General features: G+C 71.6%; 156 protein-coding genes, 1 rRNA gene and 3 pseudogenes (1 of these 160 only partly in view). 59 read left to right on the forward strand and 101 right to left on the reverse strand.

The genetic code is table 11. The features are described from left to right. On the reverse strand, positions 1 to 542 hold the 5' portion of the coding sequence (locus tag FHS23_RS18725; protein ID WP_183657635.1) for a helix-turn-helix transcriptional regulator. The gene continues 439 nt to the left of window position 1, outside the view; 542 of the gene's 981 nt are visible here — the first part of the coding sequence; it begins with the start codon at positions 540 to 542; its stop codon lies off the left edge, out of view. Positions 543 to 604: 62 nt separating this feature from the next. Here FHS23_RS18725 and FHS23_RS18730 point away from each other — a divergent pair, with 62 nt between their 5' ends. Next, the gene (locus FHS23_RS18730; RefSeq protein WP_183657639.1) at positions 605 to 1,003 is read left to right on the forward strand and encodes a DUF3224 domain-containing protein; all 399 of its coding nucleotides are present in this window, start codon (positions 605 to 607) and stop codon (positions 1,001 to 1,003) included. Positions 1,004 to 1,267: 264 nt separating this feature from the next. On the opposite strand, the gene FHS23_RS18735 is transcribed toward FHS23_RS18730, so the two are convergent. The 11 genes from FHS23_RS18735 to FHS23_RS18785 form a co-directional block, all read right to left on the reverse strand. Continuing rightward, complete coding sequence (locus FHS23_RS18735; protein ID WP_183657642.1) at positions 1,268 to 2,011, reverse strand: CbiX/SirB N-terminal domain-containing protein; 744 nt, start codon at positions 2,009 to 2,011, stop codon at positions 1,268 to 1,270. Then, a complete protein-coding gene (locus tag FHS23_RS18740; protein WP_183657645.1) occupies positions 2,008 to 3,123 on the reverse strand; it encodes a uroporphyrinogen-III synthase in 1,116 nt (371 codons plus the stop codon). The genes FHS23_RS18735 and FHS23_RS18740 overlap by 4 nt, the downstream gene beginning before the upstream one ends. Further along, positions 3,120 to 3,482 (reverse strand): nitrite reductase small subunit NirD, encoded by a 363-nt coding sequence (gene nirD, locus FHS23_RS18745; RefSeq protein WP_183657648.1) that lies wholly within the window; start codon positions 3,480 to 3,482, stop codon positions 3,120 to 3,122. The genes FHS23_RS18740 and nirD overlap by 4 nt, the downstream gene beginning before the upstream one ends. After that, on the reverse strand, positions 3,479 to 6,001 hold the full coding sequence (nirB, locus tag FHS23_RS18750; protein WP_183657651.1) for a nitrite reductase large subunit NirB: 2,523 nt from the start codon (positions 5,999 to 6,001) through the stop codon (positions 3,479 to 3,481). Before nirB ends, nirD begins: the two co-directional genes overlap by 4 nt. Before the next feature lie 171 nt (positions 6,002 to 6,172). Beyond that, positions 6,173 to 7,561 carry an MFS transporter gene (locus tag FHS23_RS18755; RefSeq protein WP_183657653.1) on the reverse strand — a complete coding sequence of 463 codons (1,389 nt, stop codon included), beginning with the start codon at positions 7,559 to 7,561 and terminating at the stop codon, positions 6,173 to 6,175. A gap of 223 nt (positions 7,562 to 7,784) precedes the next feature. Further along, positions 7,785 to 9,236, reverse strand: a complete 1,452-nt coding sequence (locus tag FHS23_RS18760) for an FAD-dependent oxidoreductase (RefSeq protein WP_183657656.1) — start codon at positions 9,234 to 9,236, stop codon at positions 7,785 to 7,787. Continuing rightward, positions 9,233 to 11,452: a molybdopterin oxidoreductase family protein gene (locus FHS23_RS18765; RefSeq protein WP_281372551.1), complete on the reverse strand. Its 2,220-nt coding sequence runs from the start codon at positions 11,450 to 11,452 to the stop codon at positions 9,233 to 9,235. Before FHS23_RS18765 ends, FHS23_RS18760 begins: the two co-directional genes overlap by 4 nt. A 147-nt stretch (positions 11,453 to 11,599) precedes the next feature. Further along, entirely contained in the window at positions 11,600 to 12,403 is an 804-nt protein-coding gene (locus FHS23_RS18770; protein ID WP_183657659.1) for a TIGR02569 family protein, read from the reverse strand. A gap of 260 nt (positions 12,404 to 12,663) precedes the next feature. Continuing rightward, positions 12,664 to 13,842 carry an adenylyltransferase/sulfurtransferase MoeZ gene (gene moeZ, locus FHS23_RS18775; protein ID WP_183657662.1) on the reverse strand — a complete coding sequence of 393 codons (1,179 nt, stop codon included), beginning with the start codon at positions 13,840 to 13,842 and terminating at the stop codon, positions 12,664 to 12,666. A 105-nt stretch (positions 13,843 to 13,947) separates the two neighbouring features. Beyond that, positions 13,948 to 15,102 carry a DUF3152 domain-containing protein gene (locus tag FHS23_RS18780; protein ID WP_183657665.1) on the reverse strand — a complete coding sequence of 385 codons (1,155 nt, stop codon included), beginning with the start codon at positions 15,100 to 15,102 and terminating at the stop codon, positions 13,948 to 13,950. 51 nt (positions 15,103 to 15,153) lie between these two features. After that, positions 15,154 to 16,257, reverse strand: coding sequence for an alpha/beta fold hydrolase (locus tag FHS23_RS18785; protein WP_425501146.1), 1,104 nt, complete (start codon positions 16,255 to 16,257; stop codon positions 15,154 to 15,156). Between the two features lie 86 nt (positions 16,258 to 16,343). On the opposite strand from FHS23_RS18785, the gene FHS23_RS18790 reads away from it, so the two are divergent. Further along, positions 16,344 to 16,967 carry a TetR/AcrR family transcriptional regulator gene (locus FHS23_RS18790; protein ID WP_183657667.1) on the forward strand — a complete coding sequence of 208 codons (624 nt, stop codon included), beginning with the start codon at positions 16,344 to 16,346 and terminating at the stop codon, positions 16,965 to 16,967. A gap of 148 nt (positions 16,968 to 17,115) precedes the next feature. Here the strand turns inward: FHS23_RS18790 and FHS23_RS18795 are convergent. Both FHS23_RS18795 and FHS23_RS18800 read right to left on the reverse strand, forming a co-directional pair. Then, positions 17,116 to 17,994, reverse strand: a pseudogene (locus FHS23_RS18795) (alpha/beta fold hydrolase); the annotation flags it as partial. A gap of 8 nt (positions 17,995 to 18,002) precedes the next feature. Beyond that, positions 18,003 to 18,908: an AurF N-oxygenase family protein gene (locus FHS23_RS18800; protein WP_183657671.1), complete on the reverse strand. Its 906-nt coding sequence runs from the start codon at positions 18,906 to 18,908 to the stop codon at positions 18,003 to 18,005. Positions 18,909 to 18,988: 80 nt separating this feature from the next. Between FHS23_RS18800 and FHS23_RS18805 the strand changes: the two genes are divergently transcribed. Continuing rightward, entirely contained in the window at positions 18,989 to 19,804 is an 816-nt protein-coding gene (locus FHS23_RS18805) for a TetR/AcrR family transcriptional regulator (RefSeq protein ID WP_425501147.1), read from the forward strand. Further along, positions 19,801 to 20,127 carry a DUF4873 domain-containing protein gene (locus FHS23_RS18810; protein ID WP_183657675.1) on the forward strand — a complete coding sequence of 109 codons (327 nt, stop codon included), beginning with the start codon at positions 19,801 to 19,803 and terminating at the stop codon, positions 20,125 to 20,127. The genes FHS23_RS18805 and FHS23_RS18810 overlap by 4 nt, the downstream gene beginning before the upstream one ends. Before the next feature lie 160 nt (positions 20,128 to 20,287). Here FHS23_RS18810 and FHS23_RS18815 read toward each other — a convergent pair whose 3' ends face one another. Both FHS23_RS18815 and FHS23_RS18820 read right to left on the reverse strand, forming a co-directional pair. Next, positions 20,288 to 20,518: a DUF3107 family protein gene (locus tag FHS23_RS18815; RefSeq protein ID WP_183657677.1), complete on the reverse strand. Its 231-nt coding sequence runs from the start codon at positions 20,516 to 20,518 to the stop codon at positions 20,288 to 20,290. 98 nt (positions 20,519 to 20,616) lie between these two features. Further along, positions 20,617 to 21,273 (reverse strand): ferritin-like fold-containing protein, encoded by a 657-nt coding sequence (locus FHS23_RS18820; protein WP_183657680.1) that lies wholly within the window; start codon positions 21,271 to 21,273, stop codon positions 20,617 to 20,619. Positions 21,274 to 21,718: 445 nt separating this feature from the next. Here FHS23_RS18820 and FHS23_RS18825 point away from each other — a divergent pair, with 445 nt between their 5' ends. From FHS23_RS18825 to FHS23_RS18835, 3 genes are read left to right on the forward strand one after another with little or no spacing between them, the layout of a single operon-like run. Further along, positions 21,719 to 23,350, forward strand: a complete 1,632-nt coding sequence (locus tag FHS23_RS18825; protein WP_221219820.1) for a DEAD/DEAH box helicase — start codon at positions 21,719 to 21,721, stop codon at positions 23,348 to 23,350. 5 nt (positions 23,351 to 23,355) lie between these two features. Continuing rightward, a complete protein-coding gene (locus FHS23_RS18830) occupies positions 23,356 to 24,657 on the forward strand; it encodes an Rv3212 family protein (RefSeq protein ID WP_343054084.1) in 1,302 nt (433 codons plus the stop codon). Further along, positions 24,654 to 25,502 carry an alpha/beta fold hydrolase gene (locus FHS23_RS18835; protein WP_183657683.1) on the forward strand — a complete coding sequence of 283 codons (849 nt, stop codon included), beginning with the start codon at positions 24,654 to 24,656 and terminating at the stop codon, positions 25,500 to 25,502. Before FHS23_RS18830 ends, FHS23_RS18835 begins: the two co-directional genes overlap by 4 nt. Before the next feature lie 143 nt (positions 25,503 to 25,645). Here FHS23_RS18835 and FHS23_RS18840 read toward each other — a convergent pair whose 3' ends face one another. The 7 genes from FHS23_RS18840 to FHS23_RS18875 form a co-directional block, all read right to left on the reverse strand. Then, on the reverse strand, positions 25,646 to 26,440 hold the full coding sequence (locus tag FHS23_RS18840; RefSeq protein WP_183657686.1) for a LysR family transcriptional regulator: 795 nt from the start codon (positions 26,438 to 26,440) through the stop codon (positions 25,646 to 25,648). A gap of 216 nt (positions 26,441 to 26,656) precedes the next feature. Next, entirely contained in the window at positions 26,657 to 26,944 is a 288-nt protein-coding gene (locus FHS23_RS18850; protein ID WP_343054085.1) for a hypothetical protein, read from the reverse strand. A gap of 65 nt (positions 26,945 to 27,009) precedes the next feature. After that, on the reverse strand, positions 27,010 to 27,993 hold the full coding sequence (locus FHS23_RS18855) for a RecB family exonuclease (RefSeq protein ID WP_183657689.1): 984 nt from the start codon (positions 27,991 to 27,993) through the stop codon (positions 27,010 to 27,012). A gap of 31 nt (positions 27,994 to 28,024) precedes the next feature. After that, on the reverse strand, positions 28,025 to 28,642 hold the full coding sequence (locus FHS23_RS18860) for a MarC family protein (RefSeq protein WP_221219797.1): 618 nt from the start codon (positions 28,640 to 28,642) through the stop codon (positions 28,025 to 28,027). Beyond that, the gene (locus FHS23_RS18865; protein WP_183657695.1) at positions 28,642 to 29,526 is read right to left on the reverse strand and encodes a PHP domain-containing protein; all 885 of its coding nucleotides are present in this window, start codon (positions 29,524 to 29,526) and stop codon (positions 28,642 to 28,644) included. Before FHS23_RS18865 ends, FHS23_RS18860 begins: the two co-directional genes overlap by 1 nt. Positions 29,527 to 29,611: 85 nt before the next feature. Continuing rightward, positions 29,612 to 30,172 carry a PH domain-containing protein gene (locus tag FHS23_RS18870; protein WP_183657698.1) on the reverse strand — a complete coding sequence of 187 codons (561 nt, stop codon included), beginning with the start codon at positions 30,170 to 30,172 and terminating at the stop codon, positions 29,612 to 29,614. Between the two features lie 19 nt (positions 30,173 to 30,191). Further along, positions 30,192 to 30,353, reverse strand: coding sequence for a hypothetical protein (locus FHS23_RS18875; protein ID WP_183657701.1), 162 nt, complete (start codon positions 30,351 to 30,353; stop codon positions 30,192 to 30,194). Positions 30,354 to 30,619: 266 nt separating this feature from the next. On the opposite strand from FHS23_RS18875, the gene FHS23_RS18880 reads away from it, so the two are divergent. Continuing rightward, on the forward strand, positions 30,620 to 31,024 hold the full coding sequence (locus tag FHS23_RS18880; protein ID WP_183657704.1) for an NUDIX hydrolase: 405 nt from the start codon (positions 30,620 to 30,622) through the stop codon (positions 31,022 to 31,024). A gap of 56 nt (positions 31,025 to 31,080) precedes the next feature. Here FHS23_RS18880 and FHS23_RS18885 read toward each other — a convergent pair whose 3' ends face one another. Further along, positions 31,081 to 32,190, reverse strand: a complete 1,110-nt coding sequence (locus tag FHS23_RS18885) for a DUF2332 domain-containing protein (protein ID WP_183657707.1) — start codon at positions 32,188 to 32,190, stop codon at positions 31,081 to 31,083. 497 nt (positions 32,191 to 32,687) lie between these two features. Here FHS23_RS18885 and corA point away from each other — a divergent pair, with 497 nt between their 5' ends. From corA to FHS23_RS18900, 3 genes are all read left to right on the forward strand, one after another. After that, positions 32,688 to 33,791 carry a magnesium/cobalt transporter CorA gene (corA, locus tag FHS23_RS18890; RefSeq protein ID WP_183657711.1) on the forward strand — a complete coding sequence of 368 codons (1,104 nt, stop codon included), beginning with the start codon at positions 32,688 to 32,690 and terminating at the stop codon, positions 33,789 to 33,791. 328 nt (positions 33,792 to 34,119) lie between these two features. After that, the gene (locus tag FHS23_RS18895) at positions 34,120 to 34,770 is read left to right on the forward strand and encodes a metallophosphoesterase family protein (RefSeq protein WP_183657714.1); all 651 of its coding nucleotides are present in this window, start codon (positions 34,120 to 34,122) and stop codon (positions 34,768 to 34,770) included. Further along, complete coding sequence (locus FHS23_RS18900; RefSeq protein ID WP_183657717.1) at positions 34,767 to 35,609, forward strand: ParB N-terminal domain-containing protein; 843 nt, start codon at positions 34,767 to 34,769, stop codon at positions 35,607 to 35,609. Before FHS23_RS18895 ends, FHS23_RS18900 begins: the two co-directional genes overlap by 4 nt. A 99-nt stretch (positions 35,610 to 35,708) precedes the next feature. Here the strand turns inward: FHS23_RS18900 and FHS23_RS18905 are convergent, their stop codons facing one another. The 5 genes from FHS23_RS18905 to FHS23_RS18925 all read right to left on the reverse strand — a co-directional run bounded on the left by FHS23_RS18905 (position 35,709) and on the right by FHS23_RS18925 (position 40,788). Then, entirely contained in the window at positions 35,709 to 36,890 is a 1,182-nt protein-coding gene (locus FHS23_RS18905; RefSeq protein WP_183657720.1) for an ABC transporter ATP-binding protein, read from the reverse strand. 4 nt (positions 36,891 to 36,894) lie between these two features. Further along, positions 36,895 to 37,734: a carbohydrate ABC transporter permease gene (locus tag FHS23_RS18910; protein ID WP_183657723.1), complete on the reverse strand. Its 840-nt coding sequence runs from the start codon at positions 37,732 to 37,734 to the stop codon at positions 36,895 to 36,897. Then, positions 37,734 to 38,690 (reverse strand): carbohydrate ABC transporter permease, encoded by a 957-nt coding sequence (locus tag FHS23_RS18915; protein ID WP_183657726.1) that lies wholly within the window; start codon positions 38,688 to 38,690, stop codon positions 37,734 to 37,736. The genes FHS23_RS18910 and FHS23_RS18915 overlap by 1 nt, the downstream gene beginning before the upstream one ends. Beyond that, complete coding sequence (locus FHS23_RS18920) at positions 38,687 to 40,012, reverse strand: ABC transporter substrate-binding protein (RefSeq protein WP_183657728.1); 1,326 nt, start codon at positions 40,010 to 40,012, stop codon at positions 38,687 to 38,689. The genes FHS23_RS18915 and FHS23_RS18920 overlap by 4 nt, the downstream gene beginning before the upstream one ends. Before the next feature lie 251 nt (positions 40,013 to 40,263). Next, complete coding sequence (locus FHS23_RS18925; RefSeq protein WP_183658047.1) at positions 40,264 to 40,788, reverse strand: general stress protein; 525 nt, start codon at positions 40,786 to 40,788, stop codon at positions 40,264 to 40,266. Positions 40,789 to 41,056: 268 nt separating this feature from the next. Between FHS23_RS18925 and FHS23_RS18930 the strand changes: the two genes are divergently transcribed. From FHS23_RS18930 to FHS23_RS18940, 3 genes are read left to right on the forward strand one after another with little or no spacing between them, the layout of a single operon-like run. Beyond that, the gene (locus tag FHS23_RS18930) at positions 41,057 to 42,391 is read left to right on the forward strand and encodes a magnesium transporter MgtE N-terminal domain-containing protein (RefSeq protein WP_183657732.1); all 1,335 of its coding nucleotides are present in this window, start codon (positions 41,057 to 41,059) and stop codon (positions 42,389 to 42,391) included. Then, entirely contained in the window at positions 42,384 to 42,923 is a 540-nt protein-coding gene (locus FHS23_RS18935) for a DUF1003 domain-containing protein (RefSeq protein WP_183657735.1), read from the forward strand. Before FHS23_RS18930 ends, FHS23_RS18935 begins: the two co-directional genes overlap by 8 nt. After that, positions 42,920 to 44,065 carry a P-loop NTPase gene (locus FHS23_RS18940; RefSeq protein ID WP_183657738.1) on the forward strand — a complete coding sequence of 382 codons (1,146 nt, stop codon included), beginning with the start codon at positions 42,920 to 42,922 and terminating at the stop codon, positions 44,063 to 44,065. Before FHS23_RS18935 ends, FHS23_RS18940 begins: the two co-directional genes overlap by 4 nt. Positions 44,066 to 44,573: 508 nt before the next feature. On the opposite strand, the gene tatB is transcribed toward FHS23_RS18940, so the two are convergent. The 4 genes from tatB to sigE form a co-directional block, all read right to left on the reverse strand. Beyond that, positions 44,574 to 45,065 carry a Sec-independent protein translocase protein TatB gene (gene tatB, locus FHS23_RS18945; protein WP_183657741.1) on the reverse strand — a complete coding sequence of 164 codons (492 nt, stop codon included), beginning with the start codon at positions 45,063 to 45,065 and terminating at the stop codon, positions 44,574 to 44,576. Positions 45,066 to 45,111: 46 nt separating this feature from the next. After that, complete coding sequence (locus FHS23_RS18950; protein ID WP_183657744.1) at positions 45,112 to 46,662, reverse strand: S1C family serine protease; 1,551 nt, start codon at positions 46,660 to 46,662, stop codon at positions 45,112 to 45,114. A gap of 177 nt (positions 46,663 to 46,839) precedes the next feature. Next, positions 46,840 to 47,583 (reverse strand): zf-HC2 domain-containing protein, encoded by a 744-nt coding sequence (locus FHS23_RS18955; protein ID WP_183657747.1) that lies wholly within the window; start codon positions 47,581 to 47,583, stop codon positions 46,840 to 46,842. After that, complete coding sequence (sigE, locus tag FHS23_RS18960) at positions 47,580 to 48,119, reverse strand: RNA polymerase sigma factor SigE (RefSeq protein ID WP_183658050.1); 540 nt, start codon at positions 48,117 to 48,119, stop codon at positions 47,580 to 47,582. The genes FHS23_RS18955 and sigE overlap by 4 nt, the downstream gene beginning before the upstream one ends. A gap of 624 nt (positions 48,120 to 48,743) precedes the next feature. On the opposite strand from sigE, the gene FHS23_RS18965 reads away from it, so the two are divergent. Beyond that, the gene (locus FHS23_RS18965) at positions 48,744 to 49,406 is read left to right on the forward strand and encodes a class I SAM-dependent methyltransferase (RefSeq protein ID WP_183657750.1); all 663 of its coding nucleotides are present in this window, start codon (positions 48,744 to 48,746) and stop codon (positions 49,404 to 49,406) included. 114 nt (positions 49,407 to 49,520) lie between these two features. Here FHS23_RS18965 and FHS23_RS18970 read toward each other — a convergent pair whose 3' ends face one another. Then, positions 49,521 to 50,654 carry an MFS transporter gene (locus FHS23_RS18970; protein ID WP_343054113.1) on the reverse strand — a complete coding sequence of 378 codons (1,134 nt, stop codon included), beginning with the start codon at positions 50,652 to 50,654 and terminating at the stop codon, positions 49,521 to 49,523. A gap of 166 nt (positions 50,655 to 50,820) precedes the next feature. On the opposite strand from FHS23_RS18970, the gene FHS23_RS18975 reads away from it, so the two are divergent. Next, positions 50,821 to 51,762 (forward strand): LysR family transcriptional regulator, encoded by a 942-nt coding sequence (locus FHS23_RS18975; RefSeq protein ID WP_183657756.1) that lies wholly within the window; start codon positions 50,821 to 50,823, stop codon positions 51,760 to 51,762. A gap of 22 nt (positions 51,763 to 51,784) precedes the next feature. On the opposite strand, the gene FHS23_RS18980 is transcribed toward FHS23_RS18975, so the two are convergent. Together FHS23_RS18980 and FHS23_RS18985 are read right to left on the reverse strand one after the other, a co-directional pair. Then, positions 51,785 to 53,305 carry a leucyl aminopeptidase family protein gene (locus FHS23_RS18980; protein WP_183657759.1) on the reverse strand — a complete coding sequence of 507 codons (1,521 nt, stop codon included), beginning with the start codon at positions 53,303 to 53,305 and terminating at the stop codon, positions 51,785 to 51,787. 84 nt (positions 53,306 to 53,389) lie between these two features. Next, on the reverse strand, positions 53,390 to 53,557 hold the full coding sequence (locus FHS23_RS18985; protein ID WP_048807468.1) for a DUF3117 domain-containing protein: 168 nt from the start codon (positions 53,555 to 53,557) through the stop codon (positions 53,390 to 53,392). Between the two features lie 200 nt (positions 53,558 to 53,757). Here FHS23_RS18985 and FHS23_RS18990 point away from each other — a divergent pair, with 200 nt between their 5' ends. Next, positions 53,758 to 54,561, forward strand: coding sequence for an enoyl-CoA hydratase-related protein (locus FHS23_RS18990; RefSeq protein WP_183657762.1), 804 nt, complete (start codon positions 53,758 to 53,760; stop codon positions 54,559 to 54,561). 130 nt (positions 54,562 to 54,691) lie between these two features. Here the strand turns inward: FHS23_RS18990 and FHS23_RS18995 are convergent, their stop codons facing one another. Together FHS23_RS18995 and FHS23_RS23345 are read right to left on the reverse strand one after the other, a co-directional pair. After that, the gene (locus FHS23_RS18995; RefSeq protein ID WP_343054088.1) at positions 54,692 to 55,291 is read right to left on the reverse strand and encodes a DNA-3-methyladenine glycosylase I; all 600 of its coding nucleotides are present in this window, start codon (positions 55,289 to 55,291) and stop codon (positions 54,692 to 54,694) included. 197 nt (positions 55,292 to 55,488) lie between these two features. Beyond that, positions 55,489 to 55,800: pseudogene (locus tag FHS23_RS23345) on the reverse strand (DivIVA domain-containing protein); the annotation flags it as partial. A 76-nt stretch (positions 55,801 to 55,876) separates the two neighbouring features. Here FHS23_RS23345 and FHS23_RS19005 point away from each other — a divergent pair. Then, positions 55,877 to 56,551 carry a 1-acyl-sn-glycerol-3-phosphate acyltransferase gene (locus FHS23_RS19005; RefSeq protein WP_183657765.1) on the forward strand — a complete coding sequence of 225 codons (675 nt, stop codon included), beginning with the start codon at positions 55,877 to 55,879 and terminating at the stop codon, positions 56,549 to 56,551. A gap of 255 nt (positions 56,552 to 56,806) precedes the next feature. Here the strand turns inward: FHS23_RS19005 and FHS23_RS19010 are convergent, their stop codons facing one another. Genes FHS23_RS19010 through dapE form a run of 3 tightly spaced genes read right to left on the reverse strand, consistent with a single transcriptional unit; the run spans position 56,807 to position 59,297 of the window. Next, entirely contained in the window at positions 56,807 to 57,376 is a 570-nt protein-coding gene (locus tag FHS23_RS19010; RefSeq protein ID WP_183658056.1) for an LOG family protein, read from the reverse strand. Between the two features lie 2 nt (positions 57,377 to 57,378). Then, entirely contained in the window at positions 57,379 to 58,170 is a 792-nt protein-coding gene (locus FHS23_RS19015; protein WP_183657767.1) for an LOG family protein, read from the reverse strand. 53 nt (positions 58,171 to 58,223) lie between these two features. Continuing rightward, positions 58,224 to 59,297, reverse strand: a complete 1,074-nt coding sequence (dapE, locus tag FHS23_RS19020) for a succinyl-diaminopimelate desuccinylase (protein WP_183657769.1) — start codon at positions 59,295 to 59,297, stop codon at positions 58,224 to 58,226. 70 nt (positions 59,298 to 59,367) lie between these two features. Between dapE and FHS23_RS19025 the strand changes: the two genes are divergently transcribed. Both FHS23_RS19025 and dapD read left to right on the forward strand, forming a co-directional pair. Beyond that, the gene (locus FHS23_RS19025; protein ID WP_183657771.1) at positions 59,368 to 59,841 is read left to right on the forward strand and encodes a hypothetical protein; all 474 of its coding nucleotides are present in this window, start codon (positions 59,368 to 59,370) and stop codon (positions 59,839 to 59,841) included. Between the two features lie 21 nt (positions 59,842 to 59,862). After that, on the forward strand, positions 59,863 to 60,849 hold the full coding sequence (gene dapD, locus FHS23_RS19030) for a 2,3,4,5-tetrahydropyridine-2,6-dicarboxylate N-succinyltransferase (protein ID WP_183657773.1): 987 nt from the start codon (positions 59,863 to 59,865) through the stop codon (positions 60,847 to 60,849). 125 nt (positions 60,850 to 60,974) lie between these two features. Here dapD and dapC read toward each other — a convergent pair whose 3' ends face one another. From dapC to FHS23_RS19045, 3 genes are all read right to left on the reverse strand, one after another. Beyond that, positions 60,975 to 62,066 (reverse strand): succinyldiaminopimelate transaminase, encoded by a 1,092-nt coding sequence (gene dapC, locus FHS23_RS19035; protein ID WP_183657775.1) that lies wholly within the window; start codon positions 62,064 to 62,066, stop codon positions 60,975 to 60,977. Next, positions 62,063 to 62,383 carry a ferredoxin gene (gene fdxA / locus FHS23_RS19040; RefSeq protein ID WP_183657778.1) on the reverse strand — a complete coding sequence of 107 codons (321 nt, stop codon included), beginning with the start codon at positions 62,381 to 62,383 and terminating at the stop codon, positions 62,063 to 62,065. The genes dapC and fdxA overlap by 4 nt, the downstream gene beginning before the upstream one ends. Positions 62,384 to 62,535: 152 nt before the next feature. Further along, on the reverse strand, positions 62,536 to 62,754 hold the full coding sequence (locus FHS23_RS19045; RefSeq protein WP_183657780.1) for a hypothetical protein: 219 nt from the start codon (positions 62,752 to 62,754) through the stop codon (positions 62,536 to 62,538). A gap of 37 nt (positions 62,755 to 62,791) precedes the next feature. On the opposite strand from FHS23_RS19045, the gene FHS23_RS19050 reads away from it, so the two are divergent. From FHS23_RS19050 to FHS23_RS19070, 5 genes are read left to right on the forward strand one after another with little or no spacing between them, the layout of a single operon-like run. After that, entirely contained in the window at positions 62,792 to 63,613 is an 822-nt protein-coding gene (locus FHS23_RS19050; protein ID WP_183657782.1) for a GNAT family N-acetyltransferase, read from the forward strand. A gap of 32 nt (positions 63,614 to 63,645) precedes the next feature. Next, positions 63,646 to 64,647 carry a 2-phospho-L-lactate transferase gene (gene cofD, locus FHS23_RS19055; protein ID WP_183657784.1) on the forward strand — a complete coding sequence of 334 codons (1,002 nt, stop codon included), beginning with the start codon at positions 63,646 to 63,648 and terminating at the stop codon, positions 64,645 to 64,647. After that, positions 64,640 to 65,977: a coenzyme F420-0:L-glutamate ligase gene (locus FHS23_RS19060; RefSeq protein WP_183657786.1), complete on the forward strand. Its 1,338-nt coding sequence runs from the start codon at positions 64,640 to 64,642 to the stop codon at positions 65,975 to 65,977. Before cofD ends, FHS23_RS19060 begins: the two co-directional genes overlap by 8 nt. Continuing rightward, positions 65,978 to 66,517, forward strand: a complete 540-nt coding sequence (locus FHS23_RS19065; RefSeq protein ID WP_183657789.1) for an NUDIX hydrolase — start codon at positions 65,978 to 65,980, stop codon at positions 66,515 to 66,517. Between the two features lie 43 nt (positions 66,518 to 66,560). Next, positions 66,561 to 66,935 (forward strand): GntR family transcriptional regulator, encoded by a 375-nt coding sequence (locus FHS23_RS19070; RefSeq protein WP_183657793.1) that lies wholly within the window; start codon positions 66,561 to 66,563, stop codon positions 66,933 to 66,935. 119 nt (positions 66,936 to 67,054) lie between these two features. On the opposite strand, the gene FHS23_RS19075 is transcribed toward FHS23_RS19070, so the two are convergent. Genes FHS23_RS19075 through FHS23_RS19090 form a run of 4 tightly spaced genes read right to left on the reverse strand, consistent with a single transcriptional unit; the run spans position 67,055 to position 70,734 of the window. Beyond that, the gene (locus FHS23_RS19075) at positions 67,055 to 67,846 is read right to left on the reverse strand and encodes a putative hydro-lyase (RefSeq protein ID WP_183657795.1); all 792 of its coding nucleotides are present in this window, start codon (positions 67,844 to 67,846) and stop codon (positions 67,055 to 67,057) included. After that, positions 67,843 to 68,745, reverse strand: a complete 903-nt coding sequence (locus FHS23_RS19080; RefSeq protein WP_183657797.1) for a 5-oxoprolinase/urea amidolyase family protein — start codon at positions 68,743 to 68,745, stop codon at positions 67,843 to 67,845. Before FHS23_RS19080 ends, FHS23_RS19075 begins: the two co-directional genes overlap by 4 nt. Continuing rightward, positions 68,742 to 69,398, reverse strand: coding sequence for a 5-oxoprolinase subunit PxpB (gene pxpB, locus FHS23_RS19085; protein WP_183658059.1), 657 nt, complete (start codon positions 69,396 to 69,398; stop codon positions 68,742 to 68,744). The genes FHS23_RS19080 and pxpB overlap by 4 nt, the downstream gene beginning before the upstream one ends. A 40-nt stretch (positions 69,399 to 69,438) precedes the next feature. Then, positions 69,439 to 70,734, reverse strand: coding sequence for an NRAMP family divalent metal transporter (locus tag FHS23_RS19090; protein WP_183657799.1), 1,296 nt, complete (start codon positions 70,732 to 70,734; stop codon positions 69,439 to 69,441). A gap of 120 nt (positions 70,735 to 70,854) precedes the next feature. Between FHS23_RS19090 and FHS23_RS19095 the strand changes: the two genes are divergently transcribed. Then, the gene (locus tag FHS23_RS19095) at positions 70,855 to 71,568 is read left to right on the forward strand and encodes a GntR family transcriptional regulator (RefSeq protein ID WP_183657801.1); all 714 of its coding nucleotides are present in this window, start codon (positions 70,855 to 70,857) and stop codon (positions 71,566 to 71,568) included. A 423-nt stretch (positions 71,569 to 71,991) separates the two neighbouring features. On the opposite strand, the gene FHS23_RS19100 is transcribed toward FHS23_RS19095, so the two are convergent. Beyond that, on the reverse strand, positions 71,992 to 72,888 hold the full coding sequence (locus tag FHS23_RS19100) for a DNA-3-methyladenine glycosylase family protein (RefSeq protein ID WP_183657804.1): 897 nt from the start codon (positions 72,886 to 72,888) through the stop codon (positions 71,992 to 71,994). Then, positions 72,881 to 73,969: a mannose-1-phosphate guanylyltransferase gene (gene manB / locus FHS23_RS19105; protein WP_183657806.1), complete on the reverse strand. Its 1,089-nt coding sequence runs from the start codon at positions 73,967 to 73,969 to the stop codon at positions 72,881 to 72,883. Before manB ends, FHS23_RS19100 begins: the two co-directional genes overlap by 8 nt. Before the next feature lie 149 nt (positions 73,970 to 74,118). Here manB and FHS23_RS23820 point away from each other — a divergent pair, with 149 nt between their 5' ends. Further along, complete coding sequence (locus FHS23_RS23820) at positions 74,119 to 74,733, forward strand: hypothetical protein (RefSeq protein WP_343054092.1); 615 nt, start codon at positions 74,119 to 74,121, stop codon at positions 74,731 to 74,733. 6 nt (positions 74,734 to 74,739) lie between these two features. Here FHS23_RS23820 and FHS23_RS19115 read toward each other — a convergent pair whose 3' ends face one another. Beyond that, positions 74,740 to 75,402, reverse strand: coding sequence for a response regulator (locus FHS23_RS19115; RefSeq protein ID WP_183657809.1), 663 nt, complete (start codon positions 75,400 to 75,402; stop codon positions 74,740 to 74,742). Beyond that, positions 75,399 to 76,556 (reverse strand): sensor histidine kinase, encoded by a 1,158-nt coding sequence (locus FHS23_RS23350; protein WP_183657812.1) that lies wholly within the window; start codon positions 76,554 to 76,556, stop codon positions 75,399 to 75,401. The genes FHS23_RS19115 and FHS23_RS23350 overlap by 4 nt, the downstream gene beginning before the upstream one ends. A gap of 159 nt (positions 76,557 to 76,715) precedes the next feature. Here FHS23_RS23350 and FHS23_RS19125 point away from each other — a divergent pair, with 159 nt between their 5' ends. Together FHS23_RS19125 and FHS23_RS19130 are read left to right on the forward strand one after the other, a co-directional pair. Further along, complete coding sequence (locus FHS23_RS19125; protein ID WP_183657815.1) at positions 76,716 to 77,528, forward strand: ABC transporter ATP-binding protein; 813 nt, start codon at positions 76,716 to 76,718, stop codon at positions 77,526 to 77,528. Continuing rightward, positions 77,525 to 78,298 (forward strand): ABC transporter permease, encoded by a 774-nt coding sequence (locus FHS23_RS19130; protein WP_183657818.1) that lies wholly within the window; start codon positions 77,525 to 77,527, stop codon positions 78,296 to 78,298. Before FHS23_RS19125 ends, FHS23_RS19130 begins: the two co-directional genes overlap by 4 nt. On the opposite strand, the gene FHS23_RS19135 is transcribed toward FHS23_RS19130, so the two are convergent. From FHS23_RS19135 to FHS23_RS19145, 3 genes are all read right to left on the reverse strand, one after another. Then, positions 78,299 to 79,162, reverse strand: a complete 864-nt coding sequence (locus FHS23_RS19135) for a glycosyltransferase family 2 protein (RefSeq protein WP_343054096.1) — start codon at positions 79,160 to 79,162, stop codon at positions 78,299 to 78,301. Positions 79,163 to 79,396: 234 nt separating this feature from the next. Further along, positions 79,397 to 80,527: a glycosyltransferase gene (locus FHS23_RS19140; protein WP_183658062.1), complete on the reverse strand. Its 1,131-nt coding sequence runs from the start codon at positions 80,525 to 80,527 to the stop codon at positions 79,397 to 79,399. Positions 80,528 to 80,675: 148 nt separating this feature from the next. Further along, complete coding sequence (locus tag FHS23_RS19145; RefSeq protein WP_183657824.1) at positions 80,676 to 81,767, reverse strand: glycosyltransferase; 1,092 nt, start codon at positions 81,765 to 81,767, stop codon at positions 80,676 to 80,678. 224 nt (positions 81,768 to 81,991) lie between these two features. Between FHS23_RS19145 and FHS23_RS19150 the strand changes: the two genes are divergently transcribed. The 4 genes and pseudogenes from FHS23_RS19150 to FHS23_RS23355 all read left to right on the forward strand — a co-directional run. Further along, the gene (locus FHS23_RS19150; RefSeq protein ID WP_183657827.1) at positions 81,992 to 82,906 is read left to right on the forward strand and encodes a glycosyltransferase family 2 protein; all 915 of its coding nucleotides are present in this window, start codon (positions 81,992 to 81,994) and stop codon (positions 82,904 to 82,906) included. 29 nt (positions 82,907 to 82,935) lie between these two features. Then, positions 82,936 to 85,449, forward strand: coding sequence for a glycosyltransferase (locus FHS23_RS19155; protein ID WP_183657830.1), 2,514 nt, complete (start codon positions 82,936 to 82,938; stop codon positions 85,447 to 85,449). Then, the gene (locus FHS23_RS19160; protein WP_343054097.1) at positions 85,442 to 86,542 is read left to right on the forward strand and encodes a glycosyltransferase family 4 protein; all 1,101 of its coding nucleotides are present in this window, start codon (positions 85,442 to 85,444) and stop codon (positions 86,540 to 86,542) included. The genes FHS23_RS19155 and FHS23_RS19160 overlap by 8 nt, the downstream gene beginning before the upstream one ends. Positions 86,543 to 86,670: 128 nt before the next feature. Then, positions 86,671 to 86,895 (forward strand): annotated as a pseudogene (locus FHS23_RS23355) (SDR family NAD(P)-dependent oxidoreductase); the annotation flags it as partial. 135 nt (positions 86,896 to 87,030) lie between these two features. On the opposite strand, the gene rfbD reads toward FHS23_RS23355, so the two are convergent. Together rfbD and rfbB are read right to left on the reverse strand one after the other, a co-directional pair. Beyond that, entirely contained in the window at positions 87,031 to 87,945 is a 915-nt protein-coding gene (gene rfbD / locus FHS23_RS19165; RefSeq protein ID WP_183657832.1) for a dTDP-4-dehydrorhamnose reductase, read from the reverse strand. 41 nt (positions 87,946 to 87,986) lie between these two features. Further along, positions 87,987 to 88,961: a dTDP-glucose 4,6-dehydratase gene (rfbB, locus tag FHS23_RS19170; protein WP_183657836.1), complete on the reverse strand. Its 975-nt coding sequence runs from the start codon at positions 88,959 to 88,961 to the stop codon at positions 87,987 to 87,989. A 196-nt stretch (positions 88,962 to 89,157) separates the two neighbouring features. Between rfbB and FHS23_RS19175 the strand changes: the two genes are divergently transcribed. Genes FHS23_RS19175 through FHS23_RS19185 form a run of 3 tightly spaced genes read left to right on the forward strand, consistent with a single transcriptional unit; the run spans position 89,158 to position 93,336 of the window. Continuing rightward, a complete protein-coding gene (locus FHS23_RS19175) occupies positions 89,158 to 90,843 on the forward strand; it encodes an LCP family protein (RefSeq protein ID WP_343054099.1) in 1,686 nt (561 codons plus the stop codon). Positions 90,844 to 90,889: 46 nt separating this feature from the next. Next, positions 90,890 to 92,608: an LCP family protein gene (locus FHS23_RS23825; protein WP_343054101.1), complete on the forward strand. Its 1,719-nt coding sequence runs from the start codon at positions 90,890 to 90,892 to the stop codon at positions 92,606 to 92,608. Between the two features lie 26 nt (positions 92,609 to 92,634). Next, positions 92,635 to 93,336 carry a TIGR03089 family protein gene (locus FHS23_RS19185; RefSeq protein WP_183657838.1) on the forward strand — a complete coding sequence of 234 codons (702 nt, stop codon included), beginning with the start codon at positions 92,635 to 92,637 and terminating at the stop codon, positions 93,334 to 93,336. On the opposite strand, the gene FHS23_RS19190 is transcribed toward FHS23_RS19185, so the two are convergent. From FHS23_RS19190 to FHS23_RS19205, 4 genes are all read right to left on the reverse strand, one after another. Continuing rightward, positions 93,329 to 93,757: a DoxX family protein gene (locus FHS23_RS19190; protein WP_183657841.1), complete on the reverse strand. Its 429-nt coding sequence runs from the start codon at positions 93,755 to 93,757 to the stop codon at positions 93,329 to 93,331. The genes FHS23_RS19185 and FHS23_RS19190 overlap by 8 nt on opposite strands. 370 nt (positions 93,758 to 94,127) lie before the next feature. Beyond that, on the reverse strand, positions 94,128 to 94,649 hold the full coding sequence (locus FHS23_RS19195; protein WP_183657845.1) for a GNAT family N-acetyltransferase: 522 nt from the start codon (positions 94,647 to 94,649) through the stop codon (positions 94,128 to 94,130). Between the two features lie 118 nt (positions 94,650 to 94,767). Further along, the gene (locus FHS23_RS19200; RefSeq protein ID WP_183657848.1) at positions 94,768 to 95,331 is read right to left on the reverse strand and encodes a hypothetical protein; all 564 of its coding nucleotides are present in this window, start codon (positions 95,329 to 95,331) and stop codon (positions 94,768 to 94,770) included. Between the two features lie 353 nt (positions 95,332 to 95,684). Further along, positions 95,685 to 96,854 carry an acyl-CoA dehydrogenase family protein gene (locus tag FHS23_RS19205; RefSeq protein ID WP_183657850.1) on the reverse strand — a complete coding sequence of 390 codons (1,170 nt, stop codon included), beginning with the start codon at positions 96,852 to 96,854 and terminating at the stop codon, positions 95,685 to 95,687. A 239-nt stretch (positions 96,855 to 97,093) separates the two neighbouring features. On the opposite strand from FHS23_RS19205, the gene FHS23_RS19210 reads away from it, so the two are divergent. Further along, positions 97,094 to 97,975: a LysR family transcriptional regulator gene (locus tag FHS23_RS19210; RefSeq protein WP_183657853.1), complete on the forward strand. Its 882-nt coding sequence runs from the start codon at positions 97,094 to 97,096 to the stop codon at positions 97,973 to 97,975. A 138-nt stretch (positions 97,976 to 98,113) separates the two neighbouring features. Here the strand turns inward: FHS23_RS19210 and purE are convergent, their stop codons facing one another. The 6 genes from purE to FHS23_RS19240 form a co-directional block, all read right to left on the reverse strand. Beyond that, on the reverse strand, positions 98,114 to 98,614 hold the full coding sequence (purE, locus tag FHS23_RS19215; RefSeq protein WP_183657857.1) for a 5-(carboxyamino)imidazole ribonucleotide mutase: 501 nt from the start codon (positions 98,612 to 98,614) through the stop codon (positions 98,114 to 98,116). Between the two features lie 51 nt (positions 98,615 to 98,665). Next, a complete protein-coding gene (locus tag FHS23_RS19220) occupies positions 98,666 to 99,850 on the reverse strand; it encodes a 5-(carboxyamino)imidazole ribonucleotide synthase (protein WP_183657860.1) in 1,185 nt (394 codons plus the stop codon). A 36-nt stretch (positions 99,851 to 99,886) separates the two neighbouring features. After that, the gene (locus tag FHS23_RS19225; protein WP_183657874.1) at positions 99,887 to 100,315 is read right to left on the reverse strand and encodes a TA system VapC family ribonuclease toxin; all 429 of its coding nucleotides are present in this window, start codon (positions 100,313 to 100,315) and stop codon (positions 99,887 to 99,889) included. After that, positions 100,316 to 100,573, reverse strand: a complete 258-nt coding sequence (locus FHS23_RS19230) for a hypothetical protein (protein ID WP_183657877.1) — start codon at positions 100,571 to 100,573, stop codon at positions 100,316 to 100,318. A gap of 84 nt (positions 100,574 to 100,657) precedes the next feature. Continuing rightward, entirely contained in the window at positions 100,658 to 102,181 is a 1,524-nt protein-coding gene (locus FHS23_RS19235) for a glycosyltransferase 87 family protein (protein ID WP_425501149.1), read from the reverse strand. A gap of 145 nt (positions 102,182 to 102,326) precedes the next feature. Continuing rightward, complete coding sequence (locus tag FHS23_RS19240; protein ID WP_343054102.1) at positions 102,327 to 103,262, reverse strand: GGDEF domain-containing protein; 936 nt, start codon at positions 103,260 to 103,262, stop codon at positions 102,327 to 102,329. 214 nt (positions 103,263 to 103,476) lie between these two features. Here FHS23_RS19240 and FHS23_RS19245 point away from each other — a divergent pair, with 214 nt between their 5' ends. Beyond that, positions 103,477 to 106,110 carry a sigma-70 family RNA polymerase sigma factor gene (locus FHS23_RS19245; RefSeq protein WP_183657880.1) on the forward strand — a complete coding sequence of 878 codons (2,634 nt, stop codon included), beginning with the start codon at positions 103,477 to 103,479 and terminating at the stop codon, positions 106,108 to 106,110. 117 nt (positions 106,111 to 106,227) lie between these two features. Next, on the forward strand, positions 106,228 to 106,749 hold the full coding sequence (locus FHS23_RS19250; RefSeq protein WP_183657883.1) for a GtrA family protein: 522 nt from the start codon (positions 106,228 to 106,230) through the stop codon (positions 106,747 to 106,749). Between the two features lie 93 nt (positions 106,750 to 106,842). On the opposite strand, the gene FHS23_RS19255 is transcribed toward FHS23_RS19250, so the two are convergent. Beyond that, the gene (locus FHS23_RS19255) at positions 106,843 to 108,123 is read right to left on the reverse strand and encodes an ATP-binding protein (RefSeq protein ID WP_183657886.1); all 1,281 of its coding nucleotides are present in this window, start codon (positions 108,121 to 108,123) and stop codon (positions 106,843 to 106,845) included. Positions 108,124 to 108,188: 65 nt separating this feature from the next. Further along, positions 108,189 to 108,878 carry a response regulator transcription factor gene (locus FHS23_RS19260; protein WP_183658080.1) on the reverse strand — a complete coding sequence of 230 codons (690 nt, stop codon included), beginning with the start codon at positions 108,876 to 108,878 and terminating at the stop codon, positions 108,189 to 108,191. A gap of 47 nt (positions 108,879 to 108,925) precedes the next feature. On the opposite strand from FHS23_RS19260, the gene hisN reads away from it, so the two are divergent. Further along, positions 108,926 to 109,711, forward strand: coding sequence for a histidinol-phosphatase (gene hisN, locus FHS23_RS19265; protein WP_183657888.1), 786 nt, complete (start codon positions 108,926 to 108,928; stop codon positions 109,709 to 109,711). 69 nt (positions 109,712 to 109,780) lie between these two features. Here the strand turns inward: hisN and FHS23_RS19270 are convergent, their stop codons facing one another. From FHS23_RS19270 to FHS23_RS19300, 7 genes are all read right to left on the reverse strand, one after another. Further along, positions 109,781 to 110,053: a hypothetical protein gene (locus FHS23_RS19270; protein WP_183657890.1), complete on the reverse strand. Its 273-nt coding sequence runs from the start codon at positions 110,051 to 110,053 to the stop codon at positions 109,781 to 109,783. Beyond that, positions 110,050 to 113,067, reverse strand: a complete 3,018-nt coding sequence (locus tag FHS23_RS23365; RefSeq protein WP_246382450.1) for a TNT domain-containing protein — start codon at positions 113,065 to 113,067, stop codon at positions 110,050 to 110,052. Before FHS23_RS23365 ends, FHS23_RS19270 begins: the two co-directional genes overlap by 4 nt. A gap of 9 nt (positions 113,068 to 113,076) precedes the next feature. Further along, positions 113,077 to 113,421, reverse strand: a complete 345-nt coding sequence (locus tag FHS23_RS19280) for a hypothetical protein (protein ID WP_183657892.1) — start codon at positions 113,419 to 113,421, stop codon at positions 113,077 to 113,079. Beyond that, complete coding sequence (locus FHS23_RS19285) at positions 113,403 to 113,867, reverse strand: YbaB/EbfC family nucleoid-associated protein (RefSeq protein ID WP_183657894.1); 465 nt, start codon at positions 113,865 to 113,867, stop codon at positions 113,403 to 113,405. The genes FHS23_RS19280 and FHS23_RS19285 overlap by 19 nt, the downstream gene beginning before the upstream one ends. A gap of 106 nt (positions 113,868 to 113,973) precedes the next feature. Continuing rightward, complete coding sequence (locus FHS23_RS19290; protein ID WP_183657896.1) at positions 113,974 to 114,918, reverse strand: hydroxymethylglutaryl-CoA lyase; 945 nt, start codon at positions 114,916 to 114,918, stop codon at positions 113,974 to 113,976. Between the two features lie 2 nt (positions 114,919 to 114,920). After that, positions 114,921 to 115,553, reverse strand: a complete 633-nt coding sequence (locus tag FHS23_RS19295; protein WP_183657908.1) for a PH domain-containing protein — start codon at positions 115,551 to 115,553, stop codon at positions 114,921 to 114,923. A gap of 65 nt (positions 115,554 to 115,618) precedes the next feature. Then, positions 115,619 to 116,440 carry a biotin--[acetyl-CoA-carboxylase] ligase gene (locus FHS23_RS19300; RefSeq protein ID WP_343054104.1) on the reverse strand — a complete coding sequence of 274 codons (822 nt, stop codon included), beginning with the start codon at positions 116,438 to 116,440 and terminating at the stop codon, positions 115,619 to 115,621. A 271-nt stretch (positions 116,441 to 116,711) separates the two neighbouring features. Here FHS23_RS19300 and FHS23_RS19305 point away from each other — a divergent pair, with 271 nt between their 5' ends. Together FHS23_RS19305 and FHS23_RS19310 are read left to right on the forward strand one after the other, a co-directional pair. Next, a complete protein-coding gene (locus FHS23_RS19305) occupies positions 116,712 to 118,361 on the forward strand; it encodes an acyl-CoA carboxylase subunit beta (protein ID WP_183657914.1) in 1,650 nt (549 codons plus the stop codon). Beyond that, on the forward strand, positions 118,358 to 118,657 hold the full coding sequence (locus FHS23_RS19310) for an acyl-CoA carboxylase subunit epsilon (protein WP_425501150.1): 300 nt from the start codon (positions 118,358 to 118,360) through the stop codon (positions 118,655 to 118,657). Before FHS23_RS19305 ends, FHS23_RS19310 begins: the two co-directional genes overlap by 4 nt. A gap of 38 nt (positions 118,658 to 118,695) precedes the next feature. Here the strand turns inward: FHS23_RS19310 and FHS23_RS19315 are convergent, their stop codons facing one another. Beyond that, positions 118,696 to 120,147, reverse strand: a complete 1,452-nt coding sequence (locus tag FHS23_RS19315; RefSeq protein ID WP_343054105.1) for an MFS transporter — start codon at positions 120,145 to 120,147, stop codon at positions 118,696 to 118,698. A gap of 93 nt (positions 120,148 to 120,240) precedes the next feature. Between FHS23_RS19315 and FHS23_RS19320 the strand changes: the two genes are divergently transcribed. The 4 genes from FHS23_RS19320 (at position 120,241) to FHS23_RS19335 (ending at position 123,327) form a co-directional block, all read left to right on the forward strand. Further along, positions 120,241 to 120,966: a GntR family transcriptional regulator gene (locus tag FHS23_RS19320; protein ID WP_183657917.1), complete on the forward strand. Its 726-nt coding sequence runs from the start codon at positions 120,241 to 120,243 to the stop codon at positions 120,964 to 120,966. A gap of 116 nt (positions 120,967 to 121,082) precedes the next feature. Beyond that, complete coding sequence (locus FHS23_RS19325) at positions 121,083 to 121,700, forward strand: Maf family nucleotide pyrophosphatase (protein ID WP_183657920.1); 618 nt, start codon at positions 121,083 to 121,085, stop codon at positions 121,698 to 121,700. A 409-nt stretch (positions 121,701 to 122,109) separates the two neighbouring features. Next, positions 122,110 to 122,346 (forward strand): hypothetical protein, encoded by a 237-nt coding sequence (locus FHS23_RS19330; RefSeq protein WP_183657923.1) that lies wholly within the window; start codon positions 122,110 to 122,112, stop codon positions 122,344 to 122,346. A gap of 210 nt (positions 122,347 to 122,556) precedes the next feature. Continuing rightward, positions 122,557 to 123,327: a 2,3-dihydro-2,3-dihydroxybenzoate dehydrogenase gene (locus FHS23_RS19335; protein ID WP_183657926.1), complete on the forward strand. Its 771-nt coding sequence runs from the start codon at positions 122,557 to 122,559 to the stop codon at positions 123,325 to 123,327. A gap of 3 nt (positions 123,328 to 123,330) precedes the next feature. Here the strand turns inward: FHS23_RS19335 and FHS23_RS19340 are convergent, their stop codons facing one another. From FHS23_RS19340 to FHS23_RS19395, 12 genes are all read right to left on the reverse strand, one after another. Continuing rightward, entirely contained in the window at positions 123,331 to 124,677 is a 1,347-nt protein-coding gene (locus tag FHS23_RS19340; RefSeq protein WP_183658091.1) for a DHA2 family efflux MFS transporter permease subunit, read from the reverse strand. Positions 124,678 to 124,745: 68 nt separating this feature from the next. Then, positions 124,746 to 135,365 (reverse strand): amino acid adenylation domain-containing protein, encoded by a 10,620-nt coding sequence (locus tag FHS23_RS19345; RefSeq protein WP_425501151.1) that lies wholly within the window; start codon positions 135,363 to 135,365, stop codon positions 124,746 to 124,748. Positions 135,366 to 135,436: 71 nt separating this feature from the next. Then, complete coding sequence (locus FHS23_RS19350; protein WP_183657932.1) at positions 135,437 to 136,210, reverse strand: ABC transporter ATP-binding protein; 774 nt, start codon at positions 136,208 to 136,210, stop codon at positions 135,437 to 135,439. Beyond that, positions 136,207 to 137,136 (reverse strand): FecCD family ABC transporter permease, encoded by a 930-nt coding sequence (locus FHS23_RS19355; protein WP_183658093.1) that lies wholly within the window; start codon positions 137,134 to 137,136, stop codon positions 136,207 to 136,209. The genes FHS23_RS19350 and FHS23_RS19355 overlap by 4 nt, the downstream gene beginning before the upstream one ends. Before the next feature lie 128 nt (positions 137,137 to 137,264). Next, positions 137,265 to 138,281, reverse strand: coding sequence for a FecCD family ABC transporter permease (locus FHS23_RS19360; protein ID WP_425501152.1), 1,017 nt, complete (start codon positions 138,279 to 138,281; stop codon positions 137,265 to 137,267). A 10-nt stretch (positions 138,282 to 138,291) separates the two neighbouring features. Then, positions 138,292 to 139,293, reverse strand: coding sequence for an ABC transporter substrate-binding protein (locus tag FHS23_RS19365; protein ID WP_183657935.1), 1,002 nt, complete (start codon positions 139,291 to 139,293; stop codon positions 138,292 to 138,294). Between the two features lie 57 nt (positions 139,294 to 139,350). After that, entirely contained in the window at positions 139,351 to 140,214 is an 864-nt protein-coding gene (locus FHS23_RS19370; protein ID WP_183657938.1) for a siderophore-interacting protein, read from the reverse strand. A gap of 189 nt (positions 140,215 to 140,403) precedes the next feature. Then, positions 140,404 to 140,658, reverse strand: a complete 255-nt coding sequence (locus FHS23_RS19375) for a phosphopantetheine-binding protein (protein WP_183657941.1) — start codon at positions 140,656 to 140,658, stop codon at positions 140,404 to 140,406. A 115-nt stretch (positions 140,659 to 140,773) separates the two neighbouring features. Next, positions 140,774 to 141,490 carry an isochorismatase family protein gene (locus FHS23_RS19380; RefSeq protein ID WP_183657944.1) on the reverse strand — a complete coding sequence of 239 codons (717 nt, stop codon included), beginning with the start codon at positions 141,488 to 141,490 and terminating at the stop codon, positions 140,774 to 140,776. Further along, complete coding sequence (locus tag FHS23_RS19385; RefSeq protein WP_221219849.1) at positions 141,490 to 143,076, reverse strand: (2,3-dihydroxybenzoyl)adenylate synthase; 1,587 nt, start codon at positions 143,074 to 143,076, stop codon at positions 141,490 to 141,492. The genes FHS23_RS19380 and FHS23_RS19385 overlap by 1 nt, the downstream gene beginning before the upstream one ends. Before the next feature lie 107 nt (positions 143,077 to 143,183). Beyond that, a complete protein-coding gene (locus tag FHS23_RS19390; RefSeq protein WP_183657950.1) occupies positions 143,184 to 144,392 on the reverse strand; it encodes an isochorismate synthase in 1,209 nt (402 codons plus the stop codon). 261 nt (positions 144,393 to 144,653) lie between these two features. Continuing rightward, the gene (locus tag FHS23_RS19395; protein ID WP_343054107.1) at positions 144,654 to 145,412 is read right to left on the reverse strand and encodes a hypothetical protein; all 759 of its coding nucleotides are present in this window, start codon (positions 145,410 to 145,412) and stop codon (positions 144,654 to 144,656) included. A 106-nt stretch (positions 145,413 to 145,518) separates the two neighbouring features. Here FHS23_RS19395 and FHS23_RS19400 point away from each other — a divergent pair, with 106 nt between their 5' ends. From FHS23_RS19400 to FHS23_RS19410, 3 genes are all read left to right on the forward strand, one after another. Beyond that, positions 145,519 to 145,797 carry an SAV_915 family protein gene (locus tag FHS23_RS19400; protein WP_183657953.1) on the forward strand — a complete coding sequence of 93 codons (279 nt, stop codon included), beginning with the start codon at positions 145,519 to 145,521 and terminating at the stop codon, positions 145,795 to 145,797. A gap of 97 nt (positions 145,798 to 145,894) precedes the next feature. Then, positions 145,895 to 147,691, forward strand: coding sequence for an acetyl/propionyl/methylcrotonyl-CoA carboxylase subunit alpha (locus tag FHS23_RS19405; RefSeq protein ID WP_425501153.1), 1,797 nt, complete (start codon positions 145,895 to 145,897; stop codon positions 147,689 to 147,691). Positions 147,692 to 147,812: 121 nt separating this feature from the next. Continuing rightward, positions 147,813 to 148,229 carry a DUF1707 domain-containing protein gene (locus FHS23_RS19410; RefSeq protein ID WP_183657959.1) on the forward strand — a complete coding sequence of 139 codons (417 nt, stop codon included), beginning with the start codon at positions 147,813 to 147,815 and terminating at the stop codon, positions 148,227 to 148,229. A gap of 72 nt (positions 148,230 to 148,301) precedes the next feature. Here FHS23_RS19410 and FHS23_RS19415 read toward each other — a convergent pair whose 3' ends face one another. Next, positions 148,302 to 148,883, reverse strand: a complete 582-nt coding sequence (locus FHS23_RS19415; protein WP_183658099.1) for a GNAT family N-acetyltransferase — start codon at positions 148,881 to 148,883, stop codon at positions 148,302 to 148,304. Between the two features lie 203 nt (positions 148,884 to 149,086). Next, positions 149,087 to 150,844 carry a glycerol-3-phosphate dehydrogenase/oxidase gene (locus FHS23_RS19420; RefSeq protein ID WP_343054109.1) on the reverse strand — a complete coding sequence of 586 codons (1,758 nt, stop codon included), beginning with the start codon at positions 150,842 to 150,844 and terminating at the stop codon, positions 149,087 to 149,089. Between the two features lie 258 nt (positions 150,845 to 151,102). Between FHS23_RS19420 and FHS23_RS19425 the strand changes: the two genes are divergently transcribed. Beyond that, complete coding sequence (locus tag FHS23_RS19425; RefSeq protein ID WP_183657961.1) at positions 151,103 to 151,852, forward strand: MIP/aquaporin family protein; 750 nt, start codon at positions 151,103 to 151,105, stop codon at positions 151,850 to 151,852. Between the two features lie 13 nt (positions 151,853 to 151,865). After that, on the forward strand, positions 151,866 to 153,371 hold the full coding sequence (gene glpK / locus FHS23_RS19430) for a glycerol kinase GlpK (RefSeq protein WP_183657964.1): 1,506 nt from the start codon (positions 151,866 to 151,868) through the stop codon (positions 153,369 to 153,371). Between the two features lie 40 nt (positions 153,372 to 153,411). On the opposite strand, the gene FHS23_RS19435 is transcribed toward glpK, so the two are convergent. Beyond that, positions 153,412 to 154,197, reverse strand: coding sequence for a VOC family protein (locus FHS23_RS19435; RefSeq protein ID WP_183657967.1), 786 nt, complete (start codon positions 154,195 to 154,197; stop codon positions 153,412 to 153,414). A gap of 70 nt (positions 154,198 to 154,267) precedes the next feature. After that, positions 154,268 to 155,668: an NAD(P)H-quinone dehydrogenase gene (locus tag FHS23_RS19440; protein WP_183657970.1), complete on the reverse strand. Its 1,401-nt coding sequence runs from the start codon at positions 155,666 to 155,668 to the stop codon at positions 154,268 to 154,270. A gap of 84 nt (positions 155,669 to 155,752) precedes the next feature. On the opposite strand from FHS23_RS19440, the gene FHS23_RS19445 reads away from it, so the two are divergent. After that, on the forward strand, positions 155,753 to 156,205 hold the full coding sequence (locus tag FHS23_RS19445; protein ID WP_183657972.1) for a gamma-glutamylcyclotransferase: 453 nt from the start codon (positions 155,753 to 155,755) through the stop codon (positions 156,203 to 156,205). 234 nt (positions 156,206 to 156,439) lie between these two features. On the opposite strand, the gene FHS23_RS19450 is transcribed toward FHS23_RS19445, so the two are convergent. From FHS23_RS19450 to FHS23_RS19475, 6 genes are all read right to left on the reverse strand, one after another. Beyond that, complete coding sequence (locus FHS23_RS19450) at positions 156,440 to 157,270, reverse strand: DUF559 domain-containing protein (protein WP_343054110.1); 831 nt, start codon at positions 157,268 to 157,270, stop codon at positions 156,440 to 156,442. Between the two features lie 428 nt (positions 157,271 to 157,698). Next, positions 157,699 to 158,982, reverse strand: coding sequence for an amidohydrolase (locus tag FHS23_RS19455; RefSeq protein ID WP_183657976.1), 1,284 nt, complete (start codon positions 158,980 to 158,982; stop codon positions 157,699 to 157,701). 324 nt (positions 158,983 to 159,306) lie between these two features. After that, on the reverse strand, positions 159,307 to 159,780 hold the full coding sequence (locus tag FHS23_RS19460; protein ID WP_183657978.1) for a hypothetical protein: 474 nt from the start codon (positions 159,778 to 159,780) through the stop codon (positions 159,307 to 159,309). A 126-nt stretch (positions 159,781 to 159,906) separates the two neighbouring features. Then, positions 159,907 to 160,923, reverse strand: a complete 1,017-nt coding sequence (gene meaB / locus FHS23_RS19465; RefSeq protein WP_183657980.1) for a methylmalonyl Co-A mutase-associated GTPase MeaB — start codon at positions 160,921 to 160,923, stop codon at positions 159,907 to 159,909. Further along, positions 160,923 to 163,142 carry a methylmalonyl-CoA mutase gene (gene scpA, locus FHS23_RS19470; protein ID WP_183657982.1) on the reverse strand — a complete coding sequence of 740 codons (2,220 nt, stop codon included), beginning with the start codon at positions 163,140 to 163,142 and terminating at the stop codon, positions 160,923 to 160,925. Before scpA ends, meaB begins: the two co-directional genes overlap by 1 nt. Next, complete coding sequence (locus FHS23_RS19475; protein WP_183657984.1) at positions 163,139 to 165,115, reverse strand: methylmalonyl-CoA mutase family protein; 1,977 nt, start codon at positions 165,113 to 165,115, stop codon at positions 163,139 to 163,141. The genes scpA and FHS23_RS19475 overlap by 4 nt, the downstream gene beginning before the upstream one ends. A gap of 186 nt (positions 165,116 to 165,301) precedes the next feature. Here FHS23_RS19475 and FHS23_RS19480 point away from each other — a divergent pair, with 186 nt between their 5' ends. Together FHS23_RS19480 and FHS23_RS19485 are read left to right on the forward strand one after the other, a co-directional pair. Further along, positions 165,302 to 167,002, forward strand: coding sequence for a protein kinase domain-containing protein (locus tag FHS23_RS19480; RefSeq protein WP_183658104.1), 1,701 nt, complete (start codon positions 165,302 to 165,304; stop codon positions 167,000 to 167,002). Between the two features lie 104 nt (positions 167,003 to 167,106). After that, positions 167,107 to 167,901 (forward strand): purine-nucleoside phosphorylase, encoded by a 795-nt coding sequence (locus tag FHS23_RS19485; RefSeq protein ID WP_183658107.1) that lies wholly within the window; start codon positions 167,107 to 167,109, stop codon positions 167,899 to 167,901. 448 nt (positions 167,902 to 168,349) lie between these two features. Here FHS23_RS19485 and FHS23_RS19490 read toward each other — a convergent pair whose 3' ends face one another. Continuing rightward, positions 168,350 to 169,612 carry a PucR-like N-terminal domain-containing protein gene (locus FHS23_RS19490; RefSeq protein ID WP_183657987.1) on the reverse strand — a complete coding sequence of 421 codons (1,263 nt, stop codon included), beginning with the start codon at positions 169,610 to 169,612 and terminating at the stop codon, positions 168,350 to 168,352. A 103-nt stretch (positions 169,613 to 169,715) separates the two neighbouring features. Here FHS23_RS19490 and FHS23_RS19495 point away from each other — a divergent pair, with 103 nt between their 5' ends. The 5 genes from FHS23_RS19495 (at position 169,716) to hisS (ending at position 175,593) form a co-directional block, all read left to right on the forward strand. Continuing rightward, positions 169,716 to 171,422 (forward strand): phospho-sugar mutase, encoded by a 1,707-nt coding sequence (locus FHS23_RS19495; protein ID WP_183658110.1) that lies wholly within the window; start codon positions 169,716 to 169,718, stop codon positions 171,420 to 171,422. A 6-nt stretch (positions 171,423 to 171,428) separates the two neighbouring features. Further along, the gene (locus FHS23_RS19500) at positions 171,429 to 171,881 is read left to right on the forward strand and encodes an NAD(P)H-dependent oxidoreductase (protein WP_183657989.1); all 453 of its coding nucleotides are present in this window, start codon (positions 171,429 to 171,431) and stop codon (positions 171,879 to 171,881) included. Positions 171,882 to 172,008: 127 nt separating this feature from the next. Next, complete coding sequence (locus FHS23_RS19505; protein ID WP_183658003.1) at positions 172,009 to 172,683, forward strand: LppX_LprAFG lipoprotein; 675 nt, start codon at positions 172,009 to 172,011, stop codon at positions 172,681 to 172,683. After that, a complete protein-coding gene (locus FHS23_RS19510; protein ID WP_425501154.1) occupies positions 172,680 to 174,269 on the forward strand; it encodes an MFS transporter in 1,590 nt (529 codons plus the stop codon). Before FHS23_RS19505 ends, FHS23_RS19510 begins: the two co-directional genes overlap by 4 nt. A 46-nt stretch (positions 174,270 to 174,315) precedes the next feature. Beyond that, entirely contained in the window at positions 174,316 to 175,593 is a 1,278-nt protein-coding gene (gene hisS / locus FHS23_RS19515) for a histidine--tRNA ligase (protein WP_183658006.1), read from the forward strand. A gap of 381 nt (positions 175,594 to 175,974) precedes the next feature. Here the strand turns inward: hisS and rrf are convergent. Then, positions 175,975 to 176,066: ribosomal RNA gene (rrf, locus tag FHS23_RS19520) — 5S ribosomal RNA — on the reverse strand; the annotation flags it as partial.

Below are 176,066 nucleotides of genomic sequence, written 5' to 3' on the forward strand. Positions count from 1 at the left end.
ACGCCCGCCTTCAGCACGAGGCCGAGCGGTTCGAGGGCGCGGGACACGGCGGAGCCGTCCCACCGCCGGTAGTCGACCCGCAGCCGTCGCGCCCGCCACACCGCGTCGGCGACGTCGGCCAGGTGCGCCAGCCGTTCGACCTCGCGATGCCAGCCGGGGACGTCGAGGTAGAACCGCTCCGCGACCCGGCCCGCACCGGAACGCAGCTCCTCCGGCAGGGCCGCGTACAACTTCAGCTGCGCCGCCCCGAGCACCGTGCCGAGCCCCAGTTCGGCCGCCGCATCGGGCAGACCTGCCAGCGCCAGCGACCGCGCCTCGTCCTCGCTCAACCCGGTCAGCCGGGTGCGATACCCGCCGACCAGCTGGAATCCGCCCGCCCGGCCACGGTCGGCGTACACCGGCACGCCGGCCTCGGACAACGCGTCGACGTCGCGGTAGACGGTGCGGACGGACACCTCCAGCTCAGCGGCCAACTCGCCCGCCGTCATCCGACCGCGGTTCTGCAGCAACAACAGGATCGACAGCAACCGGCCCGCCCGCATGCACCCAGTCTGCCCGGAAAACCTGACACAAGACGTCAGGAAAGCCCGCGAGAGTGGTCGGCATGAACACGGGAACCTTCACCACACTCAGCTGGACCGAACACGTCGCCTCCTGTGCCGAGGGCGCGCCGCGCTACGCCCACGCCCGGGCCACCTTCGCCTACACCGGCGTCATCGACGGCACGTCGACCTGCGACTACCTGCTCTACTACCCGGGCGAGGGCTTCACCGACGGCGGGCAGGCCTCCCCCGGCCTCGAACGCATCGAGGCCACCGTCGCGGGCCGCGCGGGCAGCTTCGTCGTCCGCCACGACGTCCGCTACGGCCCGGGCGGCATCGACGACACGTGGTCGGTCGTCCCCGGATCGGGCACCGGCGAACTCGCAGGGCTCACGGGACACGGCACGTCGAAGGGCGACAGCGACACCATCGGGTACACGTTCGACTACCGGTTCGACTGAGCCGCCCGCCGGCCGCACGACCGCACGGTCGCAGGCGCAGGCGCAGGCGCAGGCGCAGGCGCAGGCGCAGGAACCACTCGACCACAGGAGTGCCAGGCGGACGCTCGGCAATCCCGGCGTCGTGCTCGCAGGCGGTGACCTCGCGGGCACCTGGCGGGCGCAGGCGCGTGGGACACGCCTCGAATTCACGGTGACACCGTTCGCCTCGCCGTCGCGGCACGTGCGCGGCGAGGCCGAGGCGAGGCGCGTCGCGGCCGTCCGCGGCTACGCCGACAGCCGCACCGTCTGGTCCTGACCCGCGTGCCGGTCCGGGTGCGCCCCGCGACCCGTGCGGCCGTCCCGTGCCTCGGCGCAGCGGCGCAGCACCAGGTCGGCCACCGCGGGATGGGCGCCGAGCGGGGCCGACACCGCGTCGGCTCCCGCCTCCTCGAGTCGTCGCTGGAACAGCCCGGGGGCCAGCAGCCTCGACGCGACGACCACGCGGCGTCCCGTGCGGCGCGCCCCGGCCACCGCGTCGGCGACACTCGGTGCCGCGGTGGCGGCGTAGCCGATCCGCACCGGCGCGCCCAGTCGCGTGCCCAGCGCCCGCGCCGCCGTCGACACCTCGTCGAGCGCCCGCGGGTCGCTCGAGCCCGCGGCGGCCAGCACCACGGCATCGCCCGCGCGGAACCCGGCCTGCCGCACACGGTCGACCAGTACGTCGACCAGTTCCGGTGCCGGGCCGAACGCCTCGGCGACCCGGGCGCGCGGCACGGCACTGGCGGCGATCTGCGCCGGGATGTCGGTGCGAACGTGGTACCCGGCGGCCAGGAACGCGGGCACCACGACGGCCTCGCCGGCGCCGGCCTCCGGGTGCAGTCCGTCGAGGACGGTCGTGACGTCGGGGTCGCGGACGTCGGCGTAGGCGACCGTCACCGGCTCGCCCCGCGCCCGCACCCGCTCGGCGAGCTCGTCGATCACCTTCGGCCCCGCGGGATCCCGCGTCCCGTGCGCGGTCAGCACGATCACGACTCGTCCTCCACCGCCACGGCCAGCCGGTAACCACGTTTGACGACCGTCTGCACCAGTTTTCCCTCCCCGAGCGAGGTGCGGAGCCTGCCGACGGCCGTCTCGACGGCGTGTTCCTCGCCGCCGCCGGGCAGCGCCGCCGTCAGCTCCCGTCGCGACACGACGTGTCCCGGCCGGTGGGCCAGCGCGCGCAGCACCGCCATCGGCGCGGGCGCCACCTCGCGCAGCTCACCGTCCACGAGCGCGGCCTGACCGCGCAGTTCGATCTCCCTTCCCGCCGCGGCGAGCCTCGGCGACCGCGCCACGAGCGTGTCGGCCACCTCGCGCGCCAGCGCGCCGATCCGCGCCCGCCTCGGCTGCACGGTCGGAATCCCCACGGCCGCGAGCGGACCGGCCGTGATCGGGCCGACGCAGGCCACCAGTACCCGTCTGCTCAGTGCGTCCACCAGGCCCGCGTGACGTCCCGTGCGGGAGGCCATCGCGAGCATGCTCGCCGCTGCGGGCGCGCTGGTGAACGGCATCGCGTCGATCGAACCGTCCAGCACCGAGTCGATCAGCCGGTCCAGCGGTCCCGGATCGGCGGGTCCGACCCAGCGGTAGACCGGGACCTCCACGACGTCGGCGCCCGCCGCGCGCAGCGAGTCCACGAAGTACGGCAACGGCTCGCCGTGCAGCTGCACCGCGACACGCTGCCCTTCGACCCCGGAGTCGAGCAGATACTGCAGCAGTTCGGCGTTGCTCTCCGACGCGGGCGAGTACGCCTCGGACAGTCCCGCAGCCCGCACCGCGCCCTTCGCCTTCGGCCCGCGGGTGAGCACGTGCGCGCCGCCGAGCCGGTCGATCAGCTCGTCACCGATCCCCCAGCCCTCGGCGGCCTCCGTCCAGCCGCGGAACCCGATGCCCGTGGTCGCGACGACGACGTCCACCGGCTCGTCGAGCAGCAGCCGGGTGGCCGCGTACAGCTCCGAGTCGTCGGCGAGCGGGACGATCCGGATCGCCGGTCCGCAGCGCACCGCGGCCCCTTTGCGCACCAGGAGCGCGCCGAGCTCGTCCGCCCGGCGCGCCGCGGTGATACCGATCGCGTACCCGGCAAGCGGCAGGGCGTCCGTCATCGCACTCCCACGTGGACCGTGCCGTCGACGACCCGAATCGGGTAGGTCGCGATCCGGACGTCGGGGTCGTCAAGACACCGCCCGGTCCGCAGGTCGAAGTTCTGCTTGTAGATCGGCGAGGCCACGACGGGCACGCCCCCGATGTCGCCGACGATGCCGCGCGCGAGCACGGCCGCTCCGGAGAACGGGTCGATGTTGGACAGTCCGTGGAACTCGCCGTCGTCGGTGCGCAGCACCGCGACCTGGACTCCGCCGTCGAGCAGCGCCGCGACGCCCGCGGCGAGCGGCACCTGGTCGACCCGGCACACCGGTGTCCACGTCTCGGCCCCGGCGGACTGTTCGTCCGACAGCACGGTCATCGGCTCACCACCTCCGGCACGCCCAGCATCACGGGCACGGGCTGGTCACGTTCGGTCTCGAAGGCGATCGTCGGGTCCGGCGCGCCGGGTGCGTTCACGAACGACGTGAACCGCGCCAGCTTCTCCGGATCCTCCAGCACGCCCTTCCACTCGTCCTCGTAGTTCGCGACGTGCTCGGCCATCGCGGCCTCCAGCTCGTCGCAGATCCCGAGGCTGTCCTCGACGACCACCGCGTACAGGTGGTCGAGTCCGCCATCCAGTTCGTCGAGCCACGCCGCCGTGCGCTGCAGCCGATCCGCGGTGCGCACGTAGAACATGAGGAACCGGTCGATGATCCGGACCAGCTCGTCGGTGTCCACACCGGACACGAGCAGGTCGGCGTGCCGCGGCACCGCACCGCCGTTGCCGCCGACGTACAGGTTCCAGCCGTGCTCGGTCGCGATGATGCCGAAGTCCTTGCTGCGAGCCTCGGCGCATTCCCGCTGGCACCCCGAGACACCGGACTTGAGTTTGTGCGGCGACCGCAGCCCGCGGTAGCGCAGCTCCAGCTCGACCGCGAGGCCGACGCTGTCCTGCTGGCCGTACCGGCACCACGTCGTACCGACGCACGACTTGACGGTGCGCAACGCCTTTCCGTAGGCGTGGCCGGATTCGAACCCGGCGTCGACGAGCCGCCGCCAGATCTGCGGCAGCTGGTCGACGGTCGCGCCGAACAGGTCGACCCGCTGCCCACCGGTGATCTTGGTGTAGAGGCCGAACTCCTTCGCCACCTGACCGAGCACGATCAGCTTGTCCGGCATGATCTCCCCGCCCGGAACCCGCGGCACCACCGAGTACGTGCCGTTGCGCTGCATGTTCGCCAGGAAGCGGTCGTTGGTGTCCTGCAGGCTCGCCTGCTCCCCGCCGAGGACGTGGCCGTTGCCGAGCGTGGCCAGGATCGATGCCACTGCGGGTTTGCAGACGGCACAGCCCTTACCGGTGCCGTGCTTGGCGATCAGCTCGCTGAAGGTCGTGATCCGCGTGGCACGGACGATCTCGAACAGCTCGGCGCGCGACTGCGTGAAGTGCTCGCACAGCGCCGTCGACTGCTCGACACCGCACGCCGACAACAGTTTCCCGAGCATCGGAACGCACGATCCGCACGAGGTGCCCGCCCTGGTGCAGCTCTTGATCGCCCCGACGCCGTCGCAGCCGTCGTCGTGGATCGCCGCGTTGATCGCACCCTTCGTCACCGCGTTGCACGAGCAGATCTGGGCGTCGTCGGGCAGCGCCTCGACACCGACCGCGTCCCCGCCGCCACCACCGGCGGGCCCGATCAGTGCCGCGGGGTCGACGGGAAGTTCGCCGCCGACCAACGGCCGCAGCAGGTTGTACTCGCTCGCGTCACCGACCAGGACACCACCGAGCAGCGTCGTCGCGTCGTCGGACACCACGAGTTTCTTGTACGAACCGTTCACGGCGTCGTTGAACACGACCTCGAGCGACCCCTCCGTCGCCGCGTGCGCGTCGCCGAAACTGGCGACGTCGACGCCCATGAGCTTGAGCTTCGTGGACGTGTCCGCGCCGGGGAACGAGGCCTCCCTGCCCAGCAGCGTCGCCGCGGCGACCTCGGCCATCGAGTAGCCCGGCGCGACGAGGCCGTACACCCGGCCCGCCACCGAGGCGCACTCCCCGACGGCGAAGATGTGCGGGTCGCTGGTGCGGCACGTCTCGTCGGTCAGTACGCCGCCGCGCTCGCCGAGCTCCAGTCCCGCCTCGCGGCCGAGGTCGTCCCGCGGCCGCACCCCGGCGGAGAACACGAGCAGGTCGATGTCGAGTTCGGTGCCGTTGCCGAGACTCGCCCGGAGCCGGTCGCCGTCCTGCGCGATCGCGGACGTCGACGTTCCGGTGTGGACGGTTACGTCGAGGTCGGTGACCAGCCGGTTCAGCAGCCCGCCTCCGCCGTCGTCGACCTGCAGGGGCATCAGCCGCGGGGCCATCTCGACCACGTGCGGCGACAAGCCCATGTCGCGCAGCGCCTTCGCCGCCTCCAGTCCGAGCAGGCCGCCGCCGACCACCGCCGCGGCGGGCCTGCCACGGCGCTGCCGGGCACGTTCCACCGCCGCGCGGATGTCGTCGAGGTCCTCGATGGTGCGGTACACGAACACGCCCGGCAGGTCCTTGCCCTCGACGGGCGGCACGAACGGCCGCGAGCCCGTGGCCAGCACCAGCGCGTCGTAGTCCTGCACGCGGCCGCTTCGGGTCGTGACCCGCTTGGCGCCCCGGTCGATCGACTCGACCGGATCGCCGAGCACCAGCTCCACCAGCTCGTCGCCGCGGTACTCGGCGCCCGGCAGCGCCAGCACATCCGGGTTCCAGGTATCCACATAGGACGTCAGCGCCACCCGGTCGTAGGCAGGACGGGTCTCCTCGCCGAACACGACGACCCGCCACGTCCCGTCGACGTCGTCACTGCGCAACGCCTCCACCAGGCGGTGGGCCACCATGCCGTGCCCGGCGACCACCAACGTTCGACTCATGACTCGCACCTCCGCCGATGACTGCGTTCCATGCTCACCAGTGGTCGTATCCGGACCACTTCCGCCGTGTTTCCGCGGCGTTACCAACAGTTCCCTTTCCCGCTCAGGGGCTGTGACACCCGGTGCGGGCACGCGGCGACACCCGATGCAGGGCCCGCGCGCTCGCGGTGCTCACACGCGCGCGTACGCGAGACTCGGCGCGCGCTCCACCGCGAAGCTCGTGCGGAGGTAGAACCACCAGGTCGTGGCCATGCACCCGCCGTAGAAGACGAGGATCGCGACGAGCGCGGGCGTCAGCGTGCCGCCGCCTTCGAGGGAGAATTTGAAGACGAGGTTCACCAGCACGCCGCCGAACGCGCCGAGCGCGCCCGCGACGCCGACGACCGCGCCCGCCTGCCGCTTGGCCGACTTGGCGACCGCGTCGGGGTCCGCGTCGACCCCGGCGTTCCGCTTCGCCTCCTCGGCGAAGATCATCGGGATCATCCGGTACGTCGAGCCGTTGCCGATCCCGGTCAGCACGAACAGCAGGATGAACGAACCGAAGAACAGCGCGAAGCTCTGCTGCGCGACGCTGACCATCACCCCGACGGTGCCGATCGCCAGCCCCGCGAAGTTCCACTGGGTGATGCGCCCGCCGCCGAACCGGTCCGCGAGCCACCCGCCGAACGGCCGCGTGGCCGACCCGATGAGTGCGCCGAGGAACGCCAGCCCGACGAAGGCGGTGTACTCCGAGAACGTGAGCTGGATCAGCGACGGGAAGGCGAACGAGAAGCCGATGAACGACCCGAACGTTCCGATGTAGAGGAAGGACATGACCCACGTGTGCTTGTTGCGCAGCGCGATGCGGTACGAGCTGCCGTCCGGCCTGGCGGAGGTGATGGAGTCCATCAGCGTCCACGAGCACACAGCCGCGACGACGATCAGCGGCATCCACATCAGTGCCGCGTAGGCGAGGTTGACGCCGGTGCCGATGCTGATGACCAGTGGCACGAACAGCTGCGTGACGGCGACGCCCAGGTTGCCGCCCGCCGCGTTGAGGCCCAGCGCAAAGCCCTTCTTGCCCCCGGGGAAGAAGAACGAGATGTTGCTCATCGACGACGAGAAGTTGCCGCCGCCGAAGCCCATCGCGGCCGCGGTGAGCAGGAAGAACCAGAACGGTGCCTGGGTGGTCACCGCGACGACCAACATGACGCACGGGATCAGCAGCAGCGACGCGCTGACCGTCGTCCACGCGCGCCCGCCGAACCTCGGGATCGCGAACGTGTACGGCACCCGGAGCAAGGACCCGACCAGGTTCGGGACGATGATGAGCCAGAACGTCTGCCCGACTCCGAAGTGCACCCCGGCGTCGGGCAGGTTCACCACGACGATGCTCATCAGGATCCACACGTTGAAGCCGAGGTGCTCGGCCAGGATCGAGAAGCCGAGGTTGCGCCAGGCGACCTTCTTGCCGACGGCGTTCCAGAACCCCGGGTCCTCGGGTTCCCAGTTGTCGATCCACCGTCCTCGTCGCCGGGCGAGCGTGTGCTCGTCGGCCGGTTTCTCTGGTGCGAGCGTCATGGAAGTCTCCTTCGGCGTGACGGGCATCGTGGGGCGGGCGTCGCAGGGTCGCCGCACCCGACGTGACGTGCGATCACGGTAGGAATCGGCTGTTTCCGGAGGCAGCGCGCGCGATTCCGGCCGTGCTACCTGGTACTCACCGCGGGCGGCGGTGGCTGTGAGGTCGCGGCCGGGATTCCGCCACACTGCGGAACGTCCCGCGGGTGGGAGCCGCGCACCGGGCCTAGTCGGTACTGGTGAGCCAGTCGGCGATGCCGCACACCGCGTCCCGGCAACTGCCGCACCCGGTGCTCGCACGGGTCCGCTGCGCGATCTCATCCACTGTGGACGCTCCGCCACGGTAGGCCTCGATGATCTTGGCCTTGCTGACGGAGTTGCACCGGCAGACGATGGCCGAACCGGGCAGGTCGGCCGGACTGGCCGCCGCGGGTGCCGCCGACGGCAGGGCCCGGCCGAGCAGCAGCGCGAGCCGGTCCTCGGGAATTCGCATCCCGCGGTCGTAGAGCTGGGTGATCGTCGCCGCCGCATCGGGCACACCGAGCACGATGGCGCCCGCCACCTTCTCGTCGCGCACCACCAGCTTGGCGTAGCGGCCACGCGTCGGATCGTCGAGGCACACGACCTCGGTATCGTCGTCGGCCGTGTCCGCGGTGACCGCCGTGTCGCCGAGCGCCGCGACGTCGATGCCCTTCGCCTTGAGCCGCGTGACGACGGACGTCCCGCTGTAGCGCGACGCGGTATCGGCGCCGGTGAGCAGGTCGGCCAGCACCCCCGCCTGTTCCCACGCGGGCTGGACGAGCCCGGGCGGCGCCGCGGGGTGCCTGCAGCAGTCGCCGAGGGCGTGGATCCGGCCGTCACTGGTGCGCAGGGCGTCGTCGACGACCACGCCCCGGTCGACGTCGAGTCCCGCGTCGGCGGCGAGGCCGGTCTCGGCGCGGACCCCGGTCGACACGACCAGCAGGTCCGCCTCGACGTGGCTGCCGTCGTCGAGCTTCAACCCGTCCCCGGGAAGGTATTTCGCCGCGCCCCTGCCGAGGCGGAAGTCGATGCCGAACCCTTCGAGCGTGCGGGCGAGCACGCGGCCCGACCCCGGGTCGAGCTGGCGCTCCATCGGATACGGCGCGGGGTGGACGACCGTCACGCGATTACCCCGGCCGGCGAGGCCGCGTGCGGCTTCCAGGCCGAGCAGCCCGCCGCCGAGCACGGCGACCGGAGCGCCCACCTTCGCCGCGTCGAGGATCCGGTCGCAGTCGTCGAGGTTGCGGAACGCCAGGGCGCCCTCGGCGAGCTCGCCGTCGTCGCCGACGAGGCCGTCCACGGGCGGCACCCACGGCCTGCTTCCCGTCGCCAGCACGAGCGAGTCGTACGCCACGGCGGTGCCGTCGTCCAGCTCGACCGTCCGGTTGCGACGGTCGATGCGCCGCGCCGCCACGTTCAGCCGGAGATCGACGTGGTTGCGCTCGGCCCAGCCGTCGTCGTGCAGGCGCACGCTCCCCGGCTGCATGGTCCCCGCCACCACTGCCGACAGCAGCACCCGGTTGTAGGCGGGGTGCGGCTCGGCGCCGACGACCGTCAACGCGACCCGCTCCCCCTCCGGGTCCCGGTTGCGGATCTCGTCGGCGAGCCGCGCGCCCGCCATGCCGTAGCCGAGGACGACCACTCTGCGCGCGGTCACAGCGCCTCACCCGGTTCCTGCTGCCCCGGCTCTCTCTCCACGTGTTCCCGAGCACCGGCCGGCACCAGCCGGGCCGCGCACACCTTGAACTCGGGCATCCGGCTGGTCGGGTCGAGCACGGGGTTCGTGATGAGGTTGGCCCGCTGCCCACCCGGGAAGTGGAACGGCACGAACACGACGTCCGGCCGCATCGACGGCACGCACCGCACCGGCGCGGTCACGGCGCCGCGGCGGGATTCGACGGTGGCGACCTCACCGGCGTCGAGCCCGGCCCGGGCGGCGGTGTCCGGATGCACCTCGATGTGGGCCTCCGGTACCGCGTCCGCCAGCTCCGGAACGGCCCGCGTCTGCGCGCCCGACTGGTAGTGCTGCAACACCCGCCCGGTCGTGGCCTGCAGCGGATACTCCGCGTCCGGCGGCTCGGCGGGTCCGGTGTGGTCGACGGCCACGAAGCGCGCGCGGCCGTCGGGGTGGGCGAACCCGTCGAGGAACATGCGGGGCGTGCCCGGGTGATCCGCCTCCGGCACCGGCCAGTGCAGCGCCTCGCCGGCGCGCAACCGCTCGTAGGTCACACCCGCGTAGTCGGCGGGACCTCCCGCCGACGCGGCCCGCAGTTCGGTGAAGACCTCCTCGGCGTCGGCGGGGAACCGGCCGGAAGGCTGGCCGAGGCGGTCGGCGAGCCCGGCGAGGACGTCGAGGTCGCTGCGCACGCCGTCCGGCGGGTCGATCGCCTTGCGGCGCAGCAGCACCCGGCCTTCGAGGTTGGTCATCGTGCCGTCCTCCTCGGCCCACTGGGTCACGGGCAGCACGACGTCGGCCATCGCGGCGGTCTCGGACAGCACGACGTCGGCGGTGACGAGGAGGTCCAGCGCACCCAACCGGTCGGCCACCCGCTGCGAACGCGGCGCCGACACGACGACGTTGCTGCCGAACACGAGCAGCGCCCTCGGCCCGTCCGGCTCACCGAGCGCGTCGAGCAGCTCGTACGCCGACCGGCCGGGCGCGGGCAGCGAATCCGCGTCCACGCCCCACACGCGCGCCACGTGCTCCCGCGCGGCCGGGTCGGCGAGCGTGCGGTAACCGGGCAGCTGGTCGGCCTTCTGGCCGTGCTCCCGTCCGCCCTGGCCGTTGCCCTGGCCGGTCAGGCAGCCGTAACCGGAGCCGCGGCGGCCCGGCAGGCCGTGCGCCAGTGCCACGTCGATCCAGGCACTCACGGTGTCGACGCCGGTGGCGTGCTGTTCCGCGCCGCGCGCGGTGAGCACGTACGCGTTGCGTGCCGCCGCGAGCCTGTGGGCGAGCGCGCGCTGGTCGGCGGCGCTGACGCCGGTGATGCGTTCCACGTGCTCGGGCCAGTACCGGGCGACGGTCCGCCACAGGTCGTCGAACCCGGCGGTGCGTTCGGCCACGTACGCCTCGTCGAGCAGCCCCTCGGCGACGGTCGCGTGCAGCACGCCGAGCGCCAGCGCCAGGTCGGTGCCGGGCGCGGGCGCGAGGTGCACGTCGGCCTGCTCGGCGGTGGGCGTGCGCCGCGGGTCGACGACGACCAGTCCACCCTTGGCGGCCGCACCCTGCAGGTGCTGCAGGAACGGCGGCATCGTCTCCGCCGGATTCGAGCCGACCAGCACGATCAGGTCGGCGCCCGCCAGGTCCGTCATCGGGAACGGCATGCCCCGGTCGAGGCCGAACGCCCTGATGCCCGCCGCGGCGGCCGAGGACATGCAGAACCGGCCGTTGTAGTCGATCTGCGACGTCCCGAGCGCCACCCGCGCGAACTTGCCCAGCAGGTAGCTTTTCTCGTTGGTCAGCCCACCGCCGCCGAAGATCGCCACGGCGTCGCGCCCGTGTTCGGCCTGCAGCTCGGTGAGCCGGGCCGCGACGAGGTCCAGCGCCTCGTCCCAGCTCGCGGGGCGCAGCTCGCCGCCGGTGCGGACGAGCGGGGTCGTCAGCCGCGCCGGGGAGTCGAGCAGCGAGGCCGACGTCCAGCCCTTCTGGCACAGCCCGCCGCGGTTGGCGGGGAACTCCCGCGGGGCGACCTCGACTGTCGGTGCGACGTCGGCGGTCGCCGTGAGGGACATGCCGCACTGCAGCGCGCAGTACGGGCAGTGCGTGTCGGTCCGCGCCCCGTTCGTGTCCGATGTGGCGGGCCGCTCGTCCGTGCCGTGCCGGGACGGACGAGCCGCGTCCGCCCCGGACGGGGTGTCGGCTGTCAGCGTCAACGGGCACCTCCTGCTGGTCGCCGGCGTTCAGGCGACGGTAGGAAGCGCGTGTTACCCGAAAGTGCGCTGATGTTTCAGGCGTTTGACGTTGCTCCGCGACCTCGGCGAGGACGCGGTGAGCACGCGGTGAGCACGCGGGCCCTGCGCCTACAGGAGTTCGCTGACCTCCGCGGCTGCGGCGCGCAGGCGGGTGGCCTCGACGTCGGCCGAGCCGGGGTGACGTGCGTGATACGCGAGCCGGAACAGAGTCGCCCGCAGCAGCAGCTGTGACCAGTCCGGCAGGTACGACCAGCGGTGCAGCAGCGTCATGTCGGCCCCGCCCCACGCGACCGCGTCGATCGCCGCGACGGCGGCTCCCCACTCCGCGGGCCGGAAATGCGGCACCAGGTCGACGATGCCGGGCGGGGCGTCACCGTCGAACAGGACGGTGCCGAACAGCTCGCCGTGCACCAGCTGCGGCCGGGAGGACAACGGTTTGCGGGCGGGCGCGAGGATCTCGAACCAGCGGCCACCCTTGGCTTCGTCGAGTTCGACGTCGACCTCGCCCCAGGCCACGCGTTCGGCGTCCGCCGCGATCCCCTGCCTGCCCGCGAGGAAGTCGGGCTCGGACAGGTCGGCCATGGCTCGGTGCAACTTGATCGCCGTGAGCACGGTGTCGTCGGGGCGGTTCTCGGGCCTGCCGGACACGAACCGGGCCGCGGCCCAGCCACCCATGACCCAACGGCCGTCCGTGGTGTTCAACGGCCGCGCGATGCGCAGGCCGGGGGCGTCGAGCGCGGCGAGCGTGCGTGCCAGCCACACGGCGTGCGCCCGGTCCGAGACCTTCCGCAGGACGACGTCGCCGTAGCGCCACACGGTCGCGGCCAGCTGCTCGCCGTCGTCGTCGGAGGCCGCGGTCAGGCCGAAAGCCGCGCGCACGTGCGCAGGCGGACGTTCGGCTGCATACCCCACGCCGACCGACGTTACCGCCGACACCACACGGGCGGGTGAGCGACCCCACGACCGACACCGGCCTGTGACCCGAGGACGCCGTGCCCGACGTCCGCCCGACTCGAGAGGCAGGCCTCGAGGACGACCCCGAGAAAGACGAAGGCCCCGGCGCTGGGGTCTCCAGCTCCGGGGCCTCCGCCGCACCCTGCAACCGGCCAGATGGCCTGAGCAAGTCTCAGCCGGCAGCACAAGACGACGCCTTCAGCAGGCGCTGCCACCTATCAGTATGTAGGCAAGCTCGTGTCGATCTGCTTCGCCCATGCCAAAACGCCTCCGCCGAGGTGCGATGCGCTCGAAAAACCGGCCTTGTGCAGGGCGGCGAGCGCCTCGGCGCTGCGCTGACCCGACTTGCAGTGCAGCACGACCGGCTTGTCCTGCGGCAGCTCCGCCAGCGCCTCACCCGACAGGATCCGATCCTTCGGGATCAGCTTCGCGCCCTTGATGTTGACGATCTCGTACTCGTGCGGCTCGCGGACGTCGATGAGCTCGAAGTTCTCACCGGCGTCGAACTTGGCCTTCAGCTCGGCCGGCGTGATCGTGCTGCCGGAGGCGGCCTGCTGCGCGTCGTCGGAGACGACACCGCAGAACGACTCGTAGTCGATCAGCTCGGTGATCTTCGGGGTCTCCGGGTCCTTCCGGATCTTGACCTCGCGGTACTTCATCTCCAGCGCGTCGTAGCTGATCAGCCGGCCGAGCAGCGGCTCACCGATGCCGGTGATGAGCTTGACCGCCTCGGTCACCATGATCGAACCGATCGAGGCGCACAGCACGCCCAGCACGCCGCCCTCGGCGCACGACGGAACCATGCCGGGAGGCGGCGGCTCCGGGTAGAGGTCGCGGTAGTTCAGGCCACGACCGTTCGGCGCGTCCTCCCAGAACACGCTGACCTGGCCCTCGAACCGGAAGATCGAGCCCCACACGTACGGCTTGCCGAGGATCACCGCGGCGTCGTTGACCAGGTACCGCGTGGCGAAGTTGTCCGTGCCATCGAGGATCAGGTCGTAGTCGCGGAAGACGTCGAGGGCGTTGTCGTTGGTCAGCTGCTCCTGGTGGAGCACCACGTCGACGTTCGGGTTGACCTCGGCGACCGACTCCTGGGCCGAGACGGCCTTCGGCTTGTCGATGTCCGACTGACCGTGGATCACCTGCCTCTGCAGGTTCGACTCGTCCACGACGTCGAAGTCGATCACGCCGAGCGTGCCCACTCCCGCCGCGGCGAGGTACAGCAGCGCGGGGCTGCCGAGCCCGCCCGCGCCGATCACGAGCACCTTGGCGTTCTTCAGCCGCTTCTGCCCGTCCATTCCGACATCCGGGATGATCAGGTGCCTGCTGTACCGGGCGACCTCATCCTTGGTCAGCTCGGCAGCCGGCTCGACGAGCGGCGGCAGCGCAGTCGACATCACGTCCTCCATCTCGCGCTTGTCGCAGTCCATCCATTCATAACCGCTCCGAGCCCCGGAACCTTCCCGGTGTCCACATCCTGGACAGATTTCCCGAGATCCGGCTCACTGGGCCTGGGGGTTCGGGAACGCGTTCGGACGGCAGGTCTTGCCATCGGCAGGCACACTGCCCGCGTCGCCGCCCTGCGTGTCGTTGAGCTTCGCGACGTAGTCGTTGGCGACGCCGAACGTCTGCTGCATCATCACCGGCGCCAACGCGCCCTCCTTGGCGCACCCCACGTGACCATTGCCGAGAGCGTGACCGACCTCGTGGTTGACGGCGTACTGACGGTACGCCGTCAGGTCGCTGCTGAACGCCTTCGCGCCCCGGACCCACCGGGCGAGGTTGATCACGACCTCGCCATTGACGTGACACGACGCCGGGTACGGAATCGCGTCGCCGCAGACGTCTTTCGCCGTCTCGGGAGTGGTGAGCCTCACGTAGAAGTCGGGCTCGGGTCCACTGTCGTCGACGCGCTGCAGCCGCACGTCGCCACTGCTGACCCAGCCGCGCTCGTCGTCCGAGAGGATGCCCTCCACCGCGGCCGCGTAGCTGTCCTCGCCCGCGATGTCGGCGGGGGCGATACCGTCCTCGACCTCGACCGTGTAGTGCAGCAGCCTGCCGCCCTTGCCGACCGGGTCACTACCGCCCGGCACCACGTGCCACGTGCCCTGCCCACTGCGCGTGAACTCGCTTCCGTCGGGCAGTTCCGCGGTGGGGATGTTCAGGTTCTGCTTCTCAGCCGGAATCTCCTCGACCCCGCCCGCGCCGCCCCCGGACTCCTTCGTACCGACCGCGGCCGACGTACCGCTCGCCTCGGCGCCCGGCTGGTCGGGATCGGTCTTGGTGGTGTCCACGACGACGAGCGCGGTGACCACGAGCAGCACCGGGATCGCATACACCCGCCAGCCGTAGGTGGCGACGACCCTGCGGAAGCCGGACTTCGACTTCCGGGTGCGTACCGGGTCGGCGTCCGCCGCCTCCTCGTCCGGGTCGACGGCCACATCCCGGCGCCCTTCGAGCGGCTCCGCGTCCGGGTCCTCGTCGTGGGGCCGCCAGGACGCCCGCAGCGGCTCACCCGGCCTGCGGACCCCGGGCCCGTAGCGTTCGTCCAACGGCCGCGCGCCGGGCGTGCGTTGGTGCCGCACACGCCCGGGGCCGCGGCCGGAATACCCGGACCGCTCGCCGTCCCGCCGTGCTTCGTGCGACACCCTGTCCACACCGCCCAGCCTGCCACACCGTCCGAGCCCGGCACGGTGTCACCCGATGGGCTACCAGCGCCCGTCGGCGACGTGTTCCCACATGCCGAGGACGGCTCGCGCCACGGTCACAGGGCGTTCCATCTGGGCGACGTGCCCCGTACGGGGCAGCACCAACAGCCGAGCCGACGGGATCGCAAGCGCCGTCGGCCGGGCGCGTCGCACCGAGATCACCCGGTCCTCGGTGCCCCACACCACGAGCGTCGGCACCCGCACCCGCGGCGCGGCCGACCACAGCGAACCCGCCCCGGGCGTGAACCACGAGCGGAAGATCTCCAGGGTGCTGCGTGCCAGCGCAGCACCCGCCCACGCGTACGTCGAACGCGCCGCGAACTCCTCGGCCTGCTCGGTCAGCCGGTGGCGCGGGAACCGGTCGGCGTCGGCGTAGACGAGACGGATCGTCTGCAGCGCGCGCTCCTCGGGCGTCAGCCGCGCCAGCCGCCTGCGGGCGGGCGTCCCGATCACCGGCAGCATCGCCAGCGCCATCCGGGGGTCGGACAGCCTGCGCGGGTCGGGCCTGCGGTCGGGCATCGCGGGCGAGACGAGCGTGAGCGTGCGCACGAGTTCCGGCCTGCGCGCCGCCACCAGGAGCGAGACCGCCCCGCCCATCGAGTTGCCCACCAGGTGCACCGGACGTCCCAGCCACTCCAGGTAGCGGGCGACGACGTCGGCGTGCGCGTCGAGGCTGTAGCGGAACCCGGCCGGCGGCTGGGAGAAGCCGAATCCCGGCAGGTCGAGCGCGATCCCCTCGGCGTGCGGCGCCAGCTGCGCCGCCAGGTCCGTCCAGTTGGTCGACGACCCGCCGAGACCGTGGACGTAGACGGCCGTCTCGTCGGCACAGCCCGGGGTGCGGCGCACGTGGAGCCGCACGCCACCTGCCTCGTCGCCCACCTCGCCGTCACCGTGCCCGCCGTTACCGTGCCCGCCGTCACCCGGCGCGGCGGCGGCTTCCCACGAGCCCTCCCACGGGGGCAACATCGGGTCGTGGGCGGGCAGCGCCGCCCGGGACAGCGGCACGTGCGTCAACGGCCCTCGGGTCGTCCCCACGGGCGGGACGGCCGGGCGCTGCCGGTCCTGCGGAATCGGGGCACTCGTCGTCGATGCGGTCTCGGACACGACGTCCAGGATGCCGTATGAACTCGATGTTTGGCGTTACTTACATACCGCCGAGTAATGTGCCCGGGGAAGTCTGGAGGCGAAAGATGACCGACACGGCGCACGGCAAGGGCGTGCGACTGCCCCGCACGCAGCGACGTGCCCAACTGCTGGCCGCGGCACAGCAGGTGTTCGCTGCCAACGGCTACCACTCGGCGGCGATGGACGACATCGCCGAGCAGGCGGGTGTCAGCAAACCGGTGCTCTACCAGCACTTCCCCGGCAAGCTCGACCTCTACATCGCGCTGCTCGAGAGCCACGTCGACGACCTGGTGCGGGCCGTCGAGGGCGCGCTCGCCTCCACCACGGACAACAAACAGCGTGTGCAGAACGCCGTCGGCGCGTTCTTCGACTTCGTCAACGGTGACGTCGGCGCGTTCCGCATGGTCTTCGAATCCGACCTCCGCGGCGAGCCCGACGTGCAGCAGGCCGTCGACAGGGCGACGACCGCCACGGTGGACGCGATCGCGAAGACGATCATGTCCGACGCCGGGCTCGACGCGGAGCGTGCACGGCTGCTGGCCGTCGGCCTCGTGGGCATGAGCCAGGTCAGCGCGCGCTACTGGCTGGACCAGGACAGCGACATCAGCCGGGATGACGCCGTACGGCTCACCTCGACGCTGGCGTGGCGCGGGATCGGTGCGGGCTTCCCGCTGCACCATCCGCTGTAGCGCCACCGTCCCCGGTGCCGCCGCTCCCGGTGCCGCCGCTCCCGGTGCCGCCGTCCGCGACGACTCCGTCCCCAGCGGCCCCGTCCCCGGCGGCACCACCACCCGCTGCGGCATCCACGGCAGCGGCGCTGGTGCTGTGGGAGCTGTGGGCGTCGGCGACGAGCCCGCCGATGGCCTCGGCGACCGAGGTGTGCCGTTCCTGCGTGATCATGTGCCCCGCACCGGGCAGCAGCACGAACCGCGCGTCCGGCAGTTCGTCGGCGATGGCCTCCGCGTGCTCGACCGGCGTGAGCCGATCCCGGTCGCCGACCATCACCACCGTGGGCACGGTCCGCAGCGCCGCCAGCGCGGTGCGGCGGTCGTGCAGCGAGATCGCGTTCTGGAACCCGCCGACACTACGCGGGTGCGCCTTGCGCAGCTGGTCCGCGACCGAACGGACGTCGGCCTTCCGCGGCCGCTTGCCGAACACGAGCAGCCTGCCGCCGACCGTCGCGAGCGGACCGCCCACCGGCAGCCGCTCCGTCCGGTACGCCAGCAGCAGTTTCGCGAGCCGACGTTCCAGCCGCGCTGCACCCCTGCCCAGCGCGCCCGGGAAGCCGAGCGTGACGCGGTCCATGTTCCCCGACGACGTCGCCACGAACGCCGCACCCGCGACGCGACGTGCCACCAGGTCCGGGTACCGGTCCGCCAGCGCCATGATCGTCATGCCGCCCATCGAGTGCCCCGCCAGCACGACCGGCCCCGCGGGCGCCTGCGTGGCGATGACCTCGGCGAGGTCGTCGGCCAGCCGGTCGATCGTCGCCGAGTCCGGTCCCGCCGGGTCGGACTCGCCGTGCCCGCGCAGGTCGTACCGCACGATGCGCGCCGACGAGGCGAGCTCGCCCACCACGCGGTCCCACGTACGCCGGTCCTGGGTCCACCCGTGCACCAGCACGAGCGTCACCCCGGAACCCGCGTCCCCGACGGGATCGCAGGTCTCGACCGCGAGTCGGGTTCCGTCCGACGAGGTGACAGTGGTCGTCGCCATACCTGCCCTCACTTGTTCGGCAGCAGGCCCGCGCCGCGCCACAGCCTCATGCCGGGAGCGCCGACCAGGCCCGCCTCGTCGAGGAACGGCATGATCTTCTCGCCGGAGAACAGCAGCGTCGCCCGCCAGTGCGGGTTCTTCAGCGCCGCCTCGTAGCCGTCCCTCGGGCGGATGCCCACGGCCTTGTAGACGTACGGGTTCACCAGGCTGCGGGTGATGTGCCAGGACACGAACGCGATGAGCCAGCGCTGGTAGGCCAGCTCGACCTTGCCCATGCCCTTGATCCGACGCGTGACCTCTTCGCGCGCGAACGTGACGTGCCGGGCCTCCTCCAGCACGTGGATGCGGTTGACCATGCGCACCAGCGGCTGGATCTCCGGGTCGTTCATCTGCTCACGCTGGAGCCGGTCGAGGATCTCCTCGGCGATCAGGATCGAGCCGTACAGCGCGGGGCCGTAGCCGATGATCGGCAGGATCTTGGCGAGCTTGTGGCGCCACTTCACCGGACCGTAGTGCGGGCAGCCGAACGTGTTCGACATGCGCGCGAACATCGTGGAGTGCCGGCACTCGTCGGCGATCTCCGTCAGCGCGTACTGCGCGTGGCTCGTGGTCGGGTCGCCGTTGTCGACCTCCTTGAGCAGCAGCTGCATGAGGATGACCTCGAACCAGATGCCGTTGGTGGCGATGCTGGCCATCTCGTGCTTGCCGAGCTCGATCCGCTGCTCGGGCGTGAGGGTCTCCCAGAGGTCGGTGCCGTAGATGCTCGACCGCTCCTCGGGAATGAACCGCTTGCCCTCCACGAGGGGCGCGTCCCAGTCGATGTCGACCTCGGGGTCGTAGAACTTGTTCGCCGACGACTTCAAAAGACGCTCGGCCGTCTTCTCGCGCCCGGCATCGCCCAGGGTCCGCGTCATCGCGGGCCACCACCTTTCACGGCTCTGTGAGGACTGCTCCGTGGTTAATGTAACTTCCGGTAACAGTTACTTCTGGTAGCATGCGAGGCATGCCGGACCCTGTCAAGTCGAGCAAGAAGAAGTCGTCCGACAAGGCCACGCCCGGAAGCGGTGATGCCAGGAAGGACCGCTGGCGCAAGCACCGCATCGCGCGCCGGGCCGAGTTCGTCGACGCCGCACTGGCCGCGCTGGAGGAACAGGGTCCCGACCTGGGCATGGAACACGTCGCGGCGGCGGCGGGCGTGACCAAGCCGGTGCTGTACCGCCACTTCGAGGACAAGGCCGACCTCTACCTCGCGCTCGGCGACCGCGGCACCGAGATCCTGTTCGAACGCCTCATGCCGGCGATCAACGCCGAACTCGCCCCGGTTCCCCGCATCCGCATGGCGCTCGACGCGTTCTTCACCGTCCTCGAGGAGCACCCCAACCTGTACCGGCTGCTCGCACGCAGACGGTTCGCCGACCGCCCGCTGGACTCGGACGTCACCGACGTCGTCGCCGAGGACAAGGCGCTCATCGCCAACGCGCTGACCGCACTGCTCGGCGACTACCTGCGCATGTTCAGCGTGGATTCGGGCGCGGCCGAGCCGTGGGCGCACGGCGTGGTCGGGCTCGTGCACAACACCGGCGAATGGTGGCTGGCCAAGCGCAGCATGAGCCGCGACGCCGTCGTCGAGTACCTGACCCAGATCATCTGGGCCGCCATCGACGGACTCGCCCGGCAGCACGGCATCGAGATCGACCCCGACCGACCGGTCGACACCAACAAGGTCGTCCAGTTCAACCGCGACGACGACACCGCAGACCCCGCCGACGGAACCGCAGGCCCCACCGACGAAGCTGGAGCAGCACGATGAGCGAACACGACGAGGACGGCTACACCGGCACGGCCACCCTGCTGGTCAACGAGACCGAGTTGACGGTCGAGGTCGAATTGCGCGGCCACTTCCAGCCGATCGACGGCTACTACCACTGGTACGGCCGGATCAAGCGCCACGACGAGCTCATGGCCCTGACCGGGGGCAAGAAGCGCAAGGTACGGATCTCCACGCCGGAGGCCGCCGCCGACGGCGAGATCTCCGACCCCGACCCGTGGGACCGGTACCGGATCATGGGCACGAGCACCCCGCCGTTCGCGGTGCCGACCACGCTCGACGAGGTCGAGGCCACCGCCCACTGAACGGACCACGTCCACGGGCACGTCCGAACGGTCCACGCCGGCCCACGGGCCGCGTCGACCGACGCGGCCGCACACGACGAACGCCGCGCCTTCCCCTCGGAAGGCGCGGCGTTCGGATGTTCGGGTGTTCGGATGCGGCCGGCTGTCGGCCGCCCGCGGGTCAGCCGCCGACCGCGAAGCCGACGCGACGAGCGTCCGACGGCGCGATCTCGACGTACGCGATCCGGTCGGACGGGACCAGGTACTTGCGGCCCTTGTCGTCGGTCAGGCTGAACAGGCCGTCTTCGGCACCCAGTGCGTCGGCAACCAGCTTCTCGACCTCGTCGGCCGTCTGGCCGCTGGACACCACCAGCTCCCGCGGGGCGTCCTTGATGCCGATCTTGACCTCCACGTGCAACCTCCGCTGCGAAAAATTGAGCCCGTTCGTTCCCCACCCAGGCTAGCGCGCCGCACCAAGGAAAGCGCCCGAGGTGGCCAGGCGCGCCGTAGTCAGCCCAGGCCGAGGACCTGCATGCGCTTGGCGTGTCCCTGCTGGAGCTTGCGGAACAGCGCCGCGATCCCGGACAGATCGACCGACCCCGCCACGATGAGCTCGGCGAGGCCGTCCCGTTCGGCGACGATGTACTGCGCCTGTGTCAGCGCCTCGCCCAGGAGCCGGCGCGACCACAGCGACAGCCGGTCGCGCTGGGTGCTGTCGGCCTCGATGGCGGCCGCCACCTCCCGTTCGGCGAACGCCGAGTGCCCGGTGTCGTCGAGCACGGTGAGCACGAGACGGCGCACCTCGTCGTCGAGCACGGTCGAGAGCTCCCGGTACAGGTCGGCGGCGAGATTGTCGACGACGTAGGCCTTGACCAGGGACTCCAGCCAGGTACGCGGCGCCGTCGACTCCTGGAACGCATCGACGTGCTTGCGGAACGGCTGCATCGCCTCCTCGACCGACGCGCCGTGTGCGTGCAGATGGTTGGCGAGCATCTCGTAGTGGCCGATCTCCGCACCGGCCATGGCCGCCAACGCGGCGCGCCCGGCCAGTGTCGGAGCCGATCGCGCGTCCTCGGCGAGCCGGTCGAACGCCGACAACTCCCCGTAAGCCAGGACCCCGAGCAGGTCGACCACGCCGTCACTGATTTCCGCACGCGCCTCCGTCACGACGTTCACCGTAGTCGAGAGCGCAAACCGGCCCGCAGTTACCAACGACACGTGATCAATTGCGGCGGGCGTCACGATATGTCGGCGTGTTCGCTGTACACTCGGAGCCGAGAGCGATTTTCACCACTCGTGGACCGCCGCGAAAGACATATTCGTGGCAGGTGAACACGCAAGGTGAGAAGCAATGTGCGTGCACGCCTCGGCGATGTTCCCACACCGTATTTCTTCGCTGGTCACGAACGCGAAAACACGGATGTGAGTGTGGTCGAGCCATCGCGGTATATGCCTGGCTTGCGCGCCGGTATGAGAGAGGCGATTTCCCATCATCCAGGACCAGAACCAGACCGCAGGCGCCGATAGCGCAGGCGGTCCCGCAACCGATGTCGCACCCGACGTCTCCCGCCCCGCCGAGGAAGCCGACACTCCGGCCTTCGCCGAGTTCGGCCTGAAGCCCGAGATCATCTCGGCGCTCGAGGCGTCGGGCAAACACCGCACCTTCGCCATCCAGGCGCTGACCCTGCCGCTCGCCCTCAAGGGCGACGACGTGATCGGGCAGGCTCGGACCGGCATGGGCAAGACCCTCGGGTTCGGCGTGCCGCTGCTGCAGCGGCTCGAGACCCCCGGCGACGGCACGCCGCAGGCGCTGGTCGTCGTCCCCACCCGCGAGCTGTGCGTCCAGGTCACCAAGGACCTGGCCGAGGCGGGCGCGAACCTCGGCATCACCGTCGAGTCGATCTACGGCGGCAGGCCGTACGAACCGCAGATCGAGGCACTGCAGCGCGGCGTGGACATCGTCGTCGGCACGCCCGGCAGGCTGCTCGACCTCGCCGAACAGCGCCACCTGGTGCTCGGCAAAGTGCGCTCGCTGGTGCTCGACGAGGCCGACGAGATGCTCGACCTGGGCTTCCTGCCCGACATCGAGCGCATCCTGCGGATGGTGCCGGACGAGCGGCAGACGATGCTGTTCTCGGCCACCATGCCCGGGCCGATCATCAACCTGGCCAGGACGTTTCTCACCCAGCCGACGCACATCCGCGCCGAGGAGAACGACGCGGGCGCCATCCACGAGCGCACGACGCAGTTCGTCTACCGCGCGCACTCGCTGGACAAGCCCGAGCTGGTCGCGAAGGTGCTGCAGGCCTCGGGCCGCGGCCTGACGATGATCTTCACGCGCACCAAGCGCACCGCGCAGAAGGTGGCAGACGAACTCACCGACCGCGGGTTCGCCGCGGCCGCCGTGCACGGTGACCTCGGCCAGGGCGCGAGGGAGCAGGCGCTGCGCGCCTTCCGTTCCTCGAAGGTCGACGTCCTCGTCGCCACCGATGTCGCGGCGCGCGGCATCGACGTCGACGACGTGACCCACGTCATCAACTATCAGATGCCCGAGGACGAGAAGACCTACGTCCACCGCATCGGCCGCACCGGCCGCGCGGGCAAGACGGGCGTCGCGGTGACCCTCGTCGACTGGGACGAGATCCCCCGGTGGAAGCTCATCTCCGACGAGCTCGGACTGGACCAGCCGGAGCCGGTGGAGACGTACTCGACGTCGAAGCACCTCTTCTCCGACCTCGACATCCCCGCGGACGCGACGGGCCGCCTGCCGCTGAGCAAGCGCACCCGTGAGGGACTGGCCGCTGAGGACGCCGAGGACCTGGGTGACAAGCGGCGTGAGCGGGGCGGATCCCGCGACAGCGGCGCATCCCGCTCGCGCAACCGCAAGCCCCGCAGGCGCACGCGCGGCGGCCTGTCCGAGGACGGCGGTTCGGCCGAGTCCGCGGGCGGCGAGTCGCAGTCCGACGGCGAGACCGCGCCCGCGGGCTCATCCGGTTCCGGCCGGTCGCGCTCGCGCCGCCGCACCCGCGGCGGCGGCAGCGGATCGAAGCCCGCCACCGAGAGCCACGCCTCGGCCGACGGCGCCACCAGCGGTGGCGACGCCCAGGCCGACGGCGGCCAGCGGCCCGCGCGCAGGCGGCGCCGCCGTGGCGGGCGCGGCCGGGGCGGTTCCGGCTCCGAGGCCCCGCAGGACAACACGCCGCAGACCGCCAACACGAGCGAAACGTCGGCCGCGGCAGACTGACGTCCGTGAGCTCCACCGGATCACCAGAGCCGGACCCGGACACCACGACCGGCGACACGACCCACGACGGCGGCTCCGCACTCACCACGGTGCGGAGCCGCCGCTCGCCGTGGAACCGCAGGCGTGACCGCGTCGCCGCCGCGCTGCTCGGCGTGGCGGTCGTCGTGACGGGCCTCGTCGTCTGGGCGGGCAGCGACAGTCGGGCCACGATCAGTGAGACCGGGCCCGCGCCCGGACGCGTGCCTGCGCAACCGGCCTCCGTGCCCCCGGACCTTCGCGAGGCTTGGCGGGCGCCGAGCTCCGCGACCCCGGTGCCCGTCGCGACGGCGGGCACCGTGATCACCGGCCACGACGGTGAGGTCACCGGCCGCGACCCCGACACCGGCGAGGTCCGCTGGCGCTACGCCCGCGACCTGCCGTTGTGCACCGTCGGCGCCGAATGGGAACGCGCACTGGCCGTGTACCGCACGGACGCGGGCTGCAGCGAGGTCACCCAGCTCGACGCCGGCACGGGTCAGCGCACCGCCCAGCGCAACGGCGATGCCGAACACGGCACGCGGCTCGTCGGCGACGGCGGGTACGTCACCACCACCGGCGACCGGGTGCTCAACACCTGGCGCGACGACCTGGTCAAGAGCATGGAGTTCGGGCGCGTGTATGCCCAGGTCAACGCGGGTTATCAGCCGCGGCCGAACTGCACCTACGGCACCGTCGCCGCGGCGTCGGGCCGCGTCGGCGTGATCGAACGCTGCCCCGGCCGCGACGGCGCGCTGCTGACGGTGCTCAAGGCCGCGCCGGAGGAGTCCGACCAACCGGAGCAGGAGTTCTCCCAGACGCTTCCCGAGCGGGGCGCCAAGCTCGTCGCGATGGTGCCCGGCGGTTCGGCGGTACTGCTGCCCGAGGCGAGGGAACTCGTGCTGTACGACGCGAAGGGCCGCGAAAGGACCCGCTACCCGCTCGACCTTCCTCAGTCCGATCTGGACCGCGAACCGCGCGACGGCGTGATGCCCACCGCCCGCGGCCCGAAGAACGTCTACTGGTTCACGGGGTCCCGCACGATGGCGCTGTCCACGGCGGACCTGACTCCGCAGTGGACCGTGCACAACACGCGCGGGCCGGGCACGGCGTACGCCGGCCGGTACCTCGCCCCGGTCGGTGGCGGGCTGGCCGTGCTCGACGCCGCGAGTGGCGACACCGTCCGCACGATCGCCGTCGACCGCGGCGGTTACCGAGGCCCGATCCACATGGCGACCGCGGGCCCCGTGGTGCTCGAACGCCGCGGCGACGAGGTGGTGGCACTGCGATGACCGGGGACCCCCGCACGACCGCGTTCTCCCAGCTGTCGCCGCACGGCGGCACGCGGATCGACCTGCCGGGCGGCATCGCCGCGCTGTCCGGCCCCGAACCCGCCGACGTCGCGGGCACCGCACTGCTCGTACCCGGCTACACCGGGTCCAAAGAGGACTTCGCGCCACTGCTCGACGGCATCGCCGACGGCGGACTGCACCCGTTGGCGATCGACCTGCCCGGCCAGTACGAGTCCCCCGGCCCCGACGACGAAACCGCGTACCTGCCGGACCGGCTCGGCGAGGTCGTCGCCGAGCTGATCACCGCACTCGACGGCCCCGTCCTGCTGCTCGGCCACTCCTACGGCGGACTGGTCTCGCGTGGCGCCGTGCTCGCGGGCGCCCCGGTGGCCGGCCTCACCCTGCTCGACAGCGGCCCCTCCCGGCTGCCGCACGGCCTGCGCACCCAGGCGCTCGAAGCGGGCGAGCCGCTGCTGCGCACCCAGGGTGTCGAAGCCGTGTACGCGATTCGCGAGCAACTCGGTGGCCTGCCCGCCGCCGAACTGCGCGAGTTCCTGCGCAGGCGGTTCGTCAACTCGGCCGCCGCGGGACTGCTGGGCATGGCACGAGGCCTGCGCAGCGAACCGGACCGCACCGAGGAACTCGCCGCCGCACTCGGCGATCGCCCCGCACTCGTCGTCACCGGCGAACGCGACGACGCCTGGCCCGTCGACCTGCAGAAAGACATGGCCCGCAGGCTCGCCGCGACGTTCACCGTGGTCCCCCGCGCCGCCCACTCCCCGAACACCGAGAACCCGCACTTCCTTCTCGACGTCCTCCTCACCGAGTGGCACACCTGGCTCTAACGGTTGTCGACGCCGTCGACCGCCCGCGTGTTGCGCCTTCCGGGGCCCGTGTTGCGCCTTCCGGGGCCCGTGTTGCGCCTTCCGGGGCGCGTGTTGCGCCTTGCGGGACCCGTGTTGCGGTTTCGGGGGCGGGTGTTGCGTATTCAGGAAACCGCCAGGTCCGGTGTCCATGCATCGTCCGGGGTTCGCGGCCGTGTGATGCGCAGATGATCGCGTAGTGCGGCCAGCAGTGGGTGCCGGTCTCCGCTGCGGAACAGCAGAGTGTGCGGGTAGACGGGTGTGGGTGCGCGCAACGGGATGCGTCTCAGGTCGTGACTCCCGGGCCACAGGTACCGGTCCCCACAGCCGACGAGAGTGCCCAGCGAGGCCGACTCGGCCAGCGCGTCCATCAGTGCCTCGTCACCGAAGTGGGGCCCCAATGCGTCGATGCTCAGCCCGAAGGCCTCGGATAGCACCCGGTAGTACTCCTCCCACTCCGACCCCGGTCTGATCCCGGGGATCCAGATGCGGTGGCCGACCAGGTCCGCGGGTTTGGCCCACGACTCGTTCGCCAGCGGGTGGCCGGGCCCGACCAGGAGCTCCAGCGGCACGTCCAGGAGTCGTTCGGCTTTGATGCCCGCCGGCAGCGGGGATGCCGGCAGGGCGCGGAACGATGCGTCGACCGTTCCGTCGAGCACGGCCTGAGCGGCCTGGGCGGCGTTGTCCCCGCTCAGCGTGACCGCGTCCAGGTTCATCTCCTGCTGGGAACGGTAGAACCGGTATACGGCCTGGGCAGGAGCGATACGCCGGTTGAGGACATCGACGCGCAACGGCCTGCTGCCGGGACGCACGGCCTGCTCGGCCTGATCGAGAGCCTTGAGGACGTTCTTTGCGTGCGGCAGGAGAATCCGTCCGTCCAGAGTCGTCCGAGAGCCGCGGGAGGTCCGCACCAGGAGCATGACCTCGAGGTGTCTCTGTGACCATCGGGGCCGGTGCGGTGGTCGCCGCAGGCGCCGTCGTCACCCGGGATGTCCCTGCCGGCACCGTGGCCGCAGGAGTCCCCGCCCGGGCCATCAAAACCATCGACTGAACCAGCCGGTCCGCGCTCCCGAGCGGCCCTTGTCACCCCTCGGAATTCCAGCGCCCTCGCCGAGCAGGCCGACAGTTACTCAGCCTCAAGCCCACCAGCAGATCCAGAGCACGACACCGGCGATGCCGACCACGCCGACACCTGCCAGGCCGGCGACCGCTCCCCGTGCCCGGTCAACCACCACGGACTGGATCGCGATCGCCGCCACCGCACCGAGCACGTGCCACACGACCACGTCGGTCCCGGGCCCGCTGTCGGTCGCGAACGCGACCACGAGCACGACGACGGCCAGCAACGCGAATCCCGCGGCGACCGAGCCCGTCAGGCCCCGCCACACGCGCCCGCCCGTCCCCGGTCTGTCCGGCTCGCTCACGGGCGTCTCCAGTGGTTCGGTGCGGTCGTTGGCTGTGGTCGTCCTCGTCCAGCCCGGAGCCCGGGTCACGACACCCCCCCTGATGATCGGTCCACCCCGGCCGCGGCGCGCTCCGGAGTGCCACCCTCGCCGCGTTCACCGCCGGCCGAGCCACCGTCCCCGTCGGCGCCGTCGGCGTCACCGGGGTCGTCTCGGAGTGGGGCGAGCAGGTCCCACGACCGCGCGGCCGGTGCCGCTTGTTGCCCGGCGGAGCAGCTCGGGCGGAAGTCACACCACGAACACCGCCGTCCGGTTCGTGCGGGGAACAGCTCGTCGGGATCGCCGCCGTCGGCCAGCTTATCGGTGGCCTGTTGCAGGTCGCCCGCCGTCTCCTCGGCGCGGGTCAGCTGCCTGCGCAGGCTGTCGGCGGTGTGCTCGGCCGCCACGACCGTGCCACTCGGCAGATGGTGCAGCTCGACGCGCCGACAAGGTGTGTGCAGGGTCCGTTCTGCGGCGACGGCGTACAACGCAAGCGCTTGCGACGAGCGTGCCTCCGGCTCGTCGGGTGCGCGCCTGCCGGTCTTGTAGTCGACGACCACGAGCTCGCCGTCACGCTCGTCGATTCGGTCGGCGCGGCCTTCCACGATCATCGACGGTGGACCGTCGCCGCCCGCCGCGGGCGCCGACACCCACCGCTCGACCCCGCGGGGCTCGTCACTCACGTCGTGCTCGGACACGTATCGGGCGGCCCAGTCCTTGGCGAGTCGCCGGTACTCGGCGGCCTGGTCGGAGTCGGCGAACCCGGCGCCGGTCCAGTGCCGTCCCACGAGCGCGGCGGCGCGGCCCGGAGTGCGCTCGGCGGCGGGCAGGTCGAACAGGGCGCGCAGGGCGTTGTGCACGACCGCGCCGAGCGTGCTGTGCGCCCACGCCCCCGTGCGCTGCGGCGTCGGCCGGTCGACGTACGCCAGGCGGTACCGGCGCGGACAGTCTTCGAACGTCGACAGCCGCGCCGGCGTCACCTTCATCAGGCGCCGCGGCATCACACCGAAGTCGAACCCCAGTTGCTCCATCCCGCGCACCGTACCGACAGTCCCCGACACCTCACGCGCCGGCGATGAAGCCGCGCACCGAATCCGCCACCAGCTGTACCGCGATCGCCGCCAGCAGCAGACCCGCGATCTTCGCCAGCAGCGTGATACCGCTCTCCCGCAGCACCTTGATGAGCACGCCGGAGTAACGCATGCACACCCAGATGATCAGGTGCACGGCCACGATGGCACTCGCCAGCGCGATGTACCCGGCGGGATCGCCGTCGGCCTCACGGACGAACACGATCGTCGCCGCGATGGCACCCGGCCCGGCCAGCAGCGGAGTCCCCAGCGGCACGAGCGCGACGTTCACGTCGTCGGCCACCTCGGGTTCGCTGCCGCCCTTGCTCGTGAGCAGGTCCAGCGCGACCAGCAGCAGAAGCAACCCACCGGCGCCCTGCAGCGCCGGGATGCCGATGCCCAGATACGCGAGGATCGCCTGTCCCGCGACCGCGAACAGCGCGACCACCAGGAACGACACCAGCACCGCCTGCAACGCCGCCCGCGCCCGCGCCGACGGCTGTTTGCGGCCCACGAGACTCAGGAACACCGGCACCGTGCCGGGCGGGTCCATGATGACGACGAGAGTGATGAGGGCCTCGGTGAACAGCGTCAGGTTGAAGTAGTCCATCACCGCCGCCTCGGGCCGCCGACCACGACGTCGGTGCCCGTGGCCTGGGCGATCAGGGCGTCGAACTCCTCCGGGGCCGTGACCTCCTGGCCGATCGCGATCGACTTGTTCGTGCCGTGGTAGTCGCTCGACCCGGTGCGCACGAGGCCGAGGTCCTTCGCGAGTGCACGCAGTTCGTCCCGGGTGCGGCCGTCGTGGTTGGGATGGTCCACTTCGACGCCGGTGAGCCCGCGGCGCGCCAACGACTCGATGACCTCGGCCGACACGGTCGGCCCGCGCTGGAACGCGAACGGATGCGCGAGCACCGTCACGCCGCCTGCCTCGGCGATCATGTCGATGGCGCGTTCGACGGGCGTGTCCCTGCGCGCCACCGAATACCCGCGACCGCCCGCCAGGTAGCTTCCGAACGCCTCGTCGACCGTCTCGCACAGCCCGGCACGCACCAGTGCCTGCGCCAGGTGCGGCCGACCCGCCGGGGCGTCCGGTCCGAGCCGAGCCAGGATCTCGTCGGCGTCCACCGGCAGCCCGTCGGCCGCCATCCGCCCGGCGATCGTCCGCAGCCGTGACCGTCGCTGTTCCCGCAGCCTGCGCTGCTCGGCCACGATGGCCGGGGCCGCGGGGTCGAACAGGTAGGCCAGCAGGTGCACACTCACCCGACCGCCCCGGCCGTCGTCGGATTCGCACGACAGTTCCGCGCCCGGCACGAGCCGCATGCCCCGCGGCAGCGCATCGGCGGCGGACTGCCAGCCCGCGGTCGTGTCGTGGTCGGTCAGTGCCACCACACCGAGCCCGGCGGCGGCCGCCACGGCGACGAGGTCGGCCGGGCCGTCCGTGCCGTCCGAGACGGTCGAATGGGTATGCAGGTCGATGCGCACGACGACCATTGTCCAACACGCAGGCCCGGTGACCCCACGGCAGGCGCCGCGGCGGCCCGCGAAGCGCGACCGTGTGCTGCGACGACCGTCCGGGTCAGCCCCGGACCTTCTTGCCGCGCGCGGCGCGCTGGGCCTTGATCATGGAGAACCGCTCGGCCTGCTTCTGCTTGTCGCCGAACACGAGCTCCGAGATGGTGTCGTAGAAGTTCTCGGGCTCCGGCAGGTACCGGATCTTGTTCAGCGCCTGGATCTGACCGGCGGATTCGATGACCGTCGTGCCGTAACCGAAGATGCGCCCACCGAACGTCCGCTCGTAGGTGAGGTCGGTGACCTTGGTGATCGGCATCATCAGCACCTGCGTGGTCCAGACACCGGTGGTCATGATGAACCGCTTGTCGGTCACGACGAGCCGTTCGACCCACCATTCGATGACCTTGTACGCGAACCAGAGCACGACGCCCAGGGCGGCGTACCAGAGCAGGTTCTGTACGACCCACATCGACGGCGGGAGGATGTACGAGATCATCACGCAGATCGCGATCATGGCGATGGCCTCGAACACGTTCCACCCCAGACACGCCCAATGGCGTCGGATGCGAATCACCCGGCGCTCGGTGTCGAGGAGGTACTCGTCTGGATCGCGTGGAGCGAACATGGACCGAGGGTAACGCGTGTCAGGTGAAGATGTTGCTGACGAACGTGATCACGGCTTCGGCGGCGTCGCGCAGGAAGCCGATGATGTTGTTGACAAAACCCGCAGCTTGACCTGGCTGCGCGATCACGAAGAACAGAACCAACGCGACAGCGGCAATTCCTGCGAGCTTCTTCGCGTTCACGGCGATCAATCCCGTCTCTCGAGTGCAGACCAGTTGCTTGGACCTGTTGGGTGAGGTGCCACTAAGTTTGTACCGCACTACCTGTCGCTACGGGAGGTAAGTCCTGCGCTTGGGGCAGTACGCGCGGCGATCGTAGCGTGATCGCTACGCATCGTGACCGGAGGGGCGACCGTCGCGGCGACACGCGGCGCCGCCCCGGCCCGTCCCGCGGCCCGGCGACACGGAGACGACGGCTCGCCGACCGCGGCGGAGGGACAGAGGACGGCATGGACCACATCCGTTGTGTCGGCGGCATCGTGCACGACACCGACGGCAGGCTGCTGCTCATCCGGCGGGCCAACGAACCTGCGCGGGGCCGCTGGTCACTGCCGGGAGGACGGGTCGAGCCGGGCGAGACGGACCGCGACGCGGTCGTGCGGGAACTTGCCGAGGAGACCGGGCTGACCGTCGAGGCGGGCGCACTCGTGGGCCGTGTGACGCGCGAGCCCTACCTGATCCACGACTACCGCTGCGTCGTCCGTGGGGGGCGGTTGACCGCAGGAGACGACGCCTCCGACGCCCGGTGGGTCGACCGTGCCGAGCTCACTCGGATGGAGTACCACGACGAGCTGACAGACAACCTCGTGAGCACATTGCGTGCATGGGGAATGCTGCCTCACGACTCTCCGTGAGGACCCGCGCGGGCTGTCGTGGCGAACGCCACCGGCGCCCGGGGTGGGGCGGCACCTCACCCGCCGAGCCAGGTCATCCGCTGCCCGTGCGGGTCGGCCAGCGCGAGCGCCTGCCCGCTCGGCGTGCCGTTCTTCCAGGACACAAGGCCTACGGCCGGCCGAGCCGTCGACGCGTAGGCGAGGTCCTCGCGGTGCGGCAGCACGAGACCGAGCCCGTACTCGTACGGCTCGAGAGACGCCCACCACACCGGCCTCCGCCCGGCGAGTTCACCCAGTGCAGTGACGAACTCGTCGCGGTGCTCCGGCTCCATGTACATCAGCACGTGACTCGTGAAGACGACGAGGGGCATGCCCTCCGGCACGCGGTCGGCCGCCGTGGACAGGCCACCCGCCGCATCGCCCGCGACGAGCTCCGGCACGTCCTTGGCCTGCGCATCCGCGGCCGTGCGCAGCATGCGGATCCGATCCGGCTGGTCGGCCCACACGCACGCCTCGAGCCAGGCGAGCTCGTCGTCGTCCTGCGCGTCGACCGGGTTGCGGTCGAGGCCGACCTTCGCGCCGACGTTCAGCTTGGTCGGCACCGTCGGCGGCTGGGCCCCGTCGGCGAGCTCGACCGCACAGTGCAGGCCCACCGGCGTCTTCTTCGGCCCCGCGGCGAGCTGCTCACCACCCGGCAGCCGGTACTGGTAGGCGAACCGGTCCATGCCCAGCAGCAGTCCGGCGCTGCAGCCGGCCTCGACCAGGCCAACCTTGCCCTTCGCCTCCTTCGCGGCACGCGCCACGGCGGGGTAGAGCACAGCGGCGCGGTTGACCTCGTTGGTCTGTGTGAAGCGGGTCCGCAGGAGTTCCTTCACCCGGTCACTGCGCTCGAGCAGGAACGTGCGGAACTCGGGCCACGTCGCGCCGTCCACGCCGTCCATCCCGCCGAGCGACGGGTAGTACCGCGACAGCGGATGGATCGGCTCGGCCTGGATCAGCCGGTGCGCCACCGCCAGCAGCAGATTCGGGTGCGCGTCACCGCCGGTGCCCGCCTCCAGCAGCAGTGCGGCGACGTCGTCGTCCTCGGCGGCGTGACCCGCGAGGTGCGAGTACAGCGGGGAGATCCCGGCCGCCTCGTGGTCGGCGAACCGGCGCAGCCGCTCCTTCGCCGTGCCGACGTCAGCCATGCCGCCGCTCCGTCTCGACGACTACCCATGATCCGAACCGCACGTCAGAGCCCTCCTCGAAGATCCCCCAGCGATGATGCGAGACAACCCTAGAGGTACCCTTGACCATCGGCGCGCAACGCGTCAACGCGAGCAACACCACGTCGCGTGCAGACCGGCCGGAGGAGGTGAGGAATGCAGATGAGCAGTGACGACAGTCCGCCCAGTACGTCGAATCCGCTCAGTACCCCGAGCCCGCTCAGTACGGGCACCGCTTCCTCACGCCGGTCCGAATCGGCCTGACTCCCGGCGAGCAGCGCTTCCGACGGTGTCGGAAACCGCACCTCCCTTGCCGTGAGGCATGCGCCACGGGTCGCAGAGGCGAGTCCCTCGCCTACCGCGGCCCTCACTTCGCTCCAGCGCGGAAGCGGTCCTGAGCACCCGCCCGCGTCGCTGGTCGAGCACCGGCCCTGCGTGGCACCTCAGTGAGATCCGGCGACACCCAGCCTGGAGAAGCCATGCCTGCGATTCCTTCCTTCGGCAACCTGCGGGGCCGCGGCGGCAGGGGCGTCCGCGGACGCCGCTCCCCCGTGCAGGCCCCGCAGCGCCGGCCGCAGCCGCTGTCGGCGTCCGTCGTCGACTGCGGCGTCTACGTCGGCGGCGAGCGCAGGCCCGGGACCTGGACGCACGAAGAGGCGGTCCGGGAGGTCCGCGACCGCGACGACGGCTTCGTGTGGATCGGCCTCCACGAGCCGACCGAGCTCCAGATCCAGGGCATCGCGGAGACGTTCGGGCTGCACGAGCTCGCCGTCGAGGACGCCGTGCACGCGCACCAGCGCCCGAAGCTCGAACGTTACGACGAGACGCTGTTCATGGTGTTCCGGACGGTGCGCTACATCGAGCACGAGTCGCCGACGACCGCCAACGAGATCGTCGAGTCCGGCGAGCTGATGGCGTTCCTCGGCAAGGACTTCATCATCACGGTGCGGCACGGGAACCACACGGGGCTGGCGCGGTTGCGGCGCGAGCTGGACGCCGATCCGGAACGGCTGCAGAACGGGCCGGCCGACGTCCTGCACGCGATCGCCGACCACGTCGTCGACCACTTCCTCGACGTCACCGACAAGATCGAGGACGACATCGACGAGATGGAAGCCGAGGTGTTCGCCCCGCGCACCCGCGTCACGTCGGAGCAGATCTATCTGTTCAAACGTGAGGTGCTGGAGCTGCGGCGGGCGGTCTCGCCGCTGGCGACGCCACTGCGCAGGCTCTCCGAGGGCTACACCCGGCTCGTACCCGAGGACGTGCGCTCGTACTTCCGCAATGTGCACGACCACGTCACGACCGTCGCCGAACGCGTCGAGGCGTTCGACGAACTGCTGACGACCCTGGTGGACGCCACGCTGGGGAAGATCACGCTGCAACTGAACTCGGACATGCGCAAGATCACCGCGTGGGCGGCGATCATCGCCGTGCCGACCGCCATCGCGGGCATCTACGGCATGAACTTCGAGTACATGCCGGAGCTGAACTTCAAGTTCGGCTATCCGCTCGTGCTCGCGATCATTCTCGGACTCTGTCTGCTGCTCTATCGAATATTCCGGAAGAACCGCTGGCTCTGAGCACCCGCTCGGGCCCGCGCTGAGGGGCACATCCGGTTTCGATCGATCACTCGTGGGGAGTTGTCATGATCCGCAAGCTCATGGACCTGAAGTTCTGGGGTGTCATGCTGGGCATCGCCTGGCTCGTCATGGTCGTCGCCCTCATCGCGGTCAACCCCGAGGCCGCAGCGGTGGCCCACTGACGCTGCCGACCCACTGCCGGCAACGCGCGTGTCCTGCGCTCAGACACGCGTGACCTGCAGCCGGACGCGCGTGTCCTGCATTCGGGATCATCGCCAGGCCCGATTTCGCACGTGTCCCGCGCCCGTGCGAGTCGTATCCTGTCGCCATGGTGCGAGCGCTGGTGGTCGCCGACGAGGTCGACGAGTCGCTGTGGTGCGGCCGTCAGGTCGACCTGGCCGTCGACGTCGTGCTCGGCGCGGGCGACCTGCCGTTCGGCTACCTGGAGCACCTCGCCGACCTGGTGGACGTACCGGTGGTGTTCGTGCCGGGCAACCACGACCCGGACCTGACCGGGTTCACGCGCCACCGCGGACTGTCGCTGCGCGGTGGAATCCCGACGTCGTGGCCCGGCCCCGCGGGCGGGATCGACGCGGACGGCCGCGTGGTCACGGTCGCGGGACTGCGGATCGCGGGGCTCGGCGGGTCGGTGTGTTACAACGGCGGGCCGAACCAGTGGACGCAACGGGCGCAGGCGCGTCGCTCGCGGAGGCTGGTGCGACGCGCCCGCGGCCGGCCGGTGGACGTCCTGCTGACCCACTCGCCGCCGCGCGGGGTCGGCGACCGCGAGGACCCGCCCCACCACGGCTTCGACTGTCTACACGAGACGGTCCACCGGCTGCGCCCGCGGTGGCTGCTGCACGGGCACATCCACCCTCACGGCGAGGCCGTGGCCGACCGCAGGCTCGACGGCACGACGGTGCGCAACGTCGTGGGCAGCCACGTGCTCGAACTCGGGTCGCTGGTGCAGCCGGCATGAGCCGCGACACCGGATTCCCCCGCGCCGACGCGGAACACGACTTCCTGCGCGCCCGCAGACGGCAGGTGCTGTCGCGGCTCTCGACGTGGCTGCGCCGTGAACCCGACGACGTCAACATCACGCTGCCGTTCGACGAGGTCGTCGCCGCGCTCGGCTGGGAGGGCCAGCGGCGCCTGGGGCTGCGGGTGATCACGCTGGACAGCATCGTCGGCAGCGTGGACCGCGACTCCGACTTCGACCGCCGGTTCCGGCCGACGTCGGGCAAGGTGCGGCAGCGCTGGGAGCGGCTCGCGCTGGCCAGCCGCCGCGGGGAGTCGATACCGCCGGTCGAGGTGTACCGGGTGGGCGAGCTGCACTTCGTCATCGACGGCCACCACCGCGTGTCCGTGGCGCACGCGCTGGGGCTCGGCACGATCGACGCGTTCGTCACCGAGGTCCGCACGAAACTCGACCCCGCGGGCATCCGCTACCGGGGCGATCTGATCGTCAAGGACTACCGGCGGCTGTTCCTGGCGCGTGTGCCGCTGACCGGCGAGGCTCGCGCTTCGGTCATCGTCACCGACCCGTGGGACTACGCCGAGCTCGGCGAACACGTCGAGGCATGGGGGTTCCGGCTGATGCAGGACTCGGGCACGTTCCTCGACCGGGCCACGATCGCCGCGCGGTGGTACGCCGACGAGTACCAGCCGGTGGTGCGGATGCTGCGGCAGGCCGATCTCGTCGGGACCCGGACCGAGGCCGAGGCGTACCTGTGGGTCGCGGGCGAACGCTACCGCCTCATCCGGACCCACAGCTGGGATGACGACCTCTTCGAGGCACTGCGCGCCCGGCGGCGCTGACCGCACGTCGGGCCCCGAACCGCTGGCCCGGATCACCGCCGAACCGGCGAAGGTGCGCTCGCGGACGTGCCGGAGCGCACCTTCGCCGCGCGGACCTGCTCAGCCGTCGAACGTCAGGTTCCTGCCCGACGTCGGGTCGAACAGCTGGAGACGGTCCGGGTCGAACCACACCTCCAGCGCCCCACCCTCGGCGGCGGCCGACGCCGCGTCGAGCCGGGTCACGATCGTCGATCCGCTGCCGGGCACGTCCGCCGAGCCGGCGTCGGCGGCGAGCTCCGCCAGCTCCTCGTTGACGGCCGTCTGCTCCTCGAGGGAGAAGTACGCGTACTTCTCGGCGCCCATCGACTCGAGGACGTCCACGGTGGAACGGAACGTCGCACCGGACTCGCGGTGTTTGTCGTCCACGAGCGAGACGTCCTCGAAATGCTCGGGGCGGATACCCGCGATGACCTCGCGTGGCCCGCCCGCCGCCTCGACGAGGCTCCGCACCCGGTCGGTGAGCGGCACCGTGCCGAGGGGGCTCTTGATCGCCCCGTCCTCCAGCGCGGCCGGAACGAAGTTCATCGACGGAGAGCCGATGAAGCCGGCGACGAACAGGTTGGCAGGCTGGTCGTAGAGGAACTGCGGCGAGCCGATCTGCTGTACGTGGCCGCCGCGCAGTACGACGACACGGTCGCCGAGCGTCATCGCCTCGGTCTGGTCGTGCGTGACGTACACGGTCGTCGTACCGAGCTGCTTCTGCAGTTTCGACACCGACGTGCGCATCTGCCCGCGCAGCTTGGCGTCCAGGTTGGACAGCGGTTCGTCCATGAGGAACGCCTTCGGGCTGCGCACGATCGCGCGACCCATCGCGACCCGCTGGCGCTGCCCACCGGACAGGTTCGCGGGCCTGCGGTCGAGGTGCTGTTGCAGGTCGAGGATCCGTGCCGCCTCCTCGACCTTCTCGTTGACGGTCGCGTCGTCGACCTTCGCCAGCCGCAGCGGGAACGCCATGTTCTCCCGCACGCTCATGTGCGGGTACAGCGCGTACGACTGGAACACCATCGCGATGTCGCGGTCCTTCGGCGACTTCTCGTTGGCACGCGCTCCGTCGATCCGCAGTTCGCCGCCCGAGATGTCCTCGAGGCCCGCGATCATGTTCAGGGCGGTCGATTTACCGCACCCCGACGGGCCGACCAGGATGATGAACTCACCGTCGGCGATCTCGATGTTCATCTCGGACACGGCGCGCGCCCCGTCGGGGTAACGCTTGGTCACCTTGTCGAGCACGATGTCTGCCATTGCCTTACCCCTTCACGGCACCGGACGTCAGCCCCGCGACGATGCGGCGCTGGAAGAACAACACGAACAGAATGATCGGAATGGTGATCACCACGGCGGCTGCGGAGATCGTTCCCGTCGGGTCGTCGAACTGCGAGGTCCCGGTGAAGAACGACAGGGCCGCGGGAACGGTTCGCGATGCCTCGGTCGAGGTCAGCGAGATCGCGAACAGGAAGTCGTTCCAGCAGAGGATGAACACCAGGATCGCCGTGGTGAACACACCCGGTGCCGCCAGCGGGGCGATCACCCTCCGGAAGGCCTGAGCCGGTGTGGCGCCGTCCATCTTGGCCGCCTTCTCCAGCTCCCACGGGATCTCGCGGAAGAACGACGAGAGCGTGTAGATCGCCAGCGGCAGCGCGAACGTGATGTACGGCAGGATCAGGCCGGGCCACGTGTCGAAGAGGCCCAGTTGCCGCTCGATGTTGAACAGCGGCGTGACCAGCGAGATCTGCGGGAACATCGCGATCAGCAGCGACACCCCGACGAGCAGTTTCTTGCCGGGGAAGTCGAGCCGGGCGATCGCGTACGCCGCCATCATGCCGAGCACGACCGCGATGAACGTGGCGATGAGCGCGATGCCGATCGAGTTGAACAACGGCCGGATGAACTCGGTCGTCGCGAAGATGTCCCTGTAGTTCTGCAGCGTCCATTCCCGCGGGATGAAGTTCCCGTCGGCGATCGTGTCCTTGGTCTTGAGCGACAACGACGCGATCCACAGCACCGGGACGAGCGCGTACACCACGACGATGATGTCGAGCAGCGCCCAGCGCGCCTTGCGGCCTGCAGTGGCCGTCTGCATTGCCATCAGCGCTTACCTCCGTCGTCGCTGCCCGGCGCGGCCGTGCCGAAGCCCTTGACGAACAGGAACGCGATCAGCGCCACCGTCAGGAAGATCAGCACCGCCATGGCGGATCCGATACCGAGATTCAGCCCCTTGATGAGGTTGTTGTAGGTCTGCATCGACACCGACGACGTGTCGTTCGAGCCGCCCGTGAGCACGAAGATGTTGTCGAAGATCCGGAACGCGTCGAGTGTGCGGAACAGCAACGCCACCAGGATCGCCGGCTTCATCACCGGCAGCATCACCTTGGTGAACCGCTGCCAGGCGTTCGCCCCGTCCATCGAGGCGGCACGCATCAGGTCGTCGGGTACGAGCGCCAGGCCCGCCATCAGCAGCAGCGCCATGAACGGCGTCGTCTTCCACACCTCGGCCAGCGCGATGATCAGCAACGACGGCCCGTACTCGGTGAGCGGGGCGCCGCCCTCGGCGAGGAGGTTGGCGAGATACCCCGTTTCGGGTGTCCAGGCGTAGTACCACGAGAACGCGGCCGCCACGGTGACGATGCCGTACGGGATCAGCGCGACCGTCCGGACCAGCCCGCGCCCGACGAGGGTGCGGTGCATGACCAGCGCCAGCGCCATGCCGAGCACGAACTCGATGGCGACGGTGACCACCGTGATCAGCATCGTCGTGCCGAAGGCGGTCCACCAGTAGGGGTTCGACAGCACCGCGATGTAGTTGTCGAGCCCGACGAACTCCTGCTCGCCGGGGAACCGCAGGTCGTAGCGCTGCAGCGACAGCCAGATCGAATAGACGATCGGATACCCGGTGACGGCGAGCATGACGATCGCCGCGGGTGCGCACAGCAGCCAGCCGAGCCTGCGTTCGGCCTTCCGGCCTTCGCTGAGCCTGGCCTTCTTCGGTGTCCCCGTCGACGCCGCAGGCTCCCCGCCCGATGCGTCGGTGACCGCGTGGCTCATGGGATCACGCCCTTCGAGTCGAGCGCGGCGGTGAGTTCCTCACGGAGCCGCTCCGCCGTGCGCTGAGGGTCGATTTCGGACGGTGGCGACAGCACCTTGGCCATCACCGTGGACAGATTCTGGTACGCGGGCGTCAGCGGCCGGACCGCCGAGTTCTGCAGCGCCTCCTTGATCGTCCCGCGCATCGGGTACTCCGTCGCCATGCTCGGGTTGTCCTCGGGGTCGGCGGGCTTCGACGGATCGAGCGGCTCGGTGTCGTCGTAGACCGTCTCGATACTCGGCGGCACGCCGTCCTTCAGCGCCGAGTACTTCTGGTGCTCGGCGCTGCGCAGGCACAACGCGGCCTCGAACGCCGCGGGCTTGTTCGTCGACGCCGACGAGACGGCCAGGTCGTAGCCGCCGATGGTGCTGCGGCCCGGTTCGCCCTGCTGGACGCTCGGGTACGGCGCCCACTTGAAGTGCTGCAGCGTGTCCGGCTTCTCCGCGGCGTACGAGGCGTAGACGAACGGCCAGTTGATCTCGAACGCGCCGCGGCCCTGCTGCATCGCCAGGCGAACCTCGTCCTCCTGCTGGTTCGTCAACGACGGGTCCGTCAGCCCGGAGGTTGTGATCTCCTTGAGGATCCGCAACGCCTCGACGGCGCCCTCGTCGATGATCACGCGTTCGCCGTCGTCGGAGAGAATGCGCCCGCCCGCCGACGCGACGAGGGAGTTGTAGAACACGACGAGGCCCTCGTACTGGGCGCCGGTGAACAGGATCTGGTGCGGTTCGCCCTCACGCTTGAGCCGTTTCGAATCCCGGATCATCTCGTCCCATGTGGATGGCGGTTCCGGCGTGAGGCGGTCGTCGTACCACAGCAACTGGACGTTCGTGTTCTTCGGCGCGGCCCAGAGTCTGTCGTCCCACTGCGCGGTCGCCAGCGGACCCGGCAGCACGTCGCGCTCCGCCTCGGCCTTGCGGTCGCCGGTCCACTCCTCGATCCAGCCCGCCTCGGCGAACTCCGGCACCCACGTGACGTCGAGCCCCAGCACGTCCATCGTCTCGTCACCCGCCGCGAGCCTGCGGACCATCTGCTCCCGCTGACCGTCGGCGTCACGGGGCAGCTTGTGATAGACGATCCGGTACCGGCCGTCGGCCTGCTCGTTGCAGTCGTCGACGACCGTCTGGAAGTTGTCCTCCGGGGCGTAGTAGACGTCGATCGTCCGGTTGTCGTCGGTGCCGCATGCGGTGACCAGGCCGGCCCCGGTGACCAGTGCGCAGGCCAGCACCGCCGCCCGTGCGGGTGGTCGGTGCCTGCGCGGCCGCGTCGGCGGTAGCGCCATCTCCTCCTCCTCCACGTAGTACACGCGGGACCGGAGGAATCGGCCTCCGCACCCCGTCGTGCGTGAGAATCCAGAATCGCGATCGTTGGACCGCTCGAGTGATCGCCGGAAAGGTATTCCCAACGATCACGGACGGCAAGCGCGGACTGTAACGATTCGGTCGGAGACGGGCCGAGACCCGACGAAAGAACTACTCCAGGACGGCGGTGCCCGCGGCGCCCGGGATCAGGTGATGATCACTCGGGGTGGCGTCAGCCGTGGGTGCCCATGTTCAGCTTGGCGAGCAGGTCGCGGCCCTGCTCCGCGTTCCGCGGCTGGCACAGCACGTCGTAGCGGCCCGCCACCAGCTGACTCGACGACGAGAAGTCCCGCCTGCCGCGGGTCGACGCGTAACTCACCGCCGCGAACGCCACGCCGAAGCCGATACCGACGACGAGTCCGATGAGGATCGGCGCCAGGGCCATGCCCTCGGCGTTGTTGCTGAACATGCTCAGCAGCAGGCCGACGAACAGACCGAACCACGCACCGGACGCCGCGCCGGTGCCGAGCACGCGACCCCACGACAGCCGTCCGATGACGCGTTCGACCAGCATCAGGTCGACACCGACGATCGTCACGTCGCGCACGGCGAAGTCGTTGTCGGCGAGGTAGTCGACAGCCCGCTGTGCTTCCTCGTAGGTGTTGTACGAACCGATCGGCCATCCGGTCGGCGGTGTGGGCAGCTTCGGCTGCCCGGGCGCCTGGCGGCCTGACGACAGTGGACCGGTCACGATCATCACCTGTGCTTTCGACTGCTCCGCGTTGTCAGCACTGTAGGCAGCGACCCACGTGGCTGGGTACCCGCAGTGGTGCTCGTTCATACGTGCTCGCCCACCGGGGAGCACCCCGGCGAAACGGCGAATCCTCCACAACAATACGTACTTTCGCGTCGGGATGATCACCGGACACGGCGCGAGATCGGCGCGGCACGTGAGGCCGGGGCCCGCCACGCCGTGTGGTGATCACCGCTGGGCAGGTCGGCCGCGGCACGCCTACGCTTGGCCCATGGCCGCCGTCAACCGGGTTTTCGCAGCTCAGCTGGCAGGACTACCGGTCTTCGGACCCGACGGCGAGTCGATCGGCAAGGTGCGTGACCTGGTCGCCGGGCTCCGGCTGGATCACCAGCCGCCGCGAGTGCTGGGCCTCGTCGTGGAGGTCTCGACCCGGCGCCGCGTGTTCGTCCCGATGTTGCGGGTCACCGCGATCGAGTCGAACGCCGTCACCCTCGCCACGGGGTCGGTGAACATGCGGCGGTTCCACCAGCGTCCCAACGAGGTCCTCGTGCTCGGCCAGCTCCTGGACGCCCGCGCCCACCTGCCACCGGAAGGCACCCGGCTCACGGTCGTCGACGCGGCCATGGAACCGACACGCACGCGCGACTGGGTGCTCGCCAAGCTGGCGGTCCGGCAGCGCACCGGTCCGTTGAAGCTCACCGGCCGCAGGGGCGGACTGCAGGTGCTGAGCTGGGAGGACGTGTCCGGCCTGGGCCTGGCCGACCTCGGCACCCAGCCTCAGGGCGCCGGCCAGCTGCTGATGCTGTTCGACACGATGCGCGCGGTCGACGTCGCCGCGACCCTGCGCGACCTGCCGCTCAAGCGCAGGCACGAGGTCGCCGACGCGATGGACGACGAGAAGCTCGCCGACGTTCTCGAAGAACTGCCGGAGGACGATCAGAAGGAGCTCGTCGACTACCTCGCCGACGAACGGGCGGCCGACGTGCTCGAGGCGATGAGCCCCGACGACGCCGCCGACCTGCTCGGCGAACTCGGCCCCACCGAACAGACCCGGCTGCTCGAACTGATGCATCCCGACGAGTCCGGTCCGGTCCGCAGACTGCTCGCCTACTCGTCCGACACCGCGGGCGGACTGATGACCCCGGAACCCGTCGTGCTCGCCCCGGACGCCACCGTCGCCGAGGCGCTCGCCCACATCCGCAACCCCGACCTGACGTCGGCACTCGCGAGCATGGTCTTCGTGTGCCGTCCGCCACAGGCCACGCCGACGGGCCGTTACATCGGGTGCGTCCACTTCCAGCGGCTGTTGCGCCGACCGCCGGCCGAACTCGTCGCCTCCGTCGCCGACACCGACCTGCCCCCGCTGCCGCCCACCGCCCCACTCGCGGAGCTGACCCGGTACTTCGCCGCCTACAACCTCACGTGCGCACCCGTCGTCGACACCCGGGACCACCTGCTCGGCGCCGTCACCGTCGACGACGTGCTCGACCATCTGCTGCCCGACGGCTGGCGCGAGACCGGCCTGCGCGATCTCGACCCCGGAACCCCGGCCGGCGACGGCACCCCACCGCCCGCCGGCACACCAGCGGAGAACGACCATGCCTGAACCGACCGGCCGCAGACGGCTCGACCAGCCCCGGCACTCCCACCGGCTCGGGCGGTTGACCCCGAACCTGGACTCCGAGGCGTTCGGCAACACGGCCGAACGCCTCGCGCGTTTCCTCGGCACCGGGCGCTACCTGTTCTGGCAGACGCTTCTGGTCATCGTCTGGGTCGCACTCAACCTCACCGCCGTCACGCTGCGCTGGGACCCGTATCCGTTCATCCTGCTCAACCTGGCCTTCTCGACCCAGGCGGCGTACGCGGCGCCGCTGATCCTCCTGGCACAGAACCGGCAGGACGACCGGGACCGCGTCTCGCTCGAGGAGGACCGCGCCCGCGCCGCGCAGACCAAGGCCGACACCGAATTCCTGGCGCGCGAGCTGGCGGCACTGCGGTTGGCGGTCGGCGAGGTCGCGACCCGGGACTACCTGCGCAGCGAGCTGGACAAGTTACGCGAAGACCTCGATGGGCAGCCACGTAGCATGGGGAGACAACAGCAGGCCGCCAGCGACAGAAGGTCGGTGCCCGAGCAGTGACCACCACGCAAGAACAGCCCAGTGTCGAGACCGTCCGCACCGCGTTGGACTCGGTACAGGATCCGGAGATCCACAAGCCGATCACCGAGCTCGGCATGGTCAAGGACATCACCGTCGGCGACGGCGGGGTCGTCACCGTCGAGGTGTATCTCACGGTGGCCGGGTGCCCGATGAAGGACACGATCACCAAGGACACCAAGGCCGCCGTGAGCGAACTGCCCGGCGTCAGCGAGGTGCGCGTCGAGCTCGACGTCATGAGCGACGAGCAGCGCACGGAACTGCGCAAGCAGCTTCGCGGTGACGCCGAGGAGCCGGTTATCCCGTTCGCCCAGCCCGGCTCGATGACGCGCGTGTACTGCGTCGCGTCCGGCAAGGGCGGTGTCGGCAAGTCCAGTGTCACCGTCAACCTGGCCGCGTCCATGGCCGAACGCGGGCTCAAGGTCGGTGTCGTCGACGCCGACATCTACGGCCACTCGGTGCCCCGGATGCTGGGCGCCGACGAGAAGCCCACCAAGGTCGAGTCGATGATCATGCCGCCGCAGGCGCACGGCGTGAAGGTCATCTCCATCGGCATGTTCACCCCCGGCAACACTCCTGTGGTGTGGCGCGGGCCGATGCTGCACCGCGCACTGCAGCAGTTCCTCGCGGACGTCTTCTGGGGCGACCTCGACATCCTGCTGCTCGACCTGCCCCCGGGCACGGGCGACATCGCGATCTCCACTGCGCAGCTCATCCCGAACGCCGAGATCCTGGTCGTCACCACGCCGCAGCAGGCCGCGGCCGAGGTCGCCGAACGTGCCGGTGCGATCGCGCTGCAGACACGTCAGCGCGTGGCGGGCGTGATCGAGAACATGTCGTGGTTCGAGGCCCCCGACGGGTCGAGGATGGAGATCTTCGGCTCCGGCGGCGGGCAGACGGTCGCCGACTCGCTGTCGAAGTCCGTCGGCGCCGAGGTGCCGCTGCTCGGCCAGGTGCCGCTCGACCCGCGACTGCGCGAACAGGGCGACGCGGGCACGCCGCTCGTGCTGTCCGCACCCGACGCCGCCGCCTCCGAGGTCATGCGTGCGGCCGCCGAGAAGCTGTCGGTCCGGGCACGCGGCCTGGCCGGGATGATGCTGAACGTCTCTCCCGCGGGCAGCTGACGGCCGACGCCGTCACCACGTGTCCTGCGCTCGGACCGCGTGTCCTGCACGCGCTCGTGCAGCCGGTGGAACACCCGCGCTCGGCACGGCCCTGGCAGGACTGCGGCGGTGACCACGGCGTGAGCGGTGGTCCCGAGGCCTCCACCCCCAGTGCGAGGGATGCCTCGGGACCACCCGCGCGCGTGCACGATCCGCGCATGCGCTCCCCTGCCGAGGCACCGGCCGTCGTCACTGCGCGCACTCCGCGACCGGTGTCACTCGCCTGCCGGCAGGGCCTGCCGGCGTCCGGGCACGCAGCCCTCGGACACGAGGTACACGCGCCGGCGCCGACGAAGGTTGCCGAACCGGCGCAGGACCCGACGAAAGTAGGGGTGCAGCGCGACGCGCGGATTCCCGTACTCGGACACAGTCGCGCGTCAGCGTGAGTGGCCACGGCCGGGCGCACACGGGCCCGAGTGCAGAACACGCCTGGCTGAGTGGAGAAACACGCGAGGCGGGCGCCGGAGGGTCAGGTGGCGTCCGGGTCGACCGGGGGCTTCTCACCGGACGTGAGCGGCTCCTGGGCGGGTTTCGCGGTGGAGGGCGCAGCTCCGGCGCCGCCCGCGCCGATACCGCCGACGCCGGCACCGCCCGTGCTGTCGGCTCGCATGTCGCCTGCGTACGGCGTGGTCTGTGCGCCGTCGCCGCCGATGGGGCGGGTGCCGTTGAGGCTGTTCAGCCCCGCGGGATCGGCGTCGCCGTCGAAGAGGTGCTGGGTCACGGCGCGCTTGGGGTCGAAGTTGCGCAGGCCACGCAGGTCCTCGATGGGCTTGCGGAACTCCTCGTACTCGGGGCCCATCTCGTCCTTGAGCTGCTGCCGGGCGCCGGTGGCGAAGTCGCGGACCTTGCGTACCGACCGGCCCATCCACGCCGCCGCCTCCGGCAGTCGCTCGGGGCCCAGGATGAACAGGGCAGCCACGAGCAGCACGAGGATCTCGGACCAGCCAACGCTCTCGAACACCTGGGAACCTCCGCCTCGATCGGCCGCTCCGGCCAAGCCTACAAGGTCAGTCTGAACCCAGGGTGACATCGACGGTAAGGGCTCGTCCCCCACGAACGAGACGTACCGGCACGGTCTCACCGACGTCGTGTTCGCGGACCGCGACGGTGAGCTCGGCGGCGTTGCGCACCTGCCGATGGCCCACCTTCGTGATCACGTCGCCTTCCTTGATGCCGGACTTCGCGGCGGGCCCCTGGCCCCGCACGTTCTGCACCTGAGCGCCCTCGGAGCTGTTGGCCGACACCGACGCGGCGTTGACGCCGATGTCGGCGTGCTGCACCTTGCCGTCTCTGATCAGGTCGTCGGCGATGCGCATGGCCTGGTCGACGGGAATCGCGAAGCCGAGGCCGATGCTGCCGCCCTCGCCTTCGCCCACGGTGCGGATCATCGAGTTGATCCCGACGAGCGCGCCGCGGGAGTCGACGAGTGCGCCGCCCGAGTTGCCCGGGTTGATCGCGGCGTCGGTCTGGATGGCGTCGTAGGTGACGTTCGTGTCGCCGTTCTGTCCGGGGGCGGTGACGGGCCGGTCGACGGCGCTGACGATGCCTTCCGTGACGGTGTTCTCGAGACCGAACGGCGATCCGACGGCCACGACACTGTCGCCCGGGGCGATGTCGGCGGACTTGCCGACCTCGATCACCACCGGGTTGGAGACGTTCACCTTGATGACCGCCAGGTCCGTCTTCGGGTCGGTGCCGACGACCTCGGCGCCGGCGCGGGTGCCGTCGGTGAACACCGCCGTGATCTCGGCGTCCTCGGACTCGGCGGCCTGCGAGACGACGTGATGGTTGGTGAGCACGTAGCCGTCGGAGTCGATCATCACGCCGGAACCGACGCCGCCGTCCTGACCGGACGTGACCTCCAGGGACACGACGGCAGGCGCCACCCGCTTCGCGATCCCGGCGATCGAGCCCGCTGGGCGCTCCTTCGCGGCTTCGGCCTCGGCCACGTTGAGTTCACCGGTGAGCTCGTCGCCGGTACTGGCCACTCCCCAGCCGACGAGGCCGCCCGCCGCGCCGAGCAGCAGCGCGATCACCGCCAGCAGGCCCAGTGCGACGGGCTTGACGCGCCTGCCGAACAGCACCTCGGGCAGGCTCAGCTGCGCGCCCTGGGGTTTCGCGGACTCCTCGTCGGTCTCGTCATCGCCGACGGCGGGCCTGCCGAGCACGGCGGCCGCGCCCGGGTCCCGCCACGGGTCCTCCTCCGAGGCCCACAACGGGTCCTCGTCGCCGCTGTTCGCGGTGGTGTTCACGGCGGTGCCGTCGCTGCCGTCGGGCCGCTGCAACACGACGTCGCGTCCCCCGGAAGGGCGGCCGAACGCCTGCGCCAGCGACTCGGGTGTGGGTGGTGCGAGGACGGGCCCGCCCGCACCGCCGGTCCGATCGCCGTTGCCGGTGACGGCCCCGGGACGGGACAACGCGTCGAAAGAACCCTCCACGCCGCGCGGCCTGCCGAACGCCGACGCGGCCGCCGGGTCCACCGACGGGCGCGCGATGGGGCGCGGGCGGAGCCGCTGCTCGTCGTCGCCCTCGTGAGACGGGTTCGGTGGCTGGCTCATCTTCCCCCGGCATCCGGTTCGTCGCGTGCTCGTGCCTCGCACGGAGAGTACGCGTGCGCGGTGCGTCGGGACGACGCACCATGGGACATCACGACGTGATCCTGCCGCTCCACCGGTGAAGTGGGCGTGGGCCGGTCCCAGGGCCGGGCCGTGATCGGGCCACGGCCACGGGAGGGGTCAGCGGCCGCTGGAGACCGTCGTGAGCGGCGCGCTCGACGCCGCGGGGCCGGTGGCGTCCGCAGGCGCGGTGGAGCGGGCCGCCGTCGGCGTCGACGTGGCCGTGCGTGGCCCCGCCGACCCCTCGCCGCCGAACTGCGCCCGCAGGACGTTCGTGTTCACGTCGCCTCCGCCGGGACGGGGCCGTTCCGGGTCTGCGGCCGTGCCGCCACCGGTCGTCGTCACGAGCGCGAGCGCGCTGAGCACGAGCCCGGACACGACGACGCCCGCACCCTGGGCGGCGCGGCGCCTGCCGTTGCCGGATCCTCCGCCGAGGACGTTGCCGGACTGCCCCAACGGCGTCGAACCGCCGAGCGGAGCGGACGCGCCCAGCGCCTCGGAACCGCCGACGGAACGTCCGCGAAGGCCTGCCACGCGGTCGGGCCGCTGGACGGCGACGAGCTGACCGTCCTCGGTGACCGCGAGATTGTCCGGGGTCTGGTCGAGTTCGGTGTCCTGGGGAATCGAGCGCAGGCTCGCGAGGAAGCCCGCCGACATCGACGGTTCGCTCGCATCGCGCACGGCCGACCGCACCTGCCGCTGCGCATCGACCTCCGCCGCGCACCACGGGCAGTGCGCGAGGTGCTCGGCGGCGCGTTCGGTCGCCCCGGTGGACAGTTCGTTGTCGACGAACGCCACGACCGCGTCCGGCAGCAGGTGCGACTCAGGAAGAGCGAACCCGCCGGACCCGTGGTGACGGCTCATCCCAGCGCCTCCCGCTCACGTGTTGCGGCCGCGCGTTCCAGCGACGCCTTCAGCGCCTGACGGCCACGGTGGATCCTGCTGCGCACGGTCCCGAGCTTAACGCCGAGGGTCGCGCCGATCTCCTCGTACGACAGTCCTTCGACGTCGCACAGCACGACGGCGGCGCGGAACTCCGGCGGCAACTCGGCCAGCGCGGTCTGCAGATCGGGGTCGAGGTGGGTCTCGGAGAAGACCTGCTCGGGGCTCGGATCGTCGCCCACGATGCGGTCCGTGTCCTCGGGGAGGCCCTCCATGCGCACGCGCGAGCGTCGGCGGGCCATGTCGAGGAACAGGTTCGTGGTGATGCGGTGCAGCCAGCCCTCGAACGTGCCGGGCTTGTACGACGCGAGGGAGCGGAACACGCGGATGAACGTCTCCTGCGTGAGGTCCTCGGCGTCGTGGGCGTTGCCCGACAGGCGGTATGCCAGCCGGTACACCCGGTCGGCGTGTTCGCGGACGACCTCGTCCCACGTGGGCGGGGTCCAGGTCGCCGCCACGTCGTCACCGGGCGACGCGGGGTCGCCGGCTGCCGCAGTGTCGCCGGGCGACGGCGTGGATCCGCCTGCCGACACGGTGGAGTCCGGTGACGCGGTGAGCGTGGACCTCGCGTTCACGGACCTGTCCGGGCCCGCAGTGGACACGGCGGACACGGAACGGTCGGCGACCGCCACACTCGCCTGCTCGGCTGCGGGTTGCGTCGTGCTGCTCTGTGACAGCTGAGGCACCTCCATCGACCTGATCCCCTTCGTTAGCCGTTCAACGTCCGGCGCGATCCCCGTGTTCCCGCCGGACCCGTATTTCCCTCGTGAGGGCCGCCCGCCGTCCGGAGGCGGGCTGTCGCTCGTGGCTGACACTTCCTGTGGATGAGACGCAGTCTCGTCGCTCTCCTTACGGATTCGATGAGGTGCGGCTGAGAATGGCCTGAGAACCTGGGCGGGCCCACTCGCGCCCCTCGCGACGCCGCGGCGCCGTGTGGGCGTGACGGGGCCGTGCGGGCGTGACGGCGCCGTGGCCCAGTGGCGGCGTGGCGGAGTGGCGGCGTGGCGCAATGGCACAGCGGCGGCGTGGCTGCCGGGCCGTGGTCGTCCGACCTGCTCGTGCCGCGCGCTAACCTTTCGCGCGTGACCTCGGAAACCGATCCCACTGCGGCGCTCGCCGACGCCGTCAGCGGGTTCGTCGACGGCTTCGCGGCCGAAGACGACGTGATCACCGCGGCTCGCGGGCGCGCCCGCGAGCTCGACTGCCCGGCGGTGTCACCCGGCACGGGCGCCGCGCTGGGGTTCCTGGCCACGACGGTGCAGGCCAGGTCCGTCGTCGAGATCGGGACCGGTACCGGGGTCAGCGGGCTGCACCTGCTGCGGGGCATGGCGCCCGACGGGGTGCTGACCACCATCGACTGGGAGCCCGAGTTCCACCGGGCCGCACGCCGCGTGTTCACGTCCGCCGGATACCCGTCGGGCCGGGTGCGCCCCATCACGGGCAGGGCTCTCGACGTGCTGTCCCGGCTGACCTCGGGGGGCTACGACCTCGTGTTCGCCGACGCCACGCTCGTCGAGTACCCGGGTTACTTCGACCAGGGCGTGCAGCTGCTGCGGCCCGGCGGGGTGATCGTCCTCCACAACGTCCTCGCGGACCTGCACATCGGCGACCACGGCAGGCGCAGTCCGGAGCTGCTCGCGCTCCGCGACGTCGCCAGGGCGATGCGCGACGACGACCGGCTCCGCCCCGCCGTACTGCCCCTCGGCGGGGGCCTGCTGGCGGCCGCCGTCGTCAGCCCCACCTGACCGGCGTCACGGCACCATGGGCTGTGTCCGTTGCCCACAGGCACCCTGGGGACAACGGACACAGTCACGCGTCTGCGTGCCCCGGGGGCATCGGTCCGGCACGTACGCGGCCGGTCAGGCGCGGCGGGCCGACAGGATCGCCAGGATGCCGACCGCGAGGGCGCCCGCCACGGCGACCACGAGCCAGGCCCAGCCCGCGTGGCCGTACAGCACCGCGCCGGCCGCCCCTCCGATGCTGCTGCCGAGGTAGTAGCAGGCGTTGTAGAGCCCGCCCGCCTGTCCGCGCCCCGCGGGCGGGGCCTCGGCGGCGGCCCAGCCGCTGGCGACCGAGTGCGCGGTGAAGAACCCCAGGGTGAGCACGAGGAAGCCCGCCGCGACGAGCGGGACGGAATCCGGCAAGGTCAGCACCGCACCGGCGATCGTCAGCGCGAGGCCGGTGCACGCCGTGCGCACGCGCCCGAATCGCGCGACCAGCCGTCCCGCCCTGCTCGAGGCGACCGCACCGCCCGCGTAAGCGACGAACACCAGCGACGCGGTCGCCGGGTGCAGGCCGAGATCACCGGTGAGGCGGAACCCGGCGACGTTGTACAGCGCGACGAACGACCCCATCGCGACCATCGCCACGACGTACTGCGCGAGCAGGACACGGTCCGATGCCGCGGCGAGGAGTCCGCGGCCGACGTCGCGGAGCTTCGGCCTCGTGGCACGTTTCGGCAGGCCGGGCAGGAACGCCGCCGTGACCAGGGCGCACACCAGGCCGATCCCGCCGACGACGGCGAGTGCGCCGTGCCAGCCGAATGCGTCGGTGGTGAATCCCGCGCTGAGTCGTCCGGACAGTCCGCCGAGCGTGTTGCCCGCGACCATCGCCCCGACGGCGCCCGCCACGCCCGCGGCACCGAGACGTTCGGCCAGGTATGCGGCCGCCACCCCGGGGAATCCGGCGATGGCCACGCCCTGCAGCACCCGCATCACCAGCAACGCGTCGAAGGTCGGCGCGAGCGGCAGCAGCAGTCCCAGCACGGCCGAGACCAGCACCGACGCGACGATGACGGGTTTGCGCCCGACGATCTCCGACAGCACCGCGAGTGGCAGCACGGCCACGGCCAGCGACCCCGTGGCCACACTGATCGCCAGCGAGGCGCGGCCGGGGTCGAGCGCGAACTCCTCGGCGAGCTGCGGCAGCAGCGGCTGCGGCGCGTAGAGCAGCGCGAACGAGCACAGCCCCGCCGCGGTCACCGCCAGCGTCACCCGCCGCGCCGGCACCGCGGCCGGGGCTGTGGGTGATGCCGCGGGAGTCGCGGTGGCCCCGGGGCGGGAGCCGGCGGGTGCCGACGAACGAACGGACATGGTTTCCGACGCTAAGCACCCCGGACCGATACGTCTAATGCACACATGACGCACAATCGATTCTGTGATGCATGAATCCGAGGATGCGCGGGTCACGGCCGAGCTGGCACCGCACGTGGCGCTGCTGCGGGTGCTGAAGGTCACCGGGAACCTCACCCGCGCGGCCGCCGAGCTGGGCGTACCGCAGCCCACGGCGAGCAGACGACTGGCGGCGCTGAGCGACCTGCTGGGCACTCCCGTGGCCGAACCCGACGGCCGCGGCATCCGACTCACCCGCGCGGGCACGCTGCTCGCCGACGCCGCCGGACGCGCCCAGGACGAACTGGCCCACGGCGTCCGCAGGCTGCGTGAGGAGGTCGATCCCGAACGCGGGCACGTCACACTCGGCTTCCTGCACCTGCTCGGCCGTTCCCTCGTGCCGGGCCTGGTGAGCGAGTTCCGCAGGCTGCGCCCGCACACCCGGTTCACGCTGGTCCAGGGGTCACGGCAGGACATCGTCGGCAGGCTCGCCTCGGGCGAGCTGGACCTCGCACTGGTCGCGCCACCCGCCGACGGCCCCGGACTCGACTCGCTGCCGCTGACCGAGCAGGAGCTGTTCGTCGCCGTACCGCAGGGACACCGCCTCGCGGGCAGGCCGCACGTCCACCTCGCCGAGCTCGAACGCGAGGTCTTCGTGATGCTCGAACACGGGTACGGCCTCCGGCAGATCACCGACGACCTGTGCGCGCGGGAGGGATTCGAACCGGTCGTGGCCTTCGAAGGCCAGGAGTCGGAGACCGTGCGCGGACTCGTCGCGTCGGGACTCGGCGTGACCCTGCTGCCGAAATTCGAACCGGGCACCCCGGCAGGAGTCGTCGAGGTGCCGTTACGGCCGCGGGTGACCAGGACCGTCGGACTGTCGTGGCACGGCGACCGCCCGCTGCCACCGGTAGTGGCGGCCTTCCGGGACCACGTGCGCGGACGCGCCCCACTGCCGCCCGCCGCCCAGGGCGGGCACGCTCACGGCTAGGACGGTCCGGGAGTAGGACGGTTCAGGAGTAGGACGCGGCGAGTTCGACGAGTGTGCGGGCCCCGAAACCGGTGCCGCCGGGCACGATCTCGTCGTAGGTCTTCTCCGCCCGCGCAGGCCCCGCGATGTCCAGGTGCGCCCACGGCAGCCCGCCCGCGAACTCGCGCAGGAACAGCGCCGCCGTGACCGCGCCCGGGCCGGGCGCCGCCTGCTTGACGTCGGCGATCTCGCTGCGCACGTCGCCCATGTGGTCCTCGAGCAGCGGCATCCGCCACCACTGTTCCCCCGCCCGGTCACCGGCCGCGCACACGCTCTCGGCCAGCGCGTCGTCGGTGGCGAACACGCCGCCGGTGCGCAGGCCCAACGCGACCTTCATGGCACCGGTGAGCGTCGCGACGTCGACGACCGCGTCGGGGCGGAAGCGCTGGATGCCGTAGCCGAGCGCGTCGGCGAGCACCATGCGGCCCTCGGCATCGGTGTTGCCGACCTCGCTGGTGCGGCCGCCGTAGTGGCGCACGATGTCACCGGGCCGGTAGGCCGAGCCCGACACGTGGTTCTCGGCCGACGGCACGAGCGCGGTGACCTTCACGGGCAGGCGCAGCGCGGCGATGGCGCGCATGGCGGCGATGACGGCGCCACCCGCCGCCATGTCGGTGCGCATCAGATGCATGCCCGCGGCGGGTTTGATCGAGATCCCGCCGGTGTCGAACGTGATGCCCTTGCCGACCAGCAACAGGTGCGACGTCGCACCGCGCGGCCGGTAGGCGAGCTCGATGAGCCGCGGCGGGCTGACCGAGCCGCCGCCCACGGCGAGCATCCCGCCGAAGTTCTGCTCGGCGAGCCACGTCTCGTCGCGGACGGTCGCGGTGAGGCCGCGGGTCTGTTCGGCGACGCTGGCGGCCACGTCCGCCAGCCACGCCGGGTTCTTGACGTTCGACGGCGCGTTGGCCAGGTCGCGTGCCAGCGCCGATGCCGCGGCCACCTCACGGGCGCGGGCGACGGCGGCGGCCACCTCCTCGTCCGGCTCACCGTCGAAGCGCACCGCGGTGACGGCCGGCTTCGGCTTCTCCCCCGTCACGCGGAAGCGGTAGGCGCCCAGCACGACACCCGTCGTGAACGCGGCGGCCTGCTCGGCGTCGACCCCGGCCGGCAGCCGCACCGCCACGTGGGTCGGCGCGCGCCTGCCCGCGTCGGACTCGGCCTCGGCCAGCCCGCAGGCGGACCTCACCAGCGCCGCACCCGCCGACCGGTACTGCGCGGGTTCGCCGTCGCCGACGCCGACGAACCACGTCGGCACCGCACCGTCGCCGGTGGTCTCGGCACCCGGAGTCCCGCCGAGAGCCTTCACCGGGACGTCGACGACCTCGCCCGCTTTGCCCGTGATCTGCAGGTCCGCGGCCGTCCCGGCGTGCGGTGACCCGGCCTCGGACAGGGCGTCGGGACCGGCGTGGACGACGGCGAGCCGCTCGCCTCGCCGGGCGGCACCGCCTGCCTCCACCTCGACGATCGGACTCGGTACGGGCGGCAGGACGGCACGCGCCATGTGAGACCCTCCAGGCACAAGAAGATCAGCCGGTCGGGCTCGGGCAACCGCCCGACCGGCGGTGGGGACAACGGGAACGGCGGACTAGCTCGTGGCCTCCTGAAGGGCCGCGCCGAGGTCCTTGGCCTCCTCGGCCGTCAGCTCGACGACGAGGCGCCCGCCGCCTTCCAGCGGTACACGCATCACGAGGCCCCGTCCCTCCTTAGCAACCTCGAGGGGACCATCTCCGGTCCGGGGCTTCATGGCCGCCATAGCGTGCTCCCTCCATCTTCAGCCAGCACCCGGCTCGCGTTCGCGTCATGCTCCGGGTCAAGCACCTCACCCACCATTGTCCCCCATAGACAGTTTGCGGCGAACGGCGGACCGATCTTAACGCCGGAGCATAGGCGCTGGTATGCGCTTCACAGGACTGACAGACTCGCGGCCGACACGACGATTCGGAGGGCTTTCCCGTGACGACAGACGACGTTCTGCAGGTGACCGACAGTGGCGAGGGCGCCGGGGTGCGGACGCTGACACTCAACCGTCCGCAGGCGTACAACGCTTTGACGGTCGAGCTGAAGGAGCGCCTGCTAACCGCGCTGCGTGAGGCTGCCGGCGACGACGGCGTGCGCGCGGTCGTGCTCACCGGCGCGGGCAAGGCGTTCTGCGCGGGCCAGGACCTGAAGGAACACGTCGGCCTGCTGCAGTCCGGCGACGACGCCCCGCTGCGCACGGTCGCCGACCACTACAACCCGCTCATCGAGACGATCACCGGCATGGCCAAGCCCGTGATCGCCGGAGTGAACGGACCGGCGGCGGGCGCGGGCGCGGCGCTGGCGTACGCCTCCGATCTGCGGATCGCGGCCGGGTCGGCGAACTTCCTCATGGCGTTCGCGAACGTCGGGCTCGGGCCGGACAGCGGCGCGTCGTGGACATTGCAGCGTCTCGTCGGCCACGGCCGCGCACAGGAACTGATGATGCTCGCCCGCACGGTCGACTCCACGGAGGCGTTGCGTATCGGGCTGGTCGGCGAGGTCGTCGCCGACGACGAACTGGCGGGCCGGGTCCACGAGGTCGCCCTGAAGCTGGCCGCGGGCCCCACGGTCGCCTACGCCAAGATCAAGTCCACGCTCGCGACGGCTGCCGAAAGCACCCTCTCGGAGGCGCTCGCCGCCGAGGACGCGGCGCAGACCGAGCTCGGCGGCACCGCCGACCACGCCGAGGCCGTCGACGCCTTCGTCAACAAGCGCAAGCCCGTCTTCACCGGCAAGTAGCGCCTCCCGACCCGTGACGCGCCGTGTTGCAGGTTCCGGGGCCCGTGTTGCGCATCCCGGGGCCGGCAACCTCGTCGACACGTCGGGGCGGGACCGCGCCGCTCACGGGCGTCACGGGTCGGACCGCCGGTCACACCGCGCGGTGGCAGCCCGCGACATGGTCGTCGACCATGCCCGTGGCCTGCATCATCGCGTAGCAGGTCGTCGGCCCGACGAACGTGAACCCGCGCTTCTTCAACGTCCTGGCCATCGCGGTCGACTCGGGCGTCACCGCGGGCACGTCGGCCATCGTCACCGGACGCTCCCGGGGGTCCGGGGCGAACGACCACAACAGGTCGTCCAGCGGGGTCTCCAGCTCGGCGATCGCGCGCGCGTTGCCGATCGTGGCGTGGATTTTCGCGCGGTTGCGGACGATGCGCGCGTCGTCGAGCAGCCGGGCGACGTCGTCGCCGGTGAACGTCGCGACGGCGTTCGGGGCGAACCCGGCGAACGCATCGCGGAACGCCTCCCGCTTGCGCAGGATCGTCAGCCACGACAGGCCGGACTGGAACGCCTCGAGCGACAGCCGTTCGAACAGCGCCGTCTCCCCGCGCAGCGGGACGCCCCACTCGATGTCGTGGTATTCCGCGTAGTCGGGGGCGGTGTTGCCCCACGAACAGCGGGTCACTCCGTCGGGGCCGGTCAGCTCGTTGCCGCCGGTCAGGGCTCGTTCGCTCTCGCCCGTCGTCACCGCTGCGCCCTGTTCACGCCCTGCGCCCTGTTCATGCCCTGTGCCCTGTTCACGCCCTGTGCCCCGTTCCTGCCCGCGGCGCCGCTGCCGTCCGGCGCACCGCCTTCCACAGCACCGCCTTCCACAGCGCCACCGTCCACAGCGCCGCCGTCCTGTGCCGCGTCGCCGTCTCGCTCGCCGGGGTACTCACCGCCCCGTTCGGCACGGGCTGCGCGCGCGTCGAGTTCGGTCTCCAGGTCGGCGATCCGCCCGCGCAGGCTGTCGATCTCACCACCGAGCCGGGCGATCACCCAGTCCACCTCGGACATCTTGTAGCCGCGGGCGGTGAGCTGGAACTTCACCGCCGCCACATCGTCGCCCGTGATGTCCTCGGCGGGCAGTCTCGTCGGCGACGCACCCTGCGCGAGCGGCGCGAGCTGCTCACCGCGGCCGAACACGAGCGCGGCGAGCAGGAACACGACCGCCGCCACGAGCAGCATGACGAGCAGGTAGATGAGCGCGGTGGTCACACGCCGATCGTGGCACAGGCCCACATCGCTCGCGCGGACGTCACACCGGTTTGCCGGGCCGTGAGATGCTGGAGGGGTGCTGCACCTGTTGATCCGCCGCGGAGTCGCCCCTCTGGCCAGGATGTTGTGGCGGCCGGACGTCCGCGGCGCCGAGAACGTGCCGTCCGACGGCCCCGTGATCTTCGCGTCGAACCACCGCTCGGCCATCGACACGGCCGTGATCCCGTTCGTCGCGCCGCGCCCCGTGGCGTTCCTCGGCAAGGCCGAGTACTTCCAGGGCACGAGCCCGAAGGACCGGCTGCGGGCGGCGTTCCTGTCGGCGCTGGGTTACGTACCGGTGGAGCGCGGCAACGCCGCGGCCGGACTCGCCGCGCTCGGTGCCGCGCAGAAGGTGCTCGGCTCCGGCGGCGCGTTCGGCATCTACCCCGAGGGCACGCGTTCCCTGGACGGCAAACTGCACCGCGGGCACACCGGCGTCGCGGCGCTCGCGCTCGCGACGCGCGCACCGGTCGTACCGGTCGCCCTGTCCGGCACCGAGGACCTGCTTCCCGTCGGGAAGAAACTCCCGCGGCCCGCAAAAGTCACGGTACGGTTCGGCGAACCGCTCGACTTCTCCCGCTACGACGGGCTGGCCGCCTCGCCGCCGATCCGCCGTGCAGTCACCGACGAGGTCATGTACTCGATCCTCGAACTGTCCGGCCAGGAGTACGTCGACGCGTATCACAAGCGCCCCGAAGGCGACGCCGCCTGACCCACATCAGGTGTCCTGCGTTCCGCACCGCGTGTCCTGGACTCGTGCATCGCCCGGCCACCGCCCGCGAGACGACGCACCTGCCCGCACGCCCGCCGAAACGGCCACGGAAAGAACCACCGAACAACCACAATGGACACTGCGGAAACACAGGGACATTGCGGAAACACGTCGCGCCGGAGTCGATTCGCGACCCGGGTCGCGCCGCACGCACGCGACCCGGCCCACCCCGCACGGCGTCGCGGGCGGAGAGGGTCAGACGTCCCACTTGTCGACGCTGATCCCGGTGTGCCGGGAGAACACCTCGAGCAGGTTCTCCGGGTCGGCGTCGAGCTGCACCAATTCGCGACTCGGCGTGTTGAGGAAGCCGGAATCCACCATGTGGTCGAGGAACTCGCCGAGTTTGCGGTAGTACCCGGCCACATCGACGATGCCGACCGGTTTCGCGTGCAGCCCGAGCTGGGCCCACGTCCAGATCTCGAACAGTTCCTCGAGCGTGCCGATGCCGCCGGGCAGCGCGAGGAACGCGTCCGACAGCGACGCCATCGTGGCCTTCCGCTCGTGCATGTCCTCGACGATCCTCAGTTCGGTGACGCCGTGGTGCGCGACCTCGGCGCGCACGAGGTGCTCGGGGATCACGCCGATCACCTCGCCGCCCGCATCGAGGGCGGCGTCGGCCACCGTGCCCATCAGTCCGACGTCGCCGCCGCCGTAGACGAGACCGATCCCCCGGCCGGCCAGCAGCTTGCCGACCGCCGACGCGACCTCGGTGTACACGGGGTCGCCGCCCGCCGACGAGCCGCAGAATACGCAGATCCGCCGCAGCACTAGTGCGTGTCCTCCCAAGCCTGGTACGAGTCCTGCACGACCTTCACCGCGTCGTCGACGTCGTCGGTGAGGTAGAGCAGGTCGGCGTCGTGTTCGCCGATCTTCCCGCTGCCGAGCACGGTGTCGCGGATCCAGTTGTACAGCCCGCCCCAGTAGTCGCTGCCGAACAGCACCACGGGGAACTTCGTGACCTTCTTCGTCTGCACCAGCGTCAGCGCCTCGAACAGTTCGTCCAGGGTGCCGAACCCGCCGGGCAGGCAGATGAACGCCTGCGAATACTTGATGAACATCGTCTTGCGGGCGAAGAAGTACCGGAAGTTCACGCCCAGGTCGACCCACGGGTTCAGGCCCTGCTCGAACGGCAACTCGATGCCCAGGCCGATCGACAGCCCACCCGCCTCGGACGCGCCACGGTTGACGGCTTCCATCGCCCCGGGGCCGCCGCCGGTGATCGCGGCGAAACCGGACCGCGCCAGTTGCGCGCCGATCTCCACGCCCACGGCGTACTCCGGCGACCCACGGTCCGTACGCGCGGAGCCGAACACGGTCACGGCGCGCGGCACCTCGGCGAGCGCGCCGAAGCCCTCGACGAACTCCGCCTGGATCCGCAGCACGCGCCACGGGTCGGTATGCACCCAGTCACTCGGCCCGCGCGAGTCGAGCAGGCGCTGATCCGTGGTCGAACCGGGGCCGGTCTTCTGTTCGCGCCGCAGCACGATGGGCCCGCGGAACGCTTCGGAGGGGTGTTCGTTCTCGCCCGAGTCACCGGGGTTGTTCACGACGTCGCTCACACGTCAAAGCGTACGAGGCGTCACGTGTGCGCTCCGTTCGGGCGATCCGTCCGTCAGCCGCCGGTGAGGAACCGTCGCAGCACGTCTGCGTGCCGCGTGATGTCGGCGACCGCGACCTGTTCGGCCTGCGTGTGCGCGAACGTCGGGTCGCCCGGGCCGAAGTTGACCGCGGGCATGCCGAGCGCCGAGAAGCGGGCGACGTCGGTCCAACCGAGCTTCGCGGTCGCCGTGCCGCCCGCAGCCGCGACGAGCTCCTTCGCGGCCGGTTCCGACAGGCCGGGCCGAGCGCTCGGCGAGACGTCGACGACCGTCACCTCGTAGCCGTCGAACACCTCGCGCAGGTGCGCTTCGGCCTCCTCGGCGGTGCGGTCCGGGGCGAACCGGTGGTTGACGCCGAGCACCGCGGAGTCCGGGACCACGTTGCCCGCCACACCGCCGCCGATGCGCACGGCCTGCAACCCTTCGCGGTAGGTCAGCCCGTCGATGTCGACCACGCGCGGTTCGTACGCCTCGAGCCTGCGCAGCGGTTCGCCGAGCGCGTGCACGGCATTGACGCCCATCCACGCGCGTGCGGTGTGCGCCCGTGCTCCCTCGGTCGTCACCTCGATGCGCATCGTGCCCTGGCATCCCGCCTCGATCGACGCGTTCGACGGCTCCCCCACGATCGCCAGGTCGCCCCGCAGCCACTCGGGCACCTCCCGCTCGATGCGGCCGAGGCCGTTGCGGCTGGCGTCGATCTCCTCGCAGTCGTAGAACACGAACGTGACGTCGCGCTCCGGCTCGGGGACGGTCGCGGCGAGATGCAGGAACACCGCGTCGCCGCCCTTCATGTCGACGGTGCCCAGCCCGTACATCGTCGCGCCGTCGGCACTGCGGCTGCTGGGCATGTTCGCGTTCTCCGGAACCGTGTCGAGGTGCCCGGCGAGCACGACCCGCGACGGCCTGCCGAGGTCGGTCCTGGCCAGCACGGCGTCGCCGTTGCGGACGACCTCGAGGTGCGGCGCCTGACTGCGCAGCGCGGCCTCGACCGTGTCGGCGATCGCCCGCTCATGGGTCGACTCGGACGGGATGTCCACCAGCGCGGCGGTCAGGTCGACGGGATCGGCGTGCAGATCGAGCGTGGCCATGGAGACCACACTAGCCGCGCGCCGGTGCTCCGACGGTGGGCGGTCGGCACGCACCCGATACGGTGAGGACGTGCGTATCCGGACATTGCTCGTGGCCGTGGCAGGCGTGCTCGTGCTGCTGACGTCGGCGTGTTCGCGCGAGGCCGGTCCGATGCCGACCGGGGGCGGCGGCGACGATCCCGGACCCGCGGCCTTGGCGACGAAACTGCGGGCGCTGACCCAGGACGTCTGCTACCGCTCGCCCGGCGACATCGACCCGCCCGCGTGCGAGAAGTACGTCACCCAGCTGGGCAGCGTGCCCGGCTCGGCACGCGACTTCGCCCGGGGCGAGTACGGGCGCGACGACCACCCTGGCCTGCTCAAGGCGGCGAACACCCTCGGCAAGGGCCTGAAGACGTACAACAACGCCCAGTGCGGGCGCAGTGCGGGCGGCAGCCGCGACGACGAGGCGTGCACGCAGACACTGCAGGACGTCGCGGACGCGCTCGACGACGTGCAGGCCGGGGTGCAGGAGCTGCCGCAGGTGTCCGGGCAGGGCGGCTGACGTGCGGGTTACCGTTACGGCGTGAGTGAGCAGACCCCTGATCCCGAAACGACCGGCGCGAGCGGCGTCGGCCTGGCCACCGTCACGGCGTCCGGCACCGTGCTGGACACCTGGTTCCCGCACCCGCGGCTGACCGAGCCCGCCGCGGAATCCGGCACTGTGCGACTGTCGGCCGAGGAGGCCGCGGAATCGCTCGGCGCCGAGGTCACCTCGCTGCTGGGCACGGACGACGCCCGGGGCGTCGAGGTCGTGGCCGTGCGCACCACCGCGGCGACCCTCGCGACGGCCCCCGCCGACGGACACGACGTCTACCTGCGCCTGCACCTGCTGTCCCACCGGCTCGTGCGGCCGCACGGGGTGAGCCTGGACGGGCAGTTCGGCTTCCTGTCCAACGTCGTGTGGACCAACCACGGGCCGTGCCCTGTGGAGGGTTTCGAGGCGACGCGGATGCGCCTGCGCGCGCGTGGCCCGGTGACCGTGTACAGCGTCGACAAGTTCCCGCGCATGGTCGACTACGTGACGCCCAGCGGGGTACGCATCGGTGACGCCGATCGCGTCCGGCTCGGCGCGCACCTGGCCAGCGGCACGACCGTGATGCACGAGGGCTTCGTGAACTTCAACGCCGGCACGCTCGGCGCGTCGATGGTCGAGGGCCGCATCTCGGCGGGCGTCGTCGTGGGCGACGGCTCCGACGTCGGCGGCGGTGCGTCGATCATGGGCACGCTGTCGGGCGGCGGCAAGGAGGTCATCTCCATCGGCGAGCGCTGCCTGCTGGGCGCGAACGGCGGCGTGGGCATCTCGCTGGGCGACGACTCGGTCGTCGAGGCGGGCCTGTACGTCACGGCGGGCACGAAGGTGCTGGTCGACGGCAAGGCGGTGAAGGCGGGAGAGCTGTCGGGCATCTCGAACGCGCTGTTCCGGCGCAACTCCGCCACCGGCACCGTCGAGGCCGTCCCGCGGAAGGGCACGGGCATCGAGCTCAACGAGGCCCTGCACGCCAACGACTGACCGGTTTCACGGACGGGGACGCCGCCGGGCTCGCGAGCCCGGCGGCGTCTTCGTGCTCGCGTCCTGCACTCGGACACGCGTGTCCGGGGCCGAGTGCCTGCGTGCCGGACGCGCGGTGCGGCGGGCTACTCCGAGAGGCGTTTCGCGGCGGTGGCGACGCGTTCGTCGGTCGCGGTCAGGGCGACGCGCACGTGGGAACCGCCCCCGGGGCCGTAGAACGTGCCGGGGGCGACGAGGATGCCGCGTTCGGCGAGCCACGCGACCGTGTCGTCGGTCGGTTCGTCGCGCGTGGCCCAGAGGTACAGGCCCGCTTCGGAGTGGTCGATGCGGAAGCCCGCGCCGGTCAGTGCTTCGCGCAGCAGCTCGCGGCGGGCGGTGTAGAGCTCGCGCTGCCGATCCAGCAGCGCGTCGTCGGCGAGGGCGACGCGCATGGCCTCCTGCACCGGCCTCGGCACGATCATGCCTGCGTGTTTGCGGACGGCCAGCAGGTCGGCGACCAGCGCGGGGTCGCCGGTGACGAAGCCTGCTCGGTAGCTCGCGAGGTTGGCGGACTTCGACAGCGAGTGCACGGCGAGCAGGCCCTCGTGGCTGCCGCCGCACACGTCGGGGTGCAGGATCGACACCGGCTCGGCGTCCCAGCCGAGTGCGAGGTAACACTCGTCGGACACGACCGTCACGCCGCGCCCGCGGGCCCAGTCGACGACCTTGCGCAGGTGGTCGACGCCGAGCACGCGGCCGGTCGGGTTCGACGGGGAGTTGAGCCAGACCATCGCGGGCGTCTCGGGCCCGAGCGCGGTCAGGCTGTCGGCGCGGCGGGGCGTCGCCCCAGCGATCAGCGCCCCGACCTCGTACGTCGGGTACGCCAGTTCGGGGATGACGACGGCGTCGCCCGCACCCGCTCCCAACAGCATCGGCAACCACGCGACCAGTTCCTTCGAACCGATCGTGGGCAGCACGGCGTCGGGTTCGACGCCCGTGACGCCGTGCCTGCGGCTCAGCGCGCCGACGGCGGCCTCCCGCAGCTCCGGCGTCCCGTGCGTGGTCGGATAGCCGGGGACGTCCGACACGGACGCCAGCGCGTCGCGGACGGCCTCGGGCACCGGATCCACCGGTGTGCCGACCGACAGGTCGACGATCCCGTCCGGGTGCGCCTTCGCCCGTGCGGTGTGTCCGGCCAGCGAGTCCCAGGGGAAGCCGGGCAGCTGGAGCCGGGTCATTCGCCCTGCGGGGGCAGGTCCTTGATCCACTGCGGGTCGTGGGCGGTCTTGCCGACCTTCGACGCCCCGCCCGGCGAGCCGAGCTCGTCGAAGAAGTCCACGTTCGCCTTGGTGTAGCTGGCCCACTCGTCCGGGACGTCGTCCTCGTAGTAGATCGCTTCCACCGGGCACACCGGCTCGCAGGCACCGCAATCGACGCACTCGTCGGGGTGGATGTAGAGCATCCGGTCGCCCTCGTAGATGCAGTCGACGGGGCATTCGTCGATGCATGCCTTGTCGAGCAAGTCGACGCACGGCTCGGCGATAACGTAGGTCACTGCGCTCTCCTGCTGTTGCTGTGTTCCTCTAGCAGCCTCGGCCGGTCCGCATCCATGGCGGACACCTTCGGACATTACGTGGTGCCGCAAGGCATCCTAAGACCAGGCCACCCTTATCCGGCCCATCACGACGACGTGACGAACAACGCTCATCAGCGTCGCTTACGTCCGGTATCGCGACGGTCACCGGTGATCACGAAGCGTGGTGACTGCTGGTCCTGGGCGTCGCTGCCGTCACCCTCCGTGTCGTCCGGGTCCTTGCCGGTGCCGGGGTCGTCGGTCTTCCGCTGCCCGATGGCGCGGTTGAAGCTGTCGGAGATCTCCTTCGCGAGGTCGGCGTTGTGACGGTCGTCCCTGCGCGAGATATTCATGCCTCTCCTCTCGCCCGCGTGCGGTACCTATGTCCGCGTGATCAGTGCGCCGCGCATCGAACGGGCCTGTGCCGACGCGTGGCCCGCCCAGGTCGACGAGCCACTCGGCGGGTGGCGACTGCGGGCCGCCGGCGGCTTCACCGGCCGTGCCAACAGCGCCCTCGCCGTCGACGATCCCGGCCTGCCCCTGTCCGACGCACTGGCCGCGGTCTGTGACTTCGCCCACCAGCATGCCATCTCCCCGATGCTGCAGGCCGTCCAGAATTCGCCCGTGGAGCGCGACCTGCCGCGGCTCGGGTGGCGACCGTGCGACGGCCACGCCGCGGGCAACGACGTCGCGGTGCTGCTGGGGCCGGCCGTTCCGCCGGACGCGGCGGTCCCACCCGCCGTCGACCCCCGGGACATCGGGCGACCGCCGACCGACGAGACCGTGCCGGACGCGGACCCCGCAGGCCACCGCGTCGAGGTACTCGAGGAGCCGACGGCAGGCTGGTGGGAGCTGACGGTCGGCGCGCCCGAGCCCACCGACGCCGCACGAGCCGTCCTCACCGGCGGCGGGCCGGTGGGATACGGCGTGGTGACCGGCCCCGGCGGGACCCGCGCCGCGGTGCGCGGAGCCGTCGCGGACGGCCTGCTGCTCGTCGCGCGCCTCGCCGTGCACCCTGAGCACCGCAGACAGGGTCTGGCGCGGGCGCTGATGGCCGCGATCGGCACCTGGGGCGTGCGCCACGGCGCCGAGACGTGCGTGCTCCAGGTCGCCGCCGACAACACCGCCGCGCTCGCCCTCTACGAAGGGCTCGGTTTCCGCGAACACCACCGGTATCGCTATTGGACGCCGTGCGAGGATCGAACGCTGTAAGGACGGGCGAGAACGACGAAAGAGGCAGGGTCGTGAAGGTCGTGGTCGTGGTCGGCGGAGTGGGCGGGGCCCGCTTCCTGCTGGGGGTCAAAGCCGCGCTGGGGCTGCCGCCGACGGGCGCACCGGACAGCGGATCGGAACACGAGGTCACGGCGCTGGTCAACACCGGCGACGACGTGTGGATGCACGGCTTGCGCATCTGCCCCGACCTCGACACCTGCATGTACACACTGGGCGGCGGGGTCGATCCGGAACGCGGCTGGGGTCACGCCGACGAGACGTGGTCGGTGAAGGCCGAGCTAGAGGCCTACAACGCCGACCCGACGTGGTTCTCGCTCGGCGACAAGGACATCGCCACGCACCTGGTGCGCTCGCGGATGATCCGTGCGGGCTATCCGCTGTCTGCGGTCACCGAGGCGCTGTGCAACCGGTGGCAGCCCGGCGTGCGGCTGCTGCCGATGTCGGACGACCGGGTCGAGACGCACGTGGTCATCGACGACCCGGAGGACGCGACGAAGCGGAAGGCCATCCACTTCCAGGAGTGGTGGGTACGGCACCGGGCCGAGCCGCAGGCGCATTCGATCGTGCCGGTCGGCGCGGAGGAGGCGGCTCCGGCGCCGGGCACGCTGGAGGCGATCGCCGAAGCGGACGCGGTGCTGTTCGCGCCGTCCAACCCCGTGGTGTCGATCGGGTCGGTGCTGGCGGTGCCCGGCGTTCGGGAGGCACTGCGCAAGACCGAGGCCGGCGTCGTCGGCGTGTCGCCGATCATCGGGGGCAAGGTACTGCGCGGCATGGGCGACGCGTGCCTGTCGGCGATCGGCGTGGAGACGTCCGCCGAGGCGGTGGGCACGTACTACGGCTCGCGGCAGACCTCCGACGAAGGACTCCTCGACGGCTGGCTGGTGCACTCCGGCGAACGCGTCGACGTGCCGGGCGTGGCGGTGCGTGCGGTGCCGATCATGATGTCCGATGTGGACACCACGGCGCAGATGGCGCGGGACGCCCTCGACCTGGCCGGGGTGCGCGTTGACTGACCACTCGGGCGAACGCGTCGAGATCCTGCCGGTCGCAGGACTGCCGGAGTTCCGGCCGGGCGACGACCTCACCGGCGCCATCGCCGCGGCCGCGCCGTGGCTGCGCTCGGGCGACGTCGTGGTGGTCACGAGCAAGATCGTGTCCAAGGCCGAGGGCAGGCTCGTCCGCGTGCCGTCGGACCCGGACGAGCGGGACGCCGCCCGGCGCAGGCTGATCGACGAGGAGTCCGAACGCGTCCTGGCGCGCATCGGGCGGACCCTCATCACGCAGAACCGCAACGGGATCGTGCAGGCCGCCGCGGGCGTCGACGCGTCCAACGTCGACCTCGACGAGATCGCGCTGCTCCCCTACGACCCCGACGCATCGGCCCTGGCGCTGCGACACGGTCTGCGCGAACGCCTCGGCGTCGAGATCGCGGTGCTGATCACCGACACGATGGGCCGCGCCTGGCGCAACGGCCAGACCGACGAGACGATCGGTGCATCCGGTCTGCGCGTCTTGCACGCCTACGAGGGCGAGGTCGACGACCACGGCAACGAGCTGGCGGTCACCGAGATCGCCGTGGCCGACGAGATCGCCTCGGCCGCCGACCTGGTCAAGGGCAAGCTCGGCGGGCTGCCGGTCGCGGTGGTGCGCGGGCTGGAGGTCGGCGACGAGCGGTCGACGGCACGGGACCTGGTGCGTCCCGCCGACTACGACCTGTTCCGCCTCGGCACGAACGAGGCCATCGCCCAGGGCAGGCGAGAGGCCGTGCTGACGCGGCGGTCCGTGCGCGAGTTCACCGACGACGCCGTGGATCCCGAACCGCTGCGCCGGGCCGTCGGTGCGGCACTGACGGCGCCCGCACCGCACCACACCCGCCCGATCCGGTTCGTGCGGCTGCGCGAACCCGGCACGCGGACGAAGCTGCTCGAGGCGATGCGCGAGGCGTGGCGGGGCGACCTGACCGCCGACGGCTTCACCGACGAGCAGATCGAGAAACGCCTGCGCCGCGGCGACATCCTCTTCGACGCGCCCGAGGTGATCGTCCCGTTCCTGGTGCCGGACGGGGTCCACACCTATCCCGACGAGCGGCGGAGCGCCTGCGAGAACACGATGTTCACCGTCGCGGGCGGCGCGGCCGTGCAGGCTCTGCTGGTCGCGCTGGCCGCAGAAGGGCTCGGCTCGTGCTGGATCGGGTCGACGATCTTCGCCGCCGACGTCGTGCACTCGAGCCTCGGCATCGACCCCTCGTGGCGACCGCTGGGCGCCGTCGCCGTCGGCCATCCGGCCGAGCCGCTCGCGCCGCGTCCGCCCCGCGACCTCGACGACGGATTCCTGGAGCTGTAGATGACCGCCCTGCACCCGGCCGCCACGTCCACTCTGGACAGCTGGAAACCGGACACGCCCGCGCAGGAATCGCTCCGGCAGGCCTATCTCGGATTCCTCGCGGCACGCCGGGACGCCTGCGCGCGTTCGTGCGAGGCCGGCCACCTCACGGCGTCGGCGATCGTGTTGGACGCCGCGGCCGAGCACGTGCTGCTGACGCTGCACCCGCGGGTCGGCCGATGGCTGCAGCTCGGCGGGCACTGCGAACCCGAGGACACGTCGCTCACCGCGGCCGCGCTGCGCGAAGCCACCGAGGAGTCGGGCATCTCCGGCCTGACGATCGAGGACGACCCGCTGCGGCTCGACGTCCACCCGATCACGTGCTCGCTCGGCGTGCCCACGCGGCATTTCGACGTCCAGTTCCTCGTACGCGCGCCGGCCGGCGCTGAGCCGGTGGCCAGCGACGAGTCCGACGACCTGCGCTGGTGGCCGGTGCACGCACTGCCGCCCGACACCGAGGACCTCACCGAACTGGTGGCGGCCGCACTCGACAGGACATGACGCGGTTGCCCACCTCGGCGCGGGAATGCGAGGGTTACCTGCGATGACCGAGACGGGACCGCCGGTCGACGTCGACCCGGAGTCGAAGGTGCCGCCGTACGAGCAGATCCGCTCCGGGCTGGCCGAGCGGATCAACGACGGCGCACTGGCCGTCGGCACGAAGCTGCCGACCGTGCGCAAACTCGCCGCGGACCTCGGCATCGCACCCAACACGATCGCCCGCGCCTACCGCGAACTCGAAGAGGCCGGACTGATCGAGACGAAGGGCCGTTCGGGCACGTTCGTCGCGGCCACCGGCGATCGCACGAGAATCAGGGCCCGCGACGCCGCCCGCCGCTACGCCGACACGGCACACAAGCTCGGCCTGAGCGAGGACGAGGCCGTCGCCATCGTCACCGCCGCCATTCGCGCCGACTGACGCCGGACGCCAACCGCCGTGTTGCGGATTCCGGAGCCCGTGTTGCGGATTCCGGGGGCCGTGTTGCAGATACTCGGGGAGCATGGTGCGGCCGGAGCGCAGTAGCCGGGTCCGGCGTGTCAGCGGTCGAGAAGGTAGTCGGTGTCACGGGCGTCGGTGATCGCCATGTGCCCGGGTGCGTGGCCGATCGCCAGCGGCGGCTTCGAGCGCATCACGGCGGCCTGCGGCGTCACCCCGCACGCCCAGAACACGGGAACCTCGCCGGGCTCGATACGCACCGGGTCGCCGAAATCGGGCCGGTCGAGGTCCTCGATCCCGAGGAGCCCGGGTTGTCCGATGTGAACCGGCGCGCCGTGCACCCGCGGATAACGGGCCGTCACCCGGATCGCGTCCTCCACGCGGTCGGCCGGGATCGGGCGCATGGACACCACGAGCGGTCCCGCCATACGCCCTGCCGGGCGGCACGCCACCGAGGTCGTGTACATCGGCACGTTGCCGCCGTCCTCGATGTGCCGCACCGGCACGTCCGCCGCCAGCAACGCCGTTTCGAACGTGAAGCTGCAGCCGATGAGGAACGTCACGAGGTCGCCGCGCCACAGGTCGACGACGTCGGTGCGCTCTCCGGCGAGTTCGCCGCGCTCGTAGACCCGGTAGGCGGGCAGGTCGCGGCGCAGATCGCCGTCGAAGATCGGCAGCGACACGGCACCCGGTTCGGTGAGGCCCAGCACCGGGCAGGCCTGCGGGTTGCGCTGTGCGAACCGGAGGAAGTCCTCGGCGAAATCGGCGGGCAGCGAGATCAGGTTGGCCTGCGTCCACCCCGGACAGTGCCCCGCGGTGGGCGTGCGCAGACCCGCCCGGTAGGCGACTCGGGCCTCGCGGGGCTCGGCGAACGGTGTGCTCGATCCGGTCATGACGACCTCCCGGAACTCGGCGCCCCTGATCGTGACGACGTGCGCGGCGGGGCGAATCGCACGCGCGTGCCAGGTCGCAGCTGGGCCGCGTCGTCCACATCGGAGGCGACGACCACGGCGATCACGGGATAACCACCGGTGACGGGATGGTCGGCGAGGAACAGGGTCGGCTTTCCCGACGGCGGCACCTGCAGCGCACCCGGCACCATGCCTTCGCTCGGCAGTTCGCCCACACCCGCACGGGACAGTTCCGGACCGTCGAGCCGCACACCGACCCGGTCGCATTGCGACGTCACGGCGTAGGGCTCGCGCAACAGTGTCTCCAGGGCGCGGGTGGTGAACCAGTCGTCACGCGGGCCGGGGAGGACGCGCAGGGTCACCTCGTCGCCGGCGATCGGCCGCCCCGGCGCGCCGTCGACGACGGGGAACCGCGCGGGCGCCGGCCCGACGGGCAGGACGTCACCGTCGCGCAGCAGCTGTGGGCCGAGGCCCGACAGCAGGTCCGTCGACCGGGATCCGAGCACGGCGGGCACGGTCAGCCCACCCCGCACGGCGACGTAACTGCGCAGGCCACGGGAGGGCGCGCCGAGGCGGAGGTCGGCGCCGGCGGGGATCCGCAGCACACTGTCCGCCGCCGCACCACGGCCGGCCACGGTGACAGGGCACGGCGCCCCGGTCACGGCGATCGTCAGCGGCGCCCGTGCGCGGGCGGTGAACCCACCGAAGGTGACCTCGACACCCGCCGCGTCCTCGTCGTTGCCGACGAGCCGATTCGCCAGCCGTAGCGATCCGCGGTCAGCCGCACCCGAGGCTCCCACGCCGATGCCCGCGTGCCCCGGCCTGCCCAGATCCTGCACCGTCGCCAGCGGGCCGGGGGTGAGCACCTCGAGACCCGTCACGCGGCACCTCCGGTGGACGCCGAGCCGCCGGAGTCCGCCGACGCCGTGGTCTCGACGAAACGCACGCGCACGCCCGGGCGCAACAACGCGGGCGGGTCGCGGTCGACGTCCCAGGTCACGAGGTCGGTGCGGCCGATGAGCTGCCAACCACCCGGCGACGAACGGGGATAGACGCCGCTGAACGTGCCTGCCAGCGCGACCGACCCGGTCGGTACCCGCGTCCGCGACTCGGGGCGACGCGGCACCTCCAGGCGCGGCGACCCGCCCGTCAGATATCCGAAGCCGGGGGCGAATCCGCCGAACGCGACCGTCCACTCGCCCCCGGTGTGCTCGGCGATCACGTCGCGTTCGGACAGTCCGGTGTGGTGGGCGACGTCGGCGAGATCGGGCCCGTCGTAGACGACCGGTATCTCCACCAACTCCCCGCCGGATCGGGTGACGTCCCTGGGGCACGCCTCGCGGACGGCCCGTTCCACGGCGGCGACGTCGGTGCGGTCCGGGTCGAACCGCAGCAGCAGCGTACGGGCGGCGGGGACGAGGTCGACGACGCCGGCAGGCCGGTCGGCATCGAGCGCCGCGTGCAGCGCCAGGACGTCGTCGAGTCCGGCCGACTCGACGAGCAGCGCCGTGTCGCCGCACGGCAGCACCCGCAACGTGGTCGTCTCCATCGGCTCCTCCCCTCGCCTCGCGCCGTCAGCTCCACAGGTCCGCGATGCCACTGAGGGAATTCCACCCGAGGTAGAGCGTCAACAGCCAGGCTGCCACGCCGATGACGAGCAGCCAACGCGGATAGCGGTAGCCGCCGAGCAGGTCGCTGCGCCGCGCCGCGACCCACATCAGCACGCCGAATCCGACGGGCAGGATCAGCCCGTTGAGCGCACCCGCGAGGATCAGCAGCGTCGTCGGCGCCTGGTCGAGCAACACGAAACCCACGGCCGAGACGACGATGAACCCGGCGACGAGCAGGTTCTGCCGCTGTTTCAACACGGGTGAGAACGACACGAGGAACGACACCGATGTGTAGGACGCCCCGATCACCGAGGTGATGCCCGCCGCCCACAGCACCATGCCGAACAGGCGCATGCCGACCTCACCCGCCGCGTGGCCGAACGCCTCCGCGGTCGGGTTCCCGCCGGTCAGCGCCGCTCCGCCTGCGACGACGCCGAGGATCGCCAGGAAGAGCACGACGCGCATGACCCCCGTGACCAGCAGTGCCGTCACCGAGCTACGGGACACGCGCACGACCTCGTCGGGGCCGCTGACGCCGGAGTCGATGAGCCGGTGCGCGCCCGCGTAGGTGATGTAGCCGCCGACGGTCCCGCCGATCAGCGTGGTGATCACCAGCACGTCGATCGTGTCGGGCACGACCGCCTGCCTCATGGCCTCGCCCACCGGCGGGGACGACACGACCGCGACGTACGTCGTCAGCGCGATCATCACGAAGCCCAGCACGACGACGAGCCGGTCCATCGCGACACCGGCCCGTTTGCTCACGAAGATGGCGATCGCGATGGCCGCGGAGATCGTGCCGCCGATCTTCACGTCGAGGCCGAACAGCGCGTCCAGACCGAGCGAGGTTCCCGCCACGTTGCCGATGTTGAACACGAGGCCGCCGACCACGACGAGCGCCGCCATCAGGTAGCCGACGCCGGGCAGCACCCGGTTGCCGAGCTCTTGCGCACGCAGTCCCGAGATTCCGATGACGCGCCAGACGTTCAGCTGCACAGCGATGTCGACGACGATCGAGAGGACGATCGCGAACGCGAACGCCGCGCCGAGCTGTGCGGTGAACTCGGTGGTCTGGGTGATGAAGCCGGGCCCGATGGCACTCGTGGCCATCAGGAAGATCGCACCGGCGAGCGCGCCGCGCTTGGTGGCGCCCGCGAGCGCGCCCGTGTCGGCCTTCCCGCCATCGGAGTCGCTTCCGTTGTCGGGTCCGCCGCCTGCAGTGCCGTTGCCACTGTCGCGACTGCCCACGTGGTCGGCCATGTCGGTCTCCCGGGGTCGATGGTTTCGCCAGACGGTAGCTAGTTGTTCAACAATCCGACAAGGGGGCAATCTTCTTGTTACACTTCCCGGACCCCACGACACGGAGGTCGACACCCGCCGATGGCCAGTCCCAGCGCCCGCGACCAGGCCGACTGGTCCGACCTGCTCGCGGGTGACCGCACGCTGCTCGATCGAACCAGCACCGCGGAACGGGTCGCCGACGCGCTGCGGCAGTGGATCATCGACGGACGGCTCCGGCCGGGTACGCAGCTGTCGGAGCACAGCGCGGGCAAGGCGCTCGGGGTGTCACGGAACACGCTGCGCGAGGCGTTCCGCCTCCTGGTCCACGAACGACTGCTCGTGCACGAGTTCCACCGCGGCGTGTTCGTCCGGGTACTGGCCGCCGACGACGTGACCGACCTGTACCGCACACGGCGCCTGCTGGAGACGAGTGCGATCCGGGCGGCCTCCGACGTGCCCCCGGACCTGCTGGCGGAGCGATTGTCGGCCATCGACGCGGCGATCACGGCCGCCGAGGACGCGGCCTTCGAGGAGCACTGGCTGGACGTCGGCACCGCCAACATGCGGTTCCACCAGGCGATCACGGCGCTCGCGGGCAGCCCGCGGGTCGACGAGATCATGCAGCAGCTCACGGCGGAATTGCGACTGGCGTTCCACGCGACGTCGGCCCTGCGCCGGTTCCACGAGCCCTACATCGAGCTCAACCGCGGCATCGCCCGCCTACTGGCCGACGGCGAGTTCGGCGCCGCCGCCCGAGCCCTCGACGAGTACCTCACCACGGCGCAGCGCCAACTCCTCGACGCCTTCGCCTGACCGACCGCCGTGTTGCGCATCCCGGGGGCCGTGTTGCAGATCCCGGGGACCGTGTTGCAGATCCGGGAGCGCGTGTTGCGCATCCCGGAGCGTGTGTTCTGCATTCGGACGCACGTCGGGTGCGCTCCACCGCGCGTGGATGCCACGCACTCGGCTCACGCTGTGAGTGCCGTGACAACGCGGCCTCGTGCTGCTCCGGAAGCCACGCCACGGCGTCGCCGAAGCGCACCGGCCGATGTCCGGGCGGACTCATGTCGTCGAGGATGCCCTCGGCGACGTCGCTCGCATCCGGTTGGGCGGCAGTAGACGACGTGCGGGAGCAACACGATCCCCCGAAGCCACAACACGCGCCCCGGAAACCGCAACACGGCCCCCGGAAGCCGCAACACGGCGGCCTGAGCGTCGGACACGCGCCGGGGCGGGTCAGATGGCGCGGTAGTCGCGGACGGGGTAGCGGGGGCCGTAACGGGGGCGGGTGTGCCCCATTGCCTCGAGGTAGCGCACGACGCGGTGGCGCTGCGGCGCGTACGGGGCGAGAACCTCGTGCATTCCGGCGTCGTCGAGTTCGTGGCCGAGGAGGGCGTGGCCGACGACAGCGGGGATGTGGAAGTCGCCGAAGCTGACCGCGTCCGCATCGCCCCACGCGCGCTGGGCCACCTCGGCGGCGGTCCACACGCCGATGCCCGGCACGGTCCGCAGCAACCGCCTGCCCTCGGCTCCGCCCAGCGACACGGCACGTTCCAGTTTGCCCGCCACCGTCGCCGCAGCCCGCAACGCCCGCCTGCGCGAGAGGTCCACCCCGGCTCTGTGCCAGTTCCAGTCCACAATGGACAAAATGGCGTCGGGGGTCGGCGGGACGTGCATCCCCTCCGGCGCCGGACCGGGTGCAGGCTCGCCGAATCGGCGGCACAGTTCCCGCCACGACCGGCGCGCCTCGTACCCTGTGACCTTCTGCTCCAGCACCGCGGGCACGAGCACGTCCCACACCCGTCCCGTCGCGCCCAGCCGCAACGCCGGAAGCGTCCGCCGCGCCCGCGCGACCGCGTCGTGGTGCGCGACGAAACCGGAATCGTCGTCGTCGGCGCCCAGCAGCGCGGGCAGGCCGTCGAGGATCACGTCGGCGCCGTCGCCCCACGCGGCGCCGACGACGTCCACATCGGACTGTGACAGCCGGAGTGTGGCCGGCCCGTACGAGGTGTTCGCCGTCAGCCAGATGCCCCCGTCACGCCGGAAACACGGATCGGCGTGGCCGCGCCGCAAGGGTGCCAGCATGGCGTCGAGGTCGACGGCGAAGCCGGGCCGCCACCGCCGTTCACGCATCGCTGGAGAACCGGATCGCACCGCGGGGCAACTCCACCTTCGGCCACACACGCGCCCCGTCGAGGAGTTCGCAGTCCTCGCCGACGATCGCGCCGTCACCGAGTGCGACACCGCGCAGCACCGCGCCCTCGCCCACGCGGGAACCGGCGCCCAGCACGGAACGTTCCACCACGGCTCCGGCCTCGACCACGGCGCCGTCGAACAGAACCGACGACTCGACCCGCGCGCCGGTGCCGACGACGGAGTCCGCCCCGAGCGTCGACCCGCCCGTGACCTCGGCGTCGGCCGCCACGGTCGCCCCGGACAAGTGCAGCGCCTCGCCCCTCGGCCCCGACAGCGCCGCCGTCGGCGCCACGCCGCGCACCAGGTCGGTGCTCCCCTGCACGAACGTCTCGGGGGTACCGACGTCGAGCCAGTACGAGTCGTCGACGAAACCGTGCACGTGGGCGCCGGCCTCGAGCAGGCCCGGGAACGTCTCACGTTCGACCGACACACGCCTGCCCGCGGGGATCGCGCCGACGACCCCGCGCCGGAACACGTAACACCCGGCGTTGACCTGGTCGGTCGGCGGATTCTGGGTCTTCTCGAGGAACGCCGTCACGCGGCCGTCGGCGTCGGTGGGCACGGAGCCGAACCGGCTCGGGTCGGCCACACGCTGCAGGTGCAGGGTGACGTCGGCGCCCGAGCAGCGGTGCGTGTCGACGAGCGAGCCGATGTCCGTTCCGGACAGGATGTCGCCGTTGAAGATCACGACGTCGTCGCCGCGGAGGCGGTCGTACACGTTGCGGATCGCCCCGCCGGTGTCGAGCGGCTCGTCCTCGACGACGTACTCGAGTTCGAGGCCGAGCGCGCTGCCGTCACCGAAGTGCTCCTCGAACACCTCGGCCTGGTACGACGTGCCGAGCACCACATGTGTGATCCCCGCCGCGCGGATCCGGGACAGCAGGTGCGACAGGAACGGCACGCCCGCCGTGGGCAACATCGGCTTCGGCGCGGAGAGGGTCAGCGGGCGCAACCTGGTGCCTTTACCGCCGACGAGCACCACGGCGTCGACCGCACCGCCTCCGGACGAGGACCCCATTCGAGCCTGCACCTACCCTTTCTCGTGGCCCTCCGGCGACAAACCGGGGGAAACGCTGACGGTACCGAACCGGAGGGCCTACCCTAGTGGCAGAATCCGGCGGCCCTTCCACCGAGAGGGCCTGGTCGAGCATCGGGGAGGGCGAGGGCATGGACCCCCGCGATCGAGCGGACGCCGTACTGGCTCGCGCGCAGCGGCGCTCGGGCGTGGTGACGCCGGACAACATGCAGTCACCGATGGACTCGGACGACACCCAGGTCATCCCGTCCTCGATCGTCCGCAACGCCGACCAGGACCCCGACGCCACCGCCAAGGTGCCCGCGTCGGTGATCGAGCGCAACGACGAGAGCCACCTCTCGCAGCCGTCACCGACCGTACCGCTGAACCAGCGCGAGGCCGCCGCACGCGCCGCCGCCGGACACGCCGCGTCCTCGCAGGACACCACTCCCCAGCAGACCTCGCCCCGGGACGCTGCGCCTGCGTTCGCGGAGAACGCGCGCACCCAGCCGCTGGCGACCCAGGGCGCCCAGCCGGTGGACACGGCGAACGCGCCGCCGGACATGACCTTCACCGGAGCGCCGGTCACGCCCGGCGCACAGAACGCCGGGGCCCAGAATCCGGCGGTTCAGAACACGGCGCAGCCCGCCACGGGCGACGACAACGGCCGTGCCGACGAGGCCTCGGGCGGCGGGTTCGTGCCGACGACGAAGGTCGAGCCGGGCAGCGGTACCTCCGAGCTGGCCCGCCGTCTCGAAGGCCTGTGACGCCGGTCAGCCGTCGCCGTCGGTGAGCAGCCCCAGCTCGAGCGCACGGAGCACGGCACGGGTGCGGTCGCGGACGTAGAGCTTCATCAGCACGTTCGACACATGGTTCTTCACGGTCCCCTCGGCGAGACCGGCGGCATCGGCGATCTCCCGGTTGTTGAAACCACCGGCCAGCAGTCGCAGGATCTCGAGTTCCCGGTCGGTCAGCGACTCCGGGACGGGCAGATCGGTGAACTCGGGAAACTCGCCCGACGCCTCCGTGGCACGGACGAGCCGTTCGGTGAGCGCGGGCTGCACCAGTGAACCGCCCCGGGCCAGCGTGCGGATGGCGTGCACGAGCCGGTCGAGTGTGACGTCCTTGAGCAGGTAGCCGCGCGCCCCGGCGCGGAGCGCCTTCAACACGAGCTCGTCGTCGTCGAAGGTCGTCAGCACCAGCGCGGGCACGTCGAACCCGCGGTCGCGCATCGCCTCGAGCGTGGCGATTCCGTCGCGTCGCGGCATGCGCAGGTCGAGCAGCAGCACGTCGGGGGGATCGCGGGTGAGCACCTCGAGGGCCTCGTCGCCGTCGCGGGCCTCGGCCACGATCGTGACGTCGTCGGCGAGCCCGAGCAGGCTGAGGATGCCCTGCCGGACGAGCGTCTGGTCGTCGACGACTCCGACGCGGATCACGGTGCGGCCACCGGAATCGCCGCGGGCGGTAGTTCCAGTTCGACGACGAATCCCTCGCGGCCGTCGAACGTGACCGAACCGCCGAGCTGTTCGGCGCGTTCGGTCAGCCCGGTGAGCCCGTGGCCGAGCCGCAACACCGACGCGCCGCGCCCGTCGTCGCGGGCACGCAGCACGACGCCGCCGTCGGCCCGGGAACGCACGTCGAGCCAGAGGTTGTCCGCGTCGGCATGGCGGATCGCGTTGGTGACGACCTCCTGCGCGCAGCGGACGAGCGCGGTGATCCGCTGTTCGTCGACCTCGACGTCGTCGGCGACCGTCAGGTGTCCGCGTGGGCGTGGCAGGTCGCGCACCACCGTCTCCAGTGCGGCGCGCAGTTCCGGCGGGCGTGACCGCAGCTCCCCCACCGTCGACCGGACGTCGCTGAGCAGTTCCTTGGCCAGCAGCCGCGCCCGTTCGACGTCGGCGCCCGCGGCGCCGCTCACCCGGTGCGACGCCGTCTCCAGTTGCAGTGCCAGCGCGGACAGCTTGTGCCCCAGCACGTCGTGCAGCTCCCGGGCGATGCGGAGGCGTTCCTGGGCCTGGCTCGACTCGGCGAGCAGCGCGGTGGCACTGCGCAGTTCGGTGTGGGCGACGGCGAGGCGTTCGTTGGCCTCCTGCTCGCGCTGTCCCGCCCAGGTCGTGAACAGGTAGAGCACCTGCAGCACGGCGTACAGGAACGTGCTCAGCAGCAGGTCGAGCGGACCGACCCCGTGCCACAGGCCCGCCGCGGCCACGACCACGGTGTTGCCCGCGACGATCCCCACGGCCAGCCGCGCCGACGCGTACTGCGCCGCGATCGCGGCCGCGAACACCAGCAGGATCGGCGTCACCCCGCGGTTGCCGGACAGCAGTACGATCCCGGCTCCGCAGGCCGTCGTGAGCAGCGCGCAGCTCACCACCCCGGCGCGGTGTCCCCGTGTGCCCGCGACCGCCGTCGCCACGAACGCCACGAGGAATCCGGCGTAGCACACCAGCCACAACCAGAACGGGCCGCGCGTGACCGGTTCCACGGCGGCGTCGCCGGAGAGCTCGACGACGACGATCGGCATCCCGACGATGAGGTAGATCGCCAGCCCCGCCGTCGCTGCCGCCACTTCGAGGCGTTCCTTGCCCATCCGCCGAGTCTAGAAGTGCGCCCCGGCGCGGGCACCTGCCGGAAGTCATGCCCGCGAGACGTGACCTTCGGCAGACGACAGCGCGCCCGCCGACTGCCTAATTTCACCGGTGACAGCAGGGCCGACCGGGCGAACCCGGCCTCACGGAAAGCGGGCGACATGGCCGTCATCGAGGTCAGAGACATCCACAAGCGCTACGGCGACACGGTCGCGGTCGACGGCGTCTGCTTCGACGTCGAAGCAGGCGAGATCTTCGGCGTGCTCGGCAGGAACGGGGCGGGCAAGACGACCACCGTCGAGATCATCGAAGGACTGCGCACCCCCGACTCCGGCCTGGTGCGGGTCCTCGGGCTCGACCCGGTGCGGGATCACAGGGCGCTGCGAACGGTGCTCGGGGTGCAGCTCCAGGAGGGGGCGCTGCCGGACAAGGCGACAGCGGGCGAGATGGTGCGGCTGTACCGGTCGTTCTACGCCGACGGCGCCGACCCGGACCGGCTGCTCGGCGAACTCGGGCTCGACGACAAGCGCGACACGTTCGTCGACGAGCTCTCCGGCGGGCAGCTGCAGCGGCTGTCGATCGCGTTGGCGCTCGTCGGCAAGCCACGCGTCGCGGTTCTCGACGAGCTCACCAGCGGGCTCGACCCGCGGGCCTGCCGCGACACGTGGGAGTTGATCGAGCAGGTGCGGGCCGCGGGCGTGACGATTCTGCTGGTCACGCACTTCATGGACGAGGCGCAACGGCTGTGCGACCGCATCGCCGTGTTCGACCGTGGGCGGATCGCCGCGCTGGACACACCCGACGGGCTCGTCGCGCGCACCCACGGTCGCGGCGGCGCGTCCCTCGACGAGGCGTTCCTCGCGATGACCGGCGCCGACGACGAGGGCGACGGACTCGACGACGTCCTCGGCGGTGCCGGGCTCGACGAGGCCGACCGTGCCCGCGGCGATGCGGACGGGCAGGTGTGGTCATGACGGACACCGTGACGCCTCCGCGAGGGCCGGGGCTGCGGGCGTGGCGAGCGCTCGTCGCGCACGAGGGACGCATGGTCCGCCGGGACACCGCGGGGCTGGTCATCCCGCTGGGCCTGCCGCTGCTGCTCCTGGTTATGAACGGCAGTGGCGACTCCCCTCCCGTGCCCGGCCTCGACGGCATGTCGCAGCAGCTCGCCTACGTGCTGCCCATGGTGATCGTGCTGACCATCGCCACCGTCGGCGTGATCAACATGCCGTCGTTCCTGGCGACCTACCGCCGCTACAAGATCCTCCGGCGGCTGGCCGTCACGCCGGCGCGGCCCTCGATGGTGCTGGTGGCGCAGGCCGTGGTCGGGCTGGCACAGGCGTTCGCCGGGATCGTGCTCGTCGTCGTGGCCGCGGCGGTGCTGTTCGGACTGTCCGCACCCGCGGACCCGCTCGGCCTCGTAGTCGCACTCGCGCTGACGACGACGGCGATGTTCGCGCTGGGCATGTTGGTCGCGGCGGTGTCCCCGACGCCGAACGCCGCGCTGGCGATCGGGCTCGTGTCGTTCTTCGTCCTGATGGCGCTGGGCGGCGGGTTCGGCCCCCGCGGCAATCTGCCCGACGGCGTCGCGGCCGTAGGCGCGTACCTGCCGTTCGGCGCCGGACTCGACACCCTGATGGCCGCGTGGACTGGCGGGCCACTCGACGTCGTCCAGCTCGGTGCGCTCGCCGGCGTCACCGTGGTCGCCGCGGCGGTGTCGGCGCGGCTGTTCCGCTGGGAGTGATCAGGCCCGGCGGGTCTCCAGCTTCAGCCGCAACTGCAGGCCGAGCTTCACGGCGGCGAGGAACGGCTTCCACCGGAGCCCGCGGTGCCGGTCGGCCAGGTAGCGGTACGCGCTGTCGTGGTGCACGGCGAGCATCGTCGCCGAGGCCTTCGACGTCGACTCCCCGCCGATGTGCATCACGGCCGCCGACGGTGCGTAGACGTTCAGCCACCCGGCCCTGGCGATGCGGTCCCCGAGGTCGACGTCCTCGAAGTACATGAAGTAGCGCGGGTCGAACCCGTCGACCGAGTCGAACGCCTCCCGGCGGATCAACTGGCACGACCCGGACAGCCAGCCCGCGGTGCGTTCGGTGGGCTCGCCGCTCTCCTGACGGTAGGCGCGGGTCCACGGGTTCGACGGCCAGATCTTGCCGAACACGGCGTGACCGATACCGCGCCCCGGCGACGGCAGCAGCCGCGCCGACGGGTACACCGACCCGTCGGGTTCGCGGATCAACGGACCGAACGCACCGCCGCGGGGCCACCGTGCGGTGACGGCGAGCAGCGCGTCCAACGAACCGGCGTCCCATTCGAGGTCCGGGTTGGCGACGACGACCCAGCCGACGTCGTCGCCGAGTTCGGCGACCCCGCGGTTGGCGGCGGCGCCGTAGCCGAGGTTCTGGCCCATGGGTACGAGCCGCACGTTCGCCCGCTCGGCCGCCTTCTCGGGCGCACCGTCGACGGACCCGTTGTCGGCGAGCACGACCTGCACGTCGCGGTCGGTCGCCGAGGCGAGGGTGTCGAGGAACCGTTCGAGGGTCGCGCCCGGGGAGTACGTCACGGTCACCACCGCGACGCCGTCACCGTAGGTCTTCGGCTCGGTCACGCGGACATTCTGCACCCGCCGCACCGGCGCACCCCGGATGCCCCCAAGGGCGGCATGGTGGCGTTCAGCGCGGCGGATCCCTGCCCTTGCGTCCACAACCACGCGGCACGTGTCCGATGTCGGGCGGGAGTGGGCGATCGGCCGGCGCGGCATGCCGAGCGCAGAGCACGCGTGTCGAGTGCAGGACACGCGGGCAGGGCCGGGTCGGGCGGGGTCGGGTCGGGCGGGGTCGGGTCAGTGCGGGAGGCGCGCGGCGTGGACGGCCCTGTCGTAGGCCTCACGGTGACGTTCGGCGGTGGAGCACCACGAGAAGTCCTTCGCCCTGCGTTGCGCGGCCGAGGCCAGGCGGGAGCGGCGCGCCGGGTCGTCGAGCAGGTCCCGCACCGCGGCCGCGACGTCGCCCGCACCGACCCCGCAGTAGGCCACGGCGTCGCCGCCCACCTCGGGCAGCGCCAGCCGCCGCGTCGTCAGCACACAGGCGCCCGACGCCATCGCCTCGAGCACCGGCAGCCCGAAGCCCTCGCCGAGACTCGGATACGCGACGAGCTCGCTGCCGCCCAGGAATCCGGCCAACGTGTCGAACGGCAGGTAACCGGCGCGGATGACGCGCAGCCGGTGCGGCACGGAGTCGAGCGCGGACTCGACCTGCCGGTCCCATCCGGGCTGGCCGGCGAGCACGAGTGCGGGCGGTTCCGGCATGTCCTCGACGGCGTGGGCGAACCCTCGTACGAGGGCGGGCACGTTCTTGCGCGGTTCGAGCGCGCCGAGGAACGCGACGTACGGCGTGGTGCCGAGGCCGACGGCGTCACGCGCGGCCTGCCGCTCCTCGGGCGACGGCACGTGGAACCGCTCCTCGTCGACGCCGTGGTGGATGACCTCGACGCGCGCGCCGGAGGCCGGGGCGACACGGGAGAGTTCCTCGGCGGTGGCGTCACTGGGTACGACGCACACGTCCGCTCGCCGCAGGGCGGTGGACGTCCACGCGCGGAAGAAGCGCGCCTTGACCGACGAGTGCAGCACCGGGTCGGTGAAGAACGTCGCGTCGTGCAGCGTCACCACCGATGCGGCGCGGCTGGCGAGCGGCATCGTGTAGTGCGGCGAGTGGACGACCTCGGCGCCGAGCCGTCCCACGAGCCGTGGCAGGGTGGCCTGCTCCCAGGTCAGGCGGGCCGTGCGGGTGGCGGTCGACTCGGCGGCGGGCACGATCTCCGCGTGCGGGGCGAGGCCTGCGTACAGCTCGGTGTCGCGCGGCTGGCACACCACGGAAATCGCCGCCCCGTCGGTGTCGAGGGCGGCGACCAGTGAGTCGACATATCTGCCGACGCCACCGCGGTCGGCAGGCACAGCGGTGGCGTCGATCAACACTCTGGGATCGGCCACCCGAGCAGGGTACGACTCCGGAAGTGACGTTTGTCGGGTGTTCGCCAAAATCACGGCGAGGTCACGGGGGCATCACGGCCGGTCAGCGGACTGTGGACCACTCCACTGCGGCCACCGGCCGTCGCAGGCTCACTCAGTCCCGGGACGACGTGTGCAGGCGCCAGATCGTCTCGGCGGCCGCACGCCACGTGAACGCCCGCGCACGCCCGCGCCCGGCACGTCCGAGTGCTGCCGCGAGGTCGCGGTCGGTCAGGACCTCCCGCAACGCCGCCGCGAGCGCGTCCTCGTCACCACGCGGTACGCACCGGCCCGCACCACCGGCGACCTCCACGAGCGCCGGCGCGTCCGAATGCACCACGGGCACCCCCTCGGCCATCGCCTCCAGCACGGGCAGGCCGAAGCCCTCGGCGAGGCTCGGCACTGCCAGCACGCTCGCCCCGCGCAGCACGGAGACGAGCGCTGCATCGGGAAGTGCGCCGAGCACGCGGAGCCGCTCGGGCGGCAGTCCTGCGTCGGCGGCGATGCGCCGCGGGTCCAGGCCACCCCAGCCGGGCTGCCCAGCCAGCACGAGCGCCGCGCCGTCGACGGCGGCCGTCGCCCGGATCAGCGCGTCGATGCCCTTGCGTGGTTCGACGGTGCCGATGGCGAGCACGTACCGCTCCGGAAGGTCCGGACGTGCGGCGCGGGCCGGGTCGGGTTCGGGCCACGTCGTCGTGCCGTGACCGACGACCCGCACCGGGGCGGGGCCGCTGACGTGGCGCGCGAGGTCGTCGGCCACGGTACGGGTGGGGACGACGACGGCGTCCGCGCGGTGCAGCGCGGTCGTGATCGCCGCGCGGTGCCAGGCGACGCCGCGCGGGGTGAGCGTGTCCGGGTGGGTCCACGGGACGGTGTCGTGCACGGTGACCGACAGCGTGCGGCCGCGCGGTGCGCGCGGCGGCGCCAGAGGTGTCGGTGCGTGGACCGCGTCGCCACCGGGCCACCAGGGCAGACCCCGCCGCCACAGTTCGGTCAGCACCCGGCGCGGCACCGGCAGTGTCCGCGGTCCCGCGACGCCGGGGATCCGCGCGGCCCCGACGTCCGCGTGCCGCGCGACGACCCCGCCCACCCGCCAGCCGTCCGGCGCTGTCTCCGCCAGCGCGCGCAGCAGCTCCGCCGTGTACCGGCCCGTCCCGCCCGGCACCGGTGCCAGCACCTGCTCGGCAACGACCGTCAACTCCCGCACGCGGCCATTCTGCCCCCGAGGGCACCGTGGGGCGTTGAGCGCAGTCACGCATCTGCGTACCCCTCGAAGGGCGGTGGCCGGGCCGGCGGGCGGGAGCCCCGAATGCTCCCCTCCTCATGGTCGGCGTCAGGCCAGGTCCAGCACCAGGATCGGCACCGGCCCCGACCCGGTTCACGCTCCGTCCCGCCTGCCGCCCGGCCGCGGCGCTCGCTACTGTGCTGTCCATGCCCGCCACCACCGTCGTCGTCGTGACGTGGCGCGGTGCGGCCCACCTCGGCGACTGCCTCGACGGGCTCGCCGCGCAGACACGTCCACACCGGACACTCGTGGTCGACAACGCCGCCGACGAGGCGACCCGGCGGGTCCTCGCCGAGCACCCGAGCGCACCCGAGGTGCTGCGGCTCGGCACCAACACGGGCTACGCGGGCGGCATCGCGGCGGCACTCGACGACGTCGAAACCGAGTTCGTGGCGTGGCTGAACGACGACGCGGTGCCCTCCCCCGGCTGGCTCGCCGACCTCGAAGCCGCCGCGGGCCCGGCCGTCGGTGCCGTCACCTCGCGGCTCGTCCGCCCCGACGGCACGGTGCAGTCCACCGGCGTCGGCCTCACCGCCGACGGCCACGGCCACGACCTCGCCGAGACCTCCGCACCCGCACCGTTCGGGTTCTGCGGCGGCGCCGCGCTCGTGCGCACGCGGGCGCTCCGCGACGTCGGCGGGGTCCCCGCCGAGTTCTTCTGCTACTACGAGGACACCGACACCTCCTGGCGGCTGCGCCTGGCCGGCTGGGCCGTCGCGGCCGTCCCGACCGGTGTCCACCACCGGCACGGCGCCAGCACCCGGCCCGGCTCCGCCGCCTTCCACCGGTGGAACGAGCGCAACCGCCTGCTGACACTGCTGCGCTGTGCTCCCGCGGGCGTCGCGCTGCGCGAACTCGCCCGGTTCGCCGCCCTGACGGCGCTTCTGCCGTTCCGCGGTCGCGCCGCTGCCGAAGCGGCCAACTTCGACCCGCGCCTGCGCCTGCGCGTACTGGCCGACATCGCCCTCCGGACACACTGGCTGTGGCGGACGCGGCGGGACGTCACGCGCCGTTCGACGGTCGGCCGAGGCTCCGTCTGGCGGCACTGGGCAGGCGGATAAGCTGGGGCGACTGAGGGGAAGGAGCGCCCGTGCCGCAGCAGGACCCGGCATCACCGCTGGTCTCGGTCGTCGTCGTGAACTACCGCGGCGCCGACGACACGATCACGTGCCTGCGCGCACTCGCCGAGCACGACTACCCGAACCTCGAGGTCATCTGCGTCGACAACGCCTCCGGTGGCGACGACGTGGCACGCATCCGCGAGGCGGCGCCGGACGTCCGGCTCGTCACGTCGTCCGCGAACCGTGGCTTCGCGGGCGGCTGCAACCTCGGCGCCCGCGAGGCGAACGGCACCGTGCTGGCCCTGCTCAACAACGACGCCCGGCCCGCACCCGGCTGGGTCGACGCCGCCGTGACGACACTGCGCGCCGAACCGACCGTGGGCGCGGTCGCGAGCAAGGTGCTCGACTGGGAAGGCACGGGCACCGACTTCGTCGACGCGGGGCTCACCTGGTTCGGCATGGGCTACAAGCGCCACGCGGGTGGGCCGATCGCCGACGTACCGCGCGGTGAACACGAGGTCGCCAAGGATGTGCTGTTCGCGACCGGGTCGGCGATGTTCGTGCGCTCGTCGGTGTTCGCCGAGCTCGGCGGATTCGACGAGCGCTTCTTCATGTTCTACGAGGACGTCGACCTCGGCTGGCGGCTGAACCTGCGCGGCTGGCGTGTGCGCTACGTGCCGGAATCGCTGACCTACCACCGACACCACGCCACCATGTCCGAAGTGGACTCGCCGGACAGCGGCAGGGAGACGTTCCTGCTGGAACGCAACGCCCTGGCCGCGCTGTACAAGAACGCCTCGGACGAGACCCTCGCCCGCGCGCTGCCCGCGGCGCTGGCGCTGACCGTGCGCAGGGCCACCGCACGCGGCGAGCTGGACCCGGCGAAGCTGGACCTCGAACACGGCACCGGCCCCGCCGAGACGGCGGCCGTGCCGGTGCCGCGCAGCACCCTCGCCGGAGTCCTGGCGATCGACCGGTTCGTCGAACAGCTGCCCTCGCTGGCCGAGTCGCGCGCCACCGAACAGGCCGCGCGCGTCCGCACCGACGCCGACCTGCTTCCGTTGCTGCGCAACGCGCTCGAACCCGCCTACCCACTCCCCGACTACCTCGCCGCCCACGACATCCTCGTCGAGGCGTTCGGCATCGAGCGGGCGTTCGGCACCCGCCGGAAGGTGCTGGTACTCACCGGCGACGCGATCACCGAGCGCATGGCGGGCCCGGCGATCCGCGCCTGGAACATCGCCGAGGTCCTCTCCGGCGAACACGACGTCCGGCTCGTCACGGTCAACCCGCTCGCCGAACCGCCACCCGCCCCGTTCCCCGTGAGCGCCGCCCGCAGGCGTGACCTGCGCGAGCCGATCGGCTGGGCCGACGTCGTCATCCTGCAGGGCCATGTACTCGAAATGGCCCCAGCGCTGCAGTCCGAGTACGCGCACAAGGTCGTCGTGTGCGACCTGTACGACCCGATGCATCTCGAACTGCTCGAACAGACCAAGGACGTTCCCGACGACCGCCGCGCCGCCGACCTGGAAGGCGTCACGCGCGTGCTGGACGCCCAGCTGCAGCGCGGTGACTTCTTCCTGTGCGCATCGGAGCGCCAGCGGCACCTGTGGCTCGGCCACCTCGCCGCCACCGGCAGGCTCACCCCACGGCTCTACGACGCCGACCCGACGACGCAGTCGCTGCTGTCGGTCGTCCCGTTCGGGCTGTCGGCCCGCCCCCCGGAACGCACCGGCGCGGGCCTGCGTTCGTCGCTCGGACTGTCCGAGAGCGACCGTGTCGTGCTGTGGGCCGGCGGCGTGTACAGCTGGTTCGACCCGCTGACGCTCGTGCGAGCCGTGGAACGTCTCAGCACACGGCACGACGACGCACGCCTCGTCTTCCTCGGTATGAAGCACCCGAACCCCGAGGTGACCGACATGGACATCGGCGCGCAGACCATGCGCCTGTCCGATTCCCTCGGTCTCACCGACAAGCACGTGTTCTTCAACGAACAGTGGGTGCCCTACGACGACCGGCAGAACTGGCTCCTCGACGCCCACTGCGGCGTCACGACGCATTTCGAGCACATCGAGACGACGTTCGCGTTCCGCACCCGCGTGCTGGACTACCTCTGGGCCGGCCTGCCGATCATCACGACCGACGGCGACGCGTTCGCCGATCTCGTGCGGCGCGAACGGCTCGGTGTCGTCGTCCCGGCCGAGGACACCGACGCGCTCGCCGACGCGCTGGAGAAGTGCCTGTACGACACGGAGTTCGCCGACGGCTGCCGCGAACGCATCGCCGCGGTCGCCGAGCGGTACACGTGGCCGAACGTGCTCGACCCGCTCGTGCGGTTCGTCCGTGACCCGCGTCCCGCCGCCGATCGACTGGCCGGCGCCGCCGACCTCACGGCGGAACCACCGCTGAACCGGGCCCAGAAGTTGCGGCGCGACGCGGCACTGGTCAAGGAGTACCTCGCCGACGGTGGGCCGACGGAACTGGCCCGCAGGGCGGCGGGGCGCGTACGCAAGGTCGTCCGGACGAGGACGGGTCGTGACTGAGCGCGGCGGCGGACCGTTGCGGGTGCTGCTCGACGGCACCCCGCTGCTGGGTGACCGGACGGGTATCGGCCGGTACACCGCGTCGCTGTCCGAGGAACTCGCCTCCCTCACCGATGACGTCGACCTGCGCGCCGTCGCGTTCACGCTGCGAGGCTGGCGGAAACTGCGCACGGTCCTGCCGCACGACGTCGCCGCGCGTGGCATGCCCGTCCCCGCACGGATCCTGCGGAAGATGTGGGTGCGCTCGTCGTTCCCGCCCGTGAGCCTGTTCGCGGGTCGCTACGACGTCGTGCACGGCACGAACTTCGTACTGCCGGGCAGTGTGCGCGGCGCGGGCGTGCTGACGATCCACGATCTGGCGTTCCTCGACACCCCGGAGGCACTGCCGCCCAGCGACGCGGAACTGCCCGAACTGGTCCGCCGCGGTGCCCGGCGGGCGCACGTGATCTGCACCCCGACGACCGCCATCGCCGACGCCGTCGCGGAGCGCCTCGACGTCGACCGCGGCAAGATCGTCGTCACGCCGCTCGGCGTCGACGCGGGCTGGTTCACCGGACGGCCGCCGAGCCCGCGAACCCGCCAGCGACTCGGCCTGCCGTCGCGGTACCTGTTGTTCGCGGGTGCACCGGGACCCCGCAAAGGCCTCGACTGGCTGCTCAAGGCACACGCCGCCGACCCGTCGCTGCCGCCGTTGGTGTTCGCGGGTCCCGGCCGGTTTCCGCACGGCGAGCGGCGTCACCAGGTCGGCTATCTGTCCGATGTAGACCTGCAAGGTGTGGTGGCGGGCGCGTCGGCGCTGGTGCTGCCGTCACGGGACGAAGGATTCGGACTGCCGGTTCTCGAAGCCATGGCATGCGACACCCCCGTGGTGTGCTCCGACGTGCCCGCGCTCCGCGAGGTGTCGGCCGGCCTGGCGCATCTCGCGCCCTACGGCGACGTCGACGCGCTCGCCGCCGAACTACGCGCCGCTGTCGACGAACCCAACGCCGCGTCGACCGCCGCCACGCGCCGCGCCCACGCGGGCAACTTCACGTGGCTCCGTTGCGCCGAAACCACCCTGAGCGCCTACCGCAAGGCGACCGGCACCCCCTGACCCCCCGTGTTGCGGATTCCGGGGCCCGTGTTGCGGATTCCGGGGACCGTGTTCTGCACTCATGACGGCGCCCGCCGCCGGAGCGCGGTCTCCCGCCCGCAGCGAATCCCGTCCAGCACGACGTCCACGTAGCCGACGGCATCGCGGCCGCCCTCTCCGGTGTTCCGCCAGCAGGGCCGCGGCCATCTCGCCACCACCGGGTCGACGGCGGGCCTTCGGATCGTTCCCGGGCAAGGGGTGTATGCCGGCACCGAGAACGCCGCTCGGATCCTGCTCGAAGCACTGCGCCAGGAATCGACGGACGGCGCACTACGGACAACTCCGTGTCGCCGGGATACGTCGACACCGAACTGGCCGGCACGCAGCCACCTCACGGTCCTCGAACCCGCAACACGGGCCCCGGAGAACGCAACACGGCTCCCGGAATCCGCAACACGGGCCCCGGAAAGGGCAACACGCGGGCCTGAGTGCAGGACACACGAGGAGGGTTACTGGTCGACGAGGGCGCTGCGGTGGTCGGCGGCGAAGGCGGACAGTGCCTCCCGCCAGGGGCGCAACGGTGTCAGGCCCGCCTCGCGCCATGCGGCGTTCGACAGCACCGAGTACGCAGGCCGCGGCGCCGGCCGGGGGTGGTCGGCCGTCGTGCACGGTGACACGCGGTCGGGGTCCGCACCGACCTCCTCGAACACGGCGCGCGCGAACTCGTACCACGTGGTGTCGCCGCCGCCGGTGCAGTGCAGCACCCGCCGCTCCGGCGCATTGCCGCCGGTCACGGCGGAAGCCAGCTCCAGCAATCCCGACGCGAGGTCGGCCGTCCACGTGGGACTACCTCGCTGGTCGTCCACAACGGACGGATCGATGCCCTCGGAGGCGAGTCGTGCCATCGTCTTGACGAAGTTTCCGCCGCCCGCGCCGTACACCCAGGCGGTGCGCACGATCCACGCCCGCGCGCCGGAGCCGAGCACGGCGTCCTCGCCCGCTGCCTTGGTACGCCCGTAGGCGCTGCGCGGCCCGAGCGGCGCATCCGGCTCGTACGGGGTGTCGGCGTCGCCGCTGAACACGTAGTCCGTCGACACATGCAGCAACGGCACCCGCCTCGACGCGCACACGGCGGCCAGCACGCGCGGCCCGTCGACGTTCACGGCGAACGCGCGCTGCTCGTCGTCCTCGGCGGCGTCGACGGCCGTGTACGCCGCCGCGTTGATCACCACCGGTGCCCGGCCCTCGCCGCGAGCCTCGTCCACCAGCCGTGACACGCCCTCGAGCACGGCGCCGGGCCTGGTGACGTCCAGCTCCGCCGAGCCGGGGGCTCGGACGACGGCGCCGCGCTCCTCGCCGACGGCCGACAGGTCCTTCCCGAGCTGGCCCGATCCTCCGGGCACCAGCACCGCGAGGCGGCTCATCCGATCACCTCAAACAACGACAGCGGCAGGCGACGCGTGCGTCACCGGTTCTTCAACGGCTCCCACCACGCACGGTTCTCGGCATACCACCGCACCGTGTCGGCGAGTCCGGTCTCGAAATCGATGCGGGGACGATAACCCAGTTCGGTACCGATCTTGGTGATGTCGACCGAATAACGGCGATCGTGACCCTTGCGGTCCTCGACGGGCCGCACCATCTCCCAACCGGCTCCGACGGCCCTGAGCAGGCGTTCGGTGAGCTCACGATTGGTCAGCTCCGTGCCGCCGCCGATGTTGTAGATCTCGCCGGCCCTGCCCGATGCGGCCACGAGGGCGATACCCCGACAGTGGTCGTCGATGTGCAGCCAGTCGCGCACGTTGAGCCCGTCGCCGTACAGCGGCACCTGTTCACCGTCGAGCAGGTTCGTCACGAACAGCGGGACGACCTTCTCCGGGAACTGATACGGACCGTAGTTGTTCGAGCACCGTGTGATGCACACGTCGAGGCCGTACGTGCGGTGGAAGGAGCGGGCGAGCAGGTCGGACGAGGCCTTGGACGCCGAGTACGGCGAGTTCGGCAGCAGCGGGTGGTCCTCCGGCCACGAGCCCTCCTCGATCGAGCCGTACACCTCGTCGGTGGACACGTGGACGAAGCGGCCCACACGGGCCTCGAGCGCCGCCTGCAGCAGCGTCTGCGTGCCCGCCACGTTGGTGATCACGAAGTCCGCGGACCCGGCGATCGAGCGGTCCACATGCGACTCGGCGGCGAAGTGCACCACGAGGTCCACACCACGCATGACCTCGGTGACGACGCCGGCGTCGCAGATGTCGCCGCGCACGAACCGCAGTCGCGGGTTGTCGGCGACCGGGTCCAGATTGGCCTCGTTGCCTGCGTACGTCAGTTTGTCCAGCACGACGACCTCGGCGTCGGCCAGCTCCGGGTAGGCCCCGCCTAGCGTCTGCCGGACGAAGTGCGACCCGATGAACCCGGCGCCGCCCGTGACGAGCACCCGCATGTGTCCTCCCATACCTCTGACCGGCGTGAACGTTCCCGCCCACGCCCGCCGCCTCGCCGTACACCGCAACCTGCCGGTTGAACCCTCCGGAAGGAGGGAAATCGACAACAAGGTCACAACGGCTTCGCGGCCGAACAAGCGTTACACACGGCGATCAGTAGTGTGAGAAGTGGCAGCCATCCGGGGAGGAGCTACAGTGACCGACTGGCCGGGGACAGCGGTCGTGGCCGGCTCCCGCCGACAGCGCAGCAGGTGGCGGAAGCGCAATCGGTGGAGACAACGCCGCCGGCAGGACGGCGGTCGCGGCGACGCGAGCGCGTCGGGTGACGGCGGGACCGGACGACGGCGCGGCGCGGCCACGTGGGCGCGGCGGGGCGGCAAGACCGTCGTCGCGCTGGTCTCGACGGTCGTCATGGTCGTGTCCTGGTACGGGTGGCAGTTCATCGGCGACGTCAACTCCGGCCTGTCGACCACCGACGTCTTCGGCGACGACCGGGTGGCGGCGGCCCCGATGGACGGCGCCATCGACATCCTCCTCGTCGGCCAGGACAGCCGCACCGACGCGCACGGCGACCCGCTGCCCCGCGACGTCCTCGACAAGCTCCACGCGGGCGACGCGGACGGCGAACGCCAGACCGACACGATGATCCTGGTGCACATCCCGCAGGACGGGCGCGGCGCCGTGGCCATCTCGTTCCCCCGTGACGCGTGGGTCGACCTCGCCAACGAGTACGGCACGCACAAGCTCAACAGCGCGTTCGGCCGCGCCTACACCTACACGTCGAAACAGCTGCACAACGAGGGCGAACTCGACGACGACGAGATCGCGGACCGCGCCCGGGTCGCGGGTCGTAAGAACCTCATCGCCTCGATCGAGAAGCTCATCGATCGACCGGGCATGATCGACCGCTACGCCGAGGTCAACCTCGCCAGCTTCTACGAGATCACCAAGACGCTCGGCGGCGTGGACGTATGCCTGAAGAACGACGTCCACGAGGAGCGCTCGGGCGTCGATCTCAGTGCGGGCGAGCACTCGCTGAAAGGTGTCGAGGCGCTCGCGTTCGTGCGGCAGCGCTACGGCCTGCCGAACGGTGATCTCGACCGGATCGCGCGGCAGCAGGCGTTCCTGTCCGGCCTGGTGCGGAAGATGCTCTCGTCGGACGTGCTGTTCGACCCGGCCAAGATCAGCGAGGTCGTGGAGGCGGTGCAGTCGTCGGTGGTGCTCTCCGAGGACTGGGACCTCATGCAGTTCGCCGCCCAGATGCGGAACCTGTCGAGCGGCAACATCGAGTTCCGGACGATCCCGGTGGAGGGCAACGCGCGGTTCGGCGACACCTCGGCCTTGGAGCTCGACGTCGACGCGGTGCGTTCGTTCGTCGACGAGGTCGTCGGTGAGCAGGAACAGGACGAGACCGCCGCGCCCGATGTGGACACGGGGAAGTACACGGTGGACGTCTACAGCGGGTCGTCCGCTCCCGAGCACGGCGAGTCCGTACGGTCACTGTTGCGTGAGCACGGCTTCCAGGGCGAAGGTTCGGCCTATGTGGACGGTGTGACCGAACCGCTGGTCCGGCACGCTCCCGGAGAGTCCGACGCCGCGGAGGCCGCCGCGGAACTGCTCGGACCCGACGTCACGGTCGAGGAGGATCCGGCGCTTCCCGAGGGCGAACTCGAAGTGCACGTCGACGCCGGCTTCGGCCCCGGGAAGGCCGAGAGCGGCACCGCCCCGAGCGGCCGGGTGGCCCCGGCGTCGCTGTCGGATCCGGCCGCGGCGAGCGCCGGGCCGAGGCACGGGCCGCTACAGCCCGCGCCGGCGCAATCGGATGAATCCGATGAGCCGACCGAACCCATCACCGCCGGTGACGTCCCCTGCGTGAACTAGGCTTACGCCAGGCCTGAGCAGCACACGCCGGATGGGGAGGGGCCGCGTGAACGAGCGCGAGGAGTGGGACGCCGAGCGCCGGGGCTCCGAGGACGGGAACGACTCCGCGGACAGGGGTGACACACCGCGGACAGGACCCGGCGTCGGCACCGGGGCACGCGACGTCGAGGGGGACGAACGCGCCGGGGTCGACAGCGCCGCGGACGATAGCGCCGCGGACGGGGGCGCCGGCGGCGCGGACGGAGGCGCCGCGGACGGGGGCGCCGGAGACGCGGACATCGAAGGTGCGGACAGCCGAACCCAGGACGCCGGAACCGCCGGAACCGCCGGTTCGGCGGGTGCCGGAGCACCCGGTGGACGGCCGCGGCCCACACCGCATCGCCGCAGCCCGGTGACGAGCGCCGCAGCGGGCACGGCAGCCGCCACGACCACGACCACCACCGCCGCACAGCCCCGCGGCGGCGGGCTCCGCCGCACGGGCCGCGTCGCGGGGCGCACGTTCGTGACGCTGCTGTCGGTGATCGCACTCGGCGTCACCGGCTACGCATACGCCCGGCTCGACCAGCTCCACGACGCCATCGAGACCACGGACGCCCTCGACGACTGGCACTACGAGTCGAGCGGCGACGAGCAGGCCCCGCCACCGCCCCCGAAGGACGACGGTGCGACCGACATCCTGCTGGTGGGCGCCGACTCCCGTACGGACATGCAGGGCAATCCGCTACCACTGTCGGTGCTCAAGGCGTTGCGCACGGAGAGCACCAACGGCATCAAGACCGACACGATGATCATCCTGCGGATCCCGAAGGACGGCGGCGACCCGGTCGGCGTGTCCGTCCCCCGCGACACGTGGGTCGACGTGCCGCACGGCGGCAAGGACAAGGTCAACTCGGCGTACGGCGCGGCGAAGAGCGACGAATGGCAACGGCTGCAGGCCGAGGGGGTCGCCGACAGAGCGCAGCTCGAACGGGACTCCAACCAGGCGGGCAGGCGCGCACTGGTGCGCACGTTGCAGGACTTCACGCAGATCCACATCGACCACTACGCCGAGATCAACCTGCTCGGGTTCTACCTGCTCACCGAGTCGATCGGCGGCGTCGAGGTGTGCCTGAACGCGCCGACGAAGGACAAGGATTCGGGCGCGGACTTCGAGGCCGGCGTACAGACGGTGACCGGCGGCGAGGCGCTGTCGTTCGTCCGGCAGCGCAAGAACCTCCCCAACGGCGACCTCGACCGCATCGTGCGACAGCACACGTTCCTGTCGTCGGCACTGAACAAGGCGATGTCGACGGGGACGCTGACCGATCCGGACAAGTTGTCGGACCTCATCGACACGGTCCGCCGGTCGCTGGTGCTCGACCCGGACCTCGACGTCCTCGGGTTCGCGCAGCAGGCCAAGGACCTGCTCGGCGGCGGACTGGAGTTCGAGACGATCCCGGTCACCGACGTCGCCGCCCGCAGCGACGGCGGGCAGAGCATCGTGACGGTCGACGTGCAGCAGGTGCGGTCGTTCGTGCGCGGCCTGGTGAACGGGAACGGCGAGGCGCGCGGGGACGCCGGCGGTTCGGGCGGCCCCTCGAACGGCGGCGGGGAGTCCCCGGCCGCGCCGAACGCCGCCGACGACGAGCCCGCCCCGAACGGGGGCGGTGCGGCCGCGGGCGGCACGGCGCACGGTGTCGCCCGAGCCGGGGCACTCGAACGTCATGTGCTCAGCCGTGGTGAGGCGCTGGGTCAGGCGTCCGCCGAGGTCCCCTGCGTCAACTGAGGCACCGGGCAGGGACAATCACGGGCGTGAGTCTCACCGATCGGTTGCTGCACCCGTTGCTGTCCTCGTCCGCGCGTCCGGCGGTGACGCACTACGACGACGCCGTGGGCAGCCGCGTGGAACTGTCCGTGGCAACGCTGGCCAACTGGGCGGCGAAGACGGCGAACTGGCTGGTCGAGGAGTTCGACGTCGAGCCGGGCGACCCGGTGGCGGTGGATCTGCCCGCGCACTGGCAGACCGCGGGCGTGCTGCTGGGCACGTGGTGGTGCGGCGGGCACGTCGTCGCCGACGCCGACGGTGCGCGCGTCGCGTTCGTCGGGCCGAACGCGGCGACGGGTGCTGCCGACGACACGGCCGTGGTCGCGCTGGACCCGCTCGGCCGTGGTCTCGGGCCGCAGGGAGCGCCGGACGGGGCGTTCGACTACCTGCAGGACGCACGCACCGCGGGGGACGACTTCACGCCGCTGATCCCCGTTCCCGGCGACGCCCCGGCGCTGCTCGGCTCGACGGTCGACGACGTGATCGCGACCGCCCGCGCCCGCGCCGAGGAGTTGGGCGTCGGGGCGGGCGACCGCGTGCTGTCGACGCGCGCCTGGACCTTGCCGGACGGCGTGGTCGACGCGCTGGTCGCGCCACTGGCGGCGGGTGCGCACGTGGTGCAGGTGTCCCATCCGGCGAAGCTGGAGGCGCACCGCGCCGCCGAGGGCGCGACCGTCGACCTCAACTGACCGGTTCGGCCGTCCTGTCGCTGCGGCGACGGCCGACGAGCAGGTGATCGAGTGCCAGGCGGCCACTGTTGACGCCCAGCGCGAGGCCGGCGAGCCCCAGCACGAGCACCAGTTCGTAGCCGCCCTCGCCGGTGAGGCCCGCGTCGAGGTGGACGGCGAACGTCGCGCCGATGCCCACCACGGCGAAGCCGACGCCGACCAGCGGTGTCGCGAAGCCGACGATGAACAGGAGCGCGCCGACGACCTCGACGGCGATGACGAAGATCGCTGCGACCGTGGGCAGCGGAATACCGACGGCCTCGAACATCTGAGCCGTCGCGTCGATGCCGGCGTTCCACTTCTCGAGTCCGTGGACGAGGAAGACAACGCCGATCGCGATGCGCCCGATCAGCGCTGCGACGTCCTGGATGCGTCCGTACATGCTTGACCTCCGCCAGCTGTTGGTGGTTCACCGGCCGTGGACCTGTCGACGACCAGGCCGGCTTTATGTTGAAATTTCAACCATTGTCGCAGGCCCGGCGTGCACGCCCGAATGACCCCCCTGCCCCCAACCCGCGTGTCCTGCATCCAGGCTCGCGTGTCCTGCACTCAGGCCCGCCGCGTTGCGATTCCCCGGGTCCCGCGTTGCGGGTTCGCGGCAGATGGTTGCCCTACTCGTCGGCCGTTGCCCACGAGGCCGCACCCCACCCGGTTGCGCCTGCCGCCGCCGACCGCCTTCTGCCACGGGACCGACGGCGCTGAGGTGCACGGAGAAACCGCGCGATTCAGCCGTGCCGCGACGGTCAACCGAGTCAGTCGTCCTGCGGGAGCAGCGGCTTCGCGAACCAACACTCGGCGTACGGATCGTCGCCGTACCGATCGATCTCGCGGTAGCCGCTGCGGCGGTAGAGGCCGCGCGCCTCGACCAGGTCCAGCCGCGTGCCCAGGCGCATCTCCGGGCTGCCGTGACTGCGGGCACGATCCTCGGCCGCCGCCAGGAGCCGCGGCGCGAGACCCGTCCCGCGGAACTCCGGCAGCACGAACATCTTCGTCAGCTCGGCGTAGGCGGTCAGCCACCGCACCCCGACGCACCCCGCGACGACACCGCTCTGCCGGGCGAGCAGAAACACGCCCGTCGGCGGGCGCAGGTCCGCGCCGGGCTCGTCGGCGATCGCGGCATCGACATCCTCATCGGTGATCGGCCGCGAGTAGTACCGACGACACAGCTCGCTGAAGTACACGCGCAGCACGGCCGCCGACTCGGCGGCGTCGATCTCCGCGGGGACGATCGTGAACGACGGTGTCTGCGACGGGGGCGACGTCGGCGCGGGCATGATTCGATCATGCCACCGGACACGCCCACTGCATGGGCAACGAGGTCGGCGCCACGCGTGTCCTGCACTCGGCACCGCGTGTCCTGCGGTTCAGGCACATCGTGAGTGCCGCGCGTACTCAGACCATCGTGAACGCCAGTGCCGCGGTGAGCCCGACCCACCCGACGACGTGGACGATGCCGAGGGTGCGCCAGCCGCCGCGCGGGGTGTCACGGTCGCCGCGCAGGACGCCGAACACGTACGCCGCGGACACGAACACGACCGCGACGGCGATGAGACACGTCGGCAGGAGCGCATTGGCCGCCCCCGCCGACGGCCCGATCTGCATGTCACGCACGACGTCCTCGACGTGCGTCCGTTCCGGCACCAGCAACACGAGCACGCTCGCCAGTGCCGCGGGAACCACGCCGAGCAGCCACCATCGCGCGCCGGATCGCTCCACGAGCCGATGGATCCCGTACACCATCGGCACGGTCGATCCCGCCAGAACTCCGACGACGACGATCAGCCCACGAACGGTGCCGCCGCCCAGCGCCCACAGCCCCTGTGCGACCGGCACCCGGAACAGCACGGCCAGGACCGGCATCGCACACGCCGCCGCGATCGCCAGGACGTGATACGACGACCTCTGCGCTCCGGGCGTGGTCGATTCGGCGGCCTCGGCGGATGCTTCGGGGTCCATAGGTCGGCACTGTGGCAGATCCACTCCGGCCGGTGACCACCGGCCACCGATGACGTGCGCGGCCGTCGCCCCACCGGGACGAACCCGGAAACCGCACCACGCGCCCCGGAACCTGCACCACGCGCCCCGGAATCCGCAACACGACCTCCGGGATCCGCAACACGGCCCCGCGAAACCGCAACACGATCCCCCGGATCCGCAACACGGCCCCGCGAAACCGCAACACGATCCCCCGGATCCGCAACACGGGCGGCTCGGGACACGACACGGGTGGGGCCACCGGCGATGTGTCACCGTCGGTGGCCCCACCCGGTGTCAACTCGGACGCCCTCGCACGGTCGGGCGTCGGGAACTCAGCCCTTGAGAAGGCTCCGGGCCATCACGAGCTGCTGGATCTGGTTCGTGCCCTCGTAGATCTGGGTGATCTTGGCGTCGCGCATCATGCGCTCCACGGGGAAGTCACGCGTGTAGCCAGCGCCGCCGAACAGCTGCACGGCGTCGGTCGTGACCTCCATGGCGATGTCGGACGCGTACTTCTTGGCGGCGGAGGCCATGAAGGCCGCGCGCTCGTCGCCGCGCTCGCTGGCCGCGGCCGACGCGTACACCATGTGACGGGCCGTCTCGACCTTCATGCCCATGTCGGCGAGCATGAACTGCACGCCCTGGAACTCGCCGATGGCCTGACCGAACTGCTTGCGCTCCTTGACGTAGTCGACCGTCGCGTCGAGCGCACCCTGGGCGATGCCGAGTGCCTGGGCGCCGATCGTCGGGCGCGTGTGCTCCAGCGTCAGCAGCGCGGTCTTCAGCCCCGTGCCCGGTTCTCCGATGATGCGCATCCCCGGGATGCGGCAGTCCTCGAAGTAGATCTCCCGCGTCGGCGATCCCTTGATGCCGAGCTTCTTCTCCTTCGGGCCCACCGAGAAGCCCGGATCGTCGACGTGGACCGCGAACGCCGAGATGCCCTGCGACGGCTTCGCCGCGTCCGGATTGCTGACGGCCATGACCGTGTACCAGGTCGACTCGCCCGCGTTGGTGATCCAGCACTTGGTGCCGTTGAGGACCCAGTCGTCACCGTCCTGCTTCGCGCGGGTGCGCATGGACGCGGTGTCGGAACCGGCCTCGCGTTCCGACAGGGCGTAGGAAGCGCCCGCGCCTGCCGCGATGTCCGGCAGCACCTGCTTCTTCAGCTCCTCCGAGGCCGACAGGATGATCGGCTGCGTGCCCAGCTTGTTGACCGCCGGGATGAGACCGGCCGACGCGTCGACGCGCGAGACCTCCTCGATCACGATGCACGCGGCGATCGCGTCGGCACCCTGACCGTCGTAGGCCTCGGGGATGTGTACCGCGCTGAAGCCCGCCTTGTTGAGCGCGTCCAGTGCCTCCCTCGGATACCGCTCCTGCTCGTCCACCTCCGTGGCGTAGGGAGCGACCTCCTTCTCCGCCAGCGCACGCACGGCCGCGCGCAGTTCCTCGTGCTCCTCCGCCAGCTGGTAGAGGCCTGGGCCCTCGCTCACCTGCGTCACCTTTCGTCCAAAGCCTTCTGCGTCGGTTCTCGCACCGATGTTAGGCGTCGTTCACGTCGCCTGTCTGTGTCGTTGACCGCAGTGGTCGTGTCGTTGACCGCAGTGGTCGTGTCGGTCTTTCGACGCAGTATCCGGCCCACCCATGTTACCCGCGCGTAGGGGTGGTGTGACCGGGCGAACACAACAGTTCGAACGAATACTCGGGCCGTAATGTTCAGCGTGCGAATACAGTCGTCGGCATGCTCGACGTGGCGAAACTGCGGCTGCTGCGGGCGGTCATCGCGACCGGATCGATCCGCTCGACCGCCGCTTCCCTGGGGTACACGCCGTCGGCGGTCAGCCAACAGCTCGCCGCGTTGCAGCGCGACACGGGCCTGCGGCTGTTCGACCGCGTCGGCAGGGGCATCGAACCGACGTCCGCGGGCCGCACGCTCGCGAGCGAGGCGGAACAGGTGTTCAGCGCACTGTCGGCGCTGGACGGTGTGGTCGGCGACCTGCGCGCGGGTCGGGTGGGCAGTCTGTCGATCGGCTACTTCGCCTCGGCGGGTGCCACCTGGCTGCCGCCGGTGGTGGCCGCGCTGCAGTCCGAGTTCCCCGAGCTCCGCCTCGACCTGCGCATGACCGAACAGCGCGACGGTCTCGAACTGCCCGACATCGACCTGTTCGTCGACGCGCCCGGGATCGAACACCCGGGCCACGCCGACGTCCATCCGATCGTCGACGACCCGTTCCTCGCCGTCGTCCAGGACACCGATCCCCTCGCGAGCCGCGACGAGGTGCCGCTCGCCGAACTCGCCGACCGGCGCTGGGTCGACAACGACCTGCACCGCGGAACGTGCAGGCGGGCCCTGTTGGACGCCTGCGCCGAGGCGGGATTCTCGCCGAAGTTCGCCGTCGAGACACACGACTACCAGACCGCGATACCGTTCGTCGGCACGGGAATCGGCATCACCGTGGTACCGCGGCTGGGCATCGGCGACCTGCCTCCCGGGCTGACGACCGTCCGGCTGGTCTCCCCGGAACCGGTCCGCAACATCGCGGTGTCGGTGAAGCAGACCGTCGCGGATCACCCCGCCGCGGTCCGCGCCCTCGAGGTACTGCGAGCCGTCGCCGCTCCGTGAGGCTCCTGCGGGCGCCGCACGTCCGCCGGGGCCCGCGAAAGCGCAACAGCGGCCCGCGAGAGTGCAAAACGCGCCCGCGAGAGTGCAACACCGGCCCGCGAAGGCGCAACACGCGTGCAGGACTCGCGGGCGTGGTGGTCAGTCGGAGAGCTTGGCGCGGAGGGCGGCGTCCTTGTCGTGGACGAGCTGTTCGAGGTCGGCCTGGAACGCCGTCATCCGCCGTTGCAGCTCCGGGTCGCCGGTCGCGAGCATGCGCACGGCGAGCAGGCCCGCGTTGCGGGCGCCGCCGACCGACACGGTCGCCACGGGCACGCCCGCGGGCATCTGCACGATCGACAGCAGCGAGTCGAGCCCGTCGAGGTGCTTGAGCGGCACGGGGACGCCGATCACGGGCAACGGCGTCGCCGACGCGACCATGCCGGGCAGGTGCGCAGCGCCGCCCGCTCCCGCGATGATCACCTTGAGGCCGCGTCCCGCGGCGTCGCGGGCGTAGTCGAGCATCCGCTGCGGCGTCCGATGAGCCGAGTACACGCCGACCTCGTAGCCGACGTCGAACTCGTCGAGCGCCTGCCCTGCCGCTTCGAGCGTCGGCCAGTCCGAATCACTGCCCATGATCACGCCGACGTCCGGTGTGCTCACGTCCTGCCTCCCGCGCCTCAGTGGATCCCGCGCCTCAGTGGATCCCGCGTCTCAGTGGATGCTGTAGCCGTCCGGCCATTCGGCGGCCGACAGCCAGTGCGCCGCCATCCGCGCCTTCGCCCGGGTCTGCTCGTCGATCGGGCCGAGGACGTTGACGTGTCCCAGCTTGCGCCCCGGACGTTCACCCTTGCCGTAGAGGTGCACCTTGACGTCGGGATACCGCGCGTACAGGTGGTGCAGGCGTTCGTCCACGCTCATCGTCGGCGTCTCGGGCGCGCCGAGGACGTTGGCCATGACGGTCGGCGACAGCGGATCGGTCGTGCCGAGGGGATAGTCGAGGACGGCGCGCATGTGCTGTTCGAACTGCGAGGTGCGGCTGCCGTCCATCGTCCAGTGGCCGGAGTTGTGCGGGCGCATCGCCAACTCGTTGATCACCAGCCCGCCGTCGTGGGTCTCGAACAGCTCCACAGCCATGACCCCGGCGACGTCGAGCTGTTCGGCGATGCGCAGTGCGACGTCCTGTGCCCGCTGGGTACCGGCCTCGGACAGGCCCGGCGCGGGGGCGAGGACCTCGGTGTTGATGCCGTCGACCTGCACGGTCTCCACCACCGGCCACGCAGCTCCCTGCCCGAACGGTGAGCGCGCGACCAGCGCCGACAGTTCCCGGACCATGGGGACGCGCTCCTCGATCAACAGCGACATGCCCGCGTCGAGGAGCTCGGGGATCTGCTCCCGCGCCTCGTCGGCGGAAGCGAGCTGCCACACGCCCTTGCCGTCGTAACCGCCCGTCGCGGCCTTGAGGATCGCGGGCCAGCCGTGGTCGTCGCCGAACTTCACCGCGTCGTCGACCTGCGTGACCTCGACGAACGCCGGGTTCGGCAGGCCGAGCGTGGCCATCCGCTCCCGCATGAGGAGTTTGTTCTGCGCGAACGCCAGCGCGTCCGGTCCGGGCCGGACGACGACTCCCTCGTCGACGAGGCTCCGCAGGTGGTCGCCGGGCACGTGCTCGTGGTCGAACGTCAGCACGTCGACGCCGCGCGCGAACGTGCGCAGCGCGTCGAGGTCCGTGTGATGGCCGTGGCTGACCTCGGCGGCGACGAGGCCCGCCGCTTCGCCCTCGCCGACGGCCAACACCCGCAGCGACTGGCCGAGCGCGATCGCGGCCTGATGGGTCATCCTGGCGAGCTGGCCGCCGCCGACCATGCCGACGACGGGAAGTCCGGTACGCGTATCCATAGCGCGCTCAGCCTAAGCGGCCCCGATCCGGCCGCGTCACGAACCGTCCCCGAGTGTCACCACCGCCACTGACGGATACCGCGTGAGGAAACCGCGATCCAGTGTCACCAGAGGGCACCCGGCGGCCTGGGCGAACGCTGCCAGGTAGTCATCGGTCCACAGTTTGTGACTCCGGTCCTCACGAGCGGAGATCACTCGCCAGACCTGCTCGAGGTGAGCGGGCTCGGACGTCCAGACCACACGTTCGTCCGAGCGAAGCTCATCGAGCACCCGCCACGCTTCTGCGCGACTCAACGCGGCCTCGCCCATAACCGGCTGGTTCGACAACAAGCGGAGCAACGCCATCTGCGTCACTCGGCACAACCTGAGTTCGCCGTCCTGTTCATCGAACCACGAGGACACCTCGACATGGTGCTTGTGCTCTTCCCACACCGACGCGAACCAGACGTTGACATCCAGCAGCATCTACTGCGCCCGGTACTTCTCGGCATCTTCGGCCGCGAAGATCGCTTCGATGTCGTCGTTCGTGATGTCGACTTTGCGCGTCGTCGCTGCCGGGACCAGCGGGAGTTTCACCCGTTTACGCGACCGATCGCCCTCCGCTGTGCCCAGCTCATGACTGACTGCCCGAGTCAGGAACTCTTTCACAGTCTCCCCGCGGGCGGCGGCCTCGGATTTCATCGCCCGCATGAGCTCCGGGGACAAGTCAACCGTTGTGCGCATAGAAGCATATTAGCACGCGGTGGGCCCGTGCTTGACCTCGATCGCGGTCGAGGTCGCAGCATTCATCCCCATGCCGACCCCGGCCTATCGCTGGTCGGAACCGGCCGCACTCGAACCGGCGGAGTTCGAACCGGCGGAGTTCGAACGCGGCACGCTCGAACCGACCCGGCCGGACGCGGCAATGTCGGCCGCCGACGGCTGAGCGTCGTCGCACGCCGTCGTCCCTGCCCTGCCACGGAGCAGGGCGATCAGCGTGTCGCGGTCGCGGAGCGATCCGCGCAGGGTGTCACGGTTGCGCCACAGCCAGCGGCCCGCGAGGACCGCGACCAGCACGACGGGCACCAACAGGTAGGCGCTGCCCAGGATGTACTGCCAGAACGCCCAGTGCAGCTCCAGGTTGCGGCCGTTCGGCAGAACCAGCAGCACGCAGCTGACGAACACCACGAACACCGCGCCCGCCGCGATCCAGCGCTTCCGCGTCTTCACCGGATCGGCGTGCGGCAGCTTCGACACGAGCACCATGATCAGCGGCACGGCCCACACCCAGTGGTGCGACCACGACACCGGCGAGAGCAGCAGCGCGTAGAACGCCGTCACCAGCAGCGCTTCGAGCGGGCGGCCGCTGCGGTGGAACCGCAGCATCAGCCACACCGCGAGCGGCGCCAGCGCCAGTCCGACGACGATGGCCGCGTTCGACGCCCACGGCGCCAGGTCGGTCATACGGTTGAACAGGCCGTTGAGCGACTGATTGCCCGCCCAGTGCATCGGCCCGATCCGGCCTGCGTTGAACACGGTGTGCGTCCAGAACCGCCACGCGTCCGACGGGATCAGCGCGAACACCAGCACCTGCAGGCCGAGGAACGTGCCCATCGCCCGCAGTGCGTCCATGCGGCGGCCGGTGAACAGCAGGTGCGGGATGAAGATCAGCGGCGTCAGCTTCACCGCCGCCGCGACGCCGACCATGACGCCGCCCCACCGGCTGCCACGGGCGCAGACGACCAGCACGTCCAGCACGATCAACGCCATGAGGATGAGGTTGATCTGACCGAGGAAGATCGTCCGCCACACGGGTTCGAGCGCGAAGAACAGCACCGCCGACAGCACTGTCACCCGCGCGGGTGAGGCCCACACGGGCAGCTCGCCCTTCGGCCGCGGCAGCGCCCCCAGCGCCACGCGGATGACGACCGTCATGGCCAGCAGCGACACCGCCGACAGCACACCCCACGCGACCTGCACAGGGAACACGGCCAGCGGCACGAACAGCAGCGCGGCCGTGGGCGGGTAAGTGAACGGCAGCAGCGCCCAGAACGGTTCGGGCGCGAGCGTGTTGGTTTCGTAGAGCGGGTCGCCGTGCAGCAGGGTGACGGCTCCCGCGCGGTACACCGCAGAGTCGACGCCGAGCTGCAGGTCCATCAGCCAGCCCACGATTCCTGCCACGATCATCAGCGCGGGCAGCGCCAGCACGAGCACCAGCGAACGGGGCCGCGCGAGCAGACGGTCGAACGAGGCCCGCAGCTGCAGCGGCGCCGACCCGGCGGGCTCCGGACGGGAGTCCGCCGGCGCCGAGTGCGCCGATGTGTCGGCCTCGCGCAGGTCTGAGGTGCTCACTCTTTCTAGGAAACCATGAACGCCGTGTGAGTTCGGCGTCGGCCACGCCACGCGGCCCGCTCGACGGCGCCGCCCGGGCGCCTCCCGTGCCACGTCGTCGCCGGGTACGGCCGGTCCCGCCCGGCCGCTCCGCTCGGCCACCCGGCTACCGAGCCGCGAGGGAGTCGAGCAGGTCGCACACGTCGTCGTGGGAGGCGGGCAGGCGCACCACGTTCACCCGCGCCGACCCCGACTCGGCCAGCTGCGGGTCGACGGCGAACCGCTCGGTGAGGTCGCGTCGGAGGCGTACCGCGCGGCGGGCCACCTCGTCGGACCGCGGGACGACCGCGCCGACCGTCGAGGCGCCGAGCACGGCGTGGCTCTCGCCGCCGTCGAACACCTCCCGCAGCACGTCGGCGGCCAGGATCATGCCTGCGGGCCGCAGGTAGACCGCAGCGTCGTCGAAGCCGAGCGAGATCACCACGAGGACCTGTCCCTCGGCCACGCACACGCCGTCGCGGGCGGCCTCGCGGTACAGCTCCGCCAGCCGGGTACGCAGGTACGCCTGAGTCGGCAGGCCGGTCAGCGAGTCGTGCACCTCGGTGGCGCCGACGTCGTTCAGCGCGACCTCGGCCCACGCCACGGCGACGATCCGCAGCAGCCGCGTGGGCAACGCGTCGACGTCGGCCGCCTCGGCGATGGCGTCGAGCGTGTCGGCGTGGCTCGGCTCACCCCCCGATGTTGCTGCGCCGACCTGCAGCACCCCGTGCAGCGCGGCCAGGTCGCCGAGGGTCTCCTCCAGTCCCGTGCCCGCTGCCGCACGGGCGTGGGCCAGCGCCACGAGCGCCGCGCCCGCGCCGTCCAGTCCGGACCGCGCGACGGCGGAGCACACCAGGTCCACCTCGGCGACGTCCCAGTCGTCGGGAAACCGCCAGCCGCACGCCAGGCTCGCGGTCCGCCATCGGCGCCGCAGTGCCGCCCGTGGTTCCCGCTCGGTCCGCGCCCCCTGCACGGCCTGCGGCTGCCGGCCCGGGGGCGATCCGCCCTGCTCGTCCGGCAGGGCGAACGGCACACCCTGCACGTCGCCAGCACTCACGTCCACTCGCGCCTCCTTGTCGGCTCGTCGGAGTGGAGACGCCCGAGATCGCCCCGCATGACGGCATGGAGTGGCGAAAATCGCCGCGCGTGCGATCACGGGTCGCGGCGCAATCGATCCGGGTGACGTGACGACCCTCGGCGTGACGCTTCCCCGGATGTCCGTCACACTTTGCCTCGCAGTGCGTCCCCCTTGTACGGGACGACCTGAGAGGAGAGCCGTGAGCACCGCACCCACCGACCCGCAGGGCATGAGCGACGCCGAACTCATCGCCTCGGTACGCGCGGGCCAGCTCGAGTGCTACGGGACGCTGTACGAACGTCACGTATCCGCCGCGTACAACCTTGCGCGGCAACTCGCACGCACGTCGATCGAGTCCGACGATCTCGTGTCGGACGCCTTCTCGAAGGTCCTCGACACACTCCGCGGCGGGAAGGGTCCGGACAGCGCGTTCCGGGCGTACCTGCTGACCGCGGTGCGCCACGGCGCCTACGACAAGACCCGGCGTGACAAGAAGCTCGACCTCGCCGAGGACATGACGACCGTGACGACGGTCGGTGGCGCCGGCGCCGAGGCGCTGACCGTGGAGTTCTCCGACACGGCCCTCGAAGGTCTGGAGCGCACGCTCGCCGCGAAGGCGTTCGCGAAGCTGCCCGAGCGCTGGCAGGCCGTGCTCTGGCACACGGAGATCGAAGGTGCCACGCCCGCCGAGGTCGCGCCGCTGCTGGGCCTGACGGCCAACAGCGTGTCCGCGCTCGCCTACCGGGCGCGCGAAGGTCTGCGCCAGGCATACCTGCAGGTCCACCTCGCCGAGGTCAGTGCGAGCACCTGCCACGCCACGGCCGACAAGCTGGGCGCCTGGACCCGCGACGGGCTCTCCAAACGGGAGCGTGCGCAGGTCGAGGCACATCTCGACGACTGCTCCGACTGCCAGGCGCTCGCCGCCGAGCTGGCCGATGTCAACGGTGCACTGCGCGCCGTCATCGCTCCGCTCGTCCTCGGCGGCGGGGTGTTGGGCTACCTGGCGGTGGCGGGCGGCGGCAAGGCCGCAGCGGCGACCGCCATCGGTGCAGGCACGGCGGCCGGTTCCGCAGGAGCCGCGGCCGGTGCGGGTGGTTCCGGCGGCGGTGCCGGTGCCGCGGCGGGAGCGCCCCGCGAGTTCGTCGGCGTGGCCGGTTCCGGCGTCGCGATGGCCGCCGCCGTGGCACTGGCGCTCACGGCCGGTGGCGGCGGGCAGCAGATCCCGACGGCCGCGGAGCAGCCGCAACAGCAGCCGCCCGCCGCGCAGGCACCGAACGAGCCCGCTGCTCCCCCGCCGGGACAGCCCGCTCCCGACGACCCCCCGCCCGCGCCGAACGAACCCGCACCCCAACAGCCGCCGCCCGCGCCGAACGTGTCGCAGCCGGAGTCGCCGGAACCCGCCTCGGTCGGGGCGACCGTGGACCAGCAGAGCGTCGAGCTCGTCGCAGGCGGCGGCCCCGCCGACCTGCCGATCACGGTGCGCAACAACGGCGGCACGCTGTCCGACCCCATCGATGTGACGCTGAATCTGCCGAACGGCGTGAGCGCCCTCGGCGGCGGTGGTGGCGGCGGGACGACCGCGGGTGCGGCCGGCGCCCAGCACAGCGCCGGTCAGCAACAGCACGCCGGTCAGCAACAGCACGCCGGTCAGCAGGGCGCCGGTCAGCAGGGCACCGCAGCGGCACCGACGGGTGGCGGCGCGTCGCCGTCCGGCGGAGCACTGCGCCAGGGCGGTGGCGGCGAACGCATCACCTGTCCCGGCGGTACCGGCACCGTGACGTGCTCCACCGGCCGCGGCCTGGAACCCGGCGAGTCCATGACGCTCGTGTTCCGCCTGCAGGCCTCCGCCGACGCCGAGTCCGGCCAGGTCACCGGCAGCATCAGCGGCGGCGGCGCCGTCGACGTGTCGCTGCGGGTGCCCGTCAAGGTCGAGCCGAAACCCACGCCTCCGCCGGCACCACCGGCCGAGGACGGCATCAGTGTGCAGGCCGGCCACCCGGTGGCCGGGGTCGCCAGGGTCACGGTCGAGAACACCGGTGACAGCAGCGGGACCGTCACGCTCACCTCCGACCGTCCCGTCTCGGTGGGCGGCGGTTCCGGCATGGACTGCGGCGTCGCCACGTCCGAACGGTTGTCGTGCACGTCGAACAGGGCACTCGAGCCCGGCGACACCAGGACCGTGTTCGTCAGCAAGGTCGACCACGGTGACGGCGACAACGGTCGTGGCAACGGTGGTGGCGACAACGACCTCGGAATCGAGGACGGCCCCGGCAACGGAAACGGCACCGCCTGGGGCTGGCGACCCGACTCCGGCGACGAGGTCACGGTCACGTTCACCGGGACGCTCGGCAACGCGTCCGCCAGCGATGACGCGACGTTCGGGTCGATGGGGTGCTGGCCGCCGCCGTTCGGATGTCTCGGCAGTGTTGTGGCCCCGACGCCCGACGCGCAGTCCGGTTCCGGATCGGCGGAGGTGCCGACGAACCCCGACGCCGACGGTTCGGCGTCGGTGACCGGTCCGCCGTCCGGTTCCGGCTCGACGGAAGCGCCCACGGGGGCTCGGCCGAGTGGCACGTCGTCGGGTTCGGCGACCGCCCCGGCGCCCGAGTCGGGGTCGGGATCGGGATCGGCGAGCTCCACGACGAAGACCGACACCGCGGAGATGCCACTGCCGACCAAACCGTGGCCCCGTGAGCCCGACGAGGAGTCCGGACAGCAGGACGACGGCGGCAAGCCGGGCAACGGTGACGGCAGGGGCAACGGCGACGGCAGGGGCAACGACAAACACGGCGACACGTCGGGCAACGGCAAGGCGCACGGCCGCTCACGCTGACCCGGCGGGTGCGCTGCGTCACGATCGGTCGTCGAGCTGGGCGTGGTGCAGACATCCGGCGCGTGAGGTTCCACCGTTCGGCGGTCCCCACCGGCACGAATGGCTACACTGCGATGTGTGTCCGTCGTCGAAACCGTGCTGGCGCGCGTCCCCGGTCCGCTGCGCTCACTGCTGTTGAAACACCGTGAACTGCTGAAATTCGCGGTCGTCGGCAGCACGACCTTCCTGGTCGACAACGGCATCTGGTACCTGCTGAAGTTCACCGTCCTGATGGATAAGCCGACGACCGCGAAGGCCATCGCGATCCTCGTGGCGACGATCGTGTCGTACGTGCTGAACCGTGAGTGGTCGTTCCGTACCCGCGGCGGCAGGGAGACCGGGCACGAGGCGACCCTGTTCTTCGTGATCAGTGGCGTCGCGGTCGCGGTGAACCTGGTGCCTCTGCTGATCTCGCGCTACGTGCTGCACCTGCAACGCCCCGAGGTATCGCTGTTCGTACAGGAGACGGCCGACTTCGTCAGCGGCTCCGTGATCGGCATGCTGCTCGCGATGGGCTTCCGGTTCTGGGGATTCCGCAAGTGGGTCTTCCCCGACGAACTCGGCGGCATCCGCCGCGACAACCTCACCGCCCGCCACTGACCGCGCCCCAAGGGCACCTCGGTGGCACTGGGCGCCGCCGCGGGCGCTCTGGTTGCACGCCGCCAGGCAGTCAAATTTCCCGAGTCGACGCTGCTACCTCGGCACTCGTTCCGTGGGCCACTCGACCGCGGGGACGTCGCCTGCGGTCGGCACGCGGAGGAACAGGCTGAACGTCGCCGGTGCGCGGGTGGACAGTTCGAGCCTGCCGCCGTCGGCCTCGGCCAGTGCCCGCGCCAGTGCGAGCCCCACACCCGTCGACCCGGCGCCGGAGAAACCGCGGTCGAACACGTGCGGCGCAAGCTCGTCCGGAACCCCGGACCCCCCGTCACTGACCTCCACGACGACCGTGCCGTCGGTGTCGCCGCGCCGGGCCGCAAGGGTGACGGTGCCCGCGCCGTGCCGCATCGCGTTGTCCAGCAGCACGCCGATGATCTCGCGGAGACGTGCGGGCGTGACGCGCACCATCAGCCCGTCGGCGATCCGCAACCGCAGGGTGCGCCCCTCGGCTTTGAGCACGTCGCGCCACTCACCGCTGATCTCGGGCAGCATCTCGGTGAGCGACACCGGTTCGGTGCCGACCTCGCTGGCCGCGCGGGCCGCGGCGAGCAGTTCGTCGAGGGCGCCCGCGAGCCGGTCGGACTGCTCGAGCGCCGCGTGCGCCTCCTCGGCGACGTCCGGGTCCTGGTGCAGGCCGAGCGCCTCGAGCCGTAGCTGCAGCGCGGTGAGCCTGCTGCGCAACTGGTGCGAGACGTCGCCGACCAGCTGCCGTTCCCGCTGCACCAGCTGCGCCAGCGCCGTACCCGACGAGTCGAGCGCGTCGGCCACCATGTCCAGTTCCGCCACCTCGTAGCGCCTGCTGTCGGGACGGAAATCGCCCGCGCCGAGACGGGCCGCGCGGTCGGCCACGTGCCGCAGCGGGCGTGCGAGGCGGTTGGCGGTGACCGTGGCGACGAACGTGCCGATACCGACCGACAGCACCACGACGAACACGACGGCGACCGCGACCTGGGTCTGCTGGGTCCGCATCTCGCCCGCGGGCTGGGTCATCACGATGTGGCCGCCCGCGATCGGCTGCTGTTCACTGATCACGTCGTCGCCCGTCGACGGGCCCGCCTCCATGATCGCCGCGGAGCCGTGGTGCACGACCAGGTGCGCGTCCCGCGGCATCGCCGACCGAATGTGCCGCAGGTTCAGGTCGTGCCGGTTGGCGAGCTGGTTGTCGAGGGCCGCCGCGATCCGCTGCGCGCTGTTGGCCAGCTCCTCCCGGTGGAAGTTCTCCACCAGCAGCACGCCGGTCACCCCGAGCGGCGCGCCCAACGCCACCCCGGTGACCAGCACAGCCAACAGAATCGCAAGGAGAATTCGCCGCCGCATACGCCGTCTGTGTCCCTACCCGCTCGTGCCCGGCCGCGCACGTCCCGACCGTCCGGTGCCCGTCGTCATTCGACGTTGAACCGGAACCCGACCCCGCGCACCGTCGCGATGTGTTCCTCGTTCGACTTCCGCGGATCCCTGCCCGCCGCGACCGCGAGTTTCCTGCGCAACCACGACATGTGCATGTCGAGCGTCTTCGACGTCTTGAGCGCTTCGGTGTCCAGGTCGTTCCACACCTCGGCGAGGATCTCCTCGCGGCTCACGACCTGCCCCGCCCTGCTCATCAGCACCCGCAGCAGCTCGAACTCCTTGTTGGCGAGCTGCACCTCCTCGCCTTCGACGGTCACCAGCCGCGCGGCGACGTCCATACGCACGCCGCCGACGTCGAGTGCCCCCGGCGACCGCCTGCGCAGCAGGGCCCGGATCCGCGCGAGCAGCTCGGCGAGGCGGAACGGCTTGGCGACGTAGTCGTCGGCGCCCGCGTCGAGGCCGACGACGAAGTCCACCTCGTCGGTGCGGGCCGTCAGCATCAGCACCGGTGTCTGCGCGCCGGACGCCCGCAGCCTGCGGCACACTTCCAGCCCGTCCATCTCGGGCAGGCCGAGGTCGAGAACCAGCAGGTCGACGCGTTCGGAGGCCGTGGCTTCGAGCGCCGCCGAACCGTCCGTGACGGCGACGACCTCGTAACCCTCACGTTCCAGCGCGCGGGACAGCGGCTGCGCGATCGCGGGATCGTCTTCGGCGAGTAGGACCATGCTCACCTGGCCAACCTTACGGCGGGGGCACGTGGAACCATCGTGATGTGTCCCGTTACTCCGACGATGCAGCGCTGGCGGCCGAACTCGCCGACGCGGCCGACGCCATCACGATGGAACGTTTCCGCACCCAGAACCTGGAGGTGACGGCCAAACCCGACCGTACGCCCGTGACCGATGCCGACACCGACGTCGAGGACGCCATTCGCGGCATCCTCGCCGACCGGCGCCCGGGCGACGGCGTGGCGGGTGAGGAGCGCGGCGGGTCGATCGCCGCGCCCGGCCGCGTGTGGGTTCTCGACCCGATCGACGGCACGAAGAACTTCCTGCGCGGCGTGCCGATCTGGGCGACGCTGATCGCGCTCCTGGACGGCGGTGTTCCGGTCGTCGGCATGATCACGGCTCCGCTGCTGGGCCGGCGTTGGTGGGCGAGCCAGGGCGGCGGCGCGTGGCTGCGGGACTCGGCCGGTGAGCGCCAGCTGGCCGTGTCGCGGGTGCCTCAGCTCGCCGACGCCTACGTGTCCACAACGGACCTGAACAGCTGGGCAGAGCACCGCACCCAGGAGGCCTACCTGTCGCTGACCAGGGCGTGCTGGGAGACCCGCGCGTTCGGCGATTTCTGGCAGCACTGCCTCGTCGCCGAGGGCGCGCTGGAGGTCGCGGCCGAACCCGTGGTGAACCCGTGGGACGTCGCGGCCGCACAGGTACTCGTCACCGAGGCGGGCGGACGATTCACCGACCTCGACGGTGCGGCCCGGTTCGACCGCGGCTCCGCCCTGTCGACCAACGGCCTGGTCCACGACGCCGCGCTGGCCCACCTCCGCCGTCGCTGACCCGCGTGTCCTGCATTCGCGCACGCCGCATGTTGCCGGAATCGGCGCGAGTGCAGGGCACGGGAGGGGTCAGGGAAGGACGCCGACCGCTCCCCTGGCGACCTGCGCCCAGGTCAGCCTGCCGAAAAGGTAGTGACACGCGACCTGTTCGTTGGTGAACCGCGCCCAGTCGTAGCGGTTGCCCTGCTCGCGCCAAAACACCTCCCACGCGGTGCCGCCCGCGTCGTCGACGTTCTCCTCCCGGAGCACACACCAGGTGTTGTCGACCTCGGTGCCCAACGACACCACCTCCGGCGGCACGCCGACGGCCTCGAGCCAGCGCATGATCGACTCGGTGTTCACGGGGCGCTCTCCTTCGGGTTCCGCTCTGTGCCGGTGTCGACCGGGGCCTTCTCGTCACCGTCCGATTCGCCGGGTCCGTCGAGGACGGCGCTGACAACGGCGGCCTCACTCGACGTATCGGCTCGATTGTCCGAAGCATCCGGATAATCTGGACTGTCCGACGTGGCCGATGCGACTGACCGCGGGGCGACCGGCTCGAACGTCGCATCGGCGAGGTAACCGAGGCTGACGAGCTCGGCGGCGCTGTACACGGCGCGATACCGGGCGCCGCCGCCGGGCTGTCCGAACCAGCCCGCCGACACGCCACGCCACATCGGTACATCCCGAAGCACGCGGTAGCGCCGGTAGCCCGCGTCGAGCTGGGACGGCGGCAGCGAGCGCTGCTCGAACGGCGTGCCGTCTGCGGAGAAGACCCGCCCGTGGGCGGTGCCGAACCGGTCCACCATCGTGCCGGCCGGCAACACCTCCGGCTCTCCGTCGGCGGAACAGCCTTCGGGGAGCTCGTCGGCCGGTGGCCACACGTACTCGGGCACCTCACCGGCAGCTGACGATCCGAGGGGCACGGATCCGAGGGATTCGACGGCCGCGGCAGGGGCCTCCGCGGCGGAGACGGAGTCGTCGGCCACGGGATCGTCGGTGCCGTTCCGGTCGGTGTCGGTGCTGTCGGTGGCGGTGCTGTCGGTGGCGCGGGCGTCTCTGCCGTCGGCCTCGACCACGGTCACGTCCTCGGCGGTGCCGTCCTCGGCAGCTGCGCCGCCGTCGGTGGCGAGGAAGCGGGCGTCCCAGTCGCGTTCGTGCATCCCGCCGAGCGGGTCGTAGCCGTCGCGGACGGCCGTCGGCGGGCACGGCAGCACGGCGGAAGGTGGCGGCGCGGGTTGCCGGGCGCCCTGCCGCAGCAGGTCGATCGCCTGGTCCGGCTCGATGAGGTCGGAGTTCGGGTGGTCGTGCGGCTCGAACCTGGCCACCACGGGCGCGCCGTGCTCCGGCTCGGGCACGGGCAGTTGCCGGGCCGGACGGTCCGAGGCGACCGGCAGGTGCCCGATCGGGAACATGTGGACCAGGAACAGCGCGACGACACTCTCCCGCTCCTGCCGCGGGGACCCCAACGCGGGGGCCTGCGGCTGTGGAGCCTGTGCCTGCGATGCAGGTGGTGGTGGTGCCGCGTGCTGGTGCGCTCCCCCCGGCGCGGGGGCGTACGGCCCGGCGCCCGGAGCCGGTGGCGCGTTGCGCGCCTGAGGCGGCTGACCGGCCGGTGGCTGCGGCGGGTACTGCTGTCCCGCGGGAGGCCTGCCGTACGGATGTTGTCCCTGTCCCGGGTTCTGCTGTCCCGGGTTCTGCTGTCCCGAGTACTGCTGGCCGGGATACTGCTGGCCCGCGGGAGGCCGACCGTACGGGTTCTGCTGGCCGTACTGCCCCGGCTGAGCTGCGCCGCCGACCGGACCTGCCGCGGGGGGAACCGGTCCGCCCGGCGCGGCACCACCCCCTGCGACGGGGCCGCCCGGGACGGCACCGCCGCCCGCCACGGGTCCGCCCACGGGAGGGCCCGCAGGTTGCGGTCCGAACCCGCCGGGTTGTCCACCGGCGGCAGGAGGGACCGCGCCCGCTTGGGGCGGCAGCGCCCCGGGCGCCGGCGGTCCGCTGAATCCGGACAGGCTCGTACCGGTCGGCGGTGTCGGCGCGTCGCCGCCGGACGCGGGCTGTCCCCACGGCGATCCGACCGGGATGCCTCCAGGCGGCGTCGGTGCGTCCGGCAGCACGATCGGCCCCGTACCCCCGGCACCGCCGCCGAACGGCGGCACCGGCTGGCCACTGGACACGGGCTCGCCACCAGGCAGCGCGTCACCCCCGGGCAGGGGCGGGCGGCCCAGGCCGAACGGCGGCGTGTCCTCGCCACCGGCTTCGCCGGGGAATCCGGGGCCGCCGGGCAAGCCCGGACCGTCGGAGGCGCCGGGTCCTCCCGGACCACCGTGACCGGGTCCGTCCGGGCCGCCGAGCAGTTCCTCGACGCCGTCCAGCAGATCGCGGCCGGGTTCGGCCGTACCCGCACCGCCACCTCCGCCGCCGAGCACACCGCCGGGGCCACCGGGCGCGGCGCCGTCCCCCAGTACGTCCGAGGCGTCGCCGAGTGCACCGCCCGAACCGATCCCGGAGCCCTGGCCGAGTACGTCCTCCGCGGGCCCGAGCGGCGCCTGCGGACCCGAGGTGCCCGCTCCGCTCGGCGAGCCCTGTCCGCCTGGCGGGTCACCCTCGTCCCGGCCGGAGCCGAACAGGCCGGACGCGTCCTCGAAGACCGAGTCCCCGAGACCACCGCCTCCGGGTCCACCACTCCCGAGGCCGGTGTTGCCACCACCGGGTTCGTCGAGCACCGACTCACCGGTGGCGGCGGTCGTCTCCGCCACGTCGGGCAGGCCGAGCGCGCCGAGCAGGCCACCACCACCGCCACCGCCGGAACCGGCGAGTGCACCCGCGTTGCCCGGACGGTCGGTGACCACGTCGGGGGCGACACCCGGGCCCGCCCCGTCCACACCGACCGTGTCGGCGAGGCCGCCGGTGATGGCGCGCATGTTGGCCGCCGTGCCCTGGATGACCGTGTCGACGCCGGCGAGCGCGGCCGGGTGGCCGGCGTCGGCCGCGGTGCCCGCCGCATCGCGCTGGACCGCGGCGTCGCGCAGTTTTCGCACCAGTTCGACCTTGGTGCGGCCGATCTGCTCGGCGGCCCGGTCGAGGCGGTCGGCGGCGTCGCCCGCGCCCTGCGCGGCCCTGGTGAGGCTGCCGCGTTCGGGGTCGATGAATCCCGACCACGTCTGCCGCGCGGCGTCGACGGCCTCACCACTCATCGAGCCGAGCGCCTGCCCCGCGACGGTGTCCGCGTCCCGCGCCAGCCCCTGCAGCTGCCCCGCGGCCTGCCGCCACGAGCGTGCCTGTTCGCGCATCGCGTCCTCGTCGGCCTGAGGCCACGAGACGCCGGCCTCGGCGGCGATGTCGGCGAGTTCCGCGGGCAGTTCGATCCCCATGTCGCGGGCCTACCCTTCGCGCCCGGCGTCGGTGATGGCCTGCTGCGCCGACTCGTCGCCCGCCGTGTACGCCTCGGCCGCCCGCGACAGCGCCTGGCCCATGCCGACCAACCCGCCGGACAGTCCGTCGAGCACGCCCGCTGCCTCGTCGGCGGGCGCCCGGTGCCGCCCGTCGAACGCCTGCCCCACCTCGTCGTCGCCCCATGGTGACGACGCGACGGACTCGCGCAGCGCCCGGGCGATGTCGGCCGCGCGCCGGGTGAGTCCGTCGAACTCGGATGCGCGCTGCCCGAGCCGTTCGGCGTCGACCTCGAATCCGTGGTGTCCGGGACCCGTCATCGCGATCGCTGCCATTCGGAGTCGTCGATCCAGTTGGCGTCCTCGAAGCTCTCGTCGTCACCGAAGTCGTCGGCGGCCGGAGCGCGTTCCCGGCCCACCGGGGTGATCTCGTCGGCCGTCAGGTCCGCCGTGCCGAGCAGCAGCGCCTGCGGATCGGTGTCCTGCGGCAGCGCAGGAGCGAGCACCTCGCTCGCGCCGGCGAATGCCTTCGCCGTCGCCGCGCCGGTGAGGCGAACGATCTGGGCGCCGAGTTCGGCGGGTCGGTACCGCTCGTAGGCGGCGTCGGCGATCGTCAGGCCGGTGAGCACGCCACGCCCGCCGACGGTGGCCGTCACGAGGCCGTCGTCACTGCTCACCGACTCGCTGATGGCCGTGAGCTGCTGCTGCACATCCGCCAACTGTTCTCTGCTCCGCCGGTACTCGGCGAGTAGCTGCTCCACCTCGTCGCGATGGTCGGTCACGGCGCTCTCCCGACGTCGATCAGTGCGGCCGCATGCAGCCCCGGCTGGAGTTCAGACGTGGCGAAGCGGCTCGCGGTTCCCGGTGGCCCCGGAAAGGATGCCCGTGTCAGCCCGCGAGCGCGCGCACGACCCGCGACGGACTCGGCCTGCCGAGCCGTTGGGCCATCCACGTGCTCGTCGTGACCAACGCGTCGAGGTCGGCGCCGTGACGCACCCCGAGCCCGTCGAGCATCCACACGAGGTCCTCCGTGGCGAGGTTCCCGGTGGCCGACTCAGCATAGGGGCAGCCACCGAGGCCGCCCGCGGACGAGTCGACCGTGGCCACACCGCGGCGCAGCGCGGCGAGGGTGTTCGACAGCGCCTGCCCGTAGGTGTCGTGGAAGTGGACGGCGAGCGCGTCGACGCCGACTCCCGCGGCGGCGAACGCGTCGACGAGCCGGTCGACCTGTCCGGGCGTCGCGACGCCGATGGTGTCGCCGAGGGACAGTTGCCCACAGCCGGCGTCGAGCAGACGCCGGCCCGCCGCGACGACCTGACCGGGGTCGACCACGCCCTCCCACGGGTCACCGAAGCACATCGACAGGTATCCGCGTACGGCCATGCCCTCGCCACGAGCACGCGCGATGACGGGCTCGAACATGGCGAACTGCTCGTCGTAGGTGGAGTTGAGGTTCCGCTTGGCGAACGACTCCGTGGCGCTGGCGAACACGGCGATGTCGGCGATCCCCGCATCGACGGCCCGGTCGAGGCCGCGTGCGTTGGGGACCAGCACCGGGTAGCGCGCGCCCGTCCTGCGGTCGAGCCGGGAGAGCAGTTCCTCGGCGTCGGCGAGCTGCGGGACCCACTTCGGGTGGACGAAACTCGTCGCCTCGAGGGTCGTCAGCCCGGCGTCGGCGAGCCGGTCGAGAAACTCGAGCTTGACGTCGACGGGCACGGTCGCCGCCTCGTTCTGCAGACCGTCCCGCGGGCCGACCTCCCAGATCGTCACCTCGGCGGGCAGCTCTCCCGAGCGAGGAAGGTGCTCGGGCAGTCCCACGTCTCGTGCGCCCACGGTCACCACCCCGGGTACGAGCCGGGCTGGGGCGGCTGCCCCGACTGCGGGGGCTGTTGGCCGGGCTGGGGCGGGTGTTGTTGCGGCGGGTGTGGTTGCTGAGCGGTCTGCTGCCAGGACGCGTCGTAGTCGAAGTCGTCGTACGGGTTCTCGTTGACCTGGCGGTAGATGTAGGTGTGGACCTTCTCTACGTTCGGAATGTCGTCGAAGGTGAGCGGCTCCTCGGACGCCGATTCGATGATCAGCGTGCCGCAGGCGAAGACCCGGTCGAGCAGGCCGTGCTCGAACCGCACACTGTTGATACGGGCCATCGGGATGTCGATACCGGTGCGCTTGACGACACCTTCACGGGCGATGACGCGGTCGGTGGTCACGATGAAGTGGGTGGTGCGCCAGCGGACGAACGGCGCGAAGACCCGCCAGATCAACAGGATCAGCCCGACGGCACCGACGGCGATCTGGGTGACGACGTCCCACGGGGCGTCGAAACCGGGCGCGACGACGAATGCCAGCCAGATCCCCACGGCCAGTGTGATCAACAGGATCAGCACCGGCCAGACGAGCATCTTGAAGTGCGGATGCTTGTGGACGACGACGCTCTCGCCCTCACTGAGCAGGCTTTGTGGATACGCCACCGCTGGCCACTCCCCGAAATGCGGTCTTCTTGTCTGCGGGCAACCGTACCGCTCCGGACCGGGTTTCACCCACCGGTCGGCCGGAGATGCACGACGTCACCGGCGAAAACACTCCGCCGAGTGCCGCCTGGGATTTCGACGACCAGCGCGCCGGTTGGCTCGACGTCCACCGCGTCGCCGATCACGCTGCCGCCGCCGGTGAGGATCTTGACCTCCTGGCCGAGCGTGAGGCACCGCTGCCGGTACTCGTCGAGCATGCCGGCGTCGGCGAGGTCGCCGGCCGCTTCGCGCCAGACCGTCTCCCGTTCGTGCAGCGCCGCGAGCACCATCATCGCCACGTCGGTGCGGTCGCTGGTCGCGGCGCCGAGCTCGGCGAGCGACACCGGGGGCAACGCACCCGCGGGCACGGTCACGTCCTCGCGCACGCGCGTCACGTTCAGGCCGATGCCCAGGACCACGGCCAGCTCGTCCGAGGAGGCGGCCTCGGACAGGATCCCCGCGCACTTGCCGGACGCGTCGGCGGCGAGCACGTCGTTGGGCCACTTGAGCGCGACGTTCGCTCCGAGCGCGTCACCGACGTCCAGCACGGCCAGTCCCGCGATGATCGAGAGCGACCCGACACCCGCGACCGGCACGCCCGAGGGTCGCAACAGCACACTGATGTACACGCCGGAGCCCGGTGAGGCCCAGGTGCGGCCGCGCCTGCCGAGCCCGGCCGTCTGTTCCGCCGCGACGAGCGCCGTCCGGTCGGGCGCGCCGTCGACGACGGCCTGCCGCAGGTCGGCGTTCGTCGACCCGGTGGTGGCGACCACGTCGACCTGCGCGTACGGCCCGACCGGTTCGACCAGTTCTCCCCGCAGGCGGGCTCCATCGATGCGATTCGGCACGCGCGGAACCCTAACGCCGGGGGCTGCGGGCGCGTCACTTCCCGTGCGGGTCGGCTGCGTGGAGCGCGGCCACGGCCGTTGAGCGCGGCCACGACCTCGGACACGTACTCGTCGGCAGGGAGGTGACGCGACACGGCCGGGCGTAGCGGGCGGGGGCGTGACGGGCAGGAACGGTGCACCGGGTTCGCCGGCCGGGGCCGTGCGAGACACGCTGCCGGACGTAGCCCACGCCACACCAGCGGGCCCGGGGTGATGATTAAGCTCGCGTGTCATGAGCAGCGCAACGGAGCCGGTCGGGGACGCGCCTGACGCACCGAACACACAGCCGGACATCCACACCACGGCGGGCAAACTCGCCGACCTGTACCTGCGCTACGACGAGGCCGTGCACGCCGGGTCGGAGCGCGCCGTCGAACGCCAGCACGCCAAGGGCAAGAAGACGGCGCGGGAGCGCGTGGACATGCTGCTCGACCCGGGTTCCTTCGTCGAGCTGGATGCGCTCGCGCGACACCGGTCGACGAACTTCGGGCTCGAGGCCAGCCGCCCGTACGGCGACGGCGTCGTCACCGGCTACGGCACGATCGACGGCCGCGAGGTGTGCGTGTTCAGCCAAGACGTGACCGTCCTCGGCGGCGCGCTCGGCGAGGTGTACGGCGAGAAGATCACCAAGGTCATGGACCTGGCGATGAAGACCGGCCGCCCCATCATCGGCATCAACGAGGGTGGCGGCGCGCGCATCCAGGAGGGTGTCGTCTCGCTCGGCCTGTACGCCGAGATCTTCCGTCGCAACACCCACGCCTCGGGTGTCGTCCCGCAGATCTCGCTGATCATGGGCACCAACGCGGGCGGCCACGTCTATTCCCCCGCGTTGACGGACTTCGTCGTGATGGTCGACGAGACCTCGCACATGTTCATCACGGGACCGGACGTCATCAAGACGGTCACCGGCGAGGAGGTCACGTTCGAAGACCTCGGCGGCGGACGCACCCACAACGCCAAGTCCGGCAACGCCCACTACCTGGCCTCCGACGAGGACGACGCGGTCTCCTACGTCAAGGAGCTGCTCAGCTTCCTGCCGTCGAACAACCTGGCCGAGGCCCCCGTGTTCGACGCGCCGGAACCGACCGGCGGTGCGATCGCCGAGGACGTGACCGACGCAGACCGGGAGCTCGACACGCTGATCCCGGACTCGCCGAACCAGCCGTACGACATGCACGAAGTCGTGAGCCGAGTGCTCGACGACGGCGAGTTCCTCGAGGTGCAGGAGCTGTTCGCGCCCAACGTGATCACCGGTTTCGGCCGGGTCGAGGGACAGGCCGTGGGCATCGTGGCCAACCAGCCGACCCAGTTCGCGGGCTGCCTCGACATCGACGCGTCCGACAAGGCGGCGCGGTTCGTGCGCACGTGCGACGCGTTCAACGTGCCGGTGCTGACGTTCGTCGACGTGCCGGGTTTCCTACCGGGCACCGACCAGGAGTGGAACGGCATCATCCGCCACGGCGCGAAGCTGCTCTACGCCTACGCCGAGGCGACGGTTCCGCTGGTCACGGTCATCACGCGCAAGGCCTACGGCGGTGCGTACGACGTGATGGGGTCCAAGCACCTGGGTGCCGACATCAACATCGCGTGGCCGTCCGCGCAGATCGCCGTGATGGGTGCGCAGGGTGCCGCGAACATCGTGCACCGCAAGCGGCTCGCCGCAGCAGGCGAGAGCGGCGAGGACGTCGAGCAGCTGCGGGCCGAGCTGATCCAGGAGTACGAGGACACGTTGTGCAACCCGTACGTGGCCGCCGAGCGCGGCTACGTCGACGCGGTCATCCCGCCCGCGCACACGCGCGGGCACGTGACGCGCGCGCTGCGGATGCTGCGGGAGAAGCGCGAGAACCTGCCCCCGAAGAAGCACGGAAACATCCCGCTGTGAGCGCCTCCGACGAGATGCCCGAGACCACGCCTGCCGAGACCGACGGTTCCGACGGGACTGCCGGCGGTGGGCACAGTGCCGATGCCGGACCACCGCTGCTGCGCGTCGTGCGCGGCGAGCCGGACGATGCCGAGCTCGCCGCGCTGACCGCGGTCGTGGCCGGCCTGGCCGCGAACGGCGGAGACGACGGGGAGAAGCGGCCGGCTCGGTCCCATTGGGCCGACCGCGCCTCGGCGGTGCGCAGGCCACTCACCCCCGGGCCGGGCGCCTGGCGCGTGTCGACGTTCCGGCGCTGACGACGTTCACGGTGCCCGGCGAGCTCCGGGCACCGCGCCTAACTCGCGGTGGTTGTCGGGATGACCGGTTCCGACGAGTCGGCGGGCCGCTGTGCCGCTCCCGCGTGACCGCGGAGCCGCGCGACCCCGACGAACCCGACGGCCGCGAGCACCAGAGGGATCGCGAACGCGTAGCGATGGGCGTCCGCCTGGCCCGCGCCGGCCGCCAACAGCCCGTCGATCGCCAGCCCCGCCGCGAGCTGCGACACCACGGCGAACGTGAAGCCGCCCATGTTGGCGAGCCCGCTGGCCACACCGGCCCGGTGTTCCGGGCCTGCCGACCGCGCCAGGTCGAAGGCCAGCATGCTGACCCCGCCGCCGACCCCCAGCGCCAACAGCGGCGGCAGCAGCGTCGCGACCGTCGCGCCCGCGGGCAGGACCACGAGCGCGACGGCTCCGCACAGGGCGAGCACACCCGCAGCGAGCACGAGACGTCCCCGCAGGCCCGGTCTGCGTGACGCCACCTGCCCCGCGGCCGTGCTGCTGACGACGAAGCCGAGCACGACGACGGTGACCATGCCTGCTGCGGCCCCGTCGGAGAGGCCGTGCGCGGCGACGAGATACGGCTGGCCGAGCACCGCCGTGAACGACACGAACGAGCCCATCAACACGAAGTGGGTCAGGAGCGCGTGCCGCACACCCGGCGAGCGCCACGTCAGCCGCAGCGTGTCCCGCAACCGCTCACCGGAACCGTCCGCCTCGACGGCGCGTCGCGGCGCGCCACCGCTGTCACCCACCGGCGACTCCCGCAGCGCAACGGCGGTCGCGACCAGCACGACAACGGTGACGACGCCGGCGACGAGGAACGCCCCCGTCCAGCCCAGGCCGTTCAGCAGCACGGCCAGCGGCGAGGTCGCGATGATCTGACCGAGGCCGCCGATCATGCCGGTGAGCGCCGCGACGAAGGCGTAGCGGTGGCCCGGGAACCAGTTCCGCGTGATCCGCAGGACGCTGACGAACATGCAGGCGTCGCCCGCACCGATCAGCGCCCGGCCCACCATCGCGGCGGGATACGCCGTCGACAGGGCGAACACGACCGCGCCCACGGCCATCAGCGCGGTACCGCCGAGCAACAGCACCCGCGGGCCGTACCGGTCGTTGCCGATGCCGACCGGCACCTGCAGCAGTGCGTACAGCGTCAGTTGCACCACGGAGAACACGGCCAGCCCGGTCGCGTCGACGTCGAACCGCTCCTGGGCGGTCAGCCCAGCGACCGACAGGCTCATCCGGTGGAACATCGCCGCCAGGTAGCACAGCGCGCCCAGGGCCCACATCGCCCACGGCAGGATTCCCCTGGCCACCGGGGCGCGTGACGCGCCCGCCCACGTCTCGCCCCGTGACGCCGTGTCCTCCTGCGCTCTGTCCTCCTGCGCCCTGTCGTCCTGCAGGGTGTCCTCCTGCAGCGTGTCCTCCTGCGGCGCTGCGGCGGAAGGCGACCCGGATGAACGCACAGTCATCCCCTTCGACGGCCCGACGTGCATGGACATCACATGCACATAACTTGTATCTATGTTGTGTTCAACGATCCGGCTAGACTGCGGGGCATGTCAACGAGCGACCCGTCACACCCGCCCGTGCCGACACGAACCCCGAGAACGAGCGCAACCGGACAGGAGCCGACGACACCGCCCACGGACCGACGTCCCGCGGGTGAACGGGTCTACGACTGGGTGAAGGAACGCATCCTCGACGGAAGGCTGCCCGGCGGCGAACTGCTCAGCGAGGGAGACGCCGCGACGGCGCTGAATCTGTCACGCACGCCCGTGCGCGAGGCGTTCCTGCGACTCGAGGTCGAAGGACTGCTGCGGCTGTATCCGAAGCGCGGCGCACTCGTCGTCCCTGTGTCGCCGGACGAGGTCGGCGAGGTCACCGAGGCCCGCATCCTGCTGGAGAGCCACGCCGCCGAGCGCGTCATCGACCGCGGCGACGCCGCCGATGTCGCCGCCCGCATGCGCACGGTCCTCGACCGGCAGCGCGAGCTCGAGGTGCCCGCCGAGAAGGCCAGGTTCTCCGCCCTGGACCGCGAGTTCCACGCGACGCTCGTCGACGCGGCCGGCAACAGCCTCATCTCGCACTTCTACTCCGGGCTGCACGACCGTCAGGTGCGCATGGCCGCCTCCGCGCTCAGCCGGGTCCCCGATCGCCACCGCGAGATCCTCACCGAGCACGACACACTCTGCACGCTGCTCGAACGCGGCGACGCCGCCGGATTCCGCACCACTCTCACCGCACACATCAGCGGCACCCACGGCGCCCTCCTCGACAGCTGAAAAGCTCGACAGCCGAAAGGCTCGACAGCTGAAAGGCTCGACAGCCGAGGGGCTCGACGGCTGCAGGCCCGCGACCCGCACCGGCCTCGACCGTGAGGCCTCGTAATCTGGACCCCGTGCGCTTCATCCTCGCCTCCGCATCGCCCGCCCGCCTCGCCGTCCTGCGCGCGGCGGGGATCGAACCCGACGTGATCGTCTCCGAGGTCGACGAGGACGTCGTCATGGCGCAGCTCTCCGACCCGACGCCCGCCGAGACCGTGACGGCGCTCGCCGCCGCGAAGGCCCACGCCGTGACCGCCGAACTCGACGCCGACGCAGACGCCGTCGTGGTCGGGTGCGATTCGATGCTGTCGATCGGTGACGCACTGGTCGGCAAACCGCACACGCCCGAGGTGGCACGCAAACGCTGGGCGGACATGGCGGGCGGCACGGGTGAACTGCTCACCGGGCACGCCGTGCTGCGGGTGTCGGGCGGCACCGTCACGTCCGAGGCGAGCGGCACGCGCACGACGACGGTGCGGTTCGCCGAACCCGCCCAGCACGAACTCGACGCCTACATCGCGACGGGCGAGCCGCTGCAGGTCGCCGGAGCGTTCACCCTCGACGCACTGGGCGGCTGGTTCGTCGAAGGCATCGACGGCGACCCGTCCAGCGTCGTCGGCATCAGCCTTCCACTGACGCGCAACCTGCTCGGCGAGGTGGGCGTCAGCGTCGTCGACCTCTGGCACAGCTGACGTCCGGCGCCGCCGACATCCGACGCCCTACGCCCGACGCCCTACGCCCGGCGCCCTCGTCGCCGACGCCGCGAACGTCAGGAATCGCGATCATTTCACTCGTTCAGGGGCACCACGCATGAGCCAAAGTGGACACACTGGACATCCCTTTCGCGGCCACAACTCCGCCGCAGAACATGAATGACATTCCATTCTGAACTGTCGTCATTCGACGGTGGGACACCAACAGTGGGATCGCCGAAAACCCAGTGTGACAACGCGTCACTCGTTCATGTTCCCCCACGTCTCGATCGCATGGCAGGCCTTGCGACCTGCGACGAAGGGGTTCGATGATCTTGGAGCCGGGTCACGGAACGGAACACCCGCGATCCGGTCATCGAAGCACCCCAACTCCTAGGGAGACTGGAAATTGCGTAAGACCCTGGCTCGCACCACCGCTGCCACCGCCATCGCACTCGGCGCCCTGACCGCGGGCGCGGGTGTCGCGTCCGCCGGCACGGTCGACGTCCCCGAGGTTCCGTCCAACCCGACCGGCGCGGACTACGTGAACGCCTGGAACGAGTCCGGTGCCCACCTGGGTGCCGGCGCCGCCGGTCTCGTCAGCTCCGCCTGGGCGGGTGCCATCCCGTCGATCCTCGGCGCCTGAGAGAGGATTCTCGCGCCGTAGCGCCGATACCGAATTCGCCGCGAAGTCCCCGGGTGGCCACGTCACCCGGGGACTTCGCGCGTCCGGCTCCGCCGATCTGTGGTCTCGTCAACAGCGCTGCTGTCACACATCGGGGTAAGGTCGCCGACGCCACCGCGTCGGCTCGCGAAAGGCCGACGCCGTTCGAAGTAGCCCGTTCGAAGGAGCGCCGTGGATCCGCAGGAGTTCGCAGGCAAGGTCGCGTTCGTGACGGGCGCTGCCCAGGGCATCGGTGCGGCCGTGGCCAGGGCGCTGCGGGACGGGGGCGCCAGCGTCGTGGCGACCGACCGCTCCCCCGGCATCGTCGAGACGTACGAGGCCGAGCCCGGCATCACCGGCATGCCGTGCGACGTGACCGACTCCGCGCAGGTCGACGAGGTCGTCGCACGGGCCGAAGCTACCGTCGGCCCCGTCGACGTGCTGGCCAATGTCGCCGGGGTTCTCGTGAAGGGGCCCGTCGCGTCCTATTCGGACGAGGACTGGCGGTTCACGTTCGACGTCAACACGAGCGGCGTGTTCCGCGTTTCCCGTGCCGTCAGCGCGCGGATGATCGAACGGGAGCGCGGCTGCATCGTCACGGTGTCGTCGAACGCGAGCGGCGTGCCGCGGCGTGGCATGGCGGCGTACGCGGCGTCGAAGGCCGCGACGACCATGTTCACCAAGTCGCTGGGCCTGGAGCTGGCCGACCACGGCATCCGCTGCAACGTCGTCTGCCCCGGTTCGACGGACACGCCGATGCAGCGCGCCATGTGGGAGCACGACGGCGGCGGACCGGATCCCGTGCTCAAGGGCGATCCGGAGAACTATCGGGTCGGCATCCCGCTGCGGCGCATCGCCGATCCGGAGGACGTCGCCGACGCCGTCCTGTACCTCGCCTCGGACCGCGCCCGGCACGTGACCATGCAGGAGCTCTACGTCGACGGCGGCGCCACCCTCCGCTGACGCTCACCGGGACGGGGCGGTTCTCGGCAGCCGGAGCGCTCCCGCGAAGGCGAGCACACACAGCCCGAGTACGCACCAGAACGCCTCACTGAACGACGCCGCGACGTCATCGGTCGCCGCGAGCCGCACCTCCAGCAGTACGGCGAGCCCCGCGGTGCCGATCGCCCCGCCCACGTAGTTGACGAGGCTGAGCGCGCTCGACGCCCGCGGAAGCAACTCCTGGTCCACTCCCGTGTAGACGATGGTCATCACGGGTGAGGCGATCATGCTGGTGCCCACGCCTCGCACGAACAGCGCCGCGGTCAGCCAGCCGTCGGCGAGGCCGCCGAGCTGCGTGAACGGCACCGTCGCCGCGATGATCAACGCGAACCCGGTCACCACGATCGTCCGCGGTGCCACGCGGTCGATGAGCGGCTTCACCACGAGCAACGACCCCAGCACCGCGCCGACGCCCTGCGGTGCGAGCATCAGCCCCGCGTCCCACGCCGACAGGCCACGACCCGACTGCAGGTACATCGGGAGCAGGAACATCGTGCCGAACACCGACGCCGCCGCGACGAACAGCGCCAGCACGGCGGCTCCCAGCGGCGGGGTGCTCAGCAGGCGGGGATCGACCAGTGGCATCCGGTCCGACCGCAGCGCATGCACCAGGAACGCCGTGAGCAGACCGGCCCCCACCAGCAGGGCGGTCACCGCGGCGGGCGGGTTGCGGTCCTCGGAGCCGATGTCGGTGAGACCGAACAGCACGGCCGCCAGCCCCGGGGACAGCAACATCGCCCCGCGCAGGTCGAACCGGGACACCTGCTCGGCCGCGGGCACGCGCGGCACCAGCCACACCGCCAGCAGCATCGCGACCAGCCCGACCGGGATGTTGACCAGGAACAGCCACGACCAGTCGGCGACCTCCAGCAGCGTGCCACCCGCCAGTGGGCCGAACACGGGCGCCAGCATCGGCACCACGCCCACGATGCTCATGATCCTGCCGGTGCGGCTCTTGCCCGCCACCCGCGCCAGCAGCGCCTGACCGGTCGGCGGCAGCAGTCCGCCGCCGAAACCCTGCAGCACCCGGAACGCCGCCAGCGACGTCGTCGACCACGCCAGCGCACACGCCAGCGACCCGGCCAGGAACACGGCCACGGCGGCCAACCACACCCGACGCGCGCCGAACCGTTCGGCCAGCCACCCCGACATCGGCGCCGCCGCGACCACCGCGAGCAGGTAGGCGGTGCTCGCCCACTGCACCTCGGTCACGCTCGCGCCGAACTCGACGCTCAGCGTGCGGAGGCCGACATTGACGATCGTCGAGTCCAACGACGCCATGAACGTGCCGAGCACCAGCACCAGCGACATCGCCAGCAGCCGTCCACCGATGCGGTCGGATTCGCCCGCGGCCGGACCGGCGCTGCGCGTCCCGGCGGTCACTCCGTGCCCGCCCGCAGCGACCGTTCCGCGAGCCGAACCAGTGCCGCGCCGTCGACCATCGCTTCGTCCCCGGAACCGCCCGTCTCGCCGAGCGCGTCCGGCAGCGCCCGCAGGACTCGTTCGAACGCTGCGGCGATGCGGTCAGCCGACTCGGCCACGGCACCCGGCCTGCACGCGACGATGCCGCGCCAGCCCGCGCCCTCCGGCATCACCGTGACCGTCACCGGATGGTGGGTCCACTCGCGGAACCGCATGTCCGTGAGCCGCACACCCGGTGTCGGTTCGGCGAGCCGGTCGGGATCGACGGGGTAGTTCTCGAAGACCAGCAGGCTGTCGAAGAGCCGCTTCACGCCCACCGACCGTTCGAGCGCGGGCAGCGACACCGCGTGGTGCGGGGCGAGCGCCTGCTGCCGTTCCTGCAGGTCCCGCAGCGCATCGGCGAGGTGTCCGGTCAGCGTGGCGCGTACCGGCACGGTGTTCGCCAGCAGTCCGATGATCTCCTCGACACCGTCCACTTCGGGCGGCCTGCCGGACACCATCGTTCCGAAGTGCACGTCCTTGCGCCCGCTCCGTGCCGTCAGCACCGCCGCCCACGCGCCCTGCACCAGCGTCGCGGCCGTGATCCCGCAGGCGGCGGCCGTCGCGGCGAGCGTGCGCACCAGCTGCGGTTCGAGATCGAACGTCACCGGCTCCGGCAGCCCGGCTGCGTCCTCGCCCTCACCGGCGGCCGAAGCGCCGGAGCCCGCCGTTCCGTTCCGTGTGGCCGCCGGGGTGTCGGGCAGGGCACGGTCGTAACGGTCGACCGAGGCGAGCTCGCCCGACCATGCGGCCACGTCGGCGGTGCGATCCCGGTGGGAGAGCCAGCGCAGGTACCGGGTGAACGGCACCGGGGCGGGCAACTCCGCATCGCCGCCGATGCGCGCGGTGTAGGCGGCGAAGATCTCGCCGAGCATGCGGGGCGCCGACCAGCCGTCCGACAGCACGTGATGCGTCGTCAGCACGAGGTCGACCGCCTCGGCCGACCGGCGGACGACGGTCAGCCGCACCGGGGACCCCGCGGCCAGGTCGAACCGCTCCGCCAGGTCGGCGGCCAGCACCCGGTCGACCTCGGCGTCGACGTCCGCCGCGGCGGACACGTCGACGTAGCGACGGTCCGGTGCCGCGTCGGCGGGCAGGACCGCCACGTCGAGTCCCGGCGGGAACGCGGCGCCGAGGTTCGGGTGGCGGGTCACCAGGTCGCAGACCGCGGCGTGCAGCGCGTCGACGTCGACCCGGCCGGTCAGCGAGAACGCCGCCTGCACGGTGTACGGATCACGGGTCCCCGCCCGTCGGGAGTGGCGCAGCATCAGCTCCTGCAACGGGCTGAGCGGCACCACGTCGGCGACCCGGTACCGCCGCTCCAGTTCGTCCACATCAGACTGCGTGAGCGAGACGAGCTCGAAGTCCGACGGGGTACGGCCCGCTCCGCGGAGCGCGTCCTCGTCGGACGCCAGCGCCACCAGCTCGACCCGGAACGCCTCGGCCAGTCCGGCGACATCGTCGTCGGTCAGTACCGCGCGCGGCCAGGTGATCCGCACGTGCAGGGCCTGCCCGTCACCGTCGCCGGTGGTCATCGCGTTGACCATGAGGCTGTGCGGCATCGGGAGCTTGTCGCCGCCGGATCCGAACGGCGCCGAGCCCGGCGGTGCCTGCCACGCGTGTTCGACGTCGGGAGCCTGGACGAACTGGCCCAGGTAGTTCCAGCTCACGTCCGGGTGCACCGGCGTCACCCGGCCGGCAGCGGCGAGGATCCCGTGGCCGAGACCGTCGCCCTGCGCGCGGAGTCGCTCCTTGACGGCCTTCAGCTGCGTCGCCGCGTCGCCGTCGGGCAGCGTGATGCGCGCCGGGTGGACCGCGGTGAACCAGCCGACGGTGCGTGACAGGTCGACGTCGCGGTCCGGATCGGGTGCGTGCCTGCCGTGCCCCTCCAATGCGAGGTACAGGTCCGGTTCGCGGTCGGCCCACCGGGCGATCGCCCTGGTCAACGCCGTGAGCAACACCGTGTCGGGCGTCGCGTGGTAGGCCGCGGGCAGGGCCGTCAGGAGTGTCCTGCTGACCTCGGCGTCGAGGGCGAACTCGTGGTGCACCGCCGTCGCACCGGTGTCGCGGCCGGGGTCGAACCGCGCGCGGGTGAGCCGTTTCTGCGGATTGCGCCCGACGGCGCGCCAGTGCGCCTGCTCGCCCGCCCGCGCGTCGGCGGCCGACGCGAGCGACCTCGCCCAGCCGAGGAACGGCGTGGGCCGCGGCAGCTCCCTGCCCTCGTAGGCATCGGTGAGGTCGTCGACGAGCACCCGCCACGACACGCCGTCGACCAGCAGGTGGTGGGCCACGAGCACGAATCGGCCGAGCTCGTCGGGACCCCGGTCGACCCACAGCGCCCGCACCAGCGGCGCGCGGCGGACGTCGAACTGCTCCCGCACGTCGGCGATCCAGCCGTCGACGAGGACGCGCACGTCCCCGGTGGAGGCGACGCGGGTGAGCACATCGGCCGCGGTGACGGCGTCCGGTTCGGGGATCCGCAGCACCGGTGTCCGCACCGCCGCGGCGCCGGTCCCGCCCTCGGTGTCGGCCCGCCCCTGGGTGCCGTCCCCGTCCGCGAGGTGGGCCCGCAGCACATCGTGGGTCCGTAGCAGCGCGTCCACGGCCCGCGACCACGTGGCGAGGTCACCGCCGGCGGGCACGCAGAGCTCGGTCCACTGGCAGAAGTCGCCGGGCTCGGGCGCCCGGTCGAGCAGGTCGCGCATCACCGGGGTCAGCGGCGCGTCCCCTGTGGACGGCCCGGTGTCGGCACCGTCCTCGGCGGCGTTGCAGCGCGCGGCGATGCCAGCGACCGTCCCGCCGTCCAGGACATCACGCGGACCCAGCCGCAGTCCCTGCCTGCGCGCGCGGGACACGACCTGCAGCGAAACGATGCTGTCGCCGCCGACCTCCAGGAAGTGGTCGTCGAGGCGGATGTCGTCTGCGCCCAGCACGTCGCGGACGATACCGAGCAGCACCTCCTCGGCGTGCGTCGACGGTTCCCGCCCCGTGCCGTCGCCTGCGTGTTCAGGTGCGGGCAGTGCGTGCTCGTCGAGCTTTCCGCCCGGGGTGAGCGGCAACCGGTCGAGCCGCACGAACGCGGCGGGAACCATGTAGTCGGGCAGTTCGACGAGCAGGTCCTCCCGCAGTCGCACCGGATCGAACTCCGCGCCCTCGGCCGGGATCACGTAGCCCACGAGCTGCCTGCCGCCCCGCACGACGACCGCGCACCCGCGCACGTCCGGATGCCGGGTCAGCGCGGTCTCGATCTCCGCGAGCTCGATGCGGAACCCGCGCACCTTGACCTGCCGGTCGGCCCGGCCGAGGAACACGAGCTGCCCGTCGGGGCGCCAGTACACGACGTCCCCGGTGCGGTACATCCGTGATCCCGGTTCGCCGTACGGGTCGGCCACGAATGCCTGCGACGTCTGTCCCGGCCTGCCGAGGTAACCGCGGGCGAGCTTCGGGCCCGCGAGGTACAGCTCGCCGGCAACGCCGGTGCCGACGGGCTGCAGGCCGTCGTCGAGCACGTAGGCGCGCACGTTCGGGTCGGGACGTCCGATGGGGACGGCGCCGGTCTCGCCCGGTTCGTAGTGCCAGGTCACGGAGTTGATCGTGACCTCGGTGGGCCCGTAGGCGTTGAACAGTGCACGCCTGCCCCTTCCCCACCGATCGGCGAGCTCCGGATCGAGCCGTTCGGCGCCGACCACGAAGAACACGTCGTCGGGCACGGCGCGATCCTCGGGCACGGCCGACAGGAACGACGGCAGCAGGTTGATGCCGGTCAGCCGGTGCTCGGCGATGTAGTCGAGCAGTTCGTCGCCGGGCACGCGCACCTCCTCCGGCGCGACGACGAGGGTTCCGCCGGAGGCCAGCGGCACCATCGTCTGCCAGAACGCGACGTCGAAACTGGTCGACGCGAAGTGCAGGTAGCGGTCGTGTGCGGTCACGCCGACGACCTCCTCCTGCAGTGAGATCAGGTCCGGAATGCCGCGGTGCGTCACGGCCACACCCTTGGGCTTGCCCGTCGTGCCGGACGTGTAGATGACGTACGCCAGCGAATCCGGTGTCAGCTCCGTCCGCGCGTGGGCCGGGTCGGCGTCGCGGTCGGTCGGTACGGCCGGATCGCCCAGCACGGCCGGGTCGTCCACCCGCACCACGGTGCCGTCACCGCGGACCTCGCCGCCGAGTGTCGCCAGCGCCCCGGCGTCGGCGACGAACGCGACGGGCCGCGCGTCACCGATCATGTACGCGAGCCGGTCGTTCGGATAGTCGGGATCGAGGGGCAGATACACCGCGCCCGCCTTGAGGATGCCCAGCAGCGCGACGATCATCTCGACGTCGCGGCCCAGCAGCATGCCGACGGGCGTCTCCGGCCCGGCACCCGCGTCGAGCAGGCGGTGCGCGAGCCGGTTGGCGAGCCGGTCGAGCTCGGCGTACGTCAGGCTGCGACTCCGGCACACGAGCGCCTCGGCGTCGGGGGTGCGAGCCACCCACGAGGCGAACGTCTCCAGCACCCCGTCGCGGGCCTTCGCAGGCAACCGCGACGTCCCCCGCTGCAGCACCGCGGCGGCGTCGGCGGCGTCGAGCATCGGGAGCGCGGCGACGGGCCGGTCGACGTCGGTGACCAGTTCGGTGAGCAGCGTGTGCAGCCACCGGGCGTACCCGCGCACGGTGTCGTCGGTGAACGCGTGGGGCTGATAACTCAGCACGAGGCTCAGCGCGTCACCGGGCAGCGCGATGACGGTCAGCGGATAGTGCGTGGCATCGGTGATGTCCACGCCCGCGAGTGCGACCTTCTCGTCGACGGCGAGCCCTGCGCCGTTGAACGGGAAGTTCTCCATCACCAGCATCGTGTCGAACAGTTCGCCGACGCCGATCGCCCGCTGGATGTCCGGCAGTCCGAGGTGGTGATGGTCGGCGAGTGCGACGGACTCGTCGTGGACCGCGTCGAGCAGCTCGGCCGCGGACTGGTCCGGGCGGTACCGCACACGCACCGGAATCGTGTTGCCCAGCTGGCCGATCATCGACTCGACACCGTCCACTTCGGCCGGCCTGCCGGACACCGGGCAGCCGAACACGACGTCACGCCTACGGGTCAGCCTGCCGAGCAGCAGCCCCCACGCCGTCTGCAACACCGTGGTGACGGTGATGCCACGGGCGCGGGCGAACGCACTCAGCCGCTCGCTGAACTCCTCGCCCAGCTCCAACGTGACGCGGCCAGGGCGGGAGACCTCCCGCCGCGCCGTGGCGGGCGCGAGCCGGGTCGCTTCGTCCACACCGGACAGCGCGTCGCGCCACGCATCCAGCGCCGCGTTGCGGTCGCGGCCCGCCAGCCAGTGGTGGTAGTCCTGCAGCGAGGCCGACGGCGGCACCGCCGGTCCACCGCCGAGTTCGCGATACAGCCCGAGCAGGGTCCGCCCGGCCAGGGGCATCGACCAGCCGTCGAGCAGCGCGTGGTGGTTGGTGAGCACGAGGCGGTGCTCGGCCGGGCCGAACCGGAACAACCGGAACCGGATCAGCGGCGGCACCTCCGGGTCGAACGGCCGTTCCAGCTCCTCACGGCATCGGGCGGCGAAGCGGGCCTCGAGGTCTCCGCCTCCCGGCGAGTCCGTTCCGGAGTCCGTTGTCGACATATCGATGAGCTGCCAGTCGAGATCTGCTTCGGCCGGCACGACCTGCACCACCTCGCCGCTCACGATCGTGGCGAGGTGCACGCGCAGCGCGGGCTGCCTGCGCAGGAGTTCCCCGGCGGCGTCGGCGAGCCGCCGTTCGTCCAGCTCACCGGTGAGCGTCAGCATCGCCTGCACCACGTACACGTCTGCGTCGGCGTCACCGGCCGCCATGGTGTGGAACGACAGTCCGGCCTGCAACGCCGTCGCGGGCAGCACGTCCGAGACCGGGCCGAGACGTTCGAGCGCGTCGATGTCGGCCTGCGTCAACGACGCCAACGGCAGATCGGACGGAGTGAGCCCGCCGCCTCCGGGCCCGATGCGCTCGGCGTGCGCGGCGAGGGCGTCGAGCGCCTCGGCCCAGCCGCGCTGCAGCTCGGCAAGCAAGGCGGGGTCGACGAGCCTGCCCGCTGCCGTCCACTCGACGGCGAGTCGCGGGCCGCCGGCTCCGTCACCCCCGTCACCCGCGTCTTCGCCGCCGGACTCGCCGTCACCTGCGGCGTGCTCGTGGACGAAGCAGTTCAGCGCGAGGACCTGTTCGAGCGCCTTGTCCTCGGGTTCGAGGACGCCGAACGCCTCCCGTGCGGGCAGTCGCCAGTCGCCGCCGTCGGGTGCGACGAACCGCCCGAGGTAGTTGAGCAGCACCTCGGGCGGTTGCGGTTCGAGATCGACGCCGTCGTCGAGATGACGGAGGACGCCGTAGCCGACACCGCCGTCGGGCACGGCGCGCCGGGCCTCCTTGACCGCGCGCAACAGCCGTCCGGCCGCCTCGCCGCCCGCGAGGGCGTCGCGAAGCTCCGCGTCGGTCCGCAGGGCGTCGGCGGGCACCCGCACGGGAAACTCGCTGGTGAACCAGCCGATGGTGCGCGACAGGTCGGCGCCGGGGGTGACCGCGTCCCTGCCGTGGCTCTCCACCGTGACCCCGAAGGCGGGCGGGCGCGGGTTCGCGGCAGAAGCCGTCGACGTCCGGACGCGCACGGATCGCAGGGCGAGGGTCAGGGCCGCGAGCAGGATCTCGTCGGTCCCGGTGCGGTAGGCCGCCGGCAGTGTCGTCAGCGCGGCCGCCGACGACCGCCGGTTCACGACCGTGAGGTCGCGGCGTGCCGTCGCGGCGGTGTCCTGCTCCGGGTCGAGTGCGGCCACGCCGAGCGGCCGCAGCTCCGGGTCGGCGGCTGCGCGCCAGTGATCGAGTTCCCCGCGGCGCTCCCCCGCCGTACCCTGCTCGGCCAGTGCCAGCGCATGCGCGCGCCACGACGTGCCGACGGGCGCGAGCGCATCGCCGCGGCAGGCGGCCCGCAGGTCCGGCACCAGCACGCGCCAGGACACGCCGTCCATGACGAGGTGGTGGGCGACGATCACGAGCCGGTCGTCACCGACGAGCGCCAGCCGCAGCAGATCGCCCGCGACCGGGTCCAGCTCACCGGCGAGCCGTTCCGCGACATCGGCCGGTTCGACGCCCGCGGGTTCGGCCGACACCATGTCCTCGGCGGAGGCCGCCGTGCCGGGACGCACCTCGAGTTCCCGCCGACCCGTGAGCCGCAGGCGCAGCGCGTCGTGGGTGTCGAGGACGACGCCCAGCCCGGCGACCAGGCTCGCACGTGGCAGCGGCGCACTCGTCGTGACGACCGTCCACTGTGCATAGCCCGCGAAGGCGTCCGGGTCGGGGTGCGGGTCGAGCAGGCCGCGGACGATCGGCGGTGCGGGCAGGGTGCCGACCGGTTCGTCGGCGGCCACCGGCGGCACGTCGGCGTCCACGGCGGACATCCGGGTGGCCAACGAGGCCAGGTCGCGGCGGGCCAGGAGGTCGCGCGGCCGCAGCTCGACGCCCCGCGCGCGGAGGCGGCTGCTGACACTGATCGCGCTGATGCTGTCGCCGCCGAGGCCGAAGAAGTCCTCGTCCGGGCTCACCTCGTCGGCCGCCAGGTCGAACACCTCGGCGACGACGACACAGAGCAGGCGTTCGGCCTCGCTCGACGGCGGCCTGCCGGACGTCGTGGCACGCGGCACCGGCAGCGCCGCGCGGTCGACCTTGCCGCTCACGGTCAGTGGCAGCTCGTCGAGCACGACGACCGCCGACGGCACCAGGTGGTCGGGCAGTCGCTCGGCGAGGGCCTCACGCAGTCCGTCCGGCGACGGAGCGGCCCCGCGTTCGGGCACGACGTAGCCGACCAGGCGTGGCGCTGCCGTATCGTGACGGACCATCGCGGCCGCACCGCTCACGCCCGGCGACGCGCCGAGCTCCGCCTCGACCTCGCCGACCTCGACGCGATGGCCGCGGATCTTCACCTGGCCGTCGGCACGCCCCACGTAGTCGAACCCGCGCTCCGGTGTCCACCGGGCGAGGTCTCCGGTGCGGTACATCCGCTCGCCGGGCGCGCCGTAGGGATCGGCCACGAACCGCTCGGCGGTGCCGGCGAAGCGGCCGAGATACCCACGCGCGAGCTGCGGCCCCGCGAGGTACAACTCCCCCACCGAACCCGGCGCGACCGGCTGCAGCGCGTTGTCCAGCAGGTACGTTCGCATCCCGGCGAGCGGACGTCCGATCACCGGCGTCTCGCCCGCGATGCCGGCGTAGGCGGCGTCGACGGTCGCCTCCGTCGGCCCGTAGATGTTTCGTCCATCCACAGCAGACTCGGCGATGCGGCGCCACAGCGAGGGCGGGGTCGCCTCGCCGCCGAGCACGACCAGCGACGGCCGGTGCGGGCCCGTGAGCAGTCCGGCGTCGACGAGCGGGGCGGCCAGCGACGGCGTGGTGTCGACGACGTCGATCGCGTCCCGCGCGTAGGCGGCCAGCAGAGCGTCCGCGTCCTGGGTGACGTCGGTGTCGTAGAGGTGCAGTTCGTGGCCGCACAGCAGCCACAACAGCTGGTCGAGGGCGGAGTCGAACGCGAACGAGTACGTGTGCGCGACGCGCAGCCTCCGGCCCGTGCGGCGCTGCGTCTCGGCGATCACCGTCGCGCGCTGGTGGTGCAGCAGCGCGCGCAGGCCGGCCGACGGCACGAGCACGCCCTTCGGCGTTCCCGTCGACCCCGACGTGTAGATGACGTACGCCAGGTCCCCGGGCCTGCGCTCGCGGGCCAGTTCGGCGGTCGACAGTGGACGGTCCTCGTGGCGGACTGCGTCGGCGACGGTCATCGTGGGCCACGAACCGACGTCGCGGCCCAGCGCCGGATCGGTCACGATCAGCGCGGGCTGCGCGTCGGCCAGGAGCAGCCGTAGGCGCTCGTCGGGGTGCTCGAGGTCCAGCGGCAGGAACGCGGCTCCGGCGTCGAGCGCCGCCAACAACGTCACGACGAGGTCGGCCGACCGTGGCAACGCGACCGCGACCACATCGTCGGGGCCCGCACCGCGCGCCCGCAGCGCCCGCGCGAGCCGGTGCACACGCGCGGCCAGCTCGGCGTAGGTCACGCGCTCGTCACCGTGGACCAGCGCGAGCTCGTCACCGCGGGACGCCGCGAGCGCGGACAGCACGTCGGGCACCGCGGCGGGTTCCCCCGGAACGGCCGCGGGCGTCCACGCCTCCAGCAGCTCGTCGCGGACCCCGGCCGGCAGCGGCGACACCTGTCCCGCCGTTCGCTCCGCATCGGCCGACAGCTGCCGGACGATCGACCGCACCGTCTCGAGCCGGGCATCCACATCGGACTGGCTGTGGGTGCGGGCATCCACCTCGAACCCGAGCAACAGTCCGCCGTCCCGGGCAGGAAGCACGCTCAGGCCCATGTCCTCGGGCGGCCCGCCCGCGACGTTGCGCATGACACCCGTCGACCCGGCGAAGTCCAGCGTCAGGTCGAACGCCTTCAGGTTCACACCCGCCCCGTGCAGGATCGCCCCCGCGCCCGGGGCCGCCAGGTCGCGCGGCAGGTTCTCGCCGCGGTAGCGCTGGTGGGCGCGCAGCTGCCGCATCGCCTCGGCGACCCGGCGGGCGACGACGCCGAGGGTGTCGCCGCCCCGCACCTCGACCCGCAGCGGCAGCACGTTGACCGCCATGCCCGGCGTCCGCAGTTCCGCACCGCTCGTGCGGCACATCAGCGGCAGCGCGAACAGCACGTCGCTGCGGCCGAGCACGCGATGCAGGAACACCGCGTAGCAGGCCAGGAGGGCGTCGCCCCACGTGACGCCCTCCCGGTCCGCGCACGCGCGCAGCTGCGCCACGTCCTCGGCGGGAAGCACCGCCTTCGCCGACACCGTGTCCGCGATCCCCGAGCCGGGCGCGGTCCACTCCGGAAGGTCCGGCATCGGTGTCATCCGGTCGACCCAGTAGGCACGGTCCGCCTCGGGTCCGTCGCTCGCCAGGTAGTCGCGGTCGGCGGCGATGAAGTCGGCGAACGGGCTGAACGGACATTTGGGGGGGTCCTCGCCCCGCACGAGCGCCGTGTACCGGGCCGCCGTGCGCCGGGCCAGCATCGCCGCGCTGTAGCCGTCGAACACGAGGTGGTGGCCGAGCTGTGTGTACCAGACCTCGGTGCCGGACAGCGTGATGATCGTCTGCGTGTACAGCAGCCCGTCGGTCATGCCGCGAGACGACTCGGCCAGCGCGAACCGTTCCTCGGCGACGAGCTGCTCGGCGGCCTCGCGCGGATCGGCCTCACCGCTGACGTCGACCACCCGCGGCGCGGCCACCGGTTCGTCGCTCACCCATTGCCGCGGACCGCTCGCGGTGTCGGCCATCCGCAGCCGCAGCGACTCCGCCTCGGTGACCGTGCCGGTCATCGCCTCGGCCAGCAGGGCGACGTCCACCGGCGCGTCGCCGCTCAGCTCGACGACGTCGCCGACGACGTAGTACGGCGAATCCGGTTCGAGCCGCTGCGCGTTCCAGATGCCCAGCTGCGCGCTGGTCAGCTCGAACGGCTCGGTGGCAGGTGCGGCTGATTCCGACGGTGACAACACTCGCTCCTCACGAACGCCTGGACAGAGCCGGTGGGGGCCGGTCGCGCGCGGCCTTCCCGGCCGCAGGCGCGCTACTCGGGGACGACCATCGGCGTGCCGCTCACCGGGTCGGCGACGATCACGCTCGGCAGGTCGAACACGTCCTTGATCAGTGCCGCGTCGACGACGTCGGCCGCCGCGCCCTCGGCGGCCACGCGGCCGTCCTTCATCGCGACGAGGTGGTCGGCGAACCGGCACGCCTGGTTGATGTCGTGCAGCACTGCGATCACGGTGCGGCCCTCGTTCCGCAGCCGGGACAGCAGTGCCAGCAGCCGGTACTGGTGCGTGATGTCCAGAAAGGACGTCGGCTCGTCGAGCAGCAGGTAGGGCGTGTCCTGCGCGAGCACCATCGCCACCCACACGCGTTGGCGTTGGCCGCCGGAGAGCTCGGCCACCTGCCGGTCGGCGAAGTCCTCCACCTCGGCGGTCACCATGGCCTCGGCGACGGCCCGTTCGTCGTCCGGCGTCCACAGCGCCAGCAGCGACTGGTGCGGGTACCGGCCGCGTGCGACGAGCTGGCGCACCGTGATGCCCTCCGGCGCCAGTGGATCCTGCGGCAGGAACGCCAGTTCGCGCGCGAGGCCCTTCGCCGGAAGGTCCGACACGGAACGCGAATCGAGCGTCACCGCGCCCTCGTCGGGTGTCAGCAGCCGGACGAACGCCCGCAGCAACGTCGACTTGCCGCAGCCGTTCGGCCCGACGACGGCGGTGAACGCACCGTCCGGGACGTCGAGGGTCAACCGGGTCGACACGACCCGATCGCCGTAGCCGAGGGTCACGTCCCGAGCGGACAGTCGGGTGGTCATCTCCGCCTCACCTCCTGGGCGAGCAGCCAGATCAGGTAACCGCCGCCGATCGCCGTCGTGACGACGCCGACGGGCAGGGACACGGGGGCGAGCAGCATCTGCGCGACGAGGTCGGCGAACTGCAGCAGCACCGCCCCGGTGAGGGCGGCGGGCAGCAGCGGAACACCGGGCGCCTTCGCCAGCCTGCGGCCGATCTGCGGTGCGGCCAGTGCCACGAACATCACCGGGCCCGCCACCGCGGTCACGGTCGCCGTGCAACCGACGCCGACCAGCACCATCAGCAGCCGCTGCCGTTCCAGCGGCACCCCGGTCGACACGGCGATCGAGTCGCCCAGCGCAGACTGCTGCAACGCCGAGGCGCGGAGGCCGATGACGGTCAACAGCACCGCGATGACAGTGAACGGCACGACCAGGTCCTCCCAGTCGATGCCGTTGAGCGAACCCGAGTTCCAGCCGACCGCGGCCATCGCGACCTCGAGCTCCGCGCGCAGCACGAGCCAGTTGTTCAGCGCCGTGACCATCGCGTTCACAGCGATACCGATGACGACCAGGCGCATGCCGGACAGGCCGTTCGACCGCGACAGCGAGTACACCAACGCCGCGGTGACCAGCCCGCCTGCGACCGCACCGAACGCGACGGTGACCGACGCGCCCGCGAACACGGTCATGACCAGCAACGCGCCGGTGTAGGCGCCCGCGTCGAGACCGATGATGTCCGGGCTGCCCATCGGGTTGCGCGTCAGGTTCTGGAAGATCGCACCCGCCACGCCGAGCGCGGCACCGAACAGGATTCCCGCCACGACGCGGGGCGCGCGCCATTCGGCGATGACCACGGACGGCTCCAGGCCCGTCAGGGCACCGAACACCTCACCGGGCGTGGCCCAGCTCGTGCCGTACGACAGTCCGACGAAGCCGAGCCCGAGCATCGCCACGACACAGCCGACGACGAGCCCGATGATGCGGCGCTGGACGAACCATGCGCGGCCGCCGACGGGCACGCGCACCGTCGAGGTCTGTTCCGCCACCGGCGTCTCCCTCGTCTTCTGCGCGCCGGTCACAACGACCCCGCCCCGTAACGCCGGACGACCCAGATCAGCATCGGGCCGCCGAGGAACGCGGTGACGATCGCGACCGGCACCTCACCGGTGTGGAGCAGCACGCGCGCGATCGTGTCCGCCACGAGCATCAGGATCGGGCCCACGACCGCGGACAGGCCGACGAGCCACGGCACCGAACCGGACGTCAGCCTCCGCAGCAGGTGCGGCACGATCAGGCCGACGAACAGGATCGGCCCCGCGACGGCGGTCGCCGCACCGGCCAACACGGTGATCAGAACCAGCGTCACCGTGCGCACGCGCGCGACGTTGGCGCCCAGCGTGTGCGCGACCGTCTCGCCCAGTGCGACCGCGTTGAGCGACCGCGCGATCACCAGCGCGCCGACGAACGCCACACCGATGGCGACGAGCGGCACCGTCAGATCCGCCTGCTCGCGACCCGCCAGCGAACCGACCGCCCAGAACCGATACTTGTCCAATGTGTCCGGTGACGTGAGCCGGATGCCGAGGGAGACGCCCATCAGCACGGCCGAAAACGCCACGCCCGCGAGCAGCAGCCGCAGCGTGGAGTGCCTTCCGACCGCGTACACGAGCGCGGTCGCGAGCACCGAACCGGCGACGCCGAGACCGAGCTGCGACACCGCCGAGCCCGCCAGTCCCAGCGCGGCGCCCACGGTGAGCGCGAACCCGGCGCCGTGGGTGACGCCGAGGATGCCCGGTTCGGCGAGCGGGTTCCGCGACAGCGTCTGGATCAGCGCGCCACCGACGGCGAGGGCGGCGCCCACGGCGATCCCGAGCACCGTTCGCGGGAGCCGGATGTCACGTACGACCAGATGGTCGCCGTTGAGCGGATCGAAGTCCGCCACTGCTCCCCACATCTCACCGACGGGCACGGCGCGCGCCCCGACGGCGACGCTGGCGACACCGGCGGCGAGCAGCGCGAGCAGCCCCACGGCGAGGGCGGCCGGGCGGGCCGTCCTCACCGTGGGCGGGGTCGCGGGTGGTGCGCTCGTCACGGCCGCGGCGTCACTTGTTCAGCAGCGGTGCGAACGTCTCGTCCAGCGCGTCGAGCGTCTGCTGCGCCTGACCGTACGTCGCCGCCTCGGTGTACTTGATCGGGAACGTCATGTCCTTCTTCACTGCGGGCAGGTTCTTCCACAGGTTGGAGTCCATGACGTACTCGACCGACTGGGGAACGGACCCGTCGGCGTTCACGGTGTAGGTGATCGCGTCGGCCTCACGCATGGCCGAGGGCAGCTCCTCGAGCGACGGGTACTCGCTGACCGCGCGGGAACCCTTGCCCTTCTCCTCGACCTCGCCGTAGTACTTCGCGCCGATGTCGCCCGCGATGTTCGTACCCCACGAGCCGTCGAACTCGCGCTGGAAGTTGCCGTTCTCGACCTCGCCGTAGCCGCCGACGTGGGCCAGCTTCAGACCCGAAAGGGCGTCGGCGTACTTGTTCTTCAGCTTCTCGGCCTTCGCATCGTACTCGCTCTTGACCTCGTCGAACCGCTCCAGCGCGCCCGCCGCATCGGCCTGCTTGCGGGAGACCTCGCGCCACGCCGACGGCACGTCGGGGCCGACGGCCACGACGGGTGCGATCGACTCGAGCCGTTCGGCGTCGATCTCGGCGAAGATCGGCTTCGGAACGCCGATGACGATCAGGTCCGGGTTCTGCTCGGCGATGGCGTCGTAGTTCGTCTCCGCCGCGGTCTCACCGGCGACCTGCGGCAACTCCTTGTACGTCGTGAGGTCCTCGTCGGACATCATCGGTTCGCCGCGCTCCCACGACGAGACGCCGACGAGCGGGGCGTCCGCCTCGATGAGCGACGGCACGGCGTAGCCCGTGGCGACGACCCGCTTCGGGTTCTGGGGAATCTCGACGGTGCCGTTGTCGGCCGTGAACTGCCGGGTCGGACCCTCGGTCTGTTCCTCGCCTGCCGCCCCGCACGCGGAGAGACCGACCGTCAGCGCGAGGACAGCCGCGGCGGCGGCCCCCTGGGTGAGGCGAGATCTGAGCAGAGACATCGTTTCCTCGTCCTTGAACAACTCGATGGGGTTGGGGATTCAATTGCTGCGCAGGGATCAGTCGTGATCGTCGTCGTAGTCGGCGACGCCGAGCTTCCAGTAGCCGGTGATGTCGTAGTCGCCCTTCGCGAGCCGGAGCTCGTCGCGGACCCAGCGGCGGAGCGGCTTCAGCGTGCCCGCCTCACCGGCGAGCCACACGTAGAGGTCGTCCTCATCGGACGGACCAGGGACCGGGAGCGAACGGATCGCGGGCTCCAGCAGATCCGCCGTGCCCGGACGGGCGCCGTCCCGGTGGAGCCACCGGACCTCGACCCCGTCGGGCGCGTCCAACGGGATCTCCTCGTCGGCGCCGGAGACCTCGACGAGGGCCCACCCCTCCGCGGTCGGCGGCATCTCCTCGAGCCACCGGGCGATGGCGGGCAGCGCGGTGATGTCCCCCGCGAGCAGGTACTTGCCGTAGCCGTCGGGGACGACGAGCCCGCCGGGCGGACCCGCAACGTGAACCGGCTCGCCCACGCGGGCGTTGCGCGCCCAGCCGGCCGCCAGGCCGCCGTCGTGCACCGCGATGTCGATGTCGAGTTCCCGGGCCTGCGCGTCGAACCGGCGGACCGTGTACTCACGCGTCGTCGGCGACGGCCGCGGCCACGACAGCATCGCGCCGTTCGGCTCCGGCAACCGCAGCGTGCCGTCCGGATCGGGAAAGATCAGCTTGACGTGCTCATCGGGCACGTGGGCCTCGAAGCCCTCCAACCCCGGACCGCCGAGGGTGAGGCGGACGAGACCCGCCCCCACCATCGCGGTGCGGACGACGTCCACGGTGCGGATGCCGATCGGATAGCCCACCTTCTCGGCACCCTCACGGCCCGCGCGCACCTCGGCGATCCGCTCGAGATGGCGGTGACGGTGATCGGCGCGCGTCATACGTTCTCCAGTGTTCTGCGGGACACCCGCACCCGGTCGAACCGCACGACCATTGGCACGGCGGGATGATCGGTCATGCGTTCTCCAGCGTTCTGCGGGACACCCTCCCCGATTGCGGCGAAAAAGCATGCCGCAACGGGGGCCCAACCCGGTCGAACCGCACGACCATTGGCACGGCGGGATGATCGGTCATGCGTTCTCCTCGGTGAGCAGGGAGATCCAGTGGCCGAGTTCGGGTTGTTCGGCCAGGTCGGGAAACTCGACGGTGCCGACTCCCGCCGCACGCCAGCGTTCGATCAGGCTCATAATGCGGATCGAGTCGAGACCCGCGTCGAGCAGGTTCTCGTCGACGGCGATGTCGTCGGCGTCGCGGCCGAGCAGCTCGGCGACGTCGGCACGCACCGACTCGGCCGTCGGTCCTGCCTGCTGCGTGGGTTCTGCCATGGTCCGTCCTCTGTCGTGGTCGTCGCGCCGGCCTCGCGGCGGCGAGACTGTCGCGCGTGGGCTGTGGCCTGTGGTGTGTGTGGGCTGCCGGGCGTGGGCTGTCGGCGGTCCGCCGTCACCACGCCGCTGTACTCACCGACGCCGCGCTCGCCGAAGCCGTGCCCACGGGAGCCGCGGTCACGGGAGCGGTGAGTGCGCCGCGGGCGGAGTCGGTGTCGACGACGGTTCCGCAACAGCCCGCCACATAGGCGCACGCCTGGTCGTGACGCTCCCTGGCGAAGTCGGCGACCGCGTCGGCCACCAGGAACGGCCGCACGTCACGCATGAAGGCCTCCTGCGCGGTGGCCTGGCAGCCGATGTGGGCGTACACACCGGTGATCAGCAGCTGGTCGCGTCCGGCGGCGGCGAGGCGCTCGGCGAAGTCGCTGCGCTGGAACGCGCTGTAGCGCCATTTCGTCAGCACCGTGTCCTCGCCCCCGGGCGTCAGTCCCTCGACGATGTCGCCCACGTGCGGATCGTCGTCCACGTGGGCGCGCATCCCCTGGCCCCAGAAGTCGGTCTGCAGTCCGCGTTCGCCCGGCGGCGGGGTCGCGGGCTGGGCGGTGTAGAACACCGGCACACCCTGCTCCCGGCAGGCATCGGCGAGCGCGGCGATGTTGGCGGTCATCTCCAGGATCGGCGAGCCCGCGAACGGACGCATGAAGTACCGCTGCATGTCGTGCACGAGCAGCGCGGCCCGGCCCGCCTCGAGCTGCCAGTCCACACGCGACACGGGAAGTTCACCGGCCGTGGGCAGCGCGTACGGCTCGATCTTCGGCAGGGACAACGACATCACCCGTTCTTCGCCTGAGCCGCGAGCACGGCCCGCAGCTCCCGCTTGCTCGTCTTTCCGACACCGGTCGTGGGGAACTCGGCGGTGAGTACGACCCGGTCCGGGACCTTGAACGCCGCGACGCCGCGTTCGCGCACGAAACGCCGCAGCTCCGCCGCCGCTGGCTCGGCACCCTCGACCGGCACCACGTAGGCGCAGGTGCGCTCACCGAGGAACTCGTCGGACACGCCGACGAGCGCGGCGTCCAGGACGTCGGGGTGCGCCATGAGGTGGTTCTCCACCTCCTCCGGCGCGACCTTCTCGCCGCCGCGGTTGATCTGCTCCTTCACGCGGCCGACGACCTCGACGTGCCCGGACGGATGCAGCCGCACCAGGTCACCGGTGCGGTAGAAGCCGTCGGCCGTGAAAGCCTTCGCATTGTGCTCGGCGGCGCGGTAATAGCCGCGGATCGTGTACGGCCCGCGCGTGAGCAGCGCGCCCGCCTGCCCCGGTTCGACGACGTCGCCGGATCCGGCATCCGGGTCGTCGGGGTCGACCACGCGGATCTCGTCGTCGAGGGAGATCGGCCTGCCCTGGGTGGAGAGCACGAGTTCGTCGGGATCGTCGAGGCGGGTGTAGAACACGAGCCCCTCGGCCATGCCGAACACCTGCTGCAGCCTGCAGCCCAGCGCCGGTTCGATGCGCTCGGCGAGTTCCCTGCCGCACTTGGCACCACCGACGAGCAGTACTTCCCATGTGGACAGATCTCGGTTCGTGCGCGCCGCGGCCTGCACCCACGCCGCCGCCAGCGGCGGCACGACCCCGCACATCGTCACGCCCTCGGACTCGACCAGCGCGAACGCGGTGTCCGCGTCGGGCCGCGGTGAGAGGACCACGGTCGACCCGGCGTGGAGCGCACCGAGAATGCCCGGCGAACTCATCGGATAGTTGTGCGCGGCGGGCAGTACCACGAGGTACACGCTGTCGGGCCGCAGCCGGCAGATCCGGGCGCTCTCGCGGACGCTGTAGAGGTAGTCGTCGTGGGTGCGCGGGATCAGTTTGGACATTCCCGTGCTGCCACCCGACAGCTGCAGGAACGCCAGGCCCTCGGGATCCGGGTCGGGCAGCTCCCGTGGGTCGGTCGCGGCCAGCTCGGCGAACTCGTCGCTCCCGACCACGAACACGTGGCGCAGCGACGACACCTCGTCGGCCACCGAGCGCGCCTCGGCGGCGTAGTCGTGCCGATCGTGGCTGCCGACCGTGACGATCGCGGCCGCCTCCGCATGCGAGGCGAAATGCACCAGCTCGGAGTGGCGGTGCGCCGGCAGTGCGAACACCGGCAGCGCGCCCGCGCGCCACAGCCCGAAGATCACCGGGACGTACTCGGCGACGTTCGGCAACTGCACGAGTACGCGCTCGCCCGCCGCGATGCCCCGGTCGACGAATCCGGCAGCGAGCCGATCGGACCGCTCGTCCAGTTCGGCGTACGTCCAACGCACCTGTTCGCCCGTCGCCGCGCTGACGCCCACGACGGCGGTGCGCTCGGAGTACGCCGCGACCAATCCTCGGAGCCAGGTGCCGAACGTCTGCCCGCGCCAGTGGCCCAGCGCCCGGTACCGCGCCGCGTCCTCGGCTGGCCAGGGCGTGAGATCGGGGCCCGCAGCCGACTCGGCTGCGGGCGGCGCGGCCGCGGGGCGGCCTTCCGTGCGGGCGGTCACTCGGTCACCCCCAGCGCGTCCAGCAGCGTGCGGAACTTGGCGCGTGTCTCGGCCAGTTCCGCCTCCGGGTCGGACCCGGCCACGATGCCCGCGCCCGCGTGCACCCGTACGTTCCTGCCGGAGGCCTCGGCGCAGCGGATCGTCACGACCCATTCGCCGTCGCCGTCGGCATCGGTCCAGCCGACGAGACCTGCGTAGTACCCGCGGCGCGCCGGTTCGAGTTCCGCGATGACGTCGCGAGCCGTGGTCGTCGGCACGCCGCACACGGCCGGCGTCGGATGCAGCGCCTCGGCGAGGGCCAGCGACGACGACGCGGGGTCGGCGGGGTCGGCGAGCGTTCCGGTGATGCGGGTCGACAGGTGCCACATCGTCGGCGTGCCGATCACCTCGGGCTCGGGCACGTCGAGGTCGGAGCAGAACGGCCGGAGCACGTCGGCGACCTGGCGGATGACGATGTCGTGCTCGGCGCGGTCCTTCGCGGCGGTGCGCAGGTCGTCGATGCGCGCGCGGTTCTGCACGTCGTCGGCGCTGCGCGGCCGGGAACCGGCAAGAGGATTGGCGGTGACGGTGCGGCCGCGCCGGGAGATCAGCAGTTCGGGGCTGGCGCCGAACAGGGTGCGGGCGGCCGGGTCGCCGGGCGCGGTGACGTCGACGGCGAAGGCGTGCGCGGCCGGATCGGCGCGGGCGAGACGCGCCAGCAACGGCGGCACGGACACCGGGGCGTCCGCGGTGACGTCGAGCGCCCGCGCGAGGACGACCTTGTCGATGTCACCGGTCTCGATGTGCAGCAGAGCCTTGCGGACGGCCGCGACGTAGTCGGCGGGATCGGGCTGCGGGGTGACGACGCGGCTCGCGCGGGCCGACGCCGACGCCGATGACGCCGCCGAGGTCGCGGTCGTCTCGTCGGGCGCGGGCGCGCGGCGGACGAGAGCGGGCACCACCAGGCTCGCCTCGTCGTCGGGCCCGAACCCGATGGCTCCGGCGACGATCGGGTCGGCCAGGCCCGCCGCGCGGGCGTCGGCGAGCGCACGGGTGGCCGCTCCGGCACGCGACGTACCCGCCGCGGCGGGTACTGCGGCGTGCACCCCGTCGGCGAGCAGCGTGCCCCGCGGCGACGAGTAGTAGAAGGAGCCGGGCAGGTACGCCGTCAGCAGGTCGGCGGCGTCGTACTGGGGCCGTGGCCGCGCCAGGACCGGTGAGGACACTCAGACAACTCCCTCGTGAGACACGGCGTTCTCCTCGTTTCCCTGCCGGCTCGCGGTCGCCGGCGATTCCCGGCGACCGCGAGCCGCGCCTCGATGTCCGGTCGCCGGCACCCGTCGGACGCCGCCCGATCGGCATTATCTTGGTTAGCCTTACCTAATGAACGAACCGTACGTTAGGCTAGCCTTAGAGGAAAGATCCGGCCGTGAGATCCGATTCACAGGGCTTTGACCGGTTCGGACCAGTGCCCCGATGACCGTGTGTCAGGAACACGCCATGAGCTCGTAGGACTCGACGTCGACCTCGGGCCAGCCCCGCAGCGACCCCGGCGAACCGTAGGTACCCGTGCAGCCGACCGTCCCGCCCGACAGGTCGAACACCTCGGCCAGCACCGGCGCCTGCCTGCAGGCCGCGACACTGTCGACGTCGCTGCAGTCGTGGCTGACGACGACCACCTCGGGCACGTCGTCGCCGTCGACGTCGTCGAGCGTCACACTGCCCGCGTCGGAGAAGTACGGCCGCTGGTCCGAACGCCAACTGTCGCCCTGCCACACGTGGAGCTCGCCGACCATGCCGCCGTCGTGGGGACCGCGCACCAGGCACACCGGCGTCGCGCTCTCCTCGCACCGCAACGAGTCCTGGTTGAGCGGAACGCCCATCGTCCCGATCGCCACCTCGGCCACGCTCGCCGACGCGGGCCCGCCCGCGCGCAACCTGCCCGCCGACCCGCGCTCGGCCGCCAGCAGCTCGACCGTCATGCCGTTCACCGACGCCGACGCCACGACCCGGCACGGCCCGCCCGCGCAGCCGTCGCCCGCGGTCGCCGTCGGCATCGACAGCCCGTCGACCGCCTCGTGGTCGTCGTCGCCCGGGCGCAGCAGCACGGCCGCCACCAGCGACCCCACGACCACCACGGCCGCCAGCGCCACCGTCAGCAGCACCGGCCGGGGCGGCCTGCTCGGCGCAGACTCCACCCCTTCGGTCCCCTCCGGCTGATCCGGCTGCGACGACTCGTTCCGCACACGCCGAGCCTAAAGCTCCGCACCATCCGTGACCGCCCGTCCGTGGCACTTCGCGCGGACGTGGGACAACCCGGATCACGGACCGCACACGACTACCGTCGTCCCGGTGACGAATCCCCAGCTGCCGCCCGTGGTGTACCTGCCCACCGGCTCGCACGACGGCAGGCACACCCTGCAGACCGACGTCGAGCTCCGCCGCACCCCCGACGGCCGCCTCGCCCTCCTCGCCTACACCGCCGTCGACCGGCTCGTCGAGTGCTGCGGCGAGCACCAGCCGTGGATGCTCGTGCAGACGTCCGACCTGCAGGCGCTGCACGAGTCCCAGCCCTACGACGTGATCCTCGTCGACGCCGAGATCCCGGAGGACCTGCGCCACCCGGCGTGACCCACCCGCCGCGTCACCGGCCGTGACTCGGGTCTCACCGACGGGCGCCCGCCGGTCCGTAGACTCCGACCGAGAACGGCTTGACATGGAGGTAGGCGTGCCGGAGCGAGGCAGCAAGGTCGTGGCAGGCGCGGTGACGAAGGTGCTCATCGCGAACCGTGGCGAGATCGCCGTGCGCGTGATCCGGGCTGCGAAGGACGCGGGGGTCGCCAGCGTGGCGGTCTACGCCGACCCGGACAGGGACGCGCCGCACGTCCGGCTCGCCGACGAAGCGTTCGCCCTGGGCGGGGACACGGCGGCGGACAGCTACCTGGCGTTCGACAAGCTGCTGGACGCGGCGAAGCGCTCCGGCGCGGACGCGGTCCACCCCGGCTACGGATTCCTGTCCGAGAACGCGGACTTCGCGCAGGCGGTCATCGACGCGGGCCTGACCTGGATCGGCCCGTCGCCGCAGGCCATCCGCGACCTCGGCGACAAGGTCACCGCCCGGCACATCGCCCTGAAGGCCGGCGCGCCCCTCGTGCCCGGCACCAAGGACCCCGCGGGCAGCGCGGACGAGATCGTCGCGTTCGCCGAGGAACACGGCCTGCCCGTCGCCATCAAGGCCGCCTTCGGCGGCGGCGGCCGCGGCCTGAAGGTCGCCCGCACGATCGACGAGATCCCCGAGCTGTTCGAGTCGGCCACCCGCGAAGCCGTGGCCGCATTCGGTCGCGGCGAATGCTTCGTCGAGCGCTACCTCGACAAGCCCCGCCACGTCGAGGCGCAGGTCCTGGCCGACCAGCACGGCAACGTCATCGTCGTCGGCACCCGCGACTGCTCGCTGCAGCGCCGCCACCAGAAGCTCGTCGAGGAGGCGCCCGCGCCGTTCCTGACCGACGAGCAGCGCGAGACCATCCACGCCTCCGCCAAGGCGATCTGCTCCGAGGCCGGATACCACGGCGCGGGCACGGTCGAGTACCTCGTCGGCGTCGACGGCACGATCTCGTTCCTCGAGGTCAACACGCGCCTGCAGGTCGAGCACCCGGTGTCGGAGGAGACCACGGGCCTCGACCTCGTGCGCGAACAGTTCCGCATCGCCGAGGGACACGAGCTGCAGCTCACCGAGGACCCGGCGCCGCGCGGCCACTCCATCGAGTTCCGTATCAACGGCGAGGACGCGGGCCGGGGCTTCCTGCCCGCCCCCGGCACCGTGACCCGCCTCGACTTCCCCTCCGGCCCCGGCGTGCGCATCGACGCCGGCATGGAGACCGGCACCGTCATCGGGGGCCAGTTCGACTCGATGCTCGCGAAGGTCATCGTCACCGGTGCCGACCGCGACCAGGCCATCGAACGGTCCCGCCGCGCCCTCGACGAGATGATCGCCGAGGGCATCGCCACCGTGCTGCCGTTCCACCGCACGATCCTGCGGGACCCGGCATTCGTCGGCGACGGCAAGAACTTCTCGGTGCACACCCGCTGGATCGAGACCGAGTTCGAGAACACCATCGAGCCCTACGTCGCACCGGACACCGCCGCCGACGTCGACCAGGAGCCGCGTCAGAACGTGGTCGTCGAGGTCGGTGGGCGCCGGCTCGAGGTATCGCTGCCCGCGGGCCTCGCCTCGGCGGGCGGCGGTGGCGGCGCGGCGACGACGTCGAAGCCGCGCAAACGTACGGGCGGCGGCAAGACCGCGGTCAGCGGCGACGCGGTGACGGCCCCGATGCAGGGCACGGTCATCAAGGTCGCCGTCGAGGACGGTCAGCACGTCGAGGCGGGCGAGCAGATCGTCGTCCTCGAGGCCATGAAGATGGAGAACCCGGTGACCGCGCACAAGTCCGGCACCGTGACCGGCCTGTCCGCCGAGACCGGCGCCACCGTCAACCAGGGCGCCGTCCTCCTCGAGATCAAGGACTGACGCCTCCCGGGGCGCGTGTTCCGCACCCCGGCACGCATGTTCCGCACCCGACGGCGAACACCGGGCAACGGTTTCGCATGCGGCGTGGCCGCGGCCTCGTCGTCACGCCTACGATCGACGTGTGGCCGCTGATCGATCCGAGTTGCGGCTCAGCGACGCTGAGCGGCAGGAAGCCCTCGACGCACTGTCCGAACACGTGCGTACCGGGCGGCTCGAGCTGACCGAGTTCGACGAACGCTCGGTGCAGGTCAGCGCGGCCAAGTTCCGCAAAGACCTGAAACCCCTGTTCGCGGACCTGCCCGAACCGCGGCCCAGCGTCCTCGGCGACCTCTCGCGCCACGACGGCGGCGTGCCGCGAGCCGGGCGCCCGGCGCCGGCCCCCGCGACGCCCTGGCGGGACCGGCTGGCCTCCGCGGTCGTGCCGGCCGCCGCGGTGCTGGCGATCGCGCTGTTCTTCGTCACCCGCGCCGGGTTCTTCGTGTTCCTGATACCGGCGGCGGCAGCACTGCTCGCCGGCGTGATCGTGGGCCGTCGCTGACGGCCACGACCGCGCCGCCACCACCCACTGCGAACCTCCTCCACAGTGGACGTGCACTGTGGACGACCGATGTCACGTGAGCACGGCGGTCTCCCATTCCCGCGCCAGCACGGCATAGACGACCTCGTCGGTCCACTCGCCTTTGACGTACTCGTTCTCGCGCAGGTGCGCTTCCCGCCGCATTCCGAGCTTCTCGAGAACACGCGCGGATGCCGCGTTGCGGCCGTCGAGTCGCCCGTACACGCGATGCACGCCGAGTTCGCCGAAGGCCAGTTCGATCAACGGCCGCGTCGCCTCGGTGGCGAAACCGCGGCCCGCATGGTCGGGATGCAGGACGTAACCGACCTCGGCCTGCCGGTGCTCGCCGTGCTGCCAGTGCAGGTTGACGTCACCGATCAGCTCACCCACCTCCCCTCCGGGCGCCCGCAGAGCCACGGCCAGCAGAAGCGTGTCGCCGGGCTGGGCCAACGTCGAATACCGCTCGATCCGCTCGGAGAGCTTCGCCGCGGCGTCCTCCCTCGACATCGGCCGATCGTAGAGATACCGGTTCACGTCCTCGCGCGAACGGATCGCGTGGAGCGCGTCGAGATCTCCCGGCTCGAACGGGCGCAGCACCAGTCGGGGCGTGTGCAACACCCGCGTGCGGTCGATGATCACGCACCCGAGCGTAGCGGCGCACGTGCCCCGGCTCCACGGTTCTCGGCCCTCGCGGGGCGCGGACGCGCCGGCCGGTCGTTGAGCGGTGGGTGCCGGACGCCCGGGCCCGAGTGCAGGACAGGCGCCGCTCCCGGGTCGTCCCGGCGCGGCGAGCACGCCGGGACGATCGGCGTCGGCTCAGCGGTGAGGGTCGGTACCGGTCAGCTGACGGGTTCGGTGAGGCGCTGCCTGGCCTCCGGGGCCGCGACACGGCGGGCGTCGGCGGCCTCGTCGTCGGGCTGGGCCTGCGAGTCGCGCTCGGCCTCGACGCGTGCTCGGTACACGTCGACCTCCTCGCGCCGCTGCTCCGGCGTCCACCCCAGCACGTCGCCCACCAGCTCGGCGACCTGCTCGGCGCAGTCGACACCGCGGTGCGGGTACTCGATGGAGATCCGCGTCCGCCGCGCCAGCACGTCCTCGAGGTGCAGCGCACCCTCGTCGGTGGCGGCGTAGACGGCCTCGACGCGCAGGTAGTCCGGCGCCGCCTCGATCGGCTTGAGCAGGTCGGGCCTGCCGTCGGCCAACGCGAGGACGTCACCGATGAGCGAGCCGTACCGGTCGAGCAGGTGCCGCACGCGGTACGGGTGCAGCCCGTGGTCGGACGCCAGGTGATCGGCCTGGTTGACGAGCGCGTGGTAGCCGTCCGCGCCGACGAGCGGCACCTTGTCGGTGATCGACTCCTGCACCCGCTCGGGCACGTCGACGGCCGCGGCGTCCACCGCGTCGGCCGCCATCACGCGGTAGGTCGTGTACTTGCCGCCCGCGATCGCCACCAGGCCGGGCGCCACCCGTGCCACGGCGTGTTCGCGCGAGAGCTTCGACGTCTCCTCGCTCTCACCCGCCAGCAACGGTCGCAGCCCGGCGTACACGCCTTCGATGTCGTCGTGCGTGAGCGGTGTCGCGAGGACCTTGTTGACGTGCTCGAGCAGGTAGTCGATGTCGCCGCGCGTCGCCGAAGGGTGCGCCAGGTCGAGGTTCCAGTCGGTGTCGGTCGTGCCGATGACCCAGTGATTGCGCCACGGGATCACGAACAACACCGACTTCTCGGTCCGCAGGATCATGCCACTCTCCGCGACGATCCGGTCACGCGGAACGACGATGTGGACGCCCTTGCTCGAACGCACCCGGAACCGTCCGCGGCTGCCGGAGAGCCGCTGCAGCTCGTCGGTCCACACGCCGGTGGCGTTGATCACGGCGTGGGCGCGGACGTCGGACTCCTGTCCACTCTCGACATCGCGCACCCGGACCCCCGAGACGCGGTCGGCCTCCCTGAGGAAGTCGACGACCTGCGTCGAATTGCGCACCACGGCGCCGTAGTGCGCGGCCGTGCGGGCGACGGTCATCGTGTGGCGGGCGTCGTCGGCCTGCGCGTCGTAGTAGCGGATGCCGCCGATGAGCGCGTCCCGTTTCAACGCGGGCACCATGCGCAGCGCGCCCGCGCGGGTGAGGTGCTTCTGCCCCGGTACCGAGCGTGCACCGCCCATCGTGTCGTACAGCAGCAGGCCCGCGGCGGTGTACGGACGCTCCCAGCCGCGGTGCGTCAGCGGGTACAGGAAGCTCACCGGCTTGACCAGGTGCGGCGCGATCCGGTTGAGCATCAGCTCGCGCTCGCGCAGCGCCTCCCGGACGAGGCCGAACTCCAGCTGTTCGAGGTAGCGCAGGCCGCCGTGGAAGAGCTTGCTCGACCGGCTCGACGTGCCGGACGCGAGGTCGCGGGCCTCGATGAGCGCCACGCGCAGCCCGCGCGTCGCCGCGTCCAGGGCCGTACCCGCGCCGACGATGCCGCCACCGATGACGACGAGGTCGAAGGTCTCCTCGCCGAGCCGCTGCCACGTCTCGGCGCGCGTCTCCGGACCCAGTTGGGCCGACGCCGCCGCCCTCGCCGACGTCCTCGCCTCGCGTCCACGCTGCGCTGTCACCTGACTCCTCCTCGCCGACGTCGAACCCGATCACCGGGACGCTTCCAGCATGTCACGTCCGCGGTCGCTCGCACGTCCGGACGCCGCAGTAGTCCGAAACGATGCTTTGAGCGATCACTCACATGCGAGTAGCGTTCTGATCCAACGTGGAACGGCAGGGGCGCCCTCCCTGGGCTCGCCCTGCACGGACAGGTCAACAGCGGCCACGGGCGGTTCGCCGTCAGGGTCGCGACGTCCAAGGTGGAGGGCTGAAAGCCTATGAGCGCCGGAGCGATTTTCGTCTGGGAGATGCTGGGCACCTCGGTGCTCGTCCTCCTCGGTACCGCCGTGGTGGCGAACCACACGCTGCGCAAGACCCTCGGGAGCGGCAGCGGATTCCTGTTCATCACCGTCGGCTGGGCGTTCGCGGTCTTCGCGGGCGCCAGCGTCGCCGACGCGACGGGCGGCCACATCAACCCGGCGGTGACCTTCGGGCTCGCGGTCTCCGGGGAACTGCCCTGGGCCGACGTCCCGATCTACTGGGCGGGCCAGATCGTCGGCGGTGTGCTCGGTGCTGTGCTGACGTGGCTCGCCTACAAGCTGCAGTTCGACGACCACCCGGAGCCGGAGGGGACGCTCGGCATCTTCTCCACCATCCCGACGATCCCGAACAAGGTGTGGAACACCGTCACCGAGGTCATCGGCACGTTCATCCTGCTGATCTGGATCCTGCTCACCCCGACCGCGACCGTCACGGAGGGCGGCGAGCCGGTGTTCGGCAACGCGGCTCTCGGCTACGCGGGCGTGTCGTTCGTCGTGTTGGTGATCGGTACGTCGCTCGGCGGTCCGACGGGCTACGCGATCAACCCGGCTCGCGACCTCGGGCCCCGCATCGCGTATGCATGGATCCTGCCGATCCGCGGCAAGGGAAGCCCGCAGTGGGGATACTCGTGGGTCCCCGTCGTCGGCCCGCTCATCGGTGCCGGTCTCGCCGGCCTCCTCTACCTCGCCGTCAGCGGCCTGAGCTGAGTTTGGAGCAACAGTGTCTCGTTTCGTCGCCGCCATCGACCAGGGCACCACATCGACCCGCACGATGATCTTCGACCATGCCGGCAACGTGGTCGCCGTCGATCAGCGGGAGCACGAGCAGATCTTCCCGCAGGCGGGCTGGGTCGAGCACGATCCGGAAGAGATCTGGGCCAACACGCGTGCCACGGCCGCGGGCGCGCTGGCAAACGCCGACATCACGGCCGCCGACGTCGCGAGCGTCGGCATCACCAACCAGCGCGAGACGACCGTCGTGTGGGACCGAAACACCGGCAAACCGGTCTACAACGCGATCGTCTGGCAGGACACGCGCACCGACCGGGTCATCGCCGAGCTGGGGGATTTGGGCGGCGGGCAGGAGCGGTATCGCGAGAAGACCGGCCTGCCGCTCGCGACGTACTTCTCCGGCCCGAAGATCAAGTGGATTCTCGACAACGTCGAGGGCGTGCGCGAGCGCGCCGAGGCCGGGGACCTGCTGTTCGGCAACATGGACACGTGGGTGCTGTGGAACATGACCGGCGGTGTCGACGGCGGCATCCACGTCACCGACCCCACCAACGCCTCGCGCACCATGTTGATGGACCTGTCGACGCTGACCTGGGACGAAGGTATCGCCGCCGACATGGGCATCCCGGTGTCGATGCTGCCGGAGATCCGCTCCTCGTCCGAGGTGTACAGCACCGTGCGCGAACGCGGGGCGCTCGGTGGCGTGCCGATCGCGGGCATCCTCGGCGACCAGCAGGCGGCGACGTTCGGCCAGGCCTGCCTGTCCCCCGGCGAGGCCAAGAACACCTACGGCACCGGCAACTTCGTGCTGCTCAACACCGGCACCGACAAGGTGCTGTCGGAGAACGGCCTGTTGACGACGGTCTGCTACAAGATCGGTGAGAAGGCCACCGTGTACGCGCTGGAAGGGTCGATCGCCGTCACCGGTTCACTGGTGCAGTGGCTGCGCGACAACCTCGGCATGATCGGCTCGGCGGCGGAGATCGAGGGCCACGCACGCACCGTCGACGACAACGGCGGCGCCTACTTCGTGCCCGCCTTCTCCGGCCTGTTCGCCCCGTACTGGCGCTCCGACGCGCGCGGCGCCATCGTCGGCCTGACCCGCTTCGTCAACAAGGGCCACCTCGCCAGGGCCGTACTCGAGGCGACGGCGTTCCAGACTCGCGAGGTCATCGACGCCATGAACGCCGACTCCGGCGTACCGCTGCGCACGCTCAAGGTCGACGGCGGCATGGTCGTCAACGACCTGCTGATGCAGTTCCAGGCCGACATCCTGGGCGTGTCGGTGATCCGCCCCATGGTCAACGAGACCACGGCCCTCGGCGCGGCCTACGCGGCCGGGCTGGCCGTCGGGTTCTGGCAGTCCGAAGAGGACATCCGCTCGAACTGGGCCAAGGACAAGGAATGGCAGCCCGCCATGGACGAGCAGCGCCGCGAGCGCGAGTACCGCAACTGGAAGAAGGCGGTCACGAAGACGTTCGACTGGGTGGAGTGAGCCCGGCCCGATTCTCGCAGCGGCACCCGGCCCGGCGGCGTCAGCTTTCGATCACCCGGAAGTAGGCGCCGCCCGGGTCGGCCACGGCGGCCAGCCTGCCGCGCGGCGAGTCGATCGGCCCGCCGTGCACCGTGCCGCCGAGATCGACCAGCCGCGTCACGATCGTATCCACGTCGGTGACCGCGAAGTACGTCGTCCAGTGTGGCGGGATCTCCGCCGGCGCGACGTCCGGCAGCGTGCCGATACCGCCGACCTCCGCGGCCTCGTCCACGTCGCCGGCGTCGACCCGCAACGTGGCGTACTCGAAGTCGCCGTGGGACGGCTCGTCGAAGCCGTAACCGAACACCTCGGCGTAGAACCGCTTCGCCGCCGGATAGTCGCGGACGACGCACTCGTTCCAGGTGAGCGCGCCGGGCACGTTGGCGATCTGCACTCCCGTGGTGCGGCCCGCCTGCCAAATGCCGAACACCGCGCCCGCCGGGTCGACCGCGACGGCCATCCGTGCGGCCTCCCCGAGGTCACCCGGTGGCAGGAGGAGCTTCCCGCCCGCCGTCGCGATCCGCTCGGCGGTCGCGTCCGCGTCGGCGACCGCGAGGTAGGTGCTCCACGTCGACGGCGCTTGCACCCCAGGCGGCTTCGGGCCGATCGCCGCGGTCGCGCGGCCGTCGACCATCGCGATCGAGTAGTGCCCGTAGTCCTCGCCGGTGTCGAGGAACTCCCAGCCGAACAGGTCGCCGTAGAACCGCATGGCCTCGTCGACGTCGTCGGCCATCGTGTCGACCCAGCAGGGCGAGCCCTCGGGCCAGGCGCTGTCGCGGAAGGTCACGGACGCCCCTTTCCTCTCCGGGCGTCCAGTGTGACACGGCCCACCCTACGGGCAAGCGCCGTCGAAGGTGTCAGTCCAGGTCGTCGTGCTGCATCAGCTGGCGGCCCGCCTCGGTGATCGACCCGGAAAGGGACGGGTAGACCGAGAACGTCAGCGCCAGATTCTCCACCGTGAGCTGGTTCTGCACGGCCAGCGCGATCGGCAGGATCAGCTCGCTCGCGGTCGGCGCCACGACGACACCACCGACGACCACACCCGTGGCCGGGCGGCAGAACAACTTCACGAAACCGTGGCGGACGCCCTCCATCTTGGCGCGCGGGTTCGTCGACAGCGGCAGCATGATCGTGCGCGCGGGAACCTCGCCGGAGTCGATCGCCTGCTGGCCGATACCCACCGTCGCGATCTCCGGGTGGGTGAACACGTTCGCAGCGACCGTGCGCAGGCGGATCGGGGCGACGCCCTCACCGAGCGCGTGCCACATCGCGATCCGGCCCTGCATGCTCGCCACCGACGCCAGCGGCAGCAGGCCCGTGCAGTCACCCGCGGCGTACACGCCCGGCGCGCTCGTGCGGGACACCCGGTCCACGGGGATCGACCCGTTCTGTGCGGTCTCGATGCCGACCCGGTCGAGTCCGATGTCGTCGGTGTTCGGCACCGAACCGACGGTCATCAGCGCGTGGCTCGCCTCGATGGTGCGGCCGTCGGCCAAGTGGATCGTCACGCCCTTCTCGGTGCGCTCCACCCGGTCGGCGCGCGCGTGCTTGACCACCTGGGTGCCGCGCTGCGAGAAGGTCTCCTCCAGTACGGCCGCGGCGTCGGCGTCCTCGTGCGGCAACACCCGGTCGCGGCTCGACACGACCGTCACCTTGACGCCCATCTCGGTGTAGGCGGACGCGAACTCGGCACCCGTCACACCGGACCCGACGACGGCGAGGTGTTCCGGCAGCTCGGGCAGGTCGTACAGCTGGCGCCAGTCGAGGATGCGCTCCCCGTCCGGTACGGCACCGGGCAGCACGCGCGGCGTGGCTCCGGTGGCGATGAGTACGACGTCGGCGTCCAGCACCTCGTCGCCGTCCTTGCCCTCGACGGCGATCCGGTGCGTGGCCAGGCCCGGCTCGTCGTCGCAGAACCGCGCGGCGCCGGTGATCACACGTACGCCCTCGCGCTGCACCCGGGCACGGATGTCGGCCGACTGCGCGAGCGCCAGCCCACGGACCCGGCCGTGGACGGTCGACAGGTCCACGCGCGTGTCCTCGAGGTCGACGTTGACGCCCAGCTCGCGGAAGCCGTGCAGGCTCGCCCTGGCGCCCGACGAGGCGATGAACGTCTTCGACGGCACGCAGTCGTACAGCACGCAGGCACCACCCAGACCGTCCCGCTCGACGACGGTCACGTCCGCGCCGTGCTGAGCCGCCACGAGGGCGGCCTCGTACCCGGCAGGTCCGCCGCCCATGATCACGATCTTGGTCACGTCTGGTGCCTCCTCACACGCCGTCCGGTCCCACTTTAGGCGTGGCCGGGTTCCGAGTTCCCGAGAGGCCGTTACGCTGTCGCCGTGCCTCTCTATGCCGCGTACGGGTCCAACATGGAACCCTCCCAGATGGCCGAGCGAGCGCCGCACTCGCCGATGGCGGGAACCGGCTGGCTGGAAGGCTGGCGGTTGACGTTCGGCGGCGAAGACCTGTTGTGGGAAGGTGCGCTCTCCACGATCGTGGAGGACCCCGGCTCCCGGGTTTTCGTGGTGCTCTACGACGTCACCCCGCTCGACGAGGGTCAGCTCGACCGTTGGGAGGGCAACGAGCTCGGGCTGCACAACAAGATCCGGCTGCGGGTTCAGACCATGGACGGGTCGGTGCTCGCGTGGCTGTACGTGCTGGACGCCTACGAGGGCGGGCTGCCGTCGGCGCGCTACCTCGGCGTGCTGGCCGACGCCGCCGAGGCCGCGGGCGCCCCCACCGACTACGTGGCCGATCTGCGAACCCGCCCCTGCAAGGGCATCGGCCCGTAACCACTCCGCGCGCGGCAGACACCCCCGTGTTGCGTTCCCCGGGGCCCGTGTTGCGGGTTCCAGGGGCCGTGTTGCGTTTCCCGGGGGCCGTGTTGCGGGTCCCGGGGGCCGCGTTGCGGGTTCCAGGAGCAATTCCGGGCACTCCCATCCCCTCGTTCGCGTACTCGGGACTGCGATCCGACGCACCACGCCGTCGCGCGGTTCTACGCTTGCGGCCGCCCGGGACGGTCGAGGTCAACGCCGCGCCGAGTACGCACGTCGCAGGCCGGGCGCGGCCTGCACCAGTGGACGACCGCGCTTCTCGAAGGCTCGCCACAGTTCACCGAGAACCGGTTCCGGCGCCGCGAGCTGCTCCTTCCGGACTCTGACGGTGAGCCACCCGCGGTCGGCCATCTTCCGATCACGTTCGGCGTCGTAAGCACCACGGTCCTCGTGGGCCTCGAACCCGTCGTACTCCAAGGCGATCTTGACGTCGGGCCACGCCAGGTCGAACACGTACAGCAGCCGGCCGCGCAGGTCGAAGACCTGGAACTGCGGCGTCGGCAGCGGGAAGCCGGCGTCCACCACGAGCAGGCGCAGTCTGCTTTCCTGCGGCGACTCGGCCTGGCCCGTCGCCAGCTGGAGAAGCGCCTGGCCGCCCGGTACGCCGCGGCGGTCGTCACGAACGGCGAGCCTGCTACGGACGCTGTGGACCAACGACTCCGCCTGGTCCTCCGGCATACCCGCCAGCACCTGATCGACGGCTGCCAGCGCTACCCATCGCCGTTCGACACACAGCAGCTCCGCCAACGTCGGGACGAGCGAGAAGACCGGCAGGCCGTGGCGGACGTCGATGTCGTCGTCGGCGAACCTGTCTCGGTGCACGATGAGCCCACCACGTGACCGTGCGGTACTGCCGTAGGGGACGGTCACGTGCACCGCTCCGTTATCGGCCGCACTGCTCTCGGCCGCACTGCACCCGTGAAGCACCGCTGCCGTGCTGCGCGAGACGACCGCGCCCGGCCCTGCGGCGAGGAGTCCTGCCGCGGACCGGGTCACGACGTCGAGCGAACGCGCCGTATCCACGACCACTCCGCGCCACGGCTGGCTCAACAGTCCGTGACGCAACGCAGACCGGACGGTCTGCTCCCCGAGCGCGTGCAGGAGATCGCTTCGCTTCGCTACCCCGTGTTGGCTCCAGTTCGGCGTGAACATTCCGTCACTGTGACCCGCCGAGATTCGCCACGGGAGCCTGTGCGCAAATCTGTGGATAGCCGGTATCGATGTGGACAACTCAGCGACGATTGGGCCACTGCACCCACGCCGAGCTCACCTGTCCAGCCCACGACGCCGCCCCAGAAGCTGCACCACGAGTGGAGGCGGGCGGACGGGAGCGGCACCGGCCCGGAGAACGCAACACGAGGCCCGGAAGCTGCGACACGGACCCCGAGAAGCGCAACACGGACCCCGGAGGCTGCAACACGGGCCCCGGGAAGCGCAACACGGGCTCCGGGTCAGGACTTGAGCGCCACCAGGGCCGTGTTGACCATGACCCGCGTACCGGTGAGCAGGGCGCGTTCGTCGGCCTCGAAGGTCGGCTGGTGCAGGTCGCGTTTCGGCCCTTCGCCCGGCCACACGCCCAGGCGCGCGAACGCCCCCGGCACGTGCTGCAGGTACCAGCCGAAATCCTCACCTCCGGAGGACTGTTCCGTGCTCACCAGCGCTCCCGCACCGAGCGCGGCCTCGACGCCGCCACGCAGCAGTTCCGTGCTGTCCTGCCCGCTCACCACGGGCGGCACGCCGCGCTGGTAGTTCAGTTCGTAGCCGACGCCGAGCGGCGCCAGCATCGACTCCACCGACGATCGGACGAGGGATTCGAGCTGCTTCCACGTCTCCTCGTCGGCTGTGCGCAACGTGCCGCGCAGGAGTCCGTCCTGGGGAACGGCGTTCGGCGCCTCGCCCGCGTGCACCGCACCCCAGACGAGCACCGTGCCCGACCGCGGGTCGACCCGCCGCGACAGCACCGACGGCAGCGAGGTGATCACGGTGCCCAGCGCGTGGACGAGGTCCGCAGTCAGGTGTGGCCGCGAGGTGTGCCCGCCGGGCGAGGTCAGTCGCAGTTCGACGAGGTCGGCCGCCGACGTCAGGGCACCGATGCGCGTACCCACCTTGCCGACCTCGACGCGCGGGTCGCAGTGCAGGCCGAAGATCCTGTCGACGCCGTCGAGGTGGCCCGCGCGGATGACGTCGAGCGCACCGCCGGGCATGACCTCCTCGGCGGGCTGGAAGATCAGCCGCACGCGTCCGGGCAGGCGGTCGGCGACCTGCGCCAGCGCCAGTCCCGTGGCCAGCACGACCGTGGTGTGCAGGTCGTGGCCGCAGGCGTGGGCGACGCCGTCGACCGTGGAGGCGAACGGCAGCCCGCTCTCCTCGGTCAGGGGCAGGGCGTCGAGGTCCGCGCGCAGAGCCACGCAGGTGGGTCCGTCGCCGATGTCGCAGATCAGGCCCGTACCGGAGGCCATCACCCGCGGCGTCAGGCCCGCCGACTCCAGCATCCTCGCGACGAGCTCCGTGGTGCCGTACTCACGCCGCGCCAACTCGGGGTGGGTGTGGATGTGCCTGCGCCAAACGAGGACGTCACCCGCATGCCCGACCAGCCAGTCGTCCAGCCACTCCGGCCCTCTGCCCGCACCGAGGTCGGCCACCGACGCCATGCTCACACCCGAATCGGTGAGCACCGCGTCCGACGAGCCGTCCGGGTCACCCGGCACCTCGGGTCGCGAGTCGAGAACGGTCACCGCACACCTCCGCGCACGCCCGTCGACGCCGAACCCTGTCCACGGCGCGGCGGACGTCACCTATGAATCCTGTTCCCAGTGTTGCACCGAACAGGTGAGCGCGAGACCCGGATGTCGTAGCGGGGAGACCGACGGTAGGCAGATTGCGGCGAGCGGCGATGCGAATTTCGTCCGCTACCGGCCATCGCACGACGGGTGACCACTGATCGTCGCCGAATGCACGTCGACCTGCGCGGACCCGCCGCCCGGCGACGCCGACGGGCTCTCGATGCCTGCCTCGACGGCGACCGCGGCGCGTGTTCCCGGCCGGGCGCACGCCGACCCCTAGTTGTCCTTGTTGGCGCGTTTCCTTCGGATGATCCGGCCCCATATGATGATTCCCAGCAGCGCCGCCGCGGCCAGGCCGACGATGAGCTTGCTCTTGGCGTTCTCCTGATCGGCCTCGGTCTGCGGATCCAGCTCCGGTCCGGAGTCACCTCCCTGGGCGAGGTCACCCCCGCCCGTGATGCCCGGGCCCGTCACACCCGCGCCCGTGGCGCCGCCGCCCGTGACATCCCCGCCCGTCATGCCCGGGCCCGTCACGCCCGCGCCCGTCGTGTTGCCGCGAGGGAACCCAACGGCGACCGGTTCGCCCCGCCCGGGGCCGTCCACAGCGGCCGCGGCGACGGCGGGCTCACCGGTCGCGACACCCACCGGCTCAGCGGCAGCGGCGGACGCGGCGGCCGTGCTGACGCCGAACCACGCGACGCCGGGCACGACGGCCAACGCCACGGCGGCCAACGCCACGGCGACCGACACCACGCCAGCCGACACCGCGCCGGCCGCGGCACAACGCACCCGCGACGACGGAGCTGCGGACGGGGTTCGAGGGAACACTCGACAGGCACACATCACTGCCAGTGTGCCCACGAATCCGTGCGGTGGTCAGTCACCGCGCGGGGTGTCGCCGAAGCCGTACCCGAACGCGGCAAGGATCCGTTCGGCGGCGAGCGTCGCGGTGAGCGTGCCCTCGCGGACGCCGCGCTCGGCCTCATCGGCCGCCTCCTGCACGGCCGGATCCTCGCCGAGGCGGTCGAGCAGCTGGTCACGCACCATCGCCCACGTCCATTCGATGCGCTGACGGGTGCGTTTGTCCTCGAGTTCACCGGTTGATTCGAGTGCGGCGCGATGTTCGCCGATCTTGTCCCACACCTCGGCGAGACCGTCGCCGGTCATACCGCTGCAGGTCAGCACGGGCGGGCTCCACGTCGCCTCGGGGCCGTAGAGCATGCGCAGTGCGCCGGAGAGTTCACGGGCGGCGCGTCGCGCGTCGCGGGCGTGCTCGCCGTCGGCCTTGTTCACGGCGATGACGTCGGCGAGTTCGAGCACGCCCTTCTTGATGCCCTGCAGCTGGTCGCCGGTGCGCGCGAGGGTGAGCAGCAGGAAGCAGTCGACCATGCCCGCGACGGTGACCTCGGACTGGCCGACGCCGACCGTCTCGACGAGCACGACGTCGAACCCCGCCGCCTCCATCAGCACGATCGTCTCGCGGGTGGCGCGGGCGACGCCGCCGAGCGTGCCGGACGTCGGCGAGGGGCGGATGAACGCCGACGGGTCGACGGCGAGCCGGGCCATGCGGGTCTTGTCACCGAGGATCGATCCGCCGGTCCTCGTCGACGACGGGTCGACGGCGAGCACGCCGATGCGGTGTCCCGCCTCGGTCAGGTGCGTGCCCAGCTGGTCGATGAACGTCGACTTGCCGACCCCCGGGACGCCGGTGATGCCGATCCGCCGTGCGCCGCCTGCATGCGGCAACAGTTCGACGAGCAGCTCCTGCGCCTTCCGCCGGTGCTCGGGCTTGGCCGATTCGACGAGGGTGATCGCCCGCGACAGCATGCCGCGGTCACCGGCGCGTACCCCCTTCGCGTACGTCGCGACGTCGACGGCGTTGCGGCGCGGCACTATCCGTCCTGCTCCAGCTGGTCGAGCAGGTCGACCGCGGCGTCGGCGATGACCGTGCCGGGGCCGAAGATCGCGGCGGCACCCGCGGCGCGGAGTTCGTCGTAGTCCTGCGGGGGGATCACCCCACCGCACACGACGAGGATGTCCTCCCGGTCGAGCGCGGCCAGCTCCGACCGCAGCGCGGGCACGAGCGACAGGTGCCCCGCGGCGAGCGACGAGACGCCCACGACGTGCACGTCCGCCTCGACTGCCTGGGCCGCCACCTCGGCGGGCGTGGAGAACAACGGTCCGACGTCGACGTCGAACCCGACGTCCGCGAACGCCGAGGCGATCACCTTCTGGCCGCGGTCGTGCCCGTCCTGACCCATCTTGGCGACGAGGAGGCGCGGGCGGCGCCCCTCCTGCTCGGCGAACTCCTCGACCCGCTGCCGTGCGGCGTCGATTCCGCCGCCGCCCTCGGTCTTGCCGACCTCGTCCCGGTACACACCCGAGATCGTACGAATCTGCCCGGAGTGGCGCCCCCACGCCTTCTCCAGCGCCTCGGAGATCTCGCCGACGGTGGCCTTGGCGCGGGCCGCGTCGACGGCCAGTTCGAGCAGGTTCCCCCCGCCGGCAGCGTCACCATCGGCGGAGGTGCCCGCATCAGCGGGGGTGTCCGCGGCCGCCGCGGTGAGCCGCCGCAGCGCGTCCTCGACCGCGCCCGCGTCCCGCTCCGCCCGCAGCCGCTCCAACTTCTCCAGCTGCTGCGCGCGGACCTCGGCGTTGTCGACCTTGAGCACGTCGATCTGCTCGTCGGCCTCGGGACGGTACTTGTTGACGCCGATGACGGGCTGGCGGCCGGAGTCGATGCGCGCCTGCGTGCGCGCGGCGGCCTCCTCGATGCGCAGCTTCGGGATGCCGGCGTCGATGGCCTTGGCCATGCCGCCCGCGGCCTCGACCTCCTCGATGTGCGCCCACGCGCGGCGGGCGAGGTCGTAGGTGAGCTTCTCGACGAACGCGCTGCCGCCCCACGGATCGATGACGCGGGTGGTTCCCGACTCCTGCTGCAGCACCAGCTGCGTGTTGCGGGCGATGCGCGCGGAGAAGTCCGTCGGCAGGGCGAGCGCCTCGTCGAGCGCGTTGGTGTGCAGCGACTGCGTGTGCCCCTGCGTGGCGGCCATCGCCTCGACGCACGTGCGCACGACGTTGTTGTAGACGTCCTGTGCGGTCAGCGACCAGCCCGAGGTCTGCGAGTGCGTGCGCAGCGACAGCGACTTCGGGTTCTGCGCGCCGAACCGCTTGACGAGCTTGGCCCACAGCAGACGTGCCGCACGGAGCTTGGCGACCTCCATGAAGAAGTTCATGCCGATGGCCCAGAAGAACGACAGCCGCGGCGCGAACGCGTCGATGTCCAGGCCCGCGCCCTCGCCCGCGCGCAGGTATTCGACGCCGTCGGCCAGCGTGTACGCCAGCTCGAGGTCGGCGGTCGCTCCGGCCTCCTGCATGTGATAACCGGAGATCGAGATCGAGTTGAACCGCGGCATCCGCTGCGAGGTGTAGGCGAAGATGTCGGAGATGATCCGCATCGACGGCTGCGGCGGGTAGATGTAGGTGTTGCGGACCATGAACTCTTTGAGGATGTCGTTCTGGATGGTCCCCGCCAGTTTCTCCGGCGCGACGCCCTGTTCCTCCGCGGCGACGATGTAGAGCGCCATCACCGGCAGCACGGCGCCGTTCATGGTCATCGACACCGACATCTTGTCCAGCGGGATGCCGTCGAACAGCTGGCGCATGTCGTAGATCGAGTCGATCGCGACGCCCGCCATACCGACGTCACCGGCCACGCGCGGGTGGTCGGAGTCGTAGCCGCGGTGGGTGGCGAGATCGAACGCCACCGACAGTCCTTTTTGGCCGGCCGCGAGGTTGCGGCGGTAGAAAGCGTTGGACTCGGCGGCGGTGGAGAAGCCGGCGTACTGCCGGACGGTCCACGGCTGGTTGACGTACATGGTCGGGTACGGGCCCCGCAGGAACGGCGCCGCACCGGGATACGTGTTCAGAAAGTCCACATCGGACAGGTCGTCGGCCGTGTAGAGCGGTTTGACGCCGATGCCCTCGGGTGTTTCCCATTCGAGCGCGTCCGAGCCCTTGCCGGTGGCCGACTGCAGCGCCTCGGCCCAGCGCTCGCGGTCACCGGCCGCGGGCCTGCCGAGGTCGACGTCGGAGAAGTCGGGGATGCTCATCGGGCGGCTCCCTGCTTGTCGGATCCCTGTTCGGCGGACCGCTGCCCGCCGACTCCGAGCGTGTCGAGGATGCGGGTCAGGGCGGCGAGCGCGTCGCATCCGGCGTGGACGGTTCCGTCGAGGGTCACGCCGTCCGGCGCCTTGCCTGCGAGCCACACCTCGGTGGCGCCGGCCTCGCGCAGCGCCGCGACGACGTCGGCCGCCTGCTCGGCGTAGGCCGAGTCCGGGCCGCACAGGCAGGCCACCGTCGCCTGGCTCTCGCGGAATCGTGCGACGAGGTCGGCGAGGCCGTCGGTCTCGCCGGGGTTGACGGGTTCGATACCGCCCGCCTGCAGGAAGTTCGCGGTGAACGTCGCGCGTGCGGTGTGCCGGGCCAGGGTGTCGAGCGTGGCGAGGAAGACCTTCGGACGAGCCCCGGTGGCGGCGACGTGGGCGTCCGCCCGGTCGCGCAGCACCTCGAAGTCCTGCGCGTACCGCACACGCGGCAGCCCACCGACGAGACCGTCCGATTCGGACGGCCGCCGCTCGAGGAGTCGTTCGTCGGCGAGCGGGAACTCGCTGACGCCGGTGATCGGGTCGTGGCGGGTCGCGATGCGGTCTGCCCGTTCGTTCCAGGTCTCGGCCAGTCGCTCCGCCAGCGCCCCGGACGTCAGCTCGGCGACCACGCCGCCCGCCTTCTCGATCGCCGTGAACTCGCGCCACGCGGCGTGGGCGAGTTCGTCGGTGAGCTTCTCGACGTACCAGGACCCGCCGGCCGGGTCGGCGACGCCCGCCAGCTTGGTCTCGTCGAGCAGGATCGACTGCGTGTTCCGGGCCAGGCGCAGCGACTGCTCCTCCGGCCTGCCGAGGGCCTCGTCGAACGGCAGCACCGTGACGGCGTCGGCCCCGCCCGCGCCCGCGGCGAAGCCGGCGATCGTCGTGCGCAACATGTTCACCCACGGGTCACGCCGGGTGATCATCGCGGGCGAGGTGACCGCGTGCTGGCGCATGGCTGCCCCCGACCCGGTCACGCCCGACACCTCGGCGACGCGCGCCCACAGCCTGCGGGCGGCCCGCAGTTTCGCGATCGTCAGGAACTGGTCGACGGTCGCCGCGAGGCGGAACTCCAGCTGGCAGGCGGCGGCCTCGACGTCGAGGCCCGCGTCGACCAGCGCGCGCAGGTAGGCGACGCCCGCGGCGATCGTCGCGCCGAGCTCCTGGGCGTCGGACCCGCCGGCCTCGTGGAACGGCAGCCCGTCGGCGACGACGGTGCGCAGCAGGGGGTACCGCGCCGCGACGCGGGTGGCGAGCTCGGCGGCGGGCGCGAGGTCGCGGGCGGCGCCGGTGCGCGCGTGCACTGCGATCGGGTCGGCGCCGAGGGAGCCGCCGACCTCACCGTCGGGCACGCCGTGCTCGGCGTGGACGGCCAACAGCGCGTCGGCCGCCGCCGCGTAGTCCTCCCCCGCGTCGAGCGTCACCGGCGCCAGGTCGAGCCGCACCTCGTGCAGCGCGTCGGCCAGCGAGTCGACGGGCACACCCCCGCGTCCCGCACGCAGCCACACCGACGTGACGCCGCTTTCCAGATCGGCGAGCACCTCACGGTTGACCGCGCGCACGTCGCCGTGGCCGTGGCGGGACCGGACGTCCCAGCCCGCGGCCACGTTGCCGTCAGGGCAACGGCCGCGCACGAACGGCGGCAGCCCCGGGAAGCCGGCCTCGGGGGACTCGTCACCGGCCGTGTACAGCGGCTGGATCTCGATACCGTCGTAGGTCGTGGTGGTCAGCAGGCTCTCGGGCGCGCCGTCGAACCCCTCGGGCAGCGCGCCGGTCTTGCCGAGCACGCCCGCGACGAGCCGCTGCCAGGTCGCGTGGTCGGGGGTGTCGAACTCGGCCGCGAGCGACAGCGTCGGAGCCGCCTGCGCCGCGGGCTCCGTAGAACCGGTCCGCCGGGATTCCGGGTCGCCCGCACCTGGCGTTCCTGCCACTTCCGTCATACCGAGTGATGGTAGGTCCCGTGGCGATTCGTCAAGTGTGAGGCTGATCGCGACCCGGCCCACGAACGGGTGGGTACCCAGCCGCCCACCGGAGCCCTCGGCCGACAGAATGGGTGCGTGACCGCAGACCAGCCGCGCGTCGTCGCAGGCCGCTACCGACTCGACTCCGTGCTCGGTGCCGGCTCGATGGGCACCGTCTGGGTGGCCCACGACGACTTCCTGCAGCGGCAGGTCGCGCTGAAGGAGGTGCACGTTCCGCCGGGCGTGCCCTCCGAACAGCTCGCCGAGCTGCGGGAACGCACCCTCCGCGAGGCACGCGCCATCGCGGTGCTCTCGCACCCGAACGTGGTCGTACTGCACGACGTCGTCCGCGAGGGCCACGATCCGTACGTCGTCATGGAGCTGCTGCCCTCGCGGAGCCTGGCCTCGATCCTCGACAGCGACCGCGAACGGCTGACGACGGCCCAGGCGGTGACGGTCGCCGAGGCGGTGGCCGCGGCTCTGGAGGCCGCCCACGCGGCCGGTATCACGCACCGCGACGTCAAGCCCGGCAACGTGCTCATCGCCGACGACGGGCGGATCAAGCTGACCGACTTCGGCATCGCCCGCAACGTCTCCGAAGTGACGATGACGCACACCGGCATGATGCTCGGCTCGCCGGCGTTCATCGCGCCGGAGGTGGCCTCGGGCGGGGCCGTCACCTACGCGGCCGACCTGTGGGGACTCGGGGCGACGCTGTTCGCCGCGACCGAGGGCCACCCGCCCTACGACGAGGGCGGCGACCCGCTGGCCACCGTCACCGAGGTCGTGCGCGGCACTCCGCCGGTGCCCTCACCCGGCCCGCTCGCCGGCGTCATCCAGGGGCTGATGGCGAAGGAACCGAGCGCGCGACTGCCCCTCGCGGAGGTGCGACGCAGGCTGCGACCGCTTCTGCCCCCGCACGGGCAGGAGGTCTTCCCCGCGTCGCTGTTCGACGACACGGGCGCGGGCGGCGGACACGATCCGGGTGCCACGCAGATCATCCCGAAACTGCCTCCCGCTCACGACCCCGCGACCGGGGCGGCGGCCGAGGCGGGCGGTGCCGGCGCGGGCGACGCCGGGCAGGGCGGTGCCGGTCAGGGCTCGGGAGAACTGGCCGCCGACCCGGGACCGCTGCCGTTCACGCCGGCGAAGGGTCCGGGTGGTCACGCCGCCGAGCCGGAGCCGTCCTCGCGCAGACGGCTCGTGCTGATCTCGGCCGCGGTGATCGTGGTGTTCCTGCTGGCCGTCGCAGGCGGTTTCCTGCTGGTGCGCACCGTCTCCGGCCAGTCCCTCGCCCCTCCCGCGGAGGGAGCGACCCCGGAGCGTACGGCCGACGCGGCCGGGGCCACCGATCCCCGGCCGTTGGAGTTGCGCCACGGCGACGCGACGAACATGCGCGGCGCCAAGGGCGGGCTGTTCACGGTCCGCGTGCCCGCCGATTGGAAGCGGTTCGTCACCCAGCGCCCCGCCGACACGCTGCCCACCAGCACACACATCCAGTTCGTCTCTGCGGACGGCGCGCGGGCCCTCGGCGTGGAACGGTTCGCAGGCGAGGACCTCGGCGCGGAACGGTACGTGAACCGGTTGCGCGAGTCGTGGACACGGTCGGACTTCACGCTCGTGCAGCAGGAGAAGATCCACGAGGGCCAGGGTCTGCGCATCACGTACCGCACCGCCGAACGCGGCGGCCGGGACGAGGCCTCCGGCGACAGCGGACGCGCGATCAACCGCAGCACCACCGCCGACGTGTTTCCCACCAGCACCGGCCTGTGGGTGGTGGCCGTGACCGTCCCGGTGGACCAGGAACGACTCGGCAGGCAGCACCTGTTCGACCGGATCGTCCCGACGTTCCGCCAGACCGACTGACGCGCCCGCCCGGCGCCCGGGGGCGGGCCGACTGCGGTGTTCCCGCCACGGACGCCTGCGGGCCTGCAGTAACCTGCGCATTCGTGACGGATTCGAACTCCCCCATGGACCAGGCCCAGGAGACGGCCCACGAGGCCGCGGCCGCCCTTGCCGAGCGCACCGGCACCGATCGGCACGACATCGCGATCGTGCTGGGCTCAGGCTGGCGTCCCGCCGCCGACGTCATCGGCACCCCCGACGCGGAGGTCGAGCTGGGCGATCTGCCCGGGTTCGCCAAGCCCGGCGCCGTCGGCCACGGCAGCACCGCACGGTCGGTGTCGCTGGGCGACAACCGCGCGCTGGTGCTGCTCGGCCGCACGCACCTGTACGAGGGCCGCGGCGTGGGGAACGTCGTGCACGGCATCCGCACCGCCGCGGCGGCGGGCGTGAAGACCGTGCTGCTGACCAACGCCGCGGGCGGACTGCGGCAGGGATTCGAGGTCGGCCAGCCGGTGATGATCTCCGATCACCTGAACATGACGGGCACCTCACCGATCGTGGGCGCGAGCTTCGTCGACCTGACCGATCTGTACTCGAGCAGGCTGCGCGCACTGGCGTCGTCGATCGACCCGTCGCTGGCCGAAGGCGTGTACGCGGCGATGCCGGGGCCGCACTTCGAGACGCCCGCGGAGATCCGGATGTTGCGAACCCTCGGCGCCGACCTGGTCGGCATGTCGACCGTGCTCGAGGCGATCGCAGCGCGGGCGGCGGGACTGGAGGTGTTCGGGCTGTCGCTGGTGACGAACCTGGCTGCAGGGATCACGGGCGACCCGCTCAGCCACGACGAGGTCATCGAAGCCGGCCGGGCCGCGGCCGAGCGGATGGGTTCACTGCTGCGAGACCTCGCCGCCGGGGCCTGACGCCCACGGCCGGGCGAGGTACGCCGAGCGAGGGCTACTTCGACGTGACGGTGCCGGTGACGATCGGCACGTCCGTGACTTCCCTGCGAATCATCGAGGGTCCTTTCCTGGAAATGATGTCCTCGCGGACCTCGGCACCCCGGTGGCAGAGGCGGCGACAACGCCGTCGCACGCCGCACCGGGGCGGTTCGCGAGCCGAACCAGCTCGAGCTGCACGTCAATCTCCCCCGCGAGGGTGGGCCGCGACAATAACCCGTTCGAGTAGCCCGACCGGCGCACGACGACGGTTGTCACCGCGCTGACAAAACGGGCTCGCGCGTTGCTCACCCCGGTGCGGGCGATGTCCGCTTTCGCTGATCCACGTCGGTGACCGACCACCGCGACACCGGGACGGGAGTGTGCTGCACGCCACCCTCGCGCACGGGCCGTCGGGCAGGCGCGCGGCCCGTCACGGGTGTGGCGCGTCCTGCTTACGGAGCAGGTTCCGCGCCAACAGTCCCGCCGCGAGCCACACCCGCCCCTCGGGATCGTGGAGCCGATCACCGTAGCGTTCCTCGAGCTGATGCATGCGATACCGGACCGTCTGCGGGTGGATGTTGAGCTGCGCGGCGATGTCCGGTGCACTGCCGCGACGCTGGATCCAGGCCAGCAGCGTTTCGGCGAGCCGCTCGCGCTGGCGCACGTTGAACCCGGAGAGCGGCTCGACGGCCTTCTCGCTGAGCAACCGCGCCAACGGCTGGTCACTGAGGAGCCAAAGGGTGAGCAGATGATCGTCGGCGCGCAGCACGTCGTCGGGGTCACCGGCGCCGTCCTCAGGTGTGCCGTCTCCGGGTGGAGTGGGTGCGACGACGCCTGCCACCCGCAGCTCGGAGAGGTGGCGCGCCCACCGGAGCGAGTGTGCGGCCACCTCGACCGGCACGGGCGGTCCGACGACGGCGTTCCTGCCGCGGAGATCGGCGTCAGGAAGGCCGCCCTCCCCGCCGCCCGCCTCCCGCCACGGCAGCACGACGCACGGAACGTCACCTTCGAGGTCCACGAGCACGTCACCGGGCAGGTCGGGATAGGCGGCCGGATCGTCACCGGGCGGGTCGACGACGGCGACCGCGAGGCGCTGCGGCAGCGGCCACGCGGCGGCGGCCGCCAAATCCTCGAGCATGTCGCGCGGCGCGGGGGTGTCCGCGACGAGCAGCTCGAGCAACCGTTTGCGCCTGCGTTCGAGGGCACCTGCCACGCGCCGCTGCGCCGCGGTGTAGCCCTCGTGGGACAGGTCGGACAGCTCGTCCACGTAGGCGAACAGCGCCGCGGCCAGCTCGCACATGGTCTCCGTCCGCAGCCCGGCCGCGAGCCCGATCTCGGAGAGGCGTTTCCAGCCGACCCGCACGGCGAGACGGAACGCCGAGTGCAGTACCTCGAGGCCGCGACCTTCGGCGACCTCGAAACCGCCGAGTCTGCGGAACACCGCGTCGGTCCTGTCGTCGACGGGCGAATTGCCGAGCAAGCGGTCGAGGAAGTCGACGACGCCCTGCTCGACGCCGTCGCGAACGGCCTGGCCGAACACACCCTCCAACGGCCGCTGGTACTCGGGGATCGTGTACTGGATCTGCTCGATGATGCGTTCGGCGACCGTCCCGGCCTGCTCCCGGAACACCGGCGCCATACGCGCCAGTTCCTCCCGCGCGGACGGGCCGACGAGCGCGGAATCGGACAACACTGCAGGCCACCCCCACTCGGCTCAGGCGAGGGCAAAGCTATCGACCCCCGTCACGGCCTGACAACATGGGCCCGTGCCCGAGTCCGCAGAACCCGCCGCCCGATTGACGCCCGACGTGCGCGACGCCGCGTACCGGTGGATCGTCGACGACCCGGATTCCTCGACGCAGGAGGAGTTGCAGGCCGTGCTCGCGCGCGCCATGGCGGGTGACGCCGAGGCGATCGCCGAGTTGACCGACCGCATGGCGGGCCCGCTCGAGTTCGGCACCGCGGGCCTGCGCGGCCCGGTGCGGGCGGGTCCGAACGGCATGAACACGGCCGTCGTGGTCCGCACGACCGCGGGAGTGGCGCGGTGGCTGGGCGACTCCGGCCACGCGGGCCGGCCGGTGGTGATCGGCCGCGACGCCCGGCACGGGTCGGACCGGTTCGCGACGGCGGCCGCCGAGGTGCTGACGGCGGCGGGATTCGCTGTCTCGGTGCTGCCCTCGCCCCTGCCGACGCCACTGCTGGCGTTCGCGGTCGGGCATCTCGGCGCGGCGGCGGGCATCCAGATCACGGCGTCGCACAACCCGCCCGCCGACAACGGCTACAAGCTCTACGACCACACGGGCGCGCAGATCGTGCCGCCTGCGGACCAGCGGATCGAAGCGGCGATCGAGGCGGCGCCTCCCGCACGACAGGTGCCGCGGGCGGGCGGCGCGACGACCGTCGACGTGCTCGACTCCTACCTCGCCGCGACGACGAGGCTGCCGCGCGGCCGGGCACACGACGTGCGGATCGCGGCGACGGCGCTGCACGGCGTGGGCGCCGAAGTCCTCGAGGCCGCGCTGCACGGAGCCGGTTTCGCCGACGTCCACCTGGTCGACTCGCAGCGCGCGCCCGACCCCGACTTCCCGACCGTCACCTTCCCCAACCCGGAGGAGCCCGGTGCCACGGACCGGCTGCTGGCGCTGGCCGCGGACGTGGAGGCCGACGTGGCGATCGCACTCGACCCGGACGCCGACCGGTGCGCCCTCGGCGTTCCCGGGCCCGACGGCGAGTGGCGGATGCTCCGCGGGGACGACACCGGCGCGCTCCTCGGCGAGTACGTGCTGTCCGGCGTGGACGGCAGCGCTCCGGCTTCCGGGGCCGGGGAGCTGATCGTCGAGTCCGACGGCACGGTCACCGACTCCGGCGCTCCACTGGCGGCGACGACGATCGTGTCGTCCTCGCTGCTGGGCGACATCGCGCGTGCCCACGGCGCCCGGTACACCGAGACGCTGACCGGCTTCAAGTGGCTCGCCCGCGCCGGTGACGGGCTGGTGTTCGCCTACGAGGAGGCGCTCGGACTGTGCGTCGCGCCGGAGGTCGTGCGCGACAAGGACGGCATCTCCGCGGCGGTCGTCGCCTGCGATCTGGTCGCGACGCTGAAGGCAGGCGGGCGCACGGTGCTCGACGTGCTCGACGACCTCGCCACACGCCACGGCATCCACGCGACCGACCAGGTGTCGTTGCGCATCGCCGACCTCACCGCGCGGGCCGAGCTGATGACCCGGCTGCGCACCGACCCGCCCTCCGACCTCGCAGGCGTGACCGTCACGGCCGAGGACCTGCTACCGGACGCCGACGTGCTGCGACTGCGCGGCGACGGCGTCCGGGTGCTGCTGCGGCCGTCCGGCACCGAACCGAAGCTCAAGGCCTACCTGGAAGTGACCGAACCGCCCGGCGACGACCTCGCCGCCGCGCGCTCCCGTGCCGCGGAACGCCTCACCACGCTGCGCGGCGCGCTCGACCGCGTGCTTGCCGAGTCCGCTCCCACCGAGGCACCCTGATACGTCGTGGCCACGCTGTTGATCGTTCACCACACGCCGTCGCCGAGCCTGCAGGCGATGTTCGAATCGGTCGTCTCCGGGGCGACCGACCCCGAGATCGAGGGCGTCGACGTCGTGCGCAGGCCCGCGCTGTCCGCGACCGCCTCCGATGTGCTCGGTGCCGACGGGATCGTGCTCGGCACTCCCGCGAACCTCGGGTACATGTCGGGCGCGCTGAAGCACTTCTTCGACACCGTCTACTACCCGTGCCTCGACGCCACGCGCAGCCTGCCGTTCGGCTACTACGTGCACGGCAACGAGGGCGTCGAAGGTGCGCAGAAGGCCGTCGCGACCGTGACGGCCGGCCTCGGCTGGCAGCAGGCGACGGCGGCCGTGACCGTCATGGGCGAGCCCGACAAGGACGACCTCGCCGCCTGTTGGGAGCTCGGCGCCACGTCGGCCGCCAACCTCATGGAGTGACATCCACTCAGCCCGGTCGCCGGCGCCCAAGGGCCACCACCGAGTGACGGGCGCGTCCCGGTACCGGCCGGGCCGCTTCCCCACCACCGCTCAGAACGTGGCGCTCCGCGCCCAGTACCTTTCGGGCATGCGCACACGTCGACTGCTCGCCGGGGTGCTGGTCGCCGCGGCCGTCACCGCCAGCGGGTGTTCCTCCGGCTCCGACGAATCCCTCCCGGAAGCGGCGACGCTCGTCGACGACGCCGCGAACGCCACGGCCGACATCGACAGCACCCACTTCGCCATCCAGGTCAACGGCAACGTGCAGGGCCTGATGATCCAGTCGCTCGACGGCGACCTGACCGCCGACGGCGAAGCCGAGGGCAGCGGCACCATCACGCAGGCAGGCCAGCTGGTGGAGATCGACTTCGTCCTCACCGGCGACGCGCTGCACCTCAAGGGCCCCACGGGCGGCTACCAGCAGCTGCCCGCCTCGATGGTGTCGAGCATCTACGACCCGTCGGCGGTGCTCGACAAGGACCGGGGCGTCGCCAAGCTCGTCTCCAGCCTCGAGAACCCCGAGACGACGGCCAAGGAGGAGGTCGCGGGCGGCGAAGCCTTCAAGGTCGAGGGCACACTCCCGCGGGACGTGCTGTCCGAGGTGCTGCCCGGTGTGCCGTCGGCGGCGGACGTGGCGTTCTGGATCCGCGACGACGAGTCACGCCTGCCCGTCAAGGCCACGGCGACGTTCTCGGGTGACGCATCCGTCGACATCACCCTGTCCGACGTGAACAAGCCCGTCACGGTCGAGCCTCCCCGGTGACCTCCCCCGACGCCACCGGCGCCCGAGCCACCACCGACCACGGCAGAGGCGGCAACGACAGAGGCGGCGGCAGAGGCGACGCCGCGGTCGACACGGCCGCCCGTTCGCGCGGTCTGGCGATCAGCGCGGGCGGACTCGCGGTACTGCTCGGCGCTCTGGACACCTACGTCGTCCTCGGGCTGCTGCGGCAGATCGTCGAGGACCTGCAGGTCCCGCTCAACCGCATCGAGCGGGTCACGCCGATCGTCACGGGCTACCTGCTCGGCTACGTCGCCGCGATGCCGCTGCTCGGACAGGCGTCGGATCGGTTCGGCCGGAAGGCGCTGTTGCAGACGTGCCTGACGGTGTTCATCGGCGGCTCCGTGCTGACGGCCGCGGCCGAGTCGGTGCCACTGCTGGTGGCGGGCCGCGTGGTGCTGGGCGTCGCGGGTGGTGCACTGCTGCCGGTCACGCTGGCACTGGCGGCCGATCTGTGGTCGCAGCACCGGCGCGCGGCCGTGCTCGGCGCGGTCGGCGGCGCACAGGAACTGGGCAGCGTCCTCGGCCCGGTGTACGGCATCGCGCTGGCCGGTCTCGCGGGGTGGCGGGCCGTGTTCTGGGTGAACGTGCCGTTGGCGCTGCTGGCGATGGTCGTGGTGCACCTGTCGATCCGGGGCGGACGTCCGGCGCAGCGGCAGAAGGCCGACGTAATGGGCGCGGGCCTGCTGGCCGTCACGCTCGGACTGCTCGTCGTCGCGCTGTACAACCCGGAACCGCAGGAACAGGTCCTGCCGAGCTGGGGCCCGGCGATGTTGATCGCCGCTGCGGCGGCGTTGCTGGCGTTCGTCGGCTGGGAGGTCACAGCCCGCACCCGGCTGCTCGACACCGCGAACGTGCAGCTCCGGCCGTTCTTCGCCGCCCTCGGTGCGAGCCTGGCCGCGGGTGCGGCACTCATGGTCACGCTGGTCGACGTCGAGCTGTTCGCCCAGACACTGCTCGGCGAACGCGATCACGGCGCGGTGCTGCTGTTGTTGCGGTTCCTCATCGCACTGCCGGTGGGTGCCGTGATCGGCGGTCTACTCGCGAACCGCATCGCGGAACGCTGGGTGGCGGCCGCGGGCCTGCTCATCGCCGCCTGCGGATTCCTGCTCATGTCGCAGTGGCCCGCCGACGTGCTGTCGAGCCCGCACGAACTCGGCCCGTTGGCACTGCCGAGGTTGGACACGGACCTGGTCCTCGTCGGCATCGGACTGGGCCTGGTCATCGCGCCGTTGTCGGCGGTGGTGCTGCGCGTCGTGCCGTCGGACCAGCACGGCATGGCGTCGGCGGCGGTGGTCGTGGCGCGGATGACGGGCATGCTCGTGGGCATCTCCGCGCTGTCGGCGTGGGGCCTGCACCGGTTCCACACCCTGACCGCGGAGCTGCAGACGCCGCTGCCGATGCTCTACCCGAACGACGCGGCGTTCGATCGGGCCGCGGCCGAGTACGCGGCGAAGCTGCAGGACGCGATGCTCACCCAGTACACGGAGATCTTCGCGATCACCGCGGCCGTCTGTGTCGTGGGTGCCTGCCTCGCCCTGCTCACCGGTCCACGACGCGCTCGATAGACTCGGCGGGTATCCCTGCCCGTACACGTGTTCAAGGACTCTCCTGGTGAAGATCGACAACAGCCCCGCAAGGGGAACCCGTGACCTGCTTCCTGCTGCGGTGGCGGTGCGCGACCATGTGCTGTCGACGATCACCGAGGTTTACGGGCGCTACGGCTACCAGCGCATCGAGACACCCGCGCTGGAACGCATCGAGCGCCTGTCCGGCGGCCAGGGTGGCGAGAACGAGAAGATGATCTTCCAGGTGCTGCGCCGCGGCCTGCCCGAGCGCATCGAGGCCGGCACCGACCTGGCCGAGCTGGTCGACATGGGGTTGCGCTACGACCTGACGGTCCCGCTGGCCCGCTTCTACGGCCAGCACCGGGGCGAACTGCCGACCCCGTTCCGTTCGTTCCAGTTCGGACCGGTGTGGCGCGCCGAGCGGCCGCAGAAGGGCCGGTACCGCCAGTTCTACCAGTGCGACATCGACATGGTCGGTGAGCCGGGCACGCTCGCCGAGGCCGAACTGATCGAGGCGACGACGCAGGCGCTCAACCGTGTCGGACTCACCGGCACGACGGTGCGGATCTCCGACCGCCGCTTTCTGTCCGCGCTGGCCACCGAGGCCGGTGTTCCGGCCGAGGAGCAGGACGGCTTCTTCATCACGCTCGACAAGCTGGACAAGATCGGCTGGGACGGCGTCGCCGCCGAACTGGAGAAGCGCGGTTTCGGTTCGGACGTCGTGTCGGCCGCCCGCGACCGCATCGAGGCGCTCGGTGAGGTCGCAGGCGACAAGCTGTCCGCGACGCTCTCCGACGTGCTGCCGAGCCTGCCGGACGCCGTGCTCGACGACCTGGCCACCACCGCGACGTGCCTGTCGGACATCGGTGTTCAGAACTCGGTCTCGTGGGAGTTCGACCCGACGCTCGTGCGCGGGATGGGCTACTACACGGGCCACATCTTCGAGGTGACCGCACCGGACGCCGCAGGCTCGGTCGCCGGTGGTGGCCGCTACGACAACCTCATCGGCCGTTCACTGGGCACCGACGTCCCCGCGTGCGGTTTCTCGATCGGTTTCGAGCGGATCGTCGACCTGCTGTCGGAGCCGCCGGCGCAGGAACGCCTCGCCGTGCTGTACGACTCCGAGGTGCCGACCCCGACCGTGCTGGCCTCGGCACGGGAGTTGCGCGCCGGCGGCCGGTCCGTCGCGCCGGTCGGCCGCAGCGGCAAGTTCGCCGCACAGTTGAAGCGCCTGGAGGACGCGGGCTTCACGGCGTTCGTCCACCTGCGCGCCGGCGACGAAACGGGAACGCTCGCCGAACGCCCGCTCCGCGGCGAGAACTGACACCCGCACCTCAACGCCAAGATGGGCTGCGTGACTCGTCGAGTCACGCAGCCCATCTTTTATGCGAGTCACGCGCGCCGTTTCGTCACTCCACCGTCTTCTCCGCCGTCGTGGAACCCGTACGGAATTCCGTGATCCGTGGACCACGGATAGCACGCACCGCCTCGACCCACGAACAGTCTCGACCCACGAATACAGTCGAAGTACGAAAAGGCTGTCACGGTGCAAAAAGCACAAGCCCTGTTGGGGTGGCGGTGGGTGTGCGAGCCCTGGTGGTGGTGTGGACCGTGAAAAAGGGGTCAGGGCGGGTGTCGGCGAGTCCCCCGGGATGTGGGGGTCTCGAGCCGGCGTACCCGCCCTGACCTCTTCTTTTCATGTTAAGTTCGGCGGTGTCCTACTCTCCCACACCCTGTCGAGTGCAGTACCATCGGCGCTGGCAGGCTTAGCTTCCGGGTTCGGAATGGGACCGGGCG

It is taken from the genome of Prauserella isguenensis (assembly GCF_014191605.1).
GTDB classification, from domain to species: Bacteria; Actinomycetota; Actinomycetes; order Mycobacteriales; family Pseudonocardiaceae; genus Prauserella; species Prauserella isguenensis.

What these genes read in the sequence shown, in the direction of transcription:
- FHS23_RS18730 (WP_183657639.1), top strand. Translation starts at nt 605, where the DNA reads ATGAACACGGGAACCTTCACCACACTCAGCTGGACCGAACACGTCGCC.
- FHS23_RS18740 (WP_183657645.1), bottom strand. Translation starts at nt 3,123, where the DNA reads ATGACGGACGCCCTGCCGCTTGCCGGGTACGCGATCGGTATCACCGCG.
- nirD (WP_183657648.1), bottom strand. Translation starts at nt 3,482, where the DNA reads ATGACCGTGCTGTCGGACGAACAGTCCGCCGGGGCCGAGACGTGGACA.
- nirB (WP_183657651.1), bottom strand. Translation starts at nt 6,001, where the DNA reads ATGAGTCGAACGTTGGTGGTCGCCGGGCACGGCATGGTGGCCCACCGC.
- FHS23_RS18755 (WP_183657653.1), bottom strand. Translation starts at nt 7,561, where the DNA reads ATGACGCTCGCACCAGAGAAACCGGCCGACGAGCACACGCTCGCCCGG.
- moeZ (WP_183657662.1), bottom strand. Translation starts at nt 13,842, where the DNA reads ATGTCGACTGCGCTGCCGCCGCTCGTCGAGCCGGCTGCCGAGCTGACC.
- FHS23_RS18790 (WP_183657667.1), top strand. Translation starts at nt 16,344, where the DNA reads ATGACCGACACGGCGCACGGCAAGGGCGTGCGACTGCCCCGCACGCAG.
- FHS23_RS18800 (WP_183657671.1), bottom strand. Translation starts at nt 18,908, where the DNA reads ATGACGCGGACCCTGGGCGATGCCGGGCGCGAGAAGACGGCCGAGCGT.
- FHS23_RS18805 (WP_425501147.1), top strand. Translation starts at nt 18,989, where the DNA reads ATGCGAGGCATGCCGGACCCTGTCAAGTCGAGCAAGAAGAAGTCGTCC.
- FHS23_RS18810 (WP_183657675.1), top strand. Translation starts at nt 19,801, where the DNA reads ATGAGCGAACACGACGAGGACGGCTACACCGGCACGGCCACCCTGCTG.
- FHS23_RS18835 (WP_183657683.1), top strand. Translation starts at nt 24,654, where the DNA reads ATGACCGGGGACCCCCGCACGACCGCGTTCTCCCAGCTGTCGCCGCAC.
- FHS23_RS18840 (WP_183657686.1), bottom strand. Translation starts at nt 26,440, where the DNA reads ATGCTCCTGGTGCGGACCTCCCGCGGCTCTCGGACGACTCTGGACGGA.
- FHS23_RS18855 (WP_183657689.1), bottom strand. Translation starts at nt 27,993, where the DNA reads ATGGAGCAACTGGGGTTCGACTTCGGTGTGATGCCGCGGCGCCTGATG.
- FHS23_RS18860 (WP_221219797.1), bottom strand. Translation starts at nt 28,642, where the DNA reads ATGGACTACTTCAACCTGACGCTGTTCACCGAGGCCCTCATCACTCTC.
- FHS23_RS18865 (WP_183657695.1), bottom strand. Translation starts at nt 29,526, where the DNA reads ATGGTCGTCGTGCGCATCGACCTGCATACCCATTCGACCGTCTCGGAC.
- FHS23_RS18870 (WP_183657698.1), bottom strand. Translation starts at nt 30,172, where the DNA reads ATGTTCGCTCCACGCGATCCAGACGAGTACCTCCTCGACACCGAGCGC.
- FHS23_RS18880 (WP_183657704.1), top strand. Translation starts at nt 30,620, where the DNA reads ATGGACCACATCCGTTGTGTCGGCGGCATCGTGCACGACACCGACGGC.
- FHS23_RS18885 (WP_183657707.1), bottom strand. Translation starts at nt 32,190, where the DNA reads ATGGCTGACGTCGGCACGGCGAAGGAGCGGCTGCGCCGGTTCGCCGAC.
- corA (WP_183657711.1), top strand. Translation starts at nt 32,688, where the DNA reads ATGCCTGCGATTCCTTCCTTCGGCAACCTGCGGGGCCGCGGCGGCAGG.
- FHS23_RS18895 (WP_183657714.1), top strand. Translation starts at nt 34,120, where the DNA reads ATGGTGCGAGCGCTGGTGGTCGCCGACGAGGTCGACGAGTCGCTGTGG.
- FHS23_RS18900 (WP_183657717.1), top strand. Translation starts at nt 34,767, where the DNA reads ATGAGCCGCGACACCGGATTCCCCCGCGCCGACGCGGAACACGACTTC.
- FHS23_RS18905 (WP_183657720.1), bottom strand. Translation starts at nt 36,890, where the DNA reads ATGGCAGACATCGTGCTCGACAAGGTGACCAAGCGTTACCCCGACGGG.
- FHS23_RS18910 (WP_183657723.1), bottom strand. Translation starts at nt 37,734, where the DNA reads ATGGCAATGCAGACGGCCACTGCAGGCCGCAAGGCGCGCTGGGCGCTG.
- FHS23_RS18915 (WP_183657726.1), bottom strand. Translation starts at nt 38,690, where the DNA reads ATGAGCCACGCGGTCACCGACGCATCGGGCGGGGAGCCTGCGGCGTCG.
- FHS23_RS18920 (WP_183657728.1), bottom strand. Translation starts at nt 40,012, where the DNA reads ATGGCGCTACCGCCGACGCGGCCGCGCAGGCACCGACCACCCGCACGG.
- FHS23_RS18925 (WP_183658047.1), bottom strand. Translation starts at nt 40,788, where the DNA reads ATGATCGTGACCGGTCCACTGTCGTCAGGCCGCCAGGCGCCCGGGCAG.
- FHS23_RS18930 (WP_183657732.1), top strand. Translation starts at nt 41,057, where the DNA reads ATGGCCGCCGTCAACCGGGTTTTCGCAGCTCAGCTGGCAGGACTACCG.
- FHS23_RS18935 (WP_183657735.1), top strand. Translation starts at nt 42,384, where the DNA reads ATGCCTGAACCGACCGGCCGCAGACGGCTCGACCAGCCCCGGCACTCC.
- FHS23_RS18950 (WP_183657744.1), bottom strand. Translation starts at nt 46,662, where the DNA reads ATGAGCCAGCCACCGAACCCGTCTCACGAGGGCGACGACGAGCAGCGG.
- FHS23_RS18955 (WP_183657747.1), bottom strand. Translation starts at nt 47,583, where the DNA reads ATGAGCCGTCACCACGGGTCCGGCGGGTTCGCTCTTCCTGAGTCGCAC.
- FHS23_RS18975 (WP_183657756.1), top strand. Translation starts at nt 50,821, where the DNA reads ATGCATGAATCCGAGGATGCGCGGGTCACGGCCGAGCTGGCACCGCAC.
- FHS23_RS18980 (WP_183657759.1), bottom strand. Translation starts at nt 53,305, where the DNA reads ATGGCGCGTGCCGTCCTGCCGCCCGTACCGAGTCCGATCGTCGAGGTG.
- FHS23_RS18985 (WP_048807468.1), bottom strand. Translation starts at nt 53,557, where the DNA reads ATGGCGGCCATGAAGCCCCGGACCGGAGATGGTCCCCTCGAGGTTGCT.
- dapE (WP_183657769.1), bottom strand. Translation starts at nt 59,297, where the DNA reads ATGGCCACGCTCGATCTGCACGCCGATCCCGTCGACCTGACCGCCGCG.
- dapC (WP_183657775.1), bottom strand. Translation starts at nt 62,066, where the DNA reads ATGACCCGGCTCCAGCTGCCCGGCTTCCCCTGGGACTCGCTGGCCGGA.
- FHS23_RS19045 (WP_183657780.1), bottom strand. Translation starts at nt 62,754, where the DNA reads ATGAATATCTCGCGCAGGGACGACCGTCACAACGCCGACCTCGCGAAG.
- FHS23_RS19065 (WP_183657789.1), top strand. Translation starts at nt 65,978, where the DNA reads ATGACCGCCCTGCACCCGGCCGCCACGTCCACTCTGGACAGCTGGAAA.
- FHS23_RS19070 (WP_183657793.1), top strand. Translation starts at nt 66,561, where the DNA reads ATGACCGAGACGGGACCGCCGGTCGACGTCGACCCGGAGTCGAAGGTG.
- FHS23_RS19075 (WP_183657795.1), bottom strand. Translation starts at nt 67,846, where the DNA reads ATGACCGGATCGAGCACACCGTTCGCCGAGCCCCGCGAGGCCCGAGTC.
- FHS23_RS19090 (WP_183657799.1), bottom strand. Translation starts at nt 70,734, where the DNA reads ATGGCCGACCACGTGGGCAGTCGCGACAGTGGCAACGGCACTGCAGGC.
- FHS23_RS19095 (WP_183657801.1), top strand. Translation starts at nt 70,855, where the DNA reads ATGGCCAGTCCCAGCGCCCGCGACCAGGCCGACTGGTCCGACCTGCTC.
- FHS23_RS19100 (WP_183657804.1), bottom strand. Translation starts at nt 72,888, where the DNA reads ATGCGTGAACGGCGGTGGCGGCCCGGCTTCGCCGTCGACCTCGACGCC.
- manB (WP_183657806.1), bottom strand. Translation starts at nt 73,969, where the DNA reads ATGGGGTCCTCGTCCGGAGGCGGTGCGGTCGACGCCGTGGTGCTCGTC.
- FHS23_RS23820 (WP_343054092.1), top strand. Translation starts at nt 74,119, where the DNA reads ATGGACCCCCGCGATCGAGCGGACGCCGTACTGGCTCGCGCGCAGCGG.
- FHS23_RS23350 (WP_183657812.1), bottom strand. Translation starts at nt 76,556, where the DNA reads ATGGGCAAGGAACGCCTCGAAGTGGCGGCAGCGACGGCGGGGCTGGCG.
- FHS23_RS19125 (WP_183657815.1), top strand. Translation starts at nt 76,716, where the DNA reads ATGGCCGTCATCGAGGTCAGAGACATCCACAAGCGCTACGGCGACACG.
- FHS23_RS19130 (WP_183657818.1), top strand. Translation starts at nt 77,525, where the DNA reads ATGACGGACACCGTGACGCCTCCGCGAGGGCCGGGGCTGCGGGCGTGG.
- FHS23_RS19150 (WP_183657827.1), top strand. Translation starts at nt 81,992, where the DNA reads ATGCCCGCCACCACCGTCGTCGTCGTGACGTGGCGCGGTGCGGCCCAC.
- rfbD (WP_183657832.1), bottom strand. Translation starts at nt 87,945, where the DNA reads ATGAGCCGCCTCGCGGTGCTGGTGCCCGGAGGATCGGGCCAGCTCGGG.
- rfbB (WP_183657836.1), bottom strand. Translation starts at nt 88,961, where the DNA reads ATGCGGGTGCTCGTCACGGGCGGCGCCGGGTTCATCGGGTCGCACTTC.
- FHS23_RS19190 (WP_183657841.1), bottom strand. Translation starts at nt 93,757, where the DNA reads ATGTACGGACGCATCCAGGACGTCGCAGCGCTGATCGGGCGCATCGCG.
- FHS23_RS19195 (WP_183657845.1), bottom strand. Translation starts at nt 94,649, where the DNA reads ATGCCCGCGCCGACGTCGCCCCCGTCGCAGACACCGTCGTTCACGATC.
- FHS23_RS19200 (WP_183657848.1), bottom strand. Translation starts at nt 95,331, where the DNA reads ATGGACCCCGAAGCATCCGCCGAGGCCGCCGAATCGACCACGCCCGGA.
- FHS23_RS19210 (WP_183657853.1), top strand. Translation starts at nt 97,094, where the DNA reads ATGCTCGACGTGGCGAAACTGCGGCTGCTGCGGGCGGTCATCGCGACC.
- FHS23_RS19220 (WP_183657860.1), bottom strand. Translation starts at nt 99,850, where the DNA reads ATGGATACGCGTACCGGACTTCCCGTCGTCGGCATGGTCGGCGGCGGC.
- FHS23_RS19225 (WP_183657874.1), bottom strand. Translation starts at nt 100,315, where the DNA reads ATGCTGCTGGATGTCAACGTCTGGTTCGCGTCGGTGTGGGAAGAGCAC.
- FHS23_RS19230 (WP_183657877.1), bottom strand. Translation starts at nt 100,573, where the DNA reads ATGCGCACAACGGTTGACTTGTCCCCGGAGCTCATGCGGGCGATGAAA.
- FHS23_RS19255 (WP_183657886.1), bottom strand. Translation starts at nt 108,123, where the DNA reads ATGCGGCGGCGAATTCTCCTTGCGATTCTGTTGGCTGTGCTGGTCACC.
- FHS23_RS19260 (WP_183658080.1), bottom strand. Translation starts at nt 108,878, where the DNA reads ATGGTCCTACTCGCCGAAGACGATCCCGCGATCGCGCAGCCGCTGTCC.
- FHS23_RS23365 (WP_246382450.1), bottom strand. Translation starts at nt 113,067, where the DNA reads ATGGGGATCGAACTGCCCGCGGAACTCGCCGACATCGCCGCCGAGGCC.
- FHS23_RS19280 (WP_183657892.1), bottom strand. Translation starts at nt 113,421, where the DNA reads ATGGCAGCGATCGCGATGACGGGTCCCGGACACCACGGATTCGAGGTC.
- FHS23_RS19305 (WP_183657914.1), top strand. Translation starts at nt 116,712, where the DNA reads ATGAGCAGCGCAACGGAGCCGGTCGGGGACGCGCCTGACGCACCGAAC.
- FHS23_RS19320 (WP_183657917.1), top strand. Translation starts at nt 120,241, where the DNA reads ATGTCAACGAGCGACCCGTCACACCCGCCCGTGCCGACACGAACCCCG.
- FHS23_RS19340 (WP_183658091.1), bottom strand. Translation starts at nt 124,677, where the DNA reads ATGTCGCTGGTGCTGGTGCTCGGCACGTTCATGGCGTCGTTGGACTCG.
- FHS23_RS19350 (WP_183657932.1), bottom strand. Translation starts at nt 136,210, where the DNA reads ATGACCACCCGACTGTCCGCTCGGGACGTGACCCTCGGCTACGGCGAT.
- FHS23_RS19355 (WP_183658093.1), bottom strand. Translation starts at nt 137,136, where the DNA reads ATGCTCGGGCTCGGCTTCGTCGGACTGTCGTACGGCACGAGCTGGGCC.
- FHS23_RS19365 (WP_183657935.1), bottom strand. Translation starts at nt 139,293, where the DNA reads ATGTCTCTGCTCAGATCTCGCCTCACCCAGGGGGCCGCCGCCGCGGCT.
- FHS23_RS19370 (WP_183657938.1), bottom strand. Translation starts at nt 140,214, where the DNA reads ATGACGCGCGCCGATCACCGTCACCGCCATCTCGAGCGGATCGCCGAG.
- FHS23_RS19375 (WP_183657941.1), bottom strand. Translation starts at nt 140,658, where the DNA reads ATGGCAGAACCCACGCAGCAGGCAGGACCGACGGCCGAGTCGGTGCGT.
- FHS23_RS19380 (WP_183657944.1), bottom strand. Translation starts at nt 141,490, where the DNA reads ATGTCGTTGTCCCTGCCGAAGATCGAGCCGTACGCGCTGCCCACGGCC.
- FHS23_RS19425 (WP_183657961.1), top strand. Translation starts at nt 151,103, where the DNA reads ATGAGCGCCGGAGCGATTTTCGTCTGGGAGATGCTGGGCACCTCGGTG.
- scpA (WP_183657982.1), bottom strand. Translation starts at nt 163,142, where the DNA reads ATGAGCATCCCCGACTTCTCCGACGTCGACCTCGGCAGGCCCGCGGCC.
- FHS23_RS19475 (WP_183657984.1), bottom strand. Translation starts at nt 165,115, where the DNA reads ATGACGGAAGTGGCAGGAACGCCAGGTGCGGGCGACCCGGAATCCCGG.
- FHS23_RS19480 (WP_183658104.1), top strand. Translation starts at nt 165,302, where the DNA reads ATGGGCACCGTCTGGGTGGCCCACGACGACTTCCTGCAGCGGCAGGTC.
- FHS23_RS19485 (WP_183658107.1), top strand. Translation starts at nt 167,107, where the DNA reads ATGGACCAGGCCCAGGAGACGGCCCACGAGGCCGCGGCCGCCCTTGCC.
- FHS23_RS19505 (WP_183658003.1), top strand. Translation starts at nt 172,009, where the DNA reads ATGCGCACACGTCGACTGCTCGCCGGGGTGCTGGTCGCCGCGGCCGTC.